The organism is Burkholderia sp. IDO3 (assembly GCF_003366075.1).
Taxonomy (GTDB): Bacteria; Pseudomonadota; Gammaproteobacteria; order Burkholderiales; family Burkholderiaceae; genus Burkholderia; species Burkholderia anthina.
In genome coordinates, this window is the sequence record NZ_CP028963.1 from 1,815,797 (window position 1) to 2,043,961 (window position 228,165).

At 68.2% G+C, this 228,165-nt stretch carries 200 protein-coding genes, 1 other RNA gene, 1 pseudogene and 3 riboswitches (2 of these 205 only partly in view); of the genes and pseudogenes, 91 read left to right on the forward strand and 111 right to left on the reverse strand.

Annotated elements, in window-relative coordinates; translation table 11 throughout:
• The 5 genes in view from DCN14_RS23085 to DCN14_RS23105 are tightly spaced (each overlapping or abutting the next) and all read left to right on the forward strand, a layout consistent with a single transcriptional unit that may run on beyond the window.
• A protein-coding gene (locus tag DCN14_RS23085) for a TauD/TfdA family dioxygenase (RefSeq protein ID WP_096505372.1) crosses the window boundary here: on the forward strand, positions 1-830 show its 3' portion. Its footprint begins 181 nt before the window's first position; only the last 830 of its 1,011 coding nucleotides appear in the window; its start codon lies off the left edge, out of view; the stop codon is at positions 828-830.
• Positions 820-1,668 carry an ABC transporter ATP-binding protein gene (locus tag DCN14_RS23090; RefSeq protein WP_096505370.1) on the forward strand — a complete coding sequence of 283 codons (849 nt, stop codon included), beginning with the start codon at positions 820-822 and terminating at the stop codon, positions 1,666-1,668. Before DCN14_RS23085 ends, DCN14_RS23090 begins: the two co-directional genes overlap by 11 nt.
• Positions 1,665-3,758, forward strand: a complete 2,094-nt coding sequence (gene fhuB, locus DCN14_RS23095) for a Fe(3+)-hydroxamate ABC transporter permease FhuB (protein ID WP_096505368.1) — start codon at positions 1,665-1,667, stop codon at positions 3,756-3,758. Before DCN14_RS23090 ends, fhuB begins: the two co-directional genes overlap by 4 nt.
• Positions 3,755-4,558 carry a siderophore-iron reductase FhuF gene (gene fhuF / locus DCN14_RS23100; RefSeq protein WP_096505366.1) on the forward strand — a complete coding sequence of 268 codons (804 nt, stop codon included), beginning with the start codon at positions 3,755-3,757 and terminating at the stop codon, positions 4,556-4,558. Before fhuB ends, fhuF begins: the two co-directional genes overlap by 4 nt.
• Positions 4,555-5,586: an iron-siderophore ABC transporter substrate-binding protein gene (locus DCN14_RS23105; RefSeq protein WP_096505364.1), complete on the forward strand. Its 1,032-nt coding sequence runs from the start codon at positions 4,555-4,557 to the stop codon at positions 5,584-5,586. The genes fhuF and DCN14_RS23105 overlap by 4 nt, the downstream gene beginning before the upstream one ends.
• Positions 5,587-5,798: 212 nt before the next feature.
• Here DCN14_RS23105 and DCN14_RS23110 read toward each other — a convergent pair whose 3' ends face one another.
• The gene (locus DCN14_RS23110; protein ID WP_096505362.1) at positions 5,799-7,544 is read right to left on the reverse strand and encodes a cyclic peptide export ABC transporter; all 1,746 of its coding nucleotides are present in this window, start codon (positions 7,542-7,544) and stop codon (positions 5,799-5,801) included.
• A 274-nt stretch (positions 7,545-7,818) separates the two neighbouring features.
• On the opposite strand from DCN14_RS23110, the gene DCN14_RS23115 reads away from it, so the two are divergent.
• From DCN14_RS23115 to DCN14_RS23155, 9 genes are all read left to right on the forward strand, one after another.
• Positions 7,819-17,466 (forward strand): non-ribosomal peptide synthetase, encoded by a 9,648-nt coding sequence (locus tag DCN14_RS23115; RefSeq protein ID WP_096505466.1) that lies wholly within the window; start codon positions 7,819-7,821, stop codon positions 17,464-17,466.
• Between the two features lie 9 nt (positions 17,467-17,475).
• Positions 17,476-22,470, forward strand: coding sequence for a non-ribosomal peptide synthetase (locus DCN14_RS23120; protein WP_096505360.1), 4,995 nt, complete (start codon positions 17,476-17,478; stop codon positions 22,468-22,470).
• Positions 22,460-23,485 (forward strand): GNAT family N-acetyltransferase, encoded by a 1,026-nt coding sequence (locus DCN14_RS23125; protein ID WP_096505358.1) that lies wholly within the window; start codon positions 22,460-22,462, stop codon positions 23,483-23,485. Before DCN14_RS23120 ends, DCN14_RS23125 begins: the two co-directional genes overlap by 11 nt.
• 34 nt (positions 23,486-23,519) lie before the next feature.
• Positions 23,520-24,896: a lysine N(6)-hydroxylase/L-ornithine N(5)-oxygenase family protein gene (locus DCN14_RS23130; protein WP_096505356.1), complete on the forward strand. Its 1,377-nt coding sequence runs from the start codon at positions 23,520-23,522 to the stop codon at positions 24,894-24,896.
• A gap of 45 nt (positions 24,897-24,941) precedes the next feature.
• Positions 24,942-27,209, forward strand: a complete 2,268-nt coding sequence (locus DCN14_RS23135; protein WP_096505354.1) for a TonB-dependent siderophore receptor — start codon at positions 24,942-24,944, stop codon at positions 27,207-27,209.
• An 86-nt stretch (positions 27,210-27,295) separates the two neighbouring features.
• Positions 27,296-28,135 carry a formyltransferase family protein gene (locus tag DCN14_RS23140; protein ID WP_096505464.1) on the forward strand — a complete coding sequence of 280 codons (840 nt, stop codon included), beginning with the start codon at positions 27,296-27,298 and terminating at the stop codon, positions 28,133-28,135.
• Positions 28,135-29,157 carry a GNAT family N-acetyltransferase gene (locus DCN14_RS23145; RefSeq protein WP_096505352.1) on the forward strand — a complete coding sequence of 341 codons (1,023 nt, stop codon included), beginning with the start codon at positions 28,135-28,137 and terminating at the stop codon, positions 29,155-29,157. The genes DCN14_RS23140 and DCN14_RS23145 overlap by 1 nt, the downstream gene beginning before the upstream one ends.
• Positions 29,158-29,409: 252 nt before the next feature.
• A complete protein-coding gene (gene vapB / locus DCN14_RS23150; RefSeq protein ID WP_096505350.1) occupies positions 29,410-29,676 on the forward strand; it encodes a type II toxin-antitoxin system VapB family antitoxin in 267 nt (88 codons plus the stop codon).
• Positions 29,673-30,089 (forward strand): type II toxin-antitoxin system VapC family toxin, encoded by a 417-nt coding sequence (locus DCN14_RS23155; RefSeq protein WP_096505348.1) that lies wholly within the window; start codon positions 29,673-29,675, stop codon positions 30,087-30,089. Before vapB ends, DCN14_RS23155 begins: the two co-directional genes overlap by 4 nt.
• A 44-nt stretch (positions 30,090-30,133) precedes the next feature.
• Here the strand turns inward: DCN14_RS23155 and DCN14_RS23160 are convergent, their stop codons facing one another.
• Together DCN14_RS23160 and DCN14_RS23165 are read right to left on the reverse strand one after the other, a co-directional pair.
• Positions 30,134-31,039, reverse strand: coding sequence for a nucleotidyl transferase AbiEii/AbiGii toxin family protein (locus DCN14_RS23160; protein WP_096505346.1), 906 nt, complete (start codon positions 31,037-31,039; stop codon positions 30,134-30,136).
• Positions 31,008-32,078, reverse strand: coding sequence for a type IV toxin-antitoxin system AbiEi family antitoxin (locus DCN14_RS23165; protein ID WP_096505344.1), 1,071 nt, complete (start codon positions 32,076-32,078; stop codon positions 31,008-31,010). Before DCN14_RS23165 ends, DCN14_RS23160 begins: the two co-directional genes overlap by 32 nt.
• Positions 32,079-32,437: 359 nt before the next feature.
• Between DCN14_RS23165 and DCN14_RS23170 the strand changes: the two genes are divergently transcribed.
• From DCN14_RS23170 to DCN14_RS23180, 3 genes are all read left to right on the forward strand, one after another.
• Positions 32,438-33,601 carry a M20 aminoacylase family protein gene (locus DCN14_RS23170; RefSeq protein WP_096505342.1) on the forward strand — a complete coding sequence of 388 codons (1,164 nt, stop codon included), beginning with the start codon at positions 32,438-32,440 and terminating at the stop codon, positions 33,599-33,601.
• Positions 33,602-33,712: 111 nt separating this feature from the next.
• Positions 33,713-33,958, forward strand: a complete 246-nt coding sequence (locus tag DCN14_RS23175; protein WP_096505340.1) for a type II toxin-antitoxin system ParD family antitoxin — start codon at positions 33,713-33,715, stop codon at positions 33,956-33,958.
• On the forward strand, positions 33,948-34,247 hold the full coding sequence (locus DCN14_RS23180; RefSeq protein WP_096505338.1) for a type II toxin-antitoxin system RelE/ParE family toxin: 300 nt from the start codon (positions 33,948-33,950) through the stop codon (positions 34,245-34,247). The genes DCN14_RS23175 and DCN14_RS23180 overlap by 11 nt, the downstream gene beginning before the upstream one ends.
• Before the next feature lie 34 nt (positions 34,248-34,281).
• Here DCN14_RS23180 and DCN14_RS23185 read toward each other — a convergent pair whose 3' ends face one another.
• From DCN14_RS23185 to cobA, 4 genes are read right to left on the reverse strand one after another with little or no spacing between them, the layout of a single operon-like run.
• Positions 34,282-35,586 (reverse strand): cobyrinate a,c-diamide synthase, encoded by a 1,305-nt coding sequence (locus DCN14_RS23185; RefSeq protein ID WP_096505336.1) that lies wholly within the window; start codon positions 35,584-35,586, stop codon positions 34,282-34,284.
• Between the two features lie 3 nt (positions 35,587-35,589).
• Positions 35,590-36,192: a cob(I)yrinic acid a,c-diamide adenosyltransferase gene (gene cobO, locus DCN14_RS23190; RefSeq protein WP_096505334.1), complete on the reverse strand. Its 603-nt coding sequence runs from the start codon at positions 36,190-36,192 to the stop codon at positions 35,590-35,592.
• A 34-nt stretch (positions 36,193-36,226) separates the two neighbouring features.
• The gene (locus DCN14_RS23195; RefSeq protein WP_096505332.1) at positions 36,227-36,604 is read right to left on the reverse strand and encodes a cobalamin biosynthesis protein; all 378 of its coding nucleotides are present in this window, start codon (positions 36,602-36,604) and stop codon (positions 36,227-36,229) included.
• Positions 36,601-37,413, reverse strand: a complete 813-nt coding sequence (cobA, locus tag DCN14_RS23200; protein ID WP_172441907.1) for a uroporphyrinogen-III C-methyltransferase — start codon at positions 37,411-37,413, stop codon at positions 36,601-36,603. Before cobA ends, DCN14_RS23195 begins: the two co-directional genes overlap by 4 nt.
• Before the next feature lie 109 nt (positions 37,414-37,522).
• A riboswitch (cobalamin riboswitch) is annotated at positions 37,523-37,759 on the reverse strand.
• A 126-nt stretch (positions 37,760-37,885) separates the two neighbouring features.
• Positions 37,886-38,152, forward strand: a riboswitch (cobalamin riboswitch).
• 329 nt (positions 38,153-38,481) lie between these two features.
• Here cobA and cobW point away from each other — a divergent pair.
• The 6 genes from cobW to DCN14_RS23230 all read left to right on the forward strand — a co-directional run bounded on the left by cobW (position 38,482) and on the right by DCN14_RS23230 (position 46,540).
• Positions 38,482-39,570, forward strand: coding sequence for a cobalamin biosynthesis protein CobW (cobW, locus tag DCN14_RS23205; protein WP_096505330.1), 1,089 nt, complete (start codon positions 38,482-38,484; stop codon positions 39,568-39,570).
• 6 nt (positions 39,571-39,576) lie between these two features.
• On the forward strand, positions 39,577-43,440 hold the full coding sequence (gene cobN, locus DCN14_RS23210) for a cobaltochelatase subunit CobN (RefSeq protein WP_096505328.1): 3,864 nt from the start codon (positions 39,577-39,579) through the stop codon (positions 43,438-43,440).
• Entirely contained in the window at positions 43,437-44,522 is a 1,086-nt protein-coding gene (locus DCN14_RS23215; RefSeq protein ID WP_096505326.1) for an ATP-binding protein, read from the forward strand. Before cobN ends, DCN14_RS23215 begins: the two co-directional genes overlap by 4 nt.
• Positions 44,523-44,590: 68 nt before the next feature.
• The gene (locus tag DCN14_RS23220) at positions 44,591-45,205 is read left to right on the forward strand and encodes a VWA domain-containing protein (RefSeq protein WP_096505324.1); all 615 of its coding nucleotides are present in this window, start codon (positions 44,591-44,593) and stop codon (positions 45,203-45,205) included.
• Positions 45,206-45,272: 67 nt separating this feature from the next.
• Complete coding sequence (locus DCN14_RS23225; RefSeq protein WP_096505322.1) at positions 45,273-45,725, forward strand: YaiI/YqxD family protein; 453 nt, start codon at positions 45,273-45,275, stop codon at positions 45,723-45,725.
• 242 nt (positions 45,726-45,967) lie between these two features.
• Entirely contained in the window at positions 45,968-46,540 is a 573-nt protein-coding gene (locus DCN14_RS23230; RefSeq protein WP_096505320.1) for a DUF1993 domain-containing protein, read from the forward strand.
• 82 nt (positions 46,541-46,622) lie between these two features.
• On the opposite strand, the gene DCN14_RS23235 is transcribed toward DCN14_RS23230, so the two are convergent.
• On the reverse strand, positions 46,623-47,051 hold the full coding sequence (locus DCN14_RS23235) for an NUDIX domain-containing protein (RefSeq protein ID WP_096505460.1): 429 nt from the start codon (positions 47,049-47,051) through the stop codon (positions 46,623-46,625).
• Between the two features lie 139 nt (positions 47,052-47,190).
• Complete coding sequence (locus DCN14_RS23240) at positions 47,191-47,433, reverse strand: hypothetical protein (protein WP_096505318.1); 243 nt, start codon at positions 47,431-47,433, stop codon at positions 47,191-47,193.
• A gap of 279 nt (positions 47,434-47,712) precedes the next feature.
• Here DCN14_RS23240 and DCN14_RS23245 point away from each other — a divergent pair, with 279 nt between their 5' ends.
• The 4 genes from DCN14_RS23245 to DCN14_RS23260 all read left to right on the forward strand — a co-directional run bounded on the left by DCN14_RS23245 (position 47,713) and on the right by DCN14_RS23260 (position 52,381).
• Complete coding sequence (locus DCN14_RS23245; protein WP_096505316.1) at positions 47,713-48,882, forward strand: CoA transferase; 1,170 nt, start codon at positions 47,713-47,715, stop codon at positions 48,880-48,882.
• A gap of 111 nt (positions 48,883-48,993) precedes the next feature.
• Positions 48,994-50,295 carry a citrate:proton symporter gene (locus tag DCN14_RS23250; RefSeq protein WP_096505314.1) on the forward strand — a complete coding sequence of 434 codons (1,302 nt, stop codon included), beginning with the start codon at positions 48,994-48,996 and terminating at the stop codon, positions 50,293-50,295.
• Positions 50,296-50,410: 115 nt separating this feature from the next.
• Positions 50,411-51,577: an acyl-CoA dehydrogenase family protein gene (locus tag DCN14_RS23255; RefSeq protein WP_096505312.1), complete on the forward strand. Its 1,167-nt coding sequence runs from the start codon at positions 50,411-50,413 to the stop codon at positions 51,575-51,577.
• Between the two features lie 60 nt (positions 51,578-51,637).
• Positions 51,638-52,381, forward strand: coding sequence for an IclR family transcriptional regulator (locus tag DCN14_RS23260; RefSeq protein WP_096505310.1), 744 nt, complete (start codon positions 51,638-51,640; stop codon positions 52,379-52,381).
• A 32-nt stretch (positions 52,382-52,413) separates the two neighbouring features.
• Here DCN14_RS23260 and cobJ read toward each other — a convergent pair whose 3' ends face one another.
• Genes cobJ through cobG form a run of 4 tightly spaced genes read right to left on the reverse strand, consistent with a single transcriptional unit; the run spans position 52,414 to position 56,861 of the window.
• Positions 52,414-54,159: a precorrin-3B C(17)-methyltransferase gene (gene cobJ / locus DCN14_RS23265; protein WP_096505308.1), complete on the reverse strand. Its 1,746-nt coding sequence runs from the start codon at positions 54,157-54,159 to the stop codon at positions 52,414-52,416.
• On the reverse strand, positions 54,156-54,890 hold the full coding sequence (locus tag DCN14_RS23270; protein WP_096505306.1) for a precorrin-2 C(20)-methyltransferase: 735 nt from the start codon (positions 54,888-54,890) through the stop codon (positions 54,156-54,158). Before DCN14_RS23270 ends, cobJ begins: the two co-directional genes overlap by 4 nt.
• Positions 54,887-55,513: a precorrin-8X methylmutase gene (locus DCN14_RS23275; RefSeq protein ID WP_096505304.1), complete on the reverse strand. Its 627-nt coding sequence runs from the start codon at positions 55,511-55,513 to the stop codon at positions 54,887-54,889. The genes DCN14_RS23270 and DCN14_RS23275 overlap by 4 nt, the downstream gene beginning before the upstream one ends.
• Positions 55,506-56,861, reverse strand: a complete 1,356-nt coding sequence (gene cobG, locus DCN14_RS23280; protein WP_096505458.1) for a precorrin-3B synthase — start codon at positions 56,859-56,861, stop codon at positions 55,506-55,508. The genes DCN14_RS23275 and cobG overlap by 8 nt, the downstream gene beginning before the upstream one ends.
• Before the next feature lie 105 nt (positions 56,862-56,966).
• Positions 56,967-57,158, reverse strand: a riboswitch (cobalamin riboswitch).
• Positions 57,159-57,362: 204 nt separating this feature from the next.
• On the opposite strand from cobG, the gene cbiE reads away from it, so the two are divergent.
• From cbiE to cobM, 4 genes are read left to right on the forward strand one after another with little or no spacing between them, the layout of a single operon-like run.
• On the forward strand, positions 57,363-58,607 hold the full coding sequence (cbiE, locus tag DCN14_RS23285; protein WP_096505302.1) for a precorrin-6y C5,15-methyltransferase (decarboxylating) subunit CbiE: 1,245 nt from the start codon (positions 57,363-57,365) through the stop codon (positions 58,605-58,607).
• Positions 58,607-59,695, forward strand: coding sequence for a cobalt-precorrin-5B (C(1))-methyltransferase (locus tag DCN14_RS23290; protein WP_096505300.1), 1,089 nt, complete (start codon positions 58,607-58,609; stop codon positions 59,693-59,695). Before cbiE ends, DCN14_RS23290 begins: the two co-directional genes overlap by 1 nt.
• A 14-nt stretch (positions 59,696-59,709) precedes the next feature.
• Positions 59,710-60,441 carry a cobalt-precorrin-6A reductase gene (locus DCN14_RS23295; RefSeq protein WP_096505456.1) on the forward strand — a complete coding sequence of 244 codons (732 nt, stop codon included), beginning with the start codon at positions 59,710-59,712 and terminating at the stop codon, positions 60,439-60,441.
• Positions 60,442-60,484: 43 nt separating this feature from the next.
• Positions 60,485-61,213 (forward strand): precorrin-4 C(11)-methyltransferase, encoded by a 729-nt coding sequence (gene cobM / locus DCN14_RS23300; protein ID WP_096505298.1) that lies wholly within the window; start codon positions 60,485-60,487, stop codon positions 61,211-61,213.
• A 60-nt stretch (positions 61,214-61,273) separates the two neighbouring features.
• On the opposite strand, the gene DCN14_RS23305 is transcribed toward cobM, so the two are convergent.
• Entirely contained in the window at positions 61,274-62,464 is a 1,191-nt protein-coding gene (locus DCN14_RS23305; RefSeq protein ID WP_096505296.1) for an MFS transporter, read from the reverse strand.
• A 132-nt stretch (positions 62,465-62,596) separates the two neighbouring features.
• Between DCN14_RS23305 and DCN14_RS23310 the strand changes: the two genes are divergently transcribed.
• Positions 62,597-63,109 (forward strand): MarR family transcriptional regulator, encoded by a 513-nt coding sequence (locus DCN14_RS23310; RefSeq protein ID WP_096505294.1) that lies wholly within the window; start codon positions 62,597-62,599, stop codon positions 63,107-63,109.
• 133 nt (positions 63,110-63,242) lie between these two features.
• Here DCN14_RS23310 and DCN14_RS23315 read toward each other — a convergent pair whose 3' ends face one another.
• On the reverse strand, positions 63,243-63,947 hold the full coding sequence (locus DCN14_RS23315) for a glutathione S-transferase N-terminal domain-containing protein (RefSeq protein WP_096505292.1): 705 nt from the start codon (positions 63,945-63,947) through the stop codon (positions 63,243-63,245).
• 504 nt (positions 63,948-64,451) lie between these two features.
• Here DCN14_RS23315 and DCN14_RS23325 point away from each other — a divergent pair.
• The 5 genes from DCN14_RS23325 to DCN14_RS23345 all read left to right on the forward strand — a co-directional run bounded on the left by DCN14_RS23325 (position 64,452) and on the right by DCN14_RS23345 (position 69,223).
• On the forward strand, positions 64,452-65,618 hold the full coding sequence (locus tag DCN14_RS23325) for an extracellular solute-binding protein (RefSeq protein ID WP_096505288.1): 1,167 nt from the start codon (positions 64,452-64,454) through the stop codon (positions 65,616-65,618).
• 49 nt (positions 65,619-65,667) lie between these two features.
• Complete coding sequence (locus tag DCN14_RS23330) at positions 65,668-66,747, forward strand: ABC transporter ATP-binding protein (protein ID WP_096505286.1); 1,080 nt, start codon at positions 65,668-65,670, stop codon at positions 66,745-66,747.
• A gap of 37 nt (positions 66,748-66,784) precedes the next feature.
• Entirely contained in the window at positions 66,785-67,654 is an 870-nt protein-coding gene (locus DCN14_RS23335) for a sugar ABC transporter permease (protein WP_096505284.1), read from the forward strand.
• Positions 67,654-68,577 carry an ABC transporter permease gene (locus DCN14_RS23340; RefSeq protein ID WP_096505282.1) on the forward strand — a complete coding sequence of 308 codons (924 nt, stop codon included), beginning with the start codon at positions 67,654-67,656 and terminating at the stop codon, positions 68,575-68,577. The genes DCN14_RS23335 and DCN14_RS23340 overlap by 1 nt, the downstream gene beginning before the upstream one ends.
• Positions 68,578-68,785: 208 nt before the next feature.
• A complete protein-coding gene (locus tag DCN14_RS23345; protein WP_096505280.1) occupies positions 68,786-69,223 on the forward strand; it encodes a hypothetical protein in 438 nt (145 codons plus the stop codon).
• Positions 69,224-69,360: 137 nt separating this feature from the next.
• Here the strand turns inward: DCN14_RS23345 and DCN14_RS23350 are convergent, their stop codons facing one another.
• Positions 69,361-69,654, reverse strand: a complete 294-nt coding sequence (locus DCN14_RS23350; protein WP_096505278.1) for a DUF4148 domain-containing protein — start codon at positions 69,652-69,654, stop codon at positions 69,361-69,363.
• A 214-nt stretch (positions 69,655-69,868) separates the two neighbouring features.
• Here DCN14_RS23350 and DCN14_RS23355 point away from each other — a divergent pair, with 214 nt between their 5' ends.
• Positions 69,869-70,081, forward strand: coding sequence for a hypothetical protein (locus tag DCN14_RS23355; protein ID WP_096505276.1), 213 nt, complete (start codon positions 69,869-69,871; stop codon positions 70,079-70,081).
• Positions 70,082-70,329: 248 nt separating this feature from the next.
• Here the strand turns inward: DCN14_RS23355 and DCN14_RS23360 are convergent, their stop codons facing one another.
• Positions 70,330-71,394 (reverse strand): D-2-hydroxyacid dehydrogenase, encoded by a 1,065-nt coding sequence (locus DCN14_RS23360; RefSeq protein WP_240327322.1) that lies wholly within the window; start codon positions 71,392-71,394, stop codon positions 70,330-70,332.
• Between DCN14_RS23360 and DCN14_RS23365 the strand changes: the two genes are divergently transcribed.
• From DCN14_RS23365 to DCN14_RS23385, 5 genes are all read left to right on the forward strand, one after another.
• Positions 71,393-72,583, forward strand: coding sequence for a CoA transferase (locus tag DCN14_RS23365; RefSeq protein ID WP_096505454.1), 1,191 nt, complete (start codon positions 71,393-71,395; stop codon positions 72,581-72,583). The two genes, DCN14_RS23360 and DCN14_RS23365, sit on opposite strands and share 2 nt — an antisense overlap.
• Before the next feature lie 21 nt (positions 72,584-72,604).
• Entirely contained in the window at positions 72,605-73,567 is a 963-nt protein-coding gene (locus tag DCN14_RS23370; RefSeq protein ID WP_096505274.1) for a hydroxymethylglutaryl-CoA lyase, read from the forward strand.
• 15 nt (positions 73,568-73,582) lie between these two features.
• Complete coding sequence (locus tag DCN14_RS23375) at positions 73,583-73,966, forward strand: VOC family protein (RefSeq protein ID WP_096505272.1); 384 nt, start codon at positions 73,583-73,585, stop codon at positions 73,964-73,966.
• A gap of 243 nt (positions 73,967-74,209) precedes the next feature.
• Complete coding sequence (locus tag DCN14_RS23380; protein ID WP_096505270.1) at positions 74,210-75,037, forward strand: alpha/beta hydrolase; 828 nt, start codon at positions 74,210-74,212, stop codon at positions 75,035-75,037.
• Between the two features lie 100 nt (positions 75,038-75,137).
• Positions 75,138-76,031 (forward strand): LysR family transcriptional regulator, encoded by an 894-nt coding sequence (locus DCN14_RS23385; RefSeq protein ID WP_096505268.1) that lies wholly within the window; start codon positions 75,138-75,140, stop codon positions 76,029-76,031.
• Between the two features lie 70 nt (positions 76,032-76,101).
• Here DCN14_RS23385 and DCN14_RS23390 read toward each other — a convergent pair whose 3' ends face one another.
• Together DCN14_RS23390 and DCN14_RS23395 are read right to left on the reverse strand one after the other, a co-directional pair.
• Positions 76,102-77,559 (reverse strand): MFS transporter, encoded by a 1,458-nt coding sequence (locus DCN14_RS23390; RefSeq protein WP_096505266.1) that lies wholly within the window; start codon positions 77,557-77,559, stop codon positions 76,102-76,104.
• 524 nt (positions 77,560-78,083) lie between these two features.
• Positions 78,084-79,220, reverse strand: coding sequence for a hypothetical protein (locus DCN14_RS23395; RefSeq protein ID WP_096505264.1), 1,137 nt, complete (start codon positions 79,218-79,220; stop codon positions 78,084-78,086).
• 148 nt (positions 79,221-79,368) lie between these two features.
• Here DCN14_RS23395 and DCN14_RS23400 point away from each other — a divergent pair, with 148 nt between their 5' ends.
• The 6 genes from DCN14_RS23400 to DCN14_RS23425 all read left to right on the forward strand — a co-directional run bounded on the left by DCN14_RS23400 (position 79,369) and on the right by DCN14_RS23425 (position 85,463).
• Complete coding sequence (locus DCN14_RS23400; protein ID WP_096505262.1) at positions 79,369-80,295, forward strand: LysR family transcriptional regulator; 927 nt, start codon at positions 79,369-79,371, stop codon at positions 80,293-80,295.
• A gap of 116 nt (positions 80,296-80,411) precedes the next feature.
• Positions 80,412-81,617, forward strand: coding sequence for a YbfB/YjiJ family MFS transporter (locus DCN14_RS23405; protein WP_240327324.1), 1,206 nt, complete (start codon positions 80,412-80,414; stop codon positions 81,615-81,617).
• Entirely contained in the window at positions 81,614-82,879 is a 1,266-nt protein-coding gene (locus tag DCN14_RS23410) for an MFS transporter (protein WP_096505258.1), read from the forward strand. Before DCN14_RS23405 ends, DCN14_RS23410 begins: the two co-directional genes overlap by 4 nt.
• A gap of 272 nt (positions 82,880-83,151) precedes the next feature.
• A complete protein-coding gene (locus DCN14_RS23415) occupies positions 83,152-84,252 on the forward strand; it encodes a nitronate monooxygenase (RefSeq protein WP_096505256.1) in 1,101 nt (366 codons plus the stop codon).
• A gap of 141 nt (positions 84,253-84,393) precedes the next feature.
• Positions 84,394-84,765: a GFA family protein gene (locus DCN14_RS23420; protein WP_096505254.1), complete on the forward strand. Its 372-nt coding sequence runs from the start codon at positions 84,394-84,396 to the stop codon at positions 84,763-84,765.
• A 242-nt stretch (positions 84,766-85,007) separates the two neighbouring features.
• On the forward strand, positions 85,008-85,463 hold the full coding sequence (locus DCN14_RS23425; RefSeq protein WP_096505252.1) for a MarR family transcriptional regulator: 456 nt from the start codon (positions 85,008-85,010) through the stop codon (positions 85,461-85,463).
• Between the two features lie 120 nt (positions 85,464-85,583).
• Here the strand turns inward: DCN14_RS23425 and DCN14_RS23430 are convergent, their stop codons facing one another.
• From DCN14_RS23430 to DCN14_RS23445, 4 genes are all read right to left on the reverse strand, one after another.
• Positions 85,584-86,327 (reverse strand): GNAT family N-acetyltransferase, encoded by a 744-nt coding sequence (locus DCN14_RS23430; RefSeq protein ID WP_096505250.1) that lies wholly within the window; start codon positions 86,325-86,327, stop codon positions 85,584-85,586.
• A 141-nt stretch (positions 86,328-86,468) separates the two neighbouring features.
• Positions 86,469-86,798, reverse strand: coding sequence for a DUF4148 domain-containing protein (locus tag DCN14_RS23435; protein ID WP_096505248.1), 330 nt, complete (start codon positions 86,796-86,798; stop codon positions 86,469-86,471).
• Positions 86,799-86,872: 74 nt separating this feature from the next.
• A complete protein-coding gene (locus tag DCN14_RS23440; protein ID WP_096505452.1) occupies positions 86,873-87,205 on the reverse strand; it encodes a DUF4148 domain-containing protein in 333 nt (110 codons plus the stop codon).
• A 63-nt stretch (positions 87,206-87,268) separates the two neighbouring features.
• Positions 87,269-87,688 carry an organic hydroperoxide resistance protein gene (locus tag DCN14_RS23445; protein ID WP_096505246.1) on the reverse strand — a complete coding sequence of 140 codons (420 nt, stop codon included), beginning with the start codon at positions 87,686-87,688 and terminating at the stop codon, positions 87,269-87,271.
• Positions 87,689-88,089: 401 nt separating this feature from the next.
• Here DCN14_RS23445 and DCN14_RS23450 point away from each other — a divergent pair, with 401 nt between their 5' ends.
• The gene (locus DCN14_RS23450) at positions 88,090-89,409 is read left to right on the forward strand and encodes an MFS transporter (protein WP_096505244.1); all 1,320 of its coding nucleotides are present in this window, start codon (positions 88,090-88,092) and stop codon (positions 89,407-89,409) included.
• 62 nt (positions 89,410-89,471) lie between these two features.
• On the opposite strand, the gene DCN14_RS23455 is transcribed toward DCN14_RS23450, so the two are convergent.
• Positions 89,472-90,359: a LysR family transcriptional regulator gene (locus DCN14_RS23455; protein ID WP_096505242.1), complete on the reverse strand. Its 888-nt coding sequence runs from the start codon at positions 90,357-90,359 to the stop codon at positions 89,472-89,474.
• Between the two features lie 103 nt (positions 90,360-90,462).
• On the opposite strand from DCN14_RS23455, the gene DCN14_RS23460 reads away from it, so the two are divergent.
• Positions 90,463-91,680 carry an alpha-hydroxy acid oxidase gene (locus tag DCN14_RS23460; RefSeq protein ID WP_096505240.1) on the forward strand — a complete coding sequence of 406 codons (1,218 nt, stop codon included), beginning with the start codon at positions 90,463-90,465 and terminating at the stop codon, positions 91,678-91,680.
• A 343-nt stretch (positions 91,681-92,023) separates the two neighbouring features.
• Here DCN14_RS23460 and DCN14_RS23465 read toward each other — a convergent pair.
• A pseudogene (locus DCN14_RS23465) lies at positions 92,024-92,572 on the reverse strand (helix-turn-helix domain-containing protein); the annotation flags it as partial.
• Between the two features lie 659 nt (positions 92,573-93,231).
• A complete protein-coding gene (locus DCN14_RS23475; RefSeq protein ID WP_096505238.1) occupies positions 93,232-93,720 on the reverse strand; it encodes a YbaK/EbsC family protein in 489 nt (162 codons plus the stop codon).
• 454 nt (positions 93,721-94,174) lie between these two features.
• Here DCN14_RS23475 and DCN14_RS23480 point away from each other — a divergent pair, with 454 nt between their 5' ends.
• On the forward strand, positions 94,175-94,462 hold the full coding sequence (locus tag DCN14_RS23480; protein ID WP_096505236.1) for a YciI-like protein: 288 nt from the start codon (positions 94,175-94,177) through the stop codon (positions 94,460-94,462).
• Between the two features lie 22 nt (positions 94,463-94,484).
• Here DCN14_RS23480 and corA read toward each other — a convergent pair whose 3' ends face one another.
• The gene (gene corA, locus DCN14_RS23485; protein ID WP_096505234.1) at positions 94,485-95,462 is read right to left on the reverse strand and encodes a magnesium/cobalt transporter CorA; all 978 of its coding nucleotides are present in this window, start codon (positions 95,460-95,462) and stop codon (positions 94,485-94,487) included.
• A gap of 179 nt (positions 95,463-95,641) precedes the next feature.
• On the opposite strand from corA, the gene cydX reads away from it, so the two are divergent.
• Positions 95,642-95,788, forward strand: a complete 147-nt coding sequence (cydX, locus tag DCN14_RS23490) for a cytochrome bd-I oxidase subunit CydX (protein WP_096505231.1) — start codon at positions 95,642-95,644, stop codon at positions 95,786-95,788.
• Positions 95,785-96,411, forward strand: coding sequence for an ATP-binding protein (locus DCN14_RS23495; RefSeq protein ID WP_096505229.1), 627 nt, complete (start codon positions 95,785-95,787; stop codon positions 96,409-96,411). The genes cydX and DCN14_RS23495 overlap by 4 nt, the downstream gene beginning before the upstream one ends.
• Positions 96,412-96,513: 102 nt before the next feature.
• Here DCN14_RS23495 and DCN14_RS23500 read toward each other — a convergent pair whose 3' ends face one another.
• Complete coding sequence (locus DCN14_RS23500) at positions 96,514-97,614, reverse strand: saccharopine dehydrogenase C-terminal domain-containing protein (RefSeq protein WP_040144221.1); 1,101 nt, start codon at positions 97,612-97,614, stop codon at positions 96,514-96,516.
• Between the two features lie 125 nt (positions 97,615-97,739).
• On the opposite strand from DCN14_RS23500, the gene DCN14_RS38090 reads away from it, so the two are divergent.
• The gene (locus DCN14_RS38090) at positions 97,740-97,934 is read left to right on the forward strand and encodes a hypothetical protein (protein ID WP_143331681.1); all 195 of its coding nucleotides are present in this window, start codon (positions 97,740-97,742) and stop codon (positions 97,932-97,934) included.
• 124 nt (positions 97,935-98,058) lie between these two features.
• Here DCN14_RS38090 and DCN14_RS23505 read toward each other — a convergent pair whose 3' ends face one another.
• Positions 98,059-98,523 carry an Lrp/AsnC family transcriptional regulator gene (locus DCN14_RS23505; protein ID WP_006755043.1) on the reverse strand — a complete coding sequence of 155 codons (465 nt, stop codon included), beginning with the start codon at positions 98,521-98,523 and terminating at the stop codon, positions 98,059-98,061.
• A 360-nt stretch (positions 98,524-98,883) separates the two neighbouring features.
• On the opposite strand from DCN14_RS23505, the gene DCN14_RS23510 reads away from it, so the two are divergent.
• Positions 98,884-99,432 (forward strand): Spy/CpxP family protein refolding chaperone, encoded by a 549-nt coding sequence (locus DCN14_RS23510; RefSeq protein WP_096505227.1) that lies wholly within the window; start codon positions 98,884-98,886, stop codon positions 99,430-99,432.
• A gap of 128 nt (positions 99,433-99,560) precedes the next feature.
• Positions 99,561-99,992: a PGDYG domain-containing protein gene (locus DCN14_RS23515; RefSeq protein WP_096505225.1), complete on the forward strand. Its 432-nt coding sequence runs from the start codon at positions 99,561-99,563 to the stop codon at positions 99,990-99,992.
• A gap of 27 nt (positions 99,993-100,019) precedes the next feature.
• On the opposite strand, the gene DCN14_RS23520 is transcribed toward DCN14_RS23515, so the two are convergent.
• The 8 genes from DCN14_RS23520 to DCN14_RS23555 all read right to left on the reverse strand — a co-directional run bounded on the left by DCN14_RS23520 (position 100,020) and on the right by DCN14_RS23555 (position 107,984).
• Positions 100,020-100,382, reverse strand: a complete 363-nt coding sequence (locus DCN14_RS23520; protein WP_096505223.1) for a DUF3022 domain-containing protein — start codon at positions 100,380-100,382, stop codon at positions 100,020-100,022.
• Between the two features lie 13 nt (positions 100,383-100,395).
• The gene (locus DCN14_RS23525) at positions 100,396-101,184 is read right to left on the reverse strand and encodes a YhfC family glutamic-type intramembrane protease (protein ID WP_096505221.1); all 789 of its coding nucleotides are present in this window, start codon (positions 101,182-101,184) and stop codon (positions 100,396-100,398) included.
• 54 nt (positions 101,185-101,238) lie between these two features.
• On the reverse strand, positions 101,239-102,282 hold the full coding sequence (locus DCN14_RS23530; RefSeq protein WP_096505450.1) for a LacI family DNA-binding transcriptional regulator: 1,044 nt from the start codon (positions 102,280-102,282) through the stop codon (positions 101,239-101,241).
• A gap of 358 nt (positions 102,283-102,640) precedes the next feature.
• Positions 102,641-103,606: an NAD(P)-dependent oxidoreductase gene (locus DCN14_RS23535; protein WP_096505219.1), complete on the reverse strand. Its 966-nt coding sequence runs from the start codon at positions 103,604-103,606 to the stop codon at positions 102,641-102,643.
• A gap of 4 nt (positions 103,607-103,610) precedes the next feature.
• Positions 103,611-104,891, reverse strand: a complete 1,281-nt coding sequence (locus DCN14_RS23540; RefSeq protein WP_096505217.1) for an MFS transporter — start codon at positions 104,889-104,891, stop codon at positions 103,611-103,613.
• Between the two features lie 250 nt (positions 104,892-105,141).
• Positions 105,142-106,134: a sugar kinase gene (locus DCN14_RS23545; RefSeq protein WP_096505215.1), complete on the reverse strand. Its 993-nt coding sequence runs from the start codon at positions 106,132-106,134 to the stop codon at positions 105,142-105,144.
• Positions 106,135-106,162: 28 nt separating this feature from the next.
• Complete coding sequence (locus DCN14_RS23550; RefSeq protein ID WP_096505213.1) at positions 106,163-106,927, reverse strand: TIM barrel protein; 765 nt, start codon at positions 106,925-106,927, stop codon at positions 106,163-106,165.
• A 163-nt stretch (positions 106,928-107,090) separates the two neighbouring features.
• Positions 107,091-107,984: a LysR family transcriptional regulator gene (locus DCN14_RS23555; RefSeq protein ID WP_096505211.1), complete on the reverse strand. Its 894-nt coding sequence runs from the start codon at positions 107,982-107,984 to the stop codon at positions 107,091-107,093.
• A gap of 111 nt (positions 107,985-108,095) precedes the next feature.
• On the opposite strand from DCN14_RS23555, the gene DCN14_RS23560 reads away from it, so the two are divergent.
• Together DCN14_RS23560 and DCN14_RS23570 are read left to right on the forward strand one after the other, a co-directional pair.
• Positions 108,096-109,163, forward strand: coding sequence for a YeiH family protein (locus tag DCN14_RS23560; RefSeq protein WP_096505209.1), 1,068 nt, complete (start codon positions 108,096-108,098; stop codon positions 109,161-109,163).
• Between the two features lie 115 nt (positions 109,164-109,278).
• Entirely contained in the window at positions 109,279-111,012 is a 1,734-nt protein-coding gene (locus DCN14_RS23570) for a ClcB-like voltage-gated chloride channel protein (RefSeq protein ID WP_203368169.1), read from the forward strand.
• Between the two features lie 94 nt (positions 111,013-111,106).
• On the opposite strand, the gene DCN14_RS23575 is transcribed toward DCN14_RS23570, so the two are convergent.
• Positions 111,107-111,727: a TetR/AcrR family transcriptional regulator gene (locus DCN14_RS23575; protein ID WP_096505203.1), complete on the reverse strand. Its 621-nt coding sequence runs from the start codon at positions 111,725-111,727 to the stop codon at positions 111,107-111,109.
• Between the two features lie 192 nt (positions 111,728-111,919).
• Here DCN14_RS23575 and DCN14_RS23580 point away from each other — a divergent pair, with 192 nt between their 5' ends.
• The 3 genes from DCN14_RS23580 to DCN14_RS23590 are packed head-to-tail and all read left to right on the forward strand — an operon-like array spanning position 111,920 to position 117,758.
• Positions 111,920-113,029: an efflux RND transporter periplasmic adaptor subunit gene (locus DCN14_RS23580; protein ID WP_096505201.1), complete on the forward strand. Its 1,110-nt coding sequence runs from the start codon at positions 111,920-111,922 to the stop codon at positions 113,027-113,029.
• Positions 113,026-116,175: an efflux RND transporter permease subunit gene (locus DCN14_RS23585; protein ID WP_096505199.1), complete on the forward strand. Its 3,150-nt coding sequence runs from the start codon at positions 113,026-113,028 to the stop codon at positions 116,173-116,175. The genes DCN14_RS23580 and DCN14_RS23585 overlap by 4 nt, the downstream gene beginning before the upstream one ends.
• A gap of 2 nt (positions 116,176-116,177) precedes the next feature.
• Entirely contained in the window at positions 116,178-117,758 is a 1,581-nt protein-coding gene (locus tag DCN14_RS23590) for an efflux transporter outer membrane subunit (RefSeq protein WP_096505197.1), read from the forward strand.
• 172 nt (positions 117,759-117,930) lie between these two features.
• On the opposite strand, the gene DCN14_RS23595 is transcribed toward DCN14_RS23590, so the two are convergent.
• Together DCN14_RS23595 and DCN14_RS23600 are read right to left on the reverse strand one after the other, a co-directional pair.
• Positions 117,931-118,458 (reverse strand): hypothetical protein, encoded by a 528-nt coding sequence (locus DCN14_RS23595; protein WP_096505448.1) that lies wholly within the window; start codon positions 118,456-118,458, stop codon positions 117,931-117,933.
• A 75-nt stretch (positions 118,459-118,533) separates the two neighbouring features.
• The gene (locus DCN14_RS23600) at positions 118,534-119,931 is read right to left on the reverse strand and encodes a sigma 54-interacting transcriptional regulator (protein WP_096505195.1); all 1,398 of its coding nucleotides are present in this window, start codon (positions 119,929-119,931) and stop codon (positions 118,534-118,536) included.
• Between the two features lie 250 nt (positions 119,932-120,181).
• Between DCN14_RS23600 and DCN14_RS23605 the strand changes: the two genes are divergently transcribed.
• Genes DCN14_RS23605 through DCN14_RS23615 form a run of 3 tightly spaced genes read left to right on the forward strand, consistent with a single transcriptional unit; the run spans position 120,182 to position 123,586 of the window.
• On the forward strand, positions 120,182-121,066 hold the full coding sequence (locus DCN14_RS23605) for an MBL fold metallo-hydrolase (protein WP_096505446.1): 885 nt from the start codon (positions 120,182-120,184) through the stop codon (positions 121,064-121,066).
• A gap of 29 nt (positions 121,067-121,095) precedes the next feature.
• Positions 121,096-122,763: a bifunctional protein tyrosine phosphatase family protein/NAD(P)/FAD-dependent oxidoreductase gene (locus tag DCN14_RS23610; protein WP_096505193.1), complete on the forward strand. Its 1,668-nt coding sequence runs from the start codon at positions 121,096-121,098 to the stop codon at positions 122,761-122,763.
• 16 nt (positions 122,764-122,779) lie between these two features.
• A complete protein-coding gene (locus DCN14_RS23615; protein ID WP_096505191.1) occupies positions 122,780-123,586 on the forward strand; it encodes a sulfite exporter TauE/SafE family protein in 807 nt (268 codons plus the stop codon).
• An 88-nt stretch (positions 123,587-123,674) separates the two neighbouring features.
• Here the strand turns inward: DCN14_RS23615 and DCN14_RS23620 are convergent, their stop codons facing one another.
• The 4 genes from DCN14_RS23620 to DCN14_RS23635 all read right to left on the reverse strand — a co-directional run bounded on the left by DCN14_RS23620 (position 123,675) and on the right by DCN14_RS23635 (position 127,760).
• A complete protein-coding gene (locus DCN14_RS23620) occupies positions 123,675-124,496 on the reverse strand; it encodes an ABC transporter permease subunit (RefSeq protein WP_096505189.1) in 822 nt (273 codons plus the stop codon).
• The gene (locus DCN14_RS23625) at positions 124,493-125,422 is read right to left on the reverse strand and encodes an ABC transporter permease subunit (protein ID WP_096505187.1); all 930 of its coding nucleotides are present in this window, start codon (positions 125,420-125,422) and stop codon (positions 124,493-124,495) included. Before DCN14_RS23625 ends, DCN14_RS23620 begins: the two co-directional genes overlap by 4 nt.
• Positions 125,419-126,579 carry a polyamine ABC transporter ATP-binding protein gene (gene potA, locus DCN14_RS23630; protein WP_096505185.1) on the reverse strand — a complete coding sequence of 387 codons (1,161 nt, stop codon included), beginning with the start codon at positions 126,577-126,579 and terminating at the stop codon, positions 125,419-125,421. Before potA ends, DCN14_RS23625 begins: the two co-directional genes overlap by 4 nt.
• A gap of 86 nt (positions 126,580-126,665) precedes the next feature.
• Entirely contained in the window at positions 126,666-127,760 is a 1,095-nt protein-coding gene (locus DCN14_RS23635; protein ID WP_096505183.1) for a polyamine ABC transporter substrate-binding protein, read from the reverse strand.
• Positions 127,761-128,237: 477 nt separating this feature from the next.
• Here DCN14_RS23635 and DCN14_RS23640 point away from each other — a divergent pair, with 477 nt between their 5' ends.
• Positions 128,238-128,441, forward strand: coding sequence for a DUF1289 domain-containing protein (locus DCN14_RS23640; RefSeq protein ID WP_096505181.1), 204 nt, complete (start codon positions 128,238-128,240; stop codon positions 128,439-128,441).
• Between the two features lie 75 nt (positions 128,442-128,516).
• Here DCN14_RS23640 and DCN14_RS23645 read toward each other — a convergent pair whose 3' ends face one another.
• The 3 genes from DCN14_RS23645 to DCN14_RS23655 form a co-directional block, all read right to left on the reverse strand.
• Complete coding sequence (locus DCN14_RS23645) at positions 128,517-129,164, reverse strand: OmpW family outer membrane protein (protein ID WP_096505179.1); 648 nt, start codon at positions 129,162-129,164, stop codon at positions 128,517-128,519.
• Between the two features lie 65 nt (positions 129,165-129,229).
• A complete protein-coding gene (locus DCN14_RS23650) occupies positions 129,230-130,420 on the reverse strand; it encodes a nitronate monooxygenase family protein (protein WP_096505444.1) in 1,191 nt (396 codons plus the stop codon).
• A gap of 129 nt (positions 130,421-130,549) precedes the next feature.
• Positions 130,550-131,986: an aldehyde dehydrogenase family protein gene (locus tag DCN14_RS23655; protein ID WP_096505177.1), complete on the reverse strand. Its 1,437-nt coding sequence runs from the start codon at positions 131,984-131,986 to the stop codon at positions 130,550-130,552.
• A 257-nt stretch (positions 131,987-132,243) separates the two neighbouring features.
• Between DCN14_RS23655 and DCN14_RS23660 the strand changes: the two genes are divergently transcribed.
• The gene (locus tag DCN14_RS23660; RefSeq protein ID WP_096505175.1) at positions 132,244-132,609 is read left to right on the forward strand and encodes a hypothetical protein; all 366 of its coding nucleotides are present in this window, start codon (positions 132,244-132,246) and stop codon (positions 132,607-132,609) included.
• 34 nt (positions 132,610-132,643) lie between these two features.
• Here the strand turns inward: DCN14_RS23660 and DCN14_RS23665 are convergent, their stop codons facing one another.
• Entirely contained in the window at positions 132,644-133,108 is a 465-nt protein-coding gene (locus tag DCN14_RS23665) for an Lrp/AsnC family transcriptional regulator (RefSeq protein ID WP_096505173.1), read from the reverse strand.
• Positions 133,109-133,241: 133 nt separating this feature from the next.
• Between DCN14_RS23665 and DCN14_RS23670 the strand changes: the two genes are divergently transcribed.
• A complete protein-coding gene (locus tag DCN14_RS23670) occupies positions 133,242-134,288 on the forward strand; it encodes a zinc-dependent alcohol dehydrogenase family protein (protein ID WP_096505171.1) in 1,047 nt (348 codons plus the stop codon).
• 112 nt (positions 134,289-134,400) lie between these two features.
• On the opposite strand, the gene DCN14_RS23675 is transcribed toward DCN14_RS23670, so the two are convergent.
• From DCN14_RS23675 to DCN14_RS23685, 3 genes are all read right to left on the reverse strand, one after another.
• Positions 134,401-134,880: a DUF2501 domain-containing protein gene (locus tag DCN14_RS23675; protein WP_096505169.1), complete on the reverse strand. Its 480-nt coding sequence runs from the start codon at positions 134,878-134,880 to the stop codon at positions 134,401-134,403.
• Positions 134,881-135,269: 389 nt separating this feature from the next.
• Complete coding sequence (locus tag DCN14_RS23680) at positions 135,270-136,862, reverse strand: ABC-F family ATPase (RefSeq protein ID WP_096505167.1); 1,593 nt, start codon at positions 136,860-136,862, stop codon at positions 135,270-135,272.
• Between the two features lie 376 nt (positions 136,863-137,238).
• Positions 137,239-139,524, reverse strand: a complete 2,286-nt coding sequence (locus DCN14_RS23685) for an AsmA family protein (RefSeq protein ID WP_096505165.1) — start codon at positions 139,522-139,524, stop codon at positions 137,239-137,241.
• Positions 139,525-139,675: 151 nt separating this feature from the next.
• On the opposite strand from DCN14_RS23685, the gene DCN14_RS23690 reads away from it, so the two are divergent.
• Positions 139,676-140,377, forward strand: coding sequence for an ATP-binding cassette domain-containing protein (locus tag DCN14_RS23690; RefSeq protein ID WP_096505163.1), 702 nt, complete (start codon positions 139,676-139,678; stop codon positions 140,375-140,377).
• Entirely contained in the window at positions 140,374-141,177 is an 804-nt protein-coding gene (gene fetB / locus DCN14_RS23695) for an iron export ABC transporter permease subunit FetB (RefSeq protein ID WP_096505161.1), read from the forward strand. Before DCN14_RS23690 ends, fetB begins: the two co-directional genes overlap by 4 nt.
• A gap of 124 nt (positions 141,178-141,301) precedes the next feature.
• Here the strand turns inward: fetB and DCN14_RS23700 are convergent, their stop codons facing one another.
• Positions 141,302-141,853 (reverse strand): DUF6013 family protein, encoded by a 552-nt coding sequence (locus DCN14_RS23700; protein WP_096505442.1) that lies wholly within the window; start codon positions 141,851-141,853, stop codon positions 141,302-141,304.
• Between the two features lie 172 nt (positions 141,854-142,025).
• A complete protein-coding gene (locus DCN14_RS23705) occupies positions 142,026-143,042 on the reverse strand; it encodes a zinc-binding alcohol dehydrogenase family protein (protein WP_096505159.1) in 1,017 nt (338 codons plus the stop codon).
• Positions 143,043-143,173: 131 nt separating this feature from the next.
• Here DCN14_RS23705 and DCN14_RS23710 point away from each other — a divergent pair, with 131 nt between their 5' ends.
• Complete coding sequence (locus tag DCN14_RS23710) at positions 143,174-144,115, forward strand: LysR family transcriptional regulator (RefSeq protein WP_096505157.1); 942 nt, start codon at positions 143,174-143,176, stop codon at positions 144,113-144,115.
• A 204-nt stretch (positions 144,116-144,319) separates the two neighbouring features.
• The gene (serB, locus tag DCN14_RS23715; protein ID WP_096505155.1) at positions 144,320-145,165 is read left to right on the forward strand and encodes a phosphoserine phosphatase SerB; all 846 of its coding nucleotides are present in this window, start codon (positions 144,320-144,322) and stop codon (positions 145,163-145,165) included.
• A gap of 72 nt (positions 145,166-145,237) precedes the next feature.
• Here the strand turns inward: serB and DCN14_RS23720 are convergent, their stop codons facing one another.
• The 4 genes from DCN14_RS23720 to rimO form a co-directional block, all read right to left on the reverse strand.
• Complete coding sequence (locus DCN14_RS23720; protein WP_096505153.1) at positions 145,238-146,422, reverse strand: cystathionine beta-lyase; 1,185 nt, start codon at positions 146,420-146,422, stop codon at positions 145,238-145,240.
• A gap of 122 nt (positions 146,423-146,544) precedes the next feature.
• On the reverse strand, positions 146,545-147,087 hold the full coding sequence (locus DCN14_RS23725) for a hypothetical protein (RefSeq protein ID WP_096505151.1): 543 nt from the start codon (positions 147,085-147,087) through the stop codon (positions 146,545-146,547).
• Between the two features lie 162 nt (positions 147,088-147,249).
• Entirely contained in the window at positions 147,250-148,176 is a 927-nt protein-coding gene (locus tag DCN14_RS23730) for a sugar kinase (protein WP_096505149.1), read from the reverse strand.
• 3 nt (positions 148,177-148,179) lie between these two features.
• Positions 148,180-149,541 (reverse strand): 30S ribosomal protein S12 methylthiotransferase RimO, encoded by a 1,362-nt coding sequence (rimO, locus tag DCN14_RS23735; RefSeq protein WP_096505147.1) that lies wholly within the window; start codon positions 149,539-149,541, stop codon positions 148,180-148,182.
• A 290-nt stretch (positions 149,542-149,831) separates the two neighbouring features.
• Between rimO and DCN14_RS23740 the strand changes: the two genes are divergently transcribed.
• Positions 149,832-150,086, forward strand: coding sequence for a hypothetical protein (locus DCN14_RS23740; protein ID WP_096505145.1), 255 nt, complete (start codon positions 149,832-149,834; stop codon positions 150,084-150,086).
• 346 nt (positions 150,087-150,432) lie between these two features.
• Here the strand turns inward: DCN14_RS23740 and phaR are convergent, their stop codons facing one another.
• From phaR to DCN14_RS23770, 7 genes are all read right to left on the reverse strand, one after another.
• Positions 150,433-150,999: a polyhydroxyalkanoate synthesis repressor PhaR gene (gene phaR / locus DCN14_RS23745; RefSeq protein ID WP_011549704.1), complete on the reverse strand. Its 567-nt coding sequence runs from the start codon at positions 150,997-150,999 to the stop codon at positions 150,433-150,435.
• A 118-nt stretch (positions 151,000-151,117) separates the two neighbouring features.
• Positions 151,118-151,858, reverse strand: coding sequence for a 3-ketoacyl-ACP reductase (locus DCN14_RS23750; RefSeq protein WP_096505142.1), 741 nt, complete (start codon positions 151,856-151,858; stop codon positions 151,118-151,120).
• A 119-nt stretch (positions 151,859-151,977) separates the two neighbouring features.
• Entirely contained in the window at positions 151,978-153,159 is a 1,182-nt protein-coding gene (locus DCN14_RS23755) for an acetyl-CoA C-acetyltransferase (RefSeq protein ID WP_115531440.1), read from the reverse strand.
• 99 nt (positions 153,160-153,258) lie between these two features.
• Positions 153,259-155,133, reverse strand: coding sequence for a class I poly(R)-hydroxyalkanoic acid synthase (gene phaC, locus DCN14_RS23760; RefSeq protein WP_096508774.1), 1,875 nt, complete (start codon positions 155,131-155,133; stop codon positions 153,259-153,261).
• A 132-nt stretch (positions 155,134-155,265) separates the two neighbouring features.
• Positions 155,266-155,481: a hypothetical protein gene (locus DCN14_RS38095; RefSeq protein WP_143331746.1), complete on the reverse strand. Its 216-nt coding sequence runs from the start codon at positions 155,479-155,481 to the stop codon at positions 155,266-155,268.
• Positions 155,482-155,489: 8 nt separating this feature from the next.
• Positions 155,490-156,329 (reverse strand): peptidoglycan editing factor PgeF, encoded by an 840-nt coding sequence (gene pgeF / locus DCN14_RS23765; protein ID WP_096508773.1) that lies wholly within the window; start codon positions 156,327-156,329, stop codon positions 155,490-155,492.
• Positions 156,330-156,335: 6 nt separating this feature from the next.
• Positions 156,336-157,550 carry an RluA family pseudouridine synthase gene (locus tag DCN14_RS23770; protein ID WP_096508772.1) on the reverse strand — a complete coding sequence of 405 codons (1,215 nt, stop codon included), beginning with the start codon at positions 157,548-157,550 and terminating at the stop codon, positions 156,336-156,338.
• 41 nt (positions 157,551-157,591) lie between these two features.
• On the opposite strand from DCN14_RS23770, the gene DCN14_RS23775 reads away from it, so the two are divergent.
• On the forward strand, positions 157,592-158,416 hold the full coding sequence (locus DCN14_RS23775; RefSeq protein WP_096508771.1) for an outer membrane protein assembly factor BamD: 825 nt from the start codon (positions 157,592-157,594) through the stop codon (positions 158,414-158,416).
• A gap of 88 nt (positions 158,417-158,504) precedes the next feature.
• Here the strand turns inward: DCN14_RS23775 and DCN14_RS23780 are convergent, their stop codons facing one another.
• The 3 genes from DCN14_RS23780 to DCN14_RS23790 form a co-directional block, all read right to left on the reverse strand.
• Positions 158,505-160,754 (reverse strand): ATP-dependent DNA helicase, encoded by a 2,250-nt coding sequence (locus tag DCN14_RS23780; protein WP_096508770.1) that lies wholly within the window; start codon positions 160,752-160,754, stop codon positions 158,505-158,507.
• Between the two features lie 55 nt (positions 160,755-160,809).
• On the reverse strand, positions 160,810-161,025 hold the full coding sequence (locus DCN14_RS23785; RefSeq protein ID WP_096508769.1) for a YdcH family protein: 216 nt from the start codon (positions 161,023-161,025) through the stop codon (positions 160,810-160,812).
• 77 nt (positions 161,026-161,102) lie between these two features.
• Entirely contained in the window at positions 161,103-161,855 is a 753-nt protein-coding gene (locus tag DCN14_RS23790) for a hypothetical protein (protein ID WP_096508768.1), read from the reverse strand.
• A gap of 158 nt (positions 161,856-162,013) precedes the next feature.
• Between DCN14_RS23790 and DCN14_RS23795 the strand changes: the two genes are divergently transcribed.
• Complete coding sequence (locus tag DCN14_RS23795) at positions 162,014-164,338, forward strand: Tex family protein (RefSeq protein WP_096508776.1); 2,325 nt, start codon at positions 162,014-162,016, stop codon at positions 164,336-164,338.
• 120 nt (positions 164,339-164,458) lie between these two features.
• Here DCN14_RS23795 and DCN14_RS23800 read toward each other — a convergent pair whose 3' ends face one another.
• The 17 genes from DCN14_RS23800 to ndk all read right to left on the reverse strand — a co-directional run bounded on the left by DCN14_RS23800 (position 164,459) and on the right by ndk (position 183,134).
• Positions 164,459-166,372 carry a potassium transporter Kup gene (locus DCN14_RS23800; RefSeq protein WP_096508767.1) on the reverse strand — a complete coding sequence of 638 codons (1,914 nt, stop codon included), beginning with the start codon at positions 166,370-166,372 and terminating at the stop codon, positions 164,459-164,461.
• 274 nt (positions 166,373-166,646) lie between these two features.
• The gene (locus tag DCN14_RS23805; RefSeq protein WP_021163124.1) at positions 166,647-167,243 is read right to left on the reverse strand and encodes a phosphoribosyltransferase; all 597 of its coding nucleotides are present in this window, start codon (positions 167,241-167,243) and stop codon (positions 166,647-166,649) included.
• Between the two features lie 8 nt (positions 167,244-167,251).
• Entirely contained in the window at positions 167,252-168,598 is a 1,347-nt protein-coding gene (locus tag DCN14_RS23810; RefSeq protein ID WP_096508766.1) for an adenylosuccinate synthase, read from the reverse strand.
• Positions 168,599-168,711: 113 nt separating this feature from the next.
• Positions 168,712-169,860, reverse strand: a complete 1,149-nt coding sequence (locus tag DCN14_RS23815; RefSeq protein WP_096508765.1) for an ATP phosphoribosyltransferase regulatory subunit — start codon at positions 169,858-169,860, stop codon at positions 168,712-168,714.
• A gap of 100 nt (positions 169,861-169,960) precedes the next feature.
• Entirely contained in the window at positions 169,961-170,152 is a 192-nt protein-coding gene (locus tag DCN14_RS23820; RefSeq protein WP_009687995.1) for a DUF2065 domain-containing protein, read from the reverse strand.
• A gap of 35 nt (positions 170,153-170,187) precedes the next feature.
• On the reverse strand, positions 170,188-171,087 hold the full coding sequence (locus tag DCN14_RS23825; RefSeq protein ID WP_096508764.1) for a protease modulator HflC: 900 nt from the start codon (positions 171,085-171,087) through the stop codon (positions 170,188-170,190).
• A gap of 15 nt (positions 171,088-171,102) precedes the next feature.
• Positions 171,103-172,449 (reverse strand): FtsH protease activity modulator HflK, encoded by a 1,347-nt coding sequence (gene hflK, locus DCN14_RS23830; RefSeq protein ID WP_096508763.1) that lies wholly within the window; start codon positions 172,447-172,449, stop codon positions 171,103-171,105.
• 47 nt (positions 172,450-172,496) lie between these two features.
• Positions 172,497-173,672 carry a GTPase HflX gene (gene hflX / locus DCN14_RS23835; protein ID WP_172441955.1) on the reverse strand — a complete coding sequence of 392 codons (1,176 nt, stop codon included), beginning with the start codon at positions 173,670-173,672 and terminating at the stop codon, positions 172,497-172,499.
• A 72-nt stretch (positions 173,673-173,744) separates the two neighbouring features.
• The gene (gene hfq / locus DCN14_RS23840; protein WP_006399927.1) at positions 173,745-173,984 is read right to left on the reverse strand and encodes an RNA chaperone Hfq; all 240 of its coding nucleotides are present in this window, start codon (positions 173,982-173,984) and stop codon (positions 173,745-173,747) included.
• A gap of 141 nt (positions 173,985-174,125) precedes the next feature.
• Positions 174,126-175,463: a ribosome biogenesis GTPase Der gene (der, locus tag DCN14_RS23845; RefSeq protein WP_096508761.1), complete on the reverse strand. Its 1,338-nt coding sequence runs from the start codon at positions 175,461-175,463 to the stop codon at positions 174,126-174,128.
• Positions 175,464-175,711: 248 nt separating this feature from the next.
• Entirely contained in the window at positions 175,712-176,857 is a 1,146-nt protein-coding gene (gene bamB, locus DCN14_RS23855) for an outer membrane protein assembly factor BamB (protein ID WP_096508760.1), read from the reverse strand.
• 40 nt (positions 176,858-176,897) lie between these two features.
• Positions 176,898-177,527: a tetratricopeptide repeat protein gene (locus DCN14_RS23860; protein WP_096508759.1), complete on the reverse strand. Its 630-nt coding sequence runs from the start codon at positions 177,525-177,527 to the stop codon at positions 176,898-176,900.
• A gap of 55 nt (positions 177,528-177,582) precedes the next feature.
• Entirely contained in the window at positions 177,583-178,923 is a 1,341-nt protein-coding gene (gene hisS, locus DCN14_RS23865) for a histidine--tRNA ligase (protein WP_096508758.1), read from the reverse strand.
• Positions 178,924-178,939: 16 nt separating this feature from the next.
• The gene (gene ispG / locus DCN14_RS23870; protein ID WP_096508757.1) at positions 178,940-180,244 is read right to left on the reverse strand and encodes a flavodoxin-dependent (E)-4-hydroxy-3-methylbut-2-enyl-diphosphate synthase; all 1,305 of its coding nucleotides are present in this window, start codon (positions 180,242-180,244) and stop codon (positions 178,940-178,942) included.
• A gap of 106 nt (positions 180,245-180,350) precedes the next feature.
• On the reverse strand, positions 180,351-181,337 hold the full coding sequence (locus DCN14_RS23875; RefSeq protein WP_096508756.1) for a helix-turn-helix domain-containing protein: 987 nt from the start codon (positions 181,335-181,337) through the stop codon (positions 180,351-180,353).
• Positions 181,338-181,513: 176 nt separating this feature from the next.
• A complete protein-coding gene (rlmN, locus tag DCN14_RS23880; RefSeq protein ID WP_096508755.1) occupies positions 181,514-182,653 on the reverse strand; it encodes a 23S rRNA (adenine(2503)-C(2))-methyltransferase RlmN in 1,140 nt (379 codons plus the stop codon).
• A 55-nt stretch (positions 182,654-182,708) separates the two neighbouring features.
• The gene (gene ndk / locus DCN14_RS23885) at positions 182,709-183,134 is read right to left on the reverse strand and encodes a nucleoside-diphosphate kinase (RefSeq protein ID WP_011352265.1); all 426 of its coding nucleotides are present in this window, start codon (positions 183,132-183,134) and stop codon (positions 182,709-182,711) included.
• A gap of 250 nt (positions 183,135-183,384) precedes the next feature.
• Here ndk and DCN14_RS23890 point away from each other — a divergent pair, with 250 nt between their 5' ends.
• Entirely contained in the window at positions 183,385-184,083 is a 699-nt protein-coding gene (locus tag DCN14_RS23890; RefSeq protein WP_096508754.1) for a Bax inhibitor-1/YccA family protein, read from the forward strand.
• 65 nt (positions 184,084-184,148) lie between these two features.
• On the opposite strand, the gene rlmD is transcribed toward DCN14_RS23890, so the two are convergent.
• Positions 184,149-185,546, reverse strand: a complete 1,398-nt coding sequence (gene rlmD, locus DCN14_RS23895) for a 23S rRNA (uracil(1939)-C(5))-methyltransferase RlmD (RefSeq protein ID WP_096508753.1) — start codon at positions 185,544-185,546, stop codon at positions 184,149-184,151.
• A 219-nt stretch (positions 185,547-185,765) separates the two neighbouring features.
• Here rlmD and DCN14_RS23900 point away from each other — a divergent pair, with 219 nt between their 5' ends.
• Positions 185,766-186,620, forward strand: a complete 855-nt coding sequence (locus DCN14_RS23900; protein WP_096508752.1) for an endonuclease/exonuclease/phosphatase family protein — start codon at positions 185,766-185,768, stop codon at positions 186,618-186,620.
• Positions 186,621-186,650: 30 nt separating this feature from the next.
• On the opposite strand, the gene DCN14_RS23905 is transcribed toward DCN14_RS23900, so the two are convergent.
• The 10 genes from DCN14_RS23905 to ffs all read right to left on the reverse strand — a co-directional run bounded on the left by DCN14_RS23905 (position 186,651) and on the right by ffs (position 196,232).
• On the reverse strand, positions 186,651-187,427 hold the full coding sequence (locus DCN14_RS23905; protein WP_096508751.1) for a 3'-5' exonuclease: 777 nt from the start codon (positions 187,425-187,427) through the stop codon (positions 186,651-186,653).
• Between the two features lie 3 nt (positions 187,428-187,430).
• A complete protein-coding gene (gene rpoS, locus DCN14_RS23910) occupies positions 187,431-188,516 on the reverse strand; it encodes an RNA polymerase sigma factor RpoS (protein ID WP_096508750.1) in 1,086 nt (361 codons plus the stop codon).
• Between the two features lie 11 nt (positions 188,517-188,527).
• Complete coding sequence (locus DCN14_RS23915; RefSeq protein ID WP_096508749.1) at positions 188,528-189,409, reverse strand: peptidoglycan DD-metalloendopeptidase family protein; 882 nt, start codon at positions 189,407-189,409, stop codon at positions 188,528-188,530.
• 5 nt (positions 189,410-189,414) lie between these two features.
• Complete coding sequence (locus tag DCN14_RS23920; protein ID WP_096508775.1) at positions 189,415-190,332, reverse strand: protein-L-isoaspartate(D-aspartate) O-methyltransferase; 918 nt, start codon at positions 190,330-190,332, stop codon at positions 189,415-189,417.
• Positions 190,329-191,090, reverse strand: coding sequence for a 5'/3'-nucleotidase SurE (gene surE / locus DCN14_RS23925; protein WP_096508748.1), 762 nt, complete (start codon positions 191,088-191,090; stop codon positions 190,329-190,331). Before surE ends, DCN14_RS23920 begins: the two co-directional genes overlap by 4 nt.
• Before the next feature lie 222 nt (positions 191,091-191,312).
• Positions 191,313-192,518 (reverse strand): CaiB/BaiF CoA-transferase family protein, encoded by a 1,206-nt coding sequence (locus tag DCN14_RS23930; RefSeq protein ID WP_096508747.1) that lies wholly within the window; start codon positions 192,516-192,518, stop codon positions 191,313-191,315.
• Positions 192,519-192,566: 48 nt separating this feature from the next.
• Entirely contained in the window at positions 192,567-193,163 is a 597-nt protein-coding gene (gene recR, locus DCN14_RS23935) for a recombination mediator RecR (protein ID WP_096508746.1), read from the reverse strand.
• A gap of 40 nt (positions 193,164-193,203) precedes the next feature.
• Positions 193,204-193,530 (reverse strand): YbaB/EbfC family nucleoid-associated protein, encoded by a 327-nt coding sequence (locus DCN14_RS23940; RefSeq protein ID WP_006755698.1) that lies wholly within the window; start codon positions 193,528-193,530, stop codon positions 193,204-193,206.
• Between the two features lie 94 nt (positions 193,531-193,624).
• Entirely contained in the window at positions 193,625-196,006 is a 2,382-nt protein-coding gene (locus DCN14_RS23945) for a DNA polymerase III subunit gamma/tau (RefSeq protein ID WP_115531441.1), read from the reverse strand.
• Positions 196,007-196,133: 127 nt separating this feature from the next.
• Positions 196,134-196,232: signal recognition particle sRNA small type (ffs, locus tag DCN14_RS23950), an RNA gene on the reverse strand.
• A 415-nt stretch (positions 196,233-196,647) separates the two neighbouring features.
• On the opposite strand from ffs, the gene trxA reads away from it, so the two are divergent.
• The 8 genes from trxA (at position 196,648) to DCN14_RS23995 (ending at position 205,240) form a co-directional block, all read left to right on the forward strand.
• Positions 196,648-196,974: a thioredoxin TrxA gene (gene trxA, locus DCN14_RS23955; RefSeq protein ID WP_006402348.1), complete on the forward strand. Its 327-nt coding sequence runs from the start codon at positions 196,648-196,650 to the stop codon at positions 196,972-196,974.
• A 195-nt stretch (positions 196,975-197,169) separates the two neighbouring features.
• On the forward strand, positions 197,170-198,432 hold the full coding sequence (gene rho / locus DCN14_RS23960) for a transcription termination factor Rho (RefSeq protein WP_006478662.1): 1,263 nt from the start codon (positions 197,170-197,172) through the stop codon (positions 198,430-198,432).
• Positions 198,433-198,557: 125 nt separating this feature from the next.
• Positions 198,558-199,058 carry a MerR family transcriptional regulator gene (locus DCN14_RS23965; protein WP_096502984.1) on the forward strand — a complete coding sequence of 167 codons (501 nt, stop codon included), beginning with the start codon at positions 198,558-198,560 and terminating at the stop codon, positions 199,056-199,058.
• Positions 199,055-200,611 (forward strand): MFS transporter, encoded by a 1,557-nt coding sequence (locus DCN14_RS23970; protein ID WP_096502986.1) that lies wholly within the window; start codon positions 199,055-199,057, stop codon positions 200,609-200,611. The genes DCN14_RS23965 and DCN14_RS23970 overlap by 4 nt, the downstream gene beginning before the upstream one ends.
• Positions 200,612-200,649: 38 nt before the next feature.
• Positions 200,650-201,483, forward strand: coding sequence for a M90 family metallopeptidase (locus DCN14_RS23975; protein WP_096502988.1), 834 nt, complete (start codon positions 200,650-200,652; stop codon positions 201,481-201,483).
• Positions 201,484-201,640: 157 nt separating this feature from the next.
• Positions 201,641-201,907 (forward strand): type B 50S ribosomal protein L31, encoded by a 267-nt coding sequence (locus DCN14_RS23980; protein ID WP_050013208.1) that lies wholly within the window; start codon positions 201,641-201,643, stop codon positions 201,905-201,907.
• Positions 201,908-202,049: 142 nt separating this feature from the next.
• Positions 202,050-203,882, forward strand: a complete 1,833-nt coding sequence (locus DCN14_RS23990) for a UDP phosphate-alpha-4-amino-4-deoxy-L-arabinose arabinosyl transferase (RefSeq protein ID WP_096502990.1) — start codon at positions 202,050-202,052, stop codon at positions 203,880-203,882.
• A gap of 2 nt (positions 203,883-203,884) precedes the next feature.
• Positions 203,885-205,240 (forward strand): MATE family efflux transporter, encoded by a 1,356-nt coding sequence (locus DCN14_RS23995; RefSeq protein WP_096502992.1) that lies wholly within the window; start codon positions 203,885-203,887, stop codon positions 205,238-205,240.
• Between the two features lie 15 nt (positions 205,241-205,255).
• On the opposite strand, the gene lipA is transcribed toward DCN14_RS23995, so the two are convergent.
• From lipA to DCN14_RS24025, 6 genes are all read right to left on the reverse strand, one after another.
• Positions 205,256-206,221, reverse strand: coding sequence for a lipoyl synthase (lipA, locus tag DCN14_RS24000; RefSeq protein WP_096502994.1), 966 nt, complete (start codon positions 206,219-206,221; stop codon positions 205,256-205,258).
• Positions 206,222-206,223: 2 nt separating this feature from the next.
• Positions 206,224-207,339, reverse strand: a complete 1,116-nt coding sequence (locus DCN14_RS24005) for an acetoin dehydrogenase dihydrolipoyllysine-residue acetyltransferase subunit (RefSeq protein WP_096502996.1) — start codon at positions 207,337-207,339, stop codon at positions 206,224-206,226.
• Positions 207,340-207,343: 4 nt separating this feature from the next.
• Entirely contained in the window at positions 207,344-208,348 is a 1,005-nt protein-coding gene (locus DCN14_RS24010) for an alpha-ketoacid dehydrogenase subunit beta (RefSeq protein ID WP_096502998.1), read from the reverse strand.
• A gap of 54 nt (positions 208,349-208,402) precedes the next feature.
• Positions 208,403-209,386, reverse strand: coding sequence for a thiamine pyrophosphate-dependent dehydrogenase E1 component subunit alpha (locus tag DCN14_RS24015; protein WP_096503000.1), 984 nt, complete (start codon positions 209,384-209,386; stop codon positions 208,403-208,405).
• A gap of 77 nt (positions 209,387-209,463) precedes the next feature.
• On the reverse strand, positions 209,464-210,240 hold the full coding sequence (locus DCN14_RS24020) for an SDR family NAD(P)-dependent oxidoreductase (RefSeq protein WP_096503002.1): 777 nt from the start codon (positions 210,238-210,240) through the stop codon (positions 209,464-209,466).
• A gap of 61 nt (positions 210,241-210,301) precedes the next feature.
• Positions 210,302-211,360: an NAD(+)/NADH kinase gene (locus DCN14_RS24025; RefSeq protein ID WP_096503004.1), complete on the reverse strand. Its 1,059-nt coding sequence runs from the start codon at positions 211,358-211,360 to the stop codon at positions 210,302-210,304.
• A gap of 535 nt (positions 211,361-211,895) precedes the next feature.
• On the opposite strand from DCN14_RS24025, the gene DCN14_RS24035 reads away from it, so the two are divergent.
• Positions 211,896-213,827, forward strand: a complete 1,932-nt coding sequence (locus DCN14_RS24035; RefSeq protein ID WP_096503008.1) for a sigma-54-dependent Fis family transcriptional regulator — start codon at positions 211,896-211,898, stop codon at positions 213,825-213,827.
• Positions 213,828-213,854: 27 nt separating this feature from the next.
• Here the strand turns inward: DCN14_RS24035 and DCN14_RS24040 are convergent, their stop codons facing one another.
• Together DCN14_RS24040 and DCN14_RS24045 are read right to left on the reverse strand one after the other, a co-directional pair.
• Positions 213,855-214,289, reverse strand: a complete 435-nt coding sequence (locus DCN14_RS24040; protein ID WP_162826238.1) for a carboxymuconolactone decarboxylase family protein — start codon at positions 214,287-214,289, stop codon at positions 213,855-213,857.
• A complete protein-coding gene (locus DCN14_RS24045; protein ID WP_096503009.1) occupies positions 214,273-214,734 on the reverse strand; it encodes a MerR family transcriptional regulator in 462 nt (153 codons plus the stop codon). Before DCN14_RS24045 ends, DCN14_RS24040 begins: the two co-directional genes overlap by 17 nt.
• Before the next feature lie 324 nt (positions 214,735-215,058).
• On the opposite strand from DCN14_RS24045, the gene DCN14_RS24050 reads away from it, so the two are divergent.
• Both DCN14_RS24050 and DCN14_RS24055 read left to right on the forward strand, forming a co-directional pair.
• On the forward strand, positions 215,059-215,658 hold the full coding sequence (locus DCN14_RS24050; protein ID WP_096503011.1) for a helix-hairpin-helix domain-containing protein: 600 nt from the start codon (positions 215,059-215,061) through the stop codon (positions 215,656-215,658).
• 88 nt (positions 215,659-215,746) lie between these two features.
• On the forward strand, positions 215,747-216,178 hold the full coding sequence (locus DCN14_RS24055) for a YidB family protein (protein WP_096503013.1): 432 nt from the start codon (positions 215,747-215,749) through the stop codon (positions 216,176-216,178).
• Between the two features lie 132 nt (positions 216,179-216,310).
• Here the strand turns inward: DCN14_RS24055 and clpB are convergent, their stop codons facing one another.
• Complete coding sequence (gene clpB, locus DCN14_RS24060; RefSeq protein ID WP_096503015.1) at positions 216,311-218,908, reverse strand: ATP-dependent chaperone ClpB; 2,598 nt, start codon at positions 218,906-218,908, stop codon at positions 216,311-216,313.
• A 155-nt stretch (positions 218,909-219,063) separates the two neighbouring features.
• Positions 219,064-219,582: an Rrf2 family transcriptional regulator gene (locus tag DCN14_RS24065; RefSeq protein WP_096503017.1), complete on the reverse strand. Its 519-nt coding sequence runs from the start codon at positions 219,580-219,582 to the stop codon at positions 219,064-219,066.
• A 273-nt stretch (positions 219,583-219,855) separates the two neighbouring features.
• Here DCN14_RS24065 and DCN14_RS24070 point away from each other — a divergent pair, with 273 nt between their 5' ends.
• On the forward strand, positions 219,856-220,416 hold the full coding sequence (locus tag DCN14_RS24070; RefSeq protein ID WP_096503019.1) for a group III truncated hemoglobin: 561 nt from the start codon (positions 219,856-219,858) through the stop codon (positions 220,414-220,416).
• A gap of 49 nt (positions 220,417-220,465) precedes the next feature.
• Here DCN14_RS24070 and DCN14_RS24075 read toward each other — a convergent pair whose 3' ends face one another.
• The 6 genes from DCN14_RS24075 to DCN14_RS24100 form a co-directional block, all read right to left on the reverse strand.
• The gene (locus DCN14_RS24075) at positions 220,466-220,942 is read right to left on the reverse strand and encodes a molybdenum cofactor biosynthesis protein MoaE (RefSeq protein WP_034188668.1); all 477 of its coding nucleotides are present in this window, start codon (positions 220,940-220,942) and stop codon (positions 220,466-220,468) included.
• Between the two features lie 10 nt (positions 220,943-220,952).
• Positions 220,953-221,210 carry a molybdopterin converting factor subunit 1 gene (moaD, locus tag DCN14_RS24080; protein WP_006758354.1) on the reverse strand — a complete coding sequence of 86 codons (258 nt, stop codon included), beginning with the start codon at positions 221,208-221,210 and terminating at the stop codon, positions 220,953-220,955.
• A 19-nt stretch (positions 221,211-221,229) separates the two neighbouring features.
• Positions 221,230-222,477 (reverse strand): gephyrin-like molybdotransferase Glp, encoded by a 1,248-nt coding sequence (gene glp, locus DCN14_RS24085; RefSeq protein ID WP_096503021.1) that lies wholly within the window; start codon positions 222,475-222,477, stop codon positions 221,230-221,232.
• Between the two features lie 268 nt (positions 222,478-222,745).
• Entirely contained in the window at positions 222,746-224,197 is a 1,452-nt protein-coding gene (thrC, locus tag DCN14_RS24090; protein ID WP_096503023.1) for a threonine synthase, read from the reverse strand.
• A gap of 14 nt (positions 224,198-224,211) precedes the next feature.
• Positions 224,212-225,540, reverse strand: coding sequence for a homoserine dehydrogenase (locus tag DCN14_RS24095; RefSeq protein WP_096503025.1), 1,329 nt, complete (start codon positions 225,538-225,540; stop codon positions 224,212-224,214).
• 58 nt (positions 225,541-225,598) lie between these two features.
• Positions 225,599-226,837: a pyridoxal phosphate-dependent aminotransferase gene (locus DCN14_RS24100; RefSeq protein ID WP_096503027.1), complete on the reverse strand. Its 1,239-nt coding sequence runs from the start codon at positions 226,835-226,837 to the stop codon at positions 225,599-225,601.
• Between the two features lie 317 nt (positions 226,838-227,154).
• Between DCN14_RS24100 and DCN14_RS24105 the strand changes: the two genes are divergently transcribed.
• On the forward strand, positions 227,155-227,529 hold the full coding sequence (locus DCN14_RS24105; RefSeq protein WP_096503029.1) for an Mth938-like domain-containing protein: 375 nt from the start codon (positions 227,155-227,157) through the stop codon (positions 227,527-227,529).
• A 123-nt stretch (positions 227,530-227,652) separates the two neighbouring features.
• On the forward strand, positions 227,653-228,165 hold the start of the coding sequence (locus tag DCN14_RS24110) for a glycosyltransferase family 39 protein (protein ID WP_096503031.1). 1,164 nt of this gene lie beyond the right edge of the window; 513 of the gene's 1,677 nt are visible here — the first part of the coding sequence; its start codon is at positions 227,653-227,655; its stop codon lies beyond the right edge, outside the window.

Here is a 228,165-nt window from a genome sequence, read left to right on the forward strand (position 1 = left end):
CGTCGATCGACGCGTTCCAGCGGTTCGCGGCATCGTTCGGCGATCCGCTGATCGGCTATGAATACGCGTCGACGCCGCGCAGCCAGGTCGAAGGCGCCGTCTACACGTCGACCGAATACCCGCCGCACCGCGCGATTCCGCTGCACAACGAGCAGTCGTACACGCGCGAATGGCCGCTGCGGATCTGGTTCCATTGCGCGCTGGCGGCGCCCAAGGGCGGCGCGACGCCGATCGCGGACAGCCGTGCCGTCTATCGCGCGCTCGATCCGGCGCTGGTTGCGCGCTTCGAGCAGCGCGAGCTGCTGTACGTGCGCAACTTCGGCCAGGGGCTCGACCTGCCGTGGCAGCAATCGTTCGGCACCGGCGAACCGGCCGAGGTCGAACGGATGTGCGCGGCGCGCGGCATCGAATGCGCATGGCGTACCGACGACGACGGCGAACTGCTGTTGCGCACCCGCGAACGCTGTCAGGCCGTCGCGCGCCATCCGCGCACCGGCGATCGCGTGTGGTTCAACCAGGCGAACCTGTTTCACCTGTCCGCGCTCGACGACGACATGCAGGAAGCGCTCGTCGACGCGGTCGGGCTCGAAAACGTGCCGCGCAACGTGTACTACGGTGACGGCGCGCCGCTCGAGGCCGACGCGCTCGCGGAGATTCGCGGCGTGCTCGATCGCCAGCGCATCGTGTTTCCGTGGCGCACGGGCGACGTGCTGATGCTCGACAACATGCTGAGCGCACATGCGCGCGACCCGTTCGAAGGGCCGCGCAAGGTGGTCGTCGCGATGGCGCAGAGTTACACGGCGACCAGACGGAGGACCGATGACGCGTAGTACCGCCGCGCTTGCCGCGCGCGGGCTGACGGTGGGTTATCGCGACCATGTCGTGATCGACGGGCTGGACCTGTCGATCGCGGCCGGCCGCGTAACGGCGCTGTGCGGGCCGAACGGCTGCGGCAAGAGCACGCTGTTGCGCACGCTCGCGGGCCTGCAGCCCGCGCTTGCCGGGCAGGTCGACGTGAACGGCCGGCCGCTCGCGTCGTTTCGCCGTCGCGCGCTCGCGCGCGAGCTGACGATGCTCGCGCAGTTCAACCAGATTCCGTCGGGGCTCACCGTGCGCGAACTCGTCGCCTACGGGCGCTACGCGTACGGCGGTTTCCTGCGCGGGCTGTCGCGCGCCGACCATGCGGCGATCGACGAGGCGCTCGACACGAGCGGCCTCGCGGGCGACGCGGAACGCGACGTCGGCGCGCTGTCGGGCGGCGAACGGCAACGCGCGTGGATCGCGATGGCGCTCGCGCAGCAGGCGCCGATCGTGCTGCTCGACGAACCGACGACCTATCTCGACATCCATCACCAGCTCGACATCCTCGATGCGCTGCGCACGCTGAACCGCACGCGCGGACTGACGATCGTATGGGTGTTGCACGACCTGAACCAGGCGGCCGCGTACAGCGACGACATCGTGCTGATGCGCGCCGGCCGCCTCGTCGCGCAAGGCACGCCCGACGCGATGCTCGATCCCGCGCGGTTGCGTGCCGCGTTCGGCGTCGACATGCTGAAGCTCGCGCATCCGCAGACGGGCGCGCCGATGTGCGTGCCGGCCTACGGGCCGACGGCGTCGGGCGCGTCGCACGCGGCGGGCGCACTCGACCGGGACGTCGCGGCATGACGACGTTCGCGATGCGCAAGCGTCTTGCGGCGAGCGGGCAGGGCGCCGCCGCCGGCCGTCGGGCCGGCGCGATCGCGCTCGGCCTCGTCGCGCTGATCGCGGTGCTGGCCGTGCTGCGCGTGGCCCCCGACCTGCGCGCGTGGTGGAACGCGGCGCCGGGCAGCGATGCCGCCGCGCTCGCCCACGTGTTCCTGTTCGACCTCAATCTGCCGCGCGTCGCGGCCGCGCTCGTCGCGGGCGGCTGCCTCGGCGTCGCCGGCGCGCTGTTCCAGTCGCTCACGCGCAATCCGCTCGCGTCGCCCGATCTGCTCGGCGTGACGGGCGGCGCGCAGCTCGGGCTGCTGGCGGCGATGCTGGTCCCGGCGCTCGCGGGCGTCGCATCGGTGCCGCTGCTGTTCGTCTGCGGGCTGATCGCCGCCGCGTGCGCGATCGTCGCGGCCGGCGGCTGGCGCGCGACGCCGCTGCGGCTCGTGCTCGCCGGCAGCGTCTGCATGCTGCTGTTCGCCGCGCTGTCGACGCTCGTGCTCGCGTTTTTCGAGCAGAACATCGCGGGCGCCGCGCTGTGGACCAACGGCAGCCTTTATCAACCGGGCGCGGCAGGGCTTGCGCTCGCCGCGCGCTGGCTCGTCGTGCCGCTGGTCGCGCTGCCGTTCGTGATCCGGCCGCTGAATCCGCTCGCGCTCGGCGACGATGCGGCGGCCGCGGCCGGCGTGCGCGTCGACGCGACACGGCTCGCCGCGACGATCGTCGCGGTCGCGTTCACGAGCGTGGCCGTCAGCATCGCGGGCCCGCTGTCGTACGTCGGTCTCGTGGCGCCGAACCTGCTGCGCCAGGTGCGCGGCGCGCGTGCGGCACGGCTCGGCGTGCTGGTGCCGTTGTCCGCGCTCGCAGGTGGCGCGCTGGTGCTCGTCACCGACAGCGCGGTGCTCGCATCGGGCCTCGACGCGACGCTGTCGACCGGCGTCGCGATCGCGCTCGTCGGCACGCCGCTGATGCTCGCGATGATCCGGCGCGGCGCGGCGTGGTCGGGCGTGTTGCACGCGGAGGGCGAACGCGCGGCAGGCAGCGGTTCGACGCGCGTGGTGGGCCGGCTCGAACGGCTCGGCTGGCCGTTGCGCACCGGGCTGTTCGTCGCGCTTGCCGTGCTCGCGGTGTTCGTCGGCGTGTCGGCCGGCCCCGAATGGCTGTCGCCCGCGCGCTGGTCCGCCGCGCTGTCGGGTCACGATGCCGTCGCGCGGATGATGATCGACCTGCGCATGCCGCGCTTGCTGTGCGCGCTTCTCGCGGGTGCGCTGCTCGCCGTGAGCGGCGTCGCGATGCAGAGCGTCGTGCGCAACCCGCTCGCCGGCCCCGAAGTGCTCGGCGTCACGCAGGGCGCGGGGCTGGTCACGCTGGTCGCGTTGTCGACATGGCCGCTGATGGGGCACGTGACGCTCGCCGCGGCCGCGCTGATCGGCGGCGGCTTGTCGCTCGCGATCACGCTCGCGCTGAATCACCGGCATCGTTATGCGCCGCTGGCCGTCGCGCTGACCGGCATCGTGATCGGCGCGCTGTGGACCACGCTCGCGCAGTGGCTGATCACGCAGCAAAGCGTGCAGCCCGCGCGCTTCGTCGTCTGGCTCGTCGGCGGTACCTATGGCCGCAGCTGGGGCGAGGTGTCGATGCTGCTGCCGTGGTGCGTATTGGCGGTGCCCGTCTTCGCATGGCTCGCCCGGCCGCTCGACATGCTCGCGCTCGGCGACGACCAGGCGGCCGCGCTCGGCCTGCCGGTCGCCGCGCTGCGGCCGCTCGCGCTGACGATCGCCACGCTCGCCGCATGTGCGGCCGTCGCGGCGGTCGGTCCGGTCGGTTTCATCGGGCTGATGGCGCCGCACGTCGCGACGATGCTCGGCGCACGCCGGCACCGCACGCGCCTGTGGCTCGCGGCGGCGTGCGGCGCGCTGATTCTCGGCTTCGCCGATCTGGCGGCCCGCACGGTGGTCGCGCCGCGCGAAGTGCCGGCCGGCGTGCTGACCGCGCTGATCGGCGCACCGTATCTGCTCGGACTGCTGATTCTCGAGGGGCGCCGCGCCCGGCGCGCGGGCCGGTGACGCCGGCGCTCGACAGCGCGCGCGCCACGCGGTTCTCGGCGTTCGCGCCCGCGGCGTTTGCCGGGCATCTCGACGTCGTGTGGCTCGGGATGCCCGATGACGCCCATGCGCCGCCGGGGCGCATCGTCGTGCCCGTCGTCGCGCTGCCCGAGCATCGCGAGGCGGTGCTCGACGCGATGGTCCGTCACTACGGCGGCGACCCGGCGCAGCATGCGCGTGCGCTGATGTCGCAATGGAGCAAGTACTACTTCGGGCGTGCCGCGCCCGCCGGCGTGGTTGCCGCGCTGACGCTCGGCCGGCCGCTCGACATGGCGCCGGAGCGCACGTTCGTCGCGCTCGACGACGGCATGCCGGCCGCATTGTATTTCGCGCGGGACGCGCTCGGTGCGCCGTGCGACGAACCCGCACGGCGTTACGCGGGGCTCGTCGCGCACCTCGGCACGGTGATCGACCTGCTCGCGGCGATGGGCCGCGTCACGCCGCGCGTGCTGTGGAGCAACGCGGGCAACCTGCTCGACTATCTGCTCGACACGTACCGGTCGCTGCCGTGCAGCGCGGATCCGGTGCGCGATGCGGACTGGCTGTTCGGCGCGGCCTGCGTGCACGGCGAGCCGAATCCGCTGCGTCTGCCGGTGCGCGATGCCGTGCCGCGCTCGTCGCTGCTGCCGACGCCGTTTCGCGCGCGCCGCGTGTGCTGCCTGCGTTATGAAATTCCTGGAGAAACGCAACTGTGTGGAAGCTGCCCCCTGCTACTGACGATGGACGACGCGGCGCTGGCCGGGCAGGACGCGATCCGGTGACGCATGCCGGCCGCCGTCATGCGCTCGGTGCGCTGGCCGCGCTCGGCGCTGCGTGCTGCGGCGCGTTCGTCGCACCGAACGGCGCAGCCGCCGCCGCGGAGGATGCGCGCGGCACGACTTCGCAACCGGGGCGCTCTTCGCTCGCCGGCAATCCGGTCGTGTCGCAGGCGAGCAAGACGATGCCGGTACGCCCGCAACGCGTGGTCGCACTCGACTTCATGTTCGCGGAAAGCGTGATCGCGCTCGACATCGTGCCGGTCGGCATGGCCGATACCGCGTTCTATCCGGGCTGGCTCGGCTACGAGAGCGACCGGCTCGCGCACGTGACCGACATCGGCTCGCGACAGGAGCCGGGGCTCGAGGCGATCGCCGCGGTGAAGCCCGATCTGATCATCGGCGTCGGCTTCCGCCATGCGCCGATCTTCGACGCGCTCGACCGGATCGCGCCGACGATCCTGTTCCAGTTCAGCCCGAACGTGTCGGAAGACGGCGTGCCCGTCACGCAGCTCGACTGGATGCGGCAGATTTTCCGGACGATCGGCGCCGTGACCGGCCGCGATGCGCGTGCGCAGGCGGTCGACGCGCAACTCGACGCGGGCCTCGCGCGCAATGCGTCGCGGCTCAAGGCGGCCGGGCGCAGCGGCGAACGCATCGCACTGCTGCAGGATCTCGGGCTGCCCGACCGCTACTGGGCCTATACGGGCAACAGCACGTCGGCGGGCCTCGCGCGCGCGCTCGGGCTCGAACCGTGGCCGCGGAAGCCGACGCGCGAAGGCACGCTGTACGTGACGTCCGCCGACCTGCTCAGGCAGCGCGACCTGGCCGTGCTGTTCGTCACCGCGACGGGGATGGACGTGCCGCTGTCGGCGAAACTCGATTCGCCGGTGTGGCGTTTCGTGCCCGCGCTGCGTGACCACCGGATCGCGCTGATCGAGCGCAACATCTGGGGATTCGGCGGCCCGATGTCGGCGCTGAAGCTGGCCGACGTGATGACCGATACGATGCTGAAGCTGCCGGCCGTGCGTTGAATGCGTGATGGAACGCCAGCGGGCGGGGCGGCGGTCTGACGGAAAGGTGGTGCATCGTCGTGCCGGACGAACCGTATTGCGCTTGCGTCGCGCGCACGTCGGGCCGCATGCCGTTCCGGATCTTCTGATTTCCCGACCTTCCGATCTTCCTGGCCGAACCGGCGCACCGCCCGCGCACCGCAATCACGGCGCGCGGGCGGTAAACCTTTCGCTTACGCGCTCAACGCGTCGATGCCATTCCGCGCCTGCGAGCGCGCAGGCGTCGTATCGCTGACGATCTGCCCGTTGTCGAGCTTCAGCAGCCGGTCGGCGAGACCGAAATAGCGGTCGTCGTGCGTGATCACGATCACGGCCTTGCCGCGCGCGCGCAGCTCGGGCAGCAGTTGTTCGTAGAACACGGCCTTGAACGACGGATCCTGATCGGCCGCCCATTCGTCGAACAGGTAGAACGGCCGGTCCTCCAGATACGCGACGACGAGCGCGAGCCGCTTGCGCTGGCCGGTCGACAGCGCACGGTTCGAGAACGCGCCGTCGACGACCTTCACCTTGTGATCGAGCGCGAGCTTCGCGACGAGCGCATTCGCGCGCGCATCGGCCTGCGCGCGCTCCGGGTCGTCCGGATCGACGATGCCGAGCAGCGCATCGAACAGGTGGAAATCGTTGAACACCGCGCTGAAGCGCTGCCGGTACGCGGCGCGCTCGCGCCAGCCGATCGGGCGGCCGTCGACCTCGATCGCGCCTTCCTCGGGCTCGTAAAGCCCCGTCAGCACCTTCGCGAGCGTCGTCTTGCCGCTGCCGTTGCCGCCGACGATGAACACGAGCTCGCCCGGCTGGATCGTCAGGTTGATCGGCCCGATCCGGAACATCCGCTCGTCGCGCTCGTGGAAATACGCATGCGTGACGTCGCGCAGCGTGACCGCGCCGGCCGGCGGCACGTCGGGAGCATCGCTGGCGGGCGGCACCGTGCGCAGCGCGCCGAATTCGGCCATCACGCCTTCGATCCGGCCGAGCGACACGCGCGCCGCGTTGACGGTCGGCAGGTTGTTCAGCAGCCCGTCGAGCGGCACCAGCATGAACAGGAACACGACGACGTAGCCGGCCGCGGTGCCGGCATCGGCGTGCACGCCGAGCTGCGGCCAGAACGCGGCCGCGCCGAGGAACACGTAGAACAGGAAGATGATCCAGCCGACGCCGACCGCATACGCGCTGAACGCGCGGCGGCGGTGATCGCGCACCTCGCCGATCGCGGCGCCGAGCTGGCCGTCGACGAACTGGCGCGCGCGCGCGTCGTGCAGCTTCAGCTCCTTCGCGCCGGAGAACAGCGAGCCGAGATAGCCGAACAGGCGGTCCTGCGCGTGGCCGGCCGCTTCGAGCGACGCGATCGCGCGGCGGTCGCCGGTGTGATAGCCGAGCGAGCCCGCGACGATCGCGGTGAGTGCCAGCAGGCACACGGGCCACGACAGCCATGCGAGGTAGCCGAGGCAGCCGAACACGATCGAGCCGTGCATCACCAGGTTCGGCAGCGCGAAGAACAGCATCGACACGTTGGTCGCGTCGTCGGTCAGCACCGACTGCACGGGGGCGGCGCCGATCCGCTCGATGTCGCGCAGCTCGGCCGCGCCGACGCGCCGCGCGAGGTGCACGCGCAGCCGCGCCATCGTGTCCTGCGACAGCCGTGCGAACAGCGTGCCCGACACGATGCGCGTGACGAGCGCGATCACGGCGCACAGCGCGAAGCGCCACGCGAGCGACGCATCGGCCGCGCCGGGCTGCGCGAGCGCGCGGTTCAGCGTCGCGACGAGCAGCACGCTCGCGACGCCGTTGAGCACGCAGGCGACGAGCGCCAGCGCGAGCGATGCGCGGCTTTCGCGCAGCAGCGCGAGGATCAGGCGCGCCGCGGGGCGGCCGGGGGAGGCGTCGAGGGACGGCGGGGAAGAAGGCTCGTGGGCGGCTGTCATCGGCAACGTCGGTAATAAGGAGGCAGGCGAAACCTGCGGAAACGGAAAAACTGATGCGAAAGCAGCGCGCGGGCACGGGCCCGGTTGCCGCTTTCCCTCCTGATAGACGAACGGGCCGCGCAAATATTTAGCGATTCCTTCAAGAAAGCGGGGCCGTGCGCGATTTGCACGCAAAACGGTAAAAAATCGGCCGCGTCGTTCGTCACACCAGTGAAGCCGCCCAAAGCGGCCCCGAGACTTGGCCGAAGCGGCCGGACCGAAGGACTTCACGCACATGACGAGTTTCCCGACTGCGCTGCATCACCGAATCCGCGAACTGGCGCGCGTTGCGCCCGACGCGCCCGCGCTCGCCGCACCTTTCCAGAACGATCTGCGCCTGTCGCGCGGCGCGCTCGACGCGCGTGCGTCGCGGCTTGCCCGCCAGTTGCGCGCGGCCGGCGTCGGCGCGGAAGTGCGGGTCGGCGTGTGCGTCGAACGCTCGTGCGAGCTGTTCGTCGCGCTGCTGGCCGTGCTGAAGGCGGGCGGCGTGTTCGTGCCGCTCGATCCGCGCCATCCGGCGGCGCGCCTCGACTGGATCGTCCAGGATGCGCAGTTGCGGCACGGGATCGTCGACGCGGCAGGCCGCGCGGCGCTCGGCACGCCGTTCGAGCATGCGTTCGATGCGACGGCCGTGACCGCCGACGGCGCGGATGCCGCTGCCTTCGACGATCACGACGACGCGCAGGTGCATCCGCGTTCGGCCGCCTACATGATCTATACGTCGGGTTCGACCGGCACGCCGAAGGCGGTCGTCGTCGAGCACGGGCCGCTCGCCGCGCATTGCGACGCGCTCGCGGCCGCGCTGCCGATCGAGCACGGCGACTGCCTGCTGCATTTCGCGTCGGTCAATTTCGATGCCGCGCACGAATGCTGGCTCGCGCCGCTCGCGGTCGGCGCCAGCGTGACGATTGCGCCGCCGCAGCCGTTCGCGCCGGACGCCGCGCATGCGCTGATGGTGCGCGAAGCGGTCAACGTCGCCGCGTTCCCGCCGGCGTATCTGCGCGAATTCGCGGCCGTCGCCGCGCGCGACGGCGTGCCGCCGGCATTGCGCGTGCTCGCGTTCGGCGGCGAGGCGCTGCCGCAGCAGGCGTTCGAATTCGTGCGCCGGACGTTTCCGTCGGTACGCCTGATCAACGGCTACGGGCCGACCGAGGCCGTGATTTCGCCGATGCTGTGGCCGGTCGAGCCCGGCGAAACGCCGGCGCTCGCGGCGGACGATGCGTATGCATCGTTGCCGATCGGCCGCGTGATCGGCCCGCGCGTCGCGCGTGTGGACGGCGACGCAGCGAGCGAGGGCGGCGAGCTGCTGCTCGGCGGCGTGTGTCTCGCGCGCGGCTATCACGGCCGTCCGGCGCTGACGGCCGAGCGCTTCATTCCCGACGCGGATGGCGAACCGGGCGCGCGCGTCTATCGCACCGGCGACCTCGCGCGCTTGCGCGACGACGGGGCATTCGATTACCTCGGCCGGCTCGACGATCAGGTTCAGGTGCGCGGCGTGCGTGTAGAGCCCGCGGAAATCGCCGCGTGCCTGCGCACGCATCCGGCCGTTGCCGATGCGGCGGTGATCGCCGAAACCGGCAACGGGCCGACGCGGCTGATCGCGTGCGTCGCGCTGCGCGCGGCCGCCGACGATGCGGCGCTGAAGGCGCACGTGGGTGCGCAATTGCCCGCGGCGTGGCAGCCGCACCGGTTCGTCCGGTGCGATGCGCTGCCGTATACGCTGAACGGCAAGATCGACCGGGCCGCGCTGCGCGAGCGCATTGCCGCCGCACGCGACACGGCGCAACGCGTGGGCGACGCGCCGCACACGCCGACCGAGCAGCAGATCGCCGGCGTCTGGCAGACGCTGCTGGCGCTCGATGTCATGCCGTCGCGCGACGATCGCTTCTTCGTGCTCGGCGCCGATTCGCTGGCCGCGATGCAGCTTCAGGCCGCGATTCGTGCGGCACTGCGCGTGAACCTGCGCCTCGACACGCTGTTCGCCGATCCGTCGCTCGCAGATCTGGCCGCGCACGTCGATCGCGCGGAACGCGAAACGGGCGAGCCGCTGGCCGCGATCTCCGCGCGTCGCGGCGAGGCTGCCTCGGCCGCGCCGTACGCCGATCGCGCGGCATCGCTCGCACAGCAACGTTTCTGGGTACTCGCGCAGACGCTCGATGCAAGCGCCGCATATCACATCGCCGCGCACTGGACGATCGACGGCGTGCTCGACCGCGACGCGCTGCAGCGTGCGCTCGATCACGTGATCGGACGGCACGAGGCATGGCGCACGACGCTCGTCGACAACGACGACGGCATCGTGATGCAGCGCATCCACGCACACCTGCCGGTTGCGATCGCCACGCTGGACCTGCGCACACAATCGCCGGCTGCGCGCGATGCGCAAGCCGCGCGCGCGGCTGAACGCGATGCGGGTGCGCCGTTCGATCTGTCGGCCGGGCCGCTGCTGCGCGCGACGCTTCTCGTGCTCGCCGACGATCGCCACCGGCTGCTGCTGACCGCGCACCACGCGATCACCGACGGCTGGAGCTCGCGCTGCGCGTTCGACGAACTGTCGACCGCGTACCGTGCGTATGCGCAAGGCCGCGAACCGTCGTTGCCCGGGCTGCCGATCCAGTACGCGGACTATGCGGACTGGCAGCGCGACATGCTTGCCGGCGGCGAGGGCGAACGACAGCTCGACTACTGGCGCGGCGCGCTGCGTGACGTGCCGGGCCCGCTCGCGCTGCCGGTCGACCGTCAGCCGGGCGCGACGCGCACGCTGCAGGGCGCGCGCGCGTCGGTACGCCTGCCTGACGCGGTCGCAGCCGACGTGCGGCGCCTCGCACGCGATGCGCAGGCCACGGTATTCACGGTGCTGCTGGCCGCGCTCGATGCATGGCTGTCGCGCGTGACCGGCGAGACGGATGTGGTCGTCGCGGTGCCGGTCGCGCATCGCCAGCGCCCGGAAACCCGCGCGCTGCTCGGCCTGTTCCTGAATACGGTGGCGCTGCGCGTACGCGTGGCGCCGACGCAGTCGTTCCGCGCGCTCGTCGATGCCGCACGCGCGGCGGCGCTCGATGCGGTCGCGCATCAGGACGTGCCGTTCGAGCGCGTCGTCGATGCGGTGAAGCCGCCCGTCAAGCGCGGCGACGAATGGCTGCGCGTGAAATTCGCGCAGCAGTTCGATGCGCGCCACGACAGCGTGCTGCCGGGCGCGACCGCCGTGGCGACGCCGGGCCCCGACCTTGCCGCGCGCTTCGACTTCGCGCTGGATTTCACCGATGACGCGAACGGCATCGAACTGGTCGCCGCCTACGCGACCGACTGCATCGATGCCGATACCGCGCGCGCATGGCTCGACAGCTATGCGGCGCTGGTCGCGTCCGCGGCGCACGAACCGCAACGCACGACGGCCGCATTGCCGTGCGATGCGTCGCCGGTTTCGCGCCAGCCGCGTGACGGCCGTGCGCTGCGTGTCGAGCACGCGGACATCGTCGCCGCGTTCGCGCGGCAGGCGGCCGCCTATCCGCATCGCGTCGCGCTCGCCGATGCATCGGCATCGCTGACCTTCGCCGAACTCGACGACGCGTCGAACCGCATCGCACACGCACTGAAACTGCGCGGCGCAACGGCCGAGGCGCCCGTCGTCGTCTGCATCGAGCGTTCGGCCCGTTTCGTCGCCGGCCTGCTCGGTGCGCTGAAAGCCGGTGCGCTGGCCGTGCTGCTCGATCCGGCGCAGCCCGCCGCACGACTGGCCGCGGCTGCCGCCGATTGCGGCGCGCGCTGGGCGCTCGTCGCGGACGCGGCCGCCTGGCCGGCCGGCACCGGCACGCAACCGCTCGACGTCGATACGCTCGCGCAGGACGCGACGCTCGCCCATGCGGCCGGCGTCCGTGTCGCGCCGCATCCCGAACAGGGCGCCTATCTGATCTATACGTCGGGCTCGACCGGCACGCCGAAGGGCGTTGTCGTGTCGCACGGCGCACTCGCCGACTACGTGCAGGGCATGCTCGACGAACTCGCGTTCGCACCGGACGCGTCGTTCGCGATGGTGTCGACCGTCGCGGCCGACCTCGGCCACACGACGCTGTTCGGCGCGCTGTGCGCGGGCCGCACGCTGCATCTGCTGCCGGCCGCATGCGCATTCGACCCGGACCTGTTCGCTGACGAAATGCGTCGGCGCGACGTCGGCGTGTTGAAGATCGTGCCGAGCCACCTGCAGGCACTGCTCGACGCGCGCGCGCCGGCCGACGTGCTGCCGCGCCACGCGCTCGTGACCGGCGGCGAAACGCTGACGTGGGCGCTCGTCGCGCGTCTCGCCGCGCTCGCGCCGGCCTGCCGCGTGATCAACCATTACGGGCCGACCGAAGCGACGGTCGGCGCGATCGCGTGCGACACCGCGTCGATCGCCGTCGACGCGCGCGATCCCGCGAGCGGCGTGCCGCTCGGCGCACCGCTGCCGAATGCGCGCGCGCTGGTGCTCGATGCGTTCGGCGCATGCGTGCCCGCAGGCGCAACGGGCGAGCTGTATCTGGGCGGGCCGGGCGTCGCGCGCGGCTACCTGAGCCGGCCGGCGCAGACCGCCGAGCGCTTCGTGCCCGATCCGTTCACGCCCGGCGCGCGCCTGTACCGCACCGGCGACCGCGTGCGCTTGCGCGCGGACGGCCGGATCGCCTTCCTCGGGCGCATCGACGACCAGGTGAAAATTCGCGGCTATCGCGTCGAACCGGGCGAAGTGAGCGCGGCCGTCCGCGCGGCCGGCCCGATCGCGCAGGCCGAAACGCTCGCGATCGAGCACGACGGCCGCCTGCGGCTCGCGACGTTCGTCGTGATGCGCGACGGCGCGGCATTCGACGAAGCCGCCGTGCGCGCGGCACTCGGCGCGACGCTGCCCGACTACATGGTGCCCGCGCAGTTCGTCGCGCTCGCGCGCCTGCCGGTGACTGCGAACGGCAAGATCGATCGCGCCGCGCTGCGCGAGCTGGCTGCCGTGCCGGTGACGGTCGCAGCGGGCGACGGGCCGCAGGGTCCGGTCGAAACCGCGCTCGCCGAAGTATGGCAAACGGTGCTGAAGGCGCCGCGCGTCGGCCGCGACGACAACTTCTTCGAACTCGGCGGCGACTCGATCCTCGTGCTGCAGGTGATCGCACGGGCCCGCAAGCGCGGCGTGCGCTTCACGCCGAAACAACTGTTCGACGGCCCGACGGTCGCCGAGCTCGCGCGCATCGCGAAGACGGAGGAGGCGGCCGCGGCAACGCCGGCGCCAGTCCAGGCCGCGCCGGCCGCCGCGGCGATCCTGACACCGGCCCAGCAGCGCTTCTTCGCGCTCGACGTGCCGCACCCGGGCCACTGGAACCAGTCGGTCGCGTTCGACGTGCGCGGCCCGTTCGACGCCGACGCGTTCGCACGCGCGTTCGACGCGCTGCTCACGCATCACGATGCGTTCCGCCAGCGCTTTACGCGCGACGCGAACGGCAACTGGCACGCCAGCGACGCGGCGAAGCCGTACGACGCACTGCCGTTCGTCGAAGTCGCGGCACGCGACGAAGCCGACGCACTGGCGCGCTTCGACGCATTGCAGCGCCGCCTCGACCTTGGCCGCGGGCCGCTCGCGTGCGCATGCGCGGCACGGCTTCCGGACGGTTCGACGCAGCTCTATCTGGCGATTCATCATGCGATCGTCGACGGCGTGTCGTGGCGCATTCTGCTCGACGACCTCGACTCGGCCTATCGCGCCGCATGCGAGCGCGCACCGGTTCGCCTGTCGCAACCGGGCCTGCGTGCGGATGCATGGGCCGCGCGGCTGGCACGCGCGGCGACGGACCCGGCGTCGCCGTTCGCGGCCGAAACCGCATACTGGGTCGGGATGGCGCAGGGCGGCGACCTCGTGCCCGATCATCCCGACGCACCGGCGACGAATGCCGATGCGGCCGTCGTCGTGCAGACGATCGACGCGGCATTGACCCGCGCGGCGCTGACCGATGCGCACGCCGCGTATCGCACGCAGACGATCGAACTGCTGGGCGCGGCGCTCGCGCTGGCGCTGACTGAAGCCGACGGCGCCGCTTCGTGCCGCGTCGAACTCGAAGGACACGGCCGCGAGGCGCTGTTCGACGATGCGGACGCGAGCCGGACGATCGGCTGGCTGACGAGCCACTATCCGGTGACGCTGCCGGTCGACGCGAGCGCACGCGATACGCTGTGCGCGGTCAAGGACACGCTGCGCGCGGTGCCGCACAAGGGGCTCGGCTTCGGTGTGCTCGCACACTACGGCGATGCGGCGACGCGCGCGGCGCTGGCCGCCGTGCCGCGCCCGCGCGTCACGTTCAACTATCTCGGCCAGTTCGACGCGCCGCGCGATGCGACGCTCGTGCCGCGCTTCGGCGGCACCGGCACCGAGCGCGACCCCCACGGCCCGCTCGGCAACACGCTCGCGATTCACGCGTATCTGGATACCGATCGCGACGGCGCCCGCACGCTCAAAGTGCATTGGGTGTACGGCGCACCGCAATTCGAACGCGCGACGATCGATGCCTTCGCCGAACGCTTCGCGAACGCGCTGCGCGCGCTTGCCGATGCCTGCGCGGCACGCGTCGCGCATCGCGGCGGCGGTGCGACGCCGGGCGATTTCCCGCTCGCGCAGACGGCCGGTCTCACGCAGGCCGCGATCGAGCGCGCGCCGCTCGACTGGCGCACGATCGACGACGTCTATCCACTGTCGCCGATGCAGCAGGGGATCCTGTTCCATGCGTTGTTCGCGCCCGGTCACGCAAGCTACGTGAACCAGCTCGTCGCGACCGCGACGGCGCTCGACGCCGACCGGCTCGCGGCCGCGTTCGCCGCGTCGGTCGCGCGCCACGACATCCTGCGTACCAGCGTGATGCCCGACGAAGCGGCGCCGCTGCAATGCGTGCACCGCCATGCGCGGATGCCGGTCGAACAGCTCGACTGGCGCACGCGCGGCGGCGCACTCGACGCCGATTTCGACGCATGGCTCGCGGCCGATCGCGCTCGCGGCTTCGACTGGCGCGAGCCGCCGCTGATGCGGCTCACGCTGATCCGCGTGGCCGACGACGCATGGCGTGTCGTGTGGACGCGCCACCATGTGCTGCTCGACGGCTGGAGCACCGCGCGCCTGCTCGCGGACGTACTGCGCGACTATCGCGACCCCGATGCGGTGTCGCCGTTCGCGAGCCGCCCGGCGCTGCGCTATCGCGACTTCATCGCGTGGCTCGGCACGCGCGACCGCGATGCGGACGAACGCTTCTGGACCGGCCGGCTCGCGCGCCTCGACGCGCCGACGCTGATCGCCGAGCGCGCGGCCGACCGTGCGGATGCCGACATGGTCACGTGGCGTGCGACGATCGGCGCCGATGCGCTGGCGCGTGTCGCGCACACCGCGCGGGCCCTGAAGCTGACCGTGAACACCTTGGTGCAGGGCGCGTGGGCGCTCGCGTTGCAGCGCATGACGCATCAGCCGGCCGTCGCGTTCGGCGCGACCGTCGCGGGCCGTCCCGATGCGCTCGCGGACGTCGACACGGTGCTCGGTCTTTTCATCAACACGCTGCCGGTGATCACGGCGCCCGCGCCGCAACAGCGCGCGGCCGACTGGCTGCAGGCGCTGCAAAGCGACAACGCAGCCGCTGCCGAGCATGCGCATACGCCGCTTGCCGACATCCAGCGCTGGGCGCGCGGCGCCGGCGGCGCACTGTTCGACACGCTGGTCGTGTTCGAGAACTACCCGGTCGACGACACGGCGCGCGACGCCGATCCGCGCGCACTCGCGCTGAGCGACGTGCGCAGCATCGAAGCGACCGATTTCGCGCTGACGCTCGTGATCGAAAGCGGCGCCGCGCTGACGATCGACTATGGCTACGACACCGCGCGTATCGATGCGCGGCAGGTCGAAACCTGGCATCGCGCGTTCGCCTGCGCGCTCGACGCGCTGGCCCGCACGCCGGACGCGCTGCTCGGCACGCTGTCGGTCGCGGACGATGCGGCACGCGATGCGCTGGCCCGCGCGCAGCACACCGCACAGACGTGGCCGGACGCGCAGCGTCGGCCGCTGCATCTGCAATTCGCCGACGCCGCGCGCGCGACGCCGGACGCGATCGCGCTCGAATACGCGGACTCGCATGGCCGCGTGCAGCGTGCAACCTATCGCGAACTCGACCTGGGCACGGCACGCGTCGCCGCTGCATTGCGCCGGCGCGGCGTGCGGCCCGACACGCCGGTCGCGTTGTGCGTCGAGCGTTCGTTCGACATGGTGACGGCGCTCGTCGGCGTGCTGAAGGCAGGCGCCGCGTACCTGCCGATCGACCCCGACTATCCGGCCGAGCGCATCGCGTATCTGCTGCAGGACGCGCGTCCGGCCGTCGCGATCACGCAGGCGCATCTGCGCGAGCAGGTCGAGGCCGCCCTCGGCGACGGCGCGACGACCCAACTGCTGACGGTGGCCGATCTGCTGGCCGACGAACCGGACGAGCTATCCGCCGGCGTCACGACCGGCATCGACGATGCGCAGCTCGCATACCTGATCTACACGTCCGGCTCGACCGGCAAGCCGAAAGGCGCTGGCAACACGCACGGCGCGCTCGCGAACCGGATCGCGTGGATGCAGCACGCGTACCGGCTCACGCGCGACGACGTCGTGCTGCACAAGACGCCGTTCGGTTTCGACGTGTCGGTATGGGAATTCGTGTGGCCGCTCGCGATCGGCGCGAAGCTCGCGATCGCCGCGCCCGGCGACCACCGCGACCCGGCACGCCTCGCGGCCGCGATCCACGCGCACGGCGTGACGGTGCTGCACTTCGTGCCGTCGATGCTCGCCGCATTCGCCGCGTATCTCGACGATTTTTCGGCCGCCGCGCAATGCGACAGCGTGCGCCTGATCGTCGCGAGCGGCGAGGCGCTTGCGCCCGAGCTCGTCGCGAAGGTCGCGCGGCTGCTGCCGAACGCGACGCTCGTGAACCTGTACGGGCCGACGGAAGCCGCGATCGACGTGTCGCACTGGACCTGCGGCCCCGACGACGCGAACGCGATCGCGGTGCCGATCGGCCATCCGATCGCGAACCTGCAGTTGCACGTGCTCGACGCGGCATGGCAACCGGTGCCGGCCGGCGCGACCGGCGAACTGTATCTGGCCGGCGCGGGTCTCGCGCGCGGCTATCTCGGCCGCCCGGGACTGACCGCCGAGCGCTTCGTGCCCGATCCGTTCGTGCCGGGCGCGCGCATGTACCGCACCGGCGACCTCGCGCGGCGTCGTGCCGACGGCGCGCTCGACTACCTCGGCCGCGTCGACACGCAGGTGAAGCTGCGCGGCCAGCGGATCGAGCCGGGCGAAATCGAGGCGTTGCTGCGCGCGGCGCCGGGCGTGCACGACGCGGTCGTGATCGTGCGCGACGAGCAGCTGGTTGCCTATGTCGCACGTGGCGACGCGGGCCCGCTCGACCGCGCGGCGCTGCTCGATGCGTTGCGTGCGCAACTGCCGGCGTACATGGTGCCGTCGCAACTGATCGAGCTCGACGCGTTGCCGGTCACGCCGAACGGCAAGTGCGACCGCCATGCGCTGCCCGCGCCGGTGCGTGAAGCGGCGGCCGCGGTCGAACTCGCCACCGACACCGAGCGTGCGCTCGCGGCGATCTGGCAGCGCGTGCTGCACGTGGACGCGATCGGCCGCGACGACGATTTCTTCCTGCTCGGCGGTCACTCGCTGCTCGCGACGCAGGCGCATGCGCAGGCGAATCTGCACTGGGGCCTCGCGCTGCCGCTGCGCACGCTGTTCGACACCCGCACGCTCGCACGCTGCGCGGACGCGATCGATGCGGCCTGCGCGGCGCGTGGTGAAACCGATGCGGCGAGCGCGATCGACGCGCTGCTCGGCGAACTGGAAACCCAATAAGGACGACGGATGACGAAGGTTCAACCCGACTGGCTCGCGCTCGCGACGCGTTTCGCGCAACTGCCCGACGCGCAGCGCGCCGTCTTCATCGACAAGCTCGATGCGGCCGGCATCGACTTTCGCGTGCTCCCGATCCCGCCGCGCACGCCCCGCAGCGACCGCGTGAGCGCATCGTTCGCACAAACGCGGTTGTGGCTGCATGCGCGGCTGATCGACGCGCCGGACGCGTATCACATCACCGAGCGGCTCGCGCTGACGGGCCCGCTCGACGCGCACGCGCTGCGCCTCGCGTGCGACGCACTGATCGCGCGCCATGAAGCGCTGCGCACGACCTTCGACGAAGCGGAGGACGGCGTCGCGCAGACGATCCACGCGCCGCTGCGCTGCCCGTGGCGCGAGACCGATCTCGAAGCGCTGCCCGACGCGCAGCGCAGCGCGCGCGCCGACAGCGTCGCGACCGCCGACGAAGCCATTGCGTTCGATCTCGGCGCGGCGCCGCTCGTGCGTGCCCACCTGATCCGCTTCGACGCGACGCATCACTGGCTCGCGCTGACCGTTCACCACATCGTGTCGGACGGCTGGTCGTCGGGCGTGATGCTCGACGAGCTCGCGGCGTTTTATCGCGCCTATGCGTCGAACGAACCGGTGCCGCTCCCGCCGCTGCCGATCCAGTATGCGGACTACGCGCTGTGGCAGCGCCGCTGGCTCGACGCCGGCGAGCGCGACCGGCAGCTCGCGTTCTGGCGCGAGCGGCTCGATCCGCAGCGCGGCGTGCTCACGTTGCCGGGTGCGGCCGCACGGCCCGCACGGCGCAGTGCGCGCGGCGCGCGCCACGTGTTTTCGCTCGACGCGCGGATCGGCGCGCAACTGCGCGCCTTCGCGGCCGCGTCGGGGGCGACGCCGTTCGCGGTGCTGCTTGCCGCGCTCGACGCGTTGCTCGCCCGCGCGACGGGCGACGCGCGGATCTGCGTCGGCGTGCCGGCCGCGAACCGCGAACGCGCGGAGACGGGCAGCCTGATCGGGTTCTTCGTCAACACGCTCGCGATCGACATCGACGTGCCCGCGCACGGCGATTTCTCGTCGCTGGTCGCGCGTACGCAGCGTGCGCTCGTCGATGCGCAGATGCACCAGGACGTGCCGTTCGAACAGGTCGTCGACGCGCTCGGCGTGCCGCGCAGCGCGAGCCATCATCCACTGTTCCAGGTGATGGCCGCCTATGGCGAGCGCCGCGCGCTGCCCGCACTGGGCGCGGCGTCGGCCGCGCTGTTGCCGTCCGGCACGCCGTCCGCGAAATTCGACCTGACGCTCGCCGTCGAGGCGACGCCCGACGGCACCTTCGACGCCGCCTTCATTTACGCGCTCGACCTGTTCGACGCGGACGCGATCACGCGGCTCGCCGCGCGCTTCGTCACGCTGCTCGGCGACGCGCTCGCGCGCCCCGACATGCCGATCGGCGATCTCGACTGGCTGCCTGCCGATGAACTCGCGCAACTGTTCGCGTGGAACGCGCCGGCGGGTGCGGCCGAGGCCGAACCGTTCGTGCCGGTGCATGCGCGCATCGCCGCGCATGCGCAGGCGCGGCCCGACGCGCGCGGCGTCGCCGACATCGATCGCGCGTTTACGCGCGGCGAAGTCGACGCCCGCGCCGCGCGCATCGCGCGCAATCTCGTCGCGGCCGGCGTGCGGCCCGAGATGCGCGTCGGCGTCGCGCTGCAGCGTTCGGTCGACCTGCTGGTCGCGCTGATCGCGGTGCTGAAGTCGGGCGCCGCGTTCGTGCCGCTCGATCCGGCCCATCCGCGCGAACGGCTCGCGCAGATCGTCGGCGACGCGGGCATCGCGCACGTGCTGACCGACGCCGCGAGCGCCGCGTCGCTGCCCGATCTGCCGGAACTGCGCATCTGGCGCGCGGACGAAGTCGCAACATTCGACGAAGCCGCGCACGTTGAACTGCCGAACGTACTGCCCGGCCATGCGGCGTACGCGATCTACACGTCGGGCTCGACGGGCAAGCCGAAGGGCGTGATCGTCGATCACGCGGCATTCGCGCGGCACTGCGTGGCGATCGCCGAGCGCTACGGCGCGGGCGAACACGACGTATTCCTGCTGTTCCAGTCGGTCAACTTCGACGGCGCGCACGAAGGCTGGTTTTCGCAATACCTGTCGGGCGCCGCCGTGTCGGTGACGGCCGACGTGCTGTGGCCGCCCGCGCAGACCTGCGCGATGATGGTCCGCGACGGCGTGACGATGACCTACGTGCCGCCCGGCTGCGCCGCGCAACTCGCGGAATGGACGCTCGCGCACGGCGCACCGCCGACGCTGCGTTCGCTGACCGTCGGCGGCGAGGCGACGTCGCGCGAAGCGTTCGCGATGCTGCGCCGCGCGATGCCGAACGTGCGGGTGGTCAACGGCTACGGCCCGACCGAGACCGTCATCACGCCGACGTTGTGGATGTTCCGTCCCGGCGACGATCTCGCGGCACTTGGCGACGCCGCGTACCTGCCGATCGGCACGCTGGTCGGCGCGCGCACCGCGCACGTGCTCGACGCGCGGCTGCATCCGCTGCCGGTCGGCGTGATCGGCGAACTGTATCTGGGCGGCGAGGGGATCGGCGTGGCGCGCGGCTATCTGGATCGTCCGGCGCTGACGGCCGAGCGCTTCGTGCCCGATCCGTACGGCGCTCCGGGCGCGCGCCTGTATCGCACCGGCGACCTCGTGCGGCGTCGCGCTGACGGCGTGTTCGATTTCATCGGGCGTGTCGATCATCAGGTGAAGCTGCGCGGGCTGCGCATCGAACTCGGTGAAATCGAGGCCCAGCTCGCCGCGCACGACGCGGTGCGCGAAGCGTGCGCGGTCGTGCACGGGCAGGGCGCGCAGGCCCAGCTCGTCGCGTACGTCGAGCTGACCGCCGACGCGCAGGCCGCGGCGCACCCCGTCGAAGCCGCGACGCTCGATGCGCATCTGCGCCGCACGCTGCCCGACTACATGGTGCCGGCGCAACTGATCGTGCTAGACGCGCTGCCGCGCAATGCCAACAGCAAGGTCGACCGCGCGCGGCTGCCCGCGCCGGTGCGCGTCGAACGTGCATACGAAGCGCCGCACGACGGCGACGAGGCCGCGCTCGCGGCGATCTGGCGCGACGTGCTGAACGTCGAGCGCGTCGGCCGTGGCGATCACTTCTTCGAACTCGGCGGCCATTCGCTGGCCGCGGTGCGCGTCGCGACGCGTGTCGCCGAGCGGCTCGGCCGCGACGTGCCGGTGCGTGCGCTGTTCGAAGCGCCGGTGCTCGCGCAATATGCGCGGCAGGTTGCCGACGCACCGCGCGCCGCACACGCCGGCGCCGCGGCGCCGGGCGTCGCGGTGGTCAAACCCGATGCGCACGGTGTGTGGCCGCTGTCGCCCGCGCAGCTCGGCCTCTGGTTCCTGTGGCGCGCGCAGCCGGACAGCGCCGCGTACAACATTCCGGTCGCGCTGCGCGTGCGCGGCCCGCTCGACGTCGCTGCGCTGCGCGCGGCGTTTTCCGCCGCGGCAGCCGCGCATCCGGCGCTGCGCACGCGGCTCGTCGCGCGCGACGGCATGCTGCCGGGCCAGCGGATCGACGACGCCCCGACCGTCGCGTTGCCGGTCGTCGATCTGTCGGCACAGCCCGATGCGCTCGCCCGTGCGGCTGCGCTGACGGATGCGGATGCGCTCGCACCGTTCGATCTCGTCGCCGATGTGCCGCTGTGGCGCGCACGCGTGCTGCGGCTTGGCGCCGAGGATCACGTGTTGTCGGTGACGATCCATCACATCGTGTCGGATGGCGAATCGATCGAGTTGTGGCTCGATGCGGTGCGCGCGCGCTATGTCGATAGCATGCGCGGTCAAGCGGCATCGACATCGACGCCCGTGCTGGAGAACAGCCCGCTCGTCTTGCCTGCGCCGTGCCACCCGGCCCGCGTCGCGTACTGGCGCGACGCGCTGGCCGAGCTGCCGTCGTGCGTGCTGCCGCAGCGCGCGGATGCGCCGGCCGTCCCGCAATGGCGCGCGGCACGCATCGCGTTCGAGTTCGATGCGGCGCTGATCCGTACGGCGCGCGACGCCGCATCGGCCGCGCATGCGACGTTGCCGATGCTGCTGCACGCGGCGCTCAACACCGCGCTGTTCCGCGCGACCGGCGCGGCTGACCAGCCGGTCGGCGTGCTCGCGTCGACGCGCGAGCTGACGGGCGACGCGGCGCGCGATGCGCTGGGGCTCTTCATCAATTCCGTCGTCGTGCGCACGCGTCTCGACGCGACAGCGCGCCGCGCGGACGTGCTCGCCCAGGTGCGCGACACGGCGCTCGCCGCGTATGCGCATGCCGACGTGCCGTTCGCCGACGTCGTCGCGGCGCTGCGCGCGCAGCGCACGGCGCAGGCCAATCCGCTGTTCCAGGTGATGTTCAACTACCTGCGCCCGACCGGCGCGGCCGCGCGCGACTGGGCCGGATTGTCGCTCGCCGAATTCGACGCCGTGCGTCATCGCGTCGTGTTCACGCTGGAGCTGGACGTCGTCGAACATCCGGACGGCCGCGTGAGCGCCGCGTTCTCGTATGCGGACGAACTGCTCGACGGTGCGTTCGTCGACACGCTCGTCCGGCTGTATCACGACGAAGTCGCCCGTTTCGCCGGTGCACCGGAAGCGACGCTCGGCGCGCCCGATGCGCGGTTCGCCGCGCACACGGCGGACGCAGTCGCGCCGGCTCGCCATGCGGCGCACGGCACGGCAGCGGCGGCCGCCCCGAACGCCGTTGCATCGCTCGCGGCGTTGTGGTCGGACACGTTCGCGACGGCCGCGCCTGCGCCCGACGCCGATCTGTTCGAGGCCGGTGCGACGTCGTTCGACGTCGTGCGCTTCGTCGACGCGGCGAGCCGCGCCGGTCACCCGCTGACGGTGGCCGACGTGTTCGCGTCGCCGACGCTCGCGGCGCTCGGCGCACGTATCGGCACACCGGCCCAAACCGGCCTGGAGGTGCGCGATGCTGGCTGAAGTGCGTCCGGACGGATTCACGATGCCCGACACCTGCCGCCTCGTCTTCGCGGACGACCTGTTCGCCGCGCGCGACGATGCGGAGATCCGCGTCGCGCATGGCGACGGCATCGGCGCGCAGCTGTTGCGCGCGCAACTCGCGGACGACGGCACGCTGCGCCTCGTCGCATACAACCATCGCGCGGCGCCGGCCGACCAGCGCCGCGCGCTGCTGGCCGCGCTCGCCGCGGCGTTTTCCGACGACGTCCGCCGCGCGGCGATCCGGCTCGACCCGGCCGCGTGGCCGGCAGTCGCGCTCGACGCGCTACGCGCGAGCGGCGTGCTCGCCGACGGCGGCCTGTGCATGCGCGAAGGCTGGGCGCAACAGGCGGACCTGTGGCGCGTCGGTGCGCATCTGCCGTGCGCAACGCTGCCGATGCTGACCGACGGCCGGCGTCATCCGCGCCGGCCGCCCGCGCCGCGCGGCGACGTATACGCCCGCGACCTGCCGGCGCTCGGCGTGCGCTTCACGCTGCGCGGCTGGCAGCCGGGCGAGGACGCCGCGCGCGTCGCGCGCTGGTTCGACGAGCCGCGCGTGCGCGACGGCTGGCCGGGCACGCAGCCCGGCGTGGACGGCACGGCGCCCGATGCCGATCCGCACGTCACGCCGCTCGTCGGCTGCTTCGACGGCGAACCGTTCGCGTATTTCGAAGCGTTCTGGCTGAAGGAAGACCCGCTCGCGCCGCACGTCGGCGCGCGCGACTACGACCGCGGCCTGCGGATGCTGGTCGGCGAATCGCGCTGGCGCGGCCCGCATTGCGTGGCGGGCTGGCTGCCGTCCGTCGTCCATTACCTGTTTCTCGACGATCCGCGCACCGAAGCGCTCGGCTGCGCGGTCCCGGCCGGCCATGCGCGGGTCGTCGACATCCTCGCGCGGCATGGCTTCGCGCGGCAGCGCCGTCTGGCGCAGGCCGACGCGCAGCCGCTGTGGATGCATGCGCTGCGCGAGACGTTCTTCTCCGGCCGTCATGTCTGACGGGCCGGTTTCACCGACAAGGGAGCTGAGAGACATGCAGAGAGAAACCGTATTCGACCTGATCGGCGTCGGCTTCGGGCCGTCGAACCTGGCGCTGGCCGTGCGCCTTGCCGAGGGCGGCGGTGCGCGTCCGTTCGCGCATTGCTTCGTCGAACGCCAGCCGGAATTCGGCTGGCATCGCGGGATGCTGCTCGACGACTGCCGGATGCAGATCTCGTTTCTGAAGGATCTCGTCACGATGCGCGATCCGAAAAGCCGCTATACGTTCATCAACTACCTGTTCGAACGGGGCCGGCTGAACGAATTCGTCAACCTGAAGAACTTCTATCCGACCCGCGTCGAATTCCACGACTACCTGAGCTGGGTCGCGCAAGCGTTCGACGAGCACGTCCATTACAGCGAGACCGTCACGGCGATCGAGCCCGTCCACGGCGACGGCGCGCGCATCGACGCGCTGCGCGTGCTGTCGCGCGATGCCGCGGGCCACGAGCGCCAGCGCGTGACGCGCGCGCTGTCGGTCGGCGTCGGCGGCACGCCGGCGGTGCCGGACGCGTTCGCCGCGCTCGGCCGCGACCGCGTGATCCATTCGTCGTCGTATTTGACCGACATCGACCGGCTGGTCGCGTCGCCGGACGGCGAGCGCCGCCGTGTCGCGGTGATCGGCGCGGGGCAGAGCGCGGCCGAGGTGTTCATCGACCTCGCGCGCCGCTTCCCGCACGTCGACGCGAGCCTCGTGATGCGCGCCGGTGCGCTGAAACCGGCCGACGACAGCCCGTTCGTCAACGAGATCTTCAGCCCGGCGTTCACCGACGTCGTCTACGCACAGCCGCAGGACGCGCGCCGCGCGCTGCTCGAGCGCTATCGCGACACCAACTACGCGGTGGTCGACCGGCCGCTGATCGAGCAGATCTACGAAATGCTGTACCTGCAGCGCATCGACGGCACGCCGCGTCATGCGCTGCTCGCGAACAGCGCGATCGAAGCCGCGGTGCGCGCCGCCGACGGCCGCATCGAACTGACGCTGCGCGACCGGATGAACGGCGCGACGCGCGTCGAACGCTTCGACGCACTCGTGCTCGCGACCGGCTACCGGCGCGACACGCATTCGGCGCTGCTCGAAGGGCTCGCGCCGTACCTGGGAGACGCGCTCACGCGCGGCGACGTGACGCGCGACTACCTGCTCGCGACGCCCGAGCACTTCGCGCCGCGCATCTACCTGCAAGGCTGCTGCGAAGACAGCCACGGATTGTCCGACACGCTGCTGTCGGTCCTGGCGCGCCGCGCGGACGAAATCTGCGCGTCGCTCGAAGACGGGAGCGCGCCCGCCCATGACGACGGCGCGGCCCGGGCAGTACATGAACAACGACATCAAAACGGGGTGAGCGCGGGCCGGATGGCTTTCGCTCTTTGACAAAGGCGCGGTCGGAGACCGCATGAAAAACTGGAGCAGAGAAAGATGGAGTGGGCAACAGGCACGCGTTTGCGTGCGATCGCAGCCGCGGCAGGCGTGGCGTTCGGGACGGCGGCGGCAGGGCACGCATTCGCCCAGACGGCGCCGACCGTGAACGCAGGCGCTTCGGCGCCGGTCAGCAGTGCGCAGAACGGCGCGGCGGCGAGTTCGACGGCCGGTGCATCGAGCAGCGCATCGGACAGCGCGGCGACCGGCACGCTGCCGGCGATCAACGTCAACGCGGGCTCGGAAGGCGACGGCACGGTCGGGCTCGTCGCGAAGCGCAGCCGCAGCGGCACGAAGACCGATACCCCGATCACCGAAATCCCGCAGACGATCAACGTCGTCACCGCGCAGCAGATCGAGATGACGGGCGCGACCGACGTGAACGCGGCGCTGCGCTACGTGCCCGGTTTCTCGTCGTACGGTTCGGACAACCGTTCCGACTGGTACGCGGCGCTGCGCGGCTTCACGCCGACCGCCTACGTGAACGGGCTGCAGGTGCCGAACACGCTCAACCTGTCGAGCTGGCGCGTCGATCCGTACATGATCGACAGCATCTCGGTGCTGCGCGGGCCGACCTCGGTGCTGTACGGCGCGGGCGACCCGGGCGCGATCATCGACGTGCAGACCAAGACCGCCGACGGCGAGCGCGTGCGCGAAGCCGGCGTGCAGATCGGCAACTATGCGCGCAAGCAGTTCATGATCGACGTCGGCGACAAGCTCGACCCGGACGGCCGGTATGCGTACCGGTTCGTCGGCGTCGCACGCGACGGCAACGCGGTGACCGGCCCGAACAACGACCAGCGCGTGTCGCTCGCGCCGTCGTTCCGCTGGCGCCCGAACGCGGATACGTCGCTGACGCTGTCCGCGACGTACCTGCAGGACTGGGGCGACATCTCGTCGAACTTCCTGCCCGCGCAGGGCACGGTGCTGCCGAACCCGAACGGCCAGATCAACCAGGACATCTACGAAGGCGACGGCAGCTTCAACTACTACCGCAAGAAGCAGTGGTCGCTCGGCTACCAGTTCGAGCAGAAGCTGACGCCGGCGTGGACGTTCCGCCAGAACACCCGCCTGATGCACCTGTCGCTCGACAACGGGTCGGTGTGGGGCGCGGGCTTCGCCGACGACACCCTGACCGACGTCAACCGCTGGGCCGGCGTGTTCCAGATGAACTACAGCCGCTTCGACATCGACAACAACCTCGAAGGCCGCTTCGCGACGGGCCCGCTCCAGCACACGCTGCTGCTCGGCTTCCAGTACAACCGCCAGACCGCGACCGACAGCGAATGGCTGGCCGCCGCCCCGACGCTGAACCTGTACAACCCGGTCTATACGCCGGTCACGCTGTCGGTGTTCTCCGATCCGGACAGCACGTACCGGACCAACACGTACACGACGATGAACACGTTCGGCCTGTACGCGCAGGATCAGATCAAGTGGAACCGCTGGACGCTGACGCTCGGCGGCCGCGAGGACTGGGTCAACATGCGGATGGACGACCGCGCGGGCGGCACGCAGTCGAAGGCCGACGTGACGGCGTTCACGGGCCGCGTCGGGCTGACGTACGAGGGCGACTACGGCCTGTCGCCGTACGTCAGCTACGCGACGTCGTTCAACCCGCTGATCGGCGTGAGCCTGTACGGCGGCGGCCTGCCGCAGCCGACGCGCGGCAAGCAGATCGAGGCCGGCCTGCGCTGGCAGCCGCCCGGCAAGAACATGATGCTGAACGCGGCGATCTACCAGATCAACCAGACCAACGTGCTCACGCCGACGCCGACGGATCTCGATCCGGCCGGCACGACGCAGATCCAGACGGGTGAAGTGCGCTCGCGCGGGATCGAGCTGAGCGCGACCGGCAAGCTCACGCGCAACCTGTCGGTGATCGCGTCCTACGTCTACCAGGACGTGAAGAACGTGAAGGCCAACGACGATTCGCTGAACAACTGGCCGGTCGACATTCCGCGTCCGCGCCAGATGGCGTCGCTGTGGACCGACTGGACGTGGCACACGGGGCCGCTCGCGGGCTTCGGCCTCGGCGGCGGCGTGCGCTACCAGAGCGCGTCGGCCGGTGCGTCCGACAACTCGCTGTCGGTCTCGAGCGTCACGCTGTTCGACGCGGGCGTGCATTACGACATGCGTAACTGGCGCTTTGCCGTGAACGGGACCAACCTGTTCAACCGCCACTACATCAGCGGTTGCCAGTCGGCGAGCGTCTGCATTTTCGGCACCGACCGCACGGTGATCGCCACCGCGAAATACAACTGGTGACGCCGCGCGCCGCGGCGTGCCGGCCGGCCTTCGGGCCGGTCCGCGCGAGCCGCGGCGCCGTCGTCCGCTTTTTCCACGACGCCTCCATGCCGAAGAAAAATCTCGTCTACATCCAGTCGCTGCGCAACGGCGCGGCCGATCGCGCCGGCCAGCCGGTCGCTTACCAGGGCGGCACGCGCTACATGAAGGCGCCGCTCGAATTCCTCGTCGAACGCCTGAACGATTCGCCGCTCGGCGAGCGCTATACGCTCCAGGGCGTGATCGTCGACGACGACGCAGGCTCGCCGGCCGACCGCGCAAAGGTCGCCGACTACGGGTTCGCGCGCACGCCCGGCCACCCGTGGATCCTGCCGGAAGGGCTGACGGTGCAGGGCCGGCCCGTCGACGAACTGTTCTGCACGATCGCATCGACGTATCGCCGGCTGCCGCGCGATGCGCGCGAGCGCGTGACGGGCAAGCAGGCGTTCGAGCGCCGGCTGCTCGAACGCCTGCTCGAACTCGACGCCGACGTGGTCGTGCTCGACGGGCTGCTCGTGATCCTCGACGAGCTCGTGCGGCCCGGCGCGCGTTTTCACCGGCGCATCGCGAACATTCACCCCGGCATCACGGCCGACGATTCGCCGTACCAGCGGCGCGGCGCATGGGCGACGCTCGATGCGCTGCACGGCGCGCGCGGCGAACGGGTCGACTGGGCGAGCGGCGCGCGCGCGCCCATCGAACCGGTGACGATGACGGGTGCATCGTTCCACTACGTCGACAACGGCATCGATTCCGGCGAAGTGATCTGCGACGTGCTCGACACACCGATCGCACCGGACGACACGATTCTCGAACTGCGCTGGAACAACTTCCAGCGCAGCCTGTTTCCGGCGCTCGAGCGGGGGCTGCACATCCTCGCCGACCGCCACGACGCGGGAGCACTGTAATGGAAGACACGCTGACGAAACCGGCCGGCGCGGCAGAGGCCGTGGAAGGCGAGGTGGCCGCAGCGCTCGACGGCGCGGCGCATGCGCAGACGCAGACGACGTCTGCCGTCGAGCGCGCGCTCGATGCATGGCGGCCCGACGATCCGCCGGCCATGCTGCTTGCGGAATTCGTCGCGCTGTTCAACACGGACACGCGGCACGATACGGCGACGGTGTCCGTGCCGCTCGGGAATGCCGATCCGTCGGCCGTCGCATCGTACGTCGACCGCGCGGTGCGCGAGGGCGTGATCGACGGCGCGCAGATCGAAGGCGGCCGGTTGCGCCTGAATGCATCGCGCGCAACGTTCTGGCAGAACCCGCAACCGTGGCTGACGGCGCCCGCATCGAGCGGGATGCCGCTGCGCTACGCGATCACGAACGGCCATCGCCATCCGGTGCGGCCGCCGTCGCCGGCCGGCGAGATCTATGCGCGCTACATGCCGCAGGTCGGGATGACGTTCAGCCTGCGCACCGTCGACGTCGACACGCATGCGCAGCTTTTCAGCGACTGGATGAACCTCGATCGCGTCGCGCACTTCTGGGATCAGCGCGGCACGCGCGACGAGCACGCCGCGTATCTGACGGAGCGGCTCGCCGATCCGCACATGCATCCGATGATCGGCTATTTCGACGACACGCCGTTCGGCTATTTCGAGTTCTACTGGGCGAAGGAAGATCGTCTCGCGCCGTTCTACGATGCGCACGACTACGATCGCGGACTGCACCTGCTGATCGGCGACTCGCGGTTCCAGAGCGCGGGCAAGCTGCATGCATGGTGGAGCGGGGTGCTGCATTACATGTTCGTCGACGAACCGCGCACGCAGCGGCTCGTGGGCGAGCCGCGGATCGATCACGTGCGGCATATCGCATACATGCACCGGCTCGGGTTCTACACGCTGAAGGAGTTCGATTTTCCGCACAAGCGCGCGGCGCTGACCGTGATGGAGCGCGAAACGTTCTTCGACACTTTCCGGTTGCCGTGACTGGGCGGGGGCGCGAGGCGACAGGGTGACGTGTCGCGCGGTCTGGCGGGGTGGGGCATCGGCCGTTCGGGATATGGATCAGCCGGGCTGCATGAGGAAGAATGGATTTCCCTCTCATCCACGACAGGTCGTGACGATATGGCCAGCACACTCGCCACAGCGTGGGACACGCTTCCCGGTCCGCGCCCCCCAACGTTGACATATGCCGGCATATGCCTAGAATGGACGCATCGAACGCCAGTGGAGTGGCTCATGCGCACCGTTTCCATTTTCAAGAACGCCCGTAACCAGGCAATCCGCATCCCGAAGGACATGGAATTCGAGGGTGTGACCGAGCTCGAGATCCGCCGCGAGGGCGATACGCTGCTGCTGCGTCCGGTACGACCGACGTGGCTGTCATTCGCGAGCGAACCGCTGGCTGATTCCGATTTCCTCGTCGAGCGCCCGGCCGTCGTCGAAACCGGCCGTTTCGACCTGTCCGGCACCGATGACGATGCATCGACGGAGGCGAGCCAGTGACGACGCTCTATATGCTCGATACGAACATCTGCTCGTTCATCATGCGCGAGCGGCCGCCCGTGGTGTTGTCCCGGCTGCAGTCGTGCGTCAATGCGCAGCACCGGATCGTTGTGTCGGCGATCACCTATGCCGAAATGCGATTCGGCGCTGTGGGCAAGAAGGCGTCGCCAAAGCATGCGGCACTCGTGGCGGCCTTCGTCGCACGGCTGGACGGCGTGCTGTCGTGGGATACGGCCGCGGTCGATGCAACGACCGCGATTCGAGCCGATCTCGCGGCCCGCGGCACGCCGATCGGCGCAAACGATGCGTCGATCGCCGGCCATGCCATTGCCGCCGGCGCGGTGCTCGTGACGAATAACAGTCGTGAATTCAGTCGCGTCGCGGGGTTGTCCGTCGAAGACTGGGCAGCTTGAGCCGAACGGGCGGCAGCGTCGTCATCTTGCCGGGTTGCGTCCCGTCACACGTGGCCGGTGGCCGGGCCGGCAAGAAAAGCGCCACGGAACGCGTCGAGATACCGGTCCGCGTCGTCGTCGAATTCACCCGGCAACAGCGCGAACGCACGTGCCAGCAGGTCCTGCCCGAGCATCGCGTAAATCGCGTCGTCGGATAACAGCGCGTGAATGGCGTCGTGCGTGTGCGGCAACGCAATCCGTTTCGCATCGCGCGCCAGCAACGCCGCCGCCGCCAGCTCCGGCTGGAAACCGTGCCGTTCCACCAGATCGGGCGCGACGTCCCAGATCCGTTCGCGATTGCCCGCGTCGTGAAAATGCGTGAGCAGGAACAGCAGATCGTACGCGTCGCTGTTCTGGCGCGCGCGCCGGTCCTTCCAGGCAAGCAGTTTCAACAGCACGAGCGCCGGCAGGCTGGCCACCGGCACCACGACGCCCGCGCCGACCGACACGGGCAGCGCCGTCTCGACCGCCTCCTGGAAACCCAGCACGTTCAGCACGAATTCGCCGCCGGGCGGCCACGCGATTTCTCCGGGCGGCGTTTCGAGCGGCCCGAACGGCACGAGATCGAGCTCCGTGCGAAACCCCGGCATGCCGCTGTCGAACAGCAGCTTTTGCTGATGCTTCGGCGCGTGCGCGAATTGCCCGGTCGCGACGAGCGCATCGACGAGCTGCGCGTGAAACGGCCAGCTCACCGCGCACACCGCGACGTCGACGTCCCGCGTCGCGCGTACCGGCCGGATGCCGTGGACGTGCCACATCAGGATGTCGCGCGCGGTTGCGCCGGCGACGACGAATGCCGTGTCGAGCCGCGTGCAGGCCGCGCCGACCGCCCGCAGCAGCGCGAACGCCGCCGGCTCGAGCGGCCGGCGCGGGTCGACTTCAAGCGGGCGGGTGGGCGAGGTATCGGTCATGGATCTGCTCGGCGGCGGCAAGATTGCGGCTGTCTCCGGACGAGACGAGATCCGCGTAGATCAGGAGCGGCGGCACGAGCGGCACATCCTGCTCGCGCCAGTCGAGTGCCGGCGACGGCGGCCAGAACGCTTCGAGCACCTCGACGTCGCCGCGCTCGTCCGGCCGCAGGCGCGCGTCGAGCAGCAGGCGGTTCGACACGGTGCCGTGCGTATAGACGGTGATCGCGGCCGGTTTCAGGTCGTGGGTCAGCAGGTCGGCTGCCGGTTCGCCGCCGAGCCGCGCATCGCACGCCGCGAAATCGAAGTCGCGCCACCAGTCGGGCGCAAGCGCGGCAAACCGCCGGGCCGGCAGTTTCGCGCGCAGCCGGCTCGGGTACAGCGCGACCCATTCCTGCACGAAGCGCGGCCAGTCGGGAATCAGGCGCGCGCCGTTGCGCCGCTGCGCGACGAGGCCGCGCGCAATCAGATCGTCCATCGCCAGATTGACCGTGCCGAGCGCGACGCTCGACCCGGCGGCGATCGCGCGATACGGCTGCGCGACGAGGCCCGGCTGCGTCGCGAGCGCGAACATCACGGCGAGCCCCTTGGGCGTCGTCGCGCGCGAGGCCTGGCGGCGCGGCGTGCGGGCAGGTTTCGGCCGGCCGGCGATCATCACGGTGGCCTCCGGCTGGATCAGGCTCGCATTGCCGGCCGTATCGAGAAACGGGATGTCGTGCTCGGTCAGGCGGGCGGCCAGCTCGGCCGAAAAGTACGGCGCGACCAGCATCAGCGGCCGCTCGCCCGGCGCCGGCGTGCCGCCGCGGCGACGCAGCGCCGCGAGCGCGCCCTGCAGCGATTCGACGCCGATGCTCACGGCCGCCGGCATCTCGAAAGTCTGCCCCGCGATGTCGAAACGGATCATTGCGTCGGCGCGCGCCTGGCAGGCCGCCGGCACGCGCACGGGCCGAGCATGGAAGTGTCGGGTCGCGCGCGCGAACGCGGCACAGGCCTCGTCGAGCACGTGCTGTTCCGATATCGGGAGGGGGGCGTTCGCGGGCATCACGGAGGATCGCTTGTTCACTGTTTTGTCAGCGTACACAAAAAATGTACATCCGTCAAAAAATGAACAAACGTTCTCAACCCTTTGATGTAAAGGAATTATTCCAGGGTAATGAGCGACAACCACCGATAACCTCCGCATGAAAAATCGATCCCGAACACACAGTGTCGGGTGGGCCGATCGCATGCGGTAGTCGTCCGGATGGGCGGCGCTTCCGGAAGCCGCGCGCTTCGTCCCGCGCCCGCATGATAAAGAGGCAACCAGCAGTTGCTGCCACGACGACTTTCTGTCTGTCCGGTTGCTGCTCAACGCACTATCCTTGCCTGCACATTCCCCACTGAACAACAGGAGACGACACCGTGACGCACAGCGTGATCCCCGCAGGCCTCGCCGACGAAATGATCGAGATCCGGCACCGCATCCATGCCCACCCCGAGCTGGGTTTCGAGGAGTTCGCGACGAGCGACCTCGTGGCCGAGCAGTTGCAGGGGTGGGGCTACACGGTGCATCGCGGGCTCGGCGGCACGGGCGTCGTCGCGCAGTTGAAAGTCGGCGACGGCGCGCAGCGCCTCGGCCTGCGCGCCGACATGGATGCGCTGCCGATCCACGAATCGACCGGCCTGCCGTACCAGAGCACGATCGCCGGCAAGATGCACGCGTGCGGCCACGACGGCCACACGGCGATGCTGCTCGCGGCCGCGAAGCACCTGGCGCGCGAGCGCCGTTTCTCCGGCACGCTGAACCTGATTTTCCAGCCGGCCGAAGAAGGGCTCGGCGGCGCGAAGCAAATGCTCGACGACGGGCTGTTCGAGCTGTTCCCGTGCGATGCGATCTTCGCGATGCACAACATGCCGGGTTTCCCGACGGGCAAGCTGGGCTTCCTGCCGGGGCCGTTCATGGCGTCGTCGGATACCGTGATCGTCGACGTGCAGGGGCGCGGCGGCCACGGCGCGGTGCCGCACAAGGCGATCGATCCGGTCGTCGTGTGCGCGCAGATCGTCGTCGCGCTGCAGACGATCGTGTCGCGCAACGTGTCGCCGCTCGACATGGCGATCGTCACGGTCGGCGCGATCCACGCGGGCGAAGCGCCGAACGTGATTCCCGATCGCGCGCAGATGCGCCTGTCCGTGCGCGCGCTGAAGTCGGAGGTGCGCGACCTGCTCGAAACGCGCATCAAGGAAGTCGTTCACGCGCAGGCGGCCGTGTTCGGCGCAACCGCGACGATCGACTACCAGCGGCGCTACCCGGTACTCGTCAACGATGCGGAGATGACCGCGTTCGCACGCGGTGTCGCGCGCGAGTGGGTCGGCGAAGCGAACCTGATCGACGGGATGGTGCCGCTCACCGGCAGCGAGGATTTCGCGTTCCTGCTCGAGCAGCGGCCGGGCTGCTACCTGATCATCGGCAACGGCGACGGGGAGGGCGGCTGCATGGTGCACAACCCCGGCTACGACTTCAACGACGCGGCATTGCCGACCGGTGCGTCGTACTGGGTCAGGCTGGCCGAGACGTTTCTGGTGTGACGGATGGCGCGTGAGATCCGGGGCTGTGTATGCGTGCGCTGGTCCCGACTGCCCGAGACCATATGTACCAAACTTTGGTATATGACGATTGACTTGAGCAGGAGGTGACTCATGTCGCGGAACACATCCGTTTCCCTCGATGACCACTTCGCCGAATTCGTCGATTCCCAAGTGCAATCAGGGCGATATGGCTCTGCGAGCGATGTCGTCCGAGCCGGTTTCCGACTCCTCGAATCCCATGAAACGCAGGTACGTGCGTTGCAAGAAGCGTTGAAGGCGGGCGAGGCCTCAGGAGCGCCCAGGCCATTCGATAGCGAGGCGTTCCTGACGCGCATGCGGGGATCCCATGGCGGTTAAGGGTCGGCAGCTTCAACTGACCCCGCTGGCGGAACTCGATCTCGAAGACATCTGGCGCTATACCGCCGAGCATGGGTCGCTCGCGCAGGCGGACCATTACCACCGCGATCTGATCGCAACGATGGAAGCACTGGCGCACGGAGAAAAGGTCGGCCGGGCTTGCGCTGTTCGCGAGGGCTATTTCCGGTACGCGGTAAGTTCACACGTCGTTTTCTATCGCGAAACGGATGACACGCTCGATGTCATCCGGATTCCGCATCAGCGCCTGGATATCGAGCGGCATCTGTAATCGCCGTCCCGGTGCCATTGCGACATCGGCCAAGCTAGAACGCGTCCCCGCCGAACAACGCCGCCGCCGCATCCGGATTCGACGGCCAGTACATGTGCATGTACGTCGCGACGATCGCGCCCGCGCGATAAACGGCTTCGCCGCTGCCGGCCTCGCCATCGGGCCGGGCGGCGGTCGCCACCGGCGCCAGCGGCGTAGCCAGCCGCGAATAATGAAACGTATGACCGCGCATCGGCCCGGTGCGCGTATCGAGCTGCTGCATCCCGAGTGCCACGAACCGGCGCTGCATCGTCGCCTGGCCGGGCAGCAGTCCGAGCATCGGCGTCGTGACGCCGTCCACGTCGGTCAGCGACTCGCACAGATACACCATCCCGCCACATTCCGCGACGATCGGCCGGCCGGCCGCCGCGTGCGCGCGAATCGTCCGCGCGGTCACGGCATGCGCCGCCAGCGTCGCCGCGTGCAGCTCCGGATACCCGCCCGGCAGGAACAGCGCATCGCAATCGGCGGGCACGGGTTCGTCGGCAAGCGGCGCAAAGAACCGCAACTGCGCGCCAAGCGCGTCGAGCAACGCGAGATTGGCCGGATAGATGAACGAGAACGCCGCATCGCGCGCGATCGCGATCCGCTTGCCGGCGAGCGCGCGCGGCAGCGGGGCGGCAACGTCCGGTTCCGCGAACGCGACGGCAGCGGGCAACTCGGCGAGCGCGGTGTGCGCGAGCACGTCGGCCGCGCGATCGAGCCGGGCGTCGAGATCGTCGATATCGGCCGGCTGGTGCAGCCCGAGATGCCGTTCCGGCAGCGCGATGCCCGCGTCGGCCGGCACGTGCCCGAGCCAGCGCAGGTCGTCGGGCAGCGCCTGCCGCAGCAGTTCCGCGTGTCGCGGCGAGCCGACGCGGTTCGCGAGCACGCCGTGAAACGGCACGCCGGGCCGGAAGCGCGCGAGCCCGAACGCGATCGCCGCGAACGTCTGCGCCATCGCCTTCGCGGAAATCACCGCGACGACCGGCACGCCGAACGCGGTCGCGAGATCGGCGCTGCTCGGCGTGCCGTCGAACAGCCCCATCACGCCTTCGATCAGGAGCAGGTCGGCATCGCGCGCGGCCTCGGCGAGCAGCGCGCGGCAGCCGGCTTCGCCGACCATCCCGAGGTCCAGCGCATGCACGGGCGCGCCGCTCGCGCGTTCGAGCAGCATCGGATCGAGGAAATCGGGCCCGGTCTTGAACACGCGCACGCGCCGGCCGAGCCGCCGGTGCAGCCGCGCGAGGCCGGCCGTCACCGACGTCTTGCCCTGTCCGGACGCGGGCGCGCTGACGAACAGCGCGGGGCAGGCCGGCATCGGTCAGAACTCCACGCCGCGCTGCGCCTTCACGCCTTGCTCCTTGTACGGATGCTTGACGAGCCGCATTTCGGTGACGAGATCGGCCGCGTCGATCAGCGCATCGGGCGCATGCCGCCCGGTGACGACGACGTGCACCGAATCCGGCCGCGCGGCGAGCGTCGCGAGCACTTCGTCGAGCGGCAGGTATTCGTACTTCAGCACGGTGTTCAACTCGTCGAGGATCACCATCCGGTATTCGCCGCTTTCGATCATCCGGCGCGCCTCGTCCCAGCCCTTGCGGGCGGTCGCGATGTCGGCGTCGCGGTTTTGCGTGTTCCACGTATAGCCGTCGCCCATCGTCACGAAGTCGCACTCCGCGACCGCGCCGAGGAAATCGCGCTCGGACGTGTGCAGCGCGCCCTTGATGAATTGCACGACGCCGAGCCGCATGCCGTGGCCGAGCACGCGCACGGCCATGCCGAACGCGGCCGTGCTCTTGCCCTTGCCGTTGCCGGTGTTGACGATCAGCAGGCCCTTCTCGTGCGTGGCGGCGGCCTGCTTCTTTTCGTGGCCGGCGCGGCGGCGTTCGGTCATCCGTTGATGGGATTCGGCATCGGTCTTCATCGGGAGTCGTCCTGTCGAAAGCGAAACAAAGGGTTCAGAGCGGGCCGGCGAGCGCAACCGTCACGCCGCCCAGGATGGATTTGGGGCCGAGCAGCCGGCCACGCGGCGCCGCGAGCTGCGCACACGGTTCGGCCACGCCGGCGACGCCGAAACGCGCGAGCGCGGCAGCCGACGGCGCGCTCGGCGCCGGTTCGGGACAATGCGCGAGCTGCGCCGCGTCGAACGCGACGAGCGGCCAGCCGCGCCGCGCGCACAGCGTGCGCAGCGCACGCGTGTGCGCCTTGACGGCGAGCGTCGCGACGACGGCCGGCTCGGCGTCCGGGTAGCGCGCGAGCGCCGCGCGGATCGCGGCGTCGAGTTGCGCGGCCGTCACGCCCGCGCGGAAACCGACGCCGAGCGCGACGCGCATCATGCGCCGCTCCCGCCAAGCGCCACGCGCACCGCCGGGTCGTCGGCGAGCGCCGCGACCCGGCCGATCACGACGATCGCCGGCGAACCGATACCGGTCGCGCCGACGCGTTCGACCACCGTATCGAGCGTCGCGAGCACGTGCCGCTGCCCGTCACGCGTCGCGTTCTCGATCGCCGCGCACGGCGTGTCGCCGGCCAGCCCGCCGTCGCGCAGCGCGGCCGCGATCGCGTCGAGCCGGCGAATGCCCATGTAGATCACGATCGTCATGCGCGTGGCGGCCAGCGCGCGCCAGTCGGGTTCGTCGGCGCCCGCGCCGTGGCCCGTGACGAAGATCACGCCCTGCGCATCGCCGCGATGCGTGACCGGAATGCCGAGCGCGGCCGGCGCGGCGATGCCGGCCGTGATGCCGTTGACGACTTCGACCGGGAAACCGGCCGCGCCGAGCACGAGCAGTTCCTCGCCGCCGCGGCCGAACACGAACGGATCGCCGCCCTTGAGCCGCGCGACGCTGCGGCCCGCGCGCAGGTGCGCGAGCATCGCGGCGACGATCGCGTCCTGCGGCGTCGACGCATGGCCGCCGCGCTTGCCGACCTGCTCGATGCGCGCATCGGCGCGCGCGTGGCGCAGCACGTCGGGGTTCACGAGATCGTCGACGAGCAGCACGTCGGCCGCGGCGATCGCGCGCACGGCCTTCAGCGTCAGCAGATCGGCATCGCCCGGGCCGGCGCCGACGAGCCAGGCGCGGCTCATCGCGTGCGGCACGGCGCGCACCGTGTCGAAGCAGTGGAAAGGGGAAAGCGGGCGGCGCATCGGCTGCCGACGGACAGGCAAGACATGATTGATCGAGCGAAGCCCGCGCGAGCGCGGGCGGAATGCGCACCCCATCCGTCCCCCGCGGATCGGGCGTTCGGCGAGCATCGGGCTCGCCCCTTGCGTCGGCCGGTATCCGGGCTGGCCGCTTGCCAGGCCGCAGCCTTCCCGCCCGCTGAAGGGCAGTGGCATCGCGGGCGGCCTGGGCGCGTGCGCGGCAAGCGCGGCGCGCGGGCGGCGTACCGTTGCGGGGACAGCACAGGCCGGGCGGACATCCGCCTCCTGTTTCCCGTTTAACTGCATGCGCGCAAATGCGCGTGCGAGCACCGAACGCGGCGCATACGATAGCACAGCGACCGATCCGCGCGAACCCGCCGCGCGGGCGCCGGAGGCAGCCTTGCGCGCGGCGCCGCGGCCATGCCGAACGCCCGGCGGCGGCCCGTTTCGCCTTGACGCTCCCCGCACCGCCGCCTACACTCGCACGCGTTTTGGTGCTCGCGCGCGCTCCTCCGGCGTGCGCAGTTAAACGGGAAACAGGGAGCGTGACTGCACCGCAGTCGAGCCAACCTGTGCTGCCCCCGCAACGGTAAGCGAACGCGTCGCGCGCAAGCGCCACGCAGCGCCGCTTCGCCGCATGCCCGCCGCATGCGGACGACCGCCACTGGATGCCGCGCGCATCCGGGAAGGCGAAGCGGCGTGTTCGTCAGCCCGGATACCGGCCGAGACATTGGGGTTCAGCGCCGCGGGGAGGCGGCGCATCGTCCACGGCCGCAGCACGCCCGACGCCCGAGCGTTTCCCGCTTCCTCCGCCGATCGGCCCGCCGCGCATGCGCGCCCGGGCCGGCGCGGCGAGCGGCAGGCGGCGCGGGCAGGGCAGCGACGGCCGTGTTGGCATTCACCATGTCGACCGTTCGCAAGGAAGCGTCATGTCCGATTCGTCGTTCCGTCCGTTCAGCGGCCGTCCGTCCGGACTGCGCCGCACGATCCCCGCGATCCGCCAGATGACATGCCGCGCCGCATTCGGCGCGACGATCCCGGCTTGATTCCATTTTCGACACAGGATCTACCATGACTATGCGCAAGCTGCCCGTCACGATCGTCACGGGCTTTCTCGGCAGCGGCAAGACCACGCTGATGCGCCATATCCTGCAGCACGCCGAAGGCCGCCGCATCGCGGTGATCGTCAACGAGTTCGGCGAGCTCGGCATCGACGGCGAGATCCTCAAGGGCTGCGGCATCGGCTGCGAGGACGCAAACGGCGCGCCGGGCGAAGCGTCGGGCCAGTTGTACGAACTCGCGAACGGCTGCCTGTGCTGCACCGTGCAGGAAGAGTTCTATCCGGTGATGGAGGCGCTCGTCGAGCGCCGCGCCGACATCGACCACGTGCTGATCGAAACGTCGGGCCTCGCGTTGCCGAAGCCGCTCGTGCAGGCGTTCAACTGGCCGACGATCCGCAGCAGCTTCACGGTCGACGCGGTCGTGACCGTCGTCGACGGGCCGGCCGCCGCGAGCGGCCAGTTCGCGGAGAATCCGCAGGCCGTCGACGCGCAGCGCCGCGCCGATCCGAACCTCGACCACGAATCGCCGCTGCACGAACTGTTCGCCGATCAGCTGTCGTCGGCCGATCTCGTGATCGTGAACAAGGCCGATCTCGTCGGCGACGCGCAGTTCGCCGAAGTCGAAGCCGCGATCCGCGAAGAGATCCCGCCGCAGGTGAAGATCGTGCGCGCGACGCGCGGCGAACTGGATCTCGCGATGCTGCTCGGGCTCGAATCGGCGTCGGAGGACACGATCCATCTGCGTCACGACCATCACGGCTCGGCCGACGACGGCGATCACGACCACCATCACGACGATTTCGATTCGGTCGTCGTGTCGGGCGATGCAGGTTCGCGCGACGCGACGATCGCCGCGCTGCAGCGTGTCGTCGAGACGCATACGATCTACCGCGCGAAAGGCTTCGCCGCGCTGCCCGATGCGCCGATGCGGCTCGTGATCCAGGGCGTCGGCCGGCGTTTCGACAGCTATTTCGATCGTCGCTGGCAGGATGGCGAAACGCGCGCGAGCCGCTTCGTGCTGATCGGCGAGGATCTCGACGCGGCCGCGCTGCAACGCGCGTTCGACGCCGCGTGCGCGGCCCGGACGCAACAGGCGTAACGCACGATGCATTTGCTGCGCACCACGCCGGGCGGCTTCGTCGACGATACGCAAGGCGTCGTCCGGATCGACCAGCAGCCGGCCGACATCGTGATCCTGAGCTCGGCCGACACGACGCTGTCGCTGCTGGCAAGCGTCGTGCCGACGATGCCGGCGGGTTTTCCGAGCGTCCGGCTCGCGAACGTCACGTTCCTGCGGCAGCCGGCGTCGGTCGATTTCTATGTCGACGACGTGCTGCGTCACGCGAAGACGGTCGTGATCGACCATCTCGGCGGCGAAGCGTACTGGCCGTACGGGATCGAGCAGGCCGTGTCGCTCGCGTCGAAACGGAAGCAGCAGCTCGCGATGTTCTCGGGCGACCTGCAGGAAGACCCGAACCTCGTCGCGAAGAGCACGGTCACGCCGGATCTGTGCCGGCTGTGGTGGCGCTACCTGCGCGAAGGCGGGCTGCACAACGCCGCGGCGCTGCTGCGCAGCATTGCATTCCATACGCTCGGGTTTGGCGACGAGCCCGAACCGCCGCGGCCGCTGCCGGCCGCGGCGCTGTATCACCCGGCACGCGACACGGCGAGCGTCGACGACTGGCGGGCGCGCTGGACGCCCGGCGCGCCCGTCGTCGCGATCCTGTTCTATCGTGCTCACTGGCAGGCCGCGAACACCGCCGTGTTCGACGCGCTCGCCGATGCGCTCGTGCGCGAAAGGCTCAATCCGCTGCCGATCGCGGTCACGTCGCTGAAGGACGCGGTGAGCCGCGAGGTCATCACGCAGCTCTGCGACACGCACGACGTCGCGCTCGTATTGAACACCACCGCGTTCGCGGCGGGCGCGATCGACAGCCCCGAACCCGACGTGCTGGCCGGCGACGCGCCCGTGCTGCAGGTGATCCTGTCCGGCGGCAATCGCGACGCGTGGGTGGCCGACAACCAGGGGCTGCATGCGCGCGACATCGCGATGCACATCGCGCTGCCCGAAGTCGACGGGCGCATCGTCACGCGCGCGGTGAGCTTCAAGGGGCTCGCGTATCGTTGCCCGCACACCGAAGTCGACGTCGTGCGCTATCAGCCGGATGCCGAGCGGATCGCGTTCGTCGCGGCGCTCGCGCGCGGCTGGTGCCGGCTGCGCACGCTCGACAATGCCGACAAACGCATCGCGCTGATTCTCGCGAACTATCCGCACAGCGAAGGGCGGATCGGCAACGGCGTCGGGCTCGATACGCCGGCGTCCGCGCTGCGCGTGCTCGCGGCGTTGCGCGACGCGGGCTACGCGGTAGCCGAATTGCCGGCCGACGGCGACGCGCTGATCGCGCGGCTCACCGAAGGCGTGACCAACGACCCGGCCGTGCACGCACTGCGCCCGGCGTTCCAGAGCTTCGCGCTGGCCGACTACGTCGCGCATTTCGCGCGGCTGCCGGCCACGGTGCGCGACGCGCTGAACGAACGCTGGGGGCCGCCCGAAGCCGACCCGACGCTGCGGCAAGGGCGCTTCACGATCGCCGGCTGGCGCGCGGGCAACGTGTTCGTCGGCATCCAGCCGTCGCGCTCGCGCGACGAGAACGACTATGCGAGCTACCACGATGCGGACCTCGTGCCGCCGCACGCGTATCTCGCGTTCTATTTCTGGCTGCGCGATGCATTCGGCATCGACGCGGTCATCCACCTCGGCAAGCACGGCAATCTCGAATGGCTGCCGGGCAAGAGCGTCGCGCTGTCCGACGCATGCTGGCCCGACCTGACGCTCGGGCCGTTGCCGCACCTGTATCCGTTCATCGTCAACGATCCGGGCGAGGGCAGCCAGGCGAAGCGCCGCGCGCAGGCCGTGATCGTCGATCATCTGATGCCGCCGCTCACGCGCGCGGAAAACTACGGCCCGCTGCAGGATCTCGAACGGCAGGTCGACGAGTACTACGAAGCGTTGATGGTCGATGCGCGGCGCGCGAAGCTGCTGCGCAAGACCATCCTCGCGACGATCGCCGAGCATCGGCTGCACGACGAGCTGAGCGTATCGCCGCCGCGCGGCACGAGCGACGAGGATGCGCTGCTCACGCGTGTCGACGCTTGGCTGTGCGAATTGAAGGAAGCGCAGATCCGCGATGGGCTGCACGTGTTCGGCGCGTCGCCGGCCGGTCGCCAGCGGCGCGACACGCTGCTCGCGCTCGCGCGCTTTCCGGTCGGCGACGGCAAGGGCGAACGGGCCGGGCTGATCGGTGCGCTCGCGCGCGATCTCGCGCTCGGCGACGATTTCGATCCGCTCGCGGCCGACTGGACCGCACCGTGGAGCGGGCCGCGGCCGCCGGTCCTGCAGGCGCTCGATGCGTCGCCGTGGCGTCATGCCGGCGATACACGCGAGCGGCTCGAATGGCTCGCGCAGCGGTGGCTCGACGGGCTGAGCCCGGCCGCTTGCGGCGACGACGGCCATCCCGGTGCTTCCGGTGCTTCCGGTGCTTCCGGTGCTTCCGGTGCTTCCGGCATCGACATACCACCGCCCGGCGAATGGCCGCACACGCTCGCGGTGATCGACCGCGTGCGCGCGACGCTGATCCCCGCGCTCGACGCGTGCGGCGGCGAGGAAATGCGCCAGTTGCTGCGCGGGCTCGACGGCCGCTTCGTGCCGCCGGGGCCGAGCGGTTCGCCGTCGCGCGGCCGTCCCGACGTGCTGCCCACGGGCCGCAACTTCTACTCGGTCGACACGCGCGCGGTGCCGACGCAAGCCGCGTGGTCGCTCGGGCTGAAATCCGCGCAGCAGTTGATCGAGCGCCATCTGCAGGATCACGGCGACTATCCGCGCGCGATCGGGCTGTCGGCCTGGGGCACCGCGACGATGCGCACCGGCGGCGACGATATCGCGCAGGCGTTCGCGCTCATCGGCGTGCGGCCGAAATGGGCGCACGGCAGCCATCGCGTGACCGACTTCGAGATCCTGCCGATCGAGATCTTCGACCGGCCGCGCATCGACGTGACGCTGCGCGTGTCGGGCTTCTTCCGCGATGCGTTCCCGAACCTGATGCACCTGTTCGACGCGGCCGTGCAGGCGGTTGCCGCGCTCGACGAGCCCGAGGAACTGAACCCGATCCGCGCGCGCATCGAACGCGAACGCGAGCAGTGGATCGCGCAGGGCATGGCGCCCGACGAAGCGCGGCGCCGCGCCGGCTGGCGCGTGTTCGGCGCGCGGCCGGGCAGCTACGGCGCGGGCCTGCAGGACCTGATCGACCAGCGCCGCTGGCAGACCGACGCCGATCTCGCCGACGCGTACCGGCAGTGGGGCGGCCATGCCTACGCGCAAAACAGCGCGGGCGATGCCGCGCCCGACGTGTTCGGCGAGCGGCTCGCGACGATCGACGTCGTCGTGCAGAACCAGGACAGCCGCGAGCACGACATCCTCGATTCGAACGACTACTACCAGTTCCAGGGAGGGATGACGGCGGCCGTGCGGCACCTGTCCGGGCAGCAGCCGAGCATCTATCACGGCGACCATGCGAACCCGGTCGCGCCGAAGATGCGCACGCTGCGCGAGGAAATCGCGCGCGTGATCCGCTCGCGCGTCGTCAACCCGAAATGGCTCGACGGCGTGAAGCGTCACGGCTACAAGGGCGCGGCCGAAATGGCCGCGACTGTCGACTATCTGTACGGCTATGACGCGACCGCGCGCGTGCTGTCGGATCACCAGTACGCGCTCGTCGCCGACGCCTACCTGTTCGACGACGACACGCGCGCGTTCCTCGAACGGCACAACCCGAAGGCGCTGCACGGCATCTGCGAACGCTTCGTCGAAGCGATGCAGCGCGGGCTGTGGCAACAGCCGGGCGACTATCGCGAGCGGATCGAAGCGGTCTGGCTCGCGAGCGAACAACTGCAGGAAGGAGGACGGCGATGACCGATTCGACGACACACCGCGCCCGCGCGGTGTTCCCGTTCGCGGCGCTGGTTGCGCAGCAGCCGTTGCAGCAGGCGCTGCTGCTCGCGGCGATCGACCCGTCGCTCGGCGGCGTGCTCGTCAGCGGGCCGCGCGGCACCGCGAAATCGACCGCCGCACGCGCGCTCGCGGAGCTGCTGCCCGAAGGCGAGTTCGTCACGCTGCCGCTGTCGGCGAGCGACGAGCAGGTGACGGGCACGCTCGACCTCGCGCATGCGCTCGCCGAAAACGGCGTGCGCTTCCGGCCGGGGCTGCTGGCCCGCGCGCATCGCGGCGTGCTGTATGTCGACGAGGTGAACCTGCTCGCCGACGGGCTCGTCGATACGCTGCTCGACGTCGCCGCGAGCGGCGTGAACGTGGTCGAACGCGATGGCGTGTCGCATGCGCACGATGCGCGCTTCGTGCTGGTCGGCACGATGAATCCCGAGGAGGGCGAACTGCGCCCGCAACTGCTCGACCGCTTCGGGCTGATGGTCGAGCTCGAGAACTGCTTCGATGCCGCGCAGCGCGAACGGATCGTGAAGGCGCGGCTGGCGTTCGATCTCGATCCCGGTGCGTTTCGTGCGCGTCATGCGACTGCGCAGCATGAACTCGGCGACGGGATTCGTGCGGCGCGGGCGCGCCTGGCGACGCTGGATTTCGACGATGCGGTGCATGCGCGCGTCAGCGCGCTGTGCATCGACGCGGCCGTCGACGGGCTGCGCGCCGATCTCGTGATGCTGCGCGCCGCGCGGGCCCTTGCCGCGCTGGAGCAGGCCGATGCGGTGACGGTGTCGCACGTGGAACGCGTGGCCGACGCGGTGCTGCGGCACCGGCGCCATGCCGGTGCGCCGCCGTCGTCCGGCGCGTCACCGGCGAATGACGAGCGCCGCGATCAGCACGATCGATCGCCGCCGGACACGCGCCGGCAGCCTGGCGAACCGCCGGGCGCGGCGAAGCACGACGCCGCCGCATCGCAAGGCGACTGGGGCTATCTGCCGCCCGAGCCGGCCGGGCTGCGCGACGTGAAAAGCGTCGTGCCGCTGCCGCTAAAAAAACGCTGAGCCATCGAGCCGACGCCGCCGCGAACGCCATTCGCGGTCCTCGATGGCATTCAGGCGCGGCCGCGCGCGTGCCGGGCACCGCGCGCTCGGGCACGGCCGTTGCGTGGCCCGCGACGCTCGCCGCGAAGCGCGGCGGCCCGCTGCATGCGACGCATCTGCGCTTTCGCCAACAGGCCGGCGCGCCGCGTGCGCTGCATTGCTTCGTGCTCGACTGTTCGGCGTCGATGCTGTCGCACGACCGGCTCGCGCTCGCGAAAGGGTTGATCGTCGCGTATTTCGACCAGGCCGCGCGTGAGCGCATGGAAACCGCGCTGATCTGCTTCGGCGGCAACGGTGCCGCGCGACGCTTCGGCCCGGCGGTGCCGCGCTGGTGGAATGCGCGCTGGCTCGAACCGGTCGACGGCGGCGGCGGCACGCCGCTCGCGGACGGCATCGCCGCCGCCGCGCAACTGCTCGCGCGCGACGCGCGGCGCGCGCCGGCGCCGGACAAGCAGCGCTGGCTGTGGGTGCTGTCCGACGGGCGCACGCGCGAAACGCCGCCGAAACCGGCAGCCGCCGATCACGTCGTGTTCGTCGACTTCGACGATGCGGCCGTGCGGATCGGGCAGGGCGAACGGCTCGCCGGCGCATGGGGCGCGCACTGGGTGACGGCCGAATCGCTTTGCCGCGGATTGACCGGTTGATCGACGGCGCAGGCCGATGGCCGGCGCTGCGCTATGATCGCCGTTTCTGCTGACCGGAATGCCTGCCATGCAAGTACTCGTCGATGCCGACGCGTGTCCCGCCGTCGTCAAGGACATGCTGTTTCGCGCCGCGCGTCGTGCCGAGATCTGCGTGACGCTGGTCGCGAACCAGTTTCTGCGCACGCCGCCGTCGCCGTTCATCAAGGCGCTGCAGGTGCCGGCCGGCTTCGACGTGGCCGATGCGCGGATCGTCGAACTCGCGGAGGCGGGCGACCTCGTGATCACCGCCGACATCCCGCTGGCCGCCGCCGTCCTCGACAAGAACGCGCATGCGCTCGACCCGCGCGGCAACTGGTTCAGCCGCGAGAACATCGAGGAACGCCTGTCGACGCGCGCGATGATGGATCAGCTGCGCAGCGCGGGGATCGATACCGGCGGCCCGGCGCCGTTCAGCGCACGCGACGGCAAGGCGTTCGCGTCGCAGCTCGACCGCTTTCTTGCGCGCCACGGCAAGCCGTAACCCGCACGCCGCGCGCGGCACGCCGGAGGTGCGTCGGCGAGGCCCGCCGACCCATGCGCGAGCGCCGCGTCGAGCTTCGGCAGATGCGCATCGTCCGACCGCGGGCAGAGGTGCCGTACGCACGGCTTGCGCGGGAAGCGCGATACGCCACCGGTTTCGCGCCGGCGCCTTGACGGCGGCAGGGTGCGGTTTTTCGCCGACGCTGATATCGTGTGACGCGAACCATTACCCGGAGTGCAAGGATGTCCCCGACCCAACTGCTCGTTCCGACATTGACCCAGATGCTGCGCGCGCAAGCCGCGTGGCTCGACAAGGCGGCCGCGCACCGGCAGGCCGCCGGCGACATGCCCGATGCGATGCTGACGCTGAAGCTCGCGCCCGACATGTATCCGCTCGCCGCGCAGGTGCGCTTCTCGTGTTTCCAGGCAATGGAACCCGTGTACCGGCTGCGCGGCGAGCCGCTGCCGGCCGCGCTGCTGGCGTTGCGGGAAGCCGGCTGGAACGCCGATGCGCAACCCGGCACGCTGAGCGACGCACAAGGCATCGTCGCGGGCACGATCGCGTTTCTCGGCGAACTCGCGCCCGACGCGCTCGACGGCGGCGCGGCGCTGCCGATCGCCCTCGAACTGCCGAACGGCATCGCGTTCGACATGACGGGCGAGCAGTACGCGCGCGACTGGGCGCTGCCGCAGTTCTACTTTCACACGATCGCGGCCTACGCGATCCTGCGCCATCACGGCGTCGATCTCGGCAAGGCCGATTATGTGCCGCACATGCTCGCGTACGTGCGGCCCGGCACGATTCCGCAAGGGTGAAGAACGGATGAGCGAGCGCGGCGGCCACCGCCGGCCGGCGCACGCATCCGCACACGAACCGGGATGACCCGCGCGGGCGCGTTCAGCGCGCGCGCAGCGACCCGTCGGCAAGCACCGAAAAACGATCGAGGTGCAACAGTTCGATGATCTTGCGCGTCGGCACGCTCGCGCGCAGCGTTTCGAGCCGTTCGACGTCGAACCACTTGCAGCGGGCGATTTCGTTGCTGGCGCGCGGCGTCAGGTGTCTGGGCACATCGGCCACGAATACGTGGTGGAGCTTCGTGAGTCCACCGAACTGCACCGCATAGTCGAGCGCGAGCCCCTCCAGCCGCGTTTCCTCCGCCAGCTCGCGCTGCGCGGCCTCCAGCGGCGTCTCGCCGCGCCGGATCGTGCCGCCCGGCAGCGACCAGCGCGCCGCGCTGCGGGCGACCAGCAGCACGCTGCTGCGTTGACGGCAGACGATCGTGGCGCGTTCCTTGATGATGGCGAGGGTATCGGGCCCGGTACTCATGTTCGGCAAAACAGGTGCTGAATCGTGGAGGAAATGCGCGTCGCCCGATACTCGGGCGCGACGGCATGCAGGCAGCCGCGCCGATCTTACCGGGCGTTCATGACAGTTCCGTGCGCTGTGCCGCGCACCGGCTTTCGCGTCACGCGTGCGTGTAGAGTCCCGAGCGCGCGGGCTTGCCGTGCCGCACGTGGCGCCGCTTGTGGACGGTGCGCCGGTGATGTGGCGGCGGCGCCACATGCCGGCGCGGGGGCGCCGGGCGGGCGGCGGGCGACGCAGCCCCGGGCTGTACCTGGCCTTCACCGAAATGGAATGTCTGGGTTTGCGCGCGGGCGACGCCCAACGTCGACGCCAGCACGAGGGCCGCGAGCAGCATGCGTTTCATGAATCTTCGCCTTTCTTCATCAGTTCAACCGTGTACTGCCCGCCAGCTTAGCGAACGGCGGCCCCGCGCCGCAACCCGCCTGCGTTCGGTGTCGTCCCCAGTTGCGCGCGGCCGCTTTATCGGCCCGTCGGCCGGGACATTTCCAGCTTGACAACAAAATTCCCGAGTGTGAATATAAATTCACACACAAGAATTATTGTTCCAGCCGAGGAAACCGTGCCGCCGTTGCCGGCGCGGCGGAACCGGCGGTCCGATCAACCGGAAGCAGGAGCGAGACGCATGGCGGAACACGAGCAGCAGGGCGCGCTGGCAGGGTTGCGCATCATCGATCTGTCGCGGGTGCTGGGCGGCCCGTACGCGACGCAGATCCTCGCCGACCACGGCGCGGAGGTGATCAAGGTCGAGCCGCCGTCGGGCGACGAGACGCGCACCTGGGGGCCGCCGTTCGACGGCGACACCGCGTCGTATTTCCTCGGCGTGAACCGCAACAAGCTCGGCATCGCGCTCGACCTGACGAAGCCCGACGACCGCGAGCGGCTGCTCGGGCTGCTCGGGCAGGCCGACGCGGTGGTCGAGAACTTCAAGATCGGCACGATGGAGCGCTGGGGCCTCGGCTTCGACGCGCTGCACGCGCGCTTTCCGCGTCTCGTCTACTGCCGCGTGTCGGGTTTCGGCGCGGACGGCCCGCTCGGCGGGCTGCCCGGCTACGACGCGGCCGTGCAGGCGCTGGCCGGGCTGATGAGCGTCAACGGCGAGGCGGGCGGTGCGCCGCTGCGCGTGGGCGTGCCGATCGTCGATCTCGTCACCGGGCTGAACGCGGCGCTCGGCGTGCTGATGGCGCTGCGCGAACGCGATGCGAGCGGACGCGGCCAGTTCGTCGAATCCACGTTGTTCGACTGCGCGCTGTCGATCCTGCATCCGCATACGCCGAACTTCTTCCATTCGGGGAAGGCGCCGGTGCGCACCGGCAACGCGCATCCGAACATCACGCCGTACGACAGCTTTCCGACCGCGGGCGTCGACATCTTTCTCGCGGTCGGCAACAACGGACAGTTCGCGGCGCTCTGCGACGTGCTCGGCACGCGCGACTGGCCCGACGATCCGCGTTTCGCCGACAACCGCGCGCGCAGCGCGAACCGCGCCGCCTTGCGCGCGCTGCTCGAAACGGCGCTGGCCGCACACGACGGCGCGGCGCTCGCCGACCAGTTGATGCGCCGCGGCGTGCCGTGCGCACCGGTGCTCGGGCTCGATGCGGCGCTCGACCATCCGCACGTCGCGCATCGGCGGATGAAAGTCGAACTCGGCCGGCATCGCGGCATCGCGTCGCCGATCAAGCTCGGCCGCACGCCGGCCACGTACCGGCGGCCGCCGCCCGCGCTGAACGAACACGCAGCGCAGGTCTTTACCGACGACGCGCGCAACGACGGCAACGGCGATCGCCGACGCTGACCGGCATCGCGACGGGCGGCCGCGCGACGACGCACGGCCGCACCCCGCACGCCCCTTCGGACACCCCGCCGCGCCGCGCACGACGCGCGCCGGCGCAAGAGGAGACACATCATGCTCGCATGGATCGGCGCGATTGCGATCGTCGCGCTGTTCGGCCTGATCATCACGAAACGGCTCGCGCCGCTCGTCGCGCTGATCGTCGTGCCGGTGACCGCATCGCTCGCGGCCGGGTTCGGGCTTCAGACCGGCAAGTTCATCGTGCACGGCGTGCAGAACATCGGCCCGATCGCCGGAATGTTCGTTTTTGCGATTCTATTTTTCGGAATCCTCACCGATGCGGGGATGCTCGATCCGATCATCGCGGGCGTGCTGCGCGTGATCGGCTGCCATCCGCCGCGCATCGTGATGGGCTCGGCGCTGCTCGCGCTGCTGATCCATCTCGACGGCTCGGGCGCCGTCACGTTTCTCGTCACGCTGCCCGCGATGATGCCGCTCTATACGCGGCTCGGGATGGACCGGCGGATTCTCGCGTGCGTCGCGTCGATGGCGGCCGGCGTCAACTTCCTGCCGTGGGTCGGGCCGATGCTGCGCGCGTCGGCGGCATTGCACATTCCCGGCTCGGCGATCTTCATGCCGATGATTCCGGTGCAGATCGTCGGGCTCCTGTTCGTGTTCGGCACCGCGTATGTGCTCGGCGTGCGCGAGGCGAAGCGGCTCGGGCTCGATCGCGCGGGCGCGGCGGCGCTTGCGATTGCGCCGCGCGAACTGACCGACGCCGAACGCGCGTTGCGCCGCCCCGGGCGTTTCTGGATCAACCTCGCGCTGACGCTCGTCGTGCTCGTCACGCTGGTGTCCGGCATCGTCGACCCAATGGTGATGTTCATGCTCGGCACGGTGGCCGCCCTCGTGATCAACTATCCGGACGTGCAGGCGCAGCGCGAGCGGATCGACGCGCATGCGAAGGCCGCGCTGATGATGGCGAGCGTGCTGCTCGCGGCCGGCGCGTTCACCGGGATCATGTCCGGCACCGGGATGCTCAAGGCGATGGCCGAGGTCGTCGTCGCGCACGTGCCCGTCGAGCATGCGCGCCACATGCCGTTCGTGCTCGGCCTGCTGTCGATGCCGCTCAGCCTGCTGTTCGATCCCGATTCGTTCTACTTCGGCGTGCTGCCGGTGCTCGCGGAAAGCGCGAAGCTGCTCGGCGTGCCGCCGATCCAGATGGCGCAGGCCGCGCTGCTCGGCCAGATGACGACCGGGTTTCCGGTCAGCCCGCTCACGCCCGCGACGTTCCTGATCGTCGGGCTGACCGGCGTCGAGCTCGCCGAGCACCAGAAATTCACGATTCCGTTCCTGTTCGCCGCCACCGTGCTGATGGTCTTCGCCGCGGTCGCGACGGGCGTGTTTCCGTTATGAGCGCCTGCGGGCCTGTCGCTTCGCGCCGGGCCATGAAGGCGCCCGTCAACCTTCGGGCGGCCCGGCGCGTCGTTGCACATGCCGCGGCCGTTCACGTTTTCCGGGAGAGCAATCCATGCAGTTCGACCTGACCGACGACCAGCGCGCGATCGAAAGCGCGATCGAGAAAATCTGCGAACGCTTCGGCGACGATTACTGGCTCGAGCGCGATCGCGCGGGCGGGTTTCCGTCCGATTTTCACGCGGCGCTCGCCGAGGCCGGCTGGCTCGGCATCGCGATGGACCCGGCGCACGGCGGCGCCGGGCTCGGGATGACCGAGGCCGCGCTGATGATGCGCACGATCAGCGCATCGGGCGCCGGCCTGTCGGGCGCGTCGGCCGTGCACATGAACATCTTCGGGCTGAACCCGGTGCAGGTGTTCGGCAACGACGCGCAGAAGGCGCGCTTCCTGCCGCCGCTGATCGCCGGGCGCGACAAGGCCTGCTTCGCGGTGACCGAACCCGACGCGGGCCTCGACACGACGCACCTGAGCACCCAGGCGCGCCGCGACGGCGACGATTACGTGCTGAGCGGGCGCAAGATCTGGATCTCGACCGCGCAGGTCGCGAACAAGATGCTGATCATCGCGCGCACGACGCCGCTCGACCAGGTCGCGAAGCCGACCGACGGGCTGAGCCTGTTCTATACCGACCTCGACCGTTCGCGCGTCGAGGTGCGCGAGATCGAGAAAATGGGCCGCAAGGCCGTCGACTCGAACATGCTGTTCATCGACAACCTGCGCGTGCCGCGCGACGACCTGATCGGCAACGAGGGCGACGGCTTCCGCTATCTGCTGCACGGGCTGAACCCCGAGCGGATCCTGATCGCCGCCGAGGCGATCGGCCTCGGGCAGGCGGCGCTGCGGCGCGCGACGCAGTATGCGTGCGAGCGCGTCGTGTTCGGCCGGCCGATCGGGCAGAACCAGTCGATCCAGCATCCGCTCGCGCAGGCGTGGATGCAGCTCGAGGCGGCGTGGCTGATGGTGATGAAGGCCGCGACGCGCTACGACGCGGGGCAGTCGTGCGGCGCGGAGGCGAACGCCGGGAAGTACCTCGGCGCGGAGGCCGCGTTCCAGGCATGCCAGACGGCGATCGCGACGCACGGCGGAATGGGCTATGCGAAGGAATACCATGTCGAGCGCTACCTGCGCGAGTGTATGATTCCGAGGCTCGCGCCCGTGAGTCCGCAACTGATTCTGTGCTACATCGCGGAGAAGGTGCTCGGGCTGCCGAAGTCGTACTGACCGTACCGACCCGGCGGCCTGCGCGGCGCGCGGCTTCCCGTTCCGAATCAAGCGCTCGCCATGGATGTCAAACTCGTTGCCCGCACGCTCGACCTGTTCGAGCTGTTCGCCGCCGAACGGCGGCCGCTGCCGCTCACCGAACTCGCGCGCCTGCTCAACGTGCCGGCGTCGAGTTGCCTGGCGATGGCGCGCACGCTCGTGAGCCGCGGCTATCTGTACGAAGTCCGCAAGCGCGGCGGCTACTATCCGACGCGGCGCCTGCAGACGATCGCCGCCGCGATCGACGCGACCGACCCCGTCGTCGATCTCGTGCATCCGCATCTCGTCGCACTGCGCGACGCGAGCCGCGAGACGGCCGTGCTCGGCAAGATCCAGGGCGCGTCGGTCACGTATCTCGACGTCGTCGAATCCGAGCAGGCGATCCGCTATACGCGCCAGCCCGGCGAGCTGCGCCCGCTGCATGCGAACTCGATCGGCAAGGCAATCTTCGCGGAACTCGCCGACGACGCGCAGCAGGCACTCGGCGCGCAGTTGTCGTTCGAACGCTTCACCGACGCGAGCGTCGCGGACCTGCCGGCGCTCGTCGCGCAAGCCGCGCGGTTTCGCGCACTCGGCTGGGCCGAGAATTTCGGCGAGAGCGCGCCCGAGCTGTCGGCGATCGCCGTCGCGGTGACGCTCGACGGCGACTGGTACGGGCTGTCCGTCGTCGGGCCGACCGAGCGGATCCGCCAGCATCGCGACGCGCATGCGGCGCTCCTGGTCGATGCGAAGGCGCGGCTGCTGGCCGAGCAGGGGCGCGGCTAGCGCCCCCGCGTGGCGCGCCGCGCGTCGGCCATTCAGCGATACCAGCGCGGCGTATAGACCCACTCGCGGCCGCCGTCGATCGCAAAACGCCGCGTCGTCGACGAACCGACGATCACCATCGTGCGCATATCCACCTGATCGCTGCGCAGCGCGCCGAGCGTCGTCGTCGCGAGCGTCGCGCCGGGGCGGCCGATGTCGCGGCCGAGCACGACGACCGTATCGGCCGCACGGTGCGCGCGCACGATGTCGAGCGCGCGGTCGAGCTGCCACGGCCGCGCACGCGAGATCGGGTTGTAGAACGCCATCACGAGATCGGCTTGCGCCGCATGCCGCAAGCGCGTCTCGATCACGTCCCACGGTTTCAGGTTGTCCGACAGCGAGATCGCGCAGAAGTCGTGGCCGAGCGGTGCGCCGGCCTGCGCGGCGGTCGCGAGCGACGCCGAGATGCCCGGTTCCACGCGCAGGTCGACCGCCGCCCAGTGCGGGTCGCGCGCTTCGTCGAGCGCTTCGTCGAGCGCTTCGAGCACAGCCGCGGCCATCGCGAACACGCCCGGGTCGCCCGACGATACGACCGCGACGCGCCGGCCCTGTGCCGCCAGTTCGAACGCATGGCGGGCGCGCTGCATTTCCTCGCGATTGTCGGTGCCGTGCACGCGTTGATCGGCGCGGAACGGGCCGGCCATCGTCACGTAGGTCGTGTAGCCGAGGATGTCGGTGGCTTCGGCGAGCGCGCTGCGCGCGGCGGGCGTGAGCCACGCGGCGCCGCCCGGGCCCAGGCCGAGCACGGTCAGACGGCCGCGGGCACGGCCGAGCGTGGCCGGATCGATCGGGTGTGAAGCGACGGCGCAGGCAAGACCGCTGGCGGTGGCGCGCAGCGTATGCGCGACGCGCAACGTGCTGCCGAGCAATGCGGCGGCATCGGGGTCGCCCGCGCGGGCGTGAGCAGCATCGACTTCGGCATCGGCAAAGCGCAGCGGCACGCCGAGCGTTTGCGCCGCTTCTTCCAGTCGAACGTCGCCGAGCAATGTGGCGGGCGCAACGAGCGCGGCGAGCGCCGGTCGTGCGAGACCCTGTGCATCGAGCAACGCTTCGACCCGCGCGGCAACCGGCGGCGACGCATCCGCCCGCGCACCATGCGCGTCGATACCGACCACCACGCTACGCGGATGAATCACGAGCTCGTCGCGCGCGCCGCGCCACGCGTCGGGCGTGACGCGGATCGCATGCGCTGCCGCGGCATCGCGCGGCAGCGCGACGTCGTCGAGCCACGGCGCCGCGCCGTCGATGCGCGTGGCCGCGCCCGCAAGCAGGTCGGACACGAAGCGCTTGCCTTGCGCGAGATCCGCGAGCGCATAGCCTTCGGGCGGATTGAGCACGCACGCGCCGAAGCGCAACTCGCCGCTCGTCGTGATCGCCGGCGCGACGCCGACGCATTCGGCGATTTCCCGCGCGATTACGTTGACGCCGGTCAGCCCGCCGAGCAGCGGCACGACGGCCGAGCCGTCTTCCGCGACGGCGAGCACGGGCGGCTCGACACCCTTGTCGGCGAGCGCCGGCGCAAGGCAACGGATCACGATGCCGGCCGCGCACAGCGCGACGATCGGCAGGCCGCGTGCGTAGAGCGCGCGCAGATGCGCGCCGAGTTCGTCGAACGGCACGTCGGCAGCGACGCGCGATGCGAGCCCGTGCACGAGGGCGCCCGGATAGCGCGCCTGGATGCGCCGCGCGGTGTCGAGCGCGCCGGCGCCGAGAATCACGATCGCGGGCGGCGTCGTCATCCTTGCCATTTTTCCCCCGGCACCACGAGCAGCGAGAAATACGGCGACGCCGTCGGATCGACTGCGTCGAGCGGCACGATGCGCTGGGTCGCCATCGTCGCGCGCTCGACGTACAGCGCGCGTTTCGCGAGCCCCAGGTCGTCGAGCACGCGCCGCACCTTGTCGAAGTTGCGGCCGAGCTTCATCACGACGGCCGCGTCGGCCTGCGCGAGCCGCGCGCGCAATTCGTCCTCCGGCAGCACGCCGGACAGCACCGACAGGCTCTGGTTGCGATACACGAGCGGCTGGCCGAGCACGGCCGTGCCGCCGAGCATCGCGCACACGCCCGGGATCACCTCGGTGTCGTAGCGCGGCGCGAGCCGGTCGTGCAGGTACATGTACGACCCGTAGAAGAACGGATCGCCTTCGCAGATCACCGCGACGTCGCGCCCCGCATCGAGGTGCGACGCGACGATCCCGGCGGCCGTGTCGTAGAAGTCGGCGATCACCGTCTCGTAGCACAGCGGCGGCGGCAGCGCCTCGGTCGTCACCGGGTAGACGAGCGGCAGCTGCGTCTGCGTATCGAGCAGGTGCGCTTCGACGATCCCGTACGCATTGCCTTTCTTGCCCTTCGCGACGAAATACGCGACCACCGGCGCGGCCTGCAGCACCCGCAGCGCCTTGATCGTCATCAGTTCAGGGTCGCCGGGGCCGACGCCCACGCCGAACAGGCGTCCGCGCGCGGCCGTCATTCGGCCTCCGTCGCGAGCGCGTTGACCGCGGCGGCGGCCATCGCGCTGCCGCCCCGCCGGCCGAGCAGCGCGACGTACGGCACGCCGCGGCTGTCGGCGGCCAGCATCGCCTTCGATTCGGCCGCGCCGATGAAGCCGACCGGAAAGCCGAGGATCAGCGCGGGGCGCGGAGCGCCGGCATCGATCATGTCGAGCAGATGGAACAGCGCGGTCGGCGCGTTGCCGATCACGACGACGCTGCCGGCCAGCTGGGAGCGCCACAGTTCGAGCGCCGCGGCCGAACGCGTGTTGCCGAGATGGCGCGCGAGATCGGGCACTTCCGGCTCGCCGAGCGTGCAGATCACGCGATTGCCGGCCGGCAGCCGCGCGCGCGTGATGCCTTCGGCCACCATCTTCGCGTCGCACAGGATCGGCGCGCCGGCCGCGAGCGCGGCGCGCCCGGCCGTGCCGGCGCTCGCCGAGAAGCGCAGATCGTGGACGACGTCGACCATCCCGCACGCATGGATCACGCGCACCGCGAGTTTCTCGAGGTCGGGCGGAACCCGCGACAGGTCGGCCTCGGCGCGGATCGTCGCGAACGACTGGCGGTAGATTTCCTGCCCGTCGCGAATGTAGTCAAGCATCGGTGGTGTCCTGGCTGTGCCGCGCGCCCGTCAGTCGGGCCGCGGCCTGGTCAATCGTCAGATGGCGCGCGAGCGGGGCGCCGAGGCCCGCGGCGGCGTCGCGCCGGTAAAGGTCGTAGCGCCCGGGCGCGACCGCGACGAGCGTGTGCGTCGCCGCGTGCGGCAGCGCGCAATGGCGCGCGCAACCTGTCAGGTGTAAGTCGAGCGGACGGCCGATGCGCGCGGCCAGCGCGAGCGCGTCGCGTTTCGTATCGGCGCGCGATTTCGCGCAGCCTGCGCTGCCCGTGCACGCGACGAGCGATGCGAGCGGATCGGTCGGCGCGCACACGAGGCCGAGCGACGCGAGCGCGTCGAGCACGGCCGGCGCGCGGTCATGTGTCACGCCATGTACGAACACGCCTTGCCAGGGCGTCATCGACAGCGTGCCGTCGCCGTCGGCTTCCGATATGTCGGCAAGCCGTTCCAGTTGCGTCGCGTCGAGCCGGCCGAGCGCGCATTGCGCGCCGACGCTGCAGCGGGCCGCGTCGAGCGACGGCCGCGCGCCGAAACGCAGCGCGGCATCGGACGGCGCGCGTCGCCAGCCGGCGAGCGCCGGGTCGGCCGCCAGCGGGAAGGGCAGAGCGTGTTGCGCACGTTCGAGCAGCGCGCGTTCGCCGCAGGTCGCGAGCAACGCGCGCATCCGCGCGACGTCGGCCGGCGCGAGATCGAGGAACGCGAGCAGCAACGCACGCACGAGCGCGACGGCCTGGTCGGGCGACACGTCGATCGACGCGGGCGTGTCGCCGGAGGCGACCGGCACGCAGCCGGCCAGGCCCGCGGCGATGCGCAGCGCGCCGTCGCCGCGACGCCAGGCGGCCAGCCAGATATCGTGCGGATGATCGAGCGCCGCGACCGATTCGCCGCCATCGAGCTGAATCGAGAATTTCGGTGACAGTTCGCCGCGACGCGGCTCGCGCGCCAACAGGTCGAAGAGGGGTGTCGCGAGTGCGCGGCTATCGAGCAGCGCGTCGGGGTCGCGCCCGGCGAGCGGGCTGAGCATCAGGTTGCGGACGTCGTCGCTCATGGCGAGCGCGGCCCGGTCGTCGGCGGCATCGGCGGCGCGCGGGCCGAGGCCCGCGTCGAGCAACGCGTCGGCCAGCGGATCGGCCGCGCCGCCGCGAATGCCGCGCAGCTGAAGATTCGCGCGATTGGTCGCGTCGATCGCACCGGAGCCGTAGGCGCGCGCGGCAGCGGCGATCGCGCGCGCCTGTCGCGCGTCGAGCCGGCCGCCCGGCAGCTTGATGCGGCACAGTCCGCCGTCGGCGGCCGCGACGACGCGCACGAGCCCCGGGCAGGCCGACGGGCGCACGGCGGGCGACACAGGAATCGAGACGGGGGCGGAACTCAACGGAATACGGGACAGTGTCGCGCAGCGGCCAACGCATCGGTACACCCCGCCCGACGCCGGCTGGCACGCACGCACTTTCAGGCCGGCAGGTCTCCTGGCTGACAGGTCGGCGCCTGCTCCCGGCCTTCCCGGTGAAACCAGTGGCATGAAGGGGAGATCGGCTCGCTGTCTACAGTTGCGGGGGCAGCCACGGCGGCACGACGCGCGCCCCGTGTTCCCTCTTCGGCCCCGAAGGGCACCGGCGATCGAACGGCCGTAGGATACCCGATTTCGACGGCGCTTCGCGACCGCCCGGCCATGCGCCGGAGTCGGGGCAAAACACGGTGCGGGGCGGCGGGCCGGCAGATGAAACGCGCGGTGGAACACGGTACCATGCCGACTTTCGCAATGCGGACGGCCGCACCGGCGCCTTCACGGCCGTCGTGCGGCGACTCGATGGAATCGAACGATGGGGAAGGGTGCATGACGGCGTGGCTGACGGTAGTGGGCATCGGCGACGACGGCTACGCGGGGCTCGGACGCAGCGCGCGGCGCGCGCTGCTCGACGCGACGCGGGTGGTCGGCGCGAAGCGGCACCTCGACATGCTGCCCGCGCGGCTGCCGGCCGCGCGCGAAACGTGGCCGTCGCCGTTCGACCTGTCGGGCCTGCTCGCGCGCCGCGGCTCGCCCGTTTGCGTGCTCGCGAGCGGCGACCCGATGCTGTTCGGCGTCGGCGCGACGCTCGCGCGCGAACTGCTCCCCGACGAGTGGCGCGTGCTGCCCGCCCCGTCGTCGCTGTCGCTCGCGGCCGCGCGGCTCGGCTGGGCGTTGCAGGACATCGGCGCGGTGTCGCTCGTCGGTCGCCCGCTCGCGACGCTCGCGCGCCACCTGTTGCCGGGCCGGCGCCTGTTCGTGCTGAGCGCGGACGGCCGCACGCCGGCCACGGTCGCCGCCGAGCTCACGGCACGCGGCTTCGGCCCGACGCGCATCAGCGTGTTCGAACATCTCGGCGGCCCGCTGGAACGGCGCATCGACGGCCTCGCGCAGGACTGGAGCGTCGACGAAACGGCCGCGCTCAATCTCGTCGCGCTCGACTGCCGGGCCGGCCCCGACGCACCGCGCCGCGCGCTCACGCCCGGCTTGCCCGACGATGCGTACCGCCACGACGGCCAGCTCACCAAGCGCGACATGCGCGCGCTCACGCTCGGGCGCCTCGCGCCCGCACCCGGCGAACTGCTGTGGGACGTCGGCGCGGGCAGCGGCTCGATCGGCATCGAATGGATGCGCGCGCATCCATCGTGCCAGGCGATCGCGATCGAATCGCACGCCGAGCGGCAGCGCTTCATCGAGCACAACCGCGACGCGCTCGGCGTGCCGGGCCTGCAACTCGTCGCGGGGCGTGCGCCCGATGCGCTCGCGGGGCTCGCCGCGCCCGACGCGATCTTCGTCGGCGGTGGCGCGACGGCGCCCGGCGTGCTCGACGCGTGCTGGTCGGCGCTGAAGCCCGGCGGCCGGCTCGTCGCGAACGCGGTCACGCTGCAGGGCGAGCTGGCGCTCGCCGCATGGCGCGACGCGCACGGCGGCACGCTCATGCGCGTATCGCTCGCGCACGCGGAGCCGCTCGGCCGCTTCGACACGTGGCGGCAACCGTTGCCCGTCACGCTGTACGACGTGCGCAAGCCGGACGCCACGGCAACCGGCCTGTCGAACCTCGCGGACCTCGCGTGATGCGCGACGAAACCCCCGAACAACCGGCGCCGCTGCGGTTCGGCTACACGACCGGCAGCTGCGCGACCGCGACGTCGCTCGCCGCCGCGCGCCTGCTGCTCGCGGGCCGCGCGGACGATGCGGTCGAAATCGTGCTGCCGAAGGGGCAGCGCGTAATGATGCGGCTCGAGTTCTGCCGCACCACGGCCGACGGCGCCGAAGCCGGCACGCTGAAGGACGCCGGCGACGATCCCGACGTCACGCACGGCGCGCTGATCTTCGCGCGCGTCGCGCTCGCCGCGACGCCGGGCGTGCGCTTTCATGCGGGGCCGGGTGTCGGCACGGTCACGCGCGCGGGGCTCACGCTGCCGGTCGGCGAACCGGCGATCAATCCGGTGCCGCGCCAGATGATGACGACCCACCTCGACGCGCTCGCCGCCGAATACGGCCATGCGGGCGGCTTCGACGTGACGATCGGCGTCGAGGGCGGCGAGGCGCTCGCGTTGAAGACGATGAACCCGCGCCTCGGGATCGTCGGCGGGCTGTCGATCCTCGGCACGACCGGCATCGTGCGGCCGTTCTCGTGTTCCGCGTACATCGCGTCGATCCACCAGGGCATCGACGTCGCGCGCGCGAACGGCATCGCGCACATCGCCGCGTGTACCGGCAACGCGAGCGAGGACGCGATGCGCGCGCATTACGGCCTGCCCGACATGGCGCTGATCGAAATGGGCGATTTCGCGGGCGCGGTGCTCAAGCACCTGCGCCGCGCGCCCGTCGCGCGCCTGTCGATGTGCGGCGGGTTCGGCAAGCTCAGCAAGCTCGCGGCCGGCCATCTCGACCTGCACAGCCGCCATTCGAGCATCGACCTGCCGCTGCTCGCGCAGTGGGCGTCGGAGGCCGGCGCGAACGACGCGCTGCAGGCCGCGATGCGCGCCGCGAACACGAGCCAGGAAGCGCTGAAGCTCGCGCAGGCCGGCGGCGTACCGCTCGGCGACATCGTCTGCGCGCATGCACTGCGCGTCGCGCGCGACATCGTGCCGGCCTCGGTCGCCGTCGAGATGTTCGCGATCGACCGGCAGGGCCGCTTCGTCGGAGACGCGCGATGAACGCCACGAACACCATGAACACCCGCATCCTGTTGCTCGGCGGCACCGGCGACGCGCTGAAGATCGCACGCGCGCTCGGCCCGCGACACGTCTACAGCCTCGCGGGCCTCGGCAAGGTGCCCGACGATTTGCGCTGCGACGTGCGCGTTGGCGGCTTCGGCGGCGCGGCGGGGCTTGCCGCCTATCTGCGCAGCGCGGATATCGGTCTCGTGATCGATGCCACGCATCCGTATGCCGCGCAAATCAGCGCGAACGCGGCGGCCGCCGCGCGCGGCGCCGGCGTGCCGCTATGGGCGCTGCGCCGCGCACCGTGGACGCCCGGGCCCGGCGACGACTGGCGGATGGTCGACGACTGGGCCGGCATCGAAGCCGCGCTCGCGCCGTTCCGGCGGCCGCTGTTCACGCTCGGCCGCGAACCGCTCGCGCATCTCGACGACATCCCGCCGCACCAGTTCTGGCTGGTGCGCTGCCTCGATCCGCATCCCGGCAACGCGCGCGCACAGGTCGTCGCCGCGCGCGGGCCGTTCACGCTCGACGGCGAACGCGCGCTGCTCGCGCTCGCGGGTATCGACGTCGTGGTCAGCAAGAACAGCGGCGGCGCGGCGACCGAAGCCAAGCTCGAGGTTGCACGCGAACGCCGGCTGCCGGTCGTGATGTTGCGCCGGCCGCCGCTGCCCGATGCCGATCGCGCGTTCGACTCGGCCGCCGCGCTGCTCGATGCACTCGATCCGGCCGCGCGCGCGTGATGCGGCGCGCCCGGCTGCACAATGAATTGACGGAGAATTTTCGATGACGGTGTATTTCATCGGCGCGGGCCCCGGCGACCCGGAGCTGATCACGGTGAAGGGCCAGCGCCTCGTGCGCGCGTGCCCGGTGATCCTGTATGCCGGTTCGCTCGTGCCGCCGGCCGTGCTCGACGGCCATCGCGCGGAACAGGTCGTCAATACGGCCGAGCTCGACCTCGATACGATCGTCACGCTGCTCGCCGACGCGCATGCGAAAGGGCAGGACGTCGCGCGCGTGCATTCGGGCGATCCGTCGCTGTACGGCGCGATCGGCGAGCAGATGCGCCGGCTGAAGGCGCTCGGGATTCCGTATGAAATCGTCCCCGGGGTGACGGCCACGGCCGCGTGCGCGGCGACGCTCGGCGTCGAACTGACGCTGCCCGGCATCGCGCAGACGGTGATCCTCACGCGCTTCGCGGGCAAGACGATGATGCCCGAAGGCGAAGCGCTCGGCGCGCTCGCCGCGCATCGCGCGACGCTCGCGATTCATCTCGGCGTGCGGCATCTCGCGCGGATCGTCGACGAAGTGCTGCCGCACTACGGGCCCGCGTGCCCGGTCGCGGTGATCTATCGCGCGAGCTGGCCCGACGAGGAACGCGTGACCGGCACGCTGGCCGACATCGTCGGCAAGGTGCAGGGCACGCAGATCGAACGCACCGCGCTGATCCTGATCGGGCGCGTGCTCGATGCGGAAGGGTTCGCGGATTCCACGCTCTATGCGAGCGGGGACTGAGGCCGCCGTACGATCGGAATACGATCGGACGCGCGCGTCATCCACCGCATCCGACCTGCGCTACGCGCGCGCGGCGCGCCGCGCAAACTGCGGCGCGAATCCCGTCGCCAGCGCGAACAACACGACACACAGGCAGGCCATCGCGATCCACGCGGGCGACAGATCCGCGAGATGCTGGCGCACCACGCCCGCCGCGAACGGAAACAGCCCCGCGATCAGATAGCCGATACCCTGCACGAACCCCGTCAGCGATGCCGCATCGGCCGGCGTCGCCGCGTGATCGACGGTGACGATCAGCGACAGCGGAAACAGCGCGCCGATCCCGGCTCCCAGCAGCAGCGCGGCCGGCAACGCGAGCGCCTGCGGTGCGGCCAGCATCACCAGCAACCCGGCGAGCAGCGACGCGATCGCCGCGTGCAGCGCGGGCCGGCGATCGGGCAGGCGGTCGATCGTCGCCGAGATCGTCAGCCCCGCGACCACTTCCGCGAGCGTCACGCCGCCGAGCAGGGTGCCGGCCGCCGTCGGCGACCAGCCGAGCCGCATGTAGTACGGCGGCAGCCATGCCAGCACCAGCGTGTAGGCGCCCGTCGCGATCCCGAAAAACGCCGCGAGCCGCCATGCGCGCGGCGAGCGTGACGGTTGCGCAGGCGTGGCCGACGTCGAAGCCGAAGCCGATCCGGACGCTGCCGTATCACCGCCGTGGCTCGCCAGCGGCCACGCGATCGCCGCGACCGCGGCCGGCAACGCCCAGCCCGCAAGTGCCGCAAGCCAGCCCCAGCGGGCCGCGGCAAACGGCGCGACGACGCTCGCGAGCACCGCGCCTCCCATGATCGACGTCGAATAAACGCCCATCGCGCCACCGATGCGCGTCGCGAAATGCGCCTTGATGAATCCCGGCAGCAGCGCCTGCACCAGCGCGATTCCGATGCCCGCGCAGCACGCGCTCGCCAGCAGCAGCCACGCATGCTGCGCGCCGATGCGCGATGCGCACGCGAACCCGATCAACGCGACACCGAGCCATACGCCGCCCGCGATGCCCGTCGCGCGCTGCAATCGCCGCGCGCTCAATGCGCCGAGGCCCATCAGCAGGATCGGGATCGTGGTCAGCAGGCTCGCCGCGCCGTCGCCGATGCCGGTCGCGCGCTGGATCATGTCGAGCAGCGGACCGATCGCGGCCAGCGCCGGCCGCAGGTTCAGTCCGACCAGTACGATGGCGGCCAGCCGCCATCCGGGGGAAGTCGAGCGATTCATCAAACGGCCCTCGATATCGATGCACGGCGCCGCCGTCGGGGGAACCGTGCGTTTTCATGTAAAGTATCTCGACATCAAGATAAACGCCGATTTGTCTCGACGTCAAGATAACTGGTGAACCGAGGAGGGTTAATGGATCGAGCCGCGCATGCGCTCGCGCAGTGGCGCGTCGAGCGTCCGGATCTGGATGCGTCGTCGATGCTCGTGATGGGACGGTTGCAGGAGGCGGCGCTCGTGATCGCGCGCGACGGCCTCAATCCGCTGTTTGCGCGCTACGGGATGCAGCCGGGCGAATTCGACGTGCTGGCGACGCTGCGGCGCAGCGGCGCGCCGTTCGCGCTGACGCCGACCGCGCTATACGACGCGCTGATGATGTCGTCGGGCGGCATGACCGCACGCATCGACCGGCTGCAGAAGGCCGGCTGGGTCGAGCGCCGGCCGAACCCGGCCGACGGACGCGGCACGCTCGTCGCGCTGACGGACGCCGGCCGCGCGCTGATCGACGACGCGGTGGTCGCGCACGTCGACAATCAGCGCGCGATGCTGGCCGCGCTGTCGGAGGCGGAGCAGGCGCAACTTTCGGCGTTGCTGGAAAAACTGCTGGCGGGATGGGGGAAACAAGCGTCGACGTCGGCCGTGAAATAGCTGCGCCGGATCGTCACGCCGGACGCAACGAGCGGAAGCCGGACACGCAGAAGGGAAGCGGGAAAACCGCCCGCCGCGCGATGCGGCGGGCCGGACAGGCAGCGGGCAGCCCGCTGTGCGGCTCAGTCGCAGCTCAGTCGCGAGCCGGGATATTGAGCCCGCGCGCGACGGCCGGGCGCGCAACGAACGCTTCGAGCGCGCGTGCGACGTGGCGGAACTCGCCGAAGCCGACGAGATCGCCGGCCTCATAGAACCCGACGAGGTTGCGCACCCACGGGAAGATCGCGATGTCGGCGATCGTGTACGTATCGCCCATCACCCACTTGCGGTTCGCCAGATGCGCATCGAGCACGCCGAGCAGGCGCTTCGATTCGGCGACGTAGCGGTCGCGCGGCCGCTTGTCCTCGTAGTCGCGGCCGGCGAACTTGTGGAAGAAGCCGACCTGGCCGAACATCGGGCCGATGCCGCCCATCTGGAACATCACCCACTGGATCGTCTCGTAGCGGCCGGCGAGGTCCTTCGGAATCAGCTGGCCCGTCTTGTCCGCGAGATAGATCAGGATCGCGCCCGATTCGAACAGCGGCAGCGGTTTGCCGTCCGGGCCGTCCGGATCGATGATCGCCGGGATCTTGTTGTTCGGGTTCAGCGACAGGAATTCGGGCGACAACTGGTCGTTCGTGTCGAAACGCACGAGATGCGGCTCGTACGGCAGGCCGGTTTCCTCGAGCATGATCGACACCTTGACGCCGTTCGGCGTCGGCAGCGAATACAGCTGGAGACGGTCGGGATGCTGGGCCGGCCATTTTTTCGTGATCGGGAAGGCGGACAGATCGGGCATGGAGGTTCGCTCGTCAACGTGGAGGATCCGCGCGCCGCCGGCCTGCCGCGCGTCGCCGCGGGCCCCCGGCACGGCGGCAGGAACGGGACGATCGCATCGGCATGGCGGGCGGGGCGCGCCGAAAACGCCCACTGTAGCCGATCCCCGCGATCGCTGCAGACGGCGGGCGCGCGTCGCGACCCGGCGTCGCGGCATCCATCGCGCCGTGCCGCACGGCACGGCACCGCGTCGTCGGAAGTCGTGCCGCATCCGTACCCGGGCCGGCGCGGCGGCATGAACCGATTTCATTTCAGCGGCTATTGATATACGACGTCCTAACACGTCGCACGTCCATTGCCACGTGGCGCCACGAAGTCGGTCGATCAGTAAATCCTCAACAAACGGAAGGTTTTTGTTAGGGAAACTCCCGCCCCGCGCCGCTCGGTTTTTTGTTGACCGACATCGTATAACGCCGTCATGATTTCCTGAAAGAAAGGTCCCATCCACCGACCGAAGTGAGGAGACATGAACACAACCACGATCGGGCGCCGCGTCTGCCGAATCGCCCTGGCGCTGGGCTTCACGCTGTCGGCCGCGGCGGCCGTCGCGGCCCCCGTGTCGCTGAATGTCGTCGACGTCGCGGGCAACCTGCAACTGACGCAGAAGGCCATCGAGGCCTTCAAGGACAAGAACCCGAATCTCGTGTCGAACGTCACGTTCACGAATGCGCCCGCGCCGCAACTGCCGGGCAAGATCAAGGCGATGCAGGCGGCGGGGCGCTCCGACATCGACCTCGTGCTGACCGGCACCGACGCGCTGGCCGCCGGCATCGAGCAGAACCTCTGGCTCAAGCTGCTGCCCGACAACGCGGGCGCGTTCCCCGGCGTGCTCGACAAGTACGCGCCCGGCCCGCGCAAGATGCAGGATCTCGCGCAGGGCTTCGGCCTCGAAGTGACCTACATGCCGGCCGGCCCGCTGCTCGAATACAACCCGGCCAAGGTCAGCGATCCGCCGAAGACGCCTGCCCAGCTGCTCGCGTGGTGCAAGGCGCATCCGAACAAGCTGATCTACGCGCGCCCGGCGAACTCGGGCCCGGGCCGCACGTTCCTGATGGGGTTGCCGTACGTGCTCGGCGACAAGAACCCGCAGGACCCGGTCAACGGCTGGGACAAGACCTGGGCGTTCCTGAAGCAGCTCAACGACTGCATCCCGTACTACCCGGGCGGCACGTCGGCGGTGATGAAGGAGCTCGGCGAAGGCACGCGCGACATGACCGTGACCGTCACCGGCTGGGACATCAACCCGCGCGCGCTCGGCATCGTGCCGGCCGATTTCCGGATCCAGGCGTTCGACAATATGACGTGGGTCAACGACGCGCACTACATGGTGATCCCGAAGGGCGTGCCGAAGGACAAGCTCGACGTGCTGTTCAAGCTGATGAACTTCCTGCTCGAGCCGCCGCAGCAGGCGATGACCTACGACGACGGCTACTTCTATCCGGGCCCGGCGGTAAAGGGCGTGACGCTGGAGATGGCGCCCGCGCACAGCCAGGACGTCATCAAGAAATTCGGGCGCCCCGAGTACGCCAGGCTGCTGGCCGATCATCCGCACGTGCAGCCGCTCAGCGCGCAGGCGATGGTCGCCGCGTTCCAGAAGTGGGACCGCGAGATCGGTTCGCAGAAGTCGAAATGACGCATGAACCCGCGGGCGCTGCGGCGCCCGCGCCGACGGAGTTCGCGTAATGAAGCACAGTTTCGAACGGCTGCGGCTCGACGGCGTGTGCCGCAGCTTCACCAATGCGGAGGGCGCGCAGGTCGCCGCACTGAACGGGCTCGATCTCGATATCAGGCGCGGCGAGTTCATCGCGCTGCTCGGCCCGTCCGGTTGCGGCAAATCGACCGCGCTGAACTGCATTGCCGGGCTGCAGCCGCTCACGAGCGGCGGCATCTGGCTCGACGACACGCGCATCGACGTGCTGCCGCCCGAGCGCCGCGGCTTCGGGATGGTGTTCCAGAACTACGCGCTGTTTCCGCACATGTCGGTGCTCGAGAACGTCGGCTTCGGGCTGAAGATGCGCGGCGTGCCGAAGCAGGAAACGCGGCGGCGCGCGCAGCAGGCGCTCGAACTCGTGCAACTGGTCGGCCATGAAGGCAAGCTGCCCGGGCAGCTGTCGGGCGGCCAGCAGCAGCGTGTCGCGATCGCGCGTGCGATCGTGATCGAGCCGCCGCTGGTGCTGATGGACGAGCCGCTGTCGAACCTCGACACGAAGCTGCGCATCGAGATGCGGGCCGAGATCCGCCGCATCCACACGCAGCTCGAACGCGCGACGATCTACGTGACGCACGACCAGGACGAGGCGCTGTCGATGGCCGACCGGATCGTCGTGATGAAGGAGGGCGTCGTGCAGCAGGTCGCGTCGCCGAAGGACGTGTACACGCGCCCGCACAACCTGCACGTCGCGCGCTTCATGGGCTATCGCAACGTGCTGCCGTTCACGCTCGAAGGGATGGCCGGCGATCACGTGAACGTCACGGCCGCCGGCGTGCGCCTCACGGGCGTGCCGATGGCCGGTTTCGACGGCAAGGACGTGCTGGTCGCGCTGCGTCCCGACGATATCGAACGCGCGACGGAAAGCGCCGACAACGCGTTCGACGCGACCGTCGACACGCTCGAGTACGGCGGCCGCGATTCGCTGATCCGCGCCACCACGCCGTTCGGCCCGATCTGGGCGCGCGTGGCCGGCGAATTCGCCGAAGGCGAACGGCTGCGCCTGCGCGTGGCGCCGGCGCGCACGCTCGTCTACGCGGGAGACGCGAAATGAACGACGCACGCGCGGCGCTGGGCCGCCGGGAGGCCGCATGAGCACGCTCGCGGCCGGTACGCGGCGCGACGCGAAGGCGTGGCTCGTCACGCCCGCGCTCGCGTTCATCGTCGCGCTGTTCATCTATCCGTTCGCGTACGGCCTCGTGCTGTCGTTCCAGCCGATGAACGGCGGCGGCGCGCTCGCGAACTACGTGCAGTTCTTCACCGATACCGCGATGTGGCCGACCGTGCTCGTCACGCTGAAGCTCGCGGTGCCGGCCACGCTGATCAACGTCGGCATCTCGGTGCCCGTCGCGTTCGCGCTGCGCCGCAATTCTCCGTACCAGAAGTTCGTCACGACGCTGCTGGTGATTCCCGTCACGCTCGGCACGGTGCTCGTCGCCGACGGGATGCTCACGTACTTCGGCCCGAACGGCTGGTTCCCGCAGGCGCTGCAGGGGCTGCACCTGTACACGGACGAAGTGCGCCTCACGCACAACTACTGGGGCGTGCTGCTGTCGCTGATCGTGTCGGGCTTTCCGTTCGCGTTCCTGCTGATGCTGTCGTACGTCAGCGGCATCGATCCGACGCTCGCGCGCGCCGCGGCCACCCTCGGCGCGAACCCGTGGCAGCAGTTCCGGCAGATCTACCTGCCGCTGCTGGTGCCGGGGCTCACGATGGCCGCGTGCCTGTCGTTCGTACAGGCGTTCTCGGTGTTTCCGTCGGCCGTGCTGCTCGGCGCGCCGGCCGGGCCGACGCGCGTGATCTCGATCGCGGCCGCCGAAGCCGCGTTCGAGAGCTACGACTATTCGCTCGCGTCCGCGATCGCGATCGTGATGGGCTTCGTCCAGTTGCTGGTGGTCGCCTCGATGCTCGGCGCGCGCCGCTTCTTCTATACCGGTCCGGTCACGGGAGGCAAGGGCTGATGGGGACCGACAATCATGCCGCGCCAGCCTGGCCGCCGAAGCACAACCCGCCCGGCGCACAGCCCGTCAACGCGATGAAGCCGCGGAAGCTGCGCGGCAGCCTCGCCGGCCGCGCGTGGAAGGCGCTCGTGTGGGGGCTGATGGCGTTCTTCCTGCTGAACGTGATGCTGCTGATCGCGACCGTCGCGGTGAATTCGGTCGCGACACGCTGGTTCGGCACGCCGCTGCCGCAGGGCTTCACGCTGCACTGGTACACGAAGGCATGGGAAGACTTCCAGCTCGCGAGCGTGCTGTGGGTGACCGTCGAAGTCGTCGGCGCGGTCGTGCTGCTGTCGGTCGCGCTCGGCGTGCCGGCCGCGTATGCGCTCGCCCGCGTGCAGTTTCGCGGCAAGCGCTTCGCGCTGCTGGTGTTCCTGCTGCCGCTGATGGTGCCGCCCGTCACGTACGGGATCCCGATGGCGACCGTCATGTACAAGGTCGGACTCGCGGGCACGCTGCCGGGCGTGATCCTCGCGAACCTGGTGCCGGCGCTGCCGTTCGTGATCCTCGTGATGACGCCGTTCATCGAGCAGATCGACCCGAATCTCGAATCCGCCGCGCGGATCTTCGGGGCGAACACGTGGCGCTATTTCCGCTACGTGCTGCTGCCGCTGCTGGTGCCCGGCATGCTCGCCGCGGGCCTGCTCGTGCTGGTGCGCACGATCGGGATGTTCGAGCTGACTTTCTTCACCGCGGGCCCGAGCACGCAGACGCTCGTCGTCGCGCTGTATTACGCGGTGTTTTCGACCGGCGTGCGCGCGCCGCAGTCGATCGATGCGATGGCGATGATCTACATGGCCATCACGCTCATCTGGGTCGTGATCGCGCTGCAGTTCGTGAGCCCGACGCAGCTGGTGAGCCGCGTGAAGCAAGAGCGGCAGTAACCGCGACCCGATCGACGCGGCAGCAGGGCGGCCGCGTGATTGCATTGCGCCGCGCGGACGTTGGCCCGCACGCATCCGTGCAATTGGTTACAAATGGATACCGCGAACGACACGCGGACGTTGCAGACTACGCGGCGTACCGGCCACGCGCTGCGTTCATCGCGCAGCGCCGCATGCCGCCCGACGTTCACCCGATGCACGGATATCCATGAAGTTCCAAACGCTGCTCACGCTCGGCTGTGCCGCCTCGCTGCTTGCCGCCTGCAACCTGCTCCACGACGGTCCCGGATCGAGCGACGTCGACGCCGCGGTGCGCCGCGCGCTCGAGGCGGAAAACCACGGCGGCCTGAACGCGCTGTTCGGCCAGCCGCTGCCCGTGTCGGCCGACGTGATCTCGGCGAAACCCGACGGCGACTGCAAGAAGGCCGGCGAGCGCACCTACACGTGCGACGTCGTGGTCACGTGGCGCAATACCGATTACTCGCCGTCGCGCGCGAACCTCACGTTCGTGCAGGCCGCCGACGGTTCGTGGCAGACGTCGGGCGTCGATGCGGCCATCGCGACGGGCGCCGCCAAGTCGATGATCGACCGGATCGGCAAGGCATGGCCCGGCAATGCGGCCAGCGCCGCGTCGGCGCCGCAGTAATGCCCCGGGCGGCCGTTCTGACGATTGCGGTGTGCGATGCAGCCGATGCGCGCCGCACCGTCGCGCGCCGTTTGTCGAAGGCCTGCCCCCGATAACGGATGCCTCCGCCGGTCGCGACGAGCGCACCGGTGCACAGCTCAGCGCCCGCGACCCGCTATGCCGGCAGCGGGTGCGCCCGGCACCGGGCGGCCCGCCGCGCTCGCCGCGCCGGCATCCGCGCCGATCCCCGACGCTTGTTCGAGACGCGCTTCGGCGGCGCGGATGTCGTCCGGATACTGGCCCTTCAGCGGCTTGTAGCCCGCCTGCTCGAGCTGGCGCAACTGTGCGACGACTTCGGCTCGCGTGACGGGTGCGGCAGGCGATTGCGCGAACGACATGGCAGGGGCCGCCAGCGCTGCGGCGAGAACGAGCATGGAAAGCTTGGTTTTCATCTTCAGGATCTCCGAAAAACGGGGTACCCGGCACGGCACACGCGCCGCAACGGTGAGTCCATCTTGTTCGACCCGCGCTTAAGTCCGGATTAACCTGAAAAAGGGCGCGAACATCAGTCCGCTATCGGCAGAACCTATTTTCGATATGCGGATCGACATATAGGGAAAACCCTTAATTCGAGATATAATCACCGGGTAGAAGAAAGGTCGAACCATGCCCGAACGTTTCCAATCCCTTGAAAAATTTGTGTTTTCCCTGATCGTGATGTCCGCGGTCGTCTGCTCCGCATTCCTCGCGTACGAGCGTCACCCCGAGATCAAGATCGCCCTGCACGAAGGCGAAGCGCTGATGCGCGAAAGCGCCAAGTACTCGGCCATCTGCTCGCCGTCGAAGGTCGATCCTTGCGTCGAGATGTCCGCGTACTGATACGCGCATCGAAATCCGTTTCAGGCGCGTCCGGCCGCTTTGGCGGCCGGCGTTCGTTCACGTAGCGCGCTCGGGGAATCTGCAACCCGGCCGCAAGACGGCGCGGATGTACACGCGCTGATCAACGCGTCGAGTCGCGGCACCCGCAACGCCGAATCCAGCCGGCCCCGCTTCGAGCAATCGAGCGGGGCCGTTCTGTTTGCGCGGTCGAAATGCGCGACCGAAGCGATCGCCGCTTCCCGGACGCATCACACGACGTTACGCGGCTCGCCCGCCGCAAAGGCGGCGACGTTGTCGACGAGCTGGTCGGCCAGCGCCTGCATCGCCTCGTCGCTCGCCCATCCGACATGCGGCGTCAGGATGAAGGCCGGATGCGACAGGATCGCGTGAAACGGATGCGCGGCCGGCAGCGGCTCCTGCGTGAGCACGTCGAACCCGGCCCCCGAGATCTGCCCCGACTGCAGCGCGTCGACCAGCGCGCTTTCATCCACGAGTCCGCCGCGCGCGGTATTGATCAGCAACGGGCGGCGCGCCATCCGTGCGAAGGCGCGTGCGTCGATCAGATTGCGCGTGGCCGGCGTGAGCGGACAGTGCAGCGTGATCGCGTCGCTGTCGCGCAGCAGCGCGTCGAGCGGCACGTGATCGTCTCCCCGCGCATCGCCGTGCGCGGCGAACAGCACGCGCATGTCGAGCGCGCGGGCGATGCCGGCCACCGCGCGGCCGAGCACGCCGTCGCCGACGATCCCGAGCGTCGAGCCGGCCAGGTCGCGAATCGGGTGATCGAAGAAGCAGAACTGTCCGCTGTCGAGCCAGCGTCCCGCCCGCACCGCGTCGCGATACGCGACGAGGCTGCGCCGCAGCGCGAAGATCAGCGCGAACGTGTGCTCGGGCACGGTGCGCACCGCATACCCGCGAATGTTGCTGACGACGATGCCGCGCGCCGCGCATGCGTCGAGATCGACGATGTCGGTGCCGGTGGCCGCGATCGCGATCATCTTCAGGTGCCGCGCATCGGCAAGTGCCGCCGCGTCAAGCCGGATCTTGTTGGTGACGACGATGTCCGCGTCGCCGATGCGTTCGGCCACCTCGTTCGCGGCCGTCCGCTCGAACGTATGGAGCGCGTGCGGCCCGGCTTGACCGTTGCGCGAGCGCGCTTTCCCGGATGGAAAGGCCGGCGCAGCGTACGTCCGGCACGCCCGCCCGCCAGCCTTTCCGTCCGGGAAAGGCTGGTTGAACATCGATCGATTTTCGCCGCGCGCGAACGCCGTCATGATCGCCGTCATCGACAACACGATTTCATCGGAGACAGTCATGACGAGACCCCTGGACGGCATCCGCGTGCTGGAACTCGGCCAACTGATCGCCGGGCCGTTCGCGGGCCGGATGCTCGCGGAATTCGGCGCGGACGTGATCAAGGTCGAGCCGCCCGGCGTCGGCGACCCGCTGCGCAAATGGCGGCTGCTGCATGAAGGCACGTCGGTCTGGTGGGCCGCGCAGTCGCGCAACAAGCGCTCGCTCGCGCTCGACCTGCGCACCGCCGAAGGGCAGGACGTCGTGCGCCGCCTCGTCGCCGAAACCGACGTGCTGATCGAGAACTTCCGGCCCGGCACGCTCGAAGGCTGGGGACTCGGCTGGGACACGCTGTCCGCCATCAATCCGGGGCTCGTGATGCTGCGCGTGTCCGGCTTCGGGCAAACCGGCCCGTACCGCGACCGGCCCGGCTTCGGCGTGATCGCCGAAGCGATGGGCGGCCTGCGGCACCTGACCGGCGAGCCCGGCCGCACGCCGGTGCGTGTGGGCGTGTCGCTCGGCGATTCGCTGTCGGCGCTGCACGGCGTGATCGGCGTGCTGCTCGCGCTGCGGCATCGCGAACAGCAGGGCGGCCAGGGGCAGGTCGTCGACGTCGCGCTGTACGAGTCGGTCTTCAACATGATGGAAAGCCTGTTGCCCGAATACTCGGCGTTCGGCGCGGTGCGCGAGGCGGCCGGCAGCAGCCTGCCCGGCATCGCACCGACCAACGCGTACCGGTGCCGCGACGGCAAGTACGCGCTGATCGCCGGCAACGGCGACAGCATCTTCCGGCGCCTGATGGAACTGATCGCGCGCCCCGATCTCGGCAACGATCCCGCGCTCGCGCACAACGACGGCCGCGTCGCGCAGGTCGCGCGCATCGATGCGGCGATCGGCGAATGGAGCGCGCAGCACGATCTCGACGACGTGCTGGCCGCGCTGAACGAAGCGCGCATTCCGTCCGGGCGCATCTACGACGTCGCCGACATCGCGGCCGACCCGCATTACCGCGCGCGCGACATGATCGTCGACGCCGCGTTGCCCGACGGCACGCCGGTACTCGTGCCGGGCATCGTGCCGAAACTGGGCGCGACGCCGGGACACATCGAGCGTGCGGCGCCCGCGCTCGGCGCGCATACCGATGCCGTACTCGAATCGATCGGCATCGATGCCGCGACGCGCGACGACTGGCGCACGCGCGGCGTGATCTGAACGGCCCCCAGGAGCGACGACATGAGCACACAACCCAAACGACTCTACATCCACGAAGTCGCGACACGCGACGGTTTCCAGAACGAAGCGGCCTTCGTCGACACCGACGACAAGATCGCGCTCGTCGATGCGCTGAGCGCGTGCGGCTACGCGAAGATCGAGGTCACGTCGTTCACGTCGCCGAAGGCGATTCCCGCGCTGCGCGATGCCGAGGCCGTGATGCACGGCATCGCGCGCGCGCCGGGCGTCGTCTATACGGTGCTCGTGCCGAACGTACGCGGCGCGGAGCGCGCGCTGTCGTGCGGCGTCGACGAAGTGAACCTCGTGATGTCGATGAGCGAGAGCCACAACCGCGCGAACCTGCGGATGACCCGCGAGCAGTCGTTCGCGCAGCTGCGCGACGTGATCGACGCGGTGCGCGGCACGGGCGTCGCGATCAACGTGTCGCTGTCGACCGCGATGGGCTGCCCGATGGAGGGCGACGTGCGCGCCGAAACCGTGCTCGCGTGGATGCAGCGGTTCGCGGATCTCGGCGTGCACGGCTTCACGCTGTGCGACACGACCGGCATGGCGTTTCCGTCGCAGGTACGCGATCTCGGCCAACGCGCACGCGAGCGCTTCGGCGCGTTGCAGCTCACGCTGCACTTTCACAACACGCGCGGGATGGCGCTCGCCAACACGCTCGCCGCGCTCGACGCGGGCATCGACCGCTTCGACGCGTCGCTCGGCGGGCTCGGTGGATGCCCGTACGCGCCGGGCGCGACCGGCAACGCGTGCACCGAAGAGCTCGTGCACATGCTCGCGCTCGACGGCTACGATACCGGCATCGACCTCGCGGCCGTGCTTGCCGCGGCCGCGCGGCTGCCGGCGCTGATCGGGCACGACGTGCCGAGCCAGCTCCTGAAGGCGGGGCGGCGCGCGGACCTTCACCCGGCGCCACGCGCCGAAGCCCGCGACATGCCGGCGCAGCGGGCTTTCTCATGAACAGGAGCGAATCACATGGCGCTGATTGACCACCTCGACCACCTCGTGCTGACCTGCGTCGATCCGGAACGGACGAAGCGCTTCTACACCGAGGTGCTGCAGATGCAGCTCGAAACCTTCGGCGCGGGGCGGCTCGCGTTCCGTTTCGGCAACCAGAAGATCAATCTGCACGTGCGCGGCGCGGAGTTCGAACCGAAGGCGCACGTGCCGGTGCCGGGCGCGCTCGACCTGTGCTTCATCGCGTCGGTGCCGCTCGACGACGTGATCGCGCATCTGCGGCGCGTCGACTGGCCGATCGTCGAAGGGCCGGTCGAGCGCACCGGCGCGACGCAGAAGATCCGCTCGGTGTACGTACGCGATCCGGACCTGAACCTGATCGAGATCTCGGAGCCGATCTGACGGAGCAGGGTGGCGCGGTGCTTCACCGTGCCCTGATCTGTCCACGCGGCCATGCACTACGCACTATGCGGCGCCGCAGTCCGTCGCCGAAAGCGGACAGGCGCGCACCCCGCTCGCCGATTCCGGATAGCCGGGCCCGCCCGCGCTGCGGATAATGGAACGACGGCGCCGGCCCGTCCGCCGCCTTCGCGGCGGGCGCCGCGCGGGGCCCGCGCATCCGCAATCCGACCAGGTGCTTCCCGAATGACGATCCTCTATCGCGGCATGGACCGCGCGGCACTCGACGCCGCCTACCTGAACACGAAGGCCATTCCCGATTTCCCGGCGGTGCTCGCGTCCTGCCAGGCACGCAGCGCGGCGCTGTACGACGCGACGCCCGGCAGCCGCGACCTGCGTTACGGCCCGCGCCCCGCGCAGCGCTTCGACTGGCTGCGCTGCGGCCGGCCCGACGCGCCGCTGTTCGTGTTCATTCACGGCGGCTACTGGCAACACTGCGCGAAAGAGGATTTCGCGTACGCCGCGGCCGGCCCGCTCGCACGCGGCTTCGACGTCGTGCTCGCCGAATACACGCTCGCGCCGGCCGCATCGATGACCGGCATCGTCGCCGAGATCGGCGCGTTGCTCGATCATCTCGCGGCCGATCCGGACGGCATCGGCACCGCCGGCAGGCCGCTCCACCTGAGCGGACACTCGGCGGGCGGCCACCTGACGGCCGTGCATCGCGCGCATCCGGCCGTCGTGTCGGCGCTCGCGATCAGCCCGCTCGTCGATCTCGAACCGATCTCGCTGTGCGTGCTCGGCGACAAGCTGACACTCACCGCGCACGAGATCGCCGCGTACAGCCCGCTGCACCACGTCGGGCCCGGTGCGCCGACCGTCGTCGCGGTCGGCGCGGCCGAGCTGCCCGAGCTCGTGCGGCAAGCACACGAATACGCCGACGCATGCGAAGCAGCCGGCGAACACATTGCACGTGCATGGTTGCCCGGCATGCGGCATTTCTCGGTGCTCGACGATCTCGCTAAACCGGACGGCGCGATGCTCGCGGCATGGCAGGCGCTGACGTCGCGCTGACCGGGCCGTTTCGCGGCCGCACGGCCGCGCGTATGATCGGCATCGGGCCGCTCCGGCACTGACCACGCGCGCCGCACGGCTTTCTCCCAGGATCCTCGACATGGTGAACCCGCTTCATTTCGATCTGCAGTCGCTGCGCGTGTTCGCACTCGTCGCCGAGCACGGCAGCCTGACCAAGGCCGCCGAACATGGGCAGCTCACGCTGTCCGCGGTCAGCAAGCGCATTGCGGAACTCGAGAGCGTGACGGGCAGTGCGCTGTTCGTCCGGCATGCGCGCGGCGTCGAGCTGACGCCCGCGGGCCGCGCGCTGCTCGACCATGCGGCGAAGGTGATCGAGCAGGTCAACCGGATGGCGCACGAGATGAGCGACTATGTCGCCGGCGTGCGCGGCCACATCCACGTGTGGACCAACACGTCGGCCATCGTCCAGTTCCTGCCGGCCGATCTCGCCGCGTTCCTCACCGGCAATCCGGGCATCAAGGTCAGTCTCGAAGAGCGGCTGAGCCACGAGATCGTCGACGCGCTCGCGTCCGGCAAGGCCGATCTCGGCGTGTTCGCCGACAACGTGCCGGCGCCGGGCATCGAACGCCGGCTGTACCGGCGCGACGAACTCGTGCTGCTCGTGCCGCGCGGGCATCGCTTCGCGGCGCACGACAGCATCCGCTTCGCGGATACGCTCGATGAAGACTACGTCGGCCTGAGCGACGGCAGTTCGCTGCTCACGCGGATGACCGACGCCGCGTTCGCGGCCGAGCGCTCGCTGAAGCTGCGCATCCAGGTATCGAATTTCGACGGCGTGAGCCGGATGATCGAGGCCGGGCTCGGCATCGGCGTGCTGCCGCGCGATGCGGTGACCCATGAGCGCGCAGCGCGGCTTGGGGTCGTGAAGCTCGACGATGCGTGGGCGACACGCACGCTGTGGGTCGGCGTGAAGGCCGGCGCCGTGCTGACCACCGACATCGCGAAGCTGTTCGATTTCATGTCGGCGCGCTGAGCGCGCCGCAAACGCGACGCGCGGGGCATGCATCGGCACGCCCCGCGCGGTTGTCGCATTCCAGCGGGCATTACACCGGGTTGATGTCGTCCTGGCTGCGCCGCGTGGTCAGCGGCCCGAACACGCGCAGCGTGACCGCGACGATGCCGAGCGCGACCGAGATCACGCCGAACATCGCGCCCGCGCCGTAATCGGCGAGCACCGGCAGCAGCATGAACGGCAGCGCGCCGCTGACGATGCGCGACAGCGCATACGTGCTGCCGATCGCCGTCGAGCGCACGCGCGCCGGGAAGATCTCGGCCTGGTACACGTGATACGCGTTGCTGAACACGTTCGACGCGCAGGTCGTCAGGAAACCGAAGCAGACGATCAGCGCCGTATTGCCCGAATACGCGAAGCCCAGCCCGAATGCGGCGATCGCCAGGATCGACACGATCACGAGCGTGCGGCGCTCGATCCAGTTCAGCAGCGGAATCGACAGCAGCGAACCGATCGGATAACCGATGAACGACAGTGCGATGAACAGCGTGCTGTCCGTCACGTCGAAACCGCGGCTCTTGACGACCGTGCCCGCGAGCGTGCCGAACCCGTAATAGCCGAAGCCCTGGAACAGATGGAACACCGCGAGCATCAGGTAGCGCTTGCCGTACGGCTGACGGCGCAGCAGCGCAATGCGCTCGCCGATGCCCAGCGGCCGCTGCGGTTCGGCCGATTCGGCGAACTGCTCGGGTGCGCGTACGCCGGCGCTTTGCGCGAAGCGCCGCGCGGCGGCATGCGCTTCCGCCGTGCGGCCTTGCGCGAGCAGCCAGCGCGGGCTTTCCGGCAGCCGGTGCTGGATCAGCAGCACGTACACGGCGCCGAGGCTGCCGATCGCGAGGATGATGCGCCAGCCGGCCACGCCCGCGATATGCAGCGGATTGAGCCATAGCGCGAGGAAGCCGACCAGCGGCACCGCGACGTAGGAAGTCGTATAGGCCCACGCGGCGAGTCGCCCGCGTTTTTCTTTCGGCAGGATTTCCGACAGGAAGCTGTCGGCGACCGGATAGATCGCGCCGACGCCGATGCCCGTCAGGAACCGGCACGCGACCAGCATGTCGGCATTCACCGAGAATGCGCCGACCAGCGAGAACGCGCTGTACCAGACGAGCGTCATCAGGAACGCCTTGCGGCGGCCAATGCGGTCGGCGAGGCTGCCCAGGCAGACCGCGCCGACGAACATCCCGATGAACGCGGATGCGAGCAGCAGCTTGAAATCGGCGCTTTGCCGGCTCAGTCCGTATTCGTGCTGCAACGCGGTGCCGATCGTGCTGACGAGGAAGATTTCGTACATGTCGAAGAACAGCCCGATGCCGATCACCCACACGACGAACCGGTGCAAGGCGCCGACCGGCAAGTCGTCCATGAATTCGCCGAGCGTGACGCTGCGGGCGGGAAGGGGCGCCGCATCGGCGCCGGCCCGGGCCGCGGACGGTCTTGCGGACGCGGGTCCGCCCGCATTGCCGCCTAGATCGAGGGATTGGCTGTTCATCGTGTCTCCTGATTATCGATATGCCGTGGCGCAGCGCCCGGCCGTTCGCGGCCGGCATCACGGGCCCGGTCGCGCGACGCGACGGCGGGGCGCGCGCGGCCCGTCAAAGGCCGGATGCGCGGGCGGCGCCGATCGTCCGAAACATGGTCGGCGAATTCGCGCGGCGCGATAATTGCGGATGCCTCAAGCATCCTTTCCTGCGCAGAAAGGCTGCGAAACGCCCGCCGGGCGGGCGTCGGATGCGGGCCCGGCCAGCGGGCGAGCGCCGGGGCAGGGAAAACCATGGGGCGTTGAAGCCGAACGGCTGCGGCGAGTCATGACTGCGCGCGTCGCCATTGCACATCCGCGCACGGTTGAATGCACCGGCGCGGCGCACCTCGCGCATTCGTCAGCTCGTCAGCTCGTCAGCTCGTCAGCTCGTCAGCTCGTCAGCTCGTCAGCTCGTCAGCTCGTCAGCTCGTCAGCTCGTCAGCTCGTCAGCTCGTCAGCTCGTCAGCTCAACGACTGGCGTGCGCCGTCCGGGTTCACGGCAATGCGCACGGATCGGCGTGTTCGGCGGCCGCCTTTGCGTCCGCTTGTTCATGCCGCACCGTATCCGACGCGACGGCCTGCAGGCTTGCCGCCATGTCCGGCGCGATGCCGAGCTGCGCGGCCGCCTGCTCGCGCGCCCCGAACGTGCGGACGTCGACGCCGCTGATCTGCTGGAACAGCACGAGCGCGCTCAGATACGCGCCGAGCACGCCCGGATGCAGATAGTCGGGCCGCGAGATCGGCGGGTCGTTCTGCGCGCGGATGCCGTACCACAGCAGCGGCGCGCCGGACGGCGCATACGGATCGGCGGCGACGCCCCCCGTCGCCCACGCACGCTGCCACGCGCGCCCGACCGGTGCGACGGCAACGATCGACGGGTCGGTCCGGCGCGCGCCTTCGTACGCATCGCGATACGCGGCGACGAGCTCGGCGAGACGCTCGACGTAGCGCGCGTGAAAACCGTCGCTGTCCGGCGCGCCGGCGAGCGCTTTCGCGAGATCGGCGCGCGGCCAGGTTTCGTACAGATAGACGCGTGCCTGCGGTGCGGCCGCCCGAATGCCGCGCGCCAGCTTCGCGACGCTGGCGCAGAAGCCGGCCGGATCGCTGGCGCGGCTGTGCGTGAGCGCGAACGGCAGCGGCTTCGCGCTCAGTTCCTGCAGCACGACCGCATCCCAGACGGGGCGATCGATCACGTCCGATGCGACGCGGTCGTGTTTCGCGAGGCTCGTCGCCGACATCGCCTCGAGATGGACGTCATAGTCGAGCCCGGCTTCGAGCGCGAAACGCGCGACGATGCCCGGAATGCCGCCCCACGGGCCCGGTTCGCGTTCCGCGCGCACGCCGGTTTGCCCGTCGTTTTCGTCGACGACCGACGCGTCGCCATCGGCCGCCTGGCTGCCGGTACGCATCGCGCCGTACGAACGCACGGGCGTGTAGCGGCCGTGCGTGAGGCTGTCGCCGACGAACAGGATGTGTTGTGTCGTGCGGCCGTCAGGCGACGACGGCCCGGCAGGCGAGTCCGGGGTCGAACCGGCAAATTCGGGCACGGTGAACAGCAACGCCGCGACGCACGCCAGCGCGCGACGCGTGACGGTGAAAAAGGCCGAGGGCACGGCAGGCATTTCGCGCATCGCGGCAATTCCGGAAGAAAGCGTGGATAAAGAGTATTTCATGAAGCGGCCCGACGGAGCCGGTCGGGAGATACGGCGCGCGTACGGTAGACTGCGCGCTGGCCTTCCCGCCGCCGAACACCCCCACATCTGCGCTCACTCATACGCCATGGACCGAATCGATGCGATGAAGGTATTCGTCGCCACGCTGGACGAGGGCAGTCTCGCGGGCGCGAGCCGCCGACTCGGCCGCTCGCCGGCGGCAGTCAGCCGTGCGATTGCCTTTCTCGAAGCGCATACCGGCACTGCGTTGCTGTATCGCACCACGCGCACGATCCGCCTGAGCGAAGCCGGTGAGCGCTATGCGGCGGCATGCCGCCGCATTCTCGGGGATCTCGAGGAAGCCGACATGCTGATTGCCGACGAGCACTCGGCACCGCGCGGGCTCTTGACGGTCACCGCGCCGGTCGCCGCGGGCGAAGGCGTGCTGCGTGCGCTTCTCGACGAATTCATCGATCGCCATCCTGCCGTGTCGATTCGGCTGCAACTGCTCGACCGCCCCGTCAGCCTGATCGACGAGGGGATCGACGTCGCGCTGCGCATCGCGCACCTGACCGATTCGACGCTCGTCGCGATTCCGGTCGGCGCGGTGCGACGGGTCGTCGTTGCCGCGCCCGACTATCTGGCATCGCATCCGCCGATCGCCGTTCCCGCCGATCTCGCGCAACAGCGGATCATCTCGATGACGCATTTCGGGCTCGATTCGTGGAGCTTCCCGCCATCGGGACGGTCGGCGCTTCCGCAGGTCGTCCAGTTCACGCCGCGCTTCATCGTCAACACGATCCGCGGCGCCGTCGCGTCGGCGCTCGCCGGCCACGGCGTCACGCGGCTCTTCTCGTATCACGTCGCCGAGCAGGTCCGAGACGGCGCGTTACGGATCGTGCTGCGCGACAGCGAGCACGCGCCGCTGCCGATCCATCTGGTCACGCCATACGGACGACTGACGGTCCCGAAGGTACGGACGTTCGTCGATTTCGCCACACCCCGGCTGCGCGAACATTTCGCGCAACTAGCCGCCATGACCGACGGAGATTGAACCGAAATTCGGAAGAATGGCTTCCGCATTTCATGGATTCACCCGATCTCCGGTTCAATCTAGACTCCCTTCAACCGACGGGCGTACGGACGCCCGTCCTGTGAATGGAGGTCCACTTGCAAAAAGCGCATCTCGACCGGCCGCATGCGCCGGCGTTCAACGTGTGGCGCGGCACGGTGTCCGGCGCCAGCGCGAGCCTGATCGGCATCGGCCTGGCACGGTTTGCGTACACGCCGCTGCTACCGGCGATCATCGGCGCGCACTGGTTTCCCGAGTCGAGCGCCGCATATCTCGGCGCAGCCAACCTCGGCGGCTATCTGGCCGGGGCACTCGTTGCCGGCACACTGGCGCGCCGCGCCGGCTCGACGTCCGTGCTGCGCGCGATGATGCTGCTCGCGACGCTCGCATTCGTCGCGTGCGCGGCGCCCGTGTCGTTCCTGTGGTTCTTCGTCTGGCGTTTCGCGTCCGGCCTGTCGGGCGGCGCACTGATGGTGCTCGCCGCGCCGGCGATCCTCACGCACGTGCCGCCGGCACGGCGCGGGTTCGCGAGCGGCGGCATCTTCACCGGAATCGGTCTCGGTATCGCGGCATCGGGCACGATCGTACCGATCCTGCTGCGGCAGGGCCTCACCGAGACGTGGCTCGGGCTCGCGATCGTGTCGCTGCTGCTGACCGCCGCCACATGGCACGGCTGGCCCGCGAACGATGTGCCCCCCACGGCGGCCGTCCCGTCGCATGCCGCGCACGGACGCGACGTGCCGACCGGCAGCCTGCGCGCGCTGTACGTCGAATACGGGCTAAACGCGGTGGGACTCGTTCCGCACATGATCTTTCTCGTCGACTATGTCGCGCGCGGGCTCGGCAGAGGCGTGGACGCGGGCGCGCAGTACTGGGTGCTGTACGGTCTCGGCGCGACCGTCGGGCCGCTCGCGTGCGGGCACCTGGCCGATCGCGCCGGCTTCGGCCGCGCGCTGCGTATCGCGTTCGCGATCGAGGCCGTCGCCGTCGTGCTGCCGAGGCTCGGCATGGGCCCGGCTGCGCTGATCGTGTCGAGCGTGCTGGTCGGTGCGTTCACGCCGGGTATCGTGCCGCTCGCGCTTGGACGCGTGAACGAACTGCTTGCACATCATCCGTCGGTCGCGAAGAGCGCATGGCGCAGCGCGACGACCAGCTTCGCGATCATGCAGGCGGTGGCCGCCTACGGCCTGTCGTTCCTGTTCGCATCGGGCGGTGGCCATTACGAAACCCTGTTTACCGTCGGCGCCGTCGCGCTGGCGCTGGCATTCGCGGTCGACCTGGTCGCCACGGCGAGGACGCGATGAGCACGACCGCCCAAGCCCCGGCCGCGGCACGCCCCGAGCGGCCCACGACTAGCTATACCGAACGCCATGAGCGCTATTGGCGGCGCAATCTGGCCGTGTGCGTGTTCGGTTCGTTCACGACGCTCGTGAGCCTGAGCATGTTGCTGCCGTTCCTCCCGCTGTACGTGCGGCAACTCGGTGTCGACACGCAGTCGGACGTGATCCGGTGGTCGGGCGTCGCGTTCAGCGCCACCTTTCTTGGCACTGCGGTCACGGCGCCGTTATGGGGCCGTCTCGCGGACCGTTTTGGCCGCAAACCGATGCTCGTGCGCGCGGCGATCGGGATGGCCGTCGTGATGTCGCTGATCGGCGTCGCGCATACCGTCCATCAACTCGTCGCGCTGCGGCTCATCGCCGGGCTCGTCGGCGGCTATGCATCGGCATCGACCGTGATGGTCGGCACCCAGGCGCCGCGCGAGCGTGCGGGCTGGGCGCTCGGCATCCTGTCGACAGGCGCGCTCGCGGGCAACCTCGTCGGCCCGCTCGTCGGCGGATTGCTGCCGGGCTGGCTCGGCATTCGCGGCACATTCTTCGCGGGAGGCGCCATGATCGCTGTCGCCGCGCTGCTGACGATCGTCATCGTGAAAGAGGACTTTCGCCCGGAAATCGACGCGAAGACGCGCACTCGAACGAATACGCCAGGCGCGGCGCGGCGTACGGATTCCGCGGCGCTCGCGGCACTGCTCGTGACGGCGATGATGGTGTTGCTCGCAAACATGTCGATCGAGCCCATCATCACGGTCTATATCGGCGGGCTCGGCGTCGGCACCGATCATCTCGCGCGCGTTGCGGGCGTCGTGATGGCATGTTCGGCGCTCGGCAGCATGCTGACCGCTGCCAGGCTCGGCGCGCTCGCCGATCGGATCGGCAGTTGGAACGTGATCGTCTGCTGCCTGCTGCTGACCGCGCTTGCGATGGTGCCGCAGGCGTTCGTCACACAGTGGTGGCAGCTCGCCGCGCTGCGCGGGCTGATGGGAATGACGCTCGCGGGGCTGCTGCCGTCGATCGGCAAGCTGGTCCGGCAATCCGTCGACGAGCACGCGACGGGGCAGATGCTCGGCTATCTACAATCCGCGCAGTTCAGCGGACAGGTAATCGGACCGGTAATCGGCGGCCAGATCGGCGTCGCGCTCGGCCTGCACTCGGTGTTCTTCGTGACGGCCGCGCTGCTCGCGATCTGCGCGACGTTTGTTTACCGCGTGCGCGGCCGCGTTGCCCGATAACGGGCCGGCGGGCTGGGTAGTGGCGTAGCATGGACGCAGTTGCGGGGCGCCTCGGTTGCAACGCCGCGACAAACCGACGGTATATCACGCCTTGGCCGCACGTTTGGACTAGCATCATCGCACGGCTGCCCTGACACGCTCGAAACCGCTTTTCGCATCACCGGCCCTGCGCGAAACCGCTGAAATGCGCAGTATGCCGGCCCCGACCCGGCAGCTTCGTCCGCATGCGGCGGGGGCATTCCAATTCCGGACATTGCAGGAGACAACCGACGATGAATCCCCCGACCGACAACCGGACCCTGTTGCGCGCGCTCGGCATCCGCGTCCCGATCATCCAGGCGCCGATGGCCGGCGTCAGCACGCCGGCGCTGGCGGCGGCCGTGTCGAACGCGGGCGGCCTCGGCTCGCTGGGCGTCGGTGCGACGAACGCCGACGGTGCGCGCAAGATGATCCGCGACACGCTCGCGCTCACCGGCCGGCCGTTCAACGTCAACCTGTTCTGCCACCAGCCGGCCGTCGCCGACGCCGCCGTCGAACGCGCGTGGCTCGACTGGCTCGCGCCGGCGTTTCGCGAGCAGGGCGCGACGCCGCCCGCGTCGCTGTCGGAGATCTACACGAGCTTCGTCGCGGACGAAGCGATGCTCGCGATGCTGCTCGATGAAAAACCCGCCGTCGTCAGCTTCCATTTCGGGTTGCCGTCCGACGAGGCGATCGCCACGTTGAAGCGCGCGGGCATCACGCTGTTCGCGGCCGCGACGAATCTCGACGAAGCCCGGCAGATTGCCGCGGCCGGCATCGACGCGATCGTCGCGCAGGGCATCGAGGCCGGCGGGCACCGCGGCGTGTTCGACTCGACGGCTCGCGACGACCGGCTCGGCACGTTCGCGCTGACGCGCCTGATCGTGCGCGAATGCGCGCTGCCGGTGATCGCGGCAGGCGGCATCATGGACGGCGACGGCGTGGCCGCCGCGCTCGCGCTCGGCGCGCAGGCCGCGCAGCTCGGCACGGCCTTCGTCGCCTGCCCGGAGACGTCGATCGACGACGGCTATCGTCGCGCGATCCTCGGCGATGCCGCATGGCGCACGACGTTCACGAGCGCGATTTCCGGCCGCGTCGCGCGCGGCATCGCGAACCGCCTGACCGCGCTCGGCGACGCGCCGGACGCGCCGGCGACGCCGGCCTATCCGATCGCCTACGACGCGGGCAAGGCGCTGCATGCGGCCGCGAAGGCGAAAGGCGAGTTCGGCTACGGCGCGCAATGGGCCGGGCAGGCCGCGCCGCTCGTCCGGTCGCTGCCGGCCGCGGAACTGTTCGCGACGCTCGAGCGCGAAACGCGCGCGGCCATCGCGCGGCTGCAGCACGTGCTGGACTGATTTCCCGATATACGCGGCCACACGTATCCGGCGCCGCAAAATTGTATCGCGCTGTATCTGCGCGCCGTGCGGATACAGCGCGATACAACGCATCGACACGCATCCGCTATAACGCAGGCATGACCTCTCGAGGAACGCATCATGTCTGCCACGTGGTTCAACGGGTCCTGCCATTGCGGGACCGTCCGATTCGAAGTCCTTACCGCGCTTGCGCCGGCGGCTCGCTGCAACTGCAGCCTCTGCCGCCGCCGCGGTGCGCTGATGAGCCCGATGTTCCCCGCGCGCGACCTGAAAATCGTCGCAGGCGAGGGCGCACTCACGCTCTACCGTTTCAACACGCGCACGGCCCGTCACTATTTCTGCAGCCGCTGCGGCGTCTATCCGTTCCACCAGACGCGCAAGGACCCCGGCTGCTGGCGCGTCAATCTCGGCTGCCTCGACGGTGTCGATCCGTATGCGCTCGACGCGTCGGTCGCCGACGGCGCGAGTCTTTCCGTCGTGGAGGACGCATGAAGCGCTGGCTGATGATCCTGCTGTTTGCCGCGGGCGGCCTTGCGACCGAAATCGCGCATCCGGTGCAGTGCTCGCTGCTGTCGGTGAGCCGGCAGCGGAGCGGCGCGCGCCGCTGACCCCGAACGGGCGTCTCGGGCTCACACATCCTCTTGATCGGAAACGATAATCATGCTTCCGATAAGATCGCACGCGATATATAATGCGTTCATCTGCGACCGATCGCGCGTCGATGGAGGACGTTCATGAAACCGACCGAAGCACAATCGCCTGCCACGCCGAAGCTGTCCGAGTTTCTGTGTTTTGCGATCTATTCGACGAACCTTGCGTTCGGCAAGGCGTACAAACCGATCCTCGAAGAACTCGGCCTCACGTACACGCAATACATCACCCTCATTGCGTTGTGGGAAGCGGGCAATCAGACGGTCGGGCAACTCGGCGAAAAGCTGTTCCTCGAATCGAACACGCTGACGCCGATCCTGAAGAAGCTCGAGGCAATGGGCTATCTGGAGCGGCATCGCGATCCGTCGGACGAGCGCCAGGTGCTCGTGAGCCTGACGAAAAGCGGCCGCCGCGTGCGCGAGAAAGGGCTCGACATGAACCTGATCGAAGCGACCGGCCTGAAACCCGACGAATTCGCGAAGATGCAGAAGGCGATCGTCACGCTGCGCGGCAATCTGATCGACTCGGTCAACGAGTAGGCGGCCAGGCGACTCGACGCCGATTCGATATCCGGCCGGCGAAACGGCTTTCGCCGGTCATTGCCGTCTCCGCGATTTTCCGCGCCGGTCAGGCCGTCAGCGGCCGACGTGCCACATCGGTTACGGCCGCTTCTCCGGCTCGCTCGCTGTGGTTGCCGCGCTTCCGAGCACCAGCAAATGCATGTCGCGGCGCGTGACGAAGCCGAGCGCCAGATAGCGTTCGATCGCGACGCGATTCGACGCGAGCACGTGCAGAAACGGCGTTTCCCCGCGTGCGCGACCGGTTGCGATCAACGATCGAATCAGTCCCGCCGCGAGCCCCTGGCCGCGGAACGCGGGGTCCACGCACACGGCGCTGATCTCCACATGCCCGCCGGCCCTCAGCCGCTGACCGCTCATCGCCACGAGCCTGCCCGCCCTGCGAACACCGATATAGCCGCCGAATTCGATCGTGCGCGGGCCGAACGGGCCCGGCTCCGTCATCGCGATCAGTTCGAGCATCTCCGGCACGTCGGCTTCGGTCAGCGGGACATGCTCGAAAGGATGCGCGTCATCGAGCGTTCCCTGCCAGACCATCTGATGCAGCACCGCGCGCCAGACCACGGAAAAGCCGGCCGGCGTCGGGATTTCGTCCGGCGTGACGAGCGCCGCAGGCCCGTGTTCGTCGATCAAGCCACGCAATGCGTCGAAGGCGGCCGCGCTGCGCTCGGCCATGCCGGCAAACGGCGCGACCGTCGGGGGAAACCGCAACGCGCGATCGTCACCCAGCGCGAAACGGCGCTGCTCGCCGGCGAGTGCGTTCCATACCGCGTTGTCGAGCGGGTGCTGCGTGTCTGCCGCAGGTCCTGTCGTTGTTTCCAGCATCGCCGGTTCCTCGAGTAAAGGCTGTCCGTCGCACAGCATAGACGGGATCGTCCGCGCCGGCAGCACACCGACAAAAAGCGCACGCGATTACATCGCATGCGCTTTATTGGATGGACACTGCCGACGATTTCGGCGTGACGCTCAATGTCCGAAGTAGATCGAGCGCTCGGCCGTGCGGATCGTGACGTGACTGCCGGATTGCGTTGCGCTGTCGGCGTTGCGGCCGTAGCCGGATGCCTGCGTGCCGGCCACCGTCGCATCAGTGTCGCGGATCCGCTTCAGCGCTGCCTGCAGGTTGTCCGGATAGTTCGGATCGTTCGGGCGGTTCGGCAGATAGCCGGCCTTCTGGAGCGCGGCCAGCTCCGCATGCACCTGCGCACGCGTCACGGTGCTTTCGTTTGCGAATGCCGGCGCGGTCACGCTGGCCGATACGGCGACGAGCAGGGCTGCAATCAGTCGGGTCTTCATCATTCACCTCATACAGAAAAAAAGGATTCCGGGGCTGCGTGCGGTACGCCGGCAACCGGCGCCGCTCGCGGTTTCGTTCAATGACCGAAGTAGATCGAGCGCTCGGCAACGCGTGTCGGCGCACGGCTGCCCGATTGCGTGACGGCGGCAGTGTCGCTGCCGTAGCCGGACGTCACCGTATCGGCCGTCACGGCGTCGTTTGCATGGACATGGATACGGGCCAGCGCGGCCTGCAGGTCGTTCGGATAGTGCGGATCGTTCGCACGGCCCGGCGCATAACCGGCCACCTCGAGCTGCACGAGTTCGGCGCGCACTTGTGCACGCGTCACGCCGGATTCATTGGCAAAGGCCGGTGCAGCCACGGCAGCGGACACGGCGACGAGCAGGGCAGCGATCAGTTGGGTTTTCATCATTTACCTCGACAAGAAAATGGAAGGACAGGTGCGAGGGCGGCGCTCCGCCCGATGATGCGTTCAGGCGATGTGGATCTCGACGTCGATGTTGCCGCGCGTCGCCTTCGAATACGGGCAGGTCTGATGCGCGGTATCGACGATGTGCTGCACGACGTCACGGTCGAGCCCCGGCGCGCTCACGTTCAGGCGCGCCTGCAGGAAGTACGCGTTGCCGCCCGTGCCGAGGTCCACTTCGGCATCGACCGCGAGATCGGCCGGCAGCGTCACCTTCGCCGCGCGCGCCGCAAGCTGCATCGCGCCGATGAAGCAGGCCGACCAGCCGGCGGCGAACAGTTGTTCCGGGTTGGTGCCGGTGCCCGCGCTGCCCGGCGACGACAACTGAATGTCGAGGCGGCCGTCGGAACTGCGTGCGGCGCCGTCGCGGCCGCCGGAAGTCGTATGCGTCTTGCCCGTGTACAGCACTTTTTCGATCTTGCTCATCGTTCACTCCGTCAGGTTCGAAGGTTTGTCTCAGATGCGATTCGATCGCATGCGATGCAGTTTGGTCGATGCGCCTCCGCACGTCAAGCGCATTCGATTAAATCGCATGCGATATTTTGTATTCCAACGTATCTGAAACGCACAGCGCCTTTCCCGACAAGGCTTTTCGACGATCGAACCCTGATAATAGGGGATCGCGGGAAGATGACCGGTTCCGGGCAAGCGGTGGAGAAGGGCGATTCACTCACTTGGCCTTTCCATAAAGCGAACAAACTCATTGTCATTATTTCGCTTTCTACAAAGCACCGTCTCTTCTAACCTTGCCGCACCCGATCGCAAGGCGGGGCGCCCACGGCCCGCGCTTGCCCGGACAACGAGCACAATCGAAACGGAGACCTCACGTGTCGCGCGTCAGCCCTGTTGCAACCGCCACGGATTCCCGGCGGACCGGAACCCTCGCGAACCTGCGATCCATCTTCAGCGGATCGGTAGGCAACCTCATCGAGTATTACGACTGGTACGTCTATTCGGCGTTTTCGCTGTACTTCGCGAAGGCATTCTTTCCGAACGGCAACCTGACCGTGCAGTTGCTGAATACGGCGGCCATCTTTGCCGTCGGCTTCATCATGCGTCCGATCGGCGGCTGGCTCGTCGGCATGTACGCGGATCGCAAGGGGCGCAAGGCCGCGCTGCTCGTCTCGGTGCTGGCCATGTGCGCCGGCTCGCTGATCATCGGCCTGACGCCCGGCTACGCGACCATCGGCATCGCCGCGCCCGTGCTGCTGGTCACGGCGCGCCTGCTGCAAGGGTTGAGCCTCGGCGGCGAATACGCCAGTTCGGCAACGTACCTGAGCGAAATGGCCGACCCGTCCAGCCGCGGTTTCTATTCGAGCTTCCTGTTCGCGACCTTGTCGCTCGGCCAGTTGCTCGCGATGGGCGTCCTGGTGGTGCTGCAGCAGTTTTTCCTGACCACCGCGCAACTCGAAAGCTGGGGTTGGCGCATCCCGTTCCTGCTTGGATCGCTGCTCGCCTGCAGCGCGATCTTCCTGCGCAGCAACATGGAGGAAACGGCGTCGTTCGAGCAGCATCGCCGGAGCAAGCGTCGCCACGCATCGATCGCGGACCTGTTTCGCCACAAGCGCGAATGCCTGATCGTGGCCGGCCTGACGCTCGGCGGCACCGTCGCGTTTTATGCGTACACGACGTACATGCAGAAATTCCTCGTCAACAGCGCGGGGATGAGCAAGGCCAACGCATCGATGGTTTCCGTGCTCAGCCTGCTGGCGTTCGTCGTGATGCAGCCGATCTTCGGCAGCCTGTCCGATCGCATCGGCCGCCGTCCGCTGCTCATCGCGTTCGGCGTACTCGGCACGCTCTGCACCGTGCCGATCTTCCAGGCCCTCAGCGGCGTTCAGACGACCGGCGGCGCACTCGCGCTGCTCATCGTCGCACTCCTGATCGTCAGCCTGTATTCGTCGGTCAGCGCGGTGGCGAAGGCCGAACTGTTCCCGGTCGGCGTGCGCGCACTGGGCGTGGGATTGCCGTACGCGATCACGGTGTCGCTGTTCGGCGGAACCGCCGAGTACGTCGCGCTGTGGATGAAGAGCATCGGACACGAAGCGTGGTTCTTCTATTACGTGTCGGCCTGCGTGCTCGTTTCGCTGCTGTGCTATCTGTGGATGCCCGATCCCAAGCGCGTGTCGCGGATCGACGAAGCGTGACGATCGCCCGCCGCTACCGGGCCGCCCGCGCGTAACGCCGGCGGCCCGGTAGCTGTTACCTGTCAGCGGAAATCCGCGTATTGCCGCACCAGCGACAACATCGACGGAATCAGCCCGCGCACGTCGCCGCGACGCCACTGGAACGCATACGGAAGCGGCGCCAGCGGCGGCTCGCTCGCCAGCTCCACGAGGTCGCCGCCCAGCCGCGCGCGTGCCCAGTCGACCGGCAGAAAGCCGATGCCGACGCCTTCACGCAACATGCCGGCCACCGCACTCCAGTTGTTGCACGCGATCCTGCGCGCGTGATTGATGCCGCACGCCAGCAGCCAGTCGTCGAGAATGCGCGTCACGCCCGAACCGGACGGCAGCAGCACCAGCGCGTGGCGGGCGATCAGCGCCGGCGTCAGCACGCGCTCGCGGCCGACCAGCGCGTCGGCCGCCATCCACGCGAAGCGCGCTTCCGCGACCGGCTGCGACAGCACGCTGCCGCGCGACGAGCGGCCCGCGATGACCGCGAAGTCCAGCTCGCCCGCATCGACTTTCTCTTCGAGCGCCGCCCCCACGTCCACATACGGCTCCAGCGCCAGCTTCGGATGTTGCTTCTGGACGGCCGCCACGAAACGCGGCAGCCACGTCAACGCCGACAGCTCGCCGACCCCGAAACGCAGCCGGCCGCTCAATCCTTCGTCCCGTGCCACCGAGTCCTGCAGCGCCGCGACGGATTCCAGCACGCGCACCACGGCCGGCAACAGCGCCTCGCCGTCGTCGGTCAGTACGGCCCGATGGCCGCTCCGGTCGAACAGCGTGCGCTCGACGACCTGTTCCAGTTCGTTGATGCGCTTGGACAACGACGACACCGACAGATGCAGCCGTTGCGCCGCGGTCGAGAAGTTGGCGCACGTCGCAGCCCAGTAGAACGCATCGAGTTGCTTGAGAGTCGGGGTCGCCATTGTCTTTCGCTTTTATCGAACAAATTCATTGGAAGATTATCGCTTTTTATGAACCTCGCGCGGACCTAAAATTCCCGCATCGATTCGACAACAGGCCGCTGAAATGACCCCGTCCGCATCCTCCCTTTCCGCAGCAAGCCGCCCGCAGGCCGATACGCGCACGCCGCGCGTGCTGCGCAACATGCTGAGTCTTCACGATTTCGAGGCCGCGGCACGCCGCGTGCTGCCGCGCCCGATCTTCGGCTATGTCAGCGGCGCGGCGGAAGACAACCGCACGCGCGACGACAACCGTGCCGTGTTCGACGAGTACGGGTTTGCCACGCGCGTGCTGCGCAACGTGTCGCAACGGCAGCAGGCGGTCGAGCTGTTCGGACGGCGCTATGCGTCGCCGTTCGGCATCGCGCCGATGGGTATCCATGCGCTGTCGGCCTATCGCGGCGATATCGTGCTTGCGCGCGCCGCGCAGCGCGCGGGCATCGCGTCGATCATGAGCGGCTCGTCGCTCATCCCGCTGGAGGAGGTGGCCGCCGCCGCGCCGGGCACGTGGTTCCAGGCGTACCTGCCCGGCGATGCCGAGCGCATCACCGCCTTGCTCGAACGTGTCGCGCGCGCCGGCTACCGGACGCTCGTAATTACGGTCGACATCCCCGTGTCCGCCAATCGCGAGAACAACGTGCGCACCGGTTTCAGCACGCCGCTGCGCCCCGGCCCGCGGTTGTTCTGGGACGGCATCACGCGCCCGCGCTGGCTCGCGGGCACCTTCGCGCGGACGCTTCTCGCGCATGGCATGCCGCATTTCGAAAATTCCTTTGCGACACGCGGTGCACCGATTGTGTCGTCGTCGGTGCTGCGGGATTTCTCCGCACGCGACCATCTCGACTGGGGGCATCTCGCGCGGATCCGGCAGGCGTGGAAGGGCGAGCTGGTGATCAAGGGCATCCTCAGTGTGGAAGACGCCGTCATCGCGCGCGACGCGGGTGCGGACGGGATCATCCTGTCCAACCATGGCGGCCGCCAGCTGGACGGCGCGGTGTCGCCGATGCGAATCCTGCCCGACGTGGTTCGCGCGCTCGGCGCGGATTACCCGGTGATGATCGACAGCGGCTTTCGGCGCGGATCGGACGTGCTGAAGGCGGTCGCCATGGGCGCACGGATGGTGTTCGTCGGGCGGCCGTTCAATTACGCGGCGGCGGTGGCCGGGGAAGCGGGCGTGCTGCACGCGATCGGCCTGTTGCGCGACGAGGTGGACCGGAACATGGCGATGCTGGGCGTCGATCGATGCAGCCGTGTAACGCAGGACGTGTTGATCCGGAAAGCATGATTCGGAAATTCATGCATCTATCTGGATAACTTTTCTTATCACAATAGATTTGTTTTAGATCGAAACTCTCGTGTGCGAAAACGTGGCTGGGTTCCATTTTCGACGTGCATCGCAGGGTGAAGGGCGATCGGTATCGGGGGAAGGAGATCGGTACATCACGCGCCATTTCGGGCGTTCGGAGAGCAATCCAGACCATGCAAGGCAACGCGATTGTCTGGCTTCGTTGGAGGAGAGAAAAGAGCGTCGTCGGCCGCGCGGGTGTAGCGGCCGATGCGTATCGAGGTCGCGCTTCGGCGATTTCGCGAAGCGCGCGTTTTAGGCGGCGATGAAGGAGGGCGCGTAAGTAGTTGAAGGTCGATTCGGTCTGCGTGAAGTGCAGCATCATCAGCCGGCTCGTCGCGTCGTCCACATACACCAACAGCGTGCAGGCCGGTGCCCGTTCCTCGAACCACCGATGATCGCTGCCGTCGATCTGGATCAGTTCGCCGAGGCAAGCCCGGCGCGCTCGCGGCTGATAAACCTTCGGCGGTCGTTGCCGGCGCGGAATCCACAGCCCGGCGTCCGTCATCAGCCTTCTGACCGTCTCCTTCGACAACTGCAGCCCGTGGCATTCCCACAGCTTCTCGCAGGCCAGCGTCGGCCCGAAATCGGCGTAGCGCTCACGAATCAGGCTCAAGGCACGATGCGCCAAATCCTCGGGCAGTTGATGGTTGCTCGCGTGACCACGACGCTGCGAAATCAGCCCGACCGGGCCAGCAGCGCGATACCGGGCGACCAGCCGTTCAATCTGCCGGCGACTGATCCCGAGCCGCTCCGCGGCTCGCCAAGGCATCAGATGCTGCTCGATCACGGCTTCCACGACCTTCCGACGGTCCAGCTCCCGCATGCTCATGGTGATCAGTCCAGGTTGGCCCACGATGCGCTCCGGCAGTTCAAACCGCCGCCAGCATGCGCCGAAACCCTCGAACTACGACATTTCAACTTTGCCCAGATACGACATTACAACTTTGCTCTTACAACCATTCGGTTGATAACTGTGATTATGTCAAATAACAAATTCACCGGAAACCACCACTGAACATCGGTGGATCTTGACCAGTCCGCCACCCCTCACTTTCGCGGCGCAATCTTTACGAGTTCTTTGCGCGCATCCGGAAAGTACTCGTTGGCCTGCTCGAGCGTAAGAAAATACGGCGCTCGAGCTTCCGCAGCAATCTCCAGAAACTGACCGCAATTCGTGCATCGGTACAGCTCCGCGTGCCTGGAAATATTTATACCAAGATATTTATACCAAGATATTCATAGTTAGAACGCGTTCTGCCGAAGCTGCGACACTTTTCGCACGACATCCGCATCTCCTAATCGGGTCCGTCTTCCAGACTCAACTAGTTTAAAAAATTCTTCAAGCATCCCACCTCATCGGTCGCCGCCAACCACCGGTTCCAGCACGCCGCCGCCTCGACAAAATCAGCGGCGCACGGTTGCCTCCGCGTCCGCCCACCGCCCACCGGACGCCGTCTCCCTCCATCGCAACCACCCGCGCCAAGCCGATCAAGACACCCACATTCCCTGCATCCTGTGCGAGAAATGCGCGCGCTCGGCCGTCTCCATCAGCGACAGGAATTCGTCCTGCATCATGTGGATCAGCGCTTCGTGGTCGCCGGCCTCGAAATACACTTCCGGCTGCTCCGCGAGATGCTCCTCGAGGAACGTCTTCATCCCGTAGGCCATACACACCGGCGGCAACGCGCCCATGTCGCAATCCTTGAACAGTTCGCGCAGCTCGATTTCCCTGGCGAGCACGAGATGGCGGCCGGTCTTGACCCAGAGGTCCGACAGCCGCACCGCGTGCGACGTCGGCAGCACGGCGGCGACGTAGCCTTCGTCGTCCTCGAGCAGCACGGTTTTCGCGAGACGATTGCCGGGGATATGCGCGGCGGCGGCCGTCTCCATGCTGGTATGACTATACGGGTGGTACACGACTTCGTACCGCGATGACTTCTGGCGCAGGCAATCCTGCAGGGTGGCTGATACAGGCATGGCACACCTCGTCTGGGCGAATCGGGCGAACGAAGTTCGCACCGGATTCGTTCAGCATAGGTCGCATTCTGGCCAATGGAAACGCCCTCGCGCGGCGTCCGTACGGGCCGGCCGACGGCCGGCTGCGGCCCCTTTTCCGACGGTTCGTCCGCCCTCGCCGGCATGTGAAATCCGGACCCGGAATACGCTCATCGAGCCACCTTTCCTGAAGACAAAGTTCGCCGATGGACGTCTCGTCGCGACAGCACATCGCAATCCGACGACGGACCAGCGATAGACCGTTAGTTGCATTTAAAGGAAAAGACAGGAACGCAAAAATGCCCAGCGGCGTCGCCACGCAAACTCGTCCGAACACGCCGGGCGAATCGCCGCGAGCCGCGCCGACAAAGACCGAACCGTGTCCTATACTGAGCCGGCCGCCGCCCCCGCGCGGCAACCGATTCCGGGAGCGACCATGCATTACCAGCTGATCTACGATCTCGTCGACGATTACTTGGCCCGGCGCGAACCGTTCCGCGCCGAGCACCTCGCACTCGCGCAGGCCGCAACCGAACGCGGCGAGCTCGTGCTCGCCGGCGCGTTGCAGGATCCGGCCGACCTGGCCGTGCTCGTGTTCGAAGGCGATTCGCCGGAGGCCGCCGAATCGTTCGCGCGCGCCGATCCGTACGTGCAGAACGGCCTCGTCAAGTCGTGGCGCGTGCGGCCATGGCGTGTCGTGGTCGGCAAGCACGCGCCGCGCTAGCGGCGCACAGCGACAGGCGCGGCTACAGCCACCCCGCCCGCTTGAACCGCCACCACAGCCCGAGATCGGCCGCGAGCATCACCGCGATGCAGCCGTAGAAGCCGTATTTGAGATGCAGCTCGGGCATGTTCGCGAAGTTCATCCCGTAGATGCCGGCGATCATCGTCGGAATCGCGAACAGCGCGGCGAACGAACCGAGCCGCTTGGTCACCTCGTTCTCGGCGAGCGAGATCATCCCGAGGTTGACCTGGATCGCAGTCACGACCATCTCGCGCCGCCCTTCGATCGTCTTCACGATCCGCTGCAGATGGTCGTACACGTCGCGGAAATAATGTTCCATCCCGCTGCAGACCTGCGGAATCCGGCCGCCGGTGAGCTTCGCGAGCGGTTCGAGCAGCGGCGCCGTGTGCTGGTACAGCATCACGAGCCGACGCTTGAGCGAATAGAGATCCTCGATGATCGCGCGCGACGATGACGGCGAAGCCTTCGTGAAGATGCGGTCCTCGAGCTCCTCGAGCTCGCTGCCGAGCGTCTCGAGGATCGGGAAATAGCGATCGACGATCTGGTCCATCAGCGCATAGAACACGAACGCCGAGCCTTCCTTCAGCAGATGCGGCTCGCGCTCGCAGCGCTTGCGCACCTCGCGGAAGTCCTGTTCCGTATGGTTGCGGATCGACAGCACGTAGTTCGAGCCGACGAACACGTTCATCTCGCCGACCTTGAATTCGTCGTCGTCGTCGAGTTCGACCGTGTGCAGCACGGCGAACAGCGAGTCGCCGTACTCCTCGATCTTCGCCCGCTGATGCCCGTTGCGGGCATCCTCGAGCGCCAGCTCGTGCAGCCCGAACTCTTCGCCCATCAGATCGATTTCCTCGGGCGTCGGATCCTTCAGCGCCACCCACACGAAACACTCGGGTTTCGACACGTAGTCACTGATGGCGTCGATATCGATGTCGGCCAGCTTGCGGCCGTCCTGGTATGCAGCACAGTTGATCAGCATGGTGTCCGTGATGTTGCCGTTTGCGCGTCAGTTTACCGGTTTGCCGCGCCGGCGGCCCGGCTTGCGCGTCGCGCCGATATTGGTCATGATCGGACTGCATGCGCCGCAGGCTGCACGCGGCATCGCTTCGACAGGCTCACGGCACGCTCGTGCGCCCCAACCGTCCAGGAGACAAACCCATGTGGTATTTCGCGTGGATACTCGGCATCGGTGTGGCCCTCGGCTTCGGCATCATCAATGCGATGTGGCTGGAAGCGGAAGTGTTCTCGCGCGACGACAAGCGCTCCGACACGTCGCGTGCGGGTTCGCGGAGCCGGTATTCGTGACCCACCTGGTGTTCTTTTGCGGCCATGCCGGCACCGGCAAGACCACGCTCGCGAAGCGGCTGATCGGGCCGCTGATGCGCGCGACCGGCGAGGCCTTCTGCCTGCTCGACAAGGACACGCTGTACGGCCGCTACAGTTCGGCCGCGATGGGCGCCCTCACGTCGGACCCGAACGACCGCGACAGCCCGCTCTATCTGAAGCATCTGCGCGACCCCGAATACCAGGGCCTGCTCGACACCGCCCGCGAAAACCTCGCGCTCGGCATCGGCGCGCTGGTGGTCGGCCCGCTGTCGCGCGAAGTACGCGACCGGCGCATCCTCGATCGCGCGTGGCTCGGCATTGCGCCCGACGTCACGCTGACCGTCGTCTGGGTTCATACGGCCGAAGACGTCGCGCACGAGCGGATCGTCGCGCGCGGCAACCCGAACGACGCCTACAAGCTCGCGCACTGGGACGAATACCGGCAACGCCGCTTCGTGCCGACCGGCGACGAATGCGACGGGATCGTGATGTTCGACAATACCGCGCCGTCCGACGCCGACGTCGAGACGCTGCTGTACCGCATCGCGCCCCCGGCGCCGCCCGTGCCGCAAGCGACGATCGTTCCGCCGCTGCCGGCCTGAACGGGCCACCGCCCTTCTCTTCTTCCGTGCCTAAAAAACAACGCCGGAAGCGCTGCTGCGCTCCCGGCGTTGTCACACGGCCCTCGTGCCATCGATCCGTCGTCAGGCGACTTCGTGCACGCGCTCCATCGTGCCGCCTTCGTACAGCTTGCCGAAGCGGTTCGCGAGGAACGCCTTCAGCGACACTTTTTCCTGCGGGATGAAACCGCTCTGCGGCAACTTCTTTTCGCGGAACAGGTCCAGCACCGCACACATCGCGCCGGCCGTCGTGATCTGGATCGCGCTCATGTGCATCCCGCACACGTCCTTCGCGAAGATCTTGCGGGTGAACACGTCCTGCACGAGCTGGCCGTCCTTCACGCCCGTCACCGTGACGAACACGAGCACGACGTCCTGCTTCGTCGACGGCACGGCACGGCGCATGATCGACTTCAGCGTGTCGCGGTCGCTCGACAGGCGCAGGTCTTCGAGCAGGAACTGCACGAGTTCGCGGTGGCCCGGATAGCGCACCGACTTATAGTCGAGCGTCTCGACCTTGCCCGACAGCGTCTCGCACAGCGTGCCCAGGCCGCCCGACGTATTGAACGCTTCGTATTCGGTGCCGTCCAGCGAGAAGTGCTCGAGGCCTTCGAGCGGCTGCACCCACTGCTTGCGGCCGTCGCGGATCGCTTCGCACGGCTGGCAGTATTCGTTGATCAGACCGTCGACGCTCCACGTCAGGTTGTACTTCAGCGCATTGGTCGGATACTCGGGCAGCGCGCCGACGCGCATCTTCACGTCGCGCACTTCGCTGAAGCCGTTTACGAGCTCGTGTGCGGCGATGCCGATGAAGCCCGGTGCGAGGCCGCACTGCGGCATGAATGCACGGTCCGAACCGTCGGCGAGTTCGCGAATCGCGTGGGTCGCGCGCACGTCTTCGGTCAGGTCGAAGTAGTGAACGCCGGCAGCCTTCGCAGCGGCCGCGACGTTGACCGCGAGGTAGTACGGCAGCGCGTTGACGAGCGCATCGAAGCCCTTCACGGCTTCACGGATCGCATTGGCGTCGGCCGAATCGACACGCTGCGTCGCGATCCCTTCGCGCGACAGCTTCGCGAGCGCATCGGCGTCGCGGTCGAACGCGACGACTTCGTAGTCGCCCGTTTCACGCAGCATGTGAGCAATGGTGTGGCCGATCAGACCTGCGCCGACGATGGCGATTTTCATGCGCTTATCTCCTGATGATGGGTTTGGTGTTTGTGTACGGCGTCGAGCCATGAACACAGTTTAGGGACGCGCAAAATCAGTTCCAAGACGAAGAATGATGCGAAACGACCGATGGATTCGACGGAATGACGACACTTTTCGTCGTAACGACCAAACCGTCTGAAAATCGTATCAATCGCCGGCTGCAACGGGCCGCGCAAGCGGCGTCCGGGCGCTCGGAAAGAACGAACTCAAACGGGATCGAGGCGGAATGCAGGAAGGCGCATGAGCCGTTGCTCGCGCCGGCACCGGCAGCAGTCGACGCAACGACGCCGGCGTGACGATGCGCACGCCAACGCGCCGCCCTGCGGCAAGCGCAAACGGCGAGCGTCAATGAAAGATAAAGGAGGAAGGCCTGCGCAACGATCGCGCTGCGACGTCACGCGCGACGCCGCACGCGACGCATTACCCGCCGATCGTGCCGCGATCGATCTTGCGCGACAGAATGATCGACGTCGTCGTGCGCTCGACGCCCTCGAGCGTGCCGATCTGGTCGAGCAGATCGTTGAGGCGCTCCGGCGAATCGGCGCGCAGCCAGGCGACATAGTCGTACTCGCCGCTCACCGCGCACAGCAACTGCACCTCGGGCATCCGGTCGAGCCTGCGCAGCACGTCCTTGCCGAACTTCGGCGTGAGGATGATGCCGACGTACGCGTAAATGCTCGCATCGAGCACATCCTGTCCGAGCCTCACGCTGTATCCGGCAATCACGTTCGTCCGCTCGAGCCGCGCGATGCGTGCGACGACGGTCGTGCGCGCGACGTCGAGCTGCCGCGCGAGATCGGCGACGCTTGCGCGCGCATCCGCTTGCAGCAGCGCAACGAGTTGCCGGTCGAGGTCGTCGAGTTGGTCGAGGCGGGGTGGACGCATGAGGCTGGGCCGGCGTGCAGCGCACCGGCGAAATGGAACGTGACGCGATGATAGCGCCGAACGCCGGGCCGCCCAACCGGGATCGTGCATCGTGGCAACGATCGCACCGGGACATCGCGCGGCCTGTTTCGCACGCATCGATCGCGCGCCGATCGAGCGCTGCCGTCGTCGCCCGAACGTGCCCGACACCGCGTCCACCCGCTATGTCCCTTTCAATTTCTATTCGTATCGGTTGTAAGCAAGTGTCGCTTTCGCTGCCGTGTCGTGCACAACGTGCTACTAATAGCGGCGACGCGAGATGCGCGCTCGCGGCAGTTGCCGCCGCGCCCACTCGCACGACACCACCCCGGAGAGCCAACCATGAAGAAAATCTCGCTCACCCTCGCTACGCTCGTCGTTGCGGCCAGTGCATTCGCGCAGACCCAACCGCAATCGCAGCCCGCTCCGGCCGCGGCCACGCCGACGGCCGCGTCGGCACCGAGCGCCGAGCAGCGTGCGGCGCACCGTGAAGCGCGCATCGAGCAGCGCATCAAGTATCTGCACGACCAGTTGAAGATCACGTCGGCGCAGGAACCGCAGTGGAAGACGTTCGCCGACGCGATGCGCGAGAACGGCGAAACGATGGGCCGCCTCTATCGCGCGCGGATCGAGAACCACAACGTGTCGGCAGTCGACGACGTGAAGCAGTACGCGGAACTCGCGCAGGCGAACGCGGACGGCGCGAAGAAGCTCGCCGACGCCTTCGCGCCGCTCTACGAGAGCTTCCCGGCCGAACAGAAGGCGCTGGCCGACACGACGTTCCGCAACTGGCTGCACCACGGCGGCGAACACCGCGGCAAGGGCAAGGCCAGGAGCAAGGAAGGCAAGGCAGCCGCCGCGCCCGCCGCAAGCGCTCCCGCCCAGCCCTGATCTCCGCATTGCCGGCGCCGCGCTGCCCGTCCGGGCCGAACGGCGCCGCGCGTCCCGCAGGCAGTCGGCGCGTCACACGGCGCGCCGATTTCGGGATAAGCTGCCGGCTTTTCCCGCACTTCCCCGCCATGCTCGAACTCAAGCACCTCGATCTGCGTACCGATCCGCAGGCCCGTCGCGTCGTCAAGGACGAAACCGTCGCGGTCGCCTTCGCGGATGCCGACGGCGAACTGATGAGCCTCGAAGGCCCGAACCGCTACGTCGCGGGCGACGCGCTGATCACCGGTTCGACCGGCGATCGCTGGGTCGTGTCGCGCGCGCGCTTCGATGCCAAGTACCTGCCCGCCGACTCCGCGCTCGTGCACGGCACGCCGGGCGCGTACCGGAACCGGCCGACCGTCGTGCTCGCCCGCCGGATGGACGAGCCGTTTACGATTGCCCGCTCGGAAAACGGCGACACGCTGCGCGGCATCGCCGGCGACTGGGTGATGCAATATGCGCCCGGCGACTACGGCGTCGTGCAGGCACAGCGCTTCGCGCAGGTCTACCACGACGCGTAACCGGCCGCGCCGGCATTGCGCCGGCGCTTACGCGAAATCTTCGTCGAGTTCGAGTTCCGCGTCGCGCTCGATGGCCTGGCCGGCCGCATGCCGCTCCTCGAGCGAACCCAGCATCGCTTCCGTATACGCATGCAGCACCGCATGGCTGCGCGCGCGCTGCATCGGCCGAAGCGCCAGATAGCGCGCGAGCGCGGCCGGCACGATACGGATATCGAGCGTCATCCGCTTCGGCGTCGCGCCGAAACGCATCGCGAGCCAGTGCACGGACAGGAACCGCCCGCGCGCGTCGCTGCTTTCGGTAAAACGCGTCTGCTCCGGAAAGAGATCGCAGATCACGCGCGCGAGCGCGTCGAATTCAGCGCTCCGGCATTCGATCAGATAGTCGTCCATTCCCGCTCTCCCGTCAGGCCGCCGCACGCCGCGGCCGGCACGTTTTCACCAGCACGACGACCAGGATCGCGGTCAGCACGAAATACGCGGCTTCGAGCCATCCGGCCGGCAGCACACGGACCTGGTAAAGCAGCGTCGGCGCGAGCGCGAGCGCATGCAGCACGATCGCGAGCGGCAGCACGCCTGCGCGGCCGGCACGCACGCCGCGCCACACCAGCACCGACAGCGCGAGCTGTATCACGAAGCCCGAGCAGCGTTCGAGCAGCAACAACAGGATCGACGGCACCGACAGCGTCGCCAGCATCACGTGCAACCGCACGACGGTATCGCCCGGCAGGTCCGCGAGCTGCGTTTCGAGCTGGCCGCGGCTCGCGAGCCACGCGAGATACGACCACTGGCCCCACACGAGCACGCCGACGAACCACGCTTCGGCGCCCGCATGGCCGATCCCGTAGCCGATGCCGCGACCGTCGCCGGCCGACGCGCCATAGCGGCGATTCAGGAAACGCATCCCCAGATAGCGGCCGGCTTCCTCGAATACGGCGGTCGCGAGCGCGCTGTATGCGACGAACGCCAGCGGCTGCGTGAGCCACCCGCCTGCCGGCGTCTGGCTCAGCACGAGACCGTGGAAAGCGCGTTCGACGATCATCGCGAACAGCGTGAAGACGGCGACGCCGACGATCGTGTCGCGGCGGTCGAGCGCAAGCGGCTTGCGCAAAATACGGAAGAGAACGAACGGCAGCAGCGCGATGATCAGCGTGGCGGCGATCAGCACCGCCAGCGTGACGGGGGCGACAGTCATGTATTTCCTTGTTCAGGGCAGCGCACCTGACGCGCTGCGTGCCCCGAATGATACTCAGCTTGCCGTCGACGCGCGCGCAATCAGCTCGCCGGGCAGCATCGCGACGCGCACGTCGCCGGCCGCGCCGTCGATGCGTTCGTGCACGAATTCGACGGCCTTGTAGCCGATTTCGTAGGTCGGCTGGCGAATCGTCGTGATGCCGATCAGCTCGGCCCACTCGGGATCGTCGATCGACAGCAGCGCGGCCTTTGCCTGCCACGCGGCACCGAAACGCGCGCGCAGATGGCGCGCGATCGCGAGCGCGACCGGCGCGTTCGCGGCGAACAGCGCCGCGCGCACGCCGCGTTGCGTCGCGGCGTCGATGCGCGCGTCGAGGTCGGCGAGCGCCGCCGCGGCCGCATCGGGTTCGTTCAGGTCGAGTACGACCGTCGGCGGCACCGGCAGCCCGCGCGCGTCGAGCGCCGCGCGGAAGGCGGCCTCGCGCACGCGCCGCGAACTGACCTGCTCGAACGGCTGCACGACGAAATGGATCGCATCGAAGCCGCGCTCGATCAGGTGCGCGAGCGCCGTCTCGATCGCATCGGCGTTGTCGAGGCCGATCAGGTCGGCCTCGAAGCCCTCGACGGTCCGGTCGACGAGCACGGCCGGAATGCCGCCGCCGCGCAGCGGGCGCAGCACTTCCTCTTCGGCGCCGAGCGCGTTGACGATCAGCCCTTCGACGCGATACGTCGTGAGCAGCTGCAGGAAGCGCCGCTCCATCTCGACTTCGTTCGCCGCGTGACAGATCAGCGGCATGTAGCCGAGCGCATGACACGCGGCCTCGACGCCCTGCAGCACTTCGACGGTGTAGGGATTGGTCAGGTCGGCCGCGAGCATGCCGAGCAGCCGGTTGCGACCGCGCTTGAGCCCGCGCGCCATCTGGTTCGGCCGGTAGTTGAGCCGGGCGATCGCCGTCTCGATCCGCTGGCGCAGATCGGCGGACAGCACGTGCGTCTCGCCGTTCAGGTAGCGAGAAACGCTGGTCTTGCCCGTGCCGGCTTCGCGCGCGACGTCGCTGATCGTCGCCGGACGCTGCGTGGTAAGTTGCGAATCGGTCAAGTCGTGCCTCGCGACGGTCGATCCGCGCCGCTTCATGTGCGGACGGACTTTGTTGTTGGATACGAAAGCCACCCGGCGCGCGCCGCTGTCGATCAGCGTCGGCGCTTCAGCGCCCATGCCGATCCGATGCCGCGCGATCGACCGAAGCCGGCGCATTCGCGCCCGCTCCGGTCATCTGCTGCAACGAACAGCGGCCGGCCGCACCGGATCTGGCACGGATGCCCGTCGCCGGACGCCGCCGGCAAGGTGGGCCGGGCCGCGGATGCGACGAGCGGGCGATCATAACGCAGCCTGCCCTCCGGTACCAATACTACCGGCTCTAACGGGGCCGGCGGCCTCGCCGGCCGGCCGTCGGCGCTCAGGCGCGCGCGAGCGCGCCGGGATTGACAAGATTCGTGCGCAGCGTGCCGGCCAGCGCGCCGACCAGGTTTTCCGCGGCGCAGCGCGCCATCGCGTGGCGCGTCTCGTGCGTCGCCGAGCCGATATGCGGCAGCGCGACGACGTTGCGCATCTGCAGCAGCGGTGAATCGGCCGGCAACGGCTCCTTCTCGAACACGTCGAGCCCCGCGCCACGGATCGTGCCCGCGCGCAGCGCGTCGATCAGCGCGGCCTCGTCGACCACCGGCCCGCGCGATGCGTTGATCAGGATCGCGCCGCGCTTCATCTTCGCGAATTCGGCCGCGCCGATCATATGATGCGTTTGCGGCGACAGCGGCACCTGCAGGCACACGAAATCCGACTGCGCGAGCAAGGCGTCGAGCGTCACGCGGCGCGCGCCGTACTGCGTCTCGGCTTCCGCGTGCGCGGACCGGTTCGCATACAGCACCTGCATCCGGAAGCCGAGCGCCGCGCGGCGCGCGACCGCCCCGCCGATCCGCCCGAGCCCGACGATGCCGAGCGTCTTGCCCTGCACGTCGGTGCCGTACAGGTCGGGGCCGATGCTGCGCTGCCAGTGGCCCGCCTTCACCCACTCCGCCAGTTCGACCACGCGCCGCGCGGACGCGAGGATCAGCGAGAACACGGTGTCGGCGGTCGATTCGGTCAGCACGTCGGGCGTATGCGCGAGCACGATGCCGCGCCGCGTCAGGTCGTCGACGTCGAAGTTGTCGTAGCCGACCGAGATCGTCGACCAGGCCTTCAGCCGCGGCGCGCGATCGAGCATTTCGGGCGTGACCTTCAGGCTCGCGCCGATCGCGCCGTCCGCGTCGCCGAGCGCATGGGCGAGCGCGTCGGCGCCGTCGGCCTGCACGACCTCCGCATGCTCGCGCAGGTACGCGAGAACGTCATCGGGCAGCGGCTTGTACGCGACGATACGGGGCTTCATCGTTTCATTTTCCTTGCAGCGGCGCCGCGAGCGAGTGCTCGTCGCGCGCCTGGGGTTTGACGGACAGCGTGAGGATCACCGCCGCGATGAGCGCGACGCTCATGAACGCATACGATGCGACCGGCGACCCGGTCGCGCCGTTCAGGTAGCCGACGAAATACGAGCCGACGAACGAGCCGAGCGCGCCCATGCTGTTGATCAGCGCCATCGCGCCGCCGGCGACGTTCTTCGGCAACAGTTCCGGCACGATCGCGAAGAACGGGCCGTACGGGGCATACATCGCGGCGCCCGCGACGACGAGCAGCGCATACGAGATCCAGAAATGCGACGAGCCGAGCGCATACGACGCAGCGAATGCGGCAGCGCCGACCAGCAGGAACGGCCACACGAAGCCGCGGCGCGAGCCGACCTTGTCCGACGCCCACGATGCGACGAGCATCGCGATCGTCGCCGCGAGATACGGCAGCGCCGACAGCCAGCCGGTCGCGACCATCCCCAGTGCGGAGCCGTTCTTGACGATCGACGGCAGCCACAGCACGAAGCCGTACACGCCGATGCTCCAGCAGAAGTACTGTGCGCACAGCTTGATCACGGCCGGCGAACGGAACGCCTCGCCGTAGTTGCGCATCGGCTTGATCGCCGCCTGTTCGGCCGCGAGCGCCGCGTCGAGGTCGCGTTTTTCCTGTGCGGTGAGCCACGGCGATTCGGCCGGCTTGTCCTGCACGAGGAACCACCAGCACACGGCCCAGATCACGGCCGGCACGCCTTCGGCGATGAACATGTGGCGCCAGCCGAATTCGTGGACCAGATAACCGGACACGACCGACATCCACAACACCGTCACCGGGTTGCCGAGGATCAGGAACGTGTTCGCGCGCGAGCGCTCGTTCTTCGTGAACCAGTTGCTGATGTAGATCAGCATCGCGGGCATCACGGCCGCTTCGACGACGCCGAGCACGAACCGGATCGCCATCAGCGACGGGATGTTGCTGACGATGCCCGTGAGCGCCGCGCAGCCGCCCCACAGCACGAGGCTGACGAACACGAGCTTCTTGACGCTGCGGCGCTCCGCATAGATCGCGCCCGGGATCTGGAAGAAGAAGTAGCCGAGGAAGAACAGCGCGCCGATCAGCGACGACAGGCCCTTGCTGATCCCGAGGTCCTGGTTGATGCCGGCCGCCGCCGCGAACCCGTAGTTCGCGCGGTCGAGGTAAGCGAGGCTGTAGGTAATGAAGACGATCGGCATGATCGTCCACCAGCGTCGGGCTGCGAGATTGGCTGCCATCAGTGTGTCTCCTATGTCGGTGGGAGTTAGCGCTTCAGCGCTTACTCCCACCCCATGCCGCTGTTGGTGAGAGTTGGTGCTTCAGCGCCTACTCTCACCCTGCGGCGGTCGGTGGGAGCCGGCGCTTCAGCACTGCCCCCCACCCTTTCGGGAATCGACCGGCATCGGCGCATCGGCGCCGGATCCGGCCTCATGCAAAACCGTGCACGAAGCACGAACTGGGTCCGCGGATTGTGCCGTGCCCGGCCTCTCATTGCGCGGCGGCGGTTTCTTGCAAACGCTCGGCGCAATTGCCGACGTTTTCGAGCCGATCGAGTGCCGCACGGGTCGGCAGGCCTTCCGAGTCGCCGATCACCTGGATCGCCAGCGCCCCGATGCGGTTGCCGCGCGCGACGGCCTGCTCCACGGAGCGGCCTTCCAGCAGCGCGCTGACCACACCGACCGCGAAGCCGTCGCCGGCCCCGACCGTGTCGACCACGTTCGCGACGCGCTCGCCGGTCACCGTGCCCTCGCGGCCGTCAGCCGTGCGGAAGTACGCGCCTTCGGCGCCCAGCTTGATCACCACGCCGCGCGCACCCTGCGCCAGGTAGAAACCCGCGATGTCGGCCGGCGCGTCGTGCCCGGTAAGCTGCCGCCCTTCGGACAGGCCCGGCAGTACCCAGTCGGCGAGTGCCGCCAGCGCGTTCAGCGTCGTCGCCATCACGTCGGCGGACGGCCACAGCGTCGGGCGCAGGTTCGGGTCGAACGAAATCGTCTTGCCGGCCGCGCGCATCTCGCGTGCGAGACGAAACGCGAGCTCGCACGACGTCGCGGAAATCGCCGGCGCGACACCCGTCAGGTGCAGGTGACGCGCGCCGAGCACGTAGTCGGCCACGTAGTCGTCGCACGACAGGTGGCTCGCGGCGGAGCCCTTGCGGAAATATTCGACGGCCGGGTCGCTGCCGTCGTCGTTGCGCGACTTCAGCTGGAAGCCGGTCGGATAGCGCGGATCGACGGTCACGCACGACGCATCGATGCCTTCGCGCGCCAGCGTGTCGAGCACGTAGCCGCCGAACGAATCGCGGCCGACCCGGCTCATCCAGCCGACCCGGAAGCCGAGCCGCGACAGGCCGATCGCCACGTTCAGGTCCGCGCCCGCGATCCGCTTCGTGAATTGCGCCGCGTGCGCGAGGTGGCCCGGCTCGGCGGCGACGAACATCGCCATCGCTTCGCCGTAGGTCACGACATCGAGTGCTGCTTTCATGACTGAATTCCTCCGTGTCCTTCCGATGTCACGCGGCGGCGAGCCACGCGACGCGCCGGCCGGCATCGCCCACCAGGTCGGCCGCATCGAACGGAAACTCGATGCCGCGCGGCACCGCTTGCGGCAAGGCCGCGAGCACGCCCGCGACGAGCGGATCGCCCGGCGCCGGCGCCACCGCGAAACGGCGCGCACCCTCGCCTTCAACGGCCTTGCAATGAATGTATTCCACATGCGGCGCGAGCACCTGCGCGCATGCGAGCGGCGCTTCGCCCGGCCACTGCCAGTTGCCGATATCGAACGTCATGCCGACCGCATCCGGCATGCCCGCGGCGCTCAACGCGGCGAACAGCCCGCGGAACTGCGCGAGCGCGCCGCCCACCGGCAGCTGGCCGTTCTCGACCACCACGCGGGCCCGCGCGCCGCGCGACAACGCAACGAGGTCGGCCGCGTGCGCGTCGCCGGCGAAGCCGCCGAGCTGGAATTTGACGAAGCGCGCGCCGAGCGCGTCGGCTTCCACGAGCGTGTCGCGCAACGCGTCGGCATCGAGCGCGCCCGTTTCCGTATACAGCGTGGCCGGCGTCGAGTAGACCGACCACAGCCCGTGCGCGGCGAGTTCCGCGCCGAGCGCGGCCAGCGCGCCCGGCGTCGCGTCGTCGTCCGACGCGAACAACTCGCGCCGCACTTCGAAACCGGTCGCACCGGACGCCGCCGCGGTCTCGATGAATGCACGGTGGCCCTGCTGGCGCACGCGGTCCATCCCGAATGCACTCGCCACGATCACGATGTCTGCCATTTCTCGCCCTTTCTTCCCGAAATGGAACCGGTTCCATTTGCTTGAGACGGATGGTGCGCTTCGCCTTTGGCGTGCGCCATAGAGGAAATCCCTAGGCCGGACCGGCGTGCAAGTACGCGCCAGCCGACGCGCCCCCGGCGTTCCCGGGCCGCGCCCGGCCCGCTTATCCGGCGTCGTGCGTGAGGCTCATGTCGAGGAACTGGACGGCCACGCGCGATGGCGCGGCGCCGTGCGGCACGAGAATCGAGAAATGGCGCGTGAGCGGCTCGGGCGCCAGCGAACGCGCCACGAGCGCCGCATCCTGATGGCGCAGCGACATCGCGGACACGAAACCGACGCCCATCCCCGCGCGCACGGCTTCCTTCACGGCCTCGACGCCCGAAATCTCGAACGCGACGCGCATCGGCGCGCCGCCGTGCGCAAACGCACGCTCGACGAGCTGGCGCACGCCGGAGCCCTCCTCGCGCAACACGAGCGGATGCGCGGCGAGCGCGTCGAGCGCGACGCCCGCGTCGTACCCGGGCGCGGCGAGCGGATGCCCGGCCGGCACGATCGCGACGATCTCGTCCTCGTGCCACGCATGCACGGCGGTGCCGGGCGGCAGCGTCTCGCCGGGCGGCCCTTCGATCATCGCGATGTCGAGCGATGCCAGCGCGGCGACCACGTCGGCCGTATTGCCGCTCATCGTCTGGATCGCCACGCGCGGCGCGCGCGGCTGGAATGCCGCGATCAGGTACGGCAGCAGATAGCTGGCCGGTGTGGTGCTCGCACCGATGCGCAGCGTGCCGGCGTCGAGCCCGCGCACCGCGTCGCGAAACGCGCGCGCCTGCGCGAACGTGTCGCGCTGCGCCTTCGCGTATTGCGCGAGCTGTTCGCCGACCGGCGTCAGCCGGATGCCGCGGCCGTCGCGCTGGTACAGCGGCTCGCCGAACTCGTCCTGCAGCAGGCGCAACTGGCCCGATACGGCCGGCTGCGACAGATGCAGCGCGACAGCGGCACGGCTGATGTTCAGGTGTTCGGCGACGGCGGCGAACGTTATCAGTTGATCCGGGGTCATGGGGATAAATTATCGGCTTTCCGGATAGTTTACGTCACAAATCACAATTTTTCATATCGATATAACCAAATTAGGATTAGAACATCGCAACATGCTTCATACGGTACCTCCATGTCCACTGCTCCGACTCCCCATCTTGGCCACGCCGCGCCGTCGATGCGCGGCCAGTTGAACGGCGTGCTGTTCGTCGCGCTGTTCGCCGCCGCCGTCACCAGCCTGTCGCAACTGCCGGCCGTCGCCGGGCTCGGCCTGTCGCCGCTGATCGTCGGGATCATCGCCGGCGCGCTGTACGGCAACGCGCTGCGCGACGGCATGCCGGCGAGCTGGGCGGCCGGCGTCAACTTTTCCGCGCGCAAGCTGCTGCGCATCGCGGTCGCGTTCTTCGGCTTGCGCGTGAGCCTGCAGGAAATCGCGCAGGTCGGCCTGCCGGGCCTCACGGTGTCGGTGCTGGTGGTCGTCAGTACGCTCGTGATCGGCACCTGGGTCGGCATGAAGGTGATGAAGCTCGATCGCGACGCGGCGCTGCTGACCGCCGCCGGCAGCGCGATCTGCGGCGCGGCCGCGGTGCTCGCGTTCGAGTCGACGCTGCAGTCGAAGCCGCACCAGAGCGCGATGGCCGTCGGTAGCGTCGTATTGTTCGGCACGCTGTCGATGTTCCTGTACCCGCTCGCGTATCACGCCGGCCTGCTCGATCTCGACCCCGCCGGCCTCGGCCTGTTCTTCGGCGGCACGATCCACGAGGTCGCGCAGGTGGTCGGCGCGGCAAGCGACATCAGCCCGCAGGTCACGCACGTCGCAACGATCGTCAAGATGACGCGCGTGATGCTGCTGGTGCCGGTGCTGCTCTCGCTCGGCTGGTGGCTCGCCCGCTCCGCACGGGCAACCGCCGACGGCGCGCAAGGCAAGCGCAAGGTGGCCGTGCCCTGGTTCGCGCTCGGCTTCCTCGCCTTCGTGATCGTCAACTCGCTGAACGTGCTGCCCGCCGACGTCACGCATACGCTGAACGTGCTCGATACCTTCGCGCTGACGATGGCGATGACGGCCCTGGGCATCGAAACACGCGTCTCGCAGATCCGCGAGGCCGGCCCCCGCGCGCTGACCACCGGCCTGATCCTGTATGTGTGGCTGATCGCCGGCGGCTACGGCATCACGCTGGCCGTACAGCACTGGCTTGGCTGAGCCGCACGCCCACGCCGCGACGAGCGCCGCGCCCGACGGGGAAGTCCCGCGGGCGCGGCGCAATGCTATGCTTCGCGACGGTTTCCCTCGTCCTCTTTTCCGCTCTCTTTCAGCCGTGCTCTCGTTCCTGCTGAAGCTGCGCACTCGCGCTCAAACGCTGTTCCGCCTGTCGGACGCCCATACGATGCTGATCTGGTCGGCCATCGTCGGCGTCGGCGGCGCCTTCGCCACGATGGCGTTCCGCGAAGGCATCGACCTGATGCAGCGCCTGATCTCGGGGCACAGCGGCAGCTTCGTGCAGATGGCGAAAAACCTGCCGTGGTACGTGCGGTTCTGGATGCCGGCCGCGGGCGGCTTCCTCGCCGGCTGCGTGCTGCTGCTCGCGACGCGCGGCGACAGGCAATCCGGCAAGACCGACTACATGGAAGCCGTCGCGCTCGGCGACGGCATCGTGCCGGTGCGGCAGAGCCTGTGGCGCAGCGTGTCGTCGCTGCTGACCATCGGCAGCGGCGGCTCGATCGGCCGCGAAGGCCCGATGGTGCAGCTCGCGGCGCTCGCCGCGTCGCTGGTCGGCCGCTTCGTGCACTTCGATCCGCCGCGCCTGCGCCTGCTCGTCGCGTGCGGCGCCGCGGCCGGCATCACGTCCGCGTACAACGCGCCGATCGCCGGCGCGTTCTTCGTTTCCGAAATCGTGCTCGGCACGATCGCGATGGAAAGCTTCGGGCCGATGGTCGTCGCGTCGGTCGTCGCGAACATCGTGATGCGCGAATTCGCCGGCTACCGGCCGCCGTACGAGATGCCGGTGTTCCCCGCCGTCACGGGCCCCGAGGTGCTGCTGTTCGTCGTGCTCGGCGCGCTGTGCGGCGTGCTCGCGCCGCAGTTCCTGCACCTGCTCGATGCGTCGAAGAACCAGTTCAAGCGGCTGCCCGTGCCGCTGCCGGTGCGGCTCGCGATCGGCGGCCTCGTCGTCGGCGTGATCTCGGTGTGGATTCCGGACGTGTGGGGCAACGGCTACAGCGTCGTGAACCACATCCTGCATTCGCCGTGGACCTGGCAAGCGCTCGTCGCGGTGCTGGTGTTCAAGATCGTCGCGACCGCCGCGACGGCCGGCTCCGGCGCGGTCGGCGGCGTCTTCACGCCGACGCTGTTCGTCGGCGCGGTGTTCGGCTCGCTGTTCGGAATCGCGATGAACGCGCTGTGGCCGGGCCACACGTCCGCGTACTTCGCGTATGCGATGGTCGGAATGGGCGCGTTCATGGCCGGCGCCACGCAGGCGCCGCTGATGGCGATCCTGATGATCTTCGAGATGACGCTGAGCTACCAGGTCGTGCTGCCGCTGCTGGTGTCGTGCGTGTTCGCGTATTTCGTCGCGCGTGCGACGGGCACGACGTCGATGTACGAGATCACGCTGCGCCACCACCAGGACGCGGAAGAACGGGTGCGCCTGCGCACCACGCAGATGCGCCAGCTGATCCAGCCCGCGCAGACGGTCGTGCCGCTCACCGCGAGCGTGGCCGACATGACGCGCGTGTTTCTCGAATATCCGGTGAAGTATCTGTACGTGACCGACGACACCGGGCGCTTTCGCGGCGCGGTCGCGCTGAAGGACATCACGTCCGACCTGCTCGACAAGCGCGACACGACCGACAAGACGGCCGCGCACTACGCGCATACGCCGTTTCCGCTGCTCACGCCCGACATGCCGCTCGCGAGCGCGCTCGAACGCTTCATGGCGTTCCAGGGCGAACGGCTGCCGGTGATCGAAAGCGAAGCCGAGCCGACGCTCGCGGGCGTGGTCTACAAGACGTCGCTGCTCGACGCGTACCGGCGGATGACGGGCGAGCGCTGACGGGCTCGGCGCACGTGACCCGGTGTTGCGTGCGCTGCCGCCCCGCATCCCGGGCGGCCACCGCCACACCACCGCGCGCCGCCCGCCTGGACATTCAGTCCGGCGCGCGCCCCAGCACGACCCGTGCGAAGAACCCCGCGAGCACCGATTCGGCCACCTCCGCCGACACGTGCTGCGGGTCGGCCGTGTAATACGACTGCACGCCGTCGCACAGGCACATCAATCCGAATGCGAGCGTCTCGGCCGGCAGCAGCAGCGGCGTGCCCGCGCGCTCCGCGAAACGCTGGATGAATTCGGCCATCTGCAGCCGCTTGCCGTGCAGGAACTGGTTGAAGCGCACGCGAAACTTCGCGTCGCGCGCCGCCTGCAGCTTCGCCTCGCCCCACAGCAGCGAATATTCGTCGTCGCGAAAGAGCGTCCGGTAGTACGCGAGCGTCATCGACTCCATCTGCTCGCGCGGGCCGCCTTCCTCGAAGATCGCTTCGAAGTCGGCCCGCACCGAATCGTGGTCGCGCTCGAGCAACTCGAGCAGCAGTTCCGACTTGCTGCGGAAATTCGAATAGAACGCGCCGCGCGTGTAGCCGGCCGCCGCCGCGATGTCCTCGACGCTCGCCGCGACATAGCCTTTCTTCATAAAAATCCGGTGCGCGGCAGTCAGCAGACGCTCGCGCGTCTGGTCCCGGCTCTGCTCGCGAGTTAAGCGCTGTGGTCTCATGGCGCGCAGTCTAGCACCAACTCCCTTTCGGATTCATCTTTGCACTCGGATACAGGTGTGTATTAGAATTCGCCACAGTTTCCGAACGACCTCGTTCGGCTCTATTCGTGCGCGCCGAGGCCGGCGCCACTCGGGGCAAGCGCCCGTCGCGCTTGCCGGCTTCGTTCCGCTCTCACCTGATCTGGGGGTTTCGTGAATCGCTCCGGTTCCCGCGCCGCGCTGCTGATCGGCGCCGCGCTCGTCCTCGCCGCCTGCCATCCGAAGGAAGCCGCGCCGCCCGCGCCGCGCCCCGTCGTCGCGCTGCCCGCCCATGCCGACGATGCGGCGCCCGCGCGCACGCTGCCCGGCGAGATCCAGCCGCGCTACGCGACGCCGCTGTCGTTCCGCATCGCGGGCAAGATCGTCGAGCGCAAGGTGCGGCTCGGCGACACGGTCAAGACCGGCCAGGTTGTCGCGCTGCTCGATCCGTCCGACGTCGAGAAGAACGCCGCGAGCGCGCAGGCGCAGCTCGATGCCGCGTCGCACAGCCTCGCGTTCGCGAAGCAGCAGCTCGACCGCGATCGCGCGCAGGCGCGCGAGAACCTGATCGCGACCGCGCAGCTCGAGCAGACCGAGAACAGCTACACGTCCGCGCTCGCGCAGCGCGACCAGGCGCAGCAGCAGCTCGCCCTCGCCAAAAACCAGCTCCGCTATGCGACGCTCGTCGCCGATCACGCGGGCACCATCACCGCCGAACAGGCCGACACCGGCCAGAACGTGTCGGCCGGCCAGGCCGTCTACCAGCTCGCGTGGTCGGGCGACGTCGACGTCGTCAGCGACGTGCCCGAGGCCGCGCTCGCATCGCTCGCGCCCGGTCACGCAGCCAGCGTCACGCTGCCGTCGCTGCCGGGCCGCCAGTTCGCGGCCAAGGTGCGCGAAATCGCACCGGCCGCCGATCCGCAAAGCCGCACGTATCGCGTGAAGCTCACGCTCGCCGCGCCCGATCCGGCCGTCCGTCTCGGGATGACCGCGAATGTCGCGTTCGACGGCGCGCCGGCCGCCGGCAACGCGCCCACCATCACGCTGCCCGCGACCGCGCTGTTCCATGACGGCCCGCATCCGGCCGTATGGATCGTGCGCGCGAAGGACGACACGCTCGCGCTGCGCCGCGTCGACGTCGCGCGCTTCAACGAGCGCACCGTCACCGTGTCGAACGGGCTGCAGCCGGGCGAGCGCGTCGTGCTGCAGGGCGTGCATACGGTCAGCGCGGGCGAGAAGGTGCGCGCGATCGCGCCGCTGCATCCGGAGGACTTCGCGTCATGAGCGTCCCCCGTGAAGAAGGCCGGTTCAACCTGTCGGCGTGGGCGCTGCGCCACCAGGCGCTGGTCGTCTACCTGATCGCGCTCGCGACGCTCGCGGGCATCCTCGCGTACACCCGCCTCGCGCAATCCGAAGACCCGCCGTTCACGTTCCGCGTGATGGTGATCCGCACGTTCTGGCCCGGCGCGAGTGCGCGGCAGGTGCAGGAGCAGGTGACCGACCGGATCGGCCGCAAGCTGCAGGAAACGCCGGCCATCGACTTCCTGCGCAGCTATTCGCGCCCCGGCGAATCGCTGATCTTCTTCACGATGAAGGATTCCGCGCCCGTGAAGGACGTGCCCGAAACCTGGTACCAGATCCGCAAGAAGGTCGGCGACATCGGCTATACGCTGCCGCCGGGCGTGCAGGGCCCGTTCTTCAACGACGAGTTCGGCGACGTCTACACCAACATCTGGACGCTCGAAGGCGACGGCTTCACGCCCGCGCAGCTTCACGATTACGCGGACCAGTTGCGCACGGTGCTGCTGCGCGTGCCGGGCGTCGGCAAGGTCGACTACTTCGGCGACCCCGACCAGCGCATCTTCATCGAAGCCGACAACGCGCAGCTCACGCGCCTCGGCATCTCGCCGCAGCAGCTCGGACAGGCGATCAATGCGCAGAACGACATCTCGTCGGCCGGCGTGCTGACCACCGCCGACGATCGCGTGTTCGTGCGGCCGAGCGGCCAGTTCGACAACGTCGCGGCGATCGCCGACACGCTGATCCGCATCAACGGCCGCACGTTCCGGCTCGGCGACCTGGCCACCGTGAAGCGCGGCTACGACGATCCGCCCGTCACGCAGATGCGCGCGAACGGTCATGCGGTGCTCGGCATCGGCGTGACGATGCAGCCCGGCGGCGACGTGATCCGGCTCGGCAAGGCGCTCGACGCCGAATCGAAGGATCTGCAGGCGCAATTGCCGGCCGGCCTGAAGCTGACGCTGGTGTCGAGCATGCCGCATGCGGTGGCGCATTCGGTCGACGACTTCCTCGAAGCCGTCGCCGAAGCGGTGGCGATCGTGCTGGTCGTGAGCCTCGTGTCGCTCGGGCTGCGCACCGGGATGGTCGTGGTGATCTCGATTCCGGTCGTGCTCGCCGTCACCGCGCTCTTCATGTACCTGTTCGACATCGGGCTGCACAAGGTGTCGCTCGGCACGCTGGTGCTCGCGCTCGGGCTGCTCGTCGACGATGCGATCATCGCGGTCGAGATGATGGCCGTGAAGCTCGAGCAGGGCTACAGCCGCGCCCGCGCCGCCGCGTTCGCCTATACCAGCACCGCGTTTCCGATGCTGACCGGCACGCTCGTCACGGTCTCGGGCTTCCTGCCGATCGCCCTCGCGAAATCGAGCACCGGCGAATACACGCGCTCGATCTTCGAGGTGTCGGCGATCGCGCTGATCGCGTCGTGGTTCGCGGCCGTCGTGCTGATCCCGCTGCTCGGCTATCACCTGCTGCCCGAGCGCAAGAAGCACGCGCACGAAGCGCATCTGCCGGACGATCACGAGCACGACATCTACGACACGCGCTTCTATACGCGGCTGCGCGGCTGGATCGACTGGTGCATCGAGCGGCGCTTCGTCGTGCTGCTGATCACCGGCGCGCTCTTCGTCGTCGCGCTGACGGGCTTCACGCTCGTGCCGCAGCAGTTCTTCCCGAGCTCCGACCGCCCCGAGCTGCTGGTCGACCTGCGGCTGCCCGAAGGCGCGTCGTTCGCGGCGACGCTGCGCGAGACGGCGCGCCTGGAGAAGGTGCTCGACAAGCGGCCCGAGATCGATCATTCGGTGAACTTCGTCGGCAGCGGCGCACCGCGCTTCTACCTGCCGCTCGACCAGCAGCTTCAGTTGCCGAACTTCTCGCAGTTCGTCGTCACCGCGAAATCGGTCGAGGATCGCGAAAAACTCGCGACCTGGCTCGAAACCACGCTGCGCGACCAGTTTCCGGCCGTGCGCTGGCGCCTGTCGCGGCTCGAGAACGGGCCGCCCGTCGGCTACCCGGTGCAGTTCCGCGTGAGCGGCGACGATATCGCGACGGTGCGCGCGATCGCCGAGAAGGTGGCGGCGACGATGCGCGGCGACGCGCGCGCGGTCAACGTGCAGTTCGACTGGGACGAGCCCGCCGAGCGCTCGGTGCGCTTCGAGCTCGACCAGAAGAAGGCGCGCGAGCTGAACGTCACGTCGCAGGACGTGTCGAGCTTCCTCGCGATGACGCTGTCCGGCACCACCGTCACGCAGTATCGCGAACGCGACAAGCTGATCGCGGTGGATCTGCGCGCGCCGCGCGCGGACCGCGTCGACCCGGCCCGGCTCGCGGGCCTCGCGATGCCGACGCCGAACGGCCCGGTGCCGCTCGGCTCGCTCGGCCGCTTCACGCCGACGCTCGAATACGGCGTGGTGTGGGAGCGCGACCGCCAGCCGACCATCACCGTGCAGTCCGACGTGCGCGCCGGCGCGCAGGGCATCGACGTCACGCATGCGATCGACGCGAAACTGAATGCGTTGCGTGCGCAACTGCCGGTCGGCTATCAGATCAACATCGGCGGGTCGGTCGAGGAAAGCGCGAAAGCGCAGGCATCGATCAACGCGCAGATGCCGCTGATGGCGATCGCGGTGTTCACGCTGCTGATGATCCAGCTGCAGAGCTTCTCGCGCGTGCTGATGGTCGTGCTCACCGCGCCGCTCGGCCTGATCGGCGTGGTCGGCACGCTGCTGCTGTTCGGCCAGCCGTTCGGCTTCGTCGCGATGCTCGGCGTGATCGCGATGTTCGGGATCATCATGCGCAACTCGGTGATTCTGGTCGACCAGATCGAGCAGGACATCGCCGCCGGCCACGGACGCTTCGACGCGATCGTCGGCGCGACCGTGCGGCGCTTCCGGCCGATCACGCTGACCGCCGCGGCCGCCGTGCTCGCGCTGATCCCGCTGCTGCGTTCGAACTTCTTCGGGCCGATGGCCACCGCGCTGATGGGCGGGATCACGAGCGCGACCGTGCTGACGCTGTTCTACCTGCCCGCGCTGTACGCCACGTGGTTCCGCGTGAAGCGCGACGAACGCGATCCGCGCGACGGCCCGCCCAACGACGGCAGCACGCCTGCCGCGCCGTCGGGAGCCTGATCATGGAACTGTCGATGACCCTGAAAACGAAGGCCGCGCGGGCGCTCGCGGCCGCGACCCTCGCCGGCCCGCTCGCCGGCTGCGCATGGTTCGCGCCGAGCGGCGAGGCGCCCGCGATGCCGTCGCCCGCCCATTACGGCGCCGCGCCGCAAGTGCAGCAGACGGTTGCCGCGCAAGGCGTCGCGCAGCAGTTCGAGGTCGGCGCGCAACCCGTGCCCGACTGGTGGACGCAGTACCGCTCCGATGCGCTGAACGCGCTCGTCGACGAAGGGCTGCGCAACAGCCCGACGCTCGGCGCGGCGTCGCATTCGCTCGATGCCGCGCGCGAACAGCTGCGCGGGCAGATCGGCAGCTCGATGCTGCCGTCGATCGATGCGGTCGGCCAGGCCGCGCGCCAGCGCGCGCTGGGCGTGCCGATTCCGGCGCTCGGCGCGCCGACGCTGCTGTACGACACCTTCGTCGGACAACTGCAGGCGAGCTACACGATCGACCTGTTCGGCGCGTCGCGCTTCGCGAACCGGGCGCTCGCCAAACGCGTCGACGTCAGCGCGTTCCAGCTCGAATCGGCGCGGCGCGCGCTCGCCGCGAACATCGTCACCGCGTCGATCACGGTGTCGGTGCTCAACGCGCAGATCGCGACGACCGAGCGGCTCGTCGCGCTCGCGAACGACCAGGCGCACGACGCGCAGCGACGCTATGCGCTCGGTTCGGCATCGCGCAGCGACGCGCTGAACGCGCAACAAAGCGCGGATACGTTCGCGGCCAGCCTGCCCGCGCTGCGCCAGCAGCGCGACGCAGCGCGCCATGCGCTCGCGGTACTGATCGGCCGTACGCCCGACCAGCCGCCCGCCGATCTCACGCTCGCCGACCTGCATCTGCCCGCGCAGGTGCCCGTGGTCGTGCCGTCGGTCCTGCTGCAAAGCCGACCCGACGTCCAGGCCGCCGACGCGGGGCTGAAGGCGGCCGCCGCCGAAGTCGGCGTCGCGACCGCGCAGATGTTCCCGCAACTGTCGCTGTCGGCGGCGCTGGGCAAAGGCGGCTTCAGCTGGCCGGCGATGCTGTCGGGCGCCGGCGCGATCTGGAATGTCGGTGCGTCGCTGAGCCAGCCGCTGTTCCATGGCGGCGCGCTGCTCGCGCAGCGCCGGGCGGCAAAGGCGACCTACGAGGCCGCGGTCGATCAGTACAAGCAGACCGTGCTGGCCGCGTTCCAGAACGTCGCCGATTCGCTCGCCGCGCTCGAACACGATGCGCAAGCGCTCGATGCGTCGTCGCGTGCCGCGCTGTCCGCGCGCGGCGCCTATGACGATGCGGCCGCCCGCGTGCGGCTCGGCGCGTTGCCGCCGTCGGCCGCGCGGGCGAGCGAACTGCAGTACCGCAATGCGCGGCTCGACGAGATCCGCGCGACCGGCGCGCGCTTCGCCGACACCGCGCGGCTCTACCAGGCGATGGGTACGCCGCCGGTCGACCCGGCCGGCAACGCCGCGAAGGCCGGGAAAGCCGACGCAGCCGGCAACGCGGATCACAACACCCCCGGCGCCCAGGCCGGCACGGGCACAACCGACGCGACGCCGTCACCGCAATAACGCATCGCACACCCTTTGTGTCGGGCCCACGGCACGCGGAGCTCTCCGCGCGCCGATTTGCGATCTTCCGCTTGACCCTCAACTCCCGTGTGCGCACCGAACGGAGGACACCATGCGGCTCAAAGCGGGAAGCGTGATCGACATGCGCTGAACCACCCGCCCGGCAGCGTACTCAGCGATAGTCGCGCAGGCTGATCGCGCGCCAGTGCTTCGTCATGTAGCGCAGGAACACGGGTTGCGCCTTCAGGTCCGCACTCGGCGCGGGCACCGCACCGCCGTCCATGAACTTGCCTTTGACCGTGACGGTCTCCTCGCCGCGCAGCACGTATTTCGTCCCCTGGTCGATCAGGAAGTACTTGACCTGGTCCGCGCTGACGTCGCCGCGGCAGCCGATCTTGTATGCGAACAGGAACTGCTTGCGACCGTTGCCGAGCAGGTCGGTCATCTCGATCGACGCCGGCACGACGTCGAGGATCACGTCGACCGGGCATTCCTTCACATAGTCGCGCACCGTCCAGTCGGGCCGGCCGTCGAGTGTCGCGGATACCTTGAGCTGCACGTCGTCGCCGGACTCGGTCCGCGCGAACGTCACCGCATGCGCGCCCAGCGCATCGGTCCACGCATATTCGGCGGCCTGTGCCGGGTTGGCCAGCGTAGCGGCGGCCAGCAACATGCAACCGGAAAGGAGAGGATTCTTCATCGGCGACGGCGTTGGAATCGAACGCGCCATTATCGACAAAGCCGCCCGTGGCCGCCAGTTACCGCGACGCTACGCTCACCGGTCGCGCATCCCGAGCCCGAGCGCCTTCATCCGCCGATACAGCGTCCGCTCGCTCATCCCGACATGCTCCGCCAGCGCCTTGCGCGTGCCGTCGAACGTGCCGGCAATCCGCACGAGTTCCGCATCCGACACGCCGCGCGAGTCCGCCGCGCGCGCGTGCGGCGCCGCCGATGCCGCGACCAGCTCGGCCGGCAGATGCTCGACGCGAATCGTCCCGTCGTCCGCGAACAGGCACGCGCGTTCGAGCACGTTGCGCAGCTCGCGGATGTTGCCGGGCCACGCATACGCGTCGAGGCAGGCCCGTGCGCGCTCGGTCAGCACGAACGGCCGGGCCGCGAACGGCCGCGCGCCGGCATCGCCCGCGCCGGCGCGCGCATTCGCGATCCGCTGCAGGATCGATTCGGCCAGCAGCGCCACGTCGCCGCGCCGTTCGCGCAGCGCGGGCAGCGGAATCGGAAACGCGTTGATCCGGTAGTACAGATCCTGTCGGAACCGGCCGTCGTCGATCATCTCGCGCAGCGGCTTGTGGGTCGCCGCGACGAGCCGGAAATCCGCGCGCAGCGCCTCGACGCCGCCGACGCGCCGGAACGTCCCCGACTCGATCAGCCGCAGCAGCTTCACCTGCATCGGCAGCGGCACGTCGCCGATCTCGTCGAGAAACAGCGTGCCGCCCTGCGCGGTCTCGACGAGGCCCGGCTTGCGCTGATTCGCGCCGGTAAAGGCGCCCTTCTCGTAGCCGAACAGCTCGCTCTCGAACAGCGTCTCGGCGATCCCCGAACAATCGACGACCACGAACGGCCCCATCGCGCGATCGCTCGCCTCGTGCAGCGCCCGTGCGAACAATTCCTTGCCGGTGCCCGACTCGCCGAGCAGCAGCACGGGCAGCGTCGACGGCGCGACCCGCTGCAACGCGCCGAGCGCCGCATTGAACGCGTCGGCGCCGCCGACGAGCCCTTCCGCGCTCGGCTGCGCCGACGCACTGCGCACCGTCGTCAGCCGCTCGACGTACGCGATCACGGTGCCGCTCGCATCGAAGATCGGCCGCAGCTCGACGTCGACGTGCTCGGGGCCGCGCGGCGTATGGTGGATGTGCAGCACGCGGTTCAGGCTGCGCGATTCGCGCGCCTGCTTCATCGGGCAATGCTCGCCGGCCTGGTCGCACGGCACGTCGTAGTGATGCGAGACCTGGAAGCAGTGCCGGCCCACGTGCTCGACGCCCGCCACGCCGAACTGGCGGCGGTACGCATCGTTCGCTGCGAGGATGCGGTAATCGGGATCGACGACGATCATCGGCTGCGGGTCGTGCTCGAGATACGCGACGAGCGCACGCACGTCGGGCATCACGTCGCGCGGCGGCGCGGGAACGATCGGAATGGTGTCGCGCGGATTCATGCGGAGGCTCGAAAGCGGATGGCCGGGCGGGCTGCCAGACCGACTGCCAATTCTGCCACGACACTGCCAGTCGTGGCAGTCCACATGGACGGCAGCACGTCGCCCGCCGTTGCAGATCGCCGCAATCGCTCCGAAAAGACGAGCCAAATCAAGCACCTGTCAAGTCGCCAAGCGCCGCGACGCCGGTTGGCACGCTTCTTGAACATGAGATTCCCGATTGCAGATGCAGAACCCGATCGAGGACATTCCCGTGAGCCCTACTCCCACGCTGTCAGTCGAAGGCTTTTTCGACCCGGCGACCCACACCGTCAGTTATCTGCTGCTCGATACGGCGAGCCGCGCGTGCGCGCTGATCGACAGCGTGCTCGACTACGATCCGAAATCCGGCCGCACGCACACGGCCAGCGCCGACCGGCTGATCGCGCGCGTCGCCGAACTCGGCGCGACCGTGCACTGGCTGCTGGAAACGCACGTGCATGCCGACCATCTGTCGGCCGCGCCGTACCTGAAGGCGCACGTCGGCGGCCGGATCGCGATCGGCTCGCACGTGCGCCGCGTGCAGCACGTGTTCGGCACGCTGTTCAACGCCGGCCCCGGCTTCGCGCAGGACGGCAGCCAGTTCGACCGGCTCGTCGACGACGGCGACACGCTCGCGCTCGGCGCGCTGACGATCCGCGCGCTGCACACGCCGGGCCATACGCCCGCGTGCCTGACCTACTGCGTCGACGACGCGATGCAGCGCGCGGCCTTCGTCGGCGACACGCTGTTCATGCCCGACTACGGCACGGCCCGCTGCGACTTCCCCGGCGGCGACGCACGCACGCTGTACCGCTCGATCGCGCGCGTGCTGGAACTGCCGCCCGACACGCGCCTGTATCTGTGCCACGACTACCAGCCGGGCGGCCGCGACGTGCAGTACGTGACGACCGTTGCCGAGCAGCGCCGCGCGAACGTGCACGTGAAGGACGGCGTGACCGAGGACGCTTTCGTCGACATGCGCACCGCGCGCGACGCGACGCTCGACATGCCCGTGCTGATGCTGCCGTCCGTGCAGGTCAACATGCGCGCCGGCCACCTGCCCGAACCCGAAAACAATGGCGTGCGCTACCTGAAGATCCCGCTCGACGCGATCTGAGCCGCCGCCCCGACCGGAGAACCCCCGACATGACCATCCGCAAGCTGACCGACACGCTGTCGGTGTCACCCCAGATCGCCGTGACCGACCTGCCCGCGCTGCACGCCGCCGGCATCCGCGCGATCGTCTGCAATCGCCCCGACGGCGAAGGCGCCGACCAGCCGACCGTCGCCGAGATCCGCGCCGCCGCCGCGCCGCTCGGTATCGCCGTGCATGACCGGCCCGTCGATACGGGCAAGGTCACCGACGACCAGGCCGCGCAGTTCGGCACGCTCGTCGCGTCGCTCTCCGGCCCGGTGCTCGCGTACTGCCGCAGCGGCACGCGCTCGGCGACGCTGTGGGCGCTGTCGCAGGCCGGCCTGCGCCCGCTGAACGACATCGTCGCGACGGCCGCCGCGGCCGGCTACGACCTCGGCGCACTCGCGTCGCGTCTCGCGCAAGGCGGCCGGTCCGCCGCACCGGCCGTCGATGCGCGGCACGACATCGTGATCGTCGGCGCGGGCGCGGCCGGCGTCGCGGTCGCATCGAGCCTGCTCGCACGCGACGCGTCGCTCGATATCGCGGTGATCGATCCCGCCGATATCCACTACTACCAGCCGGGCTGGACGATGGTCGGGGCCGGCGTATTCCAGCCGGAAACGACCGCGCGCCGGATTGCCGACCTGCTGCCGCGCGGCGTGAAATGGATCCAGGCCGCCGTCGCCGGCTTCGAACCCGACGCGCATACGGTCGTGCTCGACGGCTGCCGGCGCATCGGCTACCGCAAGCTCGTCGTGTGCCCGGGGCTCAAGCTCGACTGGCACGCGATCGACGGTCTCGCCGACACGCTCGGCCGCAACGGCGTGACGTCGAACTACCGCTACGATCTCGCGCCGTACACGTGGGAACTGGTGCAGGCGTTCCGCGGCGGCAATGCGCTTTTCACGCAACCGCCGATGCCGATCAAATGCGCGGGCGCGCCGCAAAAGGCGATGTACCTGTCGTGCGATCACTGGCGGCGCACCGGCCGCCTCGGCGCGGCGAACGTCGAATTCCTGAACGCGGGCGGCGCGCTGTTCGGGGTGGCCGACTACGTGCCCGCGTTGATGGAATACGTGAAAAGCTACGACATCGCGCTGTCGTTCGGCCACAACCTCGTCGCGATCGACGGGCCGGCGCGGCGCGCGACGTTCACGCGCACGCTGCCCGGCGGCGGCACCGAGACCATCGAGCGCGCGTTCGACATGATCCACGTCGTGCCGCCGCAGAAGGCGCCCGACTTCGTGCGCGCGAGCCCGCTCGCCGACGCGGCCGGCTGGATCGACGTCGATCCGGCGACACTGCGCCACAAGCAGTTCGAGAACATCTTCGCGCTCGGCGACGTCACCAATACGACCAACGCGAAAACCGCCGCGGCCGCCCGCAAGCAGGCGCCCGTCGTCGCGCACAACGTGCTCGCGTCGCTCGGCCGCGCGCAAGGCCACGCCGCGTACGACGGCTACGGCTCGTGCCCGCTCACCGTCGAGCGCGGCAAGATCGTGCTCGCGGAATTCCTGTACGGCGGCAAGGTCGCGCCGACCTTCCCCGCCTGGCTGATCGACGGCAGGCGCCCATCGCGGCTGGCATGGCTGCTCAAGGAGCGCGTGCTGCCGCCGGTCTACTGGAAGGCGATGCTCAAGGGCCGCGAATGGCTCGCGAAACCCGCGATCGCACGTTGACCCACCGGATGACGCCATGCTGATTTCCCTCGTACTGGGCGGCTTCGTCGGCGCCGTGCTCGGTCTCACCGGCGCGGGCGGCGGCATTCTCGCGGTGCCCGCGCTCGTCGTCGGGATGGGCTGGCCGATGCAGCAGGCCACGCCCGTCGCGCTCGTCGCGGTGGCGGGCAGCGCCGCGCTCGGTGCGCTCGAAGGCTTTCGCCGCGGACTCGTGCGCTACCGCGCGGCGCTGCTGATGGCCGTGGCCGGCGTGCCGCTCACGACACTCGGCGTGAAGCTCGCGCACGTGCTGCCGCAACACGTGCTGCTGGCGTTGTTCGCGCTGACGATGCTGGTCGTCGCCGTCCGCCTGCTGCGGCAGGCGCTGCGCAACGCGCCCGGCGACGCCGACGAATCGCGGCTGTGCGTCGGCCGCGTGAATCCCGATACGGGCCGGCTCGTGTGGTCCTGGCCGGTCGGGCTCGCGCTGGCGTCGACCGGCGCGGTGACGGGCCTGATGACGGGGCTGCTCGGCGTCGGCGGCGGTTTCGTGATCGTGCCGATGCTGCGCAAGTTCACGAACGTGTCGATGCACGGCGTGGTCGCGACGTCGCTGATGGTGATCGCGCTGGTCGGCACCGGCGGCGTGTTCGCGACGCTGGTGTCGGGCACGCGCGCGCCGCTCGACATGATGCTGTGGTTCACGGTCGCGACCGCCATCGGCATGGCGGCCGGCCGCGGCGCGTCGCGGCATCTGTCGGCACGGCACGTGCAGGTCGGCTTCGCGGCCGTGCTCGTGTGCGTCGCGCTCGGGTTGCTGGCGAAGGCCGCGTTCGGCGCGTAACCGCTCCGGCCTGCACCTGCCAGACAAAACGCCCGGCCCGACTGATCGTCGGCGCCGGGCGTTTTTCGTTGCGTCGGCAACCGGTGCGTCAGGTCGCGAACGCGGCCATCCGCTTGCGCTCCTGACGCAGCATCACGAAGTTCGCGATCACCACGCCGGCCGTCACCGCGATGATGAACAACGTCGCGAGCGCATTCATCTCCGGATTCAGGCCGAGACGCACGCGCGAGAACACGACGAGCGGCAGCGTCGTCGAGCCCGGGCCCGACAGGAACGCCGACAGCACGAGGTCGTCGATCGACAGCGTAAACGACAGCAGCCAGCCCGCGATCAACGCCTGCGAGATCAGCGGCAGCGTGATCGTGAAGAACACCTTCAGCGGCGTCGCGCCCAGATCGAGCGCGGCTTCCTCCAGCGACGGGTTCAACTCGCGCACGCGCGACTGCACGATGATCGCGACGTACGAGATGCACAGCATCACGTGGCCGAGCCAGATCGTGAACACGCCGCGCTCGGCCGGCCAGCCGATCCACTTCGCCAGTTCGATGAACAGCAGCAGCAGCGAGATCCCCTGGATCACCTCGGGAATCACGAGCGGCGCGTTGATCATCCCGCTGAACAGCGCGAAGCCGCGAAAGCGGCCCATGCGCGCCAGCACGAAGCCGGCCCACGTGCCGATGAACACCGACGCGAACGCGGTCATCACGCCGATCTTCAGCGACAGCCAGGCGGCGGTCAGCAGCTCGTCGTCCTGCACGAGCGCCGAGTACCAGCGCAGCGAAAAGCCCGACCACACGGTGACGAGCTTCGACTCGTTGAACGAATAGACGATCAGGCTGACGATCGGGATGTACAGGAATGCGAAGCCGGCGAACAGCGCCGCGAACTGCAGGTAACGATTCGGCTTCATCGACGGCGGCCCTCCTGCTCCTTCGCCTGGAAGTGCTGGAACATCGCCATCGGCACGAGCAGCAGCAGCACCATCGCGCAGGTCACGGCCGACGCCATCGGCCAGTCGGCGTTGTTGAAGAACTCGTTCCACATCACGCGGCCGATCATCAGCGTGTTCGCGCCGCCGAGCAGCTCCGGAATCACGTACTCGCCGACCGCCGGAATGAACACCAGCAGGCAGCCCGCGATGATCCCGTTCTTCGACAGCGGCAGCGTGATCTGCACGAACGCCTTCCACGGCTTCGCGCCGAGGTCGTACGCGGCTTCGAGCAGGCGCAGGTCCATCTTCACGAGGTGCGCGTACAGCGGCATCACGAGGAACGGCAGGTACGAATAGACCATCCCGATGTACACCGCGTAGTTCGTGCGGTACAGCTCGATCGGCGCATGGGTGAGCCCGATCCACATCAGGAAGTTGTTCAGCAGCCCGTTGTTCTTCAGGATTCCGATCCACGCGTACACGCGAATCAGGAACGACGTCCAGAACGGCAGCATCACGCCCATCATCAGCAGGTTACGGGATGCGGGGTTCGAGCGCGCGATGTAGTACGCCATCGGATAGCCGAGCAGCAGACACAGCAGCGTCGTGATCGCGGCCACCCATACCGAGTTCACGTAGGTCGCGAAATACAGGCTGTCCGTGAACAGGAACGCGTAGTGCGACAGGTTCAGCGCGATGTGCACCACGCCGTCCGTGTACGACGCGAGCTCCGTGTACGGCGGAATGCCGAGCTGCAGCTCCGCGAAGCTGATCTTCACGACCAGCACGAACGGCACGAGGAAGAACAGCACGAGCCACGTGTACGGCCCCGCGACGACCGCGGAGCCGCCCGTCAGGTTGAAGCGCCGCACGGGCCAGGCGAGCAGGGACTTGAGCGTGCTCATGACGTCAGCACCACGCCTGCCGTCGCGCTCCAGCGCACGTAGATCTCGTCGCCGAGCGCCGGCGTCTCGAGCTCGGTGATCGCGAGGCTCGACACGTTCGCGATCACCGTCTTGCCCGCGTCGAGCAGCACGTGATACAGCGAATAGCCGCCCATGTACGCGATGTTGCTGATCTTGCCGTGCGCCCAGTTGAACGCGCCTTCGGGCGGCTTGCGCGTGAGCGCGATCCGCTCGGGGCGCACCGACACCGTGACCGGCATCCCGAGCGGGCCCGTGATCCCGTGGCTCACGTACAGCCGGCTCGGCAGTTCCGGCGATTCGATGTACACGTGATCGGGTTCGTCCTCGACGGTGACGCCGTCGAACAGGTTGGTCGAGCCGATGAACTCGGCCGAGAATCGGCTGTTCGGATATTCGTAGACGTCGCTCGGCGAGCCGATCTGCACGATCTGCCCTTCGCTCATCACGGCAAGCCGGTTCGCCATCGTCATCGCTTCTTCCTGGTCGTGCGTGACCATGATGCAGGTGACGCCGACCTGCTTCAGGATGTTGACGAGCTCGATCTGCGTACGCTGACGGATCTGCTTGTCGAGCGCGGACATCGGCTCGTCGAGCAGCAGCACCTTCGGACGCTTCACGAGCGAACGCGCGAGCGCGACGCGCTGCTGCTGGCCGCCCGACAGCTGGTGCGGCTTGCGTTTCGCGTATTTGCCCATCTGCACGAGGTCCAGCGCCGCGGCCACGCGTTCCTTCAGCTCGGCCTTCGGCGTGCCCTCCTGCTTCAGGCCGAACGCGACGTTCGATTCGACCGACATGTGCGGAAACAGCGCATACGACTGGAACATCATGTTCACGGGCCGCTTGTACGGCGGCATCTGCGCGAGATCCTCGCCGTCGATCAGGATCTTGCCCGACGTGACCGTCTCGAGGCCCGCGAGCATCCGCAGGAGCGTCGACTTGCCGGAGCCCGAACTGCCAAGCAGCGCGAACAGCTCGCCCTGGCGCACCGTGAGGTTCACGTTGCGCACCACCTCGGTCTCGCCGAATTTCTTGACGACGTCGACGATCTGAACAAAGTTCTCGGCGCGTGCATCCGCGCCGGACGAAGGAACGAAGGACGGCGCGCCCGCGACCGTCGCACCCGACTGGCTATTCATGATCTGCTGCTTCTCTCCTGCGTTTGACGAAAAAGCCCCCGGGGGCACCCAGGGGCTTCATGACTGCCGGCTCACTTCGGCTCGCGTCAGCGGCCCGATTTCAGCTCGGTCCACAGACGCGTCTGCAGACGCTGGATTTCCGGCGGCAGCGGCTTGAGCAGGAACAGCGTCTTCACGACGTCGGCCGGCGGGTAGACCGCCGGGTCGTTCGCGACGTCAGGACGCACGTACTTGCGGGCCTCGGCGTTCGCGCTCGGGTAGTACACGGCGTTCGTGATCGCCGCGTGCACCTTCGGATCCTCGATGTAGTTGATCCACTGCAGCGCGGCATCCTTGTCCTTCGCGTCCTTCGGAATCGCCATCACGTCGAACCACACCGGCGCGCCGCCCTTCGGAATGTAGTACTCGATCTTGTACGGCTTCTTCGCCTCGATCGCGCGATGCTTCGCGATCACGACGTCGCCCGACCAGCCGAACGCGAAGCAGATGTCGCCGCCGACCAGGTCGTTGATGTAGCCCGACGAGTTGAATTGCGTGATGTACGGGCGGATCTTCTTCAGCACGTCCATCGCGGCCTTGTAGTCGGCCGGGTTCGTGCTCATCGGATCCTTGCCGATGTAGTGCAGCGCCGCTGCGAACATCTGGTCGGGTGCGTCGAGCACCGACACGCCGCAGGTCTTCAGCTTCGACAGGTTTTCCGGCTTGAACAGGATGTCCCAGTTGTCGAGCGGCACCTTGCCGAGCGCCTGCTGCGCCTTCGTCAGGTTGTAGGCGAGGCCGGTCGTGCCGTACGCCCAGGGCACCGAGAACTTGTTGCCCGGGTCGGCGCCGGCGACGAGCGCCATCAGTTGCGGATCGAGGTACTTGAGGTTCGGCAGCTTCGACTTGTCGAGCGGCGCGAAGATGCCGGCCGCGATCTGCTTGCCGGCATAGTTGCTGGTCGGCACGACGATGTCGTAGCCCGAGCTGCCCGTCAGCAGCTTCGCCTGCAGCGTGTCGTCGCTGTCGTAGTTGTCGTAGCGAACCTTGATGCCGGTCTGCTTCTCGAAGTTCGGGATCGTGTCCTTCGCAATGTAGTCCGACCAGTTGTAGACATTGAGCTGCGTATCCTTCGCCGCCGCCGCCGATGCACCCACGCACAGCGCGAGCGCTGCGAACCGGCCCACTACCTTTGCTTTCATCCCGTTCTCCCTCCGACCGGACACGTTGCCCGGCTGCCGTCTGCCTCGTCATGGCGGCGCATCCTGGTGCTCCGCCCCTCGAAAACCCCGAAAACTACCATCATTCACGCGCCGTCACAAAAAAATCATGCCGATGTCGCGCAAACGGAACAGATTCCCGCTGCGAGCCGCTCCGGGCGGGCCGCACGGCGGGGTGTTCCGGGGGAATTCTATCGGGTAATCGGCGGCTGTCCATCAGGAAAAGAAAGCGCCGGCGAAACGGCATCCGCACGGCGGGCATGCGCGACGGCCGCGCACACCCGCGTTGCGCCGGTGAATTCGCGGCCCGCGCCGCACGCACTGCCGTCCCGGCCGGCGCGGGCCGCACTCGCACTGTAACGACGATGCGGCCGGACGGCACGGCGGCGACACCCGCCGGCCGACCGGCGCCGATGCATTAAAATGATGCCCTGACGATTCATGGCACGAACCCTCCCGATGACCTCCAATCTCCACGACCTGCCCGACAGCCCCTGCATCGGCGTGTGCTCGACCCTCTTCGACGAAGTCTGCAAGGGCTGCGGCCGCACGGCCGCCGAAGTATCGAACTGGGTGTTCCTGAGCGACGAAGAAAAGCGCGCGGTGTGGGAGCGCATCAAGCGCGAAGGCACCGCGATGCGCTTTCAGTACGACAAGCTGTAAAACCGCCGCACAAAAAAAGAGCGGCATGCCGACCGCCATGCCGCCAACCCCAACTCTGTTCTTTTCCGCTCGCGTCTAGAACTTCATCCCGACGCCCACGCCGACGATCAGCGGATCAATGTGCAGCGTGCCGATGCCCTTGTCGCCGAGCGTCGCATCGGTGCTCATCCAGATCTTCTTCACGTCGACGTTCATGAACACCTTCTTCGTCACCTGCACGTCGACGCCGAACTGCAGCGCCGGACCGAAGCTGCTCTTGTTGATCGACACGCCCTCCCCGCCGACGTTGAGCCCGTTGTTGTAGAAGTACGTGTAGTTCAGGCCCGCGCCGACGTACGGACGCACCTTGCCGGCATGGTTGAAGTGGTACTGCAGCAAGAGCGTCGGCGGCAGCACGCCCACGCCGCCGAGATTGCCGAGGCTCGACGTCATCTGATGCCGCGACGTGCCGAGGATCAGCTCCACGCCGAGGTAGTCGCGGATCATGTAGGTGAAGTCGAGCTCCGGCACGATCGCGTTGTTCACGCCGGTGTTGATCGCACCGAGCGTGTCGCTCGCGCGCTCGTTCGGCTGGATGCTGATCGCGCGCAGCCGGACCAGTACGTCGCCCTGGTTGATGCCGTCACCCGGCGACGCCGCGTGCGACAGCGAAGGCATCGCGACGAGGGCTGCCGCAACGGCGGCGGCGGCAACGGTGGCTTGGATTCGAATTGTTTTGTGCATGGTACGGACCCCCAAAGAATTGATTCCATTCTCGCAGTGGGGTCTTTTCGCCATCTTGATATCCGTCAAGCCAGCGTAAACATGGGGCGGTTTGTCGCAGGCTCGCAAGCACGGCCGGTCAGCAACAGGTCGAGCAAGTCGTGCACGCTGCGGATCGCGTTGCCGAACGGCAGCGCTTCGCGGCCGCGGAAGAACAGGCCGTTCGCGACGTCGCCGCGCAGTGCCGCCGCCAGCCGCGTGTCGATGCAGAAGTGGCCGAATTTCTCGATGCCGTCGCGCAGCCCGCACACGCTCAGGCATTCGAGCGCGGTCGGGCAGCGCTGCCGGAACGCGCCGAGCTTGTTGCGAATGCGCGTTTCGTTGCGCAGGTAGCGATCGAGCCACGGCGTCTTCACCGCGCGTGCGGGCAGCCCCGTCACGCTGACGAATTCGACGATGTCGTCGGCGCATGCGTCGGCCAGCACGCGCTTGAAGTTCGGATGCGCGTCGCCTTCTTCGGTCACCGCGAACGGCGTTCCGACCTGCACGCCGTTCGCGCCGGCTTCGAGCGCCGCGCGCACCGCGTCGTGACTGTTGATCCCGCCCGCAACGATCAGCGGGATCGTGTCGCGCGCGAGGCCGAGCGACGCCATGATGTGTGCGGTCTCGTCGAGCACGCGTGCGAAATCGAAGCGCGCGTCGTGCATGTCGTCGATGTGCGTGACGCCGAGATGGCCGCCCGCATGCGCCGGATGCTCGATCACGATCGCATCGGGCAGCCGCCCCTTCTTCATCCATTTCTTCAGCACCAGCGCGATCCCTCGGCTGTCCGACAGGATCGGGATCAGCGCGATGTCATGGCCTTGCGTGAGGTCCGGCAGGTCCAGCGGCAATCCGGCGCCCATCACGATCGCGTCGGCACCCGCTTCGCACGCGACGCGCACGTAGTCCGCATGCGCGCTCACCGCCTTCATCACGTTGACCGCAATCATTCCGTGCCCTTCGGCGTAGGTCTTCGCGAGGCGAATCTCGCGCGCGAGCGCTTCTAGGTTCGCGGCCTCCAGCGTCGCGCGGTCGGTATTCGCGCGACAGCGCGCGAGCAGGTCCGCATGGTGGTGACGCAAGTCGATGCTCGCGATCGTGCCGAGCGCGCCTTCGCGCGCGACGCTGCCCGCGAGGCGGTGCGCGGAGATGCCGACGCCCATGCCGCCCTGCACGACGGGCAGCAAGGTGCGGCCGCGAATCGTCAGCGGCGGGAAGGAATTGCGTGCGGTCATCGGAAACCTCGTCGAAACATCGGAAATCGGAAACGCGATGATCGACGATCCACCGGCGCGCACCTTGACGGCCGTCAATAAAAAAACGGCACGCGAGCGTGCCGTTGCCGGTCGTGCGGGGTGAAACGCTCAGCCCTGAGGCGTCTGCCTGAGCTGCATCGACTTGTACTCGAGATACTCTTCGAGCCCGTACACGCCGTTCTCGCGACCGTGTCCCGACTGCTTGTAGCCACCGAACGGCGCGGCGCCGTTCCACGTGCCACCGTTGATGTCGACCTGGCCCGTGCGGATGCGGCGCGCCACGCGCATCGCGCGCTCGTCGCTGCCGGCCCACACCGCGCCGCCGAGCCCGTACGGCGAATCGTTCGCGATCCGCACGGCTTCGTCTTCGTCGCGGTACGTGATGATCGACAGCACCGGCCCGAAGATCTCCTCCTGCGCGATCGCCGATTTCGGATCGACGCGGCCGAACACGGTCGGCTTCACGAAGAAGCCTTTCGCAAGCCCTTCCGGCAGGCCGGTGCCGCCCGTCACCAGCTCCGCGCCGTCGTCGATGCCGCGCTGGATGTACGCTTGTACGCGCTGCTGCTGCACGGCCGATGCGAGTGCGCCGAGACGCGTCGTTTCCTGGCGCGGATCGCCCGCGACGTACGCTTCGGCCGCCGCCTTCGCGAGCGCGCGCGCGTCGTCGTAGCGCGCCTCCGGCACCAGCATCCGCGTATGCGCCGAACAGGTCTGGCCGGCGTTCAGGTAGCACGCGTTGACCGTGCCCTTCACCGCCGTCGCGAAATCGGCATCGTCGAGGATCACCGACGCCGACTTGCCGCCGAGTTCGAGCGCGACGCGCTTGACGCCCGCGGCCGCCAGCTCGGCCACGCGCTTGCCGGCGCGCGTGGACCCCGTAAACGACACCATGTCGACGTCCGGATCGGTGGCCAGCACCTCGCCGACGACCGGCCCGTAGCCGCACACGAGGTTGAACACGCCCGGCGGCAGGCCCGCTTCGTGAATCGCCTCGGCGAGCATGAAGGCATTGAGCGGCGCGACTTCCGACGGCTTCAGGACCACCGTACAGCCGGCCGCGAGCGCCGGCGCGACTTTCAGCGTGACCTGGTTGAGCGGATAGTTCCACGGCGTGATCGCCGCGACGACGCCGACCGGCTCGCGCACCACCAGCGAGTTGCCGACCGTCGCCTCGAATTCGAACGATTCGGCGAGCTTCGCGTACGCCTTCCAGTTATGGATCGGGCCACCGACCTGGATCGCGCGCGACAGCTTGATCGGCATCCCGACTTCGCCGGTGATCGACTGCGCGAGTTCCTCGCTGCGCGCCTGCAGACGCTCGACGATCTTGCGCAGGTAGCCCGCGCGCGTCGCGGCCGGCGTTGCGGCCCACGCATCGAAGGCCGCGCGCGCGGCGCGGATCGCGTCCTGCGCATCGGACGCGGCGCCCTCCGGAATCCGGCCGATCGCGGCCTCGGTGCCCGAGTCGATCACGTCGATCGTGCCCGTTCCGGCCGGCTTGCGCCATGCGCCGTCGATGTAAAACTGATCGTAGATTTTCATCGCTTCCTGTCTCCCGGAAAACGGCCATTCTAGCGAGAGTGGCGCGCCGCCGCGATGACGCCGAACGACACCGCAAGGTCCGGCGCGCGGGCTGCGCGGACGCCGGCACGACTCCCGACGGCCGGCCCGTTCCCGCCGTTGCGGCATTCGCGCCACGCCGACGCGCCACGTGGCCCGCATCGTGCTATGTTTTTAGTATCGGCGCCGGCTGTTGCAAACCGCGCCATCCGGAACCGATGCCTTTCGTGAGCGCTGCCATGACCGACGCATCCCACAACCTCGGCTCGCAAGACCGCCTGGAGCTGCTGTGCTGGCTCACCTGCGGCAATCTCGGCGCGTTTTACCTCAACGAATCCTGGCCCGACGCGTCGTTCCAGGTCCAGGCCGCGCACCGCTGGCTCGACCGCCATCACCGGCAGTCCGACTGGCTCGCCATCGCGAAGCTGGCCGCGCTTGCACAGGACATCGCGAAGCGCCACGCCGGTTTCGTCGACGCATCGTGGGCGCGCGACGCGGTCGAGGAAATCGTCGATACCGACGACCTCGACTACCGGGCGAAACTCGTGCAATGGGTATACGAAGACTGCTGCAAGGCGCTCGCCGACAAGCGGCTTGCCGACTGAGCGCTCGCGCATGCGCGGGCGCCGGTGCACGCCGTCACCCAATCGGCAACCGCTGCGTCGACTTCAACTGCCGCAGCGACAGGTTCGAGCGGATGCTCAGCACGCCCGGCAGCTTGCGCAGCACTCTTTCGACGAAATGACTGTATTCGTCGAGATCGGCTGCCACCACCTGCAGCAGGAAGTCCGCTTCGCCCGTCGTGTTGTCGCACGCAAGCACGTTGGGGCTGGCCTGGATCAGCCGCTCGAACTCGGCCGTCACCTCCTCGCTGTGCTGCGTGCAAACAATCTGCACGAACGCCATCACGCCGAGCCCGAGCTTTCTGCGGTCGAGCCGCGCGTGATAGCCCGCGATCAGCCCCGCTTCCTCCAGCCGCCTGAGCCGGCGCCAGCAGGACGTCTCGCTCAGCGAAAACGCTTCGGCGAGCCGCGCATTCGACACGCGCCCGTCCTGCTGGAGCATGTCGAGCATGCCACGATCGATCCTGTCCAGCTGCTCCATGAAAGCTCCTTGCGGCAATCGCGCGATGGTCGCAAGACTATCTCAAAAATACCCGCTTCTCAATTGCGAAACGAAAGATAAATCCACTTTCGCCGGGCTATATTGAAAGAATCATTCGATCAAGGAGGGGATAGTGAAAGCAGTCGTCTACGAAGCATTCGGCGCCGCACCGCGGTTGATGAACGTCGACGATCCGACGCCGGCATCCGACGGCGTCGTGATCGAAGTCAAGGCGACCGGCGTGTGCCGCAGCGACTGGCACGGCTGGATGGGGCACGACCCGGACATCGTGCTGCCGCATGTGCCGGGCCACGAACTGGCAGGCGTCGTGGTCGCGACGGGTGCGGCAGTCACGCGCTGGCAGGCCGGCGACCGCGTCACAGTGCCGTTCGTCGGCGGCTGCGGCCGCTGCCCGGAATGCCACTCGGGCAACCAGCAGGTCTGCGAGCAACAGTTTCAGCCCGGTTTCACGCACTGGGGCTCGTTCGCCCAATATGTCGGCATCCATCACGCGGACCTGAATCTGGTGCGACTGCCCGATGCACTCGATTTCCCCACTGCGGCGAGCCTCGGATGCCGCTTCGTGACGTCGTTTCGCGCGGTTGTCGACCAGGGCCGCACGTCGGCCGGCCAGTGGGTCGCCGTGCACGGCTGCGGAGGCGTGGGTTTGTCGGCGATCATGATCGCGCATGCGATCGGTGCGAACGTCGTCGCGATCGACATTTCGGACCAGGCGCTCGCGCTGGCGCGATCGGTCGGCGCCGCGGCGACCGTCAATGCGTCGCAGGTCGCCGACGTTGTCGATGCGGTGAAGGAGATCACACGCGGTGGCGCGCACGTGTCGCTCGATGCGCTTGGCCATCCGACGACCTGCTTCAACTCGATCAGCAATCTGCGCCGCCGCGGCAAGCATGTGCAGGTCGGGCTGATGCTCGGCGAGCATGCGACGCCGGCCGTGCCGATGAGCAAGGTCATCGCACACGAGTTGGAGATTCTCGGCAGCCACGGAATGCAGGCGCATCGTTACGACGCGATGCTCGATATGGTGCATGCCGGCACGCTCGCGCCGAGCCTGTTGATCGGCAAGGAAATCCGTCTCGGACAGTCGATCGACGCGCTGATGAACATGAACCGGTTCGAAGGCGCCGGTGTGACGGTCGTGACGGACTTTTCGGGTTGACGCGGCCGGACGTTACCGCCGGTGATGGCGACAGCCTGCTTCCGCCGCCACACCGGCCCTTTCTGTCGTTCGCGCACGGACTCGACGTGCGCGAACGGTACGCGACGCCGGCTTACAGCAGCGACTTCCCTTGTGCGAGCACCTTGTCGCAGATCTGCTTGGTGACCTGCTGCTTCAGGCCGCCGCCGCTCAGGTCGACCTTGCTGCCGTTGCCCGCGTCGAGGATCCCGCTCGCGCCGCTCGTATAGCCGCTGTCGGACGACGCATTGCCGCCGAGCTTGCTCATCAGCGCGTCCTTCACCGACGATGCGCCGCCGGACGCGCCGCCGAGATAGTTGTTCTGGATGCAGAACTGCAGCAGGCCCGCGACGTTGCTGCTGCTGCCCGACATCAGCGACGACGCGCCGCCGCCGCCCGTGAGCGCGCCGCCGAGGCCGCCCAGGTTGCCCAGCGCACCGCCCGCGCTGCTGCCCGAGTCACCGCCGCCGACCTGCTTCAGCACATCGCCAAGCTGCGCATGGGCGACCGAAAACGGCGCGAGCAATCCGATCAGCGCGCCGGCTACGGTCGCGCGGTATAGACGTGCATTCATGTGAAGCCTCCCTGTAGTGACTGCATAAGTACCGCGATTCGAATCAAAGCATACTCAATCAATCGGCCGATGACAGCCTCGACACCGGCGCGAAACGTCAGGCATCGTGATATTGCGGCGGATTTGACAATACTTGACGGGGAATGCGGTGCGGAGCGATGGTGCGCGGATGGTGTGCGCGGGTCGTTTTTACAATCATTTCCGGCGGCGGCCGATCGCGCGAATGGACGGGCACGCGGCTGCGCCCCGTCGGCCGGTGCCCGCTGCGTATCGAGCCGGTTCAGTCACGACGGGCGGCCGGCCCGGATATTCCGGATACGAAAAAGCCCGCCAGGCTTCCACCTGGCGGGCTGCTGATACATCAGTGTCGGGCATGACCGCCCGGGCAATTACTCCTGCCCCTGACTCGTCAGGAAATCCTCGTAATTCCCGCCGAAGTCGAACAGCGTGCCGTCCGTCTTCACCTCGATGATCCGGTTCGCCAGCCCGCTCACGAATTCGCGGTCGTGCGACACGAAGATCAGCGTGCCTTCGAACTGCTCGAGCGCGATCTGCAGCGACTCGATCGACTCCATGTCCATGTGGTTGGTCGGCTCGTCCATCAGCAGCACGTTGTGGCGGCCGAGCATCAGCTTGCCCCAGATCATGCGGCCCTTCTCGCCGCCCGACAGCACCTTCACCGACTTCTTGATGTCGTCCGACGAGAACAGCAGGCGGCCCAGCGTGCCGCGCACCATCGTTTCGTCGTCGCCATCCTTGCGGTACTGGTCGATCCAGTCCATCAGCGTGATGTCGTTCGGGAATTCCTCGTACGTGTCCTGCGGCATGTAGCCGACATTCGCGTTCTCGGACCACTTCACCGTGCCGTGCTCGAGCGGCAGCGCGCCGAGCAGCGAACGCAGCAGCGTCGTCTTGCCCGCGCCGTTCTCGCCGATGATCGCGATGCGCTCGCCCGGCTGCACCGACAGGTTGAAGTTCTGGAAGATCGTGCGCTCGTACTTCTTCGTGATGTCTTCGGCAACCACGGCGACGTTGTGCAGCTTCTTCTCGAACTCGAAGCGGATGAACGGGTTCTGACGCGACGACGGCTTGAATTCCTCGATCTTGATCTTGTCGATCTGCTTCGCACGGCTGGTTGCCTGGCGGGCCTTCGACTTGTTCGCCGAGAAGCGGCGCACGAAGTCCTGCAGCTCGGCCACGCGTTCCTTCGCACGCGTGTTCGCCGCAGCCTGGCGCTCGCGCGCCTGTGCCGATGCGAGCATGTAGTCGTCGTAGTTGCCCGGCCAGACCTTCAGCGTGCCGAAGTCCATGTCGGCCATGTGCGTGCACACCGAGTTCAGGAAGTGACGATCGTGCGAAATGATGATCATCGTCGAGTTGTACTCGTTGAGCGTTTGCTCGAGCCAACGAATCGAGTTGATGTCGAGGTTGTTGGTCGGTTCGTCGAGCAGCAGCACGTCCGGCTTCGAGAACAGCGCCTGCGCGAGCAGCACGCGCAGCTTCCAGCCCGGCGCGACGTCGGCCATCGTGCCGGTGTGGAACTTCTCCTCGATGCCGATGCCGAGCAGCAGCGCACCCGCGCGCGCCTCGGCGTCGTAGCCGCCGTATTCGGCGAACTTGCCTTCGAGCTCGGCCGCGTGCATGTAGTCGTCGTCGGTGGCTTCCGGGTTCGCGTAGATCGCGTCGCGCTCGGTCATCGCGGCCCACATTTCGGTGTGGCCCATCATCACGACGTCGAGCACGCGCACGTCTTCATACGCGAACTGGTCCTGGCGCAGCTTGCCCAGACGCACGTTCGGCTCCAGCGCGACGTTGCCAGCGCTCGCCTCGAGGTCGCCGCCGAGGATCTTCATGAAGGTCGACTTGCCACAGCCGTTCGCGCCGATCAGACCGTAGCGGTTGCCCTCGCCGAATTTGACCGAGATATTCTCGAACAAGGGCTTCGGCCCGAATTGCATCGTGATGTTGGCAGTAGAAAGCACGGCAGGTCCCGTAAGAGAGAAATCGACGGAAAACCGTGTATTTTAGCAGGTGTCGGAGAAACTGCCGACCGCGCCACTGCGACGGCGTGTGACAAGGGGTTTCCACGCGGCCGGGCAACCCGTGAATGCGGCGGCACGCGCCCCTTCGACGGTAGCCGGCGGCGGTCACGCCCGGCCACCCTGAGCCCGGCGGTGAATTGCAGGACGGTCGCCCCCGCGGCCCGAGGGCCATATCGCGCAACCAGACCCCTTTAATGCCAACACGGCGGTACGCTGACCGGTGCAATGGCAATGGACGTGCGCGCCATCCGAAGCGCGCCCCCGGCGCCGACGGCAACCGACCGCAGCAGCCCGGCGCCGCCAGCGCCCTCGCCCCTTACTTCCCTGCCTTCGCCGCCTGCCTCTGCGCAGCCTTCTCCTTCATCTGCCCGAACAGCTGCGAGCACGGCACGCCCTTGTTGTTGCTCGGCGCGATCAGCGGAATCAGCGCCGCGAACGGGTTGATCAGGCCGAGGCCGATCATCGCGCCGGCACGCAGCGCGAGCGCGCCCGCATCGACGCCGACGTCCGGATTCTTGAACGTGCCCTTCGCGTACAGCGGCGAGCGCAGCGAGAAGATCCGGAAGCCCTTCGTATGCGGATGGATCTTCAGATCGAGCGATTCGTCGCGCAGGCTGATCGTGCCGTCGACGTTGATCAGCGCGTCGTCGGTATCGAGCGCGAACACCTTCGGATCGAGAATGCCGTTGGTCGCGGCGAAGTCGATCGCCGCGCAATTGATGTTCACGTCGCGGTTGCCGAACAGCTTCTCGTAGACGACGTTCGCGACGTTCAGCCCCGCCGCCTCCATCAGCAGGCGGCTGATGCGGCCGTCCGTCACGAGCGCCTTCACTTCGCCGTTCGAGGTCGCGGCGAGCGCGGCCGGCGAGTTGCCGGTCGCCGACAGCGACGCGTCGCCGTTGATCTCGCCGAGCGCAGACTGCATCACCTTCTGCGCCGGGAACAGCTGCTTGAGCTTCAAGTGCCGCGCGGCCACCGTGAAGCGGCCCTTCAGCGGCGTGCCGCTGCCGTCGAGATGCGCGGTCGTCGCGAGCGTGCCGCCCGCGACGCCGAACTGCAGCGGTTCGAGCGACAGCACGCCGTCCTGCAGCACGATGTGCGTGTACAGGTTCGTGATCGGCAGGTTCGCGCTCTTGATCAGCTTGCGGCCGGTGAACTTCACGTCCGCGTCGAGCGCGCGCCAGCGGTCGGTGCGGAACGTCTCGACCGGCAGCACGCGCCCCGGCGGCTGGCGCGTCGTGTCGCCGCGCTTGGCCTTGCTCGCGGCGGTGTCCGCGCCGATCACCGGCGCGAGATCGGAGAACTGCAGCAGGTTCGACACGAGTTCGCCCGACAGCTTCGGCCGCGGTTCGCTCTGTGCGTAGGCGAGCGTGCCGCCGAGATCGCTGCCGCCGACGCGGCCGTTGAAGTTCTCGTAGCGGAACGTGCTCGCGTGCGGCTTGAAGTTGCCGATCAGGCGCCCTTCGGTCGCATACGGCGGCGTGTCGGGCAGCGTGATGCCGGTAAGCTGGTACAGGTGCGACATCGACGTGCCCTGCAGCCACAGTCGCAGGTCGATCGCCGCGAGATGCATCGGATCGGTCAGCGTGCCGACGATCGCGAGCCGCGTATCGCCCGCCTTCACATCGGCCTGCAACGGGAACGGTTGCGTCGCATTCTCGATCGCGAGCACGCCGCCCACCTTGCCGGTGCCGTTGATCGGCACGTTCTTGTAGCGGCCGTCGACCTTGAGCCCGAACGCATACGTCGGCCCGGACGGCGCCGCGGCGGCCGCGCCACTGGCGCCGCTTGCACCGGAGGCCGATGCGACCGCCGATGCGGAGGAGCCCGAACTACTCGCGGCAGCCGGAACAGCACCGGACGCCGCCACGGGCGACGCCGCACTCGCGCCCTCCGCCGCCGACGCGCTCGACGCGGCCTGGGCATGCGCCTTCGCGCTCAGTTGCGCGGCGCCGCGCTTGCCGACGCGCTGGGCCGATGCCGCACGCGACGTCTGCTCCTGCTCCTTCAGCACGTCGCCGAGCGGAATCGGCTGGCCGAGCGTATCGATCGCAACCGTGAGATCGGCCTTGGTGATCGCGTCGCGATAGGCGACGGTCCCCTTCGCGAAACCGAAGCTGTCCAGCCGCACCTTCCACGGCGACGGCTGCGACGATTGCTGGAACTGGAAGGTCCACGTATTGCGACCGTCGGCGAGCCGTTCGAGGTCGACCGCGGGATTGACGACGTCGATCGACGGAATGACGATCTCGTGCGCGAAGAGCGGCAGGATCGCCAGATCGAAATGCGCGGCGTCGAGCGTGACGAACTTCGGCGCCTTCGCCCAATCGGGATTGCCGATCTCGAGTTGCGTGGCCGAGAAGCTCGGCCAGGGCACCCACGCGCGCCAGCCGGTCTCGCCCGACGGGCGACGCCAGCCGATCTTGATGTCGCCGTTGATCGCGAATGGACGGCCGAGTGCAGCCGTCACCCGTTCGTTGATCCACGGCTTCGCGTGGTTCCAGTCGAACGTGAAGAGAAAGATGCCGGCTGCCGCAATGACGATTGCGACGATACCGACGATCCATGCAGCCGATTTACCGATGGCTCGGGTTAGCGTCATGGCGGGTCCGTTGTTGTTCTGCCGGGTTTTGCGCCATGTCGGGCCGCTTGCGTGAATGAACGGCGCACGACACCGGCGGCTTTTCAATCGGTATTATGACGCACACTGCGGACACGCTTCGGCACCGTTAACGCTTTTTTTCACTTTTGACATGACAGCCCCGACCGGCCTCATCGATGCGCAGCACATCACGCGCCGCGACACCAGCAGCGGCAAGACGCTGCTCGCCCCGACCGACTTCAGCCTCGCGGCGGGATCGCGAATTGCTGTCACGGGGCCGTCTGGATCGGGCAAGAGCGTGCTGCTGCGCGCGCTCGCGTTACTCGATCCGCTCGATGGCGGACACATCCTGTGGCGCGGCAAACGGATCCGGCGCAGCGCGATTCCGCGCTACCGGCGCAGCGTCGCCTACGTGCGTCAGCGCCCCGCGCAAATGGACGGCACCGTCGAAGCGCAATTGCGTTACCCGTATTCGCTCGCGATCTATCGCGACGTCGCGTTCGACCGCGCGCGCGTCGAATCGCTCGCCGCGCGTGCCGGCCGCGGCGCCGACTTCCTCGACAAGCGCGCGAGCGAACTGTCGGGCGGCGAAGCGCAGATCGCCGCGCTGCTGCGCGTGCTGCAACTCGATCCCGACGTGCTGCTGCTGGACGAACCGACGTCCGCGCTCGATCCCGATTCGACGCGCGCGATCGAGGCGCTCGTCGGCGCGTGGTTCGATGCGGCGTCCGATGCACGCGCATACATGTGGATCTCGCACGATCCGGCGCAGGCCGCACGCATCGCCGCGACACGGCTCGTGATGCAGGCCGGCGTGCTGCGCGCCACGGACCCGAAGGAGGCCGCGCAATGAGCCCGGCACTGCAGGATCTCAGTCTCGTCGACGTCGGCATCGCCGCCGCGCTCGTCGCGATCAACGGCGCACTCTCGGCCGCGCTGTCGCTCGGGCTCGGCCGCAAGCTCGCACTCGCGGCGGTGCGAACCGTCGTGCAGTTGCTCGCCATCGGCTACGTGCTTGGCTGGGTGTTCGGCCATCCGCACTGGACCGTCGTGCTGCCGCTCACCGCATTGATGACGCTGATCGCCGGCTTCGCAGGCGCCGGGCGCGGCAAGCACACATATCGCGGGCAGCGCGTCGACAGCATCGCATCGATCTGGTTCAGCAGCTGGCTCGTCGCGGCGATCGGCCTGTTCGTCGTGATCCGCATTCATCCGTGGTACGCGCCGCAATATGCAATCCCGATCCTCGGGATGATCCTCGGCAATACGCTCACGGGCGTGTCGCTCGGCGTCGAACGGATGATGGAGGAACTGACCGCACGGCGCGACCGCGTCGAGACCGCGCTCGCGCTCGGCGCGACGCGCTGGGAGGCCGCACAGGACGCGGCACGCCAGGCCGTGCGTGCCGGCATGCTGCCGACGCTCAACCAGATGGCCGTCGTCGGCGTCGTGAGCCTGCCGGGGATGATGACGGGCCAGGTGCTGGCGGGCCAGTCGCCGCTGCAGGCCGTGCGCTACCAGATCGTGATCATGTTCCTGATCGCCGCGGCATCCGCGCTCGGTACGGTCGGCGCGGTACTGATGACGTATCGCCGGCTGTTCTCGGCCGATCATCGCTTTCTCGCATCGCGGCTCGAGGAACGCGCGCATTGATGCGCGCCGGTGCCCGGCGCGACGACGCGCGATAGCGGCGTAGCGGCACGCGGCACGAAACGCTCACGCGCCACCATGCCGCTATCGCGCGAATCCGGATGGCAATTGGTTGCGCGCGCACCGCTCAGTGCTTGATCGACACCGTCACCTTCGTGCCGTCGCTCATCGTGACGGACTTCGAGCCGCCATTGGTCGAAATCGATATCCACTTGACCTGGCTCACCGATATGGCGTCCGGACATTGCAGCGACTTGCCGCCGACGCTCACGTTGCGCGTGCCTTTCGGCGCGGCGGCCTGGAAGCTGATCTGCACGTTCGCGATGCCCTTCGCGTCGACCGACGGCGCGAGCCGGATCTGGGTCTGGCGCACCATCGCGCCGTTCTCGTCGCGCGGCAGATTGTCGGCGTTCGGACAGCCGTCCGGCATCGCGACCGCGCCGCTCGGCGGCACCGACTTCCAGTTGAAGTCGTCCGTTTCGCCCGAGCGGATCTTGCGCGTCTCCTGCGTGTTGCCGAAGATCTTCGAATCGACCTTGACGGTGTATTCGAGCTGCCCTGTCCCCCCGCCCTTCAGGCTGCCCTTGACCGGCGGCGCCGCGAATACGCTCGCGCTGACGCACGCCGCCGCGAATACGGCCGACCACGATGCGGCGACTGACAAGCTGCGTTGGCTCATGCTGACCTCCTTGTAATGCGGCGGCACGCGCGCGCCGCGCGGTTTTCGATGCATGATGCGTTGTCAGTCTACCGCCAAGCGGCAGGCAATGCGCCGCAAACGCATCGGGTGTTACCCCCCTTGCGTTCGCGACGCGGCATCCCGTACCCGCGATGCCCGCCTCGGCAGCCGCTCAGAAGCCGCTCAGCACGAGCTTGCCGATCGCGCGCCCGGCTTCGAGCAACCGGTGCGCGTGCCGCACGTTCGCGGCGTTGATCGTGCCGAGCTGCGCGCCGAGCGTCGTGCGCAGCGTCCCGCCGTCGACGAGCCGGGCCACCTCGCTCAGGATCCGGTGCTGCTCGATCATGTCCGGCGTCTCGAACATCGCCCGCGTGAACATGAACTCCCAGTGAAACGCGGCGCTCTTCGCCTTCAGTTGTTCGACCGGGACCGGCTTCTCGTTCTCGACGATCGTGCAAATGCCGCCCTGCGGCCGGATGACTTCCGCGGCGGCAGGGAAATGGCGATCCGTGTCGTTGAAGATCAGCACGTAGTCGACGTTCGGGCGGCCGATTCCGCGCAGTTGGGCCGGCAGATCGCCGAAATGATCGACCACGTCGTCCGCGCCGAGCGAGCGCACCCATTCGGCCGATGCCGGTCGCGACGCCGTCGCGATCACGTGCAGCTTGCCGAGCGTCTTCGCGAGCTGGATCGCGATCGAGCCCACCCCGCCCGCGCCGCCGACGATCAGCACCGACTTGCCGGCGTCCGCGCCCTGCGGCGACACGCGCAACCGGTCGAACAACGCCTCCCAGGCCGTCAGCGCGGTGAGCGGCAACGCGGCCGCGGCGGCAAAATCGAGCGTGCGCGGCTTGAGTGCGGCGATGCGCTCGTCGACCGCGTGAAATTCGCTGTTCGCGCCGGGCCGCGTGATGCTGCCCGCATAGAACACCGCGTCGCCCGGCCGGAACAGCGTGACCTCGGCGCCGACCGCGACGACCGTGCCGGCTGCATCCCAGCCGAGCACGCGCGGCGTTTCCTCGACCTGCGGCTTCGGCGCGCGCACCTTGGTGTCGACCGGGTTCACGGAAATCGCCTCGACCTTCACCAGCAGGTCGCGCGGGCCCGGCACCGGTTGCGGCAAGTCCACGTCGAGCAGCGCCTGCGGGTCGTCGATCGGCAGGTAACGGGTCAGTCCAACGGCTTTCATCACGACACTCCTTCTGGGTTCACGGAAATCGGGCGGGCCGCGACGCAGCCCCCATGGATCCCATCGTAGGCCGCCCGATCATTTCAGAAAACCGCTATATTTCCTGAAACATTTTCAGGAATTTCCGAAGAATGGCATCCGATCCGGTATCCGCCCCCGACAAGCCGCTCGACCTGCTCGACGTCGGCCTGTTCGTGCGCGCCGCATTGCTCGCGAACGTGACCGCGGCCGGGCGCGAGTTCGGCGTGTCGGCGGCCGTCGCGAGCGCGCGCATCGCGCAACTGGAGCGCCAGCTCGGCGCACGGCTGCTGCATCGCACCACGCGGCGCATCAGCCTCACGCAGGACGGCGAAATCTTCATGGCGCGCGCCGAGGCGCTGCTGTCGGCCGCCGACGCCGCGCGCGCGTCGGTCGGGCATGGCCGCAGCGAACCGTACGGGCGGCTGAAGGTGTCGATGTCGTCGTCGTTCGGCCGCCAGCACGTCGCGCCGGTGATTCCCGCGTTCCTGCGCCGCTATCCGTCCGTGTCGCTCGACCTGCGGCTGTCCGACGAGATCGTCGACCTCGTCGACGACGGCTACGACGTCGCGATCCGCCTCGGCGCGCTGAAGGATTCGACGCTCGTCGCGCGCAAGCTCGCGGCAAACCGGCGCGTGCTGTGCTGCTCGCCCGCGTATCTCGCCGAACGCGGCGCGCCGCGCCATCCGGCCGACCTCGCGCAGCACGAATGCGTGATCCTCGGCGACCAGCGCGACTGGTCGTTCGCGACGCCGCAAGGCCCGCTCACCGTGCGGGTCGGCGGCCGGCTCGTCGCGAGCAACGGCGAGGCGATCCGCGAAGCGCTCGTCGACGGCTTCGGCATCGCGATCAAGTCGACCTGGGACGTCGGTCCGCTGCTCGCGAGCGGCGCGCTCGTCACCGTGCTCGACGACTACCCGTTCGCGAACGACATCGCGATCTGGGCCGTCTATCCGAGCCGCGCGCACGTGCCGCTGAAGACGCTCGCATTCATCTCGTTTCTCGCCGATCACTTCGGCGATCCGCCTTACTGGGATCGCGCGGACGAACGATAGGCGCCCGTGCCCGGCAAATCCCACGGGGAGCGGCTTCCGGCGCCGCTCACGGCCGCATCCGCCGGCGATCCGATCGCGACCGGATACCAACCGGCTACAATGGCGCGTTCGCAACGCCGCGGCCCGCAGCCGAACGGGGCCCGCGCTCGCAGGTGGCCGCATGCCGGCCGCGCACGCGTTTCATTCGCTTCCAACCATTCCGTCATGACCCAGAACCTCGTCATCCAGAGTCTCGCGCCGCTGTCGGACGCGCATCACAAACCGCTGCTCGCGCTGTCGCGCGGCACCCGCATCGTGCAGACCGACGATCACGCGCTGCGCATCGAACACGCGAATCCGGCGCAGCGCCTCGACATCGACGCGTACTGCGGCACGCATGCGCTCGACTTCGGCTTCGTCGACGCCGGCCGCGCACTCGGCGATTTCGGGCTCGTCGTGATGGACATGGATTCGACGCTGATCACGATCGAATGCATCGACGAGATCGCCGACTTCTGCGGGCTGAAGACGCAGGTCGCCGAAATCACCGAAGCCTCGATGCGCGGCGAGATCCGCGACTTCAACGAAAGCCTGACGCGCCGCGTCGCGCTGCTCGCCGGCCTCGACGCGCAGGCGCTCGAACGCGTGTACGAAGAACGGCTGCAACTGTCGCCGGGTGCCGAGACGATGCTCGCCGGCGTGAAGGCCGCCGGCCTGAAGACGCTGCTCGTGTCGGGCGGCTTCACGTTCTTCACCGAACGTCTGAAGGCGCGCCTCGGCCTCGACTACGCGCACGCGAACACGCTCGAGATCGTCGACGGCAAGCTGACCGGCAAGGTGCTCGGCGAGATCGTCAACGCGGACGTGAAGGCGCGCATGCTGCGCGATACGTGCGCATCGCTCGGCATCGCGCCGAGCCGCGCGATCGCGATGGGCGACGGGTCGAACGATCTGAAGATGATGGCCGAAGCCGGGCTGTCGGTTGCATTCCACGCGAAGCCGGTCGTGCGCGATGCGGCCACCGTCGCGTTCGATCACGTCGGCCTCGACGGGCTGCTGCGGCTGTTCTGATCCGCGCGAGCCGCCAATGCAAAACGCCGGCGCGATGCCGCATCGCGCCGGCGTTGCGTTTTTCTGCCGCGATTATCGGCCGAGCGTGGCCTGCAGCGCGCGCTCGATGTCCGCGCGCAGGTCGGCTTCGTCCTCGAGACCGACGTAGAAACGCACCAGCGTGCCGCGATGCGGCCAGTCCGCGCGCATCGATGCGACATCGTACGGCATCGCGAGACTGCATGCGCCGCCCCAGCTCCAGCCGATCGCGAACAGCTCGAGCGCCTCGACGAAACGGTCGATCTGCTCGGCGCTGTAGCGTTCGTCGAACACCACCGAGAACAGCCCGCCCGCGCCGGTGAAGTCGCGCACGAACGCTTCATGGCCCGGGCAGTCCGGCAGTTGCGGATGCAGCACCGCCGCGATTTCCGGCCGTGCCTTCAGCCACTGCGCGAGCGCGAGCGCGCTCTTGCTGTGCGCGTCGAAACGCACCTGCATGCTCGGCAGGCTGCGCATCACGAGCGAGCAATCGTCCACCGACACGCCGATCCCGCAGCGCATCCGCGCGAGTTTCAGTTGCGCATGCAGTTCCGCGTTCGCGGTGATCGTCGCGCCCATCAGCACGTCGCTGCCGCCCGACTGATACTTGGTCAGCGCCTGCACCGAGATGTCGACGCCGTGCTCGAACGGCTTGAACGCGAGCCCGGCCGAATACGTATTGTCGATCGCGGTGACGATGCCGCGCGCCTGTGCGACCGTCGTGATCGCGCGCACGTCGGGCACTTCCATCGTCACGGAGCCGGGCGCCTCGATCCAGATCAGCCGCGTGTCCGGCTGGATCAGGTCGGCGATGCCCGCACCCACGAGCGGATCGTAGAAACGCGCGGTGATGCCGAAATCCTTCGCGAGCCAGTTGCCGAAATCGGCGTTCGGTCCGTAGATGTTGTGCGGGATCAGCACGTCGTCGCCCGCCTTCACGATCCCGAAATAGACGTTCATGATCGCCGCGAGACCCGACGGCTGCAGCAGCGCGTGCGTGCCGCCTTCGATCTCGGCGAGCCGCTGCGCGAGCGCGAGCGACGTCGGAGTCGCATGCAGACCGTAGCGCCACTGGTTGTCGTTGTGCCAGACCAGCGCGCGCATCGTCGCGAGATCGGGGAACACGACCGTCGACGCGCGCGCGACCGGCGGCACGAACGAGCGAAAACCTTCCGGAATGACGTCGTCGGGTTGAACGATGCGGGTTTGCAGTGCGCGCTTGGGTGTGGATGCAGTCATGGCAGAGGGCGGGCACAAGGCCGTTCGGTTGCGGAATATCCTGCTAGATTAGCCAAAATCGGCGCGCTTGACCCGGTACAATGCGCGCCGCGCACACCAAGCCAGCGCGCGCTCGGGCGCTCTCAGTCGTCGGTACGCAGGTTGACGACGCCGCCGACCGTCTCGATTTCCTGCACGCGACCGTTGCGGACCTGCAGCGCCGCGCGCTTGGCCGGCGAGGGATGCAGCACGACGGGTTGCGGATCCGATTCGTCGGAATTCATCCGGTCGGCTTTCAGGGCGCCGGTCGAATCGAAGCGGCCGATCCACACGCCCGTGATGTTCGTGCCGTCGTTCGATTCCTCGATCTCGAGCGTATCGCCGTCGCGGTCGCCCGCGAGCAGGATCACCTCGCCGGTATCCGTGAACTGGTATTCGCCGTGCACGCCCTCTTCGTCCGTCTTCGGACCAAGATGCACGACGATCGGCCGATCGCCGAGCGTGCCCTCGTAGCGCGGCAGCCGGGCAAATTCAGGATTCGGCCGCAGCGGCCGCGCAGGCGCCGGCGCATCCTGCTGCGCACCCGATGCGGCAACCTGCGCCGCGGCCACGCCCGGCATCGCGAAACCCGCTGCCAGCGCGCCGGCGAGCACGAGCGCTCGCGGCCATTCCGAATATCGACCCACCTTGTATTGCTCCTTGCTTCAGATTCGTTCGCCGATCACGGCGATTGACCGTGACCGTGCGTCGCCGATACGCCTCGTCGCGAACGCGCAGCGACCGCCGCCACGTCACGTCGTTCGAATGAACCGGTCGTGCGCGGCCGCGGACAGTGTGCGTCGTTCGCGTCAGCCCTGCATCAGGCGTTCCACCGCATCGCGGTGCGGAATCGGCGCGACCGCGCCGTAGCCCGTCGTCGACAGTGCCGCCGCCGCGTTCGCATAGCGCGCCGCTGCGAACGGGTCGTCGCCCGCGACGATCCGCGCGACGAACGCGCCGCCGAAGCAGTCGCCGGCGCCCGTCGCATCGATGGCTTCCACCACGAAGCCCGGCACGACGCGTCGCTCGTGCGGCGTCGCGACGTACGCGCCTTCCTTGCCGAGTTTCAGCGCGACGACCTGCGGCCCGTGTTCGAGCATCGCGTCGACGATCGCGTCGCGATCGCTCGCACCGGTGAGTGCCGTAACGTCGTCCCAGCTTGGCAGGCAGATGTCCGTCTGGCGCAGCGCCTCGCGCATCACCGCGCGGGCGCGCGGCAGCGGCCACAGCTTCAGGCGCAGGTTCGTGTCGAAGCTGACGTGCGCGCCGTTGCGGCGCGCATGGTCGATCGCGGCGAACGCGGCATCGCACGCGGCCGTGCTGATCGCGAGACTGATGCCGGACAGGTGCACGGCTTTCGCCGCGGCCAGCGCGTCGAGCGGCAGGTCGGCCACCGCATAGCGGCTCGCCGCGGAGCCCGCGCGCAGATAGTCGAACTGATGGCCGTCAGCCCCGTGCGTGACGAAATACACGCCGGTCGGCGCCGTGCGGTCGATCCGCACGTACGTCGTGTCGACGCGTTCCGACGCCCACATGTCGGCCAGCAGCCGGCCGAACGGATCGTCGCCGATCGCCGATACGAAGCCCGTCGACGCGCCCTGGCGCGCCGCGGCGATACAGAAGTTCGACGTGTCGCCGCCGAAGCCCTGCAGGAACTCCGGACGGCCCGGCTGCGACTGGTTGAATTCGATCATCGCCTCGCCGAGCGCGAGGATCTGCGGAAACGCTGCGGTCATCGCTTAAACCTCGCCCCACAGATCATGGCCGTCCGCGCCGGTGATCTTCACCGACACGAAATCGCCGACCTTGTAGCGCTTCGACGCCTTCGTCGCCGGCTCCACATAGACGACGCCGTCGATCTCCGGCGCATCCGCCGCCGTGCGGCCGATCCCGCCTTCCGCGCTGACTTCGTCGATCAGCACCTTGAGCGTCTTGCCGACCTTGCGCTGCATGCGCTGTGCCGACACTTCCTCGGCCACTTCCATGAAGCGCGCGCGGCGTTCCTCGCGCACCTCGTCCGGCAGCGCGCCGTCCAGTTCGTTCGCGGTCGCGCCTTCGACCGGCGAATACGCGAAACAGCCGACGCGATCGAGGTCCGCCTCGCGGATGAAGTCCAGCAGCGTGTCGAACTGCGCTTCCGTCTCGCCGGGGAAACCCGCGATGAACGTGCTGCGGATCGTCAGGTCCGGGCAGATCTCGCGCCACTTCTGCACGCGTTCGAGCACCTTCTCCGCGTTCGCCGGGCGCTTCATGCGCTTGAGCACTTCCGGATGCGCGTGCTGGAACGGCACGTCGAGATACGGCAGCACATGGCCCTTGAACGGGCCGTCGGCCATCAGCGGAATCACTTCGTCGACGCTCGGATACGGATACACGTAGTGCAGGCGCACCCATGCGCCGTACTGCGCGGCCAGTTCGCCGAGCGCGGCGACCAGGTCGGTCATGCGCGTCTTGATCGGCTTGCCGTTCCAAAAGCCCGTGCGGTACTTCACGTCGACGCCGTACGCGCTCGTGTCCTGCGAGATCACGAGCAGTTCCTTCACGCCCGACTTGAACAGGTTCTCCGCCTCGAGCATCACTTCGGCGACCGGACGCGACACGAGGTCGCCGCGCATCGACGGGATGATGCAGAACGTGCAGCGGTGGTTGCAGCCTTCGGAGATCTTCAGGTACGCGTAGTGACGCGGCGTGAGCTTGATGCCGGCGGGCGGCACCAGGTCGACGAACGGGTCGTGCGGCTTCGGCAGATGCGAATGCACGGCCTGCATCACTTCGCCCACCGCGTGCGGGCCGGTGACGGCGAGCACCTTCGGGTGGACTTCCTCGATGAGGTTCGAGCCGCTGGCGCTCGACTTCGCACCCAGGCAGCCGGTGACGATCACCTTGCCGTTTTCGGTCAGCGCTTCGCCAATCGCGTCGAGACTCTCCTGCACGGCTTCGTCGATGAAGCCGCAGGTGTTGACGACGACGAGGTCGGCGCCGTCGTACGTGCCGGAGATTTCATAACCTTCGGCACGCAACTGGGTGATGATTTGTTCGGAGTCGACGAGCGCCTTCGGGCACCCGAGTGAAACGAAACCTACTTTGGGGGACTGGGACATCTGGAATGTGGGGGCGTGGCGGCAAAAGCGTGAGTTTACAGCTATTTATGGGTCAGCGAGGCAAAACCGGCGGTTGGCACGCAGCGGATCGCGATGCCGATGTGCGACCCGTGCGGGCGCGCCGGGCGGACAGAGCAAAGCGATCCGGCCCTTTCCATGCGGCACGACGAGCCCACCGACACGGCCGACCCGCGCCGCGCCGCGAGAAACCTCCAAGAATCGCCGTGGAACCGCCCCGCTGCCATGCGAAAATCTCGGCATCCGCTCTCTTCACACCCAACGGGGTTCGCATGACCACCCACATCACGATCGAATTCACCGAGCACGCCGCCGAAACCATCGGCGAGCAAACCAGCACCAGCTTTTCGTATGACCAGGGCGCGCATGTGCCGCAACCCGGCGACTTCGTCGAACTCGAGAATTCGCGGCAGACGTTTCTCGTGATCGGCCGCGTGTTTTCGCTGAAGGCGAACTACAGCGCGGTGAAGCTCGTGCTGGACCTTCCGCCTGCGGACGATCATCAGGATCTCGATCCGGCACGCTGAGCGAGGAATGCCGGCGCACCGCGCCGGCATCGCGCGTGGCGTGTCGTACGGGCACGAAACGTCATCGCGGGCAATCGCGGCCGGCACGCGCGCGAACACGTGCAACCGGACACGCAATGCGCCGATTCGGCTGGACTGACGTCTGGAATTCGCTCGACCGGACAACGGTCTTGCCCGCCTCGCGCGAAGGCACGGGCATCCGGCGCCGACGATCAGGAACGACCGTCGGCGGCATCCTGCGGCGGCCGGCCACCGACCGTCATCGTGCCCGGGCACACGATCGGTCGCCTCGCACCGCCGCACGTCGCGGCGCCGACCGTCCCGCGGCCGGCCCGCCGCAAATACGTTACTTCTTCTCCGGCTCCGGCGCGCCCGGCTGCTTGAACGGGAACGTGCTGAACATCGACTTTGCCTGGTTCTGCATCTGCTCCTGCATCTGCACGAACATGTTCTTCGACTGCTCGATGTAGCTCGTCATCATCCCTTGCATCATCGGCGCCTGCATGTTCATGAACTGCGACCAGACTTCCGGATTCATCGCGTTACCTTCGTAGAGGTTCTTCGATTGATCCGCGAGCTTGTTCTGGATGTCGATGAACGCCTGGATGTTCTTTTCCAGATACGTGCCCATCATGCCCTGCATCGCATGACCGTAGAAACGGATGATCTGCGACAGCATCGACGACGAGAACATCGGCACGCCGCCACTTTCTTCCTCGAGGATGATCTGCAGCAGGATGCTGCGCGTCAGGTCTTCGTTGGATTTCGCATCGACGACCTTGAAGTCCTCCTGTTCCAGCACGAGCTGCTTGACATCGGTCAGCGTGATGTACGTGCTCGTCTCGGTATCGTAGAGCCGGCGGTTCGGGTACTTCTTGATGAGCCGCTCGGCCGTTTTCTTTGTAGTAGTCATGTAACGCCTTCGTGTGCAGCGTAGCGCAAGTGACAAATCCCCGCCGCCCGAATCCGGGAGGCGGGGGCCTTCGGACACGCCGGGCCGCGCAGCCATTTCGCCTGCGCGGCCCGGACGTTCAGCCCATGTGCAGGCCGCCGTTCAGCGAGAAGTCGGCACCCGTCGCGAAACCGGAATCGTTCGACGCGAGCCACGCGACGATCGAACCGATTTCCTCCGGGCCGCCGAGACGCCGCACGGGAATCGTGGCGACGATCTTCTCGAGCACGTCCGGGCGGATCGCCTTCACCATGTCGGTGCCGATGTAGCCGGGCGACACGGTGTTGACCGTCACGCCCTTCGTTGCGACTTCCTGCGCGAGCGACATCGTGAAACCGTGGATGCCTGCCTTCGCGGTCGAGTAGTTCGTCTGGCCGAATTGCCCTTTCTGGCCGTTCACCGACGAAATGTTGATGATCCGGCCCCAGCCGCGCTCGACCATCCCGTCGATCACCTGCTTCGTCACGTTGAACAGGCTCGTCAGGTTGGTGTCGATCACGGCCGTCCAGTCTTCATGCGTCATCTTGCGGAACACGACGTCGCGCGTGATGCCCGCGTTGTTGACCAGCACGTCGATTTCGCCGACTTCGGCCTTGACCTTGTCGAACGCTGCCTTGGTCGATTCCCAGTCGCCGACGTTGCCTTCCGATGCGATGAAATCGTACCCGAGCGCCTTCTGGTCCTCGATCCATTTCACCCGGCGCGGCGAATTCGGGCCGCAACCCGCGACCACCTTGAAGCCGTCTTTCGACAGACGCTGGCAGATGCTGGTGCCGATGCCGCCCATCCCGCCCGTTACGTACGCAATTCGCTGAGACATAAATCTCACTCCATTTCTTGGTTTTGAGAGCCGCCGGAGGCCCCTCTGACTTCACGTGGCGCCGGCCGAAGCCGCAATCGGCCGGCGCACGGATCGGTTTGGCGGTGACGAACGGCCGGTTACGGACGTTCGACCGCGAGTGCGACGCCCATCCCGCCGCCGATGCACAGCGACGCCAGCCCGCGCTTCGCGTCGCGCTTGACCATCTCGTGCAGCAGCGTCACCAGGATCCGGCAGCCCGATGCGCCGATCGGGTGGCCGATCGCGATCGCGCCGCCGTTCACGTTCACCTTCGACGTGTCCCAGCCCATCTGCTTGTGCACCGCCAGCGCCTGCGCCGCGAATGCCTCGTTGATTTCCATCAGGTCCAGGTCGCCCGGCGTCCACCCCGCACGCTCCAGGCAACGGCGCGAGGCCGGCACCGGACCCATCCCCATCACGCTCGGATCCACCCCCGCGTTCGCGTACGCCTTGATCCGCGCAAGCGGCGTCAGCCCCAGGGCCGCCGCCTTCTGCGCCGACATCACCAGCACCGCCGCCGCGCCGTCGTTCAGACCCGACGCGTTCGCCGCCGTCACCGAGCCGTCCTTCGAGAACGCCGGCTTCAGGCCCGACAGCGATTCCGCCGTCACGCCGTGACGCACGAATTCGTCCGTCGCGAACTGCAGCGGCTCGCCCTTGCGCTGCGGAATCGACACCGGCACGATCTCGTCGTTGAAACGGCCGGCCTTCTGCGCGGCTTCCGCCTTGTTCTGCGACAGCGCCGCGAATGCGTCCTGCTCTTCGCGCGTGATCCCGTATTCCTTCGCGACGTTCTCCGCCGTGATGCCCATGTGGTACTGGTTGTACACGTCCCACAGGCCGTCGACGATCATCGTGTCGACCAGCTTCGCGTCACCCATCCGGAACCCGTCGCGCGAGCCCGGCAGCACGTGCGGCGACGCACTCATGTTTTCCTGGCCGCCTGCGATCACGATCTCCGCGTCGCCCGCCGCGATCGCGTTCGCTGCCAGCATCACGGCCTTCAGGCCCGAGCCGCACACCTTGTTGATCGTCATCCCCGGCACCGCATTCGGCAGGCCGGCCTTGATCAGCGACTGGCGCGCCGGGTTCTGCCCCGAGCCTGCCGCCAGCACCTGACCCATGATCACTTCGCTCACCTGATCGGGCTTCACGCCCGAGCGCTCCAGCACCGCGCGAATCACCGCCGCGCCCAGTTCCGGTGCTGCAACCTTCGCCAGCGAGCCGCCGAATTTGCCGACCGCGGTCCGCGCGGCCGATACGATCACTACGTCCGTCATTTCCCTTTCCTCCAGGCCCGCACGACACGGCGCATCGTTACCGGCCCTGTTAAAAAAACTGCGGTGCATCGGACAGCGTGCGCCGCTGTCCGGTTTTCGTCAATCGCGCTGCAACACGTAACGGCCCGGCGCCGGCTCGATCACCGGGAACTGCGCGGAACCGGGCTTCGCGGGCGGCGCCACCTTGCGGCCGCCGTACTGCTCGAGCCATTCGGCCCAGGTCGTCCACCAGCTGCCCGGCTGCTCGGTCGCGCCGGCAAACCAGTCGTCCGCGGATTCGGGCAGTTCGCCGTCGTTGATCCAGTAGCTGCGCTTTTTCTTCGCCGGCGGATTGATCACGCCTGCAATGTGACCCGATGCGCCGAGCACGAACTTCAGCGGGCCCGTCAGGATCGACGTCGATTCATAGGCGGTCTGCCACGGCACGATGTGATCCTCGCGCGACCCGTAGATGAAGGTCGGCACGTCGATGCGCGACAGGTCGACGGATTCGCCGCACACCGTCAGCGCGCCAGGCACGCGCAGCTTGTTTTCGAGATACGTATTGCGCAGGTACCACGCGTACATCGGGCCGGGCAGGCTCGTCGAGTCACTGTTCCAGTAAAGCAGGTCGAACGGCGCGGGCGTGCGGCCCTTCAGGTAGTTGTCGACCACGTAGTTCCACACGAGGTCGTTCGGTCGCAGGAACGAGAACGTATTCGCGAATTCGACGCCGCGCATCAACCCCGGCGGCGTGCCGTTCTTGCCGCCGATGGTCTGCTCGCGCATCTGCACGTGCGCCTCGTCAACGAACACGTCGAGGATGCCGGTATCGGTGAAGTCGAGCATCGCGGTCAGCAGCGTCATCGACGCGGCCGGATGTTCGCCGCGCGCGGCGAGCACCGACAGCGCCGTCGCGAGCATCGTGCCGCCGACGCAGAAGCCGAGCGTGTTGATCTGCTCGCGGCCGCTGACCTGCTGCACGGCATCGATCGCCGCGAGCAGCCCTTCGTTCATGTAGTCGTCCCACGTCTTGTGCGCGACCGACGCGTCGGCATTGCGCCACGACACGAGGAACACCTGATGGCCGCTCGACAGCGCGTGCGCGACGAGCGAATTCTCGGGCTGCAGGTCGAGGATGTAGAACTTGTTGATGCACGGCGGCACGATCAGCAGCGGCCGCTCGAACACCTTGTCCGTCTTCGGCGTGTACTGGATCAGCTGGATCAGGTCGTTCTCGTAGACGACCGCGCCTTCGGTACACCCGAGGTTCTTGCCGACCACGAATTGCGATTCGTCGGTCTGCGAAATCTTGCCGCGCTGCATGTCGCCGAGCAGGTTCATCATCCCCTGCCGCAGGCTTTCGCCCTGCGTCTCGAGAATCGATTTCTGCGCATCGGGATTGAGCGCGAGGAAATTGCTCGGCGCGGCGGCAGCCGTCCATTGCTGGACCGAGAAACGGATGCGCTCGCGCGTCTTCGGATCGGTCTCGAGCGCGTCGGCCAGTTCCTGCAGATAACGCGCGTTGAGCAGATACCACGCCGCGGCGAACGCATGCGCGGGCGAAGCCTTCCATGCGTCCGCGCTGAAGCGGCGGTCCTTCAGCTCAGGCGATTCGAGCTTCGCGGCGACGCTCTGCTGCATCAGCGTCATGCAGTCGCGCGCATAGTCGGCCTGCAGTTTCCGGAGCCGTTCGGGCGGAATCGCTGCGACCGGCAGCTTCAGCCCGGCGAACGGCGACGCCATGCCGCCGAGGCTGCCCAGGTCGGGCATCGACGGCATCTGGAACGGAAGCGATGTCGGGAACTGGAATGCGGCGAACGGGTTCGCCGTGCTCGCCGCCGTGGCGGCACGCGCCGGATCGGCGAAACCGCGCCATGCGTTCAGCCATGCCTCGAACATCTGCTGCATCGGCTGGGTGGCCTGGTCGAATCCGGTGCTGCTCGCGGAAGTGCCCGCCTGAGCGGACGTCGACGAATTTTTCGATGCTGTCATTACCTGCCTTACCGGTGATTCGTGAGCGTCAATCGTGAAATCCTGCTCGCGCGCGGCGTGCCGGCTGCGAGCCGGGCCGTCATGCTCTGGAGAGGCGTCTCCAGATTCTGCCGCAGTGCGGTATTTTTATCATTATCGTTTTCCCCATGTGAAGCACGGCGTCAAACCACTGAACATTTCCGCACGGAGATAATCGGTGCGCAACAAGCGGGACAAGGCTTCCGGCAAAACATAAAACATATTGACCGACTTGACTTCGCGATTATTCATTCGATTGCCCATACCACGCCGCATTGCCGCGCCAATATCGAGATAAAGCGATTGCGCGGCGCAATAAAGCGCGCGCAATCAGTCGATCAGTCGGCCAGCCAGATCGCCGCGGCCATGCGGCCGGTCACACGGTCGCGCCGGTACGAATAGAAACGCGCGTGTTCGGCGACCGTGCAGGCGGCCCCGCCGCTCATGTGCGCGACGCCCGCGCGAACGAGGCGCAGGCGTGCAAGCGCATAGAGATCGGCGAGAAACTTGCCGGGTGCGCCGTCGATCGCGGCGAACGCTTGCCGTGTGTCATCATGCTCCGACAGCGGAGCCGTGTCGAGAAACGCATCGCGTACGTCCGCGCCGACTTCGAACGCCTGCGGGCCGATCGCCGGCCCGAGGTATGCATGGAGTTCATTCGTCGCGCCGCCGGCGAGCGCCGCGACGCGTGCCGCGGTCTGCTCGACGATACCGGCCGCGAGCCCGCGCCAGCCCGCATGCGCGGCGCCGACCGCGCGCCCCTGCGCATCGCACAGCAGCACCGGCAGGCAATCCGCGACCATCACGACGCACACGGCATTCGCACGCGCCGTGACGCTCGCGTCGGCCTGCATGGGCGCAGCAGCACCGGGCGCGGCATCGATCACCTCGTCCGCGCGCACGATCTGCGCGCCATGAACCTGCTCGAGCCATGCCGCGCTCGACTGCCCTGCCAGCGCAAGCAGGCGTGCGCGGTTCGCGGCGACATGCGCCGGATCGTCACCGGTATGCAGGCCGAGATTCATGCCGCCCGGCCGTTCGGCGCCGTCCTGCCAGCGGCCGTACGGGCCTTCGCTGACCCCGCCGTCGCGCGTCGTGATCAGCGCGCGCACGCGCGGCGACACCTGCCAGTCGGGCCGTACGCAGTCCTGCCATGTCAACGGCGCAAGGTTCGTCATCGGCACTCACTCCTCATCATCGTCATCCGGATACGACGCGTCGTCGTGGTCCTCGTAGTCGCCGCCGAAATCGCCATCGTCGTAGGCGCCTTCATCGTCGAAATCCTCGTCGCCCTGTCCGAATCCGAGCGCGGCGACGAGCGCGTTCATGTCGTCCGGCAACGGGCAGCGCCACTGCATCGTCCTGCCCGTGACCGGATGCACGAGGCCGAGCCGCCATGCATGCAGCGCCTGCCGCGCGAATCCGTCCGGCAGCGGCGCGACCGAGCGCTTGCCGCGCGCGCGTCCGTACACCGGATCGCCGAGCAGCGGGTGCCCGACGTGCGAGCAGTGCACACGGATCTGATGCGTGCGGCCGGTTTCGAGATCGCACTGGATCGCGGACACCGGCTGACGTTGCCACATGCATGTGTCAACCGTACGGAAATGCGTGCGCGCCGGCTTGCCCGACGCGCCCGTGACGACGGCCATGCGCGTGCGCTCGCGCGGATCGCGGCCGATCGGTGCGTCGATCGTGCCGTCTTCGGGCATCGCCCCCCAGACGAGCGCGAAATAGCGGCGCTTCACCGTGCGCGCCTGCAGCTGGCGCACGAGGTCGGTCTGCGCGGCGAGCGTGCGTGCGACCACCATCAGGCCCGACGTCTCCTTGTCGAGCCGGTGGACGATCCCCGCGCGCGGCAGGCCGGCCGCGGCGTCGCCGTAGCGATGCAGCAGGCCGTTGAGGATCGTGCCGCTCCAGTTGCCGGCGGCCGGATGGACGACGAGCCCGGCCGGCTTGTTGATGACGACGAGCGCGTCGTCCTCATAGATCACGTCGAGCGGCACGGGCTCCGGCGTAAACGCCAGCTGCTCCGGCAGCAGGTCGGGCACGAGCTCGATCTTCGCGCCGAGCGGCACCGGCTGGCGGATCTTCGCCGGCGCGCCGTCGACCAGCACGCGCTGCGCCTCGATCCAGCTCTGCAGGCGGCTGCGGGAGAATTCGGGGAACAGCTGGGCGAGCGCCTTGTCGAGCCGTTCGCCCGCGAGCGACAGCGGCACTTCGACGATGCGCGGCGCCTCATCGGCCGCCGCGGAAGGCACGACAGGCGGCTGCATCGCGCCTGCAGCCAGATCGTCATCGGGGGAATCCCCCGACGCAGCGTCGGCGGGCCGATCGCTTGGGCTATAATCTTCGCGATTTGGCTTGCCCCGCGGGGCATTCTGCGAACTTGAACGGGTCATTTAGACTGGGTCACCGAGACTTGAAGCTAGGACATGCGAGCATGATGAATTCGACCAAACGTACGGCCAAGACCGTCGCCGCCCGAGCTGCGGCGGTAGCGGCCGCGGCCCTCATCGCCGGCTGCCACGGCTTGCCGCAGAAGCAGGACGAGACGGCTACCTGGTCGAACAACAAATTATACTCAGAGGCCCAGGACGCACTGTCCGGCGGCGACTGGGGCAAGTGCGCGAAATACTTCGAATCGCTGCAAGGTCGCGATCCGTTCGGCCATTTCGCGCAACAGGCGCAGATCAACGTCGCGTACTGCAACTGGAAGGACAACGAAGCGGCAGCCGCCGACCAGGCCGTCGACCGCTTCATTCAGCTCCACCCGGATCATCCGGACATCCCGTATGCGTACTACCTGAAGGGGATGATCCACTTCAACGACGATCTGGGCCTGTTCGGCCGCTTCTCCGGCCAGGACATGAGCGAGCGCGATCCGCAGGCACTGCGCGAATCGTACGATGCGTTCAAGGTCGTCGTCGACCGCTACCCGAAGAGCAAGTACGCACCCGACGCCGCGGCCCGGATGCGCTACATCGTCAACGCGCTCGCATCGCACGAAGTGCACGCGGCCGACTACTACTATCGGCGCGGCGCCTACGTGGCGGCGATCAACCGCGCGCAGCTCGCGATCAAGGACTACAAGGGCGCGCCGGCCATCGAGGACGCGCTGCACATCATGATCCTGTCGTACGGCAAGCTGAACCAGCCGCAACTCGCCGATGACACGAAGCGCGTGCTCGCCGGTACGTTCCCGGACAGCCCGTACATCACCGGCCATTCGCGCCCCGGCGCGAAGAAGTCGTGGTGGCAGTTCTGAGCCCCATCCGCGGCAGATAAAAAAACCCGGCCATCGAGCCGGGTTTTTTATTGGCGCCGCGTGCCGGACAAGCACACGCGGCATGCGCTCACGCGCGCTCTTGCGCGCGATGCTCGTCGAAGAAGTCCTGCACGACCGCGATCTCGCGAGTGCGCTTGAACGGCGGCAGGCTCTGCCAGATCCGCCTGCCGTATGGCTTGTCGACGAGCCGCGTGTCGCAGATCATCAGCACGCCGCGATCCGTCTCCGCACGAATCAGGCGCCCCGCGCCCTGCTTCAGCGTGATCACGGCCTGCGGCAACTGGTGAACCGCGAACGGGCTCAGGCCCTTCTTGGTGAGCGCATCGAGCCGCGCCGCCAGCACCGGATCGTCGGGCGGCGCGAACGGCAGCTTGTCGATCACGACGAGCGACAGCGCGTCGCCGCGCACGTCGACGCCTTCCCAGAAGCTCTGGCTGCCGACGAGGATCGCATTCCCGTACGAACGGAAGCGATCGAGCAGCTCGGTACGGCTCGCATCGCCCTGCACGAGAAGCGGCGTATTCCAGCCGCGCGATTCGATCACGTCGCGCAGCTTCGACGCGATCCGGTCAACCGCGCGCAGCGTCGTGCACAGCATGAACACGCCGCCGCCCGACGCCTCGATCGCCGGCAGCGCGGCGTCGAACACCGCATCGGTAAATGCCGGCGACGACGGCTGCGGCAGGTTGCGCGGCACGTACAGCAGGCCCTGCGTCTGATAGTCGAACGGGCTCGCGAGCGTCATCGAGCGCCGCGAACTGAGGCCCATCTGCGCCGCGTAGTGCGTGAAGTCACCGCGCACCGACAGCGTCGCCGACGTGAAGACCCATGCACGCGGCACGCCGGCGCGCTGCTTCGCGAAAATCGGCGCGACCGACAGCGGCGTTTCGTGCAGCTGCACGGTATGCGCGAACACTTCGACCCAGCGCACCTTCTCGTTCGGGTCGCCATCAGTGGCTGCCTTGTCGCCGGCTGCCGCAGCGTCGGCCTTCGCCGCCGCTTCCGCCGCGCCAGGCGTCACCCAGCCGGCCAGCAGATCCTGCAGCTCGCGGGCGCGCCGCAAGCACGCACCGAGCGATTCCGCCCGCTCCGCCTGGCTCGCAAGCGCCGATGCGAGCGCATCGAGCGCCGTCTCGAGCGCGTCCAGCGCGCCGAACATCGGATGATCGTCGCCGAGCTGCGCGAGCGACATGCGCACGATCTGGTCGTTCGCGAATGCGAGGCGCAGGTCGCGCGCCGCACGCTCGAGATCGCCGCCGAGCTTCACCCACTCGACCGCATCGCGCGCATGACCGAGGCCTTCGGCCACCGTGTCGCGCGCGAGTTCGAGGATCTGCGTGGTCGACAGCGTCTCGCCGAAGAACAGCGTCGCGGTCTCCGGCAACTGATGCGCTTCGTCGAAGATCACCGTGTTCGCGTTCGGCAGCAGTTCGGCCATCCCCGTGTCGCGCAGCATGATGTCCGCGAAAAACAGGTGATGGTTGACGACGACGATGTCGGCCTGCTGCGCCTCGCGTCGCGCCTGCATCACGAAGCATTCCTTGTAGTGCGGGCACTCCTGGCCGAGGCAGTTGTCGCGCGTCGACGTGACCATCGCCCACACGGGCGCCGTCTCCGGCACGCTCGCGAGTTCGGCCTTGTCGCCGCTCTTGGTGACTTTCGCGAAACGGACGATTTCCTGCAGATACGCGGTGTCCTGTCGCGACGGCAGGCGACCGTTGTCGGCCGTGCGCTGCAGGTAGTAATGGCACAGGTAGTTCGAGCGGCCCTTGAGCATCGCGACCGTCACCGGCACCGCGAGCGCGTTGCGCACCGTCGGGATGTCGCGCTGAAAGAGCTGATCCTGCAGGTGCTTCGTGCCGGTCGACACGATCACCTTGCCGCCCCACAGCATCGCGGGCACCAGATACGCGTAGGTCTTGCCCGTACCGGTGCCGGCTTCGACGATCAGCGTGTTGTCGCCGCTGTCGCTGTCGGACTCGGCCGCGACCACGCCGTCCGCGGCCGCTTCGGCCGCCTTGTCGCCGTCGCCGAGCCGGCGTGCCGGCCGCTTGCGGGTCTCGAAAATCTCCGGCTCGGGCATCCGGCGCGCGGACGCCTCCATCGCGGACGCGACAGCGCGCGCCATTTCGATCTGCGACAGGCGCGGGTGATATCCGTCGAGCGCACGCGCAAGCAGCCCGCCTTCGCCGAAGATCGTGTCGAGCTCGTCGACACGCTTGCGGCTCAGCTCAAAGGTGCCTTCGGGCGCACGAACGCGCCCGGCGGACGACGCGTCACGCCGGGCATCGGGGGTGGCTTCAAGCGGTGAATTCAAGGCAAGCGTTCCTGTGTCCAGCGCCCGGGCGGCGCCGGCGCTCGCCAGGCCGCGCTCAAGCGCGCTTATCCGGTTCCAGCTGCGATTGCAGCAAAATGATTTTGTCCTTGGCAGCCAGCTTTTCCTTCTTCAGCCGGTGCAGCGTGACGTCGTCGATGTCGGAGTGCCCTTCTTTCAGCTCGATCTCCCGAGCGAGCTGCTGGTGCTGCTCCTGCAATGCAGCCAAACGGTTATGCAATTCCTGCTGCTGTTCCGTGTGACGGTTTTGCATACTTGCCTCCTCATCGAAGCAGCGCGCCGACTGGCGTGCCGACACGCTCGAGACTGATTCCGGTTCAATCCAACACGTTACTGCCCCTGCTGTTGCTGCTGCTTGGCCTTTTCGGCCGCTTCCTGCTGACGCCGTTCGATATCGGCCTTGTGCTGTGCGGCTTCCTGCTGCTTCTGCTGGTAGCGCGCGGTGTTGTCCGCCCGCTCCTGCGCCTTCTGCGCGGCCTGCTGGTGCGCCTGGTCGAGCTTGCGCTGGAAATCCGCCTGCTTCTGGTCGTATGCCTGCTTGTTCGCGGCATGCTGCGGCCCTTCCGCGCCGCGTTGCGCCTGCTTCAGTGCATTCTGCTCCTGCTTGTCGCGGAACGCAGCCGCGTTCGCCGCGTCGGTCGCCGCCCGCTGCGGCGCTTCCGCCGCATTCTGCGCCTGCTTCAGCGCCTGCTGCTGGTCACGCTGCTGCGCACGGACCGCGCGCTGCTCGTCGTCGAGCGCGAGTTGCTCCTGGCGAATGCTCGCCCGCTCCTCGCGCATCTGGTCGCGCGCATTGCCGAGACAGTGATTGACGAAGAACTTGCTGTAGCAATCGTGCTCCGCCACCGCATAACGATAATCGTTTTCCGCGGAACGTTGATTGAGCACTTTTTGACGGGAGTCAAAATCCTGCGTGGCGGAAGCCGCTACGGGCGCGGCTGTGGCGGCATCCGGCGCGACTGCGCCCGATGCCTGCGCGTACGCGGCGCAAGGCCCTGCGGACAAAGCCGCGACGAGCGCTGCGCCGAGCGCGACGAGAGAAATGCGGGAAGTTGGCAACGTCGTAGGAAAGCTGCGGGACATGTGTCAAATTCTATCACCCCCGGCTGGAGGCTCCGCCATTTATGGCAAAATGCCCCGCTTCACTCACCCGCGGCATCTGGTCCGGCGGGCCCGTCACGCAGCCCGCCGCGCGGCCTGCCGGCCCGCGCCGCGATTTCAGCAGGCAGATCATCCACGACATGACGGAAACCGTAGCACTCAAGATCGTACAGCGCATCGCCACCGAACTGTCCGTCCAGCCGCGCCAGGTCGCGGCGGCCGTGCAACTCCTCGACGAAGGCTCGACCGTTCCGTTCATTGCCCGGTACCGCAAGGAAGTGACCGGCAACCTGGACGACACGCAGCTGCGCCAGCTCGAGGAACGCCTCCTGTATCTGCGCGAGCTCGAGGATCGCCGCGCGACGATCCTGTCGAGCATCGACGAGCAAGGCAAGCTGACCGACGAGCTGCGCGCCGCGATCGGCGCGGCCGACAGCAAGCAGGTGCTCGAAGACCTTTATCTGCCGTACAAGCCGAAGCGCCGCACGCGCGCGCAGATCGCCCGCGAAGCCGGCCTGGAGCCGCTCGCGCAGGCGCTGCTCGCAAACCCGCTGCTCGACCCGCAGACGGAGGCCGCCGCCTACGTCGACGCTGACAAGGGCGTTGCCGACGTGAAGGCCGCGCTCGACGGCGCGCGCGACATCCTGTCCGAGCAATTCGGCGAAACCGCCGAGCTGCTCGGCAAGCTGCGCGACTACCTGCACAGCCAGGGCGTCGTGTCGTCGGCGGTCGTCGAAGGCAAGGAAAACGAGGAAGGCGAGAAGTTCCGCGACTACTACGATTACGCGGAAACGATCCGGACCGTGCCGTCGCACCGCGCGCTCGCGCTGTTCCGCGGCCGCAACGCCGGCGTGCTGACCGTCAAGCTCGGCCTCGGCGAAGAGCTCGACGCGCAGGTGCCGCACCCCGGCGAAGCGATGATCGCGCGCCATGTCGGGATCGCGAACCAGGGCCGCCCGGCCGACAAGTGGCTGTCCGACGTGTGCCGCTGGTGCTGGCGCGTGAAGGTGCAGCCGCACATCGAGAACGAACTGCTCACGCAACTGCGTGAAACGGCCGAAGCCGAAGCGATCCGCGTGTTCGCACGCAACCTGAAGGATCTGCTGCTGGCCGCGCCGGCCGGCCCGAAGGCCGTGATCGGTCTCGACCCCGGCCTGCGCACCGGCGTGAAGGTCGCCGTCGTCGACCGCACCGGCAAAGTGCTCGCCACCGACACGATCTACCCGCACGAACCGCGCCGCGACTGGGACGGCTCGCTCGCGAAGCTCGCGCGCATCGCCGCGCAGACGCAGGCCGAGCTGATCAGCATCGGCAACGGCACCGCGTCGCGCGAAACCGACAAGCTCGCGAGCGAACTGATCGCGAAGCACCCCGAACTGCGACTGCAGAAGATTGTCGTGTCGGAAGCCGGCGCATCGGTCTACTCGGCGTCCGAACTCGCTGCGAAGGAATTCCCGGAAATGGACGTGTCGCTGCGTGGCGCCGTGTCGATCGCCCGCCGCCTGCAGGATCCGCTCGCCGAACTCGTGAAGATCGAGCCGAAAGCGATCGGCGTCGGCCAGTACCAGCACGATGTGAACCAGCGTGAACTCGCCCGCTCGCTCGACGCGGTGGTCGAGGATTGCGTGAACGCGGTCGGCGTCGACGCGAACACCGCGTCGGTCGCGCTGCTCGCCCGCGTATCGGGCCTGAACGCGACGCTCGCGCGCAACATCGTCGACTACCGCGACGCGAACGGCCCGTTCCCGTCGCGCGAACACCTGCGCAAGGTGCCGCGGCTCGGCGACAAGACCTTCGAACAGGCGGCCGGCTTCCTGCGCATCAACGGCGGCGAGAACCCGCTCGATCGCTCGTCGGTGCACCCGGAAGCCTATCCGGTCGTCCAGCGGATCCTCGCGAAGATCAGCAAGCGGATCGACGACGTGCTCGGCAGCCGCGACTCGCTGTCCGGCCTGTCGCCGGCAGAATTCGTTGACGAACGTTTCGGCCTGCCGACCGTGCGCGACATTCTGTCCGAACTGGAGAAGCCGGGCCGCGACCCGCGTCCGGAATTCAAGACCGCAACGTTCCGCGACGGCGTCGAGAAGGTCTCCGACCTGATGCCCGGCATGCTGCTCGAAGGGGTCGTGACGAACGTCGCCGCATTCGGCGCGTTCGTGGACATCGGCGTGCACCAGGACGGCCTCGTCCACGTGTCCGCGATGTCGACGAAGTTCATCAAGGATCCGCACGAAGTCGTGAAGGCGGGCCAGGTCGTCAAGGTCAAGGTGATCGACGTCGACGTGAAGCGCCAGCGCATTGCGCTGACGATGCGCCTCGACGACGAAGCGGCGGCACCCGGCATGGCGCCGCGCGGCGGCCAGGATCGCGGCAACGCCGGCCGCGGCGCGGCACGCCCGCAGCGCTCGCGCGAGCCGGAACCGGCCGGCGCCATGGCCGCGGCATTCGCGAAGCTCAAGCGCTGAGCACGCGAACGCTGTCGACCGACGACAAAAAGCCCGCCGAATGGCGGGCTTTTTCATGGTTCGAACGGTAAGCACGCGACCGGATCGGCATGGGCCGCATGCGGGGCCCGCACGCGGTGTTCAGATCTCGATCTTGGTACCGAGCTCGACGACGCGGTTCGCCGGAATCGAGAAGAAGTCGGTCGGCTTCGCCGCGTTCTGGTGCATCCACGCGAACACGCGCTCGCGCCAGATCGACATGCCCGGCAGATGCGTCGGCACGACCGTCTCGCGCGCGAGGAAGAACGACGTGTCCATCAACTCGAACGTCATGTCGTGCGTGCGGCCGAACTCCTCGAGCACCGCCTTCACGTCCGGTGTCTCGTTGAAGCCGTACTGCGCCTTGACGATGTAGAGGCCGCCGCTCGCATCGCGCGAACTCAGGCGCTTGTCGTCGCGCACGTAAGGAATGTCGCGCGTGACGAACGTCAGGAAAATGGTCCGCTCGTGCAGCACCTTGTTGTGCTTCAGGTTGTGCAGCAGGCTCACGGGCACGAGCGTGTCGTTGCCGGTCAGGTAGATCGCGGTGCCCGACACGCGGTGCGGCGGATGCGCGAGCAGCCCTTGCAGGAACGGCTCGAGCGGAATACCGTCGGCCGCCGTGCGTTCCTTGACGATGTGCCGCCCCTTGTACCAGGTCATCAGCAGGAAGAACAGCAGCGCGCCGATGCCGAGCGGCAGCCAGCCGCCCTGCGCAACCTTCAGCAGGTTCGCGCCGAAGAAGCCGAGGTCGATCGCGAGGAACACCGCGATGATCGCGCCGACCAGCAGCCGGTTCCAGTTCCACACCTTCACCATCACGACGCACGCCAGCACGGTCGTGATCACCATCGTCGCGGTCACCGCGATACCGTACGCGGCCGCGAGGTTGTCGGAACTCTTGAAGCCGACCACGATGCAGAGGATCACGAACAGCAGCAGCCAGTTCACGACCGGCACGTAGATCTGGCCGATCGCCAGTTCGGACGTGTGCAGCACCTTCATGCGCGGCACGTAGCCGAGCTGGATCGCCTGCGACGTCAGCGAATACGCGCCCGAGATCACCGCCTGCGACGCGATCACGGTTGCCACCGTCGACAGCACGACGAGCGGCAGCAGCGCCCAGTCCGGCGCGAGCAGGAAGAACGGGTTTTCGATCGCCTTCGGATTCTGGATCAGCAGCGCGCCCTGGCCGAAGTAGTTCAGCACGAGCGACGGCATCACGAGCCCGTACGCGGCCAGGCGGATCGGCTTCGCGCCGAAGTGGCCCATGTCCGCGTAGAGCGCTTCCGCACCGGTCAGCACCAGCACCACGGAGCCCAGCACGACGTACGCCTGCAGCAGGTGCTCCGACATGAACGACGCAGCGTAATACGGGTTGATTGCCGCGATGATGCCCGGCACGCGCAGGATGTGATACACGCCGAGTGCCGCGATCGCGATGAACCACAGCACCATGATCGGGCCGAACAGCTTGCCGACCATCGCGGTGCCGTGACGCTGGATCCAGAACAGCGCGATCAGGATCACGATCGTGATCGGCAGCACGAGATGGGACAGGTGCGGTGTCGCGATCTCGAGACCTTCGACCGCTGACATCACGGAAATCGCCGGCGTGATCACCGCGTCGCCGTAGAACATGCACGCGCCGAATATCCCGAGCGCCATCAGCGCGCCCGCGACGCGGGTTTTCGAATCGAGCGGCCGCAGCGACAGCGCCATCAGCGCGAGCACGCCGCCCTCGCCGTTGTTGTCGGCCCGCATCACGAACAGCAGGTACTTGACGCCGACCACGAGGATGATCGCCCAGAACAGCAGCGAGATCACGCCGAGGATCGAGCTCTCGGTGAGCGGAATGCCGTGTGCGGGGCTGAACGCCTCCTTCAGCGAATACAGCGGGCTCGTGCCGATATCGCCGAACACGACGCCGATGGCTGCTATCGCAAGCGCCCGCATCGAATGTTGGTGTGTCGAATTCGCGTGGGCCGCGTCGGTCGCCTGGATCGTGTCGTTCATATGAAGCGTAATAATCGGGTCCGATTCGGACAAAACGAGCGCTATTCTACTCGCGCCCCCGTGAAACGCCGCCCTGCGCTGTTGCCCTGAAACCACGTGACCTTACGCTGCGCATGCAATACGGCACGAGCTGTGGCAGGGCTGCCATCATAGCCGGGGCCGCGCCGTCTGCCTACCGCGCATGCCGATTGTCGCGCGGACACATCCGGTCCGCCAATGAAAAACGGCGCCGCAAGCGGCGCCGTACAAGGCTTTCCTTCGATCGGCCGGCCGCTTACGCGCCTGAACCGTCGCGCTGCGCGCGACCGCGCTTGATCCACGCCTCGAGATTGTGCGGACGAACCGTGTCCCACTCCTCGAACGGCTGATGAATCCACGGATTCGTCGGCAGATACTGCGTGTGATAGTCGGGCTTGACCTTCGAGCAACCCTTGTACCAGAGCACGGCCGAACGCACGGCCGTGACGGACGGATAACGCTCCTTCAGGTGCTCCTGCACCCGCGCGAGCGTGACGCCCGAATCGACCAGATCGTCGACCAGCAGCACGTTGCCCGCGAGGTTGCCGCGCGTCATCGTGATGTACTGCGCGATGTCCAGCTCGCCCTGCTCGGTACCGGCCGCTTCGCGGTACGAACTCGTCGCGAGGATCGCCAGCGGAACGTCATAGATCCGCGACAGCTGGTCGCCGACGCGCAGACCGCCGCGCGCGAGGCACAGGATCTGGTCGAACTTCCAGCCCGAAGCATGCACCTGGAGCGCGAGCAGTTCGATCAGACGATGGTATTCGTCCCAGCCCACCCACAGATTCTTGTCGTCGTTGCGCGGATCAGTCATCAAGTCTGCCGCTGTCATCGTGATTTGCTGCGTCATGCTGAAAATTAAACCTTGAACGGATGGCGGAGCAGGATCGTTTCGTCGCGGTCCGGGCCGGTCGACACCATGTCCACCGGCACGCCAGCCACTTCCTGGACACGGGCCAGGTATGCCTGCGCATTCGCCGGCAGCGCGTCCCACGTCTTGATGCCGACGGTGCTTTCCTTCCAGCCGGCGAACGTTTCGTACACCGGCTCGCAACGCGCCACGTCGGCTGCGCCGCGCGGCAGGATGTCGGCGTCCTTGCCGTCGATCTTGTAGCCGACGCACAGCTTCACTTCATCGAGACCGTCGAGCACGTCGAGCTTCGTCATGCACAGGCCCGACACGCCGTTGATCTGGATCGAGCGGCGCAGCGCGGCTGCGTCGAGCCAGCCCGTACGGCGCGGACGGCCGGTCACCGAGCCGAATTCCTTGCCGACGTTCGCCAGCGTGACGCCGACCTGGTCCTGACGCTGCGGATTGTCCGCATCGTACAGTTCGCTCGGGAACGGGCCCGAGCCGACGCGCGTGCAGTACGCCTTCGTGATGCCGAGGATGTAATTCAGCTTTTGCGGACCGACGCCGGCGCCGGCCGAGGCCGCACCCGCGACGCAGTTGCTCGACGTGACGAACGGATAGGTGCCGTGGTCGATGTCGAGCAGCGTGCCTTGCGCGCCTTCGAACAGCAGGTTCTGACCGGCGTTGTTCGCGTCGTACAGACGGCGCGACACGTCGGCCACCATCGGCTTCAGGCGATCGGCATAGCCGAGCATCGTGTCGAGCGTGGCCTGGAAATCGACGGCCGCGGCGCCCAGGTACTGGGTCAGCACGAAGTTGTGGAAATCGAGGTTTTCGCGCAGGCGATCGGCGAAGGTCTTCGCGTCGAACAGATCCTGCACGCGCAGCGCGCGGCGGCCGACCTTGTCTTCGTACGCGGGGCCGATGCCGCGGCCGGTCGTACCGATCTTGCCCGCGCCCTTGCGCGCTTCGCGCGCCTGGTCGATCGCGATGTGGTACGGCAGGATCAGCGTCGTTGCTTCGGAAATGAACAGGCGGTCGCGCACGTTCACGCCGGCCTCTTCCAGCTCGCCGATTTCCTTGAACAGTGCCTCGGGGGACAGGACGACGCCGTTGCCGATGTAGCAGGCGACGCCTTCACGCATGATGCCCGACGGAATGAGGCGCAAGATGGTTTTCTTGCCACCGATGATGAGGGTGTGGCCGGCGTTGTGACCGCCCTGGAAACGCACGACGCCCTGAGCGTGGTCCGTCAGCCAGTCGACGATCTTGCCCTTGCCTTCATCACCCCATTGCGTTCCCACGACGACGACATTGCGCCCGGGAGTCACGTTCACTGCGCTGGCAGACATGTTGATTCGTTAGCTGGTTAAAAACGTATTCTACCTATGTTCGCGGGCGATTCCGAATTTTTCCGTTTCGCTTCAACGATATGCACGCCGAACGACAGCCCGCGAACGCCTGTTTAACGGGGCTCGACCACCCACGCGCCGTTGCGTTCGACGAGCGAACGGTCGCACGCGAATTCGTCGAGCACATGATCGTGCCCCGGCAATGCCTGGATCACGACCTCGCCCGCATCGCGCAGCGCCGCGACGGCCGCGCGCAGCGCGTCGTCGTGCACCCAGGGCGCGAGGATCGCGGCGCCGCGCGCCTCGACCGGCGAGATCCGCGCGAGCTCGCGCAGGTCAAGCGACAGGCCCGTCGCGGGACGGGCCCGGCCGTATGCCTGGCCGACGTTGTCGTAGCGGCCGCCGCGCGCGATCGCGTTCGGCACGCCGTCGACGTAGGCCGTAAACATCGCGCCGCTGTAGTACGCGTAGCCGCGCAGGTCGGCAAGATCGATCGCCACTTCGACGCCCTTGGCCTGCGCCGCGAGCTGCGCGAGATCGTCGAGCGCGCGCGTGATTTCGGGCAGCACCGGCAGGCGCGAGCGCGCCTCGTCGAGCACGCTCGCGTCGCCGTACAGATCCGGCAGTGCGCGCAGTGCCGCGCGTGTGTCGGCGCCCAGATCGTCCGTCAATTCGTTCAGCAGCGGCACGTCCTTGCCCGACAGCGCGTCGTGCAGTTCCTCGCCGCGCGCGGCCGCCTGTGCGTCACGCGCGAGCAGTGCCGCGAGCACGCCAGCGTGGCACAGATCCAGGCGGATCCGCGACAGACCCGCGAGATGCAACGCCTCGAGCATCAGTTGCTGAATCTCGAGATCGGCTTCCAGCCCCGCATGGCCGTAGATTTCGGCGCCGATCTGGATCTGTTCGCGCGTCGCGTGCAGGCCGCGCGGACGCGTATGCATCACGTGGCCCGCATAGCAGAGGCGCGTCACGCCCTGGCGATTCAGCAGGTGCGCGTCGATGCGCGCGACCTGCGGCGTGATGTCCGCGCGCAAGCCGAGCGTGCGGCCCGACAGCTGGTCGACCAGCTTGAAGGTGCGCAGGCGCAGGTCGGCGCCGCCGCTCGTCAGCAGCGACTCGAGATATTCGAGCAGCGGCGGCATCACCATTTCGTAGCCGTACGAACGGAAGCGGTCGAGCAGCCTGCGACGCAGCTCCTCGATCTTGCGCGCTTCCGACGGCAGCACGTCGGCGATATTCTCGGGAAGTAACCAGGTCGACATCGGTACGGTCCTACGACGGGAAACAGGGCGCGACACGCGCGCCGCGAAATGAATCGGAAATCGGAATCGGGCGGAACGAACGGCGGATGCGCCGTCCGGGTCAGGTGGCGAGCAGCAGCAGGACGAGCCCGAGCGCCATCACGATGAGCCCGCCGATCCGGATATGATGCGGCGGCCGCTCCGCTATTCTACGAAACGTGTCGCGCCAGGCGACGGGAAATACGAAGGGGAACGCCCCCTCGATGATCAGCATCAGTGCTACCGCGAGCAACAACGAGCCAGCCAGATCCATGCGAGCGACGGCGCCGCTCGTCGCGGCGCCCCAAGTCAGTGTTTGCGGGGAGCGGGTGCCGCCGGTGCGGCACCGCCCGTCGGGCTGCGCATGAAACGGAAGAACTCGCTGTCGGGATCGACGACGATGATGTCGTTGCGCTTGAAGGTATTCCGGTAAGCCTGCAGGCTCGCGTAGAACTGGTAGAACTGCGGGTCGCGGCCGAACGCATCGGCGGCGATCGTCGCGGCCTTCGCGTCGCCCTCGCCCTTGATCGTCTGCGCGGACTTGTACGCATTCGCGAGCACGGCCTGCTGTTCGCGTTCCGCATCGGCCTTGATCTGTTCGACGTCGGCAGCGCCCTCGGCACGCACCTGGGCGGCCTGGTCGCGCAGCGCGGTAATCATCCGCTGATAGACGGCGTCCGTTTGCGCGGCCGGCAGATCGACACGCGTGAGCTGGACGTCGACCACGTCGATGCCGAAGCCGGACGCCTTCTCCCGCACCGCATCGCGCGCCGCATCGGCGATCTCGCGCTGGCCGCCGAGCGCGTCGTCGAGCGCGCGCTTGCCGAATGCGTCGCCCAGCGCACTCTTCAGCGCACCGGCCAGACGTTCGTTGGCGGCCGCCGGATCGCCGCTGGATGCCGTGAAATACTTCATCGGATCGCTGATCCGGTATTTGACCGCGTACGCGACGAGCAGGTCGTGCTTGTCCTGCGTCGCGAGCTGCAGCGGGTCCGACGACTCGAGCGACTGCAGGCGCGTATCGATCAGCGTCGCCGTCTGCAGCGGCGGCGGCAGCTTGAAGTGAATGCCGGGGCCCGCGAGTTCGGGCTGCGCGCCGTCACGGCCCGACAGCACGGCCGCATGGCGCGGATCGACGGTCAGGACCGTCGACGATGCCGCGAAGGCAACGATCACGATTGCGACGACGAGCGCAATGATTCGGTTCATGTTCTGCGCTCTCCGTTACTTCAGATCGTCTTCGCGCGAGCGGCTGCGGAACGCTTCGCGCGACCGCAGCACGTCGCTGCCCGCTGCCGGCGCGGCGGCGGCCGAAGCCGCGCTGGCCGGCGCACTCGCCGTGCCGTCGGCCGGTGCCGACGCCGAGGCCGCGTCGGGCGTGGATGCGCCTGCGGACGCCGCGGCGTTTTGTCGCCCCTGCTCGACGATCTTGTCGAGCGGCAGATACACGACGCTGTTGCCGCCCTTGTTGCCGACGAACACCTTCGTCGTGTTCGAATAGATTTCCTGCATCGTCTCGAGGTACATCCGCTCGCGAATCACCGCGGGCGCCTTCGAATACTGCGCATAGGCCTGCTTGAACCGGTCGGCGTCGCCTTCGGCCTCCGTCACCACGCGATCGGCATATGTCTTCGCTTCGTCGACGAGTTTCGCGGCATCGCCCTGCGCCTTCGGCAGCAGGTCGCTCGCGTAAGCCTGTGCGGCACGCTTCGCGGCTTCGCGCTCGTCGCGCGCCTTCGCCACTTCCGCATACGCGGCCTGCGTCTGCTCCGGCGCCGCGACGCTTTGCATCGTGACGGCCGTGACTTCAAGCCCGGTCTGGTAGCGGTCGAGATCGCGCTGGATCGCGGTCGAAAGCTGCTCGCGCAGCGCGTCGCGATCCTGGTTCAGCATGTCGGCGGCACTACGCGTGCCGACGATCGCGCGCACCGCGGCCTGCGCGGCCTGCGACACGCTGCGCTCGGGATCGACGCTGCGGAACAGGTAATCGGTTGCGGAACGAATCCGGTACTGGACGACGAAGCGCACGTCGACGATGTCGGCATCGCGCGTGAGCATTGCCGCTTCCTTGACGTTCGCGAGGCGCACGACGTTGTTGCGGCCGATCTCGATCGAACGGACCTGCGACGTATCGACGATCTCGTGCGACGCGAACGGATACGGCGCGCGCCAGTGCACGCCCTGGCCGACGGTGCCCGACAGCTTGCCGAGTTGCAGCACCACACCCGTCTGGCCGTCCTGCACGACGAACAGCCCGCTGCCCGCATAGACCGCGACCAGCACGCCGATCACGATGCCGACGCCGACACGCGCGGCCCGGCCGTTGTCGGGCCGGAAGCCGTTGCCGCCCTTGCCGCCAAACAGGCCGCTCAGACGCCGGTTGAAGTTGCGCCACATCTCGTCGAGATCGGGCGGGCCGTCACCGTCGCCGCCGGGCGGACGCTTCGATTCGTTCGTACGCGGACGGGATCCGTCGTTGCCCTTGCCTTCGCTACGTCCCCAGCGGGGATCGTTGATCGACAGCAAGGCGCGCATCCGCCGCAAGGTACTCCGCTCGTTGTATTCGTTCACCAGAGTTTGTTCACCAGATTGGACGCCGGCGAACCGGCCGGGACCGGTTAGCGCCCGTGTTCGGAAATCGTGCGGTCTTCGTGTGGTTCAGCGGGTACGCCGTCGAGCGCGTCGTCGGATAACGTCGCGCCGGAAAGGTGTTCCGCGGAGGCGATCTCGGCGATGGCGGCACGCAACGCATCAAGACCCTGACCGGTGCGCGCGCTCAAAAAGACGCGCGAAATATTACCATATTCGTCCCGCTCGACCGCGTCGCCACGGGCCGCCAGCTCGGGCACGGCGTCGATCTTGTTGAACACCAGCACCTGTCGGATCGTGTCCGCGCCGATCTCGTGCAGCACGCCGTTGACCTGCTCGATCTGTTCGAGCCGCACCGCGCTCGATGCATCGACCACGTGCAGCAGCAGATCCGCATGGATCGTTTCCTCGAGGGTCGCGCGAAACGCGGCAACCAGCTGGTGAGGCAACTCGCGGATGAATCCGACCGTATCGGACACGACGATCTGGCCGACTTCGTCGCCCAGATACACGCGCCGCGACGTCGTATCGAGCGTCGCGAACAGCTGGTCGGCCGCATAGGCCTGCGCTTTCGTCAGCGTATTGAACAGCGTCGACTTGCCCGCGTTGGTATAGCCGACGAGCGACACCGACATCGTGCCGCTGCGTGCGCGCTGGCGCCGCTGCGTGCTGTGCTGCCGGCGCAGCCGGTCGAGTCGCGATTTCAGCATCTTGATGCGCTCGCCGATCAGCCGGCGGTCGGTTTCGAGCTGCGTTTCACCCGGGCCGCGCAAGCCGATACCACCCTTTTGCCGTTCCAGGTGGGTCCACGCGCGAATCAGGCGCGTCGACAGGTATTGCAATTGCGCGAGCTCGACCTGCAGCTTGCCTTCGTGGCTGCGGGCGCGCTGGGCAAAGATATCGAGGATGAGGCTCGTGCGATCGACCACGCGCCTGTTAAGCGCCTGCTCCAGATTACGCTGCTGGGCCGGTGCAAGTGCGTGGTTGAAGATGACGATTTCGACGTTGTGCGCGTCGCAGGCAAGCCGCAGTTCTTCGGCTTTGCCGCTGCCGATGAACATCTTGGCATCGGGACTGGAGCGACGACCCGTGAGGGTGACGGCGGGACGGGCCCCTGCACTGGAGGCGAGAAGACTGAGTTCTTCGAGACTGGCTTCGAAATCGGTCTTGCCGAAATCGATGCCGACGAGCGCTGCGTTGATCAAATTATCGGGTGTCAAGATAAGGCGGCTGGCATCGGTCGCTCGCGGCGACCGGGTGCCGGCCGCTGCGATAGGTTAGGACGAGGCTTCCGCGTCCGGGTGGAAATTCACCGGGCGCGCCGGCACGACCGTCGAGATGGCGTGCTTGTAGACCATCTGGGTCACCGTATTACGGAGCAACACGACGTACTGGTCGAACGATTCGATGTTCCCTTGGAGCTTGATGCCGTTGACGAGATAGATCGAAACGGGAACGTGCTCTTTGCGCAGTGCGTTCAAAAACGGGTCTTGTAACAATTGCCCTTTGTTGCTCATGGCGTACTCCATCTTTTTTTGCAGGTTGATCTGGATTGGCGACGAAGAAAAAGAGATCCGGCGCCAATCGCTACACTATAGCCGATTTTGCCTGCCCCGCCCGGGGCCGGGCCATCCGGCCCAGGCCTTGCGGGGCGTGCTTCAGCCCTTGTCCGCGTACGGGTTGTTCGACGAACGGAACTCTATGCGCAATGGAGTCCCGGTCAGTGAGAAAGTTTCGCGGAATCGGTTTTCCAGGTAACGCTTGTACGTTTCCGTCACGGCATCGAGTGCGTTACCGTGGATGACGATCAGCGGCGGATTCTGGCCGCCCTGGTGCGCGTAGCGCAGCTTCGGACGCACCGGGCCGCGACGGCGCGGCTGCTGGAATTCGACGGCCTCGATCAGCGCGCGCGTGAGCTTCGGCGTCGGCAGCTTCGCCATGGCCGCCGCGTATGCGTCGTCGACCGAGCGCATCAGCGCGCCGATGCCCGTCTTCTTCGCGGCCGAAATATAGTGCGACTTCGCGAAGTCGAGGAATTTCAGCTTGCGGGTCAAATCCGCTTTCGCGCGATCGCGTGCGTGATCGTCGAGACCGTCCCACTTGTTGACGCCGATCACGAGCGCACGACCCTGCTCGACGACGAAGCCGGCAATGTGCGCGTCCTGGTCGGAAATGTCCTGCTGCGCATCCAGCAGAAGAATGACGACGTTCGCATCCGAGATGGACTGCAGCGTCTTCACGACCGAGAACTTCTCGATCGCCTCGAACACCTTGCCGCGACGCCGCAGGCCCGCGGTGTCGATCAGCGTATATTTCTTGCCGTTACGTTCGAAGTCGACGTAGATCGAGTCGCGCGTCGTGCCCGGCATGTCGAACGCGATCACGCGGTCCTCGCCGATCAGCGCGTTCACGAGCGTCGACTTGCCGACGTTCGGGCGGCCGACGATCGCGATCTTGATCCCGCGCGACGGATCGTCCTCGTCCGTTTCCTCCGGCTGGCCCGCGTACGCGACTTCCAGCGCCTCGTTGATCATGTCGGTCACGCCGTCGCCATGCGCAGCCGAAATCGCGCGCGGATCGCCGAGCCCGAGCTCGTAGAAGTCCGTCGCGACCGCCGTGTACTTCATCCCCTCGGCCTTGTTGACGACCAGGAAGATCGGCCGGCCGGTCTTGCGCAGGTAATCGGCGATCGACTTGTCCTGCGGCGCGAGGCCGTTGCGGCCGTCGACGATGAACACGACGACGTCGGCTTCCTCGACGGCCTGGCGCGTCTGGCGCGCCATCTCGTGCAGGATGCCGTCCTTCGCGACGGGCTCGAAGCCGCCTGTGTCGACGACCAGGTACGGCCGTGCGCCGACCCGCCCTTCGCCGTAATGGCGATCGCGCGTCAGGCCCGGCAAGTCGGCGACCAGCGCATCGCGCGAGCGCGTGAGCCGGTTGAACAGCGTGGATTTCCCCACATTGGGGCGCCCAACGAGGGCAATGACCGGTTTCATCTGTGTTTTCTACGGTGATGCGCAGCAGCGGGAGGCCCGCTGCTGCGGGCGGCTGCGCTGAATGAAAATATCACGAATTCGCGCCGCGCCGGATGCGCGCGCCGGGCGCGCGTTGCACGCCGTCGTCTTTCGTTTCGAACTGCCTTTCAAATACCGAGCGGCCGGGGACACCGGCCGCCTTCATGTCGCACGACCCGCGGCGCGCGGGACAAGCCCGCCGCGCCGCGGCCGCGCATGTTTCGCGCGCGTCAGCGCGGACGGAACCCGTACAGGCCGCCGTCCTTCGTCTGCACGACGAGCGTGTTGCCCGCAAGGACCGGCGCCGCCGTAATCGCGCTGCCGTCGGTCTTCATCCGTGCGATGAAGCTGCCGTCCTCGCGCGACAGGAAGTGCACGAAGCCCTTGTAGTCGCCCATCACGACGGCATGACCGAGCAGATACGGCACGCCGACGTCGCGGCTCTTCAACTGGTCGTTGCGCCAGAGCTGGTTACCGGTCGTTGCATCGTACGCCGTCACGACCGACCAGTCGTCGCCGCCGGCGACCACCGAATCGTCCTGCGCCAGGCCGCTGCGGCTCGAGAACGCCTTTTCCCACAGCGGGCGACCCGAGTTCGCATCGAAGCAGCCGAGCTGTCCCTGGAACGTGACCGCGCAGGCTTCGGCGCCCACGAGCGTCGGCGGACCGCTGACGTCGTTGATACGCTCGACTTCGGTCACGCCCTTCGGGAACGACACCGGCGTCTGCCAGAACGGCTCGCCCGTCTGCAGGTTGATCGCGACGAGACCGCCGCCGGGGAAGCCCGCCAGCACGGCCGCGTCGCCCGCGAACGTCATGCCGGCCGATACGCGCAGGTTCAGCGGCACCGCGCGGTTGCGGTAGTTCCACTTCTGCTCGCCCGTCTGCGCATCGAACGCGATCACCTGGCCGTCGATCGTGCGAACGATCACGAGGCCGTTGCCCACGAGCGGCGGCGAGAAGATCTCGCCCTGCACGGAGGTCTTCCACAGCTGTTTGCCGTCGGGGCCGAGCACGAACACGCCGCCCTTCAGCGCGCCGACCGCAGTCAGGTTGCCGTCGCTGCCGACGCCGGCGGACAGGTCGGAACCGACCTTCGTGCGCCACAGCGTCTGGCCCGTCTTCGCGTCGATCTTCTCGACCGAACCGTTTTCGCCGGCCGCGTAGACGGCGTCGCCCACGGCTACCGGCGAGAACAGGTAGCGGCCGCCCTTGCCGACGCTTGCCTTCCAGACCTGTTGCACGTCCATGACGGACTTGAACTCGGTGAGCGGCGTCGGCACGCGGCGCGCGTCCTTCGACGACGAGCAGGCCGCCAATGCCAGGACAGCCGCCGCGCAGGCTACGGGCACAGCGTAACGTTTCAGCAAATTCATCGGTTAGCGAAGCAGAGTTAAGAGGTTGAGGGGACCGTGATCAGCCGCCGAGCGCGTCGAGCTTGAACTGCACGAGCTGGCGCGCGGACTGGTCGTCCTTCGACAGGCCGTCGAGCGCGAGCTTGTAAGCGGCGCGCGCATCGTCGGTCTTGCCTTGCGCGACAAGCAGGTCGCCGCGGCGATCCGCCACGAGGCCCTTGAATGCATCGACCGGCGTGCCGGACAGCAGCGCGAGGCCTGCGTCGTACGCCTTCTCGTCGAGCAGCAGCGACGCAAGACGCAGCTTCGCGATCTGCTTGTACTCGTCGTCCTTGGCGTGATCGGCGGCCCATTGCAGCTGCGCCTTCGCGCCTGCCGCGTCGCCGGCCGCATACAGCGTCTTCGCGGCAGCGAGCGCCGCCATCTGCGCATACGGCGTGCTGCCGTACTTGTCTTCCATGTCGGCAGCCGCGCGGGCCATCGTCGCCTTGTCGTTCGCGGCGGCGGCCTTCTGGACCTGCTCGTACAACCCGGAAGCCTCGGCGGCCTGACGGCGCTGCCAGTAGTTCCAGCCGTTGAAACCGGCCGCGACGACCAGCGCCGCGAGCACGATCCACGTGGTGAGGTTGCCCCAGCGGGCCCACCACGCTTTCAGACTTTCAATCGATTCTTGTTCGTCGTGATAACTCATCGGCGAGCGATTCCTTCCTGTTCAAGCCTTTCTTGTCGAGCGAATGCCGGCGCGATCAGTCGTCGCCGTCTTCGGCGGATGCAACCATCGCATTGATTAGGAATTCGGTCAAGCTTTCGACCGGTACGGTCTGCTGAGCGTTCTTTTCCCCTTCCTGGCCCGCACCGCGCAGCGCTTTCACGCCCACCGTGCCGTTCGCCACCTCTTCTTCGCCGAAGATCACCGCGAACGCGGCGCCGCTCGCGTCGGCCCGCTTCATCTGCGACTTGAAGCTTGCCGGCGCGCCGTCGGCGCTGCAGTGGAAAATCACGTCGAGGCCCGTGTCGCGCAGACGCTCGGCCGCAATGAACGCCTGTTCGCGCGCAGTCTCGCCCTGGTGCACGACGTATACGTCGACGCCTTCCTGCTCGGGCGCGAGATCCTCCTCCTTCAGCAGCTCGAGAATGCGCTCGATGCCCATCGCCCAGCCGCATGCGGCGGTCGGCTTGCCGCCGAGCTGCTCGATCAGCGGATCGTAGCGGCCGCCGGCCGCGACCGTACCCTGCGCGCCGAGCTTGTCGGTCACCCACTCGAACACGGTCAGATTGTAGTAATCGAGACCGCGCACGAGACGCGGGTTGATCTTGAACGGGATGTTGTTCGCGAGCAGCAGACGCTGCAGCCCTTCGAAGTGCGCGCGCGACTCGTCGCCGAGGAAGTCGATCAGCTTCGGTGCGTTCTGCGCGATCTCCTGCAGCGCGGGGTTCTTCGTGTCGAGCACGCGCAGCGGGTTCGTATACAGACGGCGCTTCGCGTCCTCGTCGAGCACGTCCGCGAACTGCTCGAGGTACTTGATCAGCTCGACGCGGTGCGCGGCGCGCTCTTCGGCGAGGCCGAGCGAGTTGATCTCGAGCTTGATGCCGGTCAGCCCGAGGTCGTCCCACAGGCGCTGACACATCATGATGATTTCCGCATCCGCATCCGGGCCCGCGAAGCCGAGCGCCTCGACGCCGACCTGATGGAACTGACGGTAGCGGCCGCGCTGCGGACGCTCGTGGCGGAACATCGGGCCGATGTACCACAGGCGCTTCGGGCCGTCGTACAGCATGTTGTGCTCGATCGACGCACGCACGACCGCCGCGGTGTTCTCCGGACGCATCGTCAGGTTCTCGCCGTTCAGCGCGTCGGTGAAGCTGTACATCTCCTTCTCGACGATGTCCGTGACTTCGCCGATGCCGCGCGTGAAGAGCTGCGTATGCTCGACGATCGGCGTGCGGATGTTCTGGTAGCCGTATGCGCGCAGCAGCGATTTCACCGTAGCTTCGAAGAACTCCCACAGGCCGGCATCCTGCGGGAGGATGTCGTTCATGCCTTTGACGCCGGTGAGCTTCTCGATCTTGCGTTTCTGTTCAGTCATCGTGTGTGTGGACGAATTAGTTCAGGGCCGCGGCGCGGCCGTAATTGCGTGCGACGTAGTCGCTGACGATCTGCTGGAATTCCTCGGCGATCCGCTCGCCGCGCAGCGTCTTGACCTTCTCGCCGTCGATGAAGACGGGCGCGGCCGGATTCTCGCCCGAACCCGGCAGGCTGATGCCGATGTTCGCGTGCTTCGACTCGCCCGGGCCGTTGACGATACAGCCCATCACGGCGACGTTCATCTTCTCGACGCCCGGATATTCCTTGCGCCAGGCCGGCATCTGCTCGCGCAGATACGTCTGGATCTGCATCGCGAGTTCCTGGAACAGCGTGCTCGTCGTGCGGCCGCAGCCCGGGCATGCGATCACCATCGGCGCGAACGAGCGCAGGCCCATCGTCTGCAGGATTTCCTGGCCGACGATCACCTCACCGGTGCGCGACGCACCCGGTTCCGGCGTCAGCGAGATGCGGATCGTGTCGCCGATCCCTTCCTGCAGCAGCACGCCGAGCGCGGCCGTCGAGGCGACGATACCCTTCGAGCCCATGCCGGCTTCGGTCAGGCCGAGGTGCAGCGCGAAGCCGCAGCGGCGGCCGAGTTCGCGGTACACGGCGATCAGGTCCTGCACGCCGCTGACCTTGCACGACAGCACGATGCGATCGCGGCCCAGGCCGAGTTCGACCGCGCGCTCGGCCGAGCCGATCGCCGACTGGATCAGCGCCTCGTACATCACGCTCTGCGCATCCCACGGCTGCGAACGCGCGCCGTTCTCGTCCATCATGCGCGCGAGCAGGTCCTGGTCGAGACTGCCCCAGTTCACGCCGATCCGCACCGGCTTGTCATACTTGGCCGCCGCTTCGATCATCTGCGCGAACTGCGTGTCACGCTTCGCGCCCTGGCCGACGTTACCCGGGTTGATCCGGTACTTCGACAGCGACTCCGCGCAGCCCGGATAGTCGCGCAGCAGCAGGTGGCCGTTGTAGTGGAAATCGCCGACGAGCGGGACGGTCACGCCCATCCGGTCGAGCTGCTCACGGATCGCCGGCACGGCGGCCGCGGCCTCGGGCGTGTTGACGGTGATACGCACCAGTTCGGAGCCTGCGTTCGCGAGATCCTTGATCTGGATCGCCGTGCCGATCGCATCGGCCGTGTCGGTGTTCGTCATCGACTGCACGCGCACCGGCGCATCGCCGCCGATCGTCACGAGTTGCCCGCCCCAACGGACATCCACCGCATGCGACACGCGACGCGGCTGATGCCCGCCGAACACCGGCTCGGTTGAACAAATCTGACTGCTGCGTGGGGATTGAGCTTCGGATTGCATCGATAGATCCATTTACGCGGAATGCGCCGCGATGCGGCGCATGAATTGAAAAAGCGCCGTGCCCTCGCGGCCTGTCGGCGACAGGCCTTCGTCACGGCGCTTGACGTCAGGGCAACGTGAACCGCGCCACGTTACCCCGCGCTGCCGAATATTTTGCCGGATCGACGGGCATTCCGTCGAACGCGACCGAGTCGAGGCCGGCCTTGTTGCCGATCGTGACCTTGAACGGCCCGTCGCCTGCGACCTGCTTCGCTTCGCCGGCCCGCACCAGCCCCGAGAACAGCTCCTTGCCGCTCTTGTCGCGCACGCTGAACCAGCTATCCTGCTTCACCTTCAGTTCGATCATCGACTGACCTGCCGCCACCACGACGCTCGCGGGCTGAGCCGGTGCGGCGGCACTTGCCGCGACGACAGGTTGCGACGCAACTGCAGCCGCCGGCGCAGCCGACGCCACCGCTTGCGGCACCACACCGGACGCGACAGCCGCGGCCGGAGCCTCATTGGCGGCCGCCGCCGACGCACCGCTCGCGGCCGCCTCGTCGGCAGACGAGCCCGCAGCGACGCTGGCAGCCGACGCATGCTCGGTATCGCCGCCCTTGAAGCGCGCGAGCCAGCTCGACGAGTCGCCGCCAGTGTGCCACATCAGTACCGCGACCACCGCGACGACGACGATCGCCGTGCCCCACAACCACGGGTGGTGGCGCGACGAGCCGCCAAGCGGAATCGACACGCGGCCGCGCGGCAGATCCGTCCCCGACGACGCGGGCATCGACAGATCGACTTCCGGCGCGCCGCGCTCGCGGCGCAGTGCCTGCGCGAACGGCTCCGGATCGACGCCGAGCATCTTCGCGTAGCTGCGCACGACGCCGATCGCGAACGTCACGCCGGGCAAATGACTGATGTCACCGGCCTCGAGCGCACGCAGCTTCTGCGGGGCGACCTTGAGCCGCGCCGACACGTCGTCGACCGTCCAGCCCTTCGCTTCCCGGAGCTGCGCCAGCCGGCCGCCGACTGCCGCCAGCGTTTCCAGTCCCGCCGGCGCCGGCTGCGCGGCATTCGTCTCTGCGCCGTTTGACGGCTGCGGCTCACTCATCCTTGTCCTCGCGTCGATTCTTCTTCACTGGCGGACGCCGCCGGCTCTTGCCGGCCGGCACCCGCAACCTGTCATACCATGCGCGGCGCCGAGGCGCCGCGACCGATCGCTATTCGCGTGTTGTACCGCCAAAAGATTCGGGCATCCCCGGTCAGGCGCGCCAGCGAGGCGCGCCGTCAAACCGCCCGAACTTCGATGATTTTTGCTGCCGCACCCGTTCGCTCCGCCAGGCGCGTGCGGTCCTTCACGGCGCCGGCCAGCTGGCCGCACGCGGCGTCGATGTCGTCGCCGCGCGTCTTGCGCACGGTCGTGACGACACCCGCGTCGATGAGGACCTGTGCAAAGCGCTTGATCTGCTCCGGCTTCGAGCGGATGAGGCCCGATTCCGGAAACGGGTTGAACGGGATCAGATTGAACTTGCAGGGCACGTCGCGCGTGACGGCCAGCAGTTCGCGCGCATGCGCTTCGGTGTCGTTGACCCCGTCGAGCATGCAGTATTCGAAAGTAATGAAGTCGCGCGGCGCGACTTTCAGATAGCGCTGGCACGCGGCCATCAGCTCGCGCAGCGGATGCTTCTTGTTGAGCGGCACCAGCTCGTCGCGCAGCGCGTCGTTCGGCGCGTGCAGCGATACGGCGAGCGCGACCGGCAATTCGGCGCCGAGGCGGTCCATCATCGGCACCACGCCGGACGTCGACAGCGTGACGCGACGGCGCGACAGGCCGTATGCGTTGTCGTCGAGCATCAGCCGCATCGCGGGCACGACCGCGTTGTAATTCAGCAGCGGCTCGCCCATGCCCATCATCACCACGTTGGTGACGACCCGTTCGGCCTTGCCGTTCGGACCGGGCGCGCGACCGCGCGATGCGCGCAGCGCAAATTCGGCCATGCGGAGCTGGCCGATGATTTCAGCTGTCGACAGGTTGCGGGAGAAGCCCTGCTTGCCCGTCGAGCAGAAGCGGCAGTTGACCGCACACCCGGCCTGCGACGACACGCACAGCGTGCCGCGCGTCTCTTCCGGGATGAACACGGTTTCGACCGCATTGCCGTTTCCGACGTCGATCAGCCACTTGCGCGTGCCGTCGGTGGAAACGTGATCGCTGACGATATCCGGCATCACGATCGACGCGCGGCCCTTGAGCTTTTCTCTCAGGGACTTCGCGAGATCGGTCATGCCGTCGAAATCGCCGGCGTTGTACTGGTGGATCCAGCGCTGCAACTGCTTGGCGCGGAACGGCTTCTCGCCGAGACTGCCGCAGTACGCGACAAGACCCTCGGCATCGAAGTCGAGAAGATTGACGGAAGTTTCGCTCGTCATGATGTGCTGCCTTGCCGCGTGCGCTGAATCCAGCCTACTTGTTGCCAGCCGGAGCTTAGCGCGAGTAGACGTTCATTTCCGGGAAGAAGAACGCAACTTCGACCGCTGCCGTTTCCGCAGCGTCCGAGCCGTGCACGGCGTTCGCGTCGATGCTGTCGGCGAAGTCGGCGCGGATCGTGCCCTTTTCCGCCTTCTTCGGATCCGTCGCGCCCATCAGGTCGCGGTTCTTCAGGATCGCGCCTTCGCCTTCCAGAACCTGGATCATCACCGGGCCCGAGATCATGAAATCGACGAGGTCCTTGAAGAACGGACGTGCTGCGTGCACTGCGTAGAACTTCTCGGCGTCTGCACGCGACAGGTGCGCCATGCGCGATGCGACGATCTTCAGGCCGGCGCCTTCGAAACGACTGTAGATCTGGCCGATCACGTTCTTTGCCACCGCATCCGGCTTGATGATCGACAGGGTGCGCTCGATTGCCATAAAAACTCCAAGAAATTAAGAAGTTACAGGTTCAAATGAATCCGCTATTGTAGCACGATCCCGTGTATCATTGCGATTGAACCCTTACACGAGTGAAAGGTTCCGAATCCATATGTTTTTGCGCTGCCCGGCCATTGAAACCAAGCGGCGCGGAACGTATCTTAGCCATAGCTGCTCCGGTTTGCTGCGCCGCACACCGCGTGCGCCGAACCGGCCCCGGACGCCCATGCGTTCAATGTTAGGAGAAACCATGAACGACTATCCGTACAATTTCGGCCGCGGCGGCTCCGTCAGCACCGCGGAGGTTCGCAACCGCGTGCTGCGGAACACGTACTGGCTGCTCGCGCTGTCGATGATTCCGACGGTGCTGGGGGCATGGGTGGGCGTCGCGACGGGCTTCTCGCTGTTCGCGGCCACGAGCCCGATGATGAGCCTGCTCGCGTTCTTCGCGATCGCGTTCGGCTTCATGTTCGCGATCGAACGGACGAAAAACAGCGCGGCCGGCGTGTTCGTGCTGCTCGGCTTCACGTTCTTCATGGGCCTGATGCTGTCGCGCCTGCTGAGCTTCATCCTCGGCTTCTCGAACGGCCCGTCGCTGATCATGCTCGCGTTCGGCGGCACCGGCATCATCTTCGCCGCGATGGCCACGATTGCCACGGTCAGCAAGCGCGATTTCTCGGGCCTCGGCAAGTGGCTGTTCATGGGCGTGATCGTGATCCTGCTCGCGTCGGTCGCGAACATGTTCCTGCACCTGCCGGCACTGATGCTCACCGTGTCGGTGCTCGCGATCGCGATCTTCTCGGCCTACATGCTGTTCGACGTCCAGCGCGTCGTGAACGGCGGCGAGACGAACTACATCTCGGCCACGCTCGCGATCTACCTCGACCTGTACAACGTGTTCACGAACCTGCTCGCGCTGCTCGGCATCTTCGGCGGCAACCGCAACTGACGCTCGCTGCGCCCCAAGAAAAAACCGGCCCTCGGGCCGGTTTTTTTTACGTCCGCCGCCGGGCTTCAGTCGCGCTCGAACAGCGCGATCGATTCGACGTGCGACGTATTCGGGAACATGTTCACGACCCCCGCGCCCTTCAGCCGGTAGCCGGCCTCGTGCACGAGCAGGCCTGCGTCGCGCGCAAGCGTCGACGGATTGCACGATACGTAGACGATGCGCTTCGGCAGCGGGCCTTCGCCGCTCTGTGCGATTTCGGCCAGCGCCTTCGACACCGCCAGCGCACCTTCGCGCGGCGGATCGATCAGGAACTTGTCGAATGCGCCGAGCGCGCGGATGTCGTCGCCCGTCACTTCGAACAGGTTCCGGCATGCGAACGTCGTATGCCCGTCCACGCCGTTCTCGCGCGCATTCGCGAGCGCGCGCGTCGTCAGCGTTTCGCTGCCTTCGATGCCCATCACCTCGCGCGACAGGCGCGCGAGCGGCAGCGTGAAGTTGCCGATCCCGCAGAACAGGTCGAGCACGCGATCGTCCCGCGACGGCGCGAGCAGGCGCAGCGCGCGGCCCACCAGCACACGGTTGATCTGATGATTGACCTGCGTGAAGTCGGTCGGCTTGAACGGCATGCGGATGCCGAACTCCGGCAGCGTGTAGTCGAGCGGCACGTCGAGCGGATAGAACGGCGTCACCGTGTCCGGGCCCTTCGGCTGCAGCCAGAACTGCACCTTGTGCTCGTCCGCGAACGCACGCAGCAGCGCTTCGTCGTCCGCATTGATCGGCTCCAGCACGCGCAGCACGAGCGCCGTGACCTCCGAACCCACCGCGAGCTCGATCTGCGGCATCCGGTCGCGGATCGACAGCCCCTCGACGAGCCGGCGCAGCGGCACGAGCATCGCCGACACATGCGGCGGCAGCACCTCGCAGCTCGTCATGTCGGCGACGTAGCTGCTCTTCTTCTCATGGAAGCCGACCAGCACGCCGCCCTTCTTCGCGACGTTGCGCACGGTCAGGCGCGCACGGTAGCGGTAGCCCCACGACGGGCCGTGGATCGGCGCGAACATCGTCTCGGCGCGCAGCTTCGACAGGTGCCAGAGGTTGTCCTCGAGCACGCGCTGCTTGATCGCGACCTGCGCGCGCATGTCGAGATGCTGCATCGAGCAGCCGCCGCAGGTGCCGAAGAACGTGCATTTCGGCTGCGTACGCATCACGCTCGGGCGCAGAATGTCGACAACGGTCGCCTGCTCGTAGCTCGGCTTGCGGCGATAGCTCGAATAGGTCACGCGCTCGCCGGGCAGCGCGCCTTCGACGAAGATGACCTTGCCCGGCGTGCCGTCCTCGGTCGCCGTGCGGCCGACACCGCGCGCGTCCATGTCGAGCGATTCGATCTCGAGAACCGGGGCGGGCCCGGGCGCGACGGGCGCATTTTTCGATTTGCGCGCAGAAGTGGGGACGGCTTCGGACACCAGCTTTTCCTGACAAAACGTTGAAGAAGGCGAGATTGTAGACGACGCAGGCCCGCATCGCCTGCTTTCGTGGCGCAAGCGTCGATACTGACGCGCCTAGCGGCCGGCCGGTGCTCGGCCGGGCATGCCGGCAGCACCCGTACCCCGCACGCGGGCGCGCCGTCCAACGCCCTATCGTGCAAACCGAAGGTACGCATTCTGCCCGCAGGAGGCTCGACCATGCGACTGATCGACTGGAACATTCAATGGGGTCGGGACGCGGACGGCGTCGTCGACCTCCCGCGCACCATCGCCGCCGCCCGCCGGCTCGGCGACTTCGACGTGCTGTGTCTGCAGGAGGTCACGCGCGGTTTCGGCACCCTGCCCGGCCAGCCCGGCCCCGACCAGTTCGCGGAGCTGGCGGCGTTGCTGCCCGGCCATACGATCGTCGAGGCGATCGGTGCCGATCTGCCGGCGCCCGAGCCCGGCGCACCGCGCCGTCAGTTCGGCAATGCAATCGCGACCCGTCTGCCGGTCGGGCGCGTGCTGCGTCAGTGGCTGCCGTGGCCGGCCGACGCCGGCGCACCGTCGATGCCGCGCGTCGCGCTCGACGTCGAAATCGAAACGCGGTCGGGGCCGCTGCGGGTCGTCACGACACACCTGGAATACTATTCGGCGCGGCAGCGGCTTGCGCAGGTCGACGCATTGCGCGCGCGGCACCGCGAAGCATGCGCCCACGCCGATCGGCCCGCGCCGGCGGAAAACGCGGCGGGACCGTTCACGTCGACACGCCAGCCGCGCGATGCGATCGTCTGCGGCGACTTCAACAGTGCATTCGACAGCGACGCATACAGGCGCTTTCTCGAGCCGAACGCCGACGCGCCGGCGTTCGTCGACGCATGGGTTGCACGCCATCCCGGCTGCACGCCGCCGCCGACGGCCGGCGTCTACGACACGGTGCAATGGTCGGACGGCCCGCTCGCGTGCGACTTCGTGTTCGTCACCGAGACACTGCTGCCGCGCGTCACGCGCTGCGAGATCGACGGCGACACGCGCGCGTCGGATCACCAGCCGGTCGTGCTCGAACTCGATTGATCGCGAGGGCGATGGCGCGGCCTGCTCGCGTCATGCGTCGAACGCGCCCAGGTATTCGGCCCAGTGTGCCGCCGGCTCCTGCGCGAGCGAATTCTTCACGAGCAGGATTTCGTCCGCGTACTCGCTCGGGGTCAGGCCGCCACGCATCAGCTGGAAGCGGCAATACAGCAGATACGTATTGACGACGTCGGTTTCGCAGTAGTTGCGGATCTCCTCGATCCGTCCTTCCTGGAACGCCGCCCACACCTGGCTGCCGTCCATCCCGAGCTTGCCCGGGAAGCCGCACAGTTTCGCGAGCGCGTCGAGCGGCGCATTGGCGCGCGCCTGATACATCGCGAGCACGTCCATCAGATCGGTATGACGCGAGTGATAGCGCGAGATGTAGTTGTTCCACTTGAATTCGCGGTCGTCCTCGCCGAGATCCCAGTAGCGGGTCGCGGGGATCCCGTGCACGAGCGCACGGTAATGGAGCACCGGCAGATCGAAGCCGCCGCCGTTCCACGACACGAGTTGCGGCGTGTATTTCTCGATCACGCGGTAGAACGACTGGACCAGCGCCGCCTCGTTGTCCTGAGGCGTACCGAGCGAGCGCACGCGAAAGCCGTTGTTGTCGCGGAACACGCAGGAGATCGCCGCGATGCGCTGCAGGTAGTGCGGCAGGAAATCGCCGCCGGTCTTCTCGCGGCGCGCGGCGAATGCATGTTCGGCCACCGCGGCATCGTCGAGCGTCGCGGGCAGGTTTTCAAGACGGCGAATGCCGTCGACATCGGGAATGGTCTCGATGTCAAAAACGAGAATCGGAGTCATCAGTTACAGAACGGCGTCCTTGCGCACGCCATTGGAGGCAAAGAACCGCTTGAGGCGCACCAGCGCTTCCTGCTGGATCTGCCGCACGCGCTCGCGCGTGAGCCCCATCTCGTCGGCCAGCTCCTCGAGCGTGGCCGGCTCGATGTGATTCAGGCCGAAGCGGCGCTCGATCACGTGCCGGTGCTTGTCGGACAACCGCGACAGCCACGCGCGCGTGAGCGTCTCGAGCTCGCGGTGCTGCACTTCGGCGTCGGGCGACTGGCTCTGGTCGTCGGGCAGCAGGTCGAGCAGACTGCTCGCGGGATCGAGATCGAGCGGCGCGTCGAGCGATGCGGTGTGCTCGTTGAGCGCGAGGATGTCGGTGACTTCCTCGGCGGTCTTGCCGGTGAGGTAGGCGATGTCGTCGATGCTGGCTTCGCGGCGCTCGGCCGCCTCGCCCGTCGACATCGAATTCTTTTCGAGGTGGCGCTTCGCGCGCAGCACCTGGTTCAGTTCGCGGATCACGTGCACGGGCAGCCGCACGGTCCGGGCCTGGTTCATGATCGCCCGTTCGATGCTCTGCCGGATCCACCACGTCGCATAGGTGGAGAAGCGAAAGCCGCGTGTCGGGTCGAATTTCTCGATCGCATGCATCAGGCCGAGGTTGCCTTCCTCGATCAGGTCGAGCAGCGGCACGCCACGGTTCAGGTAGCCCTTCGCGATGCTGACGACCAGCCGCAGGTTGCGCTCGATCATCACCTGCCGTGCCTCGAATTCGCCGGCCTTCGCGAGACGGGAATAGCGCTGCTCCTCCTCGACGGTCAGGAGCGGCTTCACGCTGATGCGGTTCAGGTAATGCTGGATCGTATCGGCCGTGAGCTCGGCCTGCAGCAATGCGCGGAAATCGTCGACGTCGGGCGCCGGCTCCGCGCGCTCCTCGCGATCGTCGCCACCGTCCGCATCGGCGTCGCGTGCCTCGACATCACGTTCGTTTTCCGCGACGTCGTCTTCGTCGTCCGTCGAAGCGCCACTTCGCTCCACCGATGCTTGCGTGGCACGACTGATCTTCTCAGACTCGGCTTGCGGCTCGTGGCGCTTCGATTTCGGCATGGTCGTCTCGGTTATTGAGGCGGCAAATACTTCAGCGGATCGACAGGCTTACCCTGCCGGCGAACCTCGAAATGCAGCATCACGCGGTCGGAATCGCTGTTCCCCATCTCGGCGATCTTCTGCCCCTTCGTCACCGCGTCCCCCTCTTTTACCATCAAAGCGCGATTGTGTGCATACGCCGTGAGGTAAGTTGCATCGTGTTTGATGATAATGAGGTTGCCGTAGCCACGCAGGCCGTTGCCCGAGTAGACAACGCGGCCGTCGGCCGCCGCCTTCACGGCCTCGCCGGCCGTGCCGCCGATATTGATGCCCTTGTTCTTCGCGTCGTCGAAACTGTTCAGCACCGGGCCGCGCGCCGGCCACGAGAACGTGACGGGGCCGCTCGGCGCGGCTGCCGTATCGCTCGATGCGGCGGCAGGCGGCGGCGTGATCGCGGACGACGTGCCGGCAGCCGGCGCCGCAGGGCCGCTGCTCAGCGGTGCGGTTGCCACGGCTGCGCCGCCGATCGGCGCGGCAACCGGCACACCGGCGGTCGCGGTGCCGCCCGGCGGCGCGACGCGCAGCAGCTGGTCGACTTCGATCTGGTTCGGGTTCGCCAGGTTGTTCCACGTGGCGATGTCGCGATAGTTCTGCCCGTTCTCGAGCGCGATCCGGTACAGCGTGTCGCCCGGCTTCACACGGTAGAAGCCAGGCGGCGGCGGGCCGAGCGGCACTGCCGGCTGCGCGGCAGCGGTCGTGCCGAGCGTACCGGAGCGGTCGACGACAGGCGCGTTGTCGAGCCGCGTCGCACAGGCGGCCAGAAGCGTGGAGAACGCAGCAACACAGATCGCGCGCTGCGCGAACGTGAGCGGTTCCCTGGATCGGTTGTTTTGCATCGCGCGCAACATACTCATCGGTTTCAAATCACTCCGGATTTTAAAGGGACAAAGAAAACGCGATCAAGCCGTGACTCCCGCCATTGCGCGTGCGCGACGCGCTCGACGAGCGTGAGCACCTGGGACTGCCCGCTTTGCGCGCCCACCGGCGCGACGAGCCGCCCGCCGATCGCGAGCTGCTCGAGCAGCGCCTGCGGCACGTCGAGCCCCGCCGCCGCGATCACGATCGCGTCGAACGGGGCCGCGGACGGCAGGCCGACACGCCCGTCGCCGTAATGCAGACGGATGTTCGGCACGCGCAGCGGCCGCAGGTTCAGCTTCGCGCGCTCATAGAGCGGCTTGATGCGTTCAATCGAATACACGTCGCGTGCCACATGGCTCAGCACGGCGGCCTGGTAGCCGCAACCCGTGCCGATCTCGAGGACGCGCTCGAGCGTGCGGCCGGCCATTGCGAGCTCGATCATGCGCGCAACGACCGACGGCTTTGAAATCGTCTGCTGGTGGCCGATCGGCAACGCGGAATCCTCGTAGGCCTGCGTCGCGAGCCCCGGATCCACGAACATGTGACGCGGCACCGCGGCCATCGCATCCAGCACGCGCGCGTCGGTCACGCCGTTCGCGCGCAGGCGTTCGACCATGCGCTCGCGAACACGTTCCGACGTCAATGCAAACGCACCGGCCGGCGCGACGCTCGGCGCGGCCGGCTTCGGCATCGCGGGCTTCAGCACGGTCGGTTTCGGTGCGCTCGCCGGCTTCGCCGACGTCGCGCGGGCCACGCTCGTATTCACCACAACCGGCTTCGGCACGGCCGCGGGCTTGTCGGCGGCCTTCGGCATCGCGATCGCGGCATGGCGTTCGCCGGCCCGGCCGTCCGATTTGCGTGGCGCTCGCTTGAGATCTTCGAGCGCGAGCGGGAACCGCTTCGCGCGCTCGCCGCTCATGAAGCCCGCCCGCCTGCGCGCGCCCATTCGCGCGTTGCAGGCAGCATTTGCGTATGCGTGAGATCGAGCTGCAGTGGCGTGATCGACACGAAACCGTTGGCTACGGCGTGAAAATCGGTGCCCTCGCTCGCGTCCAGCGCCGCGCCCGCGGCACCGATCCAGTAGATCGGCTCGCCACGCGGGTCGGTCTGGCGAATCACCGGCTGCGACGGATGACGCTTGCCGAGGCGCGTGACCTTCCAGCCTTTCAGTGCGTCGTACGGCAGATTCGGGATGTTGACGTTCAGCAGCGGCTGGCCCGGCAGCGGATGCGCGAGATAGTGCCCGGCGATTTCCGCGGCGACGCGCGCGGCGTCCGCCAGATGGGCCCAGCCCTTGTCGACCAGCGAGAACGCGATGGCCGGCACGCCGAACATGATGCCTTCGGTGGCGGCTGCAACTGTCCCTGAATAGAGCGTGTCTTCGCCCATGTTCTGGCCGTTGTTGATGCCCGAAACGACGAGGTCCGGCCTCGCGTCGGCCATGCCCGTCAACGCGACGTGCACCGAATCGGTCGGCGTGCCGTTCACGTAGAAGAAACCCGTATTGGCCGCGCGCTGCACCGACAGCGGGCGCGACAGCGTGAGGGAATTCGATGCGCCGCTGCAGTTCTGCTCGGGCGCGATCACCGTGAGGTCGGCCAGCGGCTGCAGCGCTTCGCTGAGCGCGGCGAGACCGGGGGCGAGATAGCCGTCGTCGTTGCTGAGTAGGATTCGCATCCGGCGATTGTAACCGAGGAAAGATGGCGCGAGAGCGACAGTCCGGCGGCTGCGGACGAGCCGGCATGCACGGTCGGGCACGGCGCGCCGCCGCACTGCGCGGCCGCGTTCCGCGCGCTCAGGGAAACGCCGCGCCGCCCCGGGTTTGCCACCGCGAGGGACGCCCCGGCGAGGGGGCGCTCCGGCGACAGGCCCGGCGCCAACCGCCGAGGCGCGCGGCGCTCAAATCGCGCCGGCGTCGCGCAGCGCGGCAATCGCCTGCGCGTCGTAGCCGAGGCCGCGCAGCACCTCGTCCGTATGCTCGCCGAGCTCGGGCCCGAGCCAGCGCGTTTCGCCCGGCGTGTCGGACAGTTTCGGCGTGATGTTCGGCAGCGGAATGTCAGTGCCGTCAGCCAGTTTGAAACGCTGGATCATCTGCCGCGCGACGAACTGCGGATCGGTGAACATGTCGGCGGCGCTATAGATGCGCCCGGCCGGCACGTCGGCCGCATTGAGCACGACGAGCGCTTCGTCGATCGTGCGCGGTGCGAGCCATGCGGCGATCGCTCCGTCGATTTCCTGTGTGCGCGGCACGCGCCCGTCGTTCCGCGCGAGTGCAGGATCGTCGGCGAGATCGTCGCGCTCGATCGCCTTCATCAACCGCTTGAAGATCGGGTCGCTGTTGCCGCCGATCACGATGCTGCCGTCGCGGCACGCATAGGTGTTCGATGGCACGATGCCCGGCAGCGACGCACCGGTACGCTCGCGCACCATCCCGTACACGCCGTACTCGGGCACGACGCTTTCCATCATGTTGAATACGGCTTCATACAGCGCAACGTCGACCACCTGCCCCGCGCCGCCGTTGACCTTGCGATGGTGAAGCGCCATCAGCGCGCCGATCACGCCATGCAGCGCGGCGATCGAATCGCCGATCGAAATGCCGATGCGCGGCGGCGGCAGATCCGGATAGCCGGTGATGTGGCGCAATCCGCCCATCGATTCGGCAATCGCGCCGAAGCCCGGCCGGTCGCGGTACGGGCCCGTCTGCCCGTAACCGGACAGGCGCACCATCACGAGGCCGGGGTTGTCGGCCGACAGCACGTCGTAGCCGAGGCCGAGCTTCTCGAGCAGGCCCGGGCGGAAGTTCTCGATCACGATGTCGGCCTCGCTCGCGAGTTGCCGCGCGATCGCCTTGCCGGCATCGGATTTCAGGTTGAGCGTGACGGACTTCTTGTTGCGCGCCTGGACCGACCACCACAGCGACGTGCCGCCCTGCTCCGGATGCAGCTTGCGCCATTTGCGCAGCGGGTCGCCGCCGTTCGGATCCTCGATCTTGATCACTTCCGCGCCGAATTCGGCAAAGAGGCGCGACGCGAACGGCCCCGCGATCAGCGTCCCGAATTCGAGCACTTTGACGCCCGCGAGCGGGCCCTGGCTGGTGCTCATGTGTCTCCCTGACATGAGGAACGGCGCCGCCGGCCGGCGGCGCCAGACTTACATCGTGCGGCGGTCGAGCATCGCGCGGGCGATCGTGCCCGCGTCGACGTATTCGAGCTCGCCGCCCACCGGCACGCCGCGCGCGAGGCGCGTGACCGCGAGTCCGCGCGCCTTCAGCGTCTGGCCGAGGTAGTGCGCGGTGGCTTCGCCCTCGTTCGTGAAGTTGGTCGCAAGCACGACCTCCTTGACGATCCCGTCGGACGCGCGCCGCACGAGGCGGTCGAAATGGATTTCCTTCGGGCCGATGCCGTCGAGCGGGCTCAGGCGGCCCATCAGCACGAAGTAGAGCCCGCGGTACGTCATCGTCTGCTCGAGCATGATCTGGTCGGCAGGCGTCTCGACGACGCACAGCAGCGTCGGATCACGCTCCTCGTCGCTGCAGACCTCGCAGATCTGCGCTTCCGTGAACGTGTTGCACTTCTCGCAGTGCTGCAGGTGCTCGGTGGCGAACAGCAGCGACCGGCCGAGCCGCTCCGCGCCCTCCCGATCGTGCTGCATCAGGTGGTACGCCATGCGCTGCGCGGATTTCGGCCCGACACCGGGCAAGATGCGCAGCGCTTCGACGAGCGCGGACAGGGCGGACGGCTGTTTCATACGGCGGCTGAAAGCTGAACGAGCGGAACGGACGCTACGCTCAGAACGGCAGCTTGAAGCCCGGGGGCAGCGGCAGGCCCGACGTCATGCCGCTCATCTTTTCCTGCGACGTGGCTTCTGCCTTGCGCACGGCATCGTTGAACGCAGCGGCGACGAGATCCTCGAGCATGTCCTTGTCGTCCGCGAGCAGGCTCGGGTCGATCGCCACGCGACGCACTTCGTTGCGGCAGGTCATCGTCACCTTGACGAGGCCGGCACCCGACTGCCCTTCGACTTCGATCTGCGCAAGCTGCTCCTGCATCTTCTTCATGTTTTCCTGCATTTGCTGCGCTTGCTTCATCAGTCCGGCGAGGTTGCCTTTCAACATGGGAATACTCCTTCTTGATCGTGTGAAAACCGGCACGCGGTGCGTGCCGGTCAATGTGTGCGGGCGTGATTGTGCCTGTTGCGGTGCGAATCGTTCAATGCAGCGTCGGCGGCGTCGCGTCCGGCGCCGAATCGGCGAGCGGCCGCACCGAGCCTTCGACGATGCGCGCGCCGAAGTCGCGCACCAGCTGCTGGACGAACGGATCGCCGTGGATGTCCTGCTCGGCCTCGCGCTGGCGCGCCGCGCGTGCGGCCGCGTCGAGCGCCGCTGCGGTGCGTCGCGCGGGCCCGACCTCGACCGCGACCTCGACCGGCTTGCCGAGCGCATCGGCCAGCGCAGCCTTCAGTTTGACGACCTGCGCGGCATCCGCGTACTGCGGCACCGGCACGGAAAGTTTCAGCGTCGTCGCGTCGACGGCCGTCAGCTCGCTGTTGAACGCCAGCTGATACGCGACGCCCTTGAGCGGCAGCCGTGCGGCCAGCGCCGGCCATTCGCCGTCGAAACCGACCGGATCGAGCGCGATCGCGGGCGGCAGCGGACGCGTGTCGACCGGTGCGGACGGACGGGCTTCGGCCGGCTTCGGCGCAATGCGCACGTCGTCGGGACCGCTGTCGAACACGGGCACGAAGCCGTCGTCGGCCGCGCCGCCGAACATCTCGTCCGCACTGAGCGGCACGTATTCGTCCGGCGGAATGTCTTCCCACGGCGGCGGCGCCTGACGTGTGTCGGCGGCCTGCGGTGCGCGGGCCGCCGCGCGCGGCGTCGGCACCTGCACGGCGGGACGCGACGCAGCCGGTTTCTCGGCGGCCGGCTGAGCGGCTGCCGGCTTCGGCGCAGCGCCGGCACGCGAGCGCTCGGACGACACGCGCATGCCGGCATTGCGCAGCACGTCGAGTGCGGCCGCCGCGCCACCGCGCGCCGAGGCACGCGCAGCCGGCTCGGCCGGCGCAGCACGCGGCGCCGGTTCAGCTAGCGGCGCGGGTTCGTCGTTGCCCTCGATCGCAATCGCAACGGGCGGCTCCGGTTCCTTGCGGACAGCCGGCGGCGCATCGTTCGTCACGGCCGCTTGCGGTGCCGCATCGACTTCCGGCTGCGGCTCCGGCACAACCGGCACAACCGGCTCAACCGGCTCAACCGGCTCAACAGGTACATCGGCTGCAGCCGGTGCGGCCGCAGGTTTCACGGCAGCGGGACTTGCCGTATCGGCGGATGGTGCAGGCGACGGACGCACCGCTGGCGCAGCCGGAGCGGCAGCGGCTTGCGGGCGTGCCGCCGGCGCGGGCGCTGCCGGCTTCCTGGCCAACGCCGCCGGCGCAGCAGCCGCTTCCGCGCGCGGCGCGGGCACGGCGCGCGGCACGGCCGGCTGGCCGCCAGGCGCACTGCCGGCACCGGCAGCCGGCTCGAACGCGAGCATCCGCAGCAGCGTCATCGTGAAGCCCGCATACTCGTCCGGCGCAAGGCCGAGCTCCGCGCGTCCGACCGTCGAGATCTGGTAGAACAGCTGAACCTGCTCGGGGCTCAGCGTTTCCGCGAAGCGCCGCAGATCGGCCGCTTCCGGCCATTCGTCCAGCACCGAACCCGGCGCGAACTGCGCCCATGCGATCCGGTGCAGCAGGCTCGCGAGATCCTGCAGCGCGGTGGAAAAAGACAGGCTGCGCAGCGACATCTCGTCGGCGATCGCGAGAATCTCCGGGCCGTTGCCGGCCGCGAGCGCATCGAGCAGGCGCACCATGTAGGTCTGATCGAGCGCGCCGAGCATGCCCGACACGGCCGCTTCGGTCACTTCGTTCGCCGAATAGGCGATCGCCTGGTCGGTCAGCGACAGCGCATCGCGCATGCTGCCCTGCGCGGCACGCGCGAGCAGACGCAGCGCCTGCTGCTCGAACGAGATCCGCTCTTCGCCGAGAATGCGCTCGAGGTGCGACACGATATGCCCGGCCGGCATCTGCTTCAGGTTGAACTGCAGGCAGCGCGACAGCACGGTCACGGGAATCTTCTGCGGATCGGTCGTCGCGAGGATGAACTTGACGTGCGGCGGCGGCTCCTCGAGCGTCTTCAGCATCGCGTTGAACGCGTGGTTCGTCAGCATGTGCACTTCGTCGATCATGTAGACCTTGAAGCGCGCATCGACGGGCGCGTACACGGCACGCTCGAGCAGCGCGGCCATCTCGTCGACGCCGCGGTTGCTCGCCGCGTCCATCTCGACGTAGTCGACGAAACGGCCTTCGTCGATTTCGCGGCACGCGCGGCACACACCGCACGGCTGCGACGTGACGCCGGTTTCACAGTTGAGCGCTTTGGCGAAGATCCGCGACAGCGTCGTCTTGCCGACGCCGCGGGTGCCGGTAAACAGATAGGCGTGATGGAGACGCCCGCCGTCGAGCGCGTGCGTGAGCGCCCTGACGACGTGCTCCTGGCCGACGAGCGAAGCGAAATCCTTCGGACGCCACTTGCGTGCGAGAACTTGATAGGTCATCGGGAAATTGTATCAGTAACGCCGCGTCGCGCCGACACGCGAAACGGTGCGGAAGACGGGCAAAGCGCGGGTAGAACGGAGAATGACGCAGAAATAAAAATCGCCCGGCGAACGGGGCGAAAGGAAAGGTGACGAGCCCAACCCTCGGCACTGGCAGAAAACGATTGTGGCTGCTTCGTTCCCGACCTGACCAGGTTCACCGCCCCACCATGCGAGGAGGCCCGTCACGGCATATTCTATCACCGCTTCCCGCCGAATGCGACCGTTTGTTCGCAACAATGCCAAGGATTGCGCAGACCGGCGCGCGCGACGCGATCGCAAAGCCCGCGCGAACACGCATCTAGCCGGCGGTTAGATGCAGCGGCTCTTGTATTTCACGCGCAGGCCTCCACCTTCGAAGCACAACGGTCGAACGGCGCGTCGTACCCCTACTCGCGAAGCGGCTACTATCGCCGCCCGCAGCAGATAGCAATTTAGGCTAATATGACGCCCGAACGACCCGCGAGCCGCGCCACGCAGCGCTTACGCCCTTCCTTCCGGAGAGCGGAGCTACCTGCCGCAGCGGCCGGCAGCCGACAGGCGGCCGGAGCGCCGCAACGCGCCAAGCAGGCAGTCCCCGAACCGTAAGAGGTATTGACCCAATGAGCGAACAGATCAAACACATCAGCGACGCATCGTTCGAACAGGACGTCGTCAAATCCGACAAGCCCGTGCTCGTCGACTTCTGGGCCGAATGGTGCGGCCCGTGCAAGATGATCGCCCCGATCCTCGACGAAGTCGCGAAGGATTACGGCGACAAGCTGCAGATCGCGAAGATCAACGTCGACGACAACCAGGCAACGCCGGCGAAATTCGGCGTGCGCGGCATCCCGACGCTGATTCTGTTCAAGAACGGCGCGGCCGCCGCACAGAAGGTCGGCGCGCTGTCGAAGTCGCAGCTCACCGCATTCCTGGACAGCCACCTGTAATACCGGCCGTTCCGCAGACGTGTTGTCAACCGACAACACGTCTGCCGTCAAGCCGCCGATCGGCCGCTCAGGCGTGAATCGGCGTATGCTAGAATCAAAAAACGTCTACAAGACGCATTAAGTCTCAGAGCGCCTCCGCTCGCCCTCCTCCCTTTATTTCTTTTCGTCGCTTCTCCTCCCTGGCGGGTTCTCCGTATGCATTTATCCGAGCTCAAGTCTCTGCACGTGTCCGAACTGATCGAAATGGCCAATGGCCTGGAGATCGAAAACGCGAACCGCCTGCGCAAGCAGGAGCTGATGTTCGCCATTCTCAAAAAGCGCGCCAAGACGGGAGAGACGATCTTCGGCGACGGCACGCTCGAAGTGCTGCCGGACGGTTTCGGCTTCCTGCGCTCGCCGGAAATGTCGTACCTCGCGAGCACCGACGACATCTATATCAGCCCGTCGCAAATCCGCCGCTTCAACCTGCACACCGGCGACACGATCGAAGGTGAAGTCCGCACGCCGAAGGACGGCGAGCGCTACTTCGCGCTGGTGAAGGTCGACAAAGTCAACGGGCAGCCGCCCGAGGCCTCGAAACACAAGATCATGTTCGAGAACCTCACGCCGCTGCACCCGAACAAGCCGCTGTCGCTCGAGCGAGAAATGCGCGGCGAAGAGAACGTCACGGGCCGCATCATCGACATGATCGCGCCGATCGGCAAGGGCCAGCGCGGCCTGCTGGTCGCGTCGCCGAAGTCGGGCAAGACCGTGATGCTCCAGCACATCGCCCACGCGATCAAGCAGAACCACCCGGACGTGATCCTGTTCGTGCTGCTGATCGACGAGCGCCCCGAAGAAGTGACCGAAATGCAGCGTTCGGTCGCCGGCGAAGTGATCGCCTCGACGTTCGACGAACCGGCCACGCGCCACGTTCAGGTCGCCGAAATGGTGATCGAGAAGGCCAAGCGCCTCGTCGAAATGAAGCACGACGTCGTGATTCTGCTCGACTCGATCACGCGCCTCGCACGTGCGTACAACACCGTGATCCCGGCGTCGGGCAAGGTGCTGACGGGCGGTGTCGACGCGAACGCACTGCAGCGTCCGAAGCGCTTCTTCGGCGCGGCGCGCAACATCGAGGAAGGCGGCTCGCTGACGATCATCGGCACCGCGCTGATCGAAACCGGCAGCCGCATGGACGACGTGATCTACGAAGAGTTCAAGGGCACCGGCAACATGGAAGTGCACCTCGAGCGCCGTCTCGCGGAAAAGCGCGTGTATCCGTCGATCAACCTGAACAAGTCGGGCACGCGTCGCGAAGAAATGCTGATCAAGCCCGAGATCCTTCAGAAGATCTGGGTGCTGCGCAAGTTCATCCACGACATGGACGAAGTCGAGGCAATGGAATTCCTGCTCGACAAGATCCGCCAGACGAAGAGCAATTCCGAGTTCTTCGACCTGATGCGCCGCGGCGGCTGATCGCCCTCGCCCGCAAGAACGGCCGCCCGCGTTTCGCCCGGCGGCCGTTTTTCGGCCTCAACCTGAACGTGAACGTACAGGTTGATCTATAATCGCGTCACCCTGCCGACCGAATTCCCGCCCCGATGCCGAACGACGCCCCGCCCTCGCTGCTGACCGTGAGCGACGCCGCGTCGCGGCTCGGCGTCACGCCCCGCACGCTGAAGTACTATGAAGAGCGCGGGCTCGTCACCCCGTCGCGCAGCGGGGGCCGCTACCGGCTGTACGACGAGGCCGATCTCGAACGCTTCGCCCGCATCCTGCGGCTGCGCTCGCTCGGCTTCTCGCTGCACGGCATCACCGAGATGCTCAAGCGCCCGCTCGAGGAAACGGGCGACGGGCGACGCCGTTACTCCGACACGTCGCTGCGCGAAATCCGCACCGGCCTCGCCGCGCAGATCGACACGCTCGACGAGCGGATCGCGGCCGTCCAGCGTGAACTGAAGGAAGCCGTCGCGCTGCGCAAGGAACTGCAGCACGACATCGACTACATCGAACGGCGTCTCGCCGGCGAAAACCCCGATGCGCTGATCGCGCAGCGGCAGGCCGAAGCCGGCACACGCCGCTCGCGCAAGGACCGGGCATGAACCTCGCGCCCGACCGCTCGCCGCTGTGGAGCCGCGCGAACCTGCGCGCGGACCTGTTCCCGTGGGCGCTCGCGCTCGTCACCGGCATCGACTATTTCGACAACGCGGCCTTCTCATTCTTCGCGAGCTACATTGCCGGCGGCATCAACGCGTCGCCCGACGAGCTCGTGTGGTCGTCGAGCGCGTATGCGGTCATGGCCGTGCTCGGCATCCTGCAGCAGCAATGGTGGGTCGACCGGCTCGGGCATCGCCGCTACGTCGCCGGCTGCATGCTGATGTTCTCGCTGGGCGCGATCGCGGCCGCGCTCGCCGACACGTCGCTCGAACTCGCCTTCGCGCGCGGCTTTCAGGGCTATTTCATCGGACCGATGATGGGCGCCTGCCGGATCCTGATCCAGATCAGCTTCAAGCCGCAAGAACGGCCGCCCGCCACGCGTGCGTTCCTGATCATGATCCTGCTCGGCAGCGCGCTTGCGCCGATCGTCGGCGGGCTGCTCGTCGCACATTCGACGTGGCGCGCGCTGTTCGCATGGACGGCGCCCGCCGGCATCGCGTTCGCGATCCTCGCCCTGCTCACGCTGCCCGATTCGGGCAGGACGCCCGACGACGAACGCGGCTCCGGGCACTTCTGGCCGTATGTCGTGTTCGCGCTCGCGCAAGGCGCGCTGCAGATCGTGCTGCAGCAGGTGCACTATCAGCTCTACAGCGGCTCGCCGATGCTGATCCTGCTGACGATCGCAGGCCTCGGTGCGCTCGCGTGGTTCGCGTATCACCAGTGGAACCATCCGACGCCGCTCGTGCGGCTGCATGCATTGCGCGAGCGCACGTTCCAGGTCGGGCTGCTGCTGTACATGTTCTATTACTACGAGTCGACGGCTTTCAGTTACCTGACCTCCCGGATGCTCGAAGGCGGCCTCGGCTATCCGGTCGAGAACGCCGGGCGCCTGGTCGGCTCGATGTCGCTGATCTCGGCCACCGCGCTGTTCGCCTACCTGCGCTACGCGAAGCTCGTCACGCACAAGAAATGGTTCGTCGTGCCGGGGTTCGCGATCGCGATCGTCGCCGCGCTGTGGATGACGCGGATGACGCCGCAGGTCGGAGAGGCCGCGCTGATCGGCCCGCTGCTGCTGCGCGGGCTGCTGCTGCTGTTCATCGTGCTGCCCGTCGCGAACCTGACGTTCCGCATCTTCGCGATCGACGAATACACGCACGGCTACCGGCTGAAGAACATCGTGCGGCAACTGACGATCTCGTTCGCGACGTCGTCGGTGATCATCGTCGAGCAGCACCGCCTGGCCGTGCACCAGACGCGGCTCGTCGAGCGCGCGAACGCGTTCGATCCGGTGTTCCAGCAAACCGTCGACACCCTCACGCACAGCTACGCGGCGGCCGGCCACGCGCTGAACGAAGCGCACAGCCTCGCGATCGCATCGATCGCGCGGATGGTCGCACAGCAGGCGTCGTTCCTCGCATCGCTCGACGGCTTCTATTTCCTCGCGGGCGTCGCGCTCATCGGCGGCCTCTTTGCGGCATGGCAAAAAGAGATCGATTGAGTTAAAAGACAGGCTTTGGATTTCCGTACGCCGTCTCCATGCTTTCGAAACTGACCCGCTGGTTCGACGAGCGCCGCCGCGACCGCGCGCTGCGCAGCCATCCGATTCCCGACGCGCTGTGGCAGCAGACCGTCGAGCGGCTGCCGTTCCTCGCCGCGCTGCCGCCGGGCGACGTCGGCCGGCTGCGCGAGCTGACGAGCCTGTTCATCGCGAAGAAATCGTTTTCGACCGCGCACGGGCTCGAGCTGACCGACGCGATGGTCGTCGCGATCGCCGCGCAGGCGTGCCTGCCCGTGTTGAATCTCGACCTGTCGCTGTACGACGGCTGGGTCGGCGTCGTCGTGTACCCGGGCGAATTCGTGATCCGCAAGACCGTGCAGGACGAGGACGGCGTCGTGCACGAAGTCGAGCAGGACGCGAGCGGCGAAGCATGGGAAGGCGGCCCGGTGATCCTGTCGTGGGAAGACGCGCAGATGACCGACGGCCGCGACGCGTACAACGTCGTGATCCACGAGTTCGCGCACAAGATCGACATGGTGAACGGCGCGGCCGACGGCTATCCGCCCCTATTTCGCCGCTGGCATGCGCCGCACCTCGATGCGCAGGCATGGGCCGACGTGTTCGAACACGCGTACGATCAGTTCTGCGCGCGGGTCGATGCGGTGCCGGACCGTGCGTGGGCACGCTTCGAGCGCGACTCGCTGATCGATCCGTATGCGGCCGATCACCCGTCGGAATTCTTCGCGGTGTGCAGCGAAGCGCTGTTCGTGCGACCGCGCGCGTTCGAGTCCGAATTTCCGGAGCTCTACCGGCTGCTCGCCCGCTATTACCGGCAGGATCCGGCCGGCACCGGCGCGCTCGACGCACGTTGAAAAATATTCGTCAACCATCTGATTTTCTGGCATAATCGCCGTTTTTCGACCTTAGGCAAGTGGCTCGCGCCGGGCTTGACGTCGGCTGATCCGCGCACATTGCGCGATCCGGCACGGCAAGCGGCGGGTTGGCTACCGCTCTCACCAAGGAAAGACCATGAAAGAAGGCATCCACCCGAACTACCGCGAAGTCGTCTTCCAAGACATGTCGAACGGCTTCAAGTTCATCACGCGCTCGACGATCCAGACGCGTGAAAACATCGAACTCGACGGCAAAACCTACCCGCTCGCCAAGATCGAAGTGTCGTCGGAATCGCACTCGTTCTACACGGGTCAGCAAAAGATCATGGACACGGCAGGCCGTGTCGAGAAGTTCAAGAACAAGTTCGGCGCACGCGCCAACGGCAAGGCTGCTGCAAAGTAAGCCTTGCACCGATCCGGTGGTTGCAATGCACCGGTACCGCACGAAAGGGCAGCCCAGGCTGCCCTTTTTTGTCTCCGCTCGCCGGCAAACCGGCGGCCGGCACCGGGCAATCGTCTGACGCGCATCGTCCGGCGCGTCTACAATGCCGGATGCTCGAAATCGGCGCGAGCGCGCACGATTGCGCCGGCCGCCCGCTCATAACAAATCGCTCATCTGCATGAAGCCTGTCGTTCGTCTGACCGCCTCCGCCACGCGCGCGCTGCCGCGCTGGCTGCTGCTCACGCTGTGCCTCGTCTATGCGGCGTTCGGCCTGTTCGGCCGCGACCCGTGGAAGAACGAGGACGCGGCGGGCTTCGGCGTCATGTGGACGATGGCCACCGGCCAGTGGCACGACTGGCTGCTGCCGAACCTCGTCGGCAAGTTCATTACGACGGACGGCCCGCTCGGCTACTGGCTCGGCGCGCTGTCGATCCGCGCGCTGGCGCCGTGGGTCGACGCGAGCAACGCATCGCGGGTCGACACGGGCGTGCTGTTCTGCATCGCGTGCGCGTTCGTCTGGTACGCCGCCTACCTGCTCGGCCGGCGCGCCGAAGTCCAGCCGTTCAAGTACGCATTCGGCGGCGAGCCCGAGCCGCGCGACTACGGCCGCACGCTCGCCGACGGCGCGCTGCTGATCCTCGTCGCCTGCTTCGGACTCGCGGAACGCGGCCACGAAACGACGCCGCAGCTCGCCCAGTTCGCATGGATCGCGATGCTCGTGTACGGCATCGTGCGCGGCATCGACAAGCCGATGCAGGGCGCGCTGTGGTGGGGCGTCGCGATCGGCCTCGTCGCGCTGTCCGGCAACCCCGTGCTCGTCGTCGCACTGCTCGCCGGCACGGCCGCGCTGTGGCTCGTCACGCCGGAGATGCGCAACCTGCGCCTGCCGATGATCGGCGTGCCGCTCTCGGCCGCCATCTTCGCGCTGTGGCCGCTCGCCGCGCTCCACGCGGCGCCCGACGACGCCGCATGGTTCTTCAACCAGTGGATCCACGGCAGCCTGATGCGCTTCTCGGGCCCGCCGACCGAAGTGCTCGGTTATGCGGCGAAAAACCTGCCGCTCTTCACGTGGCCCGCGTGGCCGCTCGCGATCTGGGCGTGGTGGAGCTGGACCGGCATGCGCCGCCGCGCGCACATCGCGATTCCTCTGTCGGTCGTGGTGCCGCTCATCGCACTCGTGATCCTGCAGAGCCAGCAGTCGAACCGCATGTACATGCTGCTGCTGCCGCCGCTCGCGGTGCTCGCGACCTTCGCGCTGCCGACCCTCAAGCGCGGCGCGATCAACGCGATCGACTGGTTCGCAGTGCTCAGCTTCACGATTCTCGGCTCCTTCGTCTGGCTCGTGTGGCTCGCGTCGCTCACCGGCTTCCCGCATCCGCTCGCGCGTAACCTCGCGCGTCTCGTGCCCGGCTACGAGCCGCATTTCAAGATCCTGTCGTTCGTCTGCGCGGTGATCGTCACCGTCTGCTGGTTCATGCTCGCGCGCTGGCGCATCTCGCGCCAGCCGAAGGTGCTGTGGCGCAGCGTCGTGCTGTCGGGCGCCGGCACCACGCTGATGTGGGTGCTGCTGATGACGCTGTGGCTGCCGATCGTCAATTACGGCCGGACCTACAGCGACGTCGCGCAACAGATCGCGTCCCACTTGCCGAAAGACTATGAGTGCATCTCGCCTGTCCGGCTCGGCGATGCGCAGATCGCGACCTTCGCGTACTTCGGCGACATGCACTTCGAATTCTCGGGCGACTGCGACGTGATCCTGCGCCAGGATCGCTCCGACTTCGGCGAGCCGAGCGCGATGTCGCAATACGTGTGGCGTCTCGTGTGGGAAGGCCGCCGCGTCGCCGACCGCGACGAGCGCTTCCGCCTGTACGAGCGGATCGAACGGCCGAAGACGCCGGTCAAGCGGCGCGGCCCGCGCCACCGGGTGGTCGATTGACGATGTTCGCCGACATCCGCCGGATCGTCGGCCTCGCATGGCCGGTGCTCGTCGGCCAGCTCGCGATCATCGCGTTCGGCGTGATCGACACGGCCATGGTCGGCCGCTACTCGGCCATCGACCTGGCCGCGCTCGGGCTCGGTTCGTCGATCTACGTATCCGTCTACATCGGCCTGACGGGCATCCTGTCCGCGCTGCAACCGATCACCGGGCAACTGTACGGCGCGCGGCGCCATGCGGAGATCGGCGAGGAAGTCCGCCAGGCGCTGTGGCTCGCGCTGATGCTCGCGGCACCCGGCTTCCTGCTGCTGCATTTTCCCGAACCGCTGCTGCATATCGCACACGCGCCGCCCGCGCTGCACGACCGCACCGTCGATTACCTGCGCATCCTGTCGTACGGCCTGCCGGCCAGCCTCGTATTCCGGATCTACAACGCGCTGACCAATGCGGCCGGCAAGCCGCGGCTCGCGATGATCCTGCAGATCGGCGCGCTGCTGCTCAAGTTTCCGCTCAACGTGTGGTTCATCTTCGGCGGCTACGGCGTGCCGGCGCTCGGCGGCCCCGGCTGCGGGCTCGCGAGCACGCTGATCAACTGGGCGCTCGCGCTGATCGGCTTCACGCTGCTCGCGAAGCTCGACGTGTTCGCGCCGCTGTCGATCTTCTCGCGCTTTTGCTGGCCCGTATGGGCGCGCCAGAAGGCGATCCTGAAACTCGGCGTGCCGATGGGCCTGTCGTACCTGATCGAAGTCACGTCGTACACGTGCATGGCGCTCTTCATCGCGCAGTTCGGCACGACGACGCTCGCCGGCCACCAGATCGCCGGCAACATCGGCGCGGTACTGTACATGACGCCGCTGTCGATCGGCGTGGCGGCGTCGACGCTCGTCGCGCGCGCGCTCGGCGCCGGCCGCCCGGACGAGGCACTGCTGCTCGGACGCCACAGCGTGATGCTCGCGTGCGGGATCGCCGCAGCGTACGGCGTGCTCGTGTTCACGCTGCGTCCGCTGATCGTCAGCGGCTACACGCCGAATCCGGCCGTCGCAGCCGCTGCGCTGCCGCTCGTCGCGATCGTCACCTGCTATCACTTCTTCGACGCGCTGCAGATCACGTCCGCCTTCGTGCTGCGCGCGTACAAGGTCGCGGTCGTGCCGACCGTGATCTACGCGGTCGCGCTGTGGGGCGTGGGGCTCGGCGGCGGCTACGTGATCGGCTTCGACGTCGGCGGCATCGCACCCGCGTGGCTGACGGGCGCGCGCGGCTTCTGGTTCGCCAACACGATCAGCCTGATGCTGGCGGGCGCGGGGCTCGCGCTGTATCTGCGGCGCGTGAGCCGCGCCCACCTGCCCGTGCGCGCCTGACGCGCCGCCGGCTGCCTACGCGTGCGCCAGCACGTCGGCCGCGTGATACGACGAGCGCACGAGCGGACCGGCGACCACCTCCCTGAAACCGAGCGCAAGCCCCTCGTCGCGCCAAGCGGCGAACGCGTCCGGGCTCACGTAGCGCCGCACCGGCAGATGGTGCGCGGACGGGGCGAGATACTGGCCGAGCGTCAGCACGTCGACCTCCTGCGCGCGCAGTTCGCTCAGCGTGCGCCTCACCTCGTCGTCCCGCTCGCCGAGCCCGAGCATCAATCCCGATTTCGTCACGAGCGTCGGCCGCGCGGCCTTCGCCTGCGCGAGCAGTTCGAGCGAGCCGCGATAGTCGGCGCCCGGTCGCGCCGCGCGATACAACGACGGCACCGTCTCGATGTTGTGATTGAACACGTCAGGCCACGCCACCGACAGCGCGTCGAGCGCACGGGCGACGCGGCCGCGAAAATCGGGCGTCAGCACCTCGACGCCGATACCCGGCACGCTCGCGCGCACCGCCGCGATACAGGCGGCGAAATGCGCGGCACCGCCGTCGCGCAGGTCGTCGCGGTCGACCGACGTGATCACGACATAGCGCAGCCCGAGCGCCGCGACCGCATCGGCAAGCCGCGCGGGCTCGTCCGGGTCGAGCGGCTCGGGACGGCCGTGCGCGACGTCGCAGAACGGGCAGCGCCGGGTACACAGGCCGCCCATGATCATGAAGGTCGCCGTGCGCTGCGCGAAGCATTCGCCGATGTTCGGACACATCGCCTCCTCGCAGACGGAATGCAGCCGGTGATCGCGCAGCACGGCCGCCATGTCGGCGACCGCCCCGCTCATCATCGGCCGCGCCCGCAGCCACGGCGGCTTCGGCAGCGCCGCGCCGGCCGCGGGCTCGATGCGCACCGGAATGCGCGCGAGCTTGTCGCGGCTCCTCGCGCCCGGCTGGCCGAGCGCGGTGAAGCTGGGTCGTTCAAGCGCGGCGGCCATCGTCAGTCTCCGAGGAATGCGACGATCAGGCGGTTCACGTCGGCGGCCGCCTCCATCTGCACCATGTGACCGCTGCCGGCGATCACCTCGGCACGCACGCCATCCGGCAAGCCGTGCGCATGTTGCGCGGGAATCACCTGGTCGCGCTCGCCCCAGATCACGAGCGTGCGCGGTGCGAGCGCCGCGATGCGGTCGCGGAACACGCGACGCTGTGCGGCGCCGTCGAACGCGGCGTTCGCGATCTTCTCGAGTGCGGCCTGTACGCCTTCGAGCCGCTTGTACTTGACGAGATCCTCGACCAGTTGCCGCGTGACGAGTGCGTTGTCCGCGAACAGTGCGCCGAGATGCGGCTTCAGCGTGTTGCGGCTGTTGCCGGCGACGAAACCGTCGATGTAGCCGCGGTTGATCTCGGCACCGAGCCCGGCGCTCGCGATCAGCGTCAGCGACGCCACGCGCTGCGGCGCACGCTCGGCCGCCGCCATCGCAATCGCGCCGCCCATCGAGTGGCCGATCAGGTGCGCGCGCTCGATGTGCTGCGCGTCGAGCAGCGCGAGCACCGCGTCGGCCAGTTCGTCGAGGCTGCCCGTGTCGACGGCCTTGCCCGATTCGCCGTGGCCGGGCAAATCGAGCGCCCATACGGGCCGGTGCGCGGCGAGCTCCGCATGGTTGAACAGCCAATTGTTCAGGTCGCCGCCGAAGCCGTGGATCAGCACGGCGGGCGTGCCCGTGCCGTCGCCCAGCTTCAGGAAACGTACCGTGCGGCCGCCGATCTGCGCCTTCTCGGGCTGCGGTCCGGCCGCTTCGTCGGACGCCGCGCTCGGCACGAAGTCGCGCTGGAATTCGGCGATCGCCGCATCGATGTCCGCATCGCTCGCCTCGGCGGCGGCGACCACGCCGAGCAGCGCACCGACCGGCAGCGTCTCGCCTTCCTGCGCGACCTGCCGGCGCAGCGTGCCGTCGAACGCGCACTCGACGCCCGACGAGATCTTGTCGGTCTCGACGTCGAGCACTTCGTCGCCCTTCGTCACGCGCTCGCCGAGCGCCTTCAGCCAGCCGTTGACCTGCCCCTGCTCCATCGACAGCCCCCACTTGGGCATCGTGATCATGTGAATCGACATCGTGTCAGCTCCTCGTCTTCAGTACCGCCCGCGCGATCGCATCGGCGGACGGGATGTACAGGTCTTCCAGCACGCCGGCGAACGGCGCGGGCGTATGCGGCGCGGTCACGAGTTCGACCGGCGCCTTCAGCGAATGGAATGCGCGCCGTGCGACGAGCGCGGCGATGTCGGTCGCGATCGAGCAGCGCGGATTCGCTTCGTCGACGACCACCACGCGTCCGGTGCGCTCCGCGCTTTCGAGGATGGTTTCCTCGTCGAGCGGCGACGTCGTGCGCAAATCGATCACGTCGACCTGAATGCCGTCCTTCGCGAGCTTCGCGGCCGCGTCGGTCGCGAGATGCACCATCCGGCCGTAGGTGACGATGGTCGCGTCGTCGCCGTCGCGCACGATGTTCGCCTCGCCGAACGGAATCGCATAGGATTCCTCAGGCACGTCGCCTTCGCGCGTATAGAGCAGCTTGTGTTCGAGGAAGATCACGGGATCGTTGTCGCGGATCGCCTGGATCAACAGCCCCTTCGCGTCGTACGGCGTCGCCGGGCACACGACCTTCAGCCCCGGGATGTGCGTAAACAGCGACGTGAGCATCTGCGAGTGCTGCGCGGCCGCGCGCAGGCCGGCCCCGTACATCGCGCGGATCACGACCGGCGTCACCGCCTTGCCGCCGAACATGTAGCGGAATTTCGCGGCCTGGTTGAAGATCTGGTCGAAGCACACGCCCATGAAATCGATGAACATCAGTTCCGCGACGGGCCGCATCCCGCACGCGGCCGCGCCGACCGCCGCGCCGATGTAGCCGCCTTCGGACAGCGGCGTATCGAGCACGCGGCCCGGAAACTTGTGGAACAGCCCCTTCGTCACGCCGAGCACGCCGCCCCACGCGTCGTCCTCGCCCGGCGCGCCCGCGCCGCCCGCATTGTCCTCGCCCATCACGATCACGCTGTCGTCGCGCGCCATTTCCTGCGCGAGCGCCTCGTTGATCGCCTGCGAATAAGTGATCTTCCTTGCCATGTCTGTCTCCTGGAATGTTCGGTTCGCCGTACCGGCTGCTGGGTCAGATCGCGCTCACGGGTACGACACGTACACGTCGGTCAGCAGGTCGGCGGCATCGGGCAGCGGCGCGGCCTTCGCCTGCGCGACCGCGTCGTCGATCAGCGCCTTCACCTGCGCGTCGACCGCGCGCAGCTCGTCGGTCGTCAGCGCTTCGGCGCGCACGACGCGCGTCTCGAAATGCTTCAGGCAGTCCTTCTCGTCGCGCAGCTTCTGCACTTCACCCGGCGCGCGATAGGTCTGCGCATCGCCTTCGAAGTGGCCGAAATAGCGCGTGAACTTCACCTCGACGAGCGTCGGGCCGCCGCCGTTGCGCGCACGCGCGACCGCTTCGCCGAGCGCTTCGTGCACCGCGAAGAAGTCGAAGCCGTCGACGATCACGCCGGGCATGCCGAAGCCGTTCGCGCGATCGGCGATGTTGTCGGTCGCGACCGACCAGCTCGACGACGTCGCTTCCGCATAGCCGTTGTTTTCGGCCACGAAGATCGCCGGCAGCCGCCATACCGACGCGAGGTTCATCGACTCGAAGATCACGCCCTGGTTCGATGCGCCGTCGCCGAAGAAGCACACGCCGACGCCGCCCGTCTTCTTGTGCTTGGCCGCGAGCGCCGCGCCGCACACGAGGGGGCCGCCCGCGCCGACGATCCCGTTCGCGCCGAGCATCCCCATCGCCAGGTCGGCGATGTGCATCGAGCCGCCCTTGCCGTGGCAAACGCCCGTCTTCTTGCCGTAGATCTCGGCCATCATCCCGTGCACGTCGACGCCTTTCGCGATGCAATGGCCGTGGCCGCGGTGCGTGGTGGCGACGTAATCGTCGAGGCCGAGGTGCAGCATCGTGCCGACCGCGGATGCCTCCTCGCCCGCGTACAGGTGCACGAAGCCGGGAATTTCGCCGGTTGCGAACTCGACGTGCAGGCGCTCCTCGAATTCGCGGATCGTGCGCATCAGCCAGTAGGCGTCCAGCAGCTTGTCCCTGCTGAGCTGTGTCGAAACGGTCATGTGTGTCTCCTGGGTAGGTCTGACTGCGAATGCCGCCGCGGCAACGCCCCGGCGACGGATTGCACGGCCTGCGGCCGTCAGTGGAACGTGAAGCCGCCGTCGACGTTCACGGCCTGGCCGGTCACGTTGTCCATCGTCGCGAAGAACAGCGCGAGCCGGCCCATGTCCTCCGGCGTCTGCGCGCGGCCCTGCGGAATCAGCATGAGCTGGTGCCGCTGCCACGACGCCTCGACCGACTCGCCGTCGTTCTTCCATTCGTCGGACAGCCGGTCCCACATGTAGGTGCGCACGATGCCCGGACAGATCGCGTTGACGGTCACGCCGTCGCGCGCGAGTTCCTTCGCCAGCGCGTTCGTGAATCCGACCACCGCGAATTTCGACGCGCTGTAGTGCGCGAGATTCGGAAACCCTTCCTTGCCGGCGATCGACGCGACGTTGATGATCCGGCCGCTGCGCTGCGCCTTCAGATGCGGAAGCGCCGCGCGGCAACCGAGAAACGTGCCCTTCGCATTCACGTCCATCACGAAATCCCAGTCGCGCTCGGTCAACGCCTCGACCGGATGAATGCTGATCACGCCCGCGCAATTCACGAGGATGTCGAGCCGGCCCAGTTCGGCGAGCGCCTGCGCGACCATCGCGTCGACCTGCGCGGCCTGCGTGACGTCGACCTTCGCGACCGCCGCGCGCCGGCCGAGCGCACGCACCTCGCGCGCGGTTGCGTCGAGTGCGTCGTCGAGCAGATCCGCGAGCAGGATGTCGGCACCCGCGCCTGCCAGCGTCAGCGCAATGCCGCGGCCGATGCCGCGCGCGGCGCCGGTGACGATGGCGACCTGTCCTTCGAGAACGGCTGTCATGGCGATGTCTCCTTGTCGATTGACTGAAATGGAAGCGATGCGTCGTCGAAAAAACGGGGGGTCAGTTGCGCCACGCGCCGGCGTCGCGCAGCAACTGCCGCGACGACGCGTAACGCAGCGTGCGGCCGACGTCGACCGTCAGCGGCCCCCGCCAGTCGAGTGCGATCTCGTAGCGATCGCCGCGCGCAACCTCGATCTCGCGTTCGCCGTCGAACGCGAGCGTGCCGTGCTCGAACGGGATCGTCTGCCACGCGCCTGGTTCGAGCCGCTCGCAACTGCGCATCACGACGCGATCGACGCGGCCCGGTGCGATCGGTGCGATGAGCGGCGTGCCGGCCGCCTTGCCGTCGGCGGCAAAACGCATCGCGAGCCCGTGCGGCGCGCTGCGCTCGAGCGGCGCCCACGCGCCGCCGAGCGCGGACAACCCGATGCCGTCCGGTTCCGCGAAAGTCAGATAGAGCGTGTCGATGTCGTCGGGGCCCGAGATCGCCCGTGCGCCGATGAAGCGCTGGCGCGCCGCGCACACGTCGACGAGCGCGATCTCCTCGCGTCCCGCGTTGGAACCGGCCGTGCAGCGCACGACGAGCCGCTTGTTGCGCGTGAACGCGACGTCGGCCGGCACGGCGCCGGTCGCGGCAAGCCCGGCCGCGACGCCTGCGACCGTCGCCTCGCGATGTTCGGGAAACGCGTTGTTGGTGCCGGTGGACAGCGCGACGAGCGGCGTCGCGCCGCAATGCGCGGCGACCGCGCGATGGGTGCCGTCGCCGCCGAGCACGACGATCAGCGCGACTTCCATCCGGCGCATGTAGGCGGCACCGGCCTGCGTGTCGGCGACCGTATCGGAGATCGGCAGATCGGCGAATTCGACGTCGGGCCAGCGCTCGTGGGGGGCGACCGCACGATGCGTATCGAGCGCACGCATCAGCAGCGTCGCGATGCCCGTCTTGTCGCGCAACGTCAGTACGCGCTCGACGCCCATCGCGCCGAGGCCGGCGAGCAGGCGCACGACCATGTTGGCCTTCTCCGCCGTCGGGAACACGGATGCATGCGTCGTCAGGCGGCGAATGTCGCGCCCCGATGCGGGGTTCGCGATCACGCCGACGGTCACGGGCGTCGTCACGGGCTTGTCTCCATCCAGTGGGCCGGCGCCCGCGCATGGGTGCGCGCGCCGGCCCTGCATGTGTCGTCCGCCGCCATCGAGGGCGGCGGATCGTCGTCGCCGACGCGACTGCGCCGGGCTTGCCGTGATATCTGCAAGCGGCGTGCCACCGTGTGTGCAACGACCGGGAAACCCGCGTGCGGACTGGCTCGGCGGCGGTGCACGGGTTCGACACGGGCCGCCATGACGCGCGTACGCGTCGCGAAACGGCGCGTGCGTCTCATCGCGTCGATCTCGCAGCGCGCATGTTTCGGCAGCGTGGCGCGCACGCCGAGCTATCCGGCAAACCGCGCGGATCGCGGCACGGCGCGCGCCACCGCGATCCGCACGCCCATCGCACATAGCTCGCCCATGCGTCTCAGCCCCGCGAGACCCGTTGAGATGCCGGTGAGACGAACGTCTCATGCGTCGCGCATGCTGCGATGCAATGTGATCCGCCGAAGCGGATGTGCTACAAGAACAGCGAATTCCCCGCCGTACGGAACCGGAGCCGACCATGCCCTATGCCGTCCCCCAGGCCCAGCACGCCGACCGTGTGCTCGGCGCGCTCGCCGGGCGCCTGCCCGCGCCGGCCGACTCCTCGCGTCTCGTGTCGTCGTGGCAACGCTCGCTCGAGCGCTATGCGCTCGACCCGGCTTCGTCGATCGGCCCGCGCGTGCTGACCGCGGCCGAACTGCGCGAGGTGCGCGACAAGGAGGAAGCGTTCCTGCGCGCGTCGGGGCAGTGCCTGACGCGCCTGCACGACATGATTCGCGTTGCCGACTATTGCGTGATGCTGACCGACGCGCACGGCGTGACGATCGACTACCGGATCGAGCGCGAACGCCGCAACGACTTCCGTCATGCGGGCCTGCACATCGGCTCGTGCTGGTCGGAAAGCGAGGAAGGCACGTGCGGCGTCGCAAGCGTGCTGACCGATCTCGCGCCGATCACCGTGCACAAGACCGATCACTTTCGCGCGGCATTCACCACGCTCACCTGCAGCGCGGCCCCGATCTTCTCGCCGGGCGGCGAACTGATCGGCGTGCTCGATGCATCGGCCGTCCAGTCGCCGGACAACCGCGACAGCCAGCGCCTCGTGTACCAGCTCGTGCGGCAAAGCGCCGGACTGATCGAGGACGGCTATTTCGTGCACAGCACCGCGCAGCACTGGATATTGTTCGGGCATCCGAATCGTCACTATGTCGAGGCGCAGCCCGAATGGCTGATCGCGTTCGACGACTGCGGCAATATCGTCGCCGCGAACCGCCAGGCGCGCGACGCATTGCCGGCGCTGTGCGAACCGCGCCACATCGACGAGATCTTCGACGCGACCGAGATGCCGCTGCGCGATGCCGCGCGGCTCAACACGATCGTCGCGCTGCGGCTGCGCGCAACCGGCGCCCCGCTCTATGCACGGCTGCGCGCGCCGCTACGGCGCGCCGGCCGCGAAGCCGGCACGGCACGGGCCGCCCCGGCATCGCGCCGCCCCGGCACCGCGCTGCGCCACGTCGGCGCGCTCACGCCGTTCCTGCACAGCAGCGACGCGCGCATCGCGCAGCAGGCCGAACTCGCGCTGCGCGTCGCGAGCAAGCGGCTGCCGATTCTCGTGCTCGGCGAAACCGGCGCGGGCAAGGAAGTGTTCGCCCGCGCGATCCACGACGCCGGTGCGCGACGCGCACGGCCGTTCGTCGCGGTCAACTGCGGCGCGCTGCCCGAGGCGCTGATCGAAAGCGAGCTGTTCGGCTACGCGGCCGGCGCGTTTACCGGCGCGCGCAAGCACGGCGCACGCGGCAAGATCGCACTCGCCGACGGCGGCACGCTGTTTCTCGACGAAATCGGCGACATGCCGCTCGCGCTGCAGACGCGCCTGTTGCGCGTGCTCGCCGACGGCGAAGTCGTGCCGCTCGGCAGCGACACGCCCGTGCGCGTCGATCTGGACGTGATCTGCGCGACGCACCGCGATCTCGGACAGATGGTGGCCGACGGCACGTTCCGCGAGGATCTGTATTACCGGCTGAGCGGCGCGACGTTCGCGCTGCCGCCGCTGCGCGAGCGTGCCGACGTGGGCGACGTGATCGCCACGGTGTTCGCGGAAGAAGCGCAGGCGACCGGCCACGTGCTCACGCTCGACCCGGCACTCGCCGGGCAGCTCGCCGCGTACCCGTGGCCCGGCAACGTACGGCAACTGCGTAACGTGTTGCGCTATGCGTGCGCGGTGTGCGACGCCGCACGCGTGACGCGGCGCGACCTGCCGGCCGATCTCGCCGCGCAGCTCGGCGCCGGTCCGGCCGGCGCGCTGCCGGACGACGAGCGCGGCCGCATCGTCGCGGCGCTCACCGCGCATCGCTGGCGCCCCGATGCAGCGGCCCAGGCGCTCGGCATTTCACGCGCGACGCTGTACCGGCGAATCGCGAAGCACCGGATCGTCGCGCCGCACCGCATCTGACACGCGCGGCACGCGGCGCGCGGTGCATCACGCCGCGTGCGCGACCGCTTCGGTCGTGCCGTCGTCCGTGGCGAGTGCGTCATCGCGCCGGGCAAATACCTCGTGCGCGGCAAACAGCGCATTCAGCGCGGCCGGAAATCCCGCGTACACGGCCATCTGCATGAACACCTCGACGATTTCGTCGTGTGTGCAGCCGACGTTCAGCGCCGCCTCGACATGCACCTTGAGTTGCGGCTGGGCGTTGCCGAGCGCGGCCAGCGCGGCGATCGTCGCAATCTCGCGCGACTTGAGGTCGAGCTGCGGCCGGCTATAGATGTCGCCGAATCCGAATTCGACGAGCAGACGCCCGAAATCGGGCGCGATCGGCGCGAGGGCCGCGATCACGCGTTCGCCCACTTCGCCGTCGATTTCCTTCAGTTTGTTCCAGCCGCGCGCATAGCGATCGTCAACGAATCGTTCCATGATGTCCGTCCTGCTCCGATGATGAATGGGAAGTGTTCGCCCGTCGTTCCGTCTCGCGCTCCCGCGTCTCGTAGTACGCGATCTTGTCGCCGATCGCGTCGAGGCTCGCCTGCAGCGCCTCGATATGCACGCGCACCGCATCGCGATGCGCGGCCAGCAACCGTCGGCGCGCGCCGAACGTCGACTCGCCTTGCGCGCGCAATGCCGCGAACTGCTGCATCTGCGCGATCGGCATGCCGGTCGCTTTCAGCCGCATCACGAAGGCGAGCCAGTCGAGATCGGCCGGCGCGTAGAGCCGGTGCCCGGCCGCCGTGCGCGAAATCGCGCGCAGCAGCCCGGCCTGCTCGTAGTACCGCAACGTGTGCGTCGACACGCCCGTCAGCGCGGCGACTTGCCCGATCGTCAGCGGGCCGGCAGAGGAAGGAGTGGAAACGGTGATCGACATGGCACGCTCAAGGTTAGGAGTTAGAGTTCACTCTAAGTCAAGCGTTGCCGAACGGCCAGCGCGTCAATTTGCGGCCGTCGCTTCCGACACCCACCCTTCCGACACCCACCGTCAGACATCGGCGGATACCGTAAAGAATGGTCAAAATCGCGGCCCGGCAGCGCGTTCCGTCTTTACAGCGACGCAAGCCTTCAGCAAGATTCGGACAGCTTGTCTTAAAAAGGGCACGCATTTGTCCTATGCTTAACGGCAACGCTTGGACAGGCGTCGCTCCACCGTCCGTTGCAACAACCATTCATCCGTTGAAACCTGGGAGCCTTTGCCATGCTGAAAAAGCTGCTGATGCTGTTTGTCGCGCTGTCGCTGTCACTCGCCGCCGGCCTGGCCGCGGCCGTCGAAGTCAACACGGCCGACCAGGCCGCGCTCGAATCGGTAAAGGGTCTCGGGCCCGTGAAGTCGAAGGCGATCATCGACGAACGCGCCAAGAACGGCCCGTTCAAGGATGCGGACGATCTCGCGAATCGCGTGAAGGGCCTCGGCACGAAGTCGGTCGGGCATCTCGAGGAAAATGGCCTGACGATCGGCGGCTCGTCGACGCCGCCCAAGGGCGTGAAGCTGTCGAAGCCGGCCGCGACGACGTCGGCCACCACGACCACCACGACGCCGGCGGGCACTGCGACGACGTCGACAACCGCGACGGCCGGCACGGCGGCGCCGGCCGCAAGCGCGCCGGAAGCGGCGGCCAAGCCGGCCAAGAGCAAGCGTGCGTCGAAGAAGGAGAAGGCGGCCGCAGCCGCGGCGGCAGCCGCCGACGCGGGCGCGAGCGCGCCGTCCGCAGCGTCGTCCACGAAGGCGACGAAGGGTTCGAAGAAGAAGAGCAAGAAGGACAAGGCAGCCTCCGCCGCCGCGGCGTCGGGCGCCTGATGCGCGCCGCGCGCGCGACGGCGTGCGCGCGGCATTCGTTCAACGGGCGCCGCCGTTACGGCGCCCTTTTCAGTGAAGGTGAAGAACCATGGGTCTCCTCGACATCGTTGGCGGTCTGATCGGCGGCCAGGCCGGCGGCAACTCGCAAAGCGCGCTCATCACGACCGCGCTCGAATTCATCAACAACCAGCCGGGCGGCCTGAACGGGCTGATCGAGAAGTTCAAGGCCGGCGGCGCCGGCGACGTGATCGGCTCGTGGGTCGGCAGCGGCGAAAACCAGCCGATCTCGGCGGATACGCTGCAGAACGTGCTCGGCTCGGACGCCGTCGGCGCGCTCGCGAGCAAGGTGGGCATCGATCCGGCGCAAGCATCGTCGATCCTCGCGCAGGTGCTGCCGCACGTCGTGAACCACGCGACGCCGAACGGCGAAGTGCCGGCCGACGGCCAGGTCGACACGTCGAACGTGCTCGGCGCACTGTCGCAGCTCGCCGGCATGTTCGGCGGCAACAAGCAGGCCTGAGCGCACCGCGCACGACAGCCGGGGCAGCCGCTTCATCCGTTTCCGCCGCTCCATATGCAAACACCCCGCCTGAGCGGGGTGTTTGTTTTTGCGCGCCCGGCGCGAACCGGGCGTGCGGCCGATGACCGGCGATCAGTGCACGACGCGGTCGAACACGAACTTGCCGTCGCTGACGTCGACCGGGATCACGTCCTTCGGACCGAAGCGGCCCGCGAGGATCAGCTTCGCGACCGGGTTCTCGATCTCCTGCTGAATCGCGCGCTTCAGCGGCCGCGCACCGAACAGCGGATCGTAGCCGACCTTGCCGATCTGTTCGAGCGCCGCCGGCGACACCTCGAGCGCCATGTCGAGCTTCGCGAGCCGGTCGTGCAGGCGTGCGAGCTGGATCTTCGCGATCGACTCGATGTTGCTGCGGTCGAGCGCATGGAACACGACGACGTCGTCGATCCGGTTCAGGAACTCCGGACGGAAGTGCTGCTTCACTTCGAGCCACACCGCGTCCTTGATCTCTTCCTGCGGCGAACCCGTCATCGCCTGGATCACCTGCGAGCCGAGGTTCGACGTCATCACGATCACCGTGTTCTTGAAATCGACCGTGCGCCCCTGCCCGTCGGTCATGCGACCGTCGTCGAGCACCTGCAGCAGCACGTTGAACACGTCCGGATGCGCCTTCTCGATCTCGTCGAGCAGGATCACGCTGTACGGCTTGCGGCGCACGGCTTCCGTCAGGTAGCCGCCTTCCTCGTAGCCGACATAGCCCGGCGGCGCGCCGATCAGCCGCGCGACGCTGTGCTTCTCCATGAACTCGCTCATGTCGATGCGGATCAGGTGCTCTTCTGAATCGAACAGGAACGACGCCAGCGCCTTGCACAGCTCGGTCTTGCCGACACCCGTCGGGCCGAGGAACAGGAACGAGCCGTACGGACGGTTCGGATCGGCGAGCCCCGCGCGCGAACGACGGATCGCATCGGCGACCGCGCTGATCGCCTCATGCTGGCCGACCACGCGCTCGTGCAGCTTTTCCTCGATATGCAGCAGCTTCTCGCGTTCGCCCTGCATCATCCGCGACACCGGAATCCCGGTCGAGCGCGACACGACTTCCGCGATTTCTTCCGCACCGACCTGCGTGCGCAGCAGCCGCGGACGCGTCGGGTTGTGCTGCTCCTGCTCTTCGGCCTGCGTGACCTGCTTCAGTTGCGACTCGAGTTGCGGCAGCTTGCCGTACTGCAGTTCGGCGACCTTCTCCAGCTTGCCGTCACGCTGCAGACGCGCGATGTCGGCACGCACCTTCTCGATTTCTTCCTTCAACTGCGCGCTGCCCTGCACCGCGGCCTTCTCGGCGGTCCAGATCTCCTCGAGGTCCGCATATTCGCGGCCGAGGCGATCGATCTCCTCCTCGATCAGCTGCAAGCGCTTCTGCGACGCTTCATCCTGCTCCTTCTTCACGGCCTCGCGCTCGATCTTCAGCTGGATCAGCCGGCGGTCGAGCTTGTCCATCTCTTCGGGCTTCGAATCGATTTCCATCTTGATCTTCGATGCAGCCTCGTCGATCAGGTCGATCGCCTTGTCGGGCAGGAAGCGGTCCGTGATGTAGCGGTGCGACAGCTCGGCCGCGGCGACGATCGCCGGGTCGGTGATGTCGACGCCGTGATGCAGTTCGTACTTCTCCTGCAGCCCGCGCAGGATCGCGATCGTCGCCTCGACGCTCGGCTCGTCGACGAGCACCTTCTGGAAGCGGCGCTCGAGCGCGGCGTCCTTCTCGATGTACTTGCGGTATTCGTCGAGCGTGGTCGCGCCGATGCAATGCAGCTCGCCGCGCGACAGCGCAGGCTTGAGCATGTTGCCCGCATCCATCGCGCCTTCGGCCTTGCCGGCACCGACCATCGTATGGATCTCGTCGATGAACACGATCGTCCGGCCTTCGTCCTTCGCGATGTCGTTGAGCACCGCCTTCAGGCGCTCCTCGAACTCGCCGCGATACTTCGCGCCCGCGAGCAGCGCGGCCATGTCGAGCGACAGCACGCGCTTGCCCTTCAGCGTCTCGGGCACTTCGCCGTTGACGATCCGCTGCGCGAGCCCTTCGACGATCGCGGTCTTGCCGACGCCCGGCTCGCCGATCAGCACCGGGTTGTTCTTGGTACGACGCTGCAGGATCTGGATCGAACGACGGATTTCGTCGTCGCGGCCGATCACCGGATCGAGCTTGCCTGCACGGGCGCGCTCGGTCAGGTCGACCGTGTACTTCTTCAGCGCCTCGCGCTGGCTTTCCGCATCCTGGCTGTGCACCTGCGAGCCGCCGCGCACCGCGGCGATCGCGGCTTCGAGCGCCTTGCGCGTGAGGCCGTGCTGGCGTGCGAGCTTGCCGGCTTCGCCCTTGTCGTCGGACACGGCGAGCAGGAACATCTCGCTCGCGATGAACGTGTCGTTGAGCTTCTGCGCTTCCTTGTCGGCCTGGTTCAGCAGCCCGGCCAACTCACGGCCGATCTGGATGTCGCCGCCCGTACCCGTGACTTGCGGCAGGCGCGAGATCGCCTCGTTCAGCGCGCCTTGCAGCGCCTGCACGTGAACACCCGCGCGCGACATCAGCGAGCGGGCGGAGCCGTCCTGCTGCGCGACGAGTGCCGCCAGTACGTGAACGGGTTCGATGTATTGATTGTCGCGGCCTGCCGCAAGGCTTTGCGCGTCCGCGAGTGCTTCCTGGAACTTGGTGGTGAGCTTGTCGATTCTCATTTAGTCGAGACCTCCAATTTTCGATTAACACCAAGATGAGGATGGTTATGCGGGTTTCAAGCGAAATTCGGGTTGATTCAGCGCAAAAAACGATGGGCGGCGACAAGCGGCCTGCCGGCCGGTTGCAGCCGGGTAATGGAGGCGTGCGGCGCGCGTCAGCCGGCCTTCGACGGCGACCCGGCGGACGCAGCCGCGTCGGGTTCCGACGGCTCGGCACGCACGAGCGCGATCGGCCGAATGCCGAGCAGCGCGACGAGCGGCGACGCAGGCGCGGCCAGCTCGCCGACCGTATGACGATCGAGCTCGGCGAAAAATGCATCGCGCGCGGCCGCCAGCACGCCCTTCAGACGGCACTGCGGCTCAATCACGCAGCCGCGCGACTCGTCACCGTCGGCGGAAAAACAGCCGACCAGCGCGAAATCGCTCTCGGTCGCGCGCACGACCTGCCCGACCGTCAGCGCCAGCGATTCGGGGAAGAGCCGCAGCCCGCCGTTGCGGCCGCGAACCGTGTCGACCCAGCCGAGCTCGCCGAGCTGCTGCACCACTTTCATCAGATGGTTCTTCGAGATGCCGTAGGCGTCCGAGATCTCCTGGATCGTCGCGAGCCCCTCGCCGCGCACGGCAAGGTACAACATCACGCGCAGCGAATAGTCGGTGTAGTCGGTGAGTCTCATGAGCGAATACGGAAAATTGTCGATCGTGCCCCGATTATGCAGCCCGGATCACCGGGAGCGCGCGCCGGCCGGGCTTTTGACTGCCGCCTGACAGGCCCGGGTTGCCCGGACGGCCTGCACACAATAAGATGCATGGCATACGCACATTTTTCAGGCCTTGGTGGACGCTATTTTGCGTCAAAATCCTGTCGGCGTCCTGCGCATCGGCCGCACCTGCGTCATGCCGCCGCGTCGCCGAAGCCCCAACGCTCCGATTTTCCCGGCCTTTTTGTCATGACCGCCCTGCCCGCCTCGCCCGATACCGCACCGGCCCGCCCCCGCGACGCCGAACCGACCGAAGACAACATCCGCGACCTCGTCTACGCGTTCTACGACCGCGTCCGCGCCGACCCGCTGCTCGGGCCCGTATTCGACGCGAAACTGAACGGCCGCTGGGACGATCATCTGCCGAAGATGGTCAGCTTCTGGTCGAGCCTCGTGCTCGGCACCAAGGGCTATCGCGGCAACGTGCAGCAGGCGCACCAGCCGCTCGACGGAATCGAACCCGCGCACTTCAGCCGCTGGCTGTCGCTGTTCCTGAAGACCGTCGAGGCACGCTACACGCCGCTCGCGGCGATCCGCTTCATGGAACCCGCGCTACGGATCGCACAAAGCCTGCAGCTGAGCCGCTTCGGCTGGGACTATCAGATTCCGCCCGAGCAGCAGGCGCTGCTCGATGCGATCGCGCCGCGCCGCCGCGATGGCGGCGACGACGCGCATGCGCTGCCGTCACGCGCCCGCGGCGAGCCGTTTCCGACGAAGATCATCGGGCGCGGCACCGATCCGGACGCGTAACGCGGCAATCCGGCGCCTGCGGCACATCGCCGCAACGAGAACGCCGCGTTCAACGCGGCGTGTTGCCCGATTCAACGCCCCAGCGCGCCAGCGCGGCGTCGTCGGTACTGCGGGCATCGACCCAGCGCTCGCCGTCCGGCGTCGTTTCCTTCTTCCAGAACGGCGCCTCGGTCTTCAGATAGTCCATCACGAACTCGCACGACGCGAACGCATCGCCGCGATGCGACGCGACCGTCGCGACCATCACGATCTGGTCGAGCGGCAACAGCCGGCCGACCCGGTGCACGATCGCGACGTCGATGCCGGGCCAGCGCCGGCCAGCCTCGGCGGCGATCTTCTCGAGCGCCTTCTCGGTCATCCCCGGATAGTGCTCGAGCTCCATCGCGGCGACCGAGTCGCCTTCGTTCAGGTCGCGCACCGTGCCGACGAAGCATGCGACCGCGCCGATCTTCGGGTTGCGCGCCCGCAGCGCCGCCACTTCGGCGTTCAGGTCGAAATCGTCGGCCTGGACTCGTACCGTAGCCATCGCAAGCCCCTCAGCCGCCCGTCACCGGCGGAAAGAACGCGACCTCGCAGCCGTCGGTGAGGCGCGTGTCGGGGTCGGTCATCTCGTGGTTGCACGCCATGCGCAACGCGCGCCCTTCGGCGAGCGTCTCGGCCCACGCGCCGCCGCGCAGGCGCAGCCATGCGCGCACGTCGCCGACGGTCGTCACGCCGTCCGGCACGTCGGCCTGTTCGTCGGACACGCCCAGCGCCTCGCGCACGCTTGCAAAGAATTTCAGTTGAATCTTCATGGATCGGGAGGCCGTCGCGTTACGACAGCAGTTCGGAAAACGGAATGAAACGCACGGTCTCGCCGGCGCTGATCGCGTGCTGCGGCGGATTGTCGATCAGGCCGTCGCCCCAGACCGTCGACGTCAGCACCGCCGAGCTCTGGTTCGGGAACAGATCGAGGCCGCCGGCCGCATTGACGCGCGCGCGCAGGAATTCGTTGCGCCGGTCGCCCTTGCTCTGCGAGAAGTCCGCGCGCAGCGACAGCGCGCGCGGCGCGACGTCGCGCACGCCGGACAGGCGCAGCAGGAACGGCCGCACGAACAGCAGGAACGTGACGAAGCTCGACACCGGATTGCCGGGCAGCCCGATGAAGTGCGCATCGGGCCGCTCGTCGCCGCGGCGCACCGCGCCGAACGCGAGCGGCTTGCCGGGCTTCATCGCGATCTGCCACAGTGCGAGGCGCCCTTCGGCCTCGACGGCCGGCTTCACGTGATCCTCGTCGCCGACCGATACGCCGCCGCTCGTCAGGATCACGTCATGATCGCGCGCGGCCTCGCGCAGCGTGTCGCGCGTCGCCGCGAGCGAGTCGGGCACGATCCCGTAGTCGGTCACGTGACAGCCGAGCCGCTCCAGCAGCCCGCGCAGCGTGAAGCGGTTCGAGTTGTAGATCGCACCGGGCTTCAGCGGCTCGCCGGGCATCGTCAGTTCATCGCCGGTGAAGAACACCGCGACGCGGATCCGCCGCGCGACCGACAACTGCGCGCAGCCGACCGATGCGGCCAGGCCGAGCGCCTGCGGCGCGAGGCGTGTGCCGGCCGGCAGGATCACCGAACCCTGGCGGATGTCCGCGCCCTGCGCGGTGATCCATTCGCCGGCTTTCGGCGTGTGCAGGATCTCGACCGCGTCGCCGTCGGCCGATGCCTGCTCCTGCATCACGACGGCGTCGGCACCCGGCGGCACCGTCGCGCCGGTGAAGATCCGCGCGGCCGTGCCCGCGGCGAGCGGCGCGGCCGGATGGCCGGCTGGAATCCGCTGCGACACGGGCAGGCGCCGCTCGCCGTGCAGCAGGTCGGCGACGCGCACCGCATAGCCGTCCATCGCGCTCGTATGCATCGGCGGCACGTCAAGCGGCGAGCTCACGTCGGCCGCCAGCACACGGCCGAGCGCATCGAGCGTCGCGACGGTTTCGGCGCCGGGCAGCGGTTTCGCGGCATCGAGCAGCGCGGCGAGCGCTTCGGCGGTCGACAGCATCGGCGCGCGCGGCGCCACGGAATTCGGGTTCGACATCGATGGAATCGGGGATCGTTGAAGTCAATACGTCATTGTAGCGACGCCATCGCACGCGCGCGCGATATGGCCGGCATGCGAAAACTGTGATCGGCGCGAATGTGCGGGGCTGATACTTGTTTCATGGCGCCCCGGGCGGGCGGCACCCGCACGGGCCTGGCCGATGAGCCGCCGCGCCGCCAAGCAAAACGGCCGGAACCCCGATCCGTTCGACGAATCGGCATTCCGGCCGTCCTGCGCGCACGCCGGGCTCGCGCCCGGCGGCACGTCATGCGCCCGTATGAGCGACGATGAAATCCTTCACCTGCCGCGCGTCGGCCTTCACGACCTCGAAACGCTGCGGCAGCGCCTCGAGCCCGTCGAATGCGGCCGGCCGCTCGGCTTCGCGATCGAGCGCTTCGCGGATCGTCTCGCCGAACTTGATCGGCTGCGCCGTCTCGAGCACGACCATCGGCACGCCCGCGTCGAGATGCTCGCGCGCGACCTTCACGCCGTCGGCGGTGTGGGTATCGATCATCGTGTCGTAGCGCGAGAACACATCGCGGATCGTCGCGATGCGGTCCGTATGACTGCTGCGGCCCGACACGAAACCGAATTCGGCCACGCGCGAGAAATCGCCGCTCGCGGCGAGATCGAAGCCGCCCTTCTCCTCGACGTCGCGGAACAGTTGCATCACGCGCGCCGGATCGCGGCCGAGCAGGTCGAACACGAAGCGCTCGAAGTTCGACGCTTTCGAGATGTCCATGCTCGGGCTGCTCGTGTGGTACGTGTTTTCGGCGCTGCGCACGCGATACGCACCGGTGCGGAAGAATTCGTCGAGCACGTCGTTCTCGTTGGTCGCGACCACGAGCTTCGCGATCGGCAGCCCCATCATCCGCGCGATGTGGCCCGCGCACACGTTGCCGAAGTTGCCCGACGGCACCGTGAACGACACGCGCTCGTCATTGGACTTGGTCGCCGCGAAATAACCCTTGAAGTAGTACACGACCTGCGCGACGACACGCGCCCAGTTGATCGAGTTGACCGTGCCGATCTTCTGCTGCGCCTTGAACGCGTGATCGTTCGACACCGCCTTCACGATGTCCTGGCAGTCGTCGAACACGCCTTCGACCGCGAGGTTGAAGATGTTCGGATCCTGCAGGCTGAACATCTGCGCCGTCTGGAACGCGCTCATCTTCTTGTGCGGCGACAGCATGAACACGCGCACGCCGGCCTTGCCGCGCATCGCGTACTCGGCCGCGCTGCCCGTGTCGCCCGATGTCGCGCCGAGGATGTTCAGCGCCTCGCCGTGCTTCGCGAGCGTGTACTCGAACAGATTGCCGAGCAGTTGCATCGCCATGTCCTTGAACGCGAGCGTCGGGCCGTTCGACAGTTCGAGCAGCGACAGCGTCGTGCCGTTCTCGGTGCCGAGCGCCTTCAGCGGCGTGATGTCGGACGCGTTCTCGCCGTGGCGCGTGTTGCTGTACACGGCGGCCGTGTACGTGCGGCGCGTGATCGCGCGCAGGTCGTCGGCCGGCACGTCGTCGCAGAACTTCGACAGGATCTCGAACGCGAGATCCGCGTACGACAGCGTGCGCCAGCGCGCGAGCTCGTCGGCGGAAACCTGCGGGTACTCGGCCGGCAGGTAGAGCCCGCCGTCCTTCGCGAGACCGCCGAGCAGGATGTCGGAGAACGTATGGCGCTCGCCGATGCCGGCGCCGCGCGTGGAGATGTAGTTCATGTCGTGCCTGGTCCTCAGTTCAGCGCTTCCATGCGCAGCTTCGTCACCTTCGAGACGACCGTCGCGAGGCTCTCGATCTGCGCGATCGCCGCATTGACGTGCTTCTCGATCGTTTCGTGCGTGATCAGGATGATGTCGGTTTCGCCGTTGGCGTCGTCGACCTGCTCCGATTCCTTCTGCAGCAGCGCATCGATCGAGATGCCCGCCGCGGCGAGAATGCGCGTGATGTCGGCGAGCACGCCCGTCTGGTCCGCCACGCGCAGGCGCAGGTAGTAGCCGCTCGTCACTTCGTCGATCGGCAGAATCGGCGTGTTCGACAGGCTGTCCGGCTGGAACGCGAGGTGCGGCACGCGATGCTCGGGGTCGGCCGTGTGCAGGCGCGTGACGTCGACGAGATCCGCGACGACCGCCGATGCGGTCGGTTCCGCGCCCGCGCCCTTGCCGTAGTACAGCGTCGTGCCGACCGCGTCGCCGTGCACGACGACCGCGTTCATCGCGCCTTCGACGTTCGCGAGCAGGCGCTTCTCGGGGATCAGCGTCGGGTGCACGCGCAGTTCGATGCCGTGTTCGGCGCGGCGCGCGATGCCGAGCAGCTTGATCCGGTAGCCGAGCTCTTCCGCGTAGCGGATGTCGGCCGCGTCGAGCTTGCTGATGCCTTCGACGTACGCGCGGTCGAACTGGACCGGCACGCCGAACGCGATCGCGCTCATGATCGTCGCCTTGTGCGCGGCGTCGACGCCTTCGATGTCGAAGGTCGGATCGGCTTCCGCGTAGCCGAGCGCCTGCGCGGCCTTCAGCGCGGTCGCGAAGTCGAGGCCTCGGTCGCGCATTTCCGACAGGATGTAGTTCGTCGTGCCGTTGATGATGCCCGCGATGTACTGGATGCGATTCGCGGTCAGGCCTTCGCGCAGCGCCTTGATGATCGGGATGCCGCCGGCGACGGCCGCTTCGAACGCGACCATCACGCCCTTCTCGCGCGCGGCCTCGAAGATCTCGGTGCCGTGCACCGCGAGCAGCGCCTTGTTCGCCGTCACGACGTGCTTGCCGTTCGCGATCGCGCGCAGCACGAGCTCGCGCGCGATGCCCGTGCCGCCGATCATCTCGGCGATGATCGAGATCGACGGATCGTCGACGACCGCGTTGAAATCGTCGGTGATCTGCGCGGCGGCGGCGTCACCGCCGAGCGCGGCCTGCGCCTTGGCCGGGTTGCGCACCGCAATGCGCGCGACCTCGATGCCGCGCCCCGCGCGTCGCTTGATTTCTTCCTGGTTGCGGCGCAGCACCGTGAAGGTGCCGCTGCCTACGGTGCCGAAGCCCAACAGGCCAACTTTGATCGGTTCCATGCTGCGTGTGATCGATGAGTGAGATTAGGGAATGGGGAATGCCGTGTGACCTGTCCGCTCAGGCCGAATGGCGCTTGCGGTAGCCGTCGAGGAAGCGCGCGATCCGGTTGATCGAATCGGTCAGGTCGTCGAGGTTCGGCAGGAACACCACGCGGAAGTGATCCGGCGCCGCCCAGTTGAAACCCGTGCCCTGCACGAGCAGCACGCGTTCCTCGAGCAACAGGTCGAGGATGAACTGCTGGTCGTTCTGGATCGGATAGAGCTTCGGATCGAGGCGCGGGAACATGTACAGCGCGGCCTGCGGCTTCACGCAGGTCACGCCGGGAATCGACGTGAGCATGTCGTGCGCGAGTTCGCGCTGCTTGTACAGGCGCCCGCTCGGCACGATCAGCTCGTTGATGCTCTGGTAGCCGCCGAGCGCCGTCTGGATCGCGAACTGCCCCGGCACGTTCGCGCACAGCCGCATCGACGACAGGATCCCGAGCCCCTCGAGGTAGTCCTTCGCATGCCGGCGGTTGTCGCCGCCGAGGCCCGACACGGCCATCCAGCCCGCGCGATAGCCGCACGAGCGATAGCTCTTCGACAGGCTGTTGAAGGTGACCGTGATCACGTCCTCCGACAGCGAACCCAGCGCCGTGTGTTCGAGCCCGTCGTAGACGATCTTGTCGTAGACCTCGTCGGCGAACACGATCAGCCCGTGCTGGCGCGCGATCTCGAGCAGTTCGAGCAGCAATTCGTCGGAATAAAGCGCACCGGTCGGGTTGTTCGGGTTGATCACGACGATCGCCTTGGTGTTCGGCGTGATCTTGCGGCGGATGTCGTCGGGGTCGGGCATCCACGCGTTCTGCTCGTCGCACACGTAATGCACGGGCGTGCCGCCGGACAGGCTCACGGCGGCCGTCCACAGCGGGTAGTCGGGCGCCGGCAGCAGCACTTCGTCGCCGTCGTTCAGCAGCGCCTGGGTCGCCATCACGATCAGCTCGGACGCGCCGTTGCCGATGTAGATGTCGTCCAGACCGACGCCGACGACGCCCTTTTGCTGCGTGTAATGCATCACGGCCTTGCGGGCCGAGAACACGCCTTTCGAATCCGAATAGCCGGACGACGCCGGCAGGTTGCGGATCATGTCCTGGATGATCTCGTCCGGCGCGTCGAAACCGAACGGCGCGAGGTTGCCGATGTTCAGCTTGATGATGCGGTGGCCTTCTTCCTCGAGGCGCTTCGCGTGCTCGAGCACCGGGCCACGGATGTCGTAGCACACGTTGAGCAGCTTGTTCGACTTCTGAATCGGTTTCACGACGACACGGTTCCTGGGTTGGCCTCGCGGCCGGGGGACGGAATCAAAACTGGAGAGCGGCCGGTCTGTGCGCGCTGTCTAGACTGGGGGAAAAAGCGGGCGGTCGGACGCGGCTTGTGGCAGCGCTCGACGCAAGTGGCGCCCGGGGGCAACCAAAAAGTTATAATTTAGCGGATTTTGGCCGACTTTCGCAATGCACCATAGCCGCTCCGGGCCCGCGCCGTCAGGCGTCCCGCGCGTGCCGGCGCGCGAAACCGGCCGCCCGGGGCCGTGCGGCCCTTGCCAGACATTCCCCCTACGGAACGCGGAATACCGATTTGAAACTGCACCAGGACGCGAGCGGCGCGCTCAACACCGTCACCGGCTACGGCCCCGATTATGTCGACGTCAACCTCCAGCGCCACGAGGGCAGCGTCATCATGCTGCCCGGCGCGCCGGTCCGGGACTGGCCCGTGTCGTCGTTCGACGCGCTCACGCCCGAGCATTTCACGATGCTGCTCGAGCCGGCGCCCGAACTCGTCATCTTCGGCAGCGGCGCGCAGCTGCGCTTCCCGCATCCGCGCCTCGTGGCCGCGCTCACGGCCAAGCGGATCGGCGTCGAGACGATGGATTTCCAGGCCGCCTGCCGCACCTACAACATCCTGATGGCCGAAGGCCGCAAAGTCGCCGCCGCGCTCTTAATTGAACGTTAATCCCCGATGCGGTAAAACTCGGGCCGGCGCGCCGATCGATCCCCGGATCGACACCCGGCCGGCCGCCCGCCCCCGGCGCCACGCGCCGGCGGCCCGTCACAACAACCAACAGGCTGAAAATCCATGAACGATACGCCGTCGAGGCTACCGCTCAATCGCATCACGCTCGTCCTCCTGCTCGTCGCGCTCGCGATCGTCTGGTTCGCGCCGCTCGGGCTGCGCCACCTGATCCCGAGCGACGAAGGCCGCTACGCGGAGATGGCGCGCGAGATGTTCGTCACCGGCGACTGGATCACGCCGCGCTACAACGGCTACAAGTACTTCGAGAAGCCGCCGCTGCAAACCTGGCTGAATGCGCTGACGTTCGCGTGGTTCGGCATCGGCGAATGGCAGGCGCGCCTCTACACGGGGCTCGCCAGCTTCGCCGGCGTGCTGCTGGTCGGCTTCACGGGCGCGCGCCTGTTCAACCCGCTGTCCGGCTTCCTCGCGGCCGTCGTGCTCGCGTGCTCGCCGTACTGGAACCTGATGGGCCACTTCAACGCGCTCGACATGGGGCTCGCGTTCTGGATGACGCTGTCGCTCTGCTCGCTGCTGCTCGCGCAGCGGCCCGGCCTGCGCGCGGGCGCCGTGCGCGGC

Bases quoted from the DNA above. Each gene is read 5' to 3' on its own strand.
- DCN14_RS23090 (WP_096505370.1), top strand. From the start codon at position 820: ATGACGCGTAGTACCGCCGCGCTTGCCGCGCGCGGGCTGACGGTGGGT.
- fhuB (WP_096505368.1), top strand. From the start codon at position 1,665: ATGACGACGTTCGCGATGCGCAAGCGTCTTGCGGCGAGCGGGCAGGGC.
- DCN14_RS23110 (WP_096505362.1), bottom strand. From the start codon at position 7,544: ATGACAGCCGCCCACGAGCCTTCTTCCCCGCCGTCCCTCGACGCCTCC.
- DCN14_RS23115 (WP_096505466.1), top strand. From the start codon at position 7,819: ATGACGAGTTTCCCGACTGCGCTGCATCACCGAATCCGCGAACTGGCG.
- DCN14_RS23120 (WP_096505360.1), top strand. From the start codon at position 17,476: ATGACGAAGGTTCAACCCGACTGGCTCGCGCTCGCGACGCGTTTCGCG.
- DCN14_RS23125 (WP_096505358.1), top strand. From the start codon at position 22,460: ATGCTGGCTGAAGTGCGTCCGGACGGATTCACGATGCCCGACACCTGC.
- DCN14_RS23130 (WP_096505356.1), top strand. From the start codon at position 23,520: ATGCAGAGAGAAACCGTATTCGACCTGATCGGCGTCGGCTTCGGGCCG.
- DCN14_RS23135 (WP_096505354.1), top strand. From the start codon at position 24,942: ATGGAGTGGGCAACAGGCACGCGTTTGCGTGCGATCGCAGCCGCGGCA.
- DCN14_RS23140 (WP_096505464.1), top strand. From the start codon at position 27,296: ATGCCGAAGAAAAATCTCGTCTACATCCAGTCGCTGCGCAACGGCGCG.
- DCN14_RS23145 (WP_096505352.1), top strand. From the start codon at position 28,135: ATGGAAGACACGCTGACGAAACCGGCCGGCGCGGCAGAGGCCGTGGAA.
- vapB (WP_096505350.1), top strand. From the start codon at position 29,410: ATGCGCACCGTTTCCATTTTCAAGAACGCCCGTAACCAGGCAATCCGC.
- DCN14_RS23160 (WP_096505346.1), bottom strand. From the start codon at position 31,039: ATGACCGATACCTCGCCCACCCGCCCGCTTGAAGTCGACCCGCGCCGG.
- DCN14_RS23165 (WP_096505344.1), bottom strand. From the start codon at position 32,078: ATGCCCGCGAACGCCCCCCTCCCGATATCGGAACAGCACGTGCTCGAC.
- DCN14_RS23175 (WP_096505340.1), top strand. From the start codon at position 33,713: ATGTCGCGGAACACATCCGTTTCCCTCGATGACCACTTCGCCGAATTC.
- DCN14_RS23180 (WP_096505338.1), top strand. From the start codon at position 33,948: ATGGCGGTTAAGGGTCGGCAGCTTCAACTGACCCCGCTGGCGGAACTC.
- DCN14_RS23185 (WP_096505336.1), bottom strand. From the start codon at position 35,586: ATGCCGGCCTGCCCCGCGCTGTTCGTCAGCGCGCCCGCGTCCGGACAG.
- cobO (WP_096505334.1), bottom strand. From the start codon at position 36,192: ATGAAGACCGATGCCGAATCCCATCAACGGATGACCGAACGCCGCCGC.
- DCN14_RS23195 (WP_096505332.1), bottom strand. From the start codon at position 36,604: ATGATGCGCGTCGCGCTCGGCGTCGGTTTCCGCGCGGGCGTGACGGCC.
- cobA (WP_172441907.1), bottom strand. From the start codon at position 37,413: ATGCGCCGCCCGCTTTCCCCTTTCCACTGCTTCGACACGGTGCGCGCC.
- cobW (WP_096505330.1), top strand. From the start codon at position 38,482: ATGACTATGCGCAAGCTGCCCGTCACGATCGTCACGGGCTTTCTCGGC.
- cobN (WP_096505328.1), top strand. From the start codon at position 39,577: ATGCATTTGCTGCGCACCACGCCGGGCGGCTTCGTCGACGATACGCAA.
- DCN14_RS23215 (WP_096505326.1), top strand. From the start codon at position 43,437: ATGACCGATTCGACGACACACCGCGCCCGCGCGGTGTTCCCGTTCGCG.
- DCN14_RS23225 (WP_096505322.1), top strand. From the start codon at position 45,273: ATGCAAGTACTCGTCGATGCCGACGCGTGTCCCGCCGTCGTCAAGGAC.
- DCN14_RS23230 (WP_096505320.1), top strand. From the start codon at position 45,968: ATGTCCCCGACCCAACTGCTCGTTCCGACATTGACCCAGATGCTGCGC.
- DCN14_RS23235 (WP_096505460.1), bottom strand. From the start codon at position 47,051: ATGAGTACCGGGCCCGATACCCTCGCCATCATCAAGGAACGCGCCACG.
- DCN14_RS23240 (WP_096505318.1), bottom strand. From the start codon at position 47,433: ATGAAACGCATGCTGCTCGCGGCCCTCGTGCTGGCGTCGACGTTGGGC.
- DCN14_RS23245 (WP_096505316.1), top strand. From the start codon at position 47,713: ATGGCGGAACACGAGCAGCAGGGCGCGCTGGCAGGGTTGCGCATCATC.
- DCN14_RS23250 (WP_096505314.1), top strand. From the start codon at position 48,994: ATGCTCGCATGGATCGGCGCGATTGCGATCGTCGCGCTGTTCGGCCTG.
- DCN14_RS23255 (WP_096505312.1), top strand. From the start codon at position 50,411: ATGCAGTTCGACCTGACCGACGACCAGCGCGCGATCGAAAGCGCGATC.
- DCN14_RS23260 (WP_096505310.1), top strand. From the start codon at position 51,638: ATGGATGTCAAACTCGTTGCCCGCACGCTCGACCTGTTCGAGCTGTTC.
- cobJ (WP_096505308.1), bottom strand. From the start codon at position 54,159: ATGACGACGCCGCCCGCGATCGTGATTCTCGGCGCCGGCGCGCTCGAC.
- DCN14_RS23270 (WP_096505306.1), bottom strand. From the start codon at position 54,890: ATGACGGCCGCGCGCGGACGCCTGTTCGGCGTGGGCGTCGGCCCCGGC.
- DCN14_RS23275 (WP_096505304.1), bottom strand. From the start codon at position 55,513: ATGCTTGACTACATTCGCGACGGGCAGGAAATCTACCGCCAGTCGTTC.
- cbiE (WP_096505302.1), top strand. From the start codon at position 57,363: ATGACGGCGTGGCTGACGGTAGTGGGCATCGGCGACGACGGCTACGCG.
- DCN14_RS23290 (WP_096505300.1), top strand. From the start codon at position 58,607: ATGCGCGACGAAACCCCCGAACAACCGGCGCCGCTGCGGTTCGGCTAC.
- DCN14_RS23295 (WP_096505456.1), top strand. From the start codon at position 59,710: ATGAACACCCGCATCCTGTTGCTCGGCGGCACCGGCGACGCGCTGAAG.
- cobM (WP_096505298.1), top strand. From the start codon at position 60,485: ATGACGGTGTATTTCATCGGCGCGGGCCCCGGCGACCCGGAGCTGATC.
- DCN14_RS23305 (WP_096505296.1), bottom strand. From the start codon at position 62,464: ATGAATCGCTCGACTTCCCCCGGATGGCGGCTGGCCGCCATCGTACTG.
- DCN14_RS23310 (WP_096505294.1), top strand. From the start codon at position 62,597: ATGGATCGAGCCGCGCATGCGCTCGCGCAGTGGCGCGTCGAGCGTCCG.
- DCN14_RS23315 (WP_096505292.1), bottom strand. From the start codon at position 63,947: ATGCCCGATCTGTCCGCCTTCCCGATCACGAAAAAATGGCCGGCCCAG.
- DCN14_RS23325 (WP_096505288.1), top strand. From the start codon at position 64,452: ATGAACACAACCACGATCGGGCGCCGCGTCTGCCGAATCGCCCTGGCG.
- DCN14_RS23330 (WP_096505286.1), top strand. From the start codon at position 65,668: ATGAAGCACAGTTTCGAACGGCTGCGGCTCGACGGCGTGTGCCGCAGC.
- DCN14_RS23335 (WP_096505284.1), top strand. From the start codon at position 66,785: ATGAGCACGCTCGCGGCCGGTACGCGGCGCGACGCGAAGGCGTGGCTC.
- DCN14_RS23340 (WP_096505282.1), top strand. From the start codon at position 67,654: ATGGGGACCGACAATCATGCCGCGCCAGCCTGGCCGCCGAAGCACAAC.
- DCN14_RS23345 (WP_096505280.1), top strand. From the start codon at position 68,786: ATGAAGTTCCAAACGCTGCTCACGCTCGGCTGTGCCGCCTCGCTGCTT.
- DCN14_RS23350 (WP_096505278.1), bottom strand. From the start codon at position 69,654: ATGAAAACCAAGCTTTCCATGCTCGTTCTCGCCGCAGCGCTGGCGGCC.
- DCN14_RS23355 (WP_096505276.1), top strand. From the start codon at position 69,869: ATGCCCGAACGTTTCCAATCCCTTGAAAAATTTGTGTTTTCCCTGATC.
- DCN14_RS23365 (WP_096505454.1), top strand. From the start codon at position 71,393: ATGACGAGACCCCTGGACGGCATCCGCGTGCTGGAACTCGGCCAACTG.
- DCN14_RS23360 (WP_240327322.1), bottom strand. From the start codon at position 71,394: ATGACTGTCTCCGATGAAATCGTGTTGTCGATGACGGCGATCATGACG.
- DCN14_RS23370 (WP_096505274.1), top strand. From the start codon at position 72,605: ATGAGCACACAACCCAAACGACTCTACATCCACGAAGTCGCGACACGC.
- DCN14_RS23375 (WP_096505272.1), top strand. From the start codon at position 73,583: ATGGCGCTGATTGACCACCTCGACCACCTCGTGCTGACCTGCGTCGAT.
- DCN14_RS23380 (WP_096505270.1), top strand. From the start codon at position 74,210: ATGACGATCCTCTATCGCGGCATGGACCGCGCGGCACTCGACGCCGCC.
- DCN14_RS23385 (WP_096505268.1), top strand. From the start codon at position 75,138: ATGGTGAACCCGCTTCATTTCGATCTGCAGTCGCTGCGCGTGTTCGCA.
- DCN14_RS23390 (WP_096505266.1), bottom strand. From the start codon at position 77,559: ATGAACAGCCAATCCCTCGATCTAGGCGGCAATGCGGGCGGACCCGCG.
- DCN14_RS23395 (WP_096505264.1), bottom strand. From the start codon at position 79,220: ATGCGCGAAATGCCTGCCGTGCCCTCGGCCTTTTTCACCGTCACGCGT.
- DCN14_RS23400 (WP_096505262.1), top strand. From the start codon at position 79,369: ATGGACCGAATCGATGCGATGAAGGTATTCGTCGCCACGCTGGACGAG.
- DCN14_RS23410 (WP_096505258.1), top strand. From the start codon at position 81,614: ATGAGCACGACCGCCCAAGCCCCGGCCGCGGCACGCCCCGAGCGGCCC.
- DCN14_RS23415 (WP_096505256.1), top strand. From the start codon at position 83,152: ATGAATCCCCCGACCGACAACCGGACCCTGTTGCGCGCGCTCGGCATC.
- DCN14_RS23420 (WP_096505254.1), top strand. From the start codon at position 84,394: ATGTCTGCCACGTGGTTCAACGGGTCCTGCCATTGCGGGACCGTCCGA.
- DCN14_RS23425 (WP_096505252.1), top strand. From the start codon at position 85,008: ATGAAACCGACCGAAGCACAATCGCCTGCCACGCCGAAGCTGTCCGAG.
- DCN14_RS23430 (WP_096505250.1), bottom strand. From the start codon at position 86,327: ATGCTGGAAACAACGACAGGACCTGCGGCAGACACGCAGCACCCGCTC.
- DCN14_RS23435 (WP_096505248.1), bottom strand. From the start codon at position 86,798: ATGATGAAGACCCGACTGATTGCAGCCCTGCTCGTCGCCGTATCGGCC.
- DCN14_RS23440 (WP_096505452.1), bottom strand. From the start codon at position 87,205: ATGAAAACCCAACTGATCGCTGCCCTGCTCGTCGCCGTGTCCGCTGCC.
- DCN14_RS23445 (WP_096505246.1), bottom strand. From the start codon at position 87,688: ATGAGCAAGATCGAAAAAGTGCTGTACACGGGCAAGACGCATACGACT.
- DCN14_RS23455 (WP_096505242.1), bottom strand. From the start codon at position 90,359: ATGGCGACCCCGACTCTCAAGCAACTCGATGCGTTCTACTGGGCTGCG.
- DCN14_RS23460 (WP_096505240.1), top strand. From the start codon at position 90,463: ATGACCCCGTCCGCATCCTCCCTTTCCGCAGCAAGCCGCCCGCAGGCC.
- DCN14_RS23475 (WP_096505238.1), bottom strand. From the start codon at position 93,720: ATGCCTGTATCAGCCACCCTGCAGGATTGCCTGCGCCAGAAGTCATCG.
- DCN14_RS23480 (WP_096505236.1), top strand. From the start codon at position 94,175: ATGCATTACCAGCTGATCTACGATCTCGTCGACGATTACTTGGCCCGG.
- corA (WP_096505234.1), bottom strand. From the start codon at position 95,462: ATGCTGATCAACTGTGCTGCATACCAGGACGGCCGCAAGCTGGCCGAC.
- cydX (WP_096505231.1), top strand. From the start codon at position 95,642: ATGTGGTATTTCGCGTGGATACTCGGCATCGGTGTGGCCCTCGGCTTC.
- DCN14_RS23500 (WP_040144221.1), bottom strand. From the start codon at position 97,614: ATGAAAATCGCCATCGTCGGCGCAGGTCTGATCGGCCACACCATTGCT.
- DCN14_RS38090 (WP_143331681.1), top strand. From the start codon at position 97,740: ATGACGACACTTTTCGTCGTAACGACCAAACCGTCTGAAAATCGTATC.
- DCN14_RS23505 (WP_006755043.1), bottom strand. From the start codon at position 98,523: ATGCGTCCACCCCGCCTCGACCAACTCGACGACCTCGACCGGCAACTC.
- DCN14_RS23510 (WP_096505227.1), top strand. From the start codon at position 98,884: ATGAAGAAAATCTCGCTCACCCTCGCTACGCTCGTCGTTGCGGCCAGT.
- DCN14_RS23515 (WP_096505225.1), top strand. From the start codon at position 99,561: ATGCTCGAACTCAAGCACCTCGATCTGCGTACCGATCCGCAGGCCCGT.
- DCN14_RS23520 (WP_096505223.1), bottom strand. From the start codon at position 100,382: ATGGACGACTATCTGATCGAATGCCGGAGCGCTGAATTCGACGCGCTC.
- DCN14_RS23525 (WP_096505221.1), bottom strand. From the start codon at position 101,184: ATGACTGTCGCCCCCGTCACGCTGGCGGTGCTGATCGCCGCCACGCTG.
- DCN14_RS23535 (WP_096505219.1), bottom strand. From the start codon at position 103,606: ATGAAGCCCCGTATCGTCGCGTACAAGCCGCTGCCCGATGACGTTCTC.
- DCN14_RS23540 (WP_096505217.1), bottom strand. From the start codon at position 104,891: ATGGCAGCCAATCTCGCAGCCCGACGCTGGTGGACGATCATGCCGATC.
- DCN14_RS23545 (WP_096505215.1), bottom strand. From the start codon at position 106,134: ATGAAAGCAGCACTCGATGTCGTGACCTACGGCGAAGCGATGGCGATG.
- DCN14_RS23550 (WP_096505213.1), bottom strand. From the start codon at position 106,927: ATGGCAGACATCGTGATCGTGGCGAGTGCATTCGGGATGGACCGCGTG.
- DCN14_RS23555 (WP_096505211.1), bottom strand. From the start codon at position 107,984: ATGACCCCGGATCAACTGATAACGTTCGCCGCCGTCGCCGAACACCTG.
- DCN14_RS23560 (WP_096505209.1), top strand. From the start codon at position 108,096: ATGTCCACTGCTCCGACTCCCCATCTTGGCCACGCCGCGCCGTCGATG.
- DCN14_RS23575 (WP_096505203.1), bottom strand. From the start codon at position 111,727: ATGAGACCACAGCGCTTAACTCGCGAGCAGAGCCGGGACCAGACGCGC.
- DCN14_RS23585 (WP_096505199.1), top strand. From the start codon at position 113,026: ATGAGCGTCCCCCGTGAAGAAGGCCGGTTCAACCTGTCGGCGTGGGCG.
- DCN14_RS23590 (WP_096505197.1), top strand. From the start codon at position 116,178: ATGGAACTGTCGATGACCCTGAAAACGAAGGCCGCGCGGGCGCTCGCG.
- DCN14_RS23595 (WP_096505448.1), bottom strand. From the start codon at position 118,458: ATGAAGAATCCTCTCCTTTCCGGTTGCATGTTGCTGGCCGCCGCTACG.
- DCN14_RS23600 (WP_096505195.1), bottom strand. From the start codon at position 119,931: ATGAATCCGCGCGACACCATTCCGATCGTTCCCGCGCCGCCGCGCGAC.
- DCN14_RS23610 (WP_096505193.1), top strand. From the start codon at position 121,096: ATGACCATCCGCAAGCTGACCGACACGCTGTCGGTGTCACCCCAGATC.
- DCN14_RS23615 (WP_096505191.1), top strand. From the start codon at position 122,780: ATGCTGATTTCCCTCGTACTGGGCGGCTTCGTCGGCGCCGTGCTCGGT.
- DCN14_RS23620 (WP_096505189.1), bottom strand. From the start codon at position 124,496: ATGAAGCCGAATCGTTACCTGCAGTTCGCGGCGCTGTTCGCCGGCTTC.
- DCN14_RS23625 (WP_096505187.1), bottom strand. From the start codon at position 125,422: ATGAGCACGCTCAAGTCCCTGCTCGCCTGGCCCGTGCGGCGCTTCAAC.
- potA (WP_096505185.1), bottom strand. From the start codon at position 126,579: ATGAATAGCCAGTCGGGTGCGACGGTCGCGGGCGCGCCGTCCTTCGTT.
- DCN14_RS23635 (WP_096505183.1), bottom strand. From the start codon at position 127,760: ATGAAAGCAAAGGTAGTGGGCCGGTTCGCAGCGCTCGCGCTGTGCGTG.
- DCN14_RS23640 (WP_096505181.1), top strand. From the start codon at position 128,238: ATGACCTCCAATCTCCACGACCTGCCCGACAGCCCCTGCATCGGCGTG.
- DCN14_RS23645 (WP_096505179.1), bottom strand. From the start codon at position 129,164: ATGCACAAAACAATTCGAATCCAAGCCACCGTTGCCGCCGCCGCCGTT.
- DCN14_RS23650 (WP_096505444.1), bottom strand. From the start codon at position 130,420: ATGACCGCACGCAATTCCTTCCCGCCGCTGACGATTCGCGGCCGCACC.
- DCN14_RS23655 (WP_096505177.1), bottom strand. From the start codon at position 131,986: ATGAAAATCTACGATCAGTTTTACATCGACGGCGCATGGCGCAAGCCG.
- DCN14_RS23660 (WP_096505175.1), top strand. From the start codon at position 132,244: ATGACCGACGCATCCCACAACCTCGGCTCGCAAGACCGCCTGGAGCTG.
- DCN14_RS23665 (WP_096505173.1), bottom strand. From the start codon at position 133,108: ATGGAGCAGCTGGACAGGATCGATCGTGGCATGCTCGACATGCTCCAG.
- DCN14_RS23675 (WP_096505169.1), bottom strand. From the start codon at position 134,880: ATGAATGCACGTCTATACCGCGCGACCGTAGCCGGCGCGCTGATCGGA.
- DCN14_RS23685 (WP_096505165.1), bottom strand. From the start codon at position 139,524: ATGACGCTAACCCGAGCCATCGGTAAATCGGCTGCATGGATCGTCGGT.
- DCN14_RS23690 (WP_096505163.1), top strand. From the start codon at position 139,676: ATGACAGCCCCGACCGGCCTCATCGATGCGCAGCACATCACGCGCCGC.
- fetB (WP_096505161.1), top strand. From the start codon at position 140,374: ATGAGCCCGGCACTGCAGGATCTCAGTCTCGTCGACGTCGGCATCGCC.
- DCN14_RS23700 (WP_096505442.1), bottom strand. From the start codon at position 141,853: ATGAGCCAACGCAGCTTGTCAGTCGCCGCATCGTGGTCGGCCGTATTC.
- DCN14_RS23705 (WP_096505159.1), bottom strand. From the start codon at position 143,042: ATGAAAGCCGTTGGACTGACCCGTTACCTGCCGATCGACGACCCGCAG.
- DCN14_RS23710 (WP_096505157.1), top strand. From the start codon at position 143,174: ATGGCATCCGATCCGGTATCCGCCCCCGACAAGCCGCTCGACCTGCTC.
- serB (WP_096505155.1), top strand. From the start codon at position 144,320: ATGACCCAGAACCTCGTCATCCAGAGTCTCGCGCCGCTGTCGGACGCG.
- DCN14_RS23720 (WP_096505153.1), bottom strand. From the start codon at position 146,422: ATGACTGCATCCACACCCAAGCGCGCACTGCAAACCCGCATCGTTCAA.
- DCN14_RS23730 (WP_096505149.1), bottom strand. From the start codon at position 148,176: ATGACCGCAGCGTTTCCGCAGATCCTCGCGCTCGGCGAGGCGATGATC.
- rimO (WP_096505147.1), bottom strand. From the start codon at position 149,541: ATGTCCCAGTCCCCCAAAGTAGGTTTCGTTTCACTCGGGTGCCCGAAG.
- DCN14_RS23740 (WP_096505145.1), top strand. From the start codon at position 149,832: ATGACCACCCACATCACGATCGAATTCACCGAGCACGCCGCCGAAACC.
- phaR (WP_011549704.1), bottom strand. From the start codon at position 150,999: ATGACTACTACAAAGAAAACGGCCGAGCGGCTCATCAAGAAGTACCCG.
- DCN14_RS23750 (WP_096505142.1), bottom strand. From the start codon at position 151,858: ATGTCTCAGCGAATTGCGTACGTAACGGGCGGGATGGGCGGCATCGGC.
- DCN14_RS23755 (WP_115531440.1), bottom strand. From the start codon at position 153,159: ATGACGGACGTAGTGATCGTATCGGCCGCGCGGACCGCGGTCGGCAAA.
- phaC (WP_096508774.1), bottom strand. From the start codon at position 155,133: ATGACAGCATCGAAAAATTCGTCGACGTCCGCTCAGGCGGGCACTTCC.
- pgeF (WP_096508773.1), bottom strand. From the start codon at position 156,329: ATGACGAACCTTGCGCCGTTGACATGGCAGGACTGCGTACGGCCCGAC.
- DCN14_RS23770 (WP_096508772.1), bottom strand. From the start codon at position 157,550: ATGACCCGTTCAAGTTCGCAGAATGCCCCGCGGGGCAAGCCAAATCGC.
- DCN14_RS23775 (WP_096508771.1), top strand. From the start codon at position 157,592: ATGATGAATTCGACCAAACGTACGGCCAAGACCGTCGCCGCCCGAGCT.
- DCN14_RS23785 (WP_096508769.1), bottom strand. From the start codon at position 161,025: ATGCAAAACCGTCACACGGAACAGCAGCAGGAATTGCATAACCGTTTG.
- DCN14_RS23790 (WP_096508768.1), bottom strand. From the start codon at position 161,855: ATGTCCCGCAGCTTTCCTACGACGTTGCCAACTTCCCGCATTTCTCTC.
- DCN14_RS23795 (WP_096508776.1), top strand. From the start codon at position 162,014: ATGACGGAAACCGTAGCACTCAAGATCGTACAGCGCATCGCCACCGAA.
- DCN14_RS23800 (WP_096508767.1), bottom strand. From the start codon at position 166,372: ATGAACGACACGATCCAGGCGACCGACGCGGCCCACGCGAATTCGACA.
- DCN14_RS23805 (WP_021163124.1), bottom strand. From the start codon at position 167,243: ATGACGCAGCAAATCACGATGACAGCGGCAGACTTGATGACTGATCCG.
- DCN14_RS23810 (WP_096508766.1), bottom strand. From the start codon at position 168,598: ATGTCTGCCAGCGCAGTGAACGTGACTCCCGGGCGCAATGTCGTCGTC.
- DCN14_RS23815 (WP_096508765.1), bottom strand. From the start codon at position 169,860: ATGTCGACCTGGTTACTTCCCGAGAATATCGCCGACGTGCTGCCGTCG.
- DCN14_RS23820 (WP_009687995.1), bottom strand. From the start codon at position 170,152: ATGGATCTGGCTGGCTCGTTGTTGCTCGCGGTAGCACTGATGCTGATC.
- DCN14_RS23825 (WP_096508764.1), bottom strand. From the start codon at position 171,087: ATGAACCGAATCATTGCGCTCGTCGTCGCAATCGTGATCGTTGCCTTC.
- hfq (WP_006399927.1), bottom strand. From the start codon at position 173,984: ATGAGCAACAAAGGGCAATTGTTACAAGACCCGTTTTTGAACGCACTG.
- der (WP_096508761.1), bottom strand. From the start codon at position 175,463: ATGAAACCGGTCATTGCCCTCGTTGGGCGCCCCAATGTGGGGAAATCC.
- bamB (WP_096508760.1), bottom strand. From the start codon at position 176,857: ATGAATTTGCTGAAACGTTACGCTGTGCCCGTAGCCTGCGCGGCGGCT.
- DCN14_RS23860 (WP_096508759.1), bottom strand. From the start codon at position 177,527: ATGAGTTATCACGACGAACAAGAATCGATTGAAAGTCTGAAAGCGTGG.
- hisS (WP_096508758.1), bottom strand. From the start codon at position 178,923: ATGACTGAACAGAAACGCAAGATCGAGAAGCTCACCGGCGTCAAAGGC.
- ispG (WP_096508757.1), bottom strand. From the start codon at position 180,244: ATGCAATCCGAAGCTCAATCCCCACGCAGCAGTCAGATTTGTTCAACC.
- DCN14_RS23875 (WP_096508756.1), bottom strand. From the start codon at position 181,337: ATGAGTGAGCCGCAGCCGTCAAACGGCGCAGAGACGAATGCCGCGCAG.
- rlmN (WP_096508755.1), bottom strand. From the start codon at position 182,653: ATGACGAGCGAAACTTCCGTCAATCTTCTCGACTTCGATGCCGAGGGT.
- ndk (WP_011352265.1), bottom strand. From the start codon at position 183,134: ATGGCAATCGAGCGCACCCTGTCGATCATCAAGCCGGATGCGGTGGCA.
- DCN14_RS23890 (WP_096508754.1), top strand. From the start codon at position 183,385: ATGAACGACTATCCGTACAATTTCGGCCGCGGCGGCTCCGTCAGCACC.
- DCN14_RS23900 (WP_096508752.1), top strand. From the start codon at position 185,766: ATGCGACTGATCGACTGGAACATTCAATGGGGTCGGGACGCGGACGGC.
- DCN14_RS23905 (WP_096508751.1), bottom strand. From the start codon at position 187,427: ATGACTCCGATTCTCGTTTTTGACATCGAGACCATTCCCGATGTCGAC.
- rpoS (WP_096508750.1), bottom strand. From the start codon at position 188,516: ATGCCGAAATCGAAGCGCCACGAGCCGCAAGCCGAGTCTGAGAAGATC.
- DCN14_RS23915 (WP_096508749.1), bottom strand. From the start codon at position 189,409: ATGAGTATGTTGCGCGCGATGCAAAACAACCGATCCAGGGAACCGCTC.
- DCN14_RS23920 (WP_096508775.1), bottom strand. From the start codon at position 190,332: ATGAGCGGCGAGCGCGCGAAGCGGTTCCCGCTCGCGCTCGAAGATCTC.
- surE (WP_096508748.1), bottom strand. From the start codon at position 191,090: ATGCGAATCCTACTCAGCAACGACGACGGCTATCTCGCCCCCGGTCTC.
- DCN14_RS23930 (WP_096508747.1), bottom strand. From the start codon at position 192,518: ATGAGCACCAGCCAGGGCCCGCTCGCGGGCGTCAAAGTGCTCGAATTC.
- recR (WP_096508746.1), bottom strand. From the start codon at position 193,163: ATGAAACAGCCGTCCGCCCTGTCCGCGCTCGTCGAAGCGCTGCGCATC.
- DCN14_RS23940 (WP_006755698.1), bottom strand. From the start codon at position 193,530: ATGTTGAAAGGCAACCTCGCCGGACTGATGAAGCAAGCGCAGCAAATG.
- DCN14_RS23945 (WP_115531441.1), bottom strand. From the start codon at position 196,006: ATGACCTATCAAGTTCTCGCACGCAAGTGGCGTCCGAAGGATTTCGCT.
- trxA (WP_006402348.1), top strand. From the start codon at position 196,648: ATGAGCGAACAGATCAAACACATCAGCGACGCATCGTTCGAACAGGAC.
- rho (WP_006478662.1), top strand. From the start codon at position 197,170: ATGCATTTATCCGAGCTCAAGTCTCTGCACGTGTCCGAACTGATCGAA.
- DCN14_RS23965 (WP_096502984.1), top strand. From the start codon at position 198,558: ATGCCGAACGACGCCCCGCCCTCGCTGCTGACCGTGAGCGACGCCGCG.
- DCN14_RS23970 (WP_096502986.1), top strand. From the start codon at position 199,055: ATGAACCTCGCGCCCGACCGCTCGCCGCTGTGGAGCCGCGCGAACCTG.
- DCN14_RS23975 (WP_096502988.1), top strand. From the start codon at position 200,650: ATGCTTTCGAAACTGACCCGCTGGTTCGACGAGCGCCGCCGCGACCGC.
- DCN14_RS23980 (WP_050013208.1), top strand. From the start codon at position 201,641: ATGAAAGAAGGCATCCACCCGAACTACCGCGAAGTCGTCTTCCAAGAC.
- DCN14_RS23990 (WP_096502990.1), top strand. From the start codon at position 202,050: ATGCCGGATGCTCGAAATCGGCGCGAGCGCGCACGATTGCGCCGGCCG.
- DCN14_RS23995 (WP_096502992.1), top strand. From the start codon at position 203,885: ATGTTCGCCGACATCCGCCGGATCGTCGGCCTCGCATGGCCGGTGCTC.
- lipA (WP_096502994.1), bottom strand. From the start codon at position 206,221: ATGGCCGCCGCGCTTGAACGACCCAGCTTCACCGCGCTCGGCCAGCCG.
- DCN14_RS24005 (WP_096502996.1), bottom strand. From the start codon at position 207,339: ATGTCGATTCACATGATCACGATGCCCAAGTGGGGGCTGTCGATGGAG.
- DCN14_RS24010 (WP_096502998.1), bottom strand. From the start codon at position 208,348: ATGGCAAGGAAGATCACTTATTCGCAGGCGATCAACGAGGCGCTCGCG.
- DCN14_RS24015 (WP_096503000.1), bottom strand. From the start codon at position 209,386: ATGACCGTTTCGACACAGCTCAGCAGGGACAAGCTGCTGGACGCCTAC.
- DCN14_RS24020 (WP_096503002.1), bottom strand. From the start codon at position 210,240: ATGACAGCCGTTCTCGAAGGACAGGTCGCCATCGTCACCGGCGCCGCG.
- DCN14_RS24035 (WP_096503008.1), top strand. From the start codon at position 211,896: ATGCCCTATGCCGTCCCCCAGGCCCAGCACGCCGACCGTGTGCTCGGC.
- DCN14_RS24040 (WP_162826238.1), bottom strand. From the start codon at position 214,289: ATGGAACGATTCGTTGACGATCGCTATGCGCGCGGCTGGAACAAACTG.
- DCN14_RS24045 (WP_096503009.1), bottom strand. From the start codon at position 214,734: ATGTCGATCACCGTTTCCACTCCTTCCTCTGCCGGCCCGCTGACGATC.
- DCN14_RS24050 (WP_096503011.1), top strand. From the start codon at position 215,059: ATGCTGAAAAAGCTGCTGATGCTGTTTGTCGCGCTGTCGCTGTCACTC.
- DCN14_RS24055 (WP_096503013.1), top strand. From the start codon at position 215,747: ATGGGTCTCCTCGACATCGTTGGCGGTCTGATCGGCGGCCAGGCCGGC.
- clpB (WP_096503015.1), bottom strand. From the start codon at position 218,908: ATGAGAATCGACAAGCTCACCACCAAGTTCCAGGAAGCACTCGCGGAC.
- DCN14_RS24065 (WP_096503017.1), bottom strand. From the start codon at position 219,582: ATGAGACTCACCGACTACACCGACTATTCGCTGCGCGTGATGTTGTAC.
- DCN14_RS24070 (WP_096503019.1), top strand. From the start codon at position 219,856: ATGACCGCCCTGCCCGCCTCGCCCGATACCGCACCGGCCCGCCCCCGC.
- DCN14_RS24075 (WP_034188668.1), bottom strand. From the start codon at position 220,942: ATGGCTACGGTACGAGTCCAGGCCGACGATTTCGACCTGAACGCCGAA.
- moaD (WP_006758354.1), bottom strand. From the start codon at position 221,210: ATGAAGATTCAACTGAAATTCTTTGCAAGCGTGCGCGAGGCGCTGGGC.
- glp (WP_096503021.1), bottom strand. From the start codon at position 222,477: ATGTCGAACCCGAATTCCGTGGCGCCGCGCGCGCCGATGCTGTCGACC.
- thrC (WP_096503023.1), bottom strand. From the start codon at position 224,197: ATGAACTACATCTCCACGCGCGGCGCCGGCATCGGCGAGCGCCATACG.
- DCN14_RS24095 (WP_096503025.1), bottom strand. From the start codon at position 225,540: ATGGAACCGATCAAAGTTGGCCTGTTGGGCTTCGGCACCGTAGGCAGC.